The organism is Lacticaseibacillus parakribbianus (assembly GCF_025490915.1).
GTDB lineage: Bacteria > Bacillota > Bacilli > Lactobacillales > Lactobacillaceae > Lacticaseibacillus > Lacticaseibacillus parakribbianus.
This window is the reverse complement of record NZ_JANQBA010000004.1, coordinates 56,000-230,110: the sequence shown is the minus strand read 5'-3', so window position 1 is coordinate 230,110 and position 174,111 is coordinate 56,000. Positions and strand designations below refer to the sequence as shown.

Sequence of the window (174,111 nt, the reverse complement as noted above, 5' to 3'; positions counted from 1 at the left end):
AATTTGATCCGAACAATCTCAGGTTTCTCATCCATAAAATTACCTCACCAATTTAGATTTGATGAGGCAATCATACTGCCCGGCAAGGGGCAATCATATCCGGTCTGTTATTGGGTGCTTACACACAAAAGGCGCCGGCAGCAAGGCCGGCGCCTGGGGTTAACCGTGGAAATGGGTGTACACATTCAACAGCGCCAGCAGCAGGGGCAGCGCGGCGTAGGCCCAGGCCGGCCACTTACGCAGGCGCGGATCTAAGGCGATACCTAGGATCAAGGCGACCGCCGCGGTGGGAAGCGTGAAGACCTGCAGGTAGGCGGTCAAGACGGCCAGCACCGCCTGAAGCAGCACCAGGACCCAGACCGGCCACTCGCGCGACCACAGGGCCAGGCCGGCCGGCAGTGTGACCGCACCGACGGCGGTGACGGCGGCCAGGGTCAGCACGGTGTCGAGCTTGGCGAAAAGCAGCAGCTGCAGGAAGGCGGTGATCACCAGCCAGCCGGTGGTGGTCAGACGCATGCTGAGCTTTTGCGTCACCACCAGCCAGGCCAGGCCGATTTGGGCCAGCGCCAGCGGCAGCAGGGACCAGCTGCCCCAGCAGCCAAGCAGCGCTAGCAGAACGGCCGCCGCCAGCGGCCAGGGGCGCTCGAGCGCCAGGGCCAGGGCGGTGGCCAGGACCAGCGCAAGCAGGGCCCAGGTCGTCAAGGCCGGCCAAGTCAGACCGGTGCGGCCCAAGAGAAGCGGCATCGCCACGGCCTGGCCGGTCAGCAGGCCGCAGCGCAATAGTTGTTTAGGGTTCATGAGGTGTCCTTTCAAGCGAGGCGTCGCGCCTCGGGGTTCCCCCCTATGTTACCCAATGCGGGGGCGGAGGGCAAAAACAAATTTCGTGCGGTCGCCGAAATATGTTATGCTTAATCTCGTTGCAAAGAATTCCCGATGGGATCCGCAGCCGCGGATATGCCTTGTAACCGAACAACTAATTAGGGGGAAGCAAAGATGCAAGAACGTCATTTATTTACCTCGGAGTCCGTTTCCGAGGGGCACCCGGACAAAGTCGCCGATCAGATCTCCGACGCCATCCTCGATGCCATGTTGGCCCAGGACCCGGACGCGCGGGTGGCCGTTGAGACGACGGTCACCACCGGCCTGGTCCTGGTGGTCGGCGAGGTCACCACCACGGCCTACGTCGACATTCAAAAGGTGGTTCGCGACACGATTCGCGGCGCCGGCTACACCAAGGAGTCCGGCTTTGATCCCGACTCGGTCGGGGTGCTGGTTGCCCTTGACGAGCAGTCACCGGACATCGCGCAGGGCGTCGATGCCGCCGTCGAGTCGCACCAGGGCGGCGATCCGCTGGACCAGATCGGCGCCGGCGATCAGGGCATGATGTTCGGCTACGCAATCAACGAGACGCCCGAGTACATGCCACTGCCGATCAGCCTGGCGCATCGGCTGATGCAAAAAACCGCGGCGCTGCGCAAGGCCGGCACCATCTCGTACCTGCGGCCGGACGCTAAGGCCCAGGTCACCGTCGAGTACGACGATGCTAACAGGCCGCAGCGCGTCGACACCGTGGTGCTGTCGACGCAGCACGACCCGGATGTCACGCTGGATCAGATTCGCCAAGACATTGAGACCCAGGTCATCCGCGCGGTGATTCCGGCCGCGCTTTTGGACGCCGACACCAAGATCTACGTGAACCCGACCGGCCGCTTCGTTTTGGGCGGTCCCAAGGCCGACTCCGGGCTGACCGGCCGCAAGATCATCGTCGACACTTACGGTGGGTTCGCGCGGCACGGCGGCGGCGCCTTTTCCGGCAAGGACGCGACCAAGGTGGACCGCTCCGCGTCTTACGCGGCGCGGTACATCGCCAAGAACCTCGTGGCCGCCGGGCTGGCCGATCGCCTCGAGGTGCAGCTGGCCTACGCGATCGGCGTGGCCCAGCCGGTGTCCGTGTCGGTCAACTGCTTTGGCACCAACAAGATTTCGGAACAACGTATCACCCAGGCCATCCGGGAGCAGTTCGATCTGCGGCCGGCCGGCATCATCAAAATGCTTGACCTGCGCCGGCCGATCTACAAGCAAACGGCGGCGTATGGTCACTTCGGACGTACAGATGTTGATCTTCCTTGGGAACACCTCGACCGGGTCGCGGCGCTTGCCAAGTACTTAGATTAAACGAGTTAAGAGGCGGCCTTTACCTTTGGTAGAGGCGCTTTTTTTCGGCCAGAAAGGATCATTATGCAAAAGTCGCAACACACCAACGTCGTGCTGGTCACGATCGCCATCTTCATCGCCACCTTCATGACCGCGGTGGAGGGCACCATCGTCTCCACCGCGATGCCAACCATCGTGGGCAGCCTGCACGGCGTCAAGCTCATGAACTGGATCATTTCCATCTACCTGCTGACCAACGCGATGGCCACGCCGATCTACGGCAAGTTCGCCGATAAAATCGGCCGCAAGCCGGTCTTTTTGATCGGACTGGCGATTTTCATCGTCGGCTCGGCCTTGTCGGGGCTGGCGCAGTCGATGCCGGTTTTGATCTTCTTCCGGGCGATTCAAGGCGTCGGCGCCGGCGCCATCATGCCGGTGACCTTCACCATCATCGCCGACATTTACCCTTACGAGAAACGCGCCAAGGTGCTGGGCTTCAACGGCTCGGCCTGGGGCATCGCCGCGGTGCTGGCACCGCTTCTCGGCGGCTTCATCGTCGATCGGCTCTCCTGGCACTGGATCTTTTTCATCAACGTGCCGATCGGGCTGTTGACCGTGCTGTTGGTCGCGGTGTTCTTCAAGGAGGACTACCAAAAGCAAAACCAGGCGGTGGACTACTGGGGGACGCTGTGGCTGGTGCTGACGCTGTTGCTTTTGATGCTCGGCTTCCAGGGGCTGGCCGGCAGCCACGGCTGGGTGCTGCTGGCGCTGGCGCTGCTCGCTGCGGCCGGGACCTTGAGCCTGTTCGTGCGGCAGGAACGCCGGGCCATCGATCCAATCATCGACCTGGCGCTGTTCACCAACCGCGATTTCGTGATTACCAACGCGGTGGCCGCCTTGATCTCCGGGTTCGTGATCGGCTACGAGGCCTACATGCCTATGTGGGTCCAGGGGATTCTCGGCATGGACGCGTCCTTTGGGGGCTTCGCCATCACGCCGTCCAGCCTGATGTGGATCATCGGCTCGTTCGTGGCCGGGCGGCTGCTCACGCGCTGGTCGGCGCGGCGCATTCTGGCCGTGGCGATGACGCTGCTGCTGGCCGGCAGCCTGATTCTGGCGCTGGTGCCGGAGGCGACGCCGTACTGGTTCTTCCTGGTCGTCGCCGGGGGACTGGGGCTTGGTTTTGGCATGGTGATCACCACCACGACGGTTCGCGCCCAGGCCACGGTGGCCGCAAGCGAGGTCGGCGTCGCCACCAGCTTCAACACGCTGTCGCGAACGCTGGGGCAGACGCTGATGGTCTCGGTTTACGGCGTGGTCTTGAACCTGCGCATGGCTCAGGGCATCGCCGCCCATCCCAAGGCGACCATGGGGATGCTCAACCGGCTGATCAACCCGCAGACGGCCGCCGGGCTGCCGGCGACGCTCCTGCCGACGCTGCGCCAGATTCTCTACGCCGGGCTGCACAACATTTACTTCTTCTCGGTGGTGATCGTCGGGCTGGCGCTTGTGATCAACGCCTTTGACAAGTCCAAGGGCCAGGCTCAGTAGCCACCCGTGGCCGGCGCGGCCCCAACCCTTGGTTGGGGCCTTTTTGGCGCGAACGAGCTTAGAAGTTGACGGCCAAAATGGCGGGGCTTACACTGACGTTAGATGATTATCTTAGGACGGGGAGGCGGCTTTGATCAGAGTCGCAGCAAGTCCACTGTCTATGGGGAACGGTCCGGGACATAAGCATTCCCAGTACCCCACTCATGCCATGCCGAAAGGCAACAACGTCGACGTTTTCGTGCAACGGTCCCCTCCGATTGGGACCGACCACCAGGGTGTGGACCACCACCCACCGGCCGCATTATTGCCCCGCCTACTCGCGATACGAGGTAGCTGCGGTGGGGCCTTGACCGGTGGCTTGCACCAAGCAGCCGCGTGTTGTGTCACCGACCGCGCGGCGACCACGATCAGCGCAACCGACCAGTCAGAAGACCGAGGCCGCCGCGGCGTTTGGCGCTGCGGTGGCTTCGGCGCGTCCGGCGACCGGCCGCAGCCGGGTCGTGGTCAGGCGGCCGCGGTGCGACTCCAGTGGATCGCCAGCCGGCACCACAAAGAACCGCCCGTTGCGCAGCATCAAGGCTGCGAGACGGGCGGTTTGGCGTGCAATCAGTGCGGTTGGCGGCGGGTGACCCACCCGGTCGGCGTGGTCGCCGTCAGCCAGGGCAGCATCAGCCACCAAAGCAGCATCAGGCCGAACAGCGCCAGGCCGTAGCCGGCGAAGACGTCGGTCGGGTAGTGGACCTGCACGTAGATGCGCGAGTAGCCGGTCAGCGCGATCATCGCCACGGAGATGCCGACGAACCAGCGGCGAACCGGTGCGTTGGTGATCAGGGCCAGGCTCAGGAGAATCACGGTGCCCCACAATAGTAGGCTGCCGCTGGCGTGGCCGCTGGGGAAGCTGTAGCCGCCGATGCGCGTCAAGGGCGTGATCGTCGGGTCCTGCACGAACGGCCGCAGCCGGCGGATCAGGTGTTTGACCACGGTGTTGAAGCCGCTCATGCCGACGATGGCTAGGGCCGCAAACACCGCGTAGCGCCGCCTGCGGTAGTAGGCGAGGATGCCGGCCAGCACCACGCCGAGCACGGTGACGGCGACCGGCTCGCCTAGGGTGGTGATCGCCAGCAACACGTCGGTCAGCCAGCTGGGCCGCACCGCAGTGACCGCCGCGATGATTGGCGAATCGATTGCCGCGATGAAGGCGGCGTGGTGGGCCACCCCCCACAAAAGGGGCAAGAAGACGGCCAGGCCGAGGCCGGCCCAAAGCAGGGGCAATGGGGAACGATGGGACATGCTTTCACCTCCGTTAGGCAAATTGTACCAGAAGCCACTGGGGAAGGCTTGTTTTAGTTGACCCGATTTGCTATGATGAAGCCAATATCGAACGAACGAAGGACGAGTAGCTCGGTTGCGGGGCAAGGAAGCGTGCGGGTGCTGCAAGCGCGACGAAGCGACCGGGTGAACTGACCTTTTGAGTGCGGCTAAGCCAATAGTCGCCGGCCCTGGCCGTTATCCAGTCAAGCGCTGTCTTCGGGCAGAACTTAGGTGGTACCGCGGCCAAGCCGTCCTATTTTTCGTAGGGCGGCTTTTTGTTTGGTTCGAGCAGTTTCGCAAAATTCAAGGAGGCACAATCATGTACGATCACAAGGCGGTCGAGAAAAAGTGGCAGAAACGCTGGCACGAGCACAACACGTTCAACACGACAACCGATCCCAACAAGAAGAACTACTACGCGCTGGACATGTTCCCGTACCCGTCAGGCCAGGGCCTGCACGTCGGGCATCCTGAGGGCTACACGGCCACGGACATCATCGCCCGGATGAAACGCGCCCAAGGCTACAACGTACTGCACCCGATGGGCTGGGACGCGTTCGGGCTGCCGGCGGAGCAGTACGCCTTGAACACGGGCCACAACCCGAAGGACTTCACCAAGGCCAACATCGAGAACTTCAAGCGCCAGATCAACTCGCTGGGCTTCTCCTACGACTGGAACCGCGAACTTGCGACCACCGACCCGAGCTACTACAAGTGGACCCAGTGGATTTTTGAGCAGATGTACAAGCGCGGCTTGGCCTACGAGGCCGAAGTCGCGGTCAACTGGAGCCCGGACCTGGGCACCGTGGTCGCCAACGAAGAGGTGATCGACGGCAAAACCGAGCGCGGCGGCTTCCCGGTCATCAGAAAGCCGATGCGCCAGTGGGTGCTCAAAATCACGGCCTACGCCGACCGCCTGCTGGACGGTTTGGACGACCTCGACTGGCCGGAACCGATCAAGCAGATGCAGCGCAACTGGATCGGCCGTTCGGTCGGTGCCCAGGTGACCTTTCAGGTGGCCGACAGCGACAAGGCCTTTGACGTTTTCACCACCCGGCCTGACACCTTGTTCGGTGCGAGCTACTGCGTGATGGCCCCGGAGCACGAATTGGTCGACAGCATCACGACGCCGGCGCAGCAGGCGGCCGTGGCGGCCTACCGCAAGGCCATCGCCTCGAAGTCCGACCTTGAACGCACGGACCTGAACAAGGACAAAACCGGCGTCTGGACCGGCGCTTACGCGATCAACCCGATCAACGGCGAGCGTCTGCCGATTTGGATTTCCGATTACGTGCTCGCCAGCTACGGCACCGGCGCAATCATGGCCGTGCCGGCCCACGACGAGCGCGACTACGCGTTCGCCAAAAAGTTCGGGCTTAAGATTACCCCGGTCATCGCAGGCGGCGACGTCGAAGAGGCGGCCTACACCGGCGACGGCAAGCACATCAACTCCGACTTCCTCGACGGCCTGGACAAGGCCCAGGCCATTGACAAGGCGATCGCCTGGCTGAGCGACAAGGGCGTCGGTGAAAAGCACGTCAACTACAAGCTGCGCGACTGGGTCTTCTCCCGTCAGCGCTACTGGGGCGAGCCGATTCCCGTCATTCACTGGGAAGACGGCGAAACCACGCTGGTGCCGGAGGATCAGCTGCCGCTGGTGCTGCCCGAAGAGGCCGACATCAAGCCGAGCGGCACCGGCGAATCCCCGCTGGCCAACCTGGACGACTGGGTCAACGTGGTCGATGAGAACGGCCGCAAGGGGAAGCGCGAAACTAACACCATGCCGCAGTGGGCCGGCTCGTCTTGGTACTTCCTGCGCTTCGTGGATCCGCACAACAAGGAGGCCTTGGCCGACTTCGAGAAGCTGCGCCAGTGGACCCCGGTCGACCTTTACATCGGTGGGGCGGAACACGCGGTGTTGCACCTGCTTTACGCGCGTTTTTGGAACCTGTTTCTCTACGACATCGGCGTGGCACCTTATAAGGAACCGTTCCAGCGCCTGTTCAACCAGGGGATGATTCTGGGCGACAACCACGAGAAGATGAGCAAGAGCAAGGGCAACGTGGTCAACCCAGACGACGTGGTCGCCGAGTACGGCGCAGACACCCTGCGCCTGTACGAGATGTTCATGGGCCCACTGGACGCCGGCATCGCCTGGAGCACCACCGGCCTGGCCGGGGCCCGGAAGTTCCTGGACCGCGTCTGGTCTACCTTCGTCGATGACGACAACAAGATGCGCGATCACATCACGACGATCAACGACGGGCAGCTGGACAAAATTTACAACGAAACGGTCAAGAAGGTCACCGAGGACTACGAGGCGCTGCACTTCAACACCGCGATTTCGGCGATGATGGTCTTCATCAACGAGGCGCGGAAGGTCGATGCGCTGCCTTACGATTACGTCGAGGGCTTCGTGAAGCTGCTGGCCCCGATTGCGCCGCACATGATGGAAGAAATCTGGCAGATTCTGGGCCACGAACACACGCTGACCTACGCCGCCTGGCCGACCGTCGACGAAAGCAAGCTGGTGTCTGAAACCGTCACGCTGATGGTGCAGGTCAACGGCAAGCTGCGCGGCAACGTCGAAGTCGCCGCCGACGCCGACCAAGACGCGATCAAGGCGGCCGCCAAGGCGCTTGAAAACGTTCAAAAGTTCATCGCGGGCAAGACCATCGTGAAGGAAATCGTGATCCCGGGCAAGATCGTCAACCTGGTGGTGAAGTAACCAGAGCGGAGGCCGGCGGGTTTAGCGGGACGCAAAGCGTGGGGCTGGTGCTTGGGGCTCGACCTTGGCCGCGAGTGCCAGTCCGAGCTATGCGCTCCCGCGTTGCCGGGTGGCGCCACGCCAGCGTGAGCGAAAGTGCCAAAATTCAGCCGGTTCAACACTGCGCCGCCGCATCGTGTGGCGGTTTGCCGGTGCCGAACCGGAATCAGAAAGGTCCTGCCGCGGCAGGGCCTTTTTGCTGGCGCCGGCGCCGGCCGCCGGGGGAGCAGCTCGTTGGCGGTCGCCGCTCAACAACGTAAAGAAATAATAAGGCCAACGAATCGGTTTGAAAGCACGCAGGCGGGTGGTTAGAATGGGTGTATATGTCTTTTGATGGGAGCAGTGTATGGATAAGCAGAAAGTGGCGGCGCGGCCGCAGCGCAGTGCCAAGGAACTGATGCTGCGCGGATCGGCCTGGATGACCGCCGGCAGCATTTTGTCACGGGTGCTGGGCGCCATCTACATCATCCCCTGGCGCATCTGGCTGGGGGCCGCCTACCTGACGGCCAACAGCCTGTTCACCAAGGGCTACCAGATCTACAACATCTTCTTGATCGTGTCGACCGCCGGGGTGCCAGGGGCGATTTCCAAGCAGATTGCCCGCTACAACGCGATGAACGAGTACAAAACGGGGATGCGACTGTTCTATCACGGCGCCGTGGCGATGTCGATCATGGGGGTTGTGGCCTGTGGGCTGCTGTGGGTGCTGGCACCGGTGCTGGCGCTGCGCGACGCGGCCTTGACGCAGGTCTTTCGCACCCTGGCGTGGCCGCTGCTCTTGATTCCGCTTTTGTCGGTGATGCGCGGGTTCTTCCAGGGTTACAACGAAATGGCGCCAAGCGCCTTGAGCCAGTTCATCGAGCAGGTTGCGCGGGTCATCTACATGCTCCTGATGACCTACACCATCATGGTGATCGGCAATCACAATTACGTCGATGCCGTGGCGCAGTCCACCTTCGCCGCGTTCGTCGGGGCGGTGTTCGGGCTGCTGCTGTTGATCGGCTACTTCTTCCACCAGCGGGGGCGCTTCGCCGAGCTCGCTGCCTCGAGCAGCGGCAACGTTCACATCTCGACCAAGCGCATTTTGCTTGAAATCGCCCAGCAGGCCTTCCCGTTCATCGTGATGGGGGCGGCGACCAACCTGTATTACATCATTGATCAGTACACCTTCGACCCGATGATGCTGACGCACTACATTGTCTCCAAACACGCGCTGGGCGAGCTTTACGCGTTGTTTGCCGGCAACGCCAACAAGCTGATTATGATCGTCGTGTCGCTGGCGGTGGCGATGGCCTCGACGGCGCTGCCGCTTCTGGCCGCGGCCAAAACGCGCGGGGTCGGCCGCGAAATCGCCGACAACATCACCAACATCTTGCAGCTATTCTTCATCGTGATGATTCCCAGCGCCTTGGGGATGGCCGCGGTGTCGCAGCCGCTTTACGTCGTGTTCTTCGGCTACGACAAGTTGGGCATTTCCGTGATGGAGCTGTCGTCGTTTCTGGCGGTGTTCTTCGGCCTTTTCACCGTGCTGGCCTCGGTGCTGCAGGGGCTGTTCCACAACCGCCTGGCAATGAAAATCATGGTGGTCGGCGTGGCCGTCAAGTTCATTTTCCAGTGGCCTTTGATCGTGTTGTTCAACGTGTACGGCCCGACCTTGGCGACGATGCTCGGCATGGCGGCCTCCATCGCGCTGATGTTGTGGCAGCTGCGCGACTTGTACCACTTCAAGGCGCGGCAGACCTTGCGGCGGCTGGTCGGCATCACCGCCTTTGCCGTGGTGATGGCCGTGGTTGTACGGGTGTTGGTGTGGTTGATGTCACAGGTGCTGAACCCGGCCAGCGGGATGCAAAGCATGCTGATGCTGGTGGTGGCGCTGCCGATCGGCGTGGCCATCTACGCCTACGCGGTGCTCAAAACGCGCCTGGCTGACCTGATCATCGGCCGGCGCATCGGCAGCATTCGCCAGAAGCTGCACATCGGGTGAGCGCATGCGATTAGACAGATTTCTCAGCAACCTTCAGTACGGCACCCGCAAGGAGGTTCGGCGCATCATCAAGGCGGCGCGGGTGACCGTTGACGACCAGCTGCAGCGCGACCCGGGCTTCGACGTTCCCGAAGGCGCCGTGGTGGCCCTCGACGGGACGGCCCTGACCCAAGACCTCGCCGTGTATTACCTGCTGAACAAGCCGGCCGGGGTGGTGACCGCCAACCGCGACGCCAGGGACCGCACCGTGATGGACCTGATTGCCGACACGGACATGCGGCCCGGGCTCTACCCGGTCGGCCGGCTGGATAAGGACACCACCGGACTGTTGCTTTTGACCAACGACGGCACCTTGGGCCACAACCTGCTGGCCCCGGGCAAGCACGTCCCCAAAACCTACCGGGCGACCCTGGCGCGGCCGCTGACGGCGGCGCAGCGCGGCCCAATCGAAACCGGCATCGCCTTCAAGGACTTCACCAGCCGGCCGGCGACTTTGACCGTGGTGCCAGACACGGCGGACCGGCAGGTTGAGCTCACCATCGGCGAGGGCAAGTACCACCAGGTCAAGCGGATGTTTTTGGCCGTCGGTAACGAGGTCGTGGCGCTGCACCGCATCGCGATGGGACCGCTGACCCTGCCGGGCAATCTTTCGGCGGGGCGGTACCGCTCGCTGACCGCGGCCGAGCTCGCCGGCCTCAAGGCGCTGGTGCCCAAGCGCTGAACCACATCCAAAAAATCGGCCCCCTGCACATTTTTTGCAGGGGGCCGATTTTTGGGGGGCGAAGACGGCTCGCCGTGACTGCGGCGGTGAAGCCGGTCAAAGAAGGCCGCTTGCGGCCTGGGCCATGTAGGCCGGCAGCGCCTCGATTACGCGCGTCGGCAGGGCGACGTACTGGCTGGCCGCCAGCCGCTCCGCCACGGCGCTGTGGGTGAACACCGCCGCGTTAATGGTGGCGGCGGTGAAGCCGAACTGGCCGATGAAGGCGGCTAGGATGCCGGACAAAACATCGCCGGAGCCGCCGGTAGCTTGCGCCGGGGTGCCGATGGTGCTGACGAAGCTCTTGGTCGGCGCGTGAATCTGGGTGCGGTGGCTCTTGACCACCACGATGCCGGGCAGCTTGGCCGCGGCCTGCGCGTTGGCCCCAGGGGTCTGATCCGCAATGGCCAGGCCGGACAGGCGCTGCCACTCCATCTGGTGCGGGGTCCAGACGGTGCGGTCGTGGTCGATGCGCAGGTGGTGCGTGGCGATCAGCGTGAGGGCCGAGCCGTCCAGGATTAGCACCTGCGTCGGCGTCAGGTTGGCCAGGCTGACCTGCAAAATCTGCAGCGCGGATTCGTTGGTGCCAAGCCCCGGGCCAATCACCACGACGTCGGCCTCGGGCACGGTGTGGCGCAACCTGGCGCCGTCGTACGGCAGCACCATCGCCTCGGGCAGCCGGGCGTGAAGCGCCGTATGGTTGCACGGGTTAGTGGCCACGGTGGTCAGGCCGGCCCCGGCGTAGACGGCCGCGCTTGCGGCCATGATGGCGGCGCCGCCGAAGTGTTCGTTGCCGCCGATGATCAGCACCCGGCCGAACTGCCCCTTGTGGCTGTCCGTCAGGCGCGGTTGGATGACCTGCGTCACGCAGGTTGAAGTCAGAGCTTCCATACAATCACCTCGCCAACAGTTTACCCCACCTGGCGCGGTGCGTGTGAAAAAAGTGCGTCCCGCCGCGCAAAAATCGCGCCAGGGGCTTGGCAAACCGCGGGGGATTTGCTATTATAATATCTGTTGTTGCCGCAATGGCGGAATTGGCAGACGCGCAGTGTTCAGGTCGCTGTATGGTTATCCATGTGCAGGTTCGACTCCTGTTTGCGGCATTGGCAATAACGAGTGACACGTCGAGAGATTGACGTGTTTTTTTGTACCCGGCGGATCGCGCGGCGCGGACTTTATTTGCAAACCGGCGCAAAAATGGGTTGGCAAACCCCTGCATTCTTGATATACTAATTTCTGTTGTTGCCGCAATGGCGGAATTGGCAGACGCGCAGTGTTCAGGTCGCTGTATGGTTATCCATGTGCAGGTTCGACTCCTGTTTGCGGCATTGGCAGTAACGAGTGACACGCTGAGGAATCAGCGTGTTTTTTTGTGTCCAAGGTTAAGAATAGACTTTTGTAACGATAAGGCATACAATCTTATCGTATTCTAATAACCGTATTTGCGGTTGCTAGGGACGCAAGGACGCAACGTGTGAATGGGAAGCACGAATTTGGGGAGGATTTTTTATGACAAAGCAACAGGGCGCCAAGAAACTCTACAAGTCGCACAAGGTGTGGCTGGCAGCGGGGATCGCCGCTGCCACGCTATTCGGCGTGCAGGCGCTGGGCAGCCAGGCGGCACCCGGCCGGTTGAACAGTGGCTCGATTGCGGCTCGTGTTGGGGCGCAAAAAACCTCTGCGGCGAACAAGCAGCAAACCGTGACGCTGCACCCGGCGGCCGCCAAAATCGGCCACACCAGTGACACCGGCATCGTCGAACGCGCCGCAGCGCAAACCGTGACCGCTACGAAGGATGTTCGCCTCATGAGCTTCAACGAGCTGAAGGCGGCGGCCGCCACCGGGAATGCGGCGGCGCAAAAGGAGCTGGCGGTGCGGACGGGCCAAAGCACTTCGACACCGGTTGCGGGTGCGACACAGGTTAAGGCGACCACCTACGCCAACGCCAGCTACACCATCGTCGCGGCGGCCGCCGCAAAAGGTGACGCCGCCGCCATCGCCGAAAAGGCGCGGCGCGACGGCAACACCACCAAGCTCACCGACGTGGTGCCGGCTCCGGCCAAGAATTACAGTCTGCTGGGCTACAACGCCTTGGTCGAGGCAGCCAAGCACGACAAAGCGGCCTTGGTCGAGCTGAACAAGCGCAATGCCAACAGTGCGAAGGCGACGGCCTGGGATCAGCCCAAGCAAGTTGAGTATTCGATGCTGGGCTACGCGCAGTTGACCTTTTTGGCCAATGCTAAAGATGCCAGGGCGATTAAAGAACTGGCCAAGCGCGATGCCAACAGTGCCAAGGAAATGGCGCACTACATTGTGACCGTACCGGTGGCCTACAGCACCATGGGTTACACCAAGCTTCAGGCCCTGGCCCAAAGCACGGTCCAGGATGTTGCGGCGCAGGCGACCAAGGAGTTGGCTAAGCGCGACGCCAACAGCGCCAAGGAAATGGCGTATTACATTGCCGACGTGCCAGTGGCTTACAGCACCATGGGCTACAGCAAGCTCTCCCAACTGGCAACGGCTGGTGACGCAGGTGCCAAGGCGGAACTGGCGATTCGCGATGCTAACGCCGTCAAGGCCGAGGCGTACGGCGACAGCGTGACGACCAGCTACCACGACATGAGCAAGGCACGGTTGACCGCTTTGGCTGGCGCCGGCAACGATTACGCCGCCCGTGAGCTGACCCGCCGTGCTAACCAGCCGGCGGCCGTGGCCAAGACTTACAGCAAGGCCGACTACCAGCTTCTGAGCTACAGCAAGCTTCAGGCGTTGGTGGCCGCCAACGGCGATGCGAACGCCGCCAAGGAGCTGGCCAAGCGTGACGCTCAAAGCGCGGCCATCGCCGCCCAGCACCCGACCCCGACCAAGGCCTACAGCATGATGAGCTACAATGAGCTGAAGGCCCTTGGCGATGACGCCGGGGCGAAGGCCGAGATTGCCAAGCGCGATGCGCAGGCGCATGCGTTGGATTACCTGTACGAAACCCCGGCCAAGCCGTACAGCGCAATGAGCTACAACGAGCTCAAGGCCCTTGGCGATGACGCCGGGGCGAAGGCCGAAATCGCCAAGCGCGATGCGCAGGCGCATGCGTTGGACTACCTGTACGAAACCCCAGCCAAGCCGTACAGCGCGATGAGCTACAGCGAGCTGCAGGCCAAGGCGAAGGCCGGCGACACAGGGGCCCAACACGAGCTGGACATCCGCAACGCCCAAACCGCGCAAATTGAGGTCCAGCAGGCGCCCCAGACACCGGCCAAGGACTACAGCCGCATGACGTACAGTCAACTTCAGGCCCTGGCCGCGCAAGGCGACGCCGGTGCCAAGGCCGAGCTCAAGGTGCGTGGTCTGTAGGCACCGCCAGCCGCCGCGGCCTGTCAGCCAGCGGCGGTGCAAAAACTTGCCAGCCGACCACTTGCGCGTTAAACTAATCGGTATCTGATACAGAATAGGCGTCACGGATCCTTAGTCCATACTAGGCCAAGGGAATCGTGACGTTTTTTGATGGCGCAAACAGCGCGGTGATACGAAAGGAGGAATCGCATGTTTCAGATTGTGATGCAACACACGCACGGCCGGGCGCGGGTCAGCTTCTTTTTGGCACCGCTGGTGATGCTGGGGGAGGTGTTTTGCGACCTACAGCAGCCGACTCTGATGGCCACCATCATCGACTCGGGCCTGGCCAAGGGCGACATGGCCTTCGTCGTGCATCAGGCCAGCCTGATGGCGCTGTTTGCGGTGCTGGGGTTGGTGTGCGGCGCCGGGTGCGGATTTCTTGGCAGCTTCGCGTCGCTTGCGATGGGCCAGGCGCTTCGGGCCGACATGCTCGCGGTGGCCCTGAACAGTCGCAAGGCCGGGGGGCTTTCGCCGGCCACCTTGATCACGCGCATCACCAACGATGTGACCCAGATGCAAAACCTGGTGATGATGATCACCCGCGGCATGGTACGGTCACCGATGCTGATGATCGGCGGCATCGTGATGTCGGTGCTGGTCAGCCCGGCCCTGGCGCCGATTCTGTTCGTCGTGTTGCCGGCGCTGGTGATTTTCATGGCGGTGGTGGTGCGGCGCAGCTTGCCCAAGTACCTGGCGATGCAAAAGCAGGTCGACGGGATGAACCGCGTGATGCGCGAGAACCTGCAGGGGGCCAAAACCATCAAGGCCTACGTGCTGGAGCCCCATCAGCTGACGCAGTTCACCGCGGCCAACCGCACCTTGACCAACGCCAGCCAAACCGCCGCGATGGCGACGGTGACGCTGGCGCCGGTGATTCAGCTGGTATTGAACCTCGGGGTGGTGGTGGCGCTGGCGTATGGCGGCAGCCTGGCCATCAGTTCGCGGCTTGCGACCGGCCAGATCATCGCCTTTGTCAATTACATGATTCAGATCACGACGGCCATGATCGGCACGGTCAACATCATCACCGCCTTCTCTCGGGCCATCACCTCCGCCGGCCGCGTCCAGGCGGTGCTGGCCGAGGAAGCGGCGCCGCAACCGGTCGCGGTGCCGGCGCCGGCGCCGGCGACTGCGACCATCGCGTTTGACCACGTCACCTTCGGCTACGCGGCGGCCACCCCGATTCTGCAAGACATCAGCTTCACGGTTCCCGCCGGCCAGTGGCTGGGCATCATCGGCACCACCGGCAGCGGCAAAACCAGCCTGATCAACCTGCTGACCCGGGCCTTCGACGATTACACCGGCACCATCACCATCGGCGGCCGAGACATTCGCCAACTCAGCCTGGCCACGGTGCATCACCAAGTCAGCGTGGCGACGCAGGATTCGCTGCTGTTTTCCGGCACCGTGCGGTCGAACCTGACTTACGGCGCCGCGACGGCCGGCGATGAGCGGCTGAGTCAAAGCGTCGCGGTGGCCAGCGCGACGGACTTTTTGGCGCCGCTGCCGGACGCCTTGGACCGGCCGGTCGCGCAAACCGGCAAGAACTTCTCGGGCGGCCAGCGCCAGCGCCTGAACATCGCCCGGGCGGTGGTGCCGGATGCGCCGATCCTGGTCTTGGACGATGCGACCAGCGCCGTCGATCAGGTGACCAACGCCCGGATCCAAAAGCGCCTGGCTGCGGAACGGGCCAACCGCACGACGGTGATCATCTCGCAGCGCGTCGCCAACATTCAACACGCCGCCCAAATTCTGGTGATGGAAGACGGGCGAATCACCGCCGCCGGCACCCACGCGCAGTTGCTGCACCGCTCGCCGTTTTACGCGCGGCTGGTGGCCACTCAGTTAGGAGGGGATGCTCATGCAGATGATGACTAGGCGAGGGCCGCGCAACCCGCACCGCCAGAAGGTGACGCTGCACAACGTCGGCGCCACCATTCGGCGCATCGGTGGGTACCTCGGCACCTACCGCAAGGCGCTGGCCGTCGTGTTCGTGCTGACGGTGTTCACTACCCTCAGCACGATCGTCGGCAACCGCGTCAACGGCATCGTGGTCGACCGCTACATCGCCCACAACAAGCTGCAGGCGCTTTTGGTGGTCTGTGGCTTGCTGGCGGCGATGTACCTGGTCGCCAGCGTCTGCACTTATTTTCAAAACACGCTGACCATCAAGGCCGCTCAGCAAACCGCCGCTCGCATTCGCCAGGACGTCTTCGCCAACCTGCAGCGGCTGCCGATGCGCTACTTCGACACCCACGACACCGGCGACATCATGAGCCGGCTGACCAACGACGTCGACAACATCAACACGGCCCTGATGCAGACGTTCGTGCAGCTGTTCACCGGGGTGATCGCGGTGGTCGGCATGGGGGCGGCGATGCTGATTCTGTCGCCGCTTTTGACCGCGATTGCGCTTTTGGCCACGCTCGCGACCTACACCTTCTCCCGCGCCGTCGCCAAGGTGACCCAATCCGCCTTCACCACCCAGCAGCAGGCCCTGGGGGCGTTGAACACGCAGATTGAAGAAAGCGTGTCGGGCAAGGCCGTGGTGCAGCTGTTCGACCACACCCAGCAGACGCTGGACCAGTTCGCGCAGACCAACGCGCAATACACCCGTGCGGCCTTCATCGCCCAGGCCTTCTCCAGCGCGATGGGGCCATTCAATAACATGACCAACAACCTGGCCTACCTGCTGATCACGGCGGCCGGGGCGGTGTCGATCCTCAACGGCAGCCACACCGTGACCGTCGGGGTGATTTTCACCTTCCTGATTTACCTGCGCAACTTCACCGGGCCGATCAACAACGTGCTGGATCTGATCAACACGCTGCAGCTGTCGTTGGCCAGCGCCGAGCGGGTCTTTGAGCTGATCGATGAGCCCCCGGAACGGGACCTGCCAGACGCCCCGGCCACGCCAGGGGCGACCGGTTCGGTGCGGTTTGAGCACGTCGATTTTGCCTACGACACGCGCCCGATTCTCAAAGACGTCAACCTAACCGCCCATGCCGGGGATGTGATTGCGCTGGTCGGGCCGACCGGGGCGGGGAAAACCACCATCATGAACCTGCTGACCAACCTGTACCCGCTGCAGCACGGGCGGGTGCTGCTCGACGGGACCGACGTGACGACCATGCGGCGCCGCGACCTGCGCCGCCTGATCACGGTGGTGCAACAGGAGCCCTTCATGTTCCAGCAGACCATTCGCGAGAACATTCGGCTGGGCCGCCCAGGTGCCACGGATGAGGAGGTCAAGCAGGCGGCCATCGCCGCCAACGCGCATGTGTTCATCACCCAGCTACCGCAGGGGTACGACACGGTGCTGGCGGAGAACGCCAGCGGCATTTCGCAGGGGCAGCGCCAGCTTTTGAGCATCGCCCGTGCCTTCATCACCAAGGCCCCGGTGCTGGTGCTCGACGAGGCCACCGCGGCGATCGACTCCAACACCGAGGCCGCGGTGCAACACGCGATGACCGCCCTGATGCGGGGCAAAACCAGCTTCGTCATCGCCCATCGCCTCTCGACGATTCGCCACGCCACCCAGATTCTGGTGATCCAAGACGGCCGCGTGGTGGAGTCGGGCACCCATTCGGCGCTGCTGGCGCGTGGCGGCGCCTACGCCGATTTGTACAACAGCCAGTTCGACCCGGCGTGACAATGTTAAAATAACGCCCCGCAGCCGCCCTCAGTCTGGTACACTTGACCTATCGAAGAGAATCGAGGGCCGAACATGAAAAAACTGGGATTGCTGTTGCTTGCCGTGGCCGGCTTGGGCCTGGCGGGCTGCCAAAAACAAAGTCAGACGCCGACCAGCGCCCCCATCGTGCAGGAAACCGGCACCAAGACGCTGCACAAGTACGTCAAGGTGCCGCTGCAAAAGGCCTGGACCACGTTTCTTGAGGCGCATCCCAAGGCCGTGGTCACCGGCATCGACCTGGAGCAGGCCGAATCCGGCTACCACTACAAGGTCGACGGCGTGGATGACACCCACGATTACGAGCTGACCATCAACGCCAAAACCGGCAAGGTCTCGGGTAAGCATCGGGAGTTGCTGGACGCCAAGGATGCCGACGGGGCCAAGAAGGAATCGGATGGCTTCTCCCGCTCCGGGCTCCAAAGCCTGACCGCCGTGACCGAGCTGGCCGAAAACCAGATCGGCAACGGCGACGCCTTCGAGTGGAAGCTTGAAAAAGACGACGGCAGCACCGTGTGGAACGTCTCCGTCAAGGCCGACAAGAAGGTCACCGTGGTCACCATCGACGCTTACGGCGGCGAGATTCTCAAAACCAAGGTGGCCGACTGAGGCCCCCGGCTGCGCTGCGGCGCGGTTGGACCGGGCTTAGCGCCGCGGTGCTCGCGGCCCGGGTCGCACGGTAGCACCGCACCAGACAAAGAAAGGCGCCATCGGCATTGTAGCCGGTGGCGCCTTTGTTGTGTCTTGGGGACCACGCCGAACCCGCGGGTCAGCGCGTGATGGTGCGGGAGTAGTCCAAGTCGTTGAGGTTGTGGTCTTGAATCACGGATTGAATGTACTGGCGCAGCCGGGGGACCTTCACGGCCACGCGGTACCCGAGGCTTTGATGCAGCTTGGCCAGCTCGCTTGCTGTTGGACTGTCCTCGCCGGCAAAAAAGCGGCGGTTCAGCTCGCCGATAAAGTTCGCGGCGGCCACGAGCTGCTTGTCCGTGATGTCCTTGCGCTGGTAGAGGCTTTCGACCGCCAGCCGCTCGCCGTTGCCGGCGAACAGGTGACGCAAGTAGCGCTGGTAGTGAAGCAGGTCGGGGTTTTGCCGCTCGGTCTTCGTCAAAACCGGCGTCAGGTCGACGGTGCGGCGCTGGTAGCGCAGCTTGGTCGGGCTGAGCGACACCACGCCGTAGCCGCCCGGCGTGACGGAGAAGCTACCGCTGACGATCTCGGTGGTGGTGCAGCGGCCGGCGGGGTCTTGGGCGATGTCTTGGGCGTGGATGTGCCCGGAGAAAAGCACCGGTACTTGGTAGCGCGTCAGCAGTTTTTGCAGCTGGTCGGTGTTGTTCAGCACGTAGCCGTGATGCACCACCTGGTTGTGAACGTACAGGTTGTGGTGCATGAACACCAGCGGGGTCCGGCCGGCCTTTTTGGCGGCGGCGAGCTGGCGGCGCAGCCAGGCCAGCGTCTTGGGGCTCAGCTCGCCGCCGGTGTTGGGGTTGGTCGCCGAGGGCTGAATCGGGTAGATGTTGGAGTCCAACATCAAGAGCTCGTAGTCGTGGTTGAGCAAGACCGTGTAGCTGAGCGAGTCGGGGTCAACGGTTTGGGCGTGGGCGTAGCTGGCCTTGAAAACGTCGCGCCAGTCGTCGGGGCCGATCTGCGCCGTTTTGAGCTGCCGCTTGCCGCGGTACTGCCTGGCCCAACCGTCGTAAATGTCGTGGTTGCCGGGAATCACCAGCAGGGGGATGCCGGCCTGCGTCAGCTTGGCGAAGCGGCGAACCAGCGACTTGGCGGAGATCAGCTCGCCGTTGAAGGTGACGTCGCCGGTGATGATCACCGCGGTGGGCTTGGCCGCCAGCGCCTGGTGAACGAAGGCGCGTAAGGCAACGGGCTGGTAGTCCAGGTCCTTGCCGGCGGCGCTTTGCTTGATGGCCGTGAAGGCCGCCTTGCCGTCGTGAAGGCTCGGGGCGATGAAGTGGGTATCGGACATCACCCACAGCCGCGGCGTGGCGCTTGCCGTCAGGGCCGGCACGGGCCGCGGGGGCCGCGGCGCCAGGGCGACCAGGCCCCAGGCAATGGCGGCCAGGCCGAGCAGGGCCGCCAGGGTGGTCAACAAACGTTTCATAGCAGTTCCTCACTTATCCACAAGATGTTGTGGATACTGGGGATAAAACCACCGTTAGCCACAAAATATTGTAGTGATCCGGCCACAAGGGCCACCTTCATTATACCGCGTTCGCTGCGGCGGCGCCGGGCGTTCTGGGGCCGCCTCGTGCCTGCACCCCCGCTCGGTTCGGTGGCGGCCGCGTCGTGCGAGCGGCCTGGGTTGCCTGGACGGCAGCGACCGCGGCGGGTCAGACGAGCGGTTCGGCGATTGGCCCGGCGGCGGGTGACTCGTTGCGCCGGCCGGACGCTTCGCCACCTGGTGGGGTGGCCGCATCACCGCGCGGCTTCCCGACGGTGATCACGCTGGACATCAGGGCCGCCGTCTGCGGGCTCAGGTGGTGCGTCACCCAAATCTCGGTTCGGTTCGGCAGGGCCAACAGCGCCGCTTCGACCTGCCGGGTGCTTGCGGGATCGAGATTGGCCAGCGCCTCGTCCAACAGCAGGATCGGCCGGTCGGACAAAAGGGCTCGCGTCAGCGCGATTCGCTGCTTTTGGCCGCCGGACAGGTTGGCCCCGGCGAGGTCCAGGCGCGTCTCCAGCCCCTTGGGCAAGGTGGCGACCACCCGGTCCAGGCCGGTGTCTTGCATCGCCTTGGCCAGCGCGGCCGCCGCGACCGGTTGGCCCAGCGTCAGGTTCTCCCTGAGGGTCAGGTTGAACAGCACGGGCTGCTGGGTGACCAGGGCGATTTGCGCCCGCAAGGCGGCCGGGGCGACGGTGGCGACGTCTTGGTCGTCGAAGGTGTAGCGGCCGGCTTGCGGTTCGATCAATCCGGCCAAAACGGCCAGCAGCGTCGACTTGCCGCTGCCGCTTTCGCCGACAATCGCGTAGTGACCACCGGCCGCAAAGCGGTAGCTAACGCCGGCCAGCACCGGCGTGGCGGCGTCGGGGTAGGTGTAGTGGATGTTGGTCAGGCACAAGGCGTGTTGCAGCGGCCCGGCCAGCGGGGCGGTCGGCCGCGGTGGCACCGGCACCGCGGTGAACTTGGCCAGAATCGGCGCGACCGTTTTGATTTCGGCGACGTTAGCGGCCAGGCCGGTCAGGCTGGAAAACAGCGACCCCGAAAGCGTCTCGGCGGTGACGAAGGTCCCGAGCGGAACGCGGTGGCTTAGAAATAGCCAGCCGGTCAGCGCCAGAATCGCCAGCTGACACAGGAAGCTGGCACCGTTAGTGACGGCGAACAGCCGCCCGGTCGCCCGGGCGTAGGCCACTCGCGCCTTTCGCAAATACTGGGACTGCTGGGTGGCGGCGGTGGTCAGCTGTTCGCTGCGGTTGAGCAGCGCGAGCTGGTCGAAGCCGTTCAGGCGGTCGGTCAAGGCGGTGGTCAAGGCCGAATTGGCCTCGGTGGTCGCCAGGTTGGTGCGGTTCATCGCCGGTGTCAGCGGCCGCGGCGCCACCAGCATCAGGCCGGTCAGGACCAGCGCGGCCAGGGCTAGGCTGTAGTGGTAGCGCCAAAGCGTGACCGTGGCCATCACCACCGTCAGCACCTGCCACAGCGCCAGCCAGAAGTTTTCCAGCCCGTATTCCTGAATGGTGGAGACGTCGTTGGTCAGCCAAGACAGGTAGGTCGGCACCCCGTGGCGGTGAAAAACCGCCGGCGTGGTCGCCGCCAGCCGGCCGGCGATGCCCTGCCGCACGTCCGTTGCGACCTGCTCGTTGACCTGAGCCTGGGTGACCGTGGTTGCGTAGCGCTGCCAAGCAAACCCGCCCAGCACCAAAAGCGTCAGCCCGAGGGCTTGCAGGAAGCCGCTCGCGTTGCGGTGCGACAGCTGGGTCAGCGCATTGCCCGAGGTCACCGTGTACAAGACGTTCAAGGCGGCGCTGGCCACGACCCAGGCGGTGGCCCTTAGGCTCAGGCGCCACTCGCGCCGCAAAAACGCACCGAGGCCCGTCATCGGCGGCCGCCCTTGCGGCCGGCGCCGCGGTCCAGGTCCTTACGGTGTTTGACCTGCTTGATCAGCTTGCTTTGCTGCTTGGCCGCGGTGCGTTGGGCCTTGGTCGGCGCCTTTTGCATCGCCGCCTCAAAGGCCCGATACGCCGCAAACTCGGCGGGATCCAGCTCGCCGGCCGCCAGCGCCTGCAAAACGGCGCAGCCCGGCTCGCTTTGGTGGTGGCAGTCGCGGAACTTGCACGAAGCGGCCAGCGTGGTGATCGCCTCGAACTGGGCGGCCAGGCCGCGCCCGGCCTGCTCGACGCCAATCGCCCGCATCCCCGGGGTGTCGATCACCACGGTACCGGCCGGCAGCACGAACGCCTGCCTGGCGGTGGTCGCGTGGCGACCGTGGCTGTCGTCCTCGCGAATGGTCAGGGTTTTGAGCCGAATCGCCAGCAGGTTGGCCAACAGCGTCGACTTGCCGACACCGCTGGAGCCGACGAAGGCCAAAACGGCGGTGGGGGTCAAAAGTGGCGCCAGGGCGACTTGCGGGTCGGCGTCGCGGTTGATGCTCAGCTGCAGGCTGTTGGGGAAGGTGGCGGCCAGCCTGGCCTGAAGCGCCGCCAGCTCGGATTCGGTGACCAGGTCGGTTTTACTGATCAAAAACACCGGTTCGGCGTCGCTGGCCTGGGCGATGCCGTGGAAGCGGCGCAGGCGATTCAAGTTGAAGTCGTGGTTGGCCGACGTGACGATCACGACGTGCGTCAGGTTGGCGGCGATGCCTTGGACCTGGTCGGTGTAGCTGCCGGAATCCCGGGTCAACAACGTGGTGCGAGGCACCAGCGCCGAAATGACGAAGCCGTCTGCGCTAACGTCACCGGTCACCCGGTCGCCCACCATCAAAGCGGTGTGGCGCTGGCTGAGTTCGTAGCGCAGGCGACCGCGCAGCGTGGCCGGCCATTCCCGGCCGTCAAGGCTGACGCGGTAGTGATCTTGAGACTGAAATAAAACGATTGCGGTTGCAGTCAATTGAATAAATTCCTCCATCTGGGGTGACGATCGACGCACCGGCTGCCACCTGGGCAGGCTAGCGGTGTTTGCATGTCGACAGTGGCCAGGGCGGCGAGGCGGCGAGCGCCAGCCGGCAACGCGAACGCGTCCCGCTAAGGACGCACCGCGCCGCTCTGGACGTCGAGCTCCGCAAGGCAACGCGGGAGCGCATAGCTTGGCCCGGCGCTCGGGGCCAGGCCCAGGCCCCAAGTACCAGGCCAGCGCTATGCGTCCCGCTAACTGCGCCTTGCGCCGCTCTGGACGTCGAGCTCCGCGGTGCAGCGCGGGAGCGTCTAGCTACGCGTCAGTGCTTGTGGCCAAGCCCGGGTCACAAGCACCAACGCTAGGCTAGCCGCCCCGCTAAGGACGCACCGCGCCGCTCTGGACACAAAAAAACAAGCGGTTGCCCGCTTGTTGGATGGCGAAATGACGACTCACTGACCCAGGCCGGGCCACGCGTTGGCGTGGCGCCCGGTCAGGGGCGAGACGTGGTGGGCGCCAGGAAGGGACCCAAATTCGCATCCGCCAAGCGGCGAATTTTGACCGATACAACGTTAACTTCTGGCATGCGAAATGGTCCTCCTTCTTGGAGCCGATTGCTTCGGTTCACTGTGGCCTAGAATAACCGGCCCTGCCGCAGAATGCAAGCCTTTTTTGGAAAAGGGTATGGTAAAATAGGCCCAAACATGACGAAAGCAGGGATCTTATGCAAGTGATCATCACCGTGATTGGCACGGATAAGGTGGGCATCGTGGCCGCGGTCACCACCCGCCTGGCCGCGCAACACATCAACCTTTTGGACGTCTCCCAGACCATCATGCAAGGGGCCTTCACCATGATGCTGCTCGCTTCGCTGCCGGATGCGGCCGACTTCATCGCCGTGAAGGCCGATCTGCAGGAACTCGGTGACAGCATCGACGTCGAGATACGCATCGCGCGTCAGGAAATTTTTGACGCGATGCACAAGCTGTAGGAGGGCCCATGGAAACTCAGCAGATTCAAGAGACCATCCAGATGATTCGCGAGGAGAACCTGGACATTCGCACCATCACCATGGGCATCTCGCTGCTCGACTGCGTGACCGGCGACATGGCTACCACCACCGAGAAGGTTTACGCCAAAATCGTTCGCGTGGCCGCCGACCTGGTGCCGGTGGCCAACGCCATCGAAAACGAGTACGGCATTCCGATCGTCAACAAGCGCATCGCCGTCACCCCGGTCGCGATGCTGGCCGGGGCCGACCCCGCTCCCGACTTCGGGCTTTTGGCCAAGGCGCTGGACGACGCGGCCAAGGCGGTCGACGTCGACTTGATCGGCGGCTTCACCGCCACGGTGCAAAATGGCTGCACCAAGGCCGACTGGGCGCTGATGCAGGCGATTCCGGCCGTCCTGGCCGCCACCGACCGCGTTTGCGCCTCGGTCAACGTCGGCTCGACGCGGTCCGGGCTGAACATGGACGCCATCAAGACGATGGGCGAAGTGGTCAAGCAGGTCGCGGCGATTCGCGCGGAAAACGCGATGAAGCTGGTGATTTTTGCCAACGCGGTCGAGGATAACCCGTTCATGGCCGGGGCCTTTTGGGGTGTGTCCGAAGGCGACGTCGCGATCAACACTGGCGTCTCGGGCCCGGGCGTCGTGCAACGCGCGATTGCCGGCAAGCCGGCGGCCAGTTTTGGCGAAATCTGCGAGCTGATCAAGCAAACTGCCTTCAAGGTCTCGCGGATGGGCCAGTTCGTCGGTAAAATCGCCGCCAGCCGCCTGAACGTGCCGTTCAACATCGTCGACTTGTCCCTGGCGCCGACGCCGGCCGCCGGCGATTCCGTGGCCGAGATTCTCGAGACGCTGGGCCTGAGTCACGTCGGCACCCCCGGCACCACCGCGGCCCTGGCGCTGTTGAACGACGCGGTCAAAAAAGGCGGCATCATGGCCGCCGAACGCGTCGGGGGGCTGTCCGGCGCCTTCATTCCGGTGTCCGAGGACGCCAACATGATCAGGCCGGCCCAGGCCGGCCAGATCACGCTGGAGAAGCTCGAGGCGATGACCGCCGTCTGCTCCGTCGGCCTGGACATGGTCGCGGTGCCGGGCGACACGCCGGCGACCACCATCAGCGGCATGATCGCCGACGAGGCCGCCATCGGCATGATCAACAACAAGACGACCGCGGTGCGGGTGATTCCCGTGCCGGGCAAGGGCGTGGGTGACAGCATCGAGTTCGGCGGCCTGTTCGGGGTGGCCCCGATCATGCCGGTCAACACCGGCGACGCTTCGGTGTTCATCAACCGCGGCGGCCGCATTCCGGCGCCGATTCACAGCTTCAAGAACTGACCAGTGGTCAAAATCAAGTAACCGGTTGCCTCGCGGCGGCCGGTTTTTTTGTGTCCAGAGCGCAGAAGCGCGAATTTAGCGGGACGGGTAGCCCAGCCGTGACCCTTGGAACCCGCACTTGGTCTCACGGGTCACGGCGCAGCAGGCCGCTCCCGCGTTGCGCGGCGCAGCTCGACGAGTCCAGAGCGCGGCGCGGTTTTGACCGGCGGCCCGGGTGGGGGCCGAATCCAAGCCAGACCGGTGAGGGAATCAGCGCCGCCACGGCGTAATGTTTGGGTGGAGGTGATGCCATGTTTGTCGCCCTTGATGCGGGCCAGCGCCCGGTGACCCTGCGTGACCACGAGCAGGCCAAGGCGCTGGTTGGTGACTTTGTCTGCCCGGCCTGTCGCCGGCCGGTGGGGATTCGCAACGGCCGGGTGATGCCGGCGCATTTTTACCACCTGGGGCCGCCTTGCGCCGCCAGCGAGCCGGAAAGCGCCGAACACCTGGCCGGCAAGCTCTGGCTGATGGCCTACGGGCAAAGGCGTGGCTTCAAGCCGGTGTTGGAGCAGTACTACCCGCAGGTTCGCCAACGCGCCGATGTGGTGTGGCAGCAGGCGGGGCGGGCGCTGGCGCTGGAGTTTCAGTGCAGCCCCATCAGCCTGGAGCGACTCGCCGAGCGTTCCGAAGGCTACCGCCGGCTGGGCGTCCCGGTGGTGTGGATCATGGGTAAGCGGTACTTCGCGCGGCAGCCCAAGGCGCTTCAGGCCAAGTTTTTGGCCTGGTCCAGGCGCCACGGCTGGCACCTGTGGTTCCTGGACGTTCGCGCCGATCGGCTAGTGCTGTGGCAGCTGGCGCAGGGGCTTTTAGTGACGTGGTACCGCCCCACCGCAAGCCGCCGCTTCCGGCAGGCGACCGGGCCGCTGCCCACCAAGGCGGCGCTTGGGGTGGCCACGGCGCTGCGCCACCGCGAGCCCAAGGCGATGGCGCTTCAGGCGGCCAGTGCAACGCAGCACCGCAACCTGGCCGGGGTCCCGTGGCTGGTTCACGCGGCGCCGACCGGCCTAATCGGACTGCCGCTGCCGGAGTGGCAGCTGCGAGCCTGGTGGCTATTGACCTTCGACGCGGCGCCGGACATCAAAAAAGCCGCAGAGGCGGCCTTTTGGCAGCGCTTTGCGGCTGATCGCACCCCACTGGTGTCTGCAGGGGCGTTGTTGGCGGCGGTGGCGGCGCAGTGGCACCGGGTGCTGACGGCCAGCGGTGCCTGGCAGTCGACCGCCACCGGGTGGCAGTGGCGCCAGCCGCCGGCGTGGTACCCCACGCTTGAGGCGAAGCTCGCGGCGGTCGGCCGAGAGCCGGCGCCGACCGCCCGGCCGCGGAATGGCCGCGCCTAACGCACCCGTTTGCGCCGCGGGTGGCCGTAGGTGGGATCGAGCATCAGCCTGGCGCAGGCCTGGCGCAGCGCCTGGTAGGAGGCGAGCGACTCGAGGCGCAGCCCGGTCGTGCGGGTGGAAGCGACGTTGAACACCACGGCGGTCGGCGCCGCGGTCACGCCCATTTCCTGGGCAATCGCGTGGTCGGAGGCCAGACACTGGCGCATCGCCTCCTGGGCGCGGTCGGCGGCCAGGGCCTCGAGGTTGAGTCCGACCTGCTCGGCCTGGGCCAAGGCGAACGCCGGGTCGTAGTGGTGCGGATCGTGATCCAACATGCCCTGGGCCGCCATCAGGAAGGCCCGGGCCTTTTTGTTGCCCTGGAACTGGGCGGCCTTGTAGTCCAGAGATAGCTGGTAGGCGACGTTGAACAGGTGGTTGCGCAATGCGAGGTTGCGGTGGTTCAGCTGGGTCTCGCGCATGAACTGGTCGATGACCTGAATGGTGACAATCGGAACGAAGTGGACGGTGACCTTACCGGGCAAATCACGTTGAAGCTGGGTGACGGCGGTTTCGGCTTGGCGGCAGCGGCGATTGATCGGATTCACGAACAAGAAGAGTTCGAGCATTGCGTTTCCTCCAAAATTGTAAAGGTATTATTTACATTAACTTTACCAGATTTTTACAAAACAACAAATTTTACGTTCACAACTTTTTGTTGTTTTGCAGAGCGCGGGTGATTTTGTTGGTTAAACCGCGGTCTGATAGGCCAAAACGCTGGCGCAGCATCATAAAAAAATTTTTACCCACAGCGAAATTTTGCACCTCAAGTTCGAGTTCAAAATCCTGTGTTTGATTAGGATAGCATGTTTGGTCGAGCGTGAGCAAACCTGCCGCCTGCCGGCTCAGCCGCCGCGTGGTGGTCGCCGTCGCCACCTCCACCAGCGTCGCCCAGGCGATGCCCTGCGCCGCCAGGGCCGCCTCGACCGCCCCGCCGGCGGTAAGACCGCTGGCTTGGGGGAGCGGGTCGGTGATCTCCGTCAGCCGCCGGTCGGGCCCGGCCGGCACCTTGAGCGTCTGCTCGGCGCGGTCGGCAAAGCGCCGCACCCGCAGGCCGAGGTGGCGAGCGGCCAGTGTCGCGTCTGGCGTGTCGAAATACAGGTTGGTCTGGGTGAAGGGCGCCTCAAAGGCGAAGGCGGCCTGAATCGCCGCGGCCTGGTCCGGGGTCAGTAGCGCCTTGAGCTCCTGTTCGGTTGAATGCATGGTCTCACCTCCGCCTCCAGTATACAGCCTGACCCTAATTGTGGGGGAGATATGGTAGAATAGATGAGAAATCAGGGGAGGCCATCGCATGCAACGAGACTGGGACACTTTTTTAATGCCGTATCAGCAAGCCGTCAAGGAACTGAAGCTCAAGTTCCGCGGAATGCGGATGCAGTTCCTTCAGGCCAGCACCCACTCGCCGATCGAAATCGTGACCGGTCGGGTGAAGCCGGTGGATTCGATTATCGAAAAACAGTCGCGGCGCTACATCACCGATGACCTGCTGGAGTCGGACATGCAAGACATCGCCGGGCTGCGCATTCAGTGCCAGTTCGTCGAGGACATTTACGAAGTGGTCGAGCTGATTCACCAGCGCAAGGACATGGACGTGGTGGAGGAGCGCGATTACGTCACCAACGTCAAGCCCTCAGGCTACCGCAGCTACCACATGGTGATTGAATATCCGGTCCAGCTGGTGCATGGCGAAAAGAAGCTGTTGGCCGAGATTCAGATCCGCACGATGTCGATGAACTTCTGGGCCACCATCGAGCACAGCCTGAACTACAAGTACCAAGGCGAGTTCCCGACGGCGCTCAAGGAGCGGCTCAAACGCGCGGCCGAGGCCTCGTTCATGCTGGACACCGAGATGTCCGAGATTCGCGAGGAAATTCAGGAGGCTCAGCAGTTGTTCTCCTACGGCAAGGGCCAAAGCCTGCCGCCGTACCACGCGTCAGACAAGAAGGATGATTAGATGCGCATTGCGATTGTGGCCAACTCCGGCGCCCAGACGCGCCAGGCCGAAACTAAGCTCAAAACGCTGCTGGCGGCGGCCGGCTTCACCCTGGCCGATGACCATCCCGACGTCGTGATCACCATCGGCGGCGACGGGACGCTTTTGTCTGCCTTTCACCGCTACGCCAACGCGCTGGCCACGGTGCGGTTCATCGGGGTCCACACGGGGCACCTCGGCTTTTACACCGACTGGCGCGATTACGAGCTGGAAGAGCTGGTGGAGGCCTTGAAGAACGACTCGGGCGAAAGCGTGTCCTACCCGTTGCTCGACGTCTTGGCCGACTACGAGGACGGCACCACCTCGCACTACCTGGCGCTCAACGAGGCGACGCTCAAACGCACGGGCGGCACCATGCGAACCGACGTCTACATCAAGGAGAACTTCTTTGAAAGCTTCCGCGGCGACGGCCTGTGCGTCGCCACGCCGACCGGGTCGACCGCCTACTCCAAGAGTAACGGTGGGGCGGTGATCCACCCGCGGCTGGACGCGATGCAGGTGACCGAGATCGCCTCGATCAACAACCGAGTGTTTCGGACGCTAGCGGCGCCGTTGATTTTGGCGCCGGACGAGTGGGTGGTGCTGCGGCCCGAACCCTTTCAAGACTACCTGATGACCATCGACCAGTTCACGATCACGCCGCAGCTGGTGACCGAGATCCGCTTTCGCATCGCCGACGAGCGGATTCACTTCGCCAGGTACCGGCACATGCACTTTTGGGACCGGGTGGAGGACGCCTTCATCGGCGCCAAGAAGCAGCCGTGAGGTTCAAGTGGACCTACACCGGTGCGGCGCGAGTACGCCTTGGCAGCTTCTTGAAGGCGCAGGGGCTGTCCAGCATCCAGCTCAAGCGGATGAAGTACCGCAAGGGCTACGTCTTCGTCAACCACCGGCAACGCACCACCGACTTTCGGCTGCGACCGGGCGATGTCGTGCTGGTGCAGCTGGCGCCGGAAGTGCCGGTCGACACCGTCGTTCCGACGCTTGGACCGCTTGACATCGTCTACGAGGACCCCTACCTGCTGGTGGTGAACAAGCCGGCCGGCGTCGCCTCGATTCCGGACGCGGCCAAGGGCAACGACAGTATGGCCAACTTCGTCAAGGCGTACCTGGCGACCAGCGGGGCGGAAAGCACCGCCATTCACGTCGTCACCCGGTTGGACCGCGACACCAGCGGGTTGATGCTGTTCGCCAAGCACGGCTTCGTTCACAGCCTGCTGGACCGCCAGCTGCACTCAAGGGATTTGGTCAAGCGCTACCTGGCCTTCGTGCAAGGGGCAGCGGCGCTTGCGCCGCACGGCTGGCTGGTGCTGCCGCTCGGCCGCACCCAGGAATTCTACATGAAGCGCGGCGTGGTGCTGGGGGGCAAGCCCTCGGTGACCGAGTACCGCCTGCTTGCGCGAAGCGGCCAGGGCAGCCAGGTGCTGGTGACGCTTCACACCGGCCGGACGCACCAGATTCGGGTCCATTTTGCCGCAATCGGGTATCCGCTGTTCGGCGATGACCTGTACGGCGGCAGCCAAGCGCTGATCGGCCGCCAGGCGCTGCACTGCGCCACCTTGGACCTGTGGCACCCGGTGCTGCACACAAAGTTGCACTTAACTGCCGCACTGCCTTCGGATATGGTATCCTTAGGCGACAAGCTAGGAATGAGGAAGTGGGAAGATGTACCAATTATTGACTGATTCAGCCTGCGACTTGCCGCTGGCCACCCTGAAAGAGAAACAAGTGGGCATTGTATCGTTTCACTTCACCGTGGGCGAGCAAGAGCTGACCGACGACATGGGCGCGACTTACGAGCTCGAGGACTTTTACGCCCAGATCAAAAGCGGCGTGATGCCGACCACGGCGCAGATTAACATCGCCGAGTACGCCGCCTTCTTTCGGCCCTACGTCGCGGCCGGGACGCCGATTGCGTACATCGGCTTTTCAAGCGGGTTGTCCGGCTCGCTGAACAGCGCCCGGCAGGCTCGTGAGCTGTTGCTCGAGGAGTTCCCGGATGCGACCATCGCGATTGTCGATACGCTGGGGGCCAGCGCCGGCGAGGGCCGCATGGTGCTGGAGGCGATTCGGCTGCGCGATAGCGGGGCGACGTTGGCCGAGCTGACCGCTTGGTTCGACGCTAACGCGCTGCGCCTGCAGTCTTGGTTCACCGTGGATTCGCTGGACTACCTGTACCACGGCGGCCGGGTGTCTCGCACCGCCGCGACCCTGGGGACGCTCTTGAACATCAAGCCGCTTTTGGACGTCGACCCGGCCGGTCACCTGCGGATGGTCGGCAAAATCCACTCGCGCAAAAAGTCGCTGCAGGCGCTGGCCGACCACCTGCTGGCCGCCTTGCCGAGCGACCCGACGCAGCCGCTGTTGATCGCCACCAGCGGCGATTGGGACGCGGCCAACTTCGTGAAGGACCGCATTTTGGCCCAGGCCCCGACCGCCAACATTCAGGTCGGCCCGATCGGCTTGACCATCGCCAGCCACACCGGCTTTGGGTGCGTCGCCGCCTTCGTGATGGGGGCCAAAGACCGCCAATAGCCGTGACTCAAGAGACCAGCCCCGCGTTGCGCGAGGCTGGTCTCTTTTGGCCGGGGTGATATTTCCCGGGAAATACCGCCCCGGCCGCGAAAATTTCCCATAAGTTTTTGCAAACCGGTGGCGGCCGGCGGCTGAGCCTGTATACTGGAAGCATTGGAGATTAGAGGAGGAAGCAATGCTAGACATTTTGAAGGCCATCGTCATCGGCATCGTGGAGGGGCTCACCGAGTTCCTGCCGATCAGCTCGACGGGCCACATTGACCTGGTCAGCCAGGTGGTGACGATCAACCAAAGCAAGGACTTCATGGCGATGTTCGAGTACGTCATCCAGTTCGGCGCCATCCTGGCGGTGATTCTGCTGTACTTCAACAAGCTCAACCCGCTGGACTGGCGCAAGCCCAAGCCCGAGCGCAACAGCATCTGGCTTTTGTGGGCCAAGGTGATCGTGGCGGTGCTGCCATCCGTCGTCATCGGCCTGCCGCTCAACGACTGGATGGATGAGCACCTGCACACGCCGGTGGTGGTCGCCACCACCTTGATCGTCTACGGGGTCTTGTTCATCATCATCGAAAACGCCTTCCGCGACCGGGCGCCGCGCATCGCGACCGTGGCCGACATCAGCTTCCAGACGGCCCTGTTCATCGGGCTGTTCCAGGCGCTGTCGATTGTGCCGGGCACTAGCCGCTCCGGTGCCACGATTCTCGGGGCCATCATCTTGGGTACCAGCCGCGTCGCCGCCACGGAGTTCTCGTTTTACCTGGCGATTCCGACCATGGTCGGCGTGTCGATCCTCAAAATCGGTAAGTTCCTGATGAACGGCAACAGCTTCACCGGCGATCAGTGGGCGATTCTTTTGACCGGGATGGTCGTGTCGTTCCTGGTGGCGGTGGTGTCGATCAAGTGGCTGCTGCGCTTCGTCAAGACCCACGACTTCAAGCCGTTCGGGTGGTACCGCATCGCGCTGGGCGTGGTGGTGTTCGCGTTGCTGCTGGTTTAATTGGGAGGTCCAATCATGATCAAAGAAGTCTGTGTTGAAAACTTCACGAATGTCCCCAAGGCCATCGCGGCCGGGGCATTGCGCATCGAGCTCAACGACAACCTGCCGGCCGGCGGCACCACCGTCTCGCGCGGGGTGATGGCGGCGACCACGCAGTACGCCCACGACCACGACGTCTCGGTGGTGGCGATGATTCGCCCCCGCGGCGGCAACTTCGTCTACTCGGACACCGAGCTCAAAATCATGGAGGCCGACCTGTTCGTCGCCCAGGAGCTGGGCGTCGACGCGGTGACCTTCGGCGCGTTGACCGAGGACGGCTGGCTCGATGAAGAGGCGATGACCAACCTGATCGCCGCGGCCGGTGGTGCGACCGTCGTGATGCACATGGCCTTCGACGCGATTCCGACGGCGCAGCAGCCGGCGGCCATCGACTGGCTGGTCGAGCACGGCGTCGAGCGCATTTTGACCCATGGGGGGCCGCTGACGGAGCCGATTTCGGCGACGCTGCTGCACCTGCGCGAGCTGGTGACCCTGGCGGCCGGGCGCATCGCGATTCTGCCGGGCGGCGGCGTCACGGCCGCCAACGTCGCTGAGGTGATGGCGGCGGCCGGGGTTCAAGAGGCCCACGGCACCAAGGTGATCGCCTACTAGCGTCAACCGGCCTGCGCCTGCAGGCCGGTTTTTTTGGCGCCAACGGGAGCTTGAAAGTTGACGCTAGCGGTGGCAGGGCTTACATTATAATCAGATGATTGTCAACGGGCAGGGAAAACGCCGCGGCCGCGGCGCTTGCAACTCTACTGCTTAGGGGGAAGGTCCGGGACATAAGCATTCCCAGTACCCCCACCCATGCCATGCCGAACCAGGCAACAACGTCGACGTTTTCGTGCAACGGTCCCCTCCGATTGGGACCGACCACCAGGGTGTGGACCACCATCCGCCTGCCGCAAAGCCTGACGCCTACTCGCATCGCGAGGTAGCTGCGGCGCCGACTGACAGGCGGCTTGCACCAACCGGCGGCGGGGCCGGGCAATCCCGCCTCGCCGCCACCGAATCGCCGCAATCAGGTCACGCAACGTACGGCCACCGCCCGTTTCGATCGGCGGTGGCTTCGGCGCGGCCGGCACCAAAAAAAGGCTCCCCTGTGACTGCAGGAAGGCCTTTTTGACGTGTGGCTTGGGCCGGGCTTAGGCCCGGGCCCGGCGACTGAGGTCGCGCAGCCCAGGCAGGCTCAGCATCGTGATCAGCGAGATGATGTACAGGGCCGACAGGAAGCCCATCGTGATGGTCAGCGTGTAGTGGTCCATCAACAGGCCGATGACCACGGAGGAAAAGCCGCCGATCGCGCGGCCGACGTTCATGATCACGTTGTTGGCCGTCGAGCGGATGCGAGCCGGGTACAGCTGGCTGATCACGGCCCCGTAGCCGCCGAACATGCCGTTGCTACAAAAGCCGACGATGGCACCGATGATGACCAGCACCGCGCTGGAGTGGGCCAGCGTGATGGCGAACACGATCAAGGCGCTGGCGGTCAAAAACAGGCCGAATGCCCAGCGGGGGCCGAGGTGGTCGAGAATGTTACCGAACACGGCCATGCCGACGCACATGCCGCAGATGGTGGCGACCATCCACAGGGCGGAGCCGGAGACGGACAGGCCCTGCTGCTTTTGGACAATCACCGGCAGCCAGTTCATCAGGCCGAAGTAGCCGGCAATCTGGACGATGGTCATCACCATCAGCCCCAGGGTCTGGGCGGCCAGGTGGCGGGTCTTGAACAGCTCGGAGAAGGCGACGCGCTGGTGCTTTTGGACGGCCGTGGCCCGGGCCTCAAGGAAGGCCGCGGATTCGTGCAGGTGAGCCCGCACGAAGAAGGTCAGGGCCACCGGCAAGACGCCGAGCAAGAACAGCGCATGCCAGCCCCACAGCGGCAAAATGACGGAGGCGGCCAGCGCCGCGATGATGGCGCCGATCTGGCCACCGATGGCGGCGACGGAGGTCATGCGGCCGATGCGGTCGTGCTCGAAGCTCTCGGCGATCAGCGCGATGCCGACGCCGTACTCACCGCCGGCCCCGATGCCGGCCAAAAAGCGCAGGGCGTAAATCAGCCAGATGTTGTTGGCAAAGGCCATCAGCGCCGTGGCGACGGCGAAAATCAGAATCGTGTGGGAGAAGGTCTTGACCCGGCCGATGCGGTCGCCGAGCAGACCAAAAAGCGCCCCACCGACCAACATGCCGACATTGGTGATCGACCCGATCAACCCCGCGGCTCCGCTTGAAATGTGGAGTTCGGTGATGATCGGCGTCAATGCGAACGAGAGGAACATGATGTCCATGTTCTCTAGCGAAAAGCCTGATGCGGTGGATGCCATCACGAGTTTTTGCTCGTGCGACAGATGGTCAGTAGAACGCGCTGCTGAAGTTTGCATATTCAATTTTCCTCCAAAAAGAACGCTCTCTGTCGTTCCTTATTTTGGCGAACGTTGGCGGCCGCGCCGCTAATGTTTGTCTGGAAGTAGCCTACCATGCCGCCTGGGGCATTGCAAGCGGTTTTTGGCCCGGCCCCGGGATTACCCGGGCAATCGCGCGGCCGCGGTGACAAAACCGTTCGGGCGATCGTCATGAAAAGGTGCGATACTGTGTGTGACTTAACGGAGGGAGTGGGATTAATGACGGTGTGGTACAAGAACCGCCCGGCGGTGGTGTGGGTGATTGACCAAGCGGCGCCGCAGCCGCCGTGGGTGCGGCAGGCCTTTGCGGCGCATTACCTGTGCTGGTTGGACGGGCATCTGCGCATTTTGATGGCCGGACTTTCGCCGGATGCGGCGGCGAATCTGAAGGTCGGCGCGGTGGGGTCGCTCGGCGGCGGCTTTGCCGGTTACGGCATGTACGTGCTGGGGTACCCCGGCGATGTGCTGGATGTGACCAATCATCGCGTGGTGTCGGCCAAGCAGTTCGCGCGTCAGTACCGGGCGGTGCCTCCTGACGGTGACCGCGACAAGGACTGATACAGCAAGGCCCCTGCATTGGCTGCGGGGGCCTTGCTGTATCAACTGCGTGGCGTGGCGGTCAGGCCGAACACGGCCATGCAGCCGTAGCCGGTGTGGCAGGCGATGGTCAGGCTGACCGGGCGAATCAGCAGCCGCACCGCCGGCCGGGCGGCGCGAATCGCCGTCGCGACCGCCGCCGTGGCGCTCCAGTCGCCGGCGGTGGCCAGCATCAGCGTCTGCTGGGGGTCGGCGTCGTAGGCAGCGGTGGCCGCGGCGACCAGCTTCCCCAAGGCGGCCTTGCGCGACCGCGCCTTGCCGCTGAGCTTGACGCGCCCGGTGGCGTCGATTTCAAGCAGCGGTTTGATTTTGAGCATGCCGCCGATGACCGCGGCCGCCTTGGGCAGCCGGCCGCCGCGAACCAGGTGGTCCAGGTCGTCGACGGTGACCCAGTGGTGCATGAACTGACGGTGGGTCGTGACCCAGGTGGCCACTTCGTCAAGCGTGGCGCCGGCCGCCTGCAGCGCCGCGGCACGTAGGACCAACAGGCCCTCGCCGCCGCTGGCCCCCAGGGTGTCGACGATGGTGATGACGGCGCCGGGGTGGTCGGCCAAGAGCAGCGCTCGCGCCTGCCTGGCGCTGTCCAGCGAGCCGGACAAGGCGCCGGAGAAGCCGAGGTAAAGCACCGGCACGTTGGCCGCGACGAAGGGCGCGAAGAAGGCGTGGTACTCGCCGACGTTGATCTGCGTGGTCGACACCGCTTCGGCGGCGTGCAGCTTGGCGTAAACCGCGTCGCTTTCGTGCGTCTCGCCCAAGGCGTCGGTCATCAAGGTGCCGTTGACGCTGTAGTGAAAGGGAATCGCCGCGACGTGGTGGTCGTCAAGCAGGGTCTGGGGCAGGTCACATCCGGAGTCTGTGCATAGCTGATACATGAGTCACTTCCGTTCCGCACGCTGGGTGCTGAGTTTGCAGGTCTGTGTTCTAGGATACCAGAAAGTTTTGTTTATGGCATTACTAATTTATACCATGACACATATTGCGGCGTGGCGACCGGCGGTGGCAGCACAAAAAAGCCGCCTCGGCGAGCGAGGCGGCGCAACCGGATTAGTCGGCGTTGAGGAACAACACGTTGACGGCCTCCGGGGTCTTGATGTCTTTTTGAATTTCGGTCAGCAGGCCGGTCGCGGCATCGCGGCGGTACAGGGTGCCGTTGTCGGACTTCTGGTTCACCGCAAGCACGTAGGATTCGGTGCGGTCCAGTGCAAAGTCGCGCGGGAAGTCGCCTTCCGTTGGCAGCTGCTGAATCAGGCTCAGGCTCAGCCCGTCTTCGGCGATCGCGTAGACGTTCAGGCTGTTGTGACCGCGGTTGCTCAGGTACAAGAACTGGTTGTCTGCGCTGATGCGAATCGCGGCGGCGCCGTTGAAGTCGTGCCAGTCGGCTGGAATGGTCGATTGCGTCTGGCCCAGGGTGAAGGCACCGGTGGCCGGGTCGTAAGGCAGGACGCTGACCTGGCTGGACAGCTCGCCCAGCAGGTACGCGATGTTTTTGTCCGAATTGAAGGCCAAGTGGCGCGGTCCGTAGCCTGCCGGCAGCTTCAGGATGGTCGGCTCACCGAGCTTGCCGGCGGCCGAAACCGGGTAGGTGCTGACCTGGTCGATGCCCAGGTCGACCACGGCCAGTCGCTGGTCTTGGGTCAAAGCGGCGAAGTGGACATGGGCGCCGTCTGCCTGCTCGGGCTTGGGGCCGTGCAAGGCGTTGTCGTGCTGCGCCACGGCGGTTTCCACCAGCGTGTGGTCCGGCTGAATCTTGTAGACGTTGACGCGGCCTTCGTGGTAGTTGCTGGCAAAAACCAGCTGGCGGGTTTCGTCAATCGAAATGTGGGCGGGGCTTGAGCCCGGCACCAGTACTTCGGCGATCACCTTGGCCGGGGTTTGGTTCAGGTCGATGGTGGCCACCCCGCCGACGCCTTGGCCGGCATCGACGGCGTAGGCGAAGTTCGCCTTGGACACCGCCAGGTAGGTCGGACTGCCGATGGTTGAGACCAGCGGGGTCGGTTCGGTCAGCTCGCCGGTCGCGCTGTCGAACGCGGCGCGGTAGATGCCGGCGCCGCCGCGCTTGGTGTAGCCGCCGAGAATCACGGTTTGTTTCATAAGTTAAGTGCCTCCTCAGTCAGTTTGAACGCTTTCAGTATACCATGCAAGGCGTGTTACAATTGAGGCAAAAGCAGAAAGCAGGCGATATCATGAGCATCACGGCAACGATTACGGCGGTCGGGCCCAAGGCGCTGAGCGACCGCGACCCGATGGTGATTCTTTTTGACGACAGCGCGACGGCGGCCCTGCGCCAGGTCGCGGTGATCCAGCGCTTCTTGGACCAGGCGGCCCAGCGCAAGCTGAGCCTGGCCGCCGGTGATACGCTAACCATCGACGAGGCGACCTACACGATCACCGCGGTCGGAGCGTTGGCCAACGCCAACCTCCAAAGCATCGGCCACGTCACGCTGATGTTTGCCCCGCAACCCAAGGACGGCGGCCTGGCCAACGCGCTGTACCTGAGCCCGGCGGTTCGCCCCCGCGTGGTGGTCGGCAGCACCCTGGACTACCGGCCGGCGAAGTGACGCCGAACAACAAGCCAGCCCCGCGCAACTGCGCGGGGCTGGCTTTGTGGTCTAGTATTGGTCGCCGTTGAAAATCGAGTTCTTGACGATGACGTAATCGACCTTGGTCAAGGCGGCGAGGTCGCGGCCGCCGGCGTAGGACACGGCGGATTGCAGGTCCTCTTGCATTTCGGTCAGGGTGTCTTGGATGTGGCCCTTGACCGGCAGCAGGATTTTTTTGCCCTCGACGTTGTGGTGCTCGCCCTTTTGGTACTCGGAGGCGGAGCCGAAGTACTCGGCGTAGAGCTTACCGTCCTTTTCGACCTTCTTGCCCGGGGTTTCGATGTGACCGGCGAACATTGAGCCGATCATGCACATCGTGGCGCCGAAGCGCAGGGACTTGGCGATGTCGCCGTTGTTGCGGATGCCGCCGTCGGTGATGATCGGCTTACGCGCCGCCTTGGCACACCACCGCAAGGCCGCTAACTGCCAGCCGCCGGTACCAAAGCCGGTTTTGAGCTTGGTGATGCAGACCTTGCCCGGGCCGATGCCGACCTTGGTGGCATCCGCGCCGGCGTTTTCAAGCTCGCGAACGCCTTCCGGGGTGCCGACGTTGCCGGCGATGACGAAGCTTTCCGGCAGCAGGCGCTTGATGTGCTGAATCATGTCGATCACGATCTGCGCGTGGCCGTGGGCGATGTCGATGGTGATGTACTCGGGCACCAGCTTGGCTTGGGCGAGCGCCTCGATGAAGGCGAACTCGCTGTCCTTGACGCCGACGGAGATCGAAGCGAACAGGTTCTTGTCGTGCATGTCCTGGATGAAGGCCGTGCGGGTTTCCGGGTTGAAGCGGTGCATCACGTAGAAGTAGCCGCTTTGGGCCAGCTGGACGGCCAGTGGCTCGTCGATGATGGTCTGCATGTTGGCCGGCACCACCGGCAGCTTGAACGTGCGGCCGCCGAATTCAACCGTGGTGTCGACCTCGCTGCGGGAGCGAACGACACACTTGTTGGGGATCAGTTGGATGTCTTCGTAATCAAAAATTTCCATGAAAATCGTCCTTTCGCTAAAAACCGAACATTGCGCCGGGTTCGGCGGGTGTTTGACGCACCACCCCGAAATATACGGTTAAATTCGGGAAAAGTCAATTTATTTTTGCCCGACCGCCACTAAAGTTCGGAATTCACTGGTTTTTGGCCGTTTACGGAACGCAAAAACCGCCAGGCCCGAATCGACTTGGCGGCGGTGACGCCGGTGAACCGCACGATGGCGGCTACGAGCGGCTGCACATTCGGCTTAGAAGTACTTGCGGTGCCAGAACTGAAAGCCCAGCAGAATCGCGATCACCAGCGAGATGACGATGGTGATGATCCACGACACGTGCATGTTGGCTAGCGGCAGCTCGACGTTCATGCCGTAAAACGAGAAGACCAAAGTGGGGATGGTCAGGATGATCGAGTAGGCGGTCAGGAACTTCATCACGCCGTTCATGTTGTTGGAGATGATCGACGAGTAGGTGTCGGCGGTTTCGTTGATGATGGAGTTAGAAATCTGCGCCATTTCGGTCCCTTGCTGGTTTTCAATCAGGATGTCGTCCAAGAGGTCTTGGTCCTCCTCGTTGAGCCGCAGGGGGTTGCTGCGCTGCAGCTGCAGCAGCACGTTGCGGTCGGTTTTGAGGCTCATCATGAAGTAGACCAAGCCGCGCTGGATGCCCATCAAGGCGTAGAGTTCCTCGTTTTTGAGGTTGTTTTGCAGCTTGTTTTCAAGCGCCTCTCTGGCCTTGTTGATGTCTCTTAGGTAGGCCAAGTAGGCGACGGTCGCCTTGTACAGCATCAACAGCGCCGCCTTGTTCTTCAGCTTGGGGTTGAAGTTCGGCACTTTGCCCTCGGCAAACAGCGCGAGCAGCGGCTGCGGGTTGGCGTCGATGGTGATCAGGGCGGTGCTGGTGATGATGATGGCCAAGGGCACGGTTTGGTAAGTCGCGCGGCCCTTGGGATCCAGCGCGGCGACCGGCATGTCGTAGATCATCAGGTGGGCGTCTGAGTCCTCGTCGTACTCGTAACGCGCCCCTTCGTCGGGGTCCATGCCGTACAGCAGGAAGTCTTCGGACACACGCGCCTTTTTCTGCAGCTTCATCAGCTCTTCGGGGGTCGGATCGATCACGTTGATCCAGACGTTGGCCTCGATTTTGTCTTGTGCCTTCATCTTCCCCACGGTATCATCGAATTTATAGACCGAAAGCATGTTACCCTCCTTTGGGGGTTTTCCCCTAGTCTACTTTAAATTCGGGGGAAGTGACAGAGAGGAGCACAATCTGTGCGAAAAATCAGTGAAAAGGCGGCGGCGATGGCGGCCCTCGGACCGCTATTCGCCTGCCCGGTGTGTCGACAGCCGCTGGCCGTCGATGGCCTGAGCCTAGTGTGTGAGAACCAGCACCGCTTCGATTTGGCCAAGAAGGGAACCGTCAACTTCCTGAACAAGCCGGTGGCCACGGAGTACCTGGCACCGATGCTGGCGGCCCGGCGGCGCATGCTGGACGCCGGGTTCTTCAAGCCGTTCCTGGACGCGATTGAAGCGCAGCTGACCGCCGCCGACCGCTTCTTGGACATCGGCTGCGGCGAAGGCACCCCGACCGCCTACCTGACGGCGAGCGGGGCGACCGGCGTCGGCTTTGACATCTCCGCGCCAGCGATCCAGCTGGCCGGCGGGTTGACCACGCCAGCCATTTTTTGCGTCGCCGACTTGGCGCGGCTGCCTTTTTTGGCCGGCAGCTTCTCAGTCATCGTCGACCTGTTCTCGCCCGGGGCCTACGCCGAGTTCGACCGGGTGCTGGCACCGGGCGGCCGCCTGTTCAAGGTGATTCCGGCCAGCGACTACCTGCGCGAGCTGCGCGTCGGGCTGTACCGCGACACGGACAAGGCGACCTACTCCAACGCGGAGGTGAAGGAACGGTTTATTGTGCATTATCCGCAAACAACTGTGCAACATATCGCCTACGACTTTCCGCTGACAAAAGCACAGTTTGCCGACCTGATGGCGATGACGCCCCTGACCTGGCAGGCCCCGGCGGAGCGCCGCGCGGCGATGCTTGAGCAGCCGCCGGCCAGCATCCACGTGGGGGTCGAATTGTTACAGGTGAACAATTGTGAAAAATAGGGTTGAATTCTTTGACAGCGGGTGTTAAATTACTCTTAAGCATTTTTATTTCTGGCTTTTATCAGGGCTTGCTTTTGGGAAATTGATAAAAGTTAGCGATGGAAAGCTTCACTAACGCATTGCCTTGCCGTGCTTGACACCGAGGCGATGCGTTTTTTTGTGGCCAGAGCGGCGGCCGGCGGGTTTCGCGGGACGGGTAGCGCCGGGGTGGGGCTTGGGGCGGTCCGCGCCCCGAGCGACGCACCCAGCAGGCGGCTCCCGCGTTGCCGGCATGAAGTGCGGTGCCGTTCACGCCCAGCACCGTCGCGCCGCGCCGCGGCGGCGAACTTGTGCTACACTAGACTTCAGAATGGCGCCGTGTCGCTTGCGGCGCGAGTGGAGGAAATTATGGCGAACCACATTGTATTGTTCGAACCGCTGATCCCGGCCAACACCGGCAACATTGCCCGGACGGCCGCGGCCACCGGCAGTTTTTTGCACCTGATTCGGCCGCTGGGTTTTGAAACGGACGACAAGCACCTGCGCCGCGCCGGGCTGGATTACTGGGACGCGGTCAAGATTCAGTACCACGACTCGCTGGCCGACTTCATGGCGACGGTGCCGGATCTGACACACCTGTACCTGGTCTCCAAGTTTGCGTCGCGAACGTATTCGGATGTCGACCTGGCCGACACCAGCGTCGATCACTACTTCATGTTCGGCAAGGGAACCACCGGCCTGCCCGAGCCCTTCATGCGAGCGCATGAGGAGCTGGCGGTGCGCATTCCGATGACCGAAGACGTCCGGGCCCTGAACCTGTCCAACTGCGCGGCGCTAGTGATTTACGAGGCGCTTCGGCAGCAGGAGTTTGCCGGGCTGCAGCGCGTTCACACCTACCCGCACGACAAGCTCAAGTGAGCAACCGTTTTCTATAGTAGAAGCACAGATTAGGAGGCCGCATGAAACTCGTCTTAGCCGAAAAGCCCAGCGTGGGCAAGGAGCTCGCCCGGGTCCTCGGGGCGACCAAGAAGCAGGAGGGCTACTTCGAAGGCGCCGGGTACCTGGTGACTTGGTCGTTGGGCCACCTGCTGACGCTCAAAATGCCGGAGGACTACCACCCGGAATGGGCGCAGTGGACCTTCGACACGCTGCCGATGATGCCCGAGTCGCTGGGCATCACGCCGCTGCGCGAGACGCGGCGGCAGCTGAACGTAGTGGCCAAGCTGGCCAAGCGAGCGGATGTTGAGGCGGCGATCATCGGCACGGATGCCGGGCGCGAAGGGGAGCTGGTCGCGCGGTACATTTTTGATTACCTGAAGTTCGAAAAGCCCCTGCTGCGGCTGTGGATCTCGTCGCAAACCGACGCGGCGATTCGAGCCGGCTTTGAAGACCTCAAGCCGGCCAGCGCCTACGAGAATCTTTATCAGGCCGCGCTGGCCCGGGCCGAGGCCGACTGGCTGGTGGGGCTGAACGTCTCACGCGCCTTGACGGTCAAGTACCAAGATTCGCTTGCCGCCGGGCGGGTGCAGACGCCGACGCTGGCCTTCGTGGCGCAGCAGGCGCGACAACGCGCCGCCTTCGTGCCGCAGGCGTACCGGCAGCTGAGCGTGACGACGCCGCAGGGAACCGCCAAGCTCGCCCGGCGCCTGAGCCAGGCCGAAGCAGATCAGCTGGCCGAAGCTTTGGCCGATCAGGCGCTTGTGGTGACCGCGGTGGCGCAACAAGACGTCGTCGAAACGCCACCTTTGCCCTACGACCTGAACACGCTGCAGCAGGCGGCCAGCGACCAGTTCGACCTGTCGCCCAAGCAGACGCTCAACGGCCTGCAGCAGCTGTACGAACGCGAGAAGCTGGTGACCTACCCGCGAACCGACTCGCGCTATTTGACGCAAGACCTCGCGGCGACCATGCCGCGGCGGCTCCAGGCCATCGGCGGCTACAGCAAAACGGCGGCGCAGCTTGCCCGCAACGCGGTCGCAACCCCCGGCGTCTACGACGACGCGAAGGTGCGGGACCACTACGGCCTGATTCCCACCGAGGAGCCGGTCAACTTGAGCCACCTGAGTGCCACGGAGCTCAAACTGTACCGACTGATTGCCGACCGCTTCATTGACCTGTTCAAGCCGGACTACCGCGCCACGGTCACGACCTACACGCTGGCCGGCGCCGGTGAAACCTTCACGCTGACAACCACCGCGGTGGTGGCGCCGGGCTTCAAGGACGTGGCGACCAGCCAAGCCGCGCCGCTTGCCGTCGGTGACACGCTGGCCGGCACCGCGGCGGTGGCGGTTCGCACCACCCAGGCCCCACCGTTGCTCAGCGAATCGGCGCTTTTGGGCCGGATGGATCAACACGGGCTGGGGACCCCGGCGACGCGAGCCGACATCATCGAGAAGCTGCAAAAAAGCCAGCTGATGCAAAAGGTCGGCCGCGGCCTGTCCGTGACGGCCAAGGGCAACCAGCTGCTCGAGCTCGTCAACCCCGCCTTGGTCACGCCTGATTTGACCGCCAAATGGGAGGCGGCCTTGGCCGGCATCGAGGCCGGCACGGTAACCCGGGCCACCTTCATCGCCGACATCAAGGCGACCACCACCGACCTGGTGCAGGAGATTCGCCGCAGCGACGTTGCCTACCGCAACCCGAACCTGACGCAAAAGCGGTGTCCGACTTGCGGCTCGCGTCTGGCGGAAAAAGCGACCAAAAACGGGGTGCGGCTGGTCTGCAGCAACCCGACTTGCAGCTACAGCCGCGCCAAAGACGCCCGGCTGTCCAACCACCGCTGCGGCCAGTGCCACAAGAAGATGGTGGTGCTGCAAGGGGCCAAGGGCGAGTACTTCAAGTGCCAAAACTGCGGCAACACCGAGCCCATCAAGAAGGGCGCCAAGCGGTCCAGCAAGCGTGAGGACGCCAAGCTGTTGAAGCAGTACAGCGGCCAGGACCAAGACGCCGGGGAAAGTCCGCTGGCCTTGGCGCTGAAGGCCGCGATGAACAAGCAGTAGCTTTTGTGGAGGAGACCGATGGCAACCAGAAAAACCGCAACCAAGCGCAAGCGCCGCCCGGCGCCGCGCCGCAAAAAAACCGACCACACGCTGAACTGGATCGGCTGTGGCTTCATTCTTGTGGCGCTTCTCGCCGGGTTTCACCTCGGCCTGATCGGCACCGGCCTGGCCAATTGCCTGCGCCTGGCGGTCGGCAACGCCTATCAGGTGCTGGCTGCCGGCTTGTTTGCCTTGGGCGTCTGGCTTTTGGTCGCCGGCCGACTGCCCAAGGTCGCGCCGCGCTACTGGGGTGGCAGCACCCTGGTGGCGCTATCCGGACTGGGGCTTTGGACGGCCAACAGCATGGGCAAGCTGGCCGTGCATGACCACTTCCTGCTGGTAACTTGGCGGTTGCTCAAAAGCGACTTCGCCCGGGCCAGCGCCGCCACCGATGTCGGCGGCGGCTTGCTTGGCGGCGGCCTGTTCAACCTGTTGGCCCCTTTGATCAGCCGCGTCGGGGCGGTGGTGCTGTTCGCCCTGGTGGCCCTGGTCGGCCTGGCGATTCTGCTGGGCATCACACCGGCGCAGTTTTTTGCCGCGTGTTCTTGGACCGGCGGCAAGCTGGCCGGTGCCTGGGGCAGCGTGGCCGAGCGGCTGGGGGGCTGGCACTGGCCGCGCCGCCAGCCCAAGGCGGCCAAGCCGCAGCCGGCCGCGACCACACCGGCGCCCGAGGTGGCCGATCCCCAAGGCGACCCGGCGGCCAAGGTGCTACCCGACCCGCTGCCGCAGGATGATTTTCAGATCAACGTGGCGGAAAAACCAGCGCCGCAACCACAACCGCAGCCGGCTCCGGAGCCGGTGCCGGTGGCACCGGCCGACGACGCCGAGCTGGCCACGGATTCGGCCAGCGACTACCAGCTGCCGGGGCTGGACCTGCTGTCGGCGATTCCGCCGGCCGACCAAAGCGGCGAGCTGGAGAAGATTAAGCAAAATCGCGTCAAGCTCAAGCAGACGCTTGAGAGCTTCGGGGTGCAGGTGACGGTCAAGGCGGCGACGCTTGGCCCGAGCATCACGCAGTACGAGATTCAGCCGGCCGTCGGGGTCAAGGTCTCCAAAATCGTGAACCTGGCCGACGACCTGGCGCTGGCGCTGGCCGCCAAGGACATCCGCATCGAGGCGCCGATTCCCGGCAAGCCTTTGATCGGCCTGGAGGTCCCCAACGCCAGCATCGCCACCGTCGGCTACCGGGAGGTGCTGGAGAAGACCCCGCCGCACCCGGGCAAGCCGCTGGTGATTCCACTGGGCAAGGACGTCGCCGGGCAGGTCGTGACCTTCGATCTGACCAAGATGCCCCACCTGTTGATCGCCGGGGCCACCGGGTCCGGGAAGTCGGTGATGATTAACGTCATCATCACGAGCATTCTGATGACCACCAAGCCCAGCGACGTGCGGCTGATGCTGATCGACCCCAAGCGCGTCGAGCTGTCGGTTTACAACGGGGTGCCGCACCTGTTGACGCCGGTGGTGACCGAGGCCAAAAAGGCCCCGTCGGCGCTGAACAAGGTGCTCGCCGAGATGGACAAGCGCTACCAGCGCTTCTCGGACACCGGCGTTCGCAACATGACCGAGTTCAACCAGAAGGCCCAGGCACAGCCCGAGGCCGGTTTGACAAAAATGCCTTACATCGTGGTGATCGTCGACGAGCTGTCCGACCTGATGATGGTCGCCGGCGCCGAGGTCGAAACCGCCATCGTGCGGCTGGCCCAGATGGCCCGGGCGGCCGGCATTCACATCATCATCGCCACCCAGCGGCCATCCGTCGACGTCATCACCGGCCTGATCAAGGCCAACGTGCCGTCGCGCATTGCCTTTGCCGTGTCCTCCGGGGTCGACTCCCGCACCATTTTGGACACGAACGGCGCCGAGACCCTGCTGGGCCGCGGCGACATGCTGTACGATCCGATCGATGCCGCCAAGCCGGTTCGCATCCAAGGCGCGTTCATTCCGTCCGAGGACGTCGAGGCCGTGGTCGCGGCGATTACGGATCAGGTGGCGCCGGCCTACGAGGCGGACATGCAGCCCAGCGAGGTCAAGGAAGGCGGCTCCGCCGAGTCCGACGACGAGCTGTACCCGGAGGCCAAGGCCTTCGTGATCGCACAGCAGACCGCCTCGACGTCGCTTCTGCAGCGGCGCTTCCGCATCGGCTACAACCGCGCCGCCCGGCTGATCGACGACCTGGCCCAAAACCAGGTGATTGGCCCGGCCGACGGCGCCAAGCCGCGCAAGGTCTTCGCCCAGCCCGACCCGCAAGACGGCCAGCAGTAAGCGGCCTTGGTTCGGCGGCCGCAAGCGCGAGGCTGCGGCCGCCCCGGCCTGAACCTGCGACTGAGCGACGCGCCGTCCATAACAATTGTGCCGGGTCCCCGGCACCAAGGAGTAGAGAGCTTGAGAATCGAACTGACTTCCGGCGTTCACCTGAACGTCATTCCCACGACCAAATTCAAAACCACCCGCATCGCGGTGCATTTTCTGGCGCCGGCCCAAGCCGAGCAGTACGCCGCCCGGACGCTTTTGACCAGCGTGTTGGAGACGGCCTGCGCCGCCTATCCGACCCAGGCCGCCTTGGCCGCGGAGCTGGAGACGCTGTACGGGGCCAATTTTGGCATCGGCGTCGGCAAGGAAGGCGGTCTGCACCGGGTGACGGCGACGTTGGACCTGGTGGCCGACGCCCTGGCTCAGGCGCCGCTGTTGGCGGCGGGCTTCGCCTTTTTGCGCGAGTGCCTGGGCCGGCCGCTGACGCAGGGGGGCCAGTTCGATGCCGCCGTGTTTGAGCGGGAGCAGGCCAACCTGATCGATTACCTCAACAGCCTGGACGAGGACCGCCAGACCCAGGCCAGCCTGGGCTTGCAGGCGCTGTACTTCGAAGACCCCGCCCAGCAGGTGCCAAGCTTTGGCACGGTGGCGGGGCTTGCGGCGCTGACCAACGCCGAGCTGTGGCACACTTACCAGACCATGCTGGCCCAAGACCAGATTGAAATCGTGGTGCTGGGGGATGTCAACCCGGCCGCGGTGACCGAGCTGGCCGGGACGCTGGGCTTTGCCCCGCGCAACCCGGCCCAGGCCCCGGTGCAGATCGATCAGGCCACGGCGGCCGTGCGGCGCCAAACCGTGGCCGTTAGCGTCAATCAGGCTAAGCTCGACCTCGGCTACCACATCGACGTGGACCTTTACGGTGCCGACTACTACGCCGGGCTGGTGGCCATCGAGCTGTTTGGCGGCTCGGCCTTGTCCTTGCTGTTCACCAACGTGCGGGAAAAGGCCAGCAAGGCCTACTACGCCAGCGCAACGTTGGACCCGTTCCGCCACTTCGTCCAGGTTCAAACCGGCATCGACCCGGCCGACGCGGCGGTCGTGACGGGGCTCATCGCCCAGCAGCTTGAGCGGGTGCAGCGCGGCGACTTCACGATCGGCCTGTTGACCACGATCAAGGACGGCCTGCTCAACGGCCGGCTGATTGCCTACGACGCGCCGCGCTTCCTGGCTCGCCAGGCGCTGCTTCACGCCTTGGTGCCGACGCACCAAGACGGCTACGCGGCCTTTGCCGCCGGCGTGGCCGCGGTGTCCAAGCAGGCGGTGCAGCGGGTGGCTTCGACCATGCAGCTGCAGGCGGTGTACCTGCTGTCCAACAAGGAGGAGAACTGATGGCTCAGACTTATCCGGAGGTCGGGGAGACCCTGCACGACGTCACGCTGCCCAACGGCTTGCGCGTCTTGATCGTGCCCAAGCCCGACTACCACGAGACCTACGCGCTGTTTGCCGTCAACTATGGCGGCATCGACGTGCGGTACGTGCCAGCGGGTGAAACCGAGATGGTGGAAGACCCCGCAGGCATCGCGCATTTTTTGGAGCACAAGCTCTTTGAAAAGGCCGACCATGACGCCTTTGACCTGTTCGGCGCCACCGGGGCGTCCAGCAACGCCTTCACCGGCGCCAACACCACGGCCTACCTGTTCTCAACCAGCCGGGCGGTGGCCGAGAACCTGACCACCTTGTTGGATTTTGTCCAAGACCCGTACTTCACGGACAAGACGGTGGCCAAGGAAAAAGGCATCATCGGCCAGGAAATCCAGATGTACCAAGACACCCCGGGCTGGCGCCTGTACTACGGCCTGCTCGGCAACCTGTACCCGACGCACCCCGTGGCCCAAGACGTCACCGGGACGCTAGCGTCCATCGCCGAGATCACCCCGGCGGCGCTGCACCGCGCCTACCGCACCTTCTATCAGCCCAGCAACATGACGCTGACGGTGGTGGGCAACGTCGACCCCCAAAAGACGCTGGACCTGATTGCGGCCAACCAGGCGGCCAAAACCTTCGCGCCGGCGACGCCCATCACCCGCGGCGTCGCCCCCGACTACGACGTGGCGACGATTCTGCCTTACCGCAGCCTGAGCCTGCCGGTCGCGCGGCCCAAGGCGGCCGTGGCGATCAAGGGCCAGCGGCCGGTCAAAGACGACCAGGCCGGCACCCGCTTTCAAGTCGCGGTGCGGCTTTTGCTTGAGATGCTGTTCGGCGACTCCGGCGCCTTGTACCAGGACTGGTACGATCAGGGGCTGATCGACGACTCCTTTGACTGCGACTACCAGGCCGGGGCGACCTACAACTTCCTGACCTTCGCCGGCGACACCGAGGATCCCCAGGCGCTGTCCGACGCCTTGGTCGCGGTGATCGCCAAGGGCGCCGACCAGGTGCTGGACCCCGCGCGGTTCGCCCGGCTGAAGCAGGCGGGACTTGGCAAGTACTACCAGGGGATGAACGCCCTGGACAGCATGGCCAACCAGCTGAGTACCCAAAGCTTCACGGCGGTCAACGCCTTTGAGCTGGCCGGGGTGATGCGCGACGTCACACTGGACGACCTACACCAGGCGGCCGGCCAGCTGTTCGATCTGGACGCTGTGACGGTTTGCCACGTGTTCCCGGAGGTGGGGGCATGAGGCGCTGGGCCCTGGTGATCGGCGCGTCGGGGGACATCGGGGCGGCAGTGGCCGCCCAGCTGGCCGCAGACGGCTGGTCCTTGTACCTGCACTACCACAAAAACGCCCAGCGGGTGGCGACCGCCTGTGCCGAGCTGGCCGCGGCCTATCCCAAGCAGGACTTCTTGAGCCTGCAGTACGACCTGACCGACGGCGGCCACCTGGACGAGCTGGTCGGGCAGCTGTTCGCCGTGGATGCGGTGATTTTTGCCGCCGGGCAGACCTACTACCACCTGTTCAAGGCCACGACGCAAGCGGAGCTGTCGGCGCTTGCGGCGGTACACCTGCTGACGCCGATGGCCCTGGTCGCCAAGCTGCAGGATAAGCTGGCGGTCAGCGGCCACGGCCGGGTGATTTTCATCGGGTCGGTGTACGGCGGCAGCGGTAGCGCGATGGAGGTCGCCTACAGCACGGTCAAGGGCGGCCAATCCGCCTTCGTTCACGCCTACGCCAAGGAGGTCGCAAGCCTGGGCATCACCGCCAACGTGGTGGCGCCCGGGGCGGTGGCGACTAAGATGAATCGCAGTTTCGACGCGGCGACGCTTTCGGCGGTTGAGGCCGACATTCCCGCCGGCCGCTTCGCCAAGCCGGCAGATGTGCGTTATTTTGTCCGGATGCTCCTGGACCCGGCGGCCGATTACCTGACCGGCCAGACCCTGTACGTGACCGGCGGCTGGCTGCAGTAGGCTTCTCAACAATTTCTTAATTCATCAGTGTGGGGATTCATGCTATACTGAAAATAGACATTCTAAGACTAGCGGGTGAAGAAAACACATGGATGAAATTGGGCAAAAACTGCGGACGGCCCGGATTGAAAAGGGGTACACCCTGGATGATCTGCAACAGATCACCAAAATCCAGAAACGTTATCTGATTGCAATCGAGGAGGGACGCTTTGCGGCCCTGCCCGGCGATTTTTACGTCCGCGCCTTCATCAAGCAGTACGCAGAGACGGTGGGGCTGGACGCAGACGCCTTGCTGACGCAATTCCAACAGGACATTCCGGACACGCAGCCGCAGGAATACGCGACCCAGTCGGTTGAAAACACGACGCGCAAGACCCGGGCCGTGGTCAACAGCCCGGCCAAGAAGCTGCGCCGCCACGGCTTTGCCGTCGGCATCGTGGTGCTGGCCGTGATTTTGGTCGGCGTGGTTTACTGGGTGGCTTGGCGTGCCCAGTCCGGCGACCGCCAGACGATTCCGACCGATTCCTCGTCCGTCGCGGTGTCTTCGAACAAGAAGGCCGACACCTCGAGCCAAAAGGCGGCGGCCTCAAGCAAAAAGGCGGCTGCGGCCAGCAAGAAGAAGGCGGCCGCATCCTCAAGCAAGAAGAAGGCGGCGACCAAGCTGGCGATCAACGTCGCGGCCTCGGACACCGCGCAGCAAACCGCGACGATCACCAACCTGCCGGCCAGCGGCAACAAGCTGACCATCGGCGCCGGTGACGCCGCCGCCTGGGTCTCACTGACCGTCAACAACGCGGTCACCTGGCAGGCGACGCTTGCCGCCGGCACCACCCAGGACGTGGCGCTGCCGGACGGCGCGACGACCTTCAGCATTCGCTCCGGCAACATGCCGCAGACCACCATCAAGCTCAACGGCACCGCGGTGGATGCGTCCAACGGCACCCGCATCGTTCGCACGATCACCTTCACCGCCGCCGCTGCCGCAAGCTCCTCGGAATCGGGTGAGTAAGATGAACCTTCCTAACAAGCTGACCGCGATGCGGATGTTTCTGATTCCGGTGTTCACGCTGGTTCTGGTCTTCGACTGGCCGAGCGGTGCGTTGACGTTGGGTGGCACCAAAATCGGCTGGAGCCTGGTGGTCGCGACGGTGATCTTCGTCGGCGCGTCCCTGACCGACTTCGCCGACGGGCAGATTGCCCGGCGCAACCATCTGGTCACCAACTTCGGCAAGTTCGCCGATCCGCTGGCCGACAAGCTGTTGGTGATGACCGCGTTCATTTTCCTCACCGCCAACGGCACGATTCCCGCCTGGGGCACCGCCATCATCCTGTGGCGGGAGCTGGCGGTCACCGGCCTGCGCCTGCTGCTCTCCAAGGAGGGCGAGGTGCTGGCGGCGGCCTGGCCGGGCAAGATCAAGACGGCCACGCAGATGTTTGCCATCATCTTCTTGCTGATGAAGGACTTCGGTGCGGGCTTCCCCATCGGGCTGGTGCTGTTTTACGCCGCCGTGTTCTTCACCCTGTACTCCGGCATCGACTACTTCTACAAGAACCGCGGCGTGTTCGCGGATTCGTTCTAGACAGATACACAAGACGGCCACCGCGCATTGCCCCAGACTTGGGACCTGCGTGGTGGCCGTCTTGTTCGCGTGGGGCTGAGCTCGGGGGTGAGCCGGCCGATTGACTGTGCCGGTGGTCGGCAGGCTTGGGCTCGGCTGGCGCGTGGCCGCCGACAGAACGGCTGGTTGCGAGCGGTCGGCGTTGCGCTAGCCGCTAAAGTGCCTTGGTGAAGCAGATGATGCGGTTAGCCTCCGTGAAGTGCAACGCCTGGTGGAACCGCAGGCTGGTGAGGTGATCAAGTGGGCAATCGCTGGCAAACTCGGCACATCCCTGCGCCTTGGCCCAGGCCTCACAGCTTGCGACCAGCGCCTTGGCGTAGCCGCGGTGGCGGGCGGTCGGCTTGACGAAAATTCCCTCCAGGTAGCCGACCGGGCTAGTGCTGGTGCCTTCCACGTAATCGTGGCGCAGCGAACACTGCGCAAAGCCGACCGGCGACCCCATTGCACCGATCAAGAAGAACTGCGACTGGCCTTGGGCGATGAGCGAGGCAATCTCCGCTCGAAGGGCGCAGACTTCGTGGTGTGGCCACATTAGCGCGGCGAGTTCTGCAAGTTGGTCCAGGTCTTTGGGGCCTGCGAGTTGCAGCATTGTGTGTACCTCCTGGTTTTGGCCGCCAGTATTTTGGCGGGGGGCTGTTATCTTTTGGGATATGCGTTTCGGTCGCGGGAGGCCAGGGTCGGGCGGGGCGGCGCCTACCCAATCTTTTTGCCGGCCGGCGTGGTAAACTGAGGCGGAACGCATAATCTAATAGAGGTGGCAAAATGCAAGCAGAAATCATTGCAGTGGGAACCGAAATCCTGCTGGGGCAGATCGTCAACAGCAACGCGTCGGTGGTGGCGGCAGAGCTCGCGGCGCTGGGCATCGACAGCCTGAACCAGCAGGTGGTCGGCGACAACGGACCGCGGCTGGACGCCGCGATCACGCTGGCCGAAAGCCGCGCGGATCTGATCATCTTGATCGGCGGCCTCGGCCCGACCAAAGACGACCTGTCCAAGCAGACGCTGGCCGCTCACTTGGGGGTTGACCTGGTGGTGGACCAGCCGAGCCTGGCGGTGCTCGACGCCTACGCCCAGCAGTGGCACAAGGTGATGACCCCGAACAACCGGGTGCAGGCGATGCTGCCGGCCGGGGCCACGCCTTTGCCCAACGCGGTCGGCTTGGCGGTCGGCGCCGTCAGCACGGTCGGCAACCGCCGCTACGTGCTGTTGCCCGGGCCGCCCAAGGAGTTTGCGCCGATGGTGTCAGGCCAGCTGGTGCCTTACCTGAGCCGGCTGGTCCACGGGGATGCGGTGCTTGAAAGCCGGGTGCTGCGCTTCTTTGGCATCGGCGAGTCGCTTTTGGCCACCGAGTTGGCCGACCTGATCGACGCGCAGACCAACCCGACTTTGGCCACCTACATCAAAGACACCGAGGTCACGCTGCGCATCACCGCCAAGGCGCAGACGCCGGCGGCCGCGCAAGCGCTGATTGACCCGATGGAACGGACGGTGCTGGGGCGGGTCGGCCAGTACTTTTACGGCTACGGCGACGCCAACAGCCTGGAGGCCGAGCTGGTCAAGGCGCTGGCCGCGTCGCATTGCACCATCACCGCCGCGGAGTCTTTGACCGCCGGCGCCTTTCAGGCCACGCTGGCCGGGGTCGCCGGGGTGTCTGCGTGGTTCAAGGGCGGCTTTGTCACCTACTCGAACCACACCAAGGCGACGCTGCTCGGGCTCGACGAGGCGACGATTGACGCGGATGGCGCGGTCAGTGAGGCGACGGCCAAGGCGATGGCCCAGGCGGCGCGGGAGAAGGCGGCGGCCGACTTGGCCCTGAGCTTCACCGGCGTGGCCGGCCCCGGGCCCAACGAGGGGGTGGCCGCTGGCACCGTGTGGATCGGGCTGGCGACGGCTGACGGCGTGACGGCGACGCTGTACCACTTCCCGGGTAACCGCCAGCTGGTTCGTGCCCGGGCGGTCAAAACCGGCTTGTTCACCGCGCTGCAGGCGCTGCGAGCGGCCGCAAAATAATCAGAACACCCGTTCGATTTTTCCTTGCACTTCCCCGAACGCTCTTGTAGAATAAGGGAAGACAAAACCTGATTGGAGGGTTCTCTTTGGCTAAAGATGAACGACAGGCAGCGCTTGACGCTGCGTTGAAGAAGATCGAAAAGAACTTCGGTAAGGGCTCCATCATGCGGATGGGCGACAAGGTCGACACCCGCATCTCCACGATCTCAAGCGGTTCTTTGGCGCTGGACAACGCGCTGGGCGTCGGCGGCTTCCCGCGGGGCCGCATCGTCGAGATTTACGGTCCCGAAAGCTCAGGGAAGACGACGATTGCGCTGCACGCCGTGGCCGAGGTCCAAAAGGCCGGCGGCACCGCGGCCTACATCGATGCCGAAAACGCGATGGACCCCAAGTACGCCTCGGCCCTTGGCGTCAACATCGACGAGCTGCTGCTGTCGCAGCCGGACACCGGCGAGCAGGGGCTTGAAATCGCCGACGCCCTGGTGACCTCCGGGGCCGTCGACATCGTCGTCGTCGACTCCGTGGCGGCCCTGGTGCCACGCGCCGAAATCGAAGGCGAAATGGGCGATGCTCACGTCGGCCTGCAGGCGCGGCTGATGAGTCAGGCGCTGCGCAAGCTCTCCGGCTCGATCAACAAGACCAAGACCATCGCCTTGTTCATCAACCAGATTCGCGAGAAGGTCGGCATCATGTTCGGTAACCCCGAAACCACCCCGGGCGGTCGCGCCCTGAAGTTCTACGCGACGGTTCGCCTGGAGGTGCGGCGTGCCGAGCAGATCAAGGACGGCACCAACGTCATCGGCAACCGCACTAAGATCAAGGTCGTCAAGAACAAGGTGGCCCCGCCGTTCAAGGTGGCCGAAGTCGACATCATGTACGGTCACGGGATTTCCCAGACCGGTGAGATCATCGACATGGCGGTCGAAAAAGACATCGTCGACAAGTCCGGCTCTTGGTACGGCTACGGCGACGAGCGCATCGGCCAGGGCCGCGAGAACGCCAAAACCTACCTAGACGAGCACCCGGACATGAAGGCGGAGATTCGCCAGAAGGTGCGTCTGGCCTACGACATGGACGAGGCCAACGAAGAGGCCGAAGAGGGCCTCGAGGAGGTCGCCAAGAAGGCCGGCAAGAAGCCCGAGGAGCCCGACATTTTCCAGGCCACGGCCAAGGACGACGCGCCAGCCGACAAGGATTCAAAGACCAACAAGGGCATCAAGTAGCCAGACCAAAGAGACCCACCCGCAAGCCTGCGGGTGGGTCTCCTTGCGTCTGGTGAGTGTGGCCGAGTGGGTTGTGGGTCAATCTGCCACCGGCACCTCCCGGGCGACCGGCTCGCCGATCACCGGCAACGCCTGGCCCAGCGTTAGGTCGCGCAAGGCGGCGATGGTCGCCGGCACCGCGGCCTCTTCCACCACCAGCGTCAGGGTGACCTGCGCCTGGTAGTCGGTGTCCGTGATGGTCACACCGGTGGCTTCGGCCCAGCGTTGCACCGGCCCCAGCAGGTGGTAGGGCAGGGGTAAGGTGAGCTCGCGCATGGCGACGCGTCGCACGATGCCGACGGCGTGGACCGCGTCTTGGACGCTGTTGGCGTAGGCGCGAATCAGGCCGCCGGCACCGAGCTTGATGCCGCCGAAGTAGCGGGTGGTCACCGCCACCACGTCGTGCAGCCCCATCGCCTTGAGCACCTCAAGCCCCGGCACCCCGGCCGTGCCGGCGGGTTCGCCGGCGTCTTGGGCCCGTTGAATCTGGTCTTGGTCGCCCAGCAGGTAGACCGGCACGTTGTGGTTGGCCTTGTACTCGCGCTTTTGCACCGCGGCGATGAAGGCCTGGGCCTGGGCCTCGGTGGTGACGCGGCCCAGGCGGGTGATGAAGCGCGATTTTTTGATAATTAAAGTGTTCTCGCCCGGTCCGGCGATGGTGCGGTAATCGGCTGACATGCGTAATCTCCTTGTGAGGTGATGCAAAATGCTGCAAGTGTTGGAGGCGGAAGTAGGCCGCCTGGCTAGTCTCAGTGTAGCACAGACCACCGTGCTTGCCGCGGTGGAAAACCGGCGCGGCCATCCGGTCTGCGTTCGGTGCGGCCAAAGCGATTTTGCGGCCCTGCCCGGCGGCCAGCGGTACTGCCTGGCCTGCGTCGGCATGGGGCGGGTGACCACCGCGAGCAGGCTGGTGCGAGCACGGCTTGGCCCGGTGCCGGCGGCGGGGCCACTGACCTGGCGCGGCGAGCTGACCGCGGCGCAAAAGACGGCGGCCCAGGCGGTGGTGGCCTCGGTGGCGGCCGGGCGCGACCACTTGCTGTGGGCGGTGACCGGGGCGGGGAAGACCGAGATGCTGTTCCCCGTCATCGCAGCGGCGCTTGCGGCCGGCCAGCGGGTGGCGGTGGTGTCACCACGCGTCGATGTCGTGTTGGAGCTGGCCCCGCGGCTGGCCGCGGCCTTTGCCACGACGCCCATCGCGGTGTGGCACGGCGGCGTGGCTTGGCCGCAGCCGGATGCCGCCTTGGTGGTGGCGACGTCGCACCAGATGCTGCGGTTTTACCACCACTTCGGGCTGATGATCATCGACGAAATCGACGCCTTCCCGTTTGCGCAGACGCCGATGCTGGCCTACGCCTGTGCCCAGGCGGTGGTCGGGCCGACCGTGCTGTTGAGCGCGACACCGCCGGTTGCGACGCGGCGGCTGGCTCGCCGCGGGGTCACGGCCTGAGCTACCTGCCGCGCCGCTTCCACCAGGCGCCTTTGCCCGAGCCTGCGGTGCTGTTGGTGAAGACGGCGGGGCTGCCGGCGGTGATTCCCCAGGCGCTGTGGCGTTGCTTGCACCGGTGCCTTGAGGCCAAGCGCCAGGCGCTGGTGTTCGTGCCCGACACGCGCTGGGTCGCGCCGCTGACCGAGGCACTGGTGGGCCAGGGCATCCAGGCGGCCGGGGTCCACGCCAGCGCTACCGACCGCTTGGCCACCGTGGCGGCCTTTCGCGCCGGACGCGTGGCGGTGCTCGTCACCACCAGCATCCTGGAGCGCGGCGTCACGATACCGCGCTGCGGCGTGATTGTGCTGGCGGCGGAACGCGCCCAGTTTCCCGCCAGCGCCTTGGTGCAGATGGCGGGTCGCGCCGGTCGGGCCAAGGCCAGCCCGGACGACCCGGTGTGGTACCTCGCCGGGCATTTCACCTGGGCAATCGCCAAGGCGCTGCACGAGATTCGGACCATGAACCGGCGGGGCCAGCGATGACCTGCCGGTGGTGCCACCGACCGCTGACCCAAGACTTCCCGCTGGCGGCGCTGGTCAGCCTCAGGCCGCTGCGCCTGGCGCGGCTGTGTCCCCGCTGCCAGGCGCGGTTCACGCGCATCAAGTCGGCGACCGCGTGTCCGGGCTGCGGCCGGGCGAACTCGCCGACGCTGTGTGCGGATTGTCAGCGCTGGGCGGCGGCCGGCTACCCTTCCTTGCACCACCGCGCCTTGTTTACTTACGGTGAGGACATGCGGCTGTTCATTCAGCAGTACAAGGGGCAGGGCCACTACCAGCTGCACGACGCCTTTGAAGACTGCCTTGACCTCGCGCGCCGCGGCGTCGCCTTGGTGCCGTTGGTCAGTGAGCCCAAGCACCTGGCCAAGCGCGGCTTTGATCCGGTCGTCGGGCTGTTCGGCCACCTGCCCCTGAGCGAGTGGCTGACCAAGGCCGACACGGCCCGACCCCAGGCGGAGAAAACGCGCCGAGAACGCCTGGCGACGCCGCAGTCCTTCACGGCGACGCTGCCGGCTCACCCGGCGCCGCGGGTGTTGTTGCTAGACGACTTGTACACCACCGGCCGCACCCTGTACCACGCCCAGCAGGCGCTGCTTGCGGCGGGGTACCGCGGGGAGATTCACAGTTTCTCCCTGATTCGTTAACAGAATATGGTTTGTTTCTGAAGCGCGAGTTCGCTATAATAGAGAAGAAGGGTGAAAGGGCTTTAACGCCCGGCCACCCGCGCCTGATTCTACCTCAGGCGGATGAAAGGGGAGAAGTTTTATGCTAACATACAACGTTCGTGGCGAAAACATCGAGGTCACCGATGCCATTCGGAATTACGTTGAAAAGCGCATCAGCAAGCTGAACAAGTTCTTCGAAAGCTCAGTCGAGGCGATTGCGCACGTTAACTTGAAAGTGTACCCGGACAAGACGGCGAAGGTCGAGGTCACGATCCCTTTGGCCTACCTGACGCTGCGGGCTGAGGAAACCAGCCCGGACCTTTACGCAAGCGTCGACTTGGTGACCGACAAGCTGGAGCGGCAGGTTCGCAAGTACAAGACCAAGATTAACCGCAAGTCCCGCGAAAAGGGCTTCGCCCCGATCCAGGTTGACACCCCAGACGCCGCTCCGACCGACGACGACAGCTTGCAGGTGGTTCGGACCAAGCGCGTGTCCTTGAAGCCGATGGACTCGCAAGAGGCCATTTTGCAGATGGACATGCTCGGGCATAACTTCTTCATCTTCGAGGACGCAGACACCAACGGCACCAGCATCGTGTACAAGCGCCGCGATGGCCGCTACGGTCTGATCGAAACCGACGAATAACAGCACGACGGCAGGCCAACGCGGCCTGCTTTTTTAATTCACCAGTGACTTGGCCTTGACCTGGCGCAGTTTTGGGGTTCGGGCCTTTCATTGAATTATGAACAATGCTAAAATAACTAGGATACTGTCAGGTATTATGCGCATATCAACATGACAGAGAGGATATTTTACATGGCGAACGTACTAAAGACATGGGTAGAAAGCGACAAGCGCGAAGTTAAGCGGCTTGGTAAAATCGCGGATAAGGTTCAAAAATACGAAGACGAGTACGCCGCGCTGAGCGACGAGCAGCTCCAGGCGAAAACGCCTGCCTTCAAGGAACGACTGGCCAACGGGGAGACGCTTGACGATATTTTGCCCGAGGCGTTCGCGGTGGCGCGTGAAGGCGCCAAGCGCGTCTTGGGGCTGTTCCCGTTCCGGGTGCAGATCATCGGCGGCATCACGCTGCACGAAGGCAACATCGCCGAGATGAAGACCGGTGAAGGGAAGACCCTGACCGCCACGATGCCGGTGTACCTCAACGCGCTGGGCGGCCAAGGCGTCCACGTGGTCACGGTCAACGAGTACCTGAGCGGCCGTGACGCGACCGAAATGGGCGAGCTGTACAACTGGCTGGGTCTGTCCGTGGGGCTGAACACCCACGACCTGAGCTCCGACGAGAAGCGGGCGGCCTACGACTCGGACATCACTTACTCGACCAACAGCGAGCTTGGGTTCGATTACCTGCGCGACAACATGGTGGTTTACAAGCAGCAGATGGTTCAGCGGCCGCTGAACTTCGCCATCGTCGACGAAGTGGATTCGATCCTGGTCGATGAGGCCCGGACGCCGTTGATCATCTCCGGCGGTGCCGAGAAGAGCAACGGCCTGTACATCCGCGCCGACCGCTTCGTGAAGACCCTCAAGGAAGAGGACGACTACACGATCGACTGGCCGACCAAGACCATTTCGCTGACCGAAAACGGCATCCGCAAGGCCGAAAAGATTTTCGGCCTGAAAAACCTGTACGACACGGAGAACACGGCCTTGACCCACCACATGGATCAGGCGCTGCGGGCCAATTACATCATGCTCAAGGACATCGATTACATGGTGTCCGACGGCGAGGTGCTGATTGTCGACCAGTTCACCGGCCGCGCGATGGAAGGCCGCCGCTTCTCCGATGGCCTGCACCAGGCGATCGAGGCCAAGGAAGGCGTCGAGATCCAAGACGAGAACGCCACCATGGCGACCATCACCTACCAGAACTTCTTCCGCATGTACAACAAGCTGTCCGGGATGACCGGGACGGCCAAGACGGAGGAAGAGGAGTTCCGCGAAATCTACAACATGAACGTGATTTCGATTCCGACCAACAAGCCGGTGATCCGCGTCGACGCGCCGGACATTTTGTACCCGACCCTTGACGCGAAGTTCCACGCCGTGACCGAAGACATCAAGGAGCGCCACGCCAAGGGCCAGCCGATTCTGGTCGGCACGGTGGCCATCGAGTCCTCCGAGCGGCTGTCGGCGATGCTGGATGAGGCGAACATTCCGCACAGCGTTTTGAACGCGAAGAACCACGCCCGTGAAGCCGAAATCGTCATGAACGCCGGCCAGCGCGGCGCCGTCACCATCGCGACCAACATGGCCGGGCGAGGCACCGACATCAAGCTCGGCCCCGGCGTCACCGCCGTGGGTGGCCTGGCCGTGATCGGCACCGAGCGGCACGAAAGCCGCCGTATCGACAACCAGCTGCGCGGCCGGTCCGGGCGCCAAGGCGATCCGGGCTCGACGCAGTTCTACCTGTCGCTTGAAGACGACCTGATGAAGCGCTTCGGCTCCGACCGCATCAAGGCGATGCTCGATCGCTTCAAGGTCGAAGACGACGAGCAGGTGATCCGCAGCCGCATGATCAGTCGCTCCGTTGAATCCGCCCAAAAGCGCGTCGAAGGGAACAACTACGACACCCGTAAGAACACGCTGCAGTACGACGACGTCATGCGCGAACAGCGCGAGGTCATCTACAAGCAGCGCCAGCAGGTGATCAACGAAACCGAGACCCTGCGCCCGGTTTTGATGGCGATGATCAGCCGCTGCGTGTCGCGCATCGTGCAGGCCCACACCCAAGGCGAGCAGAAGTCTTGGGAGCTTGACGCGATTTACGATTACGTCACGTCCAACATGGTGAGCGAAGAGGACCTTGACCGCAAGGACCTCGACGGCAAGTCCCAGCAGGCCTTGATTGACTTGCTGATGGGGCTGGCCGAAGCCAACTACGACGAGAAGCTCAAGCAGCTGGGCGACAAGGACCAGATGCTTGAATTCGAGAAGGTTGTTATTTTGCGCGTGGTTGACTCCCTGTGGACCGACCACATCGACGTGCTGGATCAGCTGCGTCAAAGCGTCGGCCTGCGTGGCTATGGCCAGATGAACCCACTGGTCGAGTACCAAGAAGAAGCCTACCGCATGTTTGAGGAAATGATCGCCAACATGGACGACGGGGTCACCCGCCTGTTCATGAAGGCCCAAATCCGCCAGAACATTCGGCGTTAAACCAAGCAGCCAGGGTGACCTGGCTGTTCTTGTCTCAGCTAAGAAAGGATGACCACGATGGAAATCGCAGAAATGAGAAACACCCTGGCCCAGTTACGGACCAAAATAAATCAGTTTAGGGGGTCGCTTTGACCTCGATGCGCTGAACGAACGCATCGCCGAAAACGAGGGCCGCATGGCCGAACCCGGCTTTTGGGACAACCGCCAACGCGCCCAAGAAGTGATCGACGCTAACAACGTGCTCAAAACCAAGCACGACAACTTTATCGCGCTGCAAGACCAGCTGGACGAGCTGGACGTCGCCTTCGAGCTGTTGCAAGAGGAGCAAGACGCCGATTTGCAGGCCGAAGTCGAATCCGACCTCACCGCCTTGCAGGAGAAGATGACGCGCTACGAGCTGACGCTGTTGCTCAGCGGCCCGTACGACGCCAACAACGCAATTCTTGAAATTCACCCCGGCGCTGGCGGCACCGAGTCGCAGGACTGGGGCTCGATGCTTCTGCGCATGTACCAGCGCTGGGCCCAGCAAAACGGCTACCAGGTGGAAGTCGCCGACTACCTGGCCGGCGACGAGGCCGGCATCAAGTCGGTGACGCTTCTGATCTCGGGCGACAACGCCTATGGCATGCTGCGCTCCGAAAAAGGCGTTCACCGCCTGGTCCGCATCTCGCCGTTCGACTCGGCCGGGCGGCGTCACACCAGCTTCGCCTCCGTCGACGTGATGCCGGAGCTTGATAACAGCATCGACATCGAGATTCGCCCCGAAGACATCAAAATGGAGGTCTTTCGCTCAAGCGGCGCCGGCGGCCAGCACATCAACAAGACCTCCAGTGCCGTGCGGCTGATCCACATTCCGACCGGCATCGTGGTCTCCAGCCAGGCCCAGCGCAGCCAGTTCCAAAACAAGGACACGGCCATGGGGATGCTCAAGGCCAAGCTGTACCAGCGCGAACAGGAGATCAAGGCCAAGGAGGCCGCGGCCATCAAGGGCACCCAGATGGAGGTCGCCTTTGGCTCGCAGATTCGCTCCTACGTGTTCCATCCCTACACGATGGTCAAGGACCACCGCTCCAACTACGAAACCGGCAACGGGCAGGCCGTGATGGACGGGGATCTCAACCCCTTCATCTACGCCTACCTGCAGTGGGAGCTCGCAGGCGCCAACCCGAAGTGAGCAACTGTAACAAGGCTGTTATCGGTTTGACGTATTCACATGCTATACTTTTGCCATAGTTTTAAAAAGGAGCGAAATCCATGATTCAATTGAAAAATGTGATGAAGCAGTACGACAACGGCGTCATCGCGATCAAGGACCTGAGCCTGACGGTGGACGCCGGCGAGTTCGTGTACCTGATCGGCTCAAGTGGCGCCGGCAAGTCGACGTTCATCAAGATGCTGTACCACGAGCTGACGCCAAGCGAAGGCACCATCACGGTGGGCAAGCATGATTTCGCCAAGATGGGCCCCAAGGACGTGCCGATGTTTCGACGCGAGCTGGGCGTTGTGTTCCAAGACTTCAAGCTGCTGCCGCGGTTGACGGTGTACGAGAACGTCGCTTACGCGATGGAGGTCATCGAGACCCCCGACGACGAGATCAAGCCGCGGGTGCTGCACGTCTTGAAGCTGGTCGGGCTTGAGCAAAAGCTCCGGCGCTTCCCAAGCGAGCTCTCCGGTGGGGAGCAGCAGCGCGTGGCAATCGCCCGGGCGATCGTCAACGACCCGCAGGTGGTGATCGCCGACGAGCCGACCGGGAACCTCGATCCGGAAACCTCCGAGGGCATCATGGAGATTCTCGAGCGGATCAACGGCGACGGCACCACGGTGATTATGGCGACCCACAACCGGGAAATCGTCAACGGTCACCCGCACCGTCTGCTGGAAATCGCCGGCGGCCGGCTGATTCGCGACGAACAGGGAGGGAGCTACGGTAATGAAGCCTAATGTATTGAAGCGTCACGTCAAAGACTCCCTCAAAAGCCTGCGTCGCAACGGCTGGATGTCGGTGGCCGCGGTTTCCGCGGTGACCGTCACGCTGCTTTTGGTCGGGATTTTCCTGGCCCTGATTGCCAACGTCAACCGCGTGTCCAGCCAGGTCGAAAACGACGTGCGGGTGCGGGTTTACATCCAAAAAGGCACCAAAAAGGCCGACCAAGCGGCGCTGAAGAAGCAGCTGAAGGCGATGCCGCAGGTCGAAAAGATCACCTTCCGCTCCTCCAAGCAGGAGCTCAACTCGATCGTCGGCACGTACGGCTCGCAGTGGAAGATGTTCTCCGGCGACCAGAACCCGCTGACCAACATTTTCCTGGTCGACACCAAGAAGCCGACGCAGACCATCACCGTTGCCAAGAAGGCCGAAAAGCTCAAGCACGTTTCCGAGGCGTCATACGGCGGCAACACCGCCAAGAAGCTGTTTTCGACCGTCGACACGATTCAGCGCTGGGGCATCGGCTTCACCATCCTGCTGCTGTTCGTCGCGGTCTTCCTGATCAGTAACACCATTCGCATCACGATTCTCTCGCGTGAAGACGAGATTCGCGTGATGCGCCTGGTCGGGGCGACCAACAGCTACATTCGCTGGCCGTTCCTCTTGGAAGGGGCCTGGACCGGGCTGTTCGGATCGCTTTTGCCGATGCTCGTGGTCGATTTTGGCTACGGGCTGGTGTACAAAAACGCCAACTTCTCGGTAGCCGCCAACGGCTTCTCGCTGTTCCCGACCCTGCCGTTCTTATTCTGGCTGGATCTGGGCATCGCCTTGATCGGCATCGTGATCGGGGCGTTGGGTGCGGTTGTCTCCATGCGCCGCTTCCTGCGCATCTGATTGTTGAGCTCTTTGGACCGCCTGCGTGGCGGTCTTTTTTTGCGGCCAACGGCAGACAAAAAACGTCCGGCACCAGTTCTGACCTGTGCCGGACGCGCCGAAGCCACCGGGAGTCCTAGAACCCCGGCAGCCTCGGTATTTTTTGCTGATTCGTTGCAATCTTGCGGTGTTGACCTCGCAGTGGTACTGCGTTCAAGGCCGCTTGGAGCAAGCCACGTGCCGAGCCCCTCCGCAGCTACCTCGCAAGCGAGTAGGAGAGACAGTGTGACTGCGCGTGGGTGGTGGCGCTCGCCCTGGTATTCGGGCCCATCGAGGGGCGCCGTAACGCGAAAACACGTGTGTTGAAAGCCAGGTTCGGCTTGGTATGGGCGGGGGTACTGGGAATGCTTATCTCCCGGCCTTTCCCCCTGGGGCAGTGGACGCGCAACGACCAAGGCCTTTGGCCGCCTCCCTGTCGTAGAATAATCATCCAAATTCAGTGTAAGCCCTGCCATTTTGGCCGTCAACAATTAAGCTCGCGCGGTGGCGGCCGCGTGAAATTGGCCGCGCGGCTCGGCTCGCCAATCCCGTGGCACTCGGGGCCAAGCCCGGGCCCCAAGCACCAGCCTTACGCTGGCCGGTCGCCTAAACGCCCCGCTTCGCCCTGGATCGTCGGGTTACGCCAGGCAACGCGGGAGCGGCCTGCTAGGACCGGCACTCGGGGCCAAGCCCGGGCCCCAAGCACCAGCCCTACGCTGGCCGTCCCGCTAACCCCGCCTGACTTCGCCCTGGGTCAATGTAAACCCGCCTTTACAAGAAATTTACCAGATTTTTTCAGTAAAGTATTCCATGCTATACTACACTGTGAAGGGAAGGGTACATGCCGATGCAGATTCTGATAACGATGGTGGGGCCGGTCACGCTGGTCGGCCTGGCCGTGGCACTATTTTGGCGGTTGTGGCGGGTGCGTCACGAACGGGCCGTGTTCCTGACGGCCATCGATCGGCACTGGACCAACTGGTGGGCCGGGCTGATCGGCGGCGTGGCGCTGGCCCTGGTGGTCAGCGGCGCCAGCGTCTTGCTGGGGCTCTTGCTGCCGCCGGCGGTGGGACTGGCGCTTTCTGGGCTGTGCGTGGCCGGACTTTTGCTGTCCGGGCTGGGCTTTGGCACCTGGTCGCTGGGGCTGGCCGGCCTGGTGGTGGTCGCCTCGACGCGTTACCTGAACGTGGCGGCCCTCCACGCTGGCGGTACCGGCTGGAGCTGGCGGCTGGCGGCGCTTATCGCACTGCTGTGGCTGGGCAACGGGCTGCTTTTGCGTTTCTTGAACCCGCCAATCGACGTCCCCAGCGTTCGCGGCTCGCGGCGTGGGGTGCAGGTCGCGACTTACGCCAGGCGCCAGTTCTACTGGGTGCCGTTGGTGCTGCCGGTGAGCGGCGACTGGTTCAACCGGCTGCCGTACTGGCCGCAGCTGACCGTTTTGGATCAGCGCTTCGCCTTGATCGGGCTGCCGCTGGTGATTGGGGCGGCCTTGACCACTCGCAAGCAGCTGCCCGGTACCGCGCTTGATTCGATCAGCCGGGTCTACCTGATCGGTGGGGTGGCGGCGGCGCTTGCGGCCGGCATCGGCTGGTGGCACCAGGACCTGGGCCTGGGGGTGCAGATTGCCTTGGCGGTGCTGGCGCTTGGCCTGGCCGTGGCAACGCGCGTGGCGGCACGACGCGGGGCAGCCTACATCTCGGCCACGGCCAGCGGGGTGCGGCTGGTCGCCGTTTTGCCCGACACGCCGGCGGCCAAAATGGGGCTTGAGGCCGGCGACATCGTGCTGCTGGCCAATCAGGTGCCGGTCACCACGGCGGCCGAGCTTTACGCCGCCTTGCAGGCGCATCCGACGTATTGCCGGCTGAAGGTGCAACGGCTGGACGGCCGCATCAAGCTGGCGGAGACCGCGATTTTTGCCGGCGCCCCGCACGAGCTGGGCATGGTCACCTTCGACCCCAACCCCACGCCTGACGCAGACTAGGAGGACGCAATGAAAAAGATCTTAGTGGTCGATGACGAACCCGCCATCGTGACGTTACTGAAGTACAACCTGGAAAAGGAGCACTACGCGGTGACCACCGCCGCAGACGGCGACACGGCGCTGAGCCTGGCGCTGCAAGGGGCCTTTGACTTCATTATTTTGGACCTGATGCTGCCGGGGCTCGACGGCTTCGAGATCACACGCAAGCTGCGCAACGCCAACAATGCCACCCCGATCATGATTCTGACGGCCAAGGATGACGAGACGGACAAAATCGTCGGCCTGGAGCTCGGCGCCGACGATTACGTCACCAAGCCGTTCTCGCCGCGCGAGATCATCGCGCGGCTCAAGGCCATCGACCGGCGCGTCCAGGTCGCCCAAAGCCCAAGCGGCACCCCGAAGATTGTGATCGGCGACCTCGCCATCGACCCGGACAACATGCGGGCGACCAAGCGCAACGTGCCGGTGACCTTGACGCCCAAGGAGTTCGAGCTGCTGGCCTTTTTCGCCACGCGGCTGGGCAACATCTTGTCGCGCGAGGCGATCTTGAACGGCGTGTGGGGCTTCGACTACCCGGCCGAGACCCGCATGGTGGACATTCAAGTCAGCCACCTGAGAGACAAAATCGAAGACGATGCCAAGCACCCGGTGTACATCAAGACGGTGCGGGGCTTCGGTTATCAAATGGAGGTGCCGCATGATTAAGTTCGTTCGGCACTACGCCTGGGCATGCATCGCGGCAGTCTCAGGCTTTTTCTTACTGCTCGTCGGGGTCGATCACCTGCTTTACACCCAGCAAAGCACGCACCTGCAGGCGGTGTATCGCACCTACGCGGATCTCGGCGGCACCTCAAGCGTTGCGGTGCGGCTGGCCAAAGACAACCACGTCACCATCACCCGGCTGACCGGCAAGCCCCAGACGCAGCGCGAGGACCTGCTGCAGGACCTGGTGGATCGCAAACGCACGATCATCGACGAAAGCACGGTGCTTCTGGTGAGCGGCCGACCGGAGCAGATTTACGTCGGGGGGCGCGATAACATTTTCGTCGGCGTCTGGCAGAAAAAGGCCACGCTGTTCGGCGTCGCGCCGCAGCTGGGCCTCGCCTTCGTGGTGCTTTACGCCGCCGGCTGCGCCGCCTTGGCGACCTGGATTCTGCGCCGCAACCGCTACTGGCACGGCCACGTCGCGCAGATGGCCCACAACGTCGCCGCCATCCGCAGGGAACACCCAGTCGAGCCGATCATCGCGTCGCCTGGGTCGCCCTTTGCCGAGCTGACCCGCGAAATCGAGCGGCTGGACCAAACCGCCGCGCATCTGCGCCAGAAGGTCGCGCTGCGCCAGGCCAGCTTCGACCGGCTGATCGACCACCTGCCGCAGGGCGTGATGCTGATCGACACCGACCGCGCCGTTTTGCTCGCCAACCCGGCGATGCAGCAGTTCGTCGGCCACGAGATCTCGCCGCGCCAGCACAACTACCTGGACGACGTGAAGACCTACGCGCTGGCTCGCCTGATCGAACACACCTACCGCAGCCGCAAGTCGCACCACCAGGAGGTCACCCTGATGACCACCCAAAAGGCGGTGGATGCCAACGTGATCGCGCTGACCGGCACCGATCGGCTGCAGGTGCTGGTGATTCTCTACGACGTCTCCTACCTGCGCCAGGTCGAGCAGATGCAGCTGGATTTTGTCGGCAACGTCTCCCACGAGCTCAAGACGCCGGTCACGGCGATCAGCGGGTTCACCGAGACCCTGCTGGACGGCGCCAAGAACGATCCGGCCACCCTCGACCAGTTTCTCACCATTATCCACGACGAAAGCCTGCGCCTGACCCAGCTGATTCAAGACATCCTGACGCTGTCGCGGCCGGAAGCCGCCCAGGCCAACGCGGTGGTCAACGTGCGGGACCTGGTGCAACGGGCCTTGCAGCCGCTGCAGGCGCCGGTAGCGGCCAAGCACCTCCGCATCGACATTGAGGTGCCGACGGACCTGACGGTGACCACCGTCCCGGCCAAGCTGTCGCAGGTGGTGCGTAACCTGCTGAACAACGCGGTGTTTTACAATCGCGAAGGCGGCAGCATCACCATCACCGCCGCCGCCGCCGCGACCGGTTGGCAGCTGGCCGTGGCCGACACCGGCATCGGCATCCGTGAGGAAGACCAAGCCCGGGTGTTCGAGCGGTTCTACCGCGTCGACAAGGCCCGCAGCCGCCACAACGGCGGCACGGGCCTGGGGCTGGCCATTGTGCATGAAATGGTGCAGCAGCTACAAGGCGAGCTGCACCTGAAGAGCCAAGTCGGCGTCGGCTCGCGCTTCACCGTCACGCTGCCCAACGCCGGGGCGTAGGCTAGCACCGCCGACCGCGGCGATCCGCGCCACCGCATCGGGTACAGCCGCGGGTTGGCAATGCGGGCCACGGTTGGTCCTCGCCGGCGCTGCCAGGTGTGGCTCGGTGGTCCTCGGGTGACGGCGGCCGCCGGCGCAACTCGTGGTATCGCCACCGGCACCGGCGGCGTATACTGAAGCCGAATGATTTTACATGATTTTTACAATTGCCGGGTGGGATTTTTACATTGGGTTGCTAAACTGGTTAGAGTTACGAATTCGGAGGGTCCAACGTGAAGAAAATTCTCGCAATTCTGGCAGCCTTTTGCCTCACAATTTTGACCGCGTGCGGCGCCCAAAGCGCCGGGGAATCGATCACCGCGGTGGGGTCAAGCGCCCTGCAGCCGCTGGTCGAGGCCGCGGCCTCGCAGTTCCAAACCGACAACCTCGGCGTGTTCATCAACGTCCAGGGCGGCGGCTCCGGCACTGGTCTGTCGCAGATTCAGCAGGGCGCAGTAGAAATCGGGAACTCCGACCTGTTCGCCCAGGAGAAGGACGGCATCGACGCGGCTAAGCTGGTCGACCACCGCGTGGCGGTCGTCGGTATCGCGCCAATCGTCAACAAGCAGGTGGGGGTGACCAGCCTGAACGTGGTCCAGCTGCGGCGCCTGTTCACCGGCGAGATCACCAACTGGAAGCAGGTCGGCGGTCGCGACCTGCCGGTGGTGGTGGTCAACCGCGCCCAGGGCTCCGGCACCCGGGCGACGTTCGAGAAGTGGGTGTTGCAGGACCGCCAGCCCAAGGCGGCCCAGGAGCAAGACTCCACGGGGATGGTGCGGTCGATTGTCGCCAGCACCCCGGGGGCGGTGTCTTACGTCGCCTTTTCCTACGTCGACAAGACCGTGCAGCCGCTGGCCTTGAGCGGCGTCAAGCCGACCGATGCGAACGTCACCACCAACGCCTGGCCGATCTGGTCTTACGAGCACATGTACACGCGCGGCCAGCCGACGGGGCTGACCAAGCGCTTCTTGGCCTACGTGCAATCGCCTGCGACCCAGGAGCGGCTGGTGGCCAAAATGGGCTACATCCCGATGACGAAGATGCAAGTGGAACGCGACGCCGACGGCAACGTCACCAAGCGTTAGGAGGAAGCCCATGGATCCAATCAAAGAAGCGATGCTTCACCGCTCACGCTCGGCGCGAATCGAGCGGCGCGGCAAGCTGATCAGCCTGTTTTGCATCACCCTGATCGTGGTGGTGGTGGTCGCCATCTTCACCTTCGTCGCCTCGCGCGGCCTGGCGACGTTCTTCACCAACGGGGTCAACCTCTGGGACTTCATCAGCAAAACCACCTGGTCGCCGGCGGTCAAGGACGCGCATGGCGCCGCCCAGGTCGGGGCCCTGCCGATGATCGTCGGGTCGTTCGGGGTGACGCTGCTTTCGGCCGTGGTGGCCACGCCCTTTGCGGTTGGCGCCGCGATTTTCATGACCGAGATCTCGCCGACCCTGGGTAAAAAGGTGCTGCAGCCGGTCATCGAACTGTTGGTCGGCATTCCCAGCGTGGTCTACGGGTTCATCGGCCTGTCCGTGGTCGTGCCGTTCATTCGCCACGTCTTAGGCGGCACGGGCTTTGGCATCCTGGCCGGGACCTTCGTGTTGTTCGTCATGATTCTGCCGACGGTCACCTCGATGACCGTCGACGCCTTGAAGGCCGTGCCGCGCCACTACCGCGAGGCCAGCCTGGCGCTTGGGGGCACCCGCTGGCAGACGATTTCGCGCGTGGTGATCCGCGCCGGGATGCCAGGCATCTTGACCGGCATCGTGTTCGGGATGGCCCGGGCGTTCGGCGAGGCGCTGGCCGTGCAGATGGTGATCGGCAACGCCGCGCTTTTGCCGACCAACCTGATCAGCCCGGCGGCGACGTTGACCTCGGTGTTGACCTCGGGCATCGGCAACACCGTGATGGGCTCGCTTGAGAACAACGCGCTGTGGTCCCTGGCGCTGCTCTTGCTCCTGATGTCCTTGGCGTTCAACCTGCTGATTCGCTGGATCGGCAAGAAGGGGGAGATGAAGTGATGGATCCCAAGAAAGTCGACAAGTTCGCCACCGCCACGCTTTACACCATTGCCGGCGTGATCGTGGTGATTCTGGCCAGCCTGCTGGGGTACATCCTGTGGCAGGGGCTGCCGCACGTCTCCTGGCACTTTTTGACCAGCCCGGCCAAGGCCTTCGAGGCCGGCGGCGGGATTGGCATTCAGCTGTTCAACTCCTTTTACCTGCTGCTTTTGTCGATGGTGATCGCCGTGCCGCTGGCGCTTGGCGCCGGGATTTACCTCGCCGAGTACGCCAAGAAAAGCTGGCTGACCGACGTGATTCGCACCGCCATCGAGATTCTGAGCTCCCTGCCGTCGGTGGTCGTCGGGCTCTTCGGCTTCCTGGTCTTCGTCTTGCAGTTTCACTTCGGCTTCTCGATCATCTCCGGGGCGCTGGCCCTGACCATGTTCAACCTGCCGCTGTTGACCCGCAACGTCGAGGACTCGTTGCGCCAGGTCAGCTTTACGCAGCGCGAGGCCGGGCTGGCCCTGGGCCTGTCGCGCTGGGAAACGGTGATTCACGTGATCATTCCCGAGGCGTTGCCCGGCATTTTGACCGGGATGATCCTCGGGGCCGGGCGCGTATTCGGCGAGGCGGCGGCGTTGATCTACACCGCCGGCCAAAGTGCCCCGGCGCTGGACTTTAGCAACTGGAACCCGCTGAACATCGCCAGCCCCCTGAACCCGTTGCGGCCGGCCGAAACGCTGGCGGTTCACATCTGGAAGATCAACTCGGAGGGCATTCAGCCCGACGCCGCCGCGGTGTCGGCCGGGGCTTCGGCCGTGTTGATCATCGCCGTCTTGTTGTTCAACGTGTTGGCCCGGACCCTGGGCAACCGGCTCTACAAGAAGATGACCGCGGCGTGACGCCGAAGTGAGGAGATAAGATGCAAAATTACGCTTTGGACGACCGCTACATCAAGGACCTACCGCGTGACCAGCACGAAATTGCGATCGAAACCAAGGATCTCAAGGTCTACTACGGCGACCACGAGGCGATTCACGGGGTGTCGTTGCCCTTCGAGCGCTTCAATATCACGGCGCTGATCGGCGCTTCCGGCTCCGGCAAGTCGACGTTCCTGCGCTCCTTGAACCGCATGAACGACACCATCGACGGCACCCGGGTGACCGGTGAAATCATGTACCGCGGCCTCGACGTGAACTCGGCACAAGTCGACGTCTACGAGATGCGCAAGCACATCGGCATGGTGTTTCAGCGGCCTAACCCGTTCGCCAAGTCGATTTACGACAACATCACCTTCGCCCCGCGCCGCTTCGGTGAAAAGCGCAAGGCCGTCTTGGACGAGCTGGTGGAAACCAGCCTCCGCCAGGCGGCGCTGTGGGATCAAGTCAAAGACAACCTGAACCAAAGCGGCCTGGCGCTGTCCGGCGGCCAGCAGCAGCGGTTGTGCATCGCCCGGGCGATTGCGATGAAGCCCGACGTGCTCTTGATGGACGAGCCGGCCTCGGCGCTTGACCCGATTTCCACCTCGACCGTGGAGGACACGCTGATGGCGCTGAAGGATCAGTACACCATCGTGATCGTCACCCACAACATGCAGCAGGCCGCCCGGATCAGCGATTACACCGCGTTTTTCTACGCCGGGCAGGCGATTGAATTCGATGAGACCCGAAAGATCTTCACCCGCCCGAAGATCAAGGCCACGGACGATTACGTGTCCGGGCACTTCGGCTAAGGAGGCCACGATGACGAACCAGGTGATAACCAGCCGCGACGTCCACCTTTTTTACGGCAAGTTCGAGGCGTTGCTCGGCATTGACCTTGACTTCAACGCCAACGAAATCACGGCCCTGATCGGCCCCAGCGGCTGCGGCAAGTCGACGTACCTGCGAACCCTCAACCGCATGAACGACCTGATTCCGGGCGTCACCATCACCGGCGACATCCGCCTGGACGGCCAAGACATCTACGCGCCGACCCAAGACGTGGTGCAGCTGCGCAAGCGGGTGGGGATGGTGTTCCAGCAGCCCAACCCGTTCCCGTTTTCGATCTACGACAACGTCTGCTACGGGCTGCGCCTGGCCGGGGTCAAGGACCGCGCGACGCTGGATTCGGCGGTCGAAACCAGCCTGAAGGCCGCCGCCGTGTGGGACGAGGTCAAAGACAAGCTGCACAAGTCGGCGCTGTCTTTGTCCGGCGGCCAGCAGCAGCGCGTCTGCATCGCGCGGGTGCTGGCGGTGCGGCCGTCCGTGATTCTGATGGACGAGCCGACCAGCGCCTTGGATCCGATCTCAAGCACTCAGATCGAAAACATGCTCTTGGAGCTGCGCCAGCAGTACACGATTATTTTGGTGACGCACAACATGCACCAAGCGTCCCGCATTTCCGACCGCACCGCCTTTTTCCTGCAGGGGCGGCTGGTCGAGGTCAACGCCACTAAGAAGGTCTTCCTCAACCCGACGCAAAAAGAGACGGAAGACTACATTTCAGGCCGCTTCGGGTAGCGGCACAGCCCTAGGAGGACTAGACATGCGACGGCTTTTTGAAGACGAACTCAACGAACTCCACGTGCGCTTCTCAGAGATGGGAATGATGGTCAACGAGGCCATTTTCAAATCCGTCAAGGCGTTCGTGAATCACGACAAGGCGCTGGCCCACACCGTGATCGAAGACGACCAGCACATCAACAAGCGCGAGGTCGACCTTGAAAAGCGCAGCTTCGAGATGATCGCCTTGCAGCAGCCGGTGACCTCGGACCTGCGCATGATCGTGACCATCATGAAGGCCAGCTCCGACCTGGAGCGCATGGGCGACCACGCGGTGTCCATCGCCAAGTCGACGATTCGCGTCAAGGGTGAGGTTCGCACCCCCGAAATCGAGAAGGTGATCGCCGACATGGCCGGCGCCGTCAAGCAGATGGTCGACGAGGTGCTCGATGCCTACGTCAGAGAAGATGCCGATCGCGCCCGGGAAATTGCGGAGGAGGACCACGGCATCAACGGCTACTCCACGCAGGTCTACCACCTGTGCATCGACGAGATGACCAAGGACGCCGACACCATCGTCAGCTCGATGGATTACATGCTGGTGTCCTCGTACCTGGAGCGAATCGGGGATTACGTCACCAACATCTGCGAGTGGATCTTGTACCTCAAAACCGGCAAGCTCCTCGAGCTCAACTCCAACGCCAAAGAAGACGTGCTGTGATGCAAGGCCCCGCCACCGCGGGGCCTTTTTGCGTCCTGCGGTGAGGCTGAGGCAAAAATCAACCTTAGGACCTATGCACCCCGCCGCGCAGGCTGGCATACTATAACTACAGAGGCAGTCAAAACGTGGAGGTAATACCATGAATGAACGTGAACGGATTTTAGATTTAGTGAAGCAGGGTGTGATCACCAGCGAAGAAGCCTTGGTGCTCCTTGAAAACCTTGCGAAGGCGAAGGCCAAGACCCCAACTGCCGCACCCGTAGACCCTGCAACCGACCAGACGAACGCGACCCACCCGACAGAAGACCCCGCAGACACGAACGAGAACGACACCGCAGAAGACACGCACCAGGAAACCCCGGCGGAAGAGGCGCTGGCCCTGCTCAACACGCAGCTGGCCGAGCTGGCCGGCAACCTCGACGCCGCCCAAGCCCAGGTCAAAAGCGTGAACGCCAAGCTCGCGGCCAACGCCGAGCAGATCATCGTGCTGGACACGATGGAGGATCTCGACACCTTGTCTGAGGAGAAGTACAAGGAGCGCGGCCGGCTGAAGCAGGAGAACCTGACCTTGACGACCAAGCAAGGCGAGCTTGCGACCCAGGTGGCCGACCTCAAGGCCCAGATTGCCGAGCTCAACCGCCAAAAGCACCAGCTGACCAAGAAGACCTTCGCCGAAAAGGTGCTGCCGGATGACTGGCAGGACCAGGCCAAGGACGCCTTGACCGACATCGGCAAGACGGTCAACGACGCGACGTCGCAGATCGGCTCGCTGGTCAAAAAGACCATGAACAACGTGCTGGACAACGTGGACTGGAAGGACGTCACGGTGCGGGTGCCAGGCATCGCCACCGAGCGGTTCAGCCACACCTTCGATTTTGCCGACAGCCAGGCCACGATTTTGGACCTCAAGGTGGCCAACGGTGACATCACCATCGACGCCTGGGACCAGGCCGGCATTCAGGTCAACGCCGAGATCAAGCTGTTCGGCAAGATGCAGGCCGACACGCCGCTGCAGGCCTTTCTGGACCGCAGCCACATCGAAGCCAACGACGATCACCTGGTGTTCCAGGTGCCGAACCGCCGCGTTCAGGCCGACCTGACCATTCACCTGCCGAAGCGCGACTACGACCACGTGGCCGTGCGGCTATTGAACGGCGGCCTGATTCTCAACGGGTTGAACGGCAAGGACTTTTACGTCAAAAGCACGAACGGCGAGCTGACGTTCAACCAGCTCACCGCGGTGATGCTCGAGATCGAAGGCGTCAACGGCTCGATCAAGGTTACCGACGGCACCGTGCATGACCTGATGCTCGAAACCGTCAACGGCGATATCAAGGTCTCAAGCGCGGCCAAGACGCTGGCCCTGCAGACGGTCAACGGCACGATTCGCACGACCTTGACCTCCGACTTCACCCAGCTGACCGCAAGCTCCGTCAACGGCAACGTCAAGATTGCGCTACCGGCCAGCGTCGCCGTGGCCGGCGAGGCCCGCACCCGCTTCGGCGGCGTCAAGAGCCGCATGAGCGGCATCAGCGTGTCCGGCAAGGCTAAGTCGGTGTCGCTGGACCGCCCCGGCACCGGGGTCGGGAAGCTGAAGGTCACCACGACCAGCGGCAACGTGCAGCTCAAGGACACGGACAACGATTAGGCATTCGCGGGGTGGCCGCGTCGTGCTGGCGCGGCTATTCTTGTCCGACAAAGTAGCAAAGGAGAGATCGACATGCCTTTTCTGATGATTCCAATCATCCTGTTCATCGCCGGGATGGCGATCATGATGGTGTTCGCCCTGGGCTTCGCCTTGATTCACGTGCTGTTTTGGCCGGTGGTGATCGGCCTGTTCATCTGGTGGCTGGTTCGCAACGCCGGCGGCCCCAAGCAGGCGGGGCACCCGTACCGCAGCAACCACGCCGACTGGCAGGACCACCTGGACCATGCGCGTAAAACCGCCCACAACGTGAAGGAAGAGACGCTGCACCAGTCCCGTCCCACCCAGCCGAGCCACCGCGACCACGAAGATCACGACGACGACTGGAGTGACTTCTAATGCATTTTCTGCGCAAGGTCATTTTGACCACCATCGTGTTTCTGGTTTACGCCCATCTGTTCCCGTCGCAGCTGTTCATCGCCAGCTGGACCGCCGCCTTGACCGGCGCCGTGGTCCTGGGCATTCTCAACGGGCTGGTCAAGCCGGTGTTGAAGGTGCTGTCCTTCCCGTTGACCATCCTGACGCTCGGCCTGTTCCTGCTGATTCTCAACGGCTTCATGCTCAGCTTGATGACCTGGTTCGTCTCCGGCATCACCTTCTCGGGCTTTGGGGCCCAGGTGATTTTGGCCGTGGTGCTGAGCCTGGTCAACGCGACGCTCGGCGACGCCGACCGCAACTGACCATTAACGAAGACGCCCAACCCGCAACCGCGGGGTGGGCGTCTTTGGCGTGGCAGGGGAACGACTGGTCGCCGGGGGAACCAATTTGACTGGTGCCGGCTTATGGCTGGAAACCCGGGCCACCACTGGGTTTGTGCCGGCCAGCGGCGGCGTCACCGGCCGGCCGGATAGCGAAAAATCTTATAATTGCAACAATAATTTGACAACTAACTCCCTAAATTTGACGACTGTGTCACAAATGTGAAGGGCTTACAATGAGTTCATACATTGATAAGGAGGGATGACGATGCAGACTAAGCAGTCAGCCGTCGTCGGGGGTAGCAGTAAAGGTTTCGTCGCTAAGATGAAAAAGAACAGCACGTTTTTCCTGCTGGTCGCACCAGGGACACTCTTCCTGATCATTTTCTTCTACATTCCCGTTTTGGCCAACGTCGTCGCGTTTCAGAATTTCCAGTACTCGGACGGGGGCTTCTTATACAGCTTGTTCCACAGCCCGTGGGTCGGTTTACAGAACTTTATTTTCTTCTTCAAGTCCGCGGACTTCGGGCTTGTCCTGCGCAACACCGTGGGTTACAACTTGACCTTCCTGTTGCTCAACTTCTTCTTTGCCATTTTCTTCGGGATTGTGATGAGTCAGATGCGCAACATGAAGCTGCTGCGGGTCTACCAGACCTCCATGCTGTTCCCGTACTTCCTGTCCTGGGCGATTCTGGCGTACTTCCTTTACGCCTTCCTGAGCGCGGATAAGGGGATTATCAACCACATCATCACAAGCTCCGGTGGCACCGCCATCGACTTTTACAACACGCCGTACGTCTGGCCGTTCATCATCGTCTTCATGGGTGTGTGGAAAGGGATCGGCTACAACAGTATCCTTTACTTCGCCACCGCCAGTGGGATTGATCCTTCCTACTACGATGCGGCCATGATGGATGGGGCCAACAAGTGGCAGCAGATCAAAAACGTCACGCTGCCGCACATTCTGCCGATTGCCACGTTGATGCTGATCATCAACATCGGCGGTATTTTCCGGTCAGACTTCGGGCTGTTCTACCTGCTGCCTCGCGCCTCGGGTACGTTGATCAACGTGACGCAGACGTTCGATACCTACGTCTACCGCGCCTTGACCACGACCAACGACATCGGCATGAGTACCGCGACTGGCTTGATCCAGTCGGTGGTCGGCTCGATCATGATCTTGGGCTCCAACGCGATTGTTCGCAAGGTTCAGCCGGATTCAGCACTGTTTTAGGAGGGATAACTCGTGGCTAAAAAGAAAAAAACGATTAGCGCGGTGGACATCCGCAAGTTCAGTGCCGGCACGAACCTGTTCTTCAACATCTTCTTGGGCATCTTCGCCCTCAGCTGTGTGCTGCCGTTCTTCTTCATCATCATCCTGTCTTTGACCAAGGAATCGGACATCACCCTTTACGGGTACCAGTTCTGGCCAAAGCACTGGACACTGGCGTCTTACCAGTACCTGACCGGCATGGGCGGCCAGGTCGGCAAGTCCTTCATCATCACCGTCATCGTGACGGTGGTCGGGACCATCATGAGCTCGACGTTCACGTCGACATACGCCTACGCGATTTCGCGGCGTGACTTCGACTACAAGAAGTTCTTCACCATCTTCGCCTTGATTTCCATGCTGTTCACACCAGGGATGGTGCCGAACTACTTGGTTGTCACCCAAATGCTGCACTTAAAGGACAGCATCTGGGCCCTGATCCTGCCGGCATCCTTCGGGGTGTTCAACGTGTTGATCATGCGGACCTTCTTCCTGACCAACATTCCGGAATCGATCATCGAATCCGCCCGGATCGACGGGGCGTCCGAGCTGAAGATCTTCCGCAGCATCGTGGTGCCGCTGGCGGTACCCGGGATTGCGACCATCTCCCTGTTCTCCGCCCTGGGCTACTGGAACGACTGGTTCAACGCGATGCTGTACACCGACAGCCCGAACGTGACGCCGCTGCAGTACCTGCTGGTTAAGATTCAAAACAACATTCAGATGCTGACCCAGCAGGCCGCGCAAGGGGGTTCCACCCTGGCCGCCGGCTCGGAAATTCCGTCCGAAGGCATGCGCTTCGCCGTCGTTGTCGTCGCCACCTTGCCAATCGCCTTGACGTACCCATTCTTCCAGAAGTACTTCGTCAAAGGCATGACCGTCGGCGGGGTCAAGGGCTAGGCCCGAAAGACCATGCGCCATGCGGCTTGCTTACCCGCACGGTTGTCGCACAGGCGGCCCTCACCGCCTGACCGGCGCAATCAGTCAATCCGCACGGCTGCCAAGGCTTGGCTCGCCCCCCTCGCGAGCGGCCTGCAGCTTGTGCCAAGACATCAGGACCACCGAGTGATCGGTGGCCTTTTTGTGTGGCGCGGCGCCGGCGCAAGGCCTTGGCGGTGGCCCGGCGTCAACCCCACGGCGGCAAAGCGTCAGCCCTGCGGCGGCAAAGCGGCGGCGTGGCCCAACGGGTGGTCGCGGCGGGGCCGGTTGACCGCGGTCGGTGACCCGTGGCAATTCCGCGGCGAAAGCGGTTTAATTAAGGGGGAGGTGGCGGCATGGAATACTTCTGGTACCGGGCTCAGGCGACTCGCGCCGAGCTCAACTTGACGGAGTGCGGGTATCAGCCCTGCACGGTTCTTGATCACTACCGCTACCAGGCGGGGCAGGCCTACGTGTTTCATCACGTGCTGAGCGGCAGCGGTGCCGTCACCATCGATGGGAAGCGGCGAGCTTACCACGCCGGGGAGTGGTTCTTCTTCAAGCGGGGGCAGCTGGTCGACTACGGACCGGACGCGGCGACGCCTTGGACCTACGCGTGGGTGGCGGCCGCCGGGAGTCTGGTGGATGAGCATTTTGCAACGCTGACGCAGGCGGCGCTTGCCGCCTTGCCCGAGGCAAAGGCCGAGCAGTGCGGCCGGGCCTTGACGGCGGTTGCGGCGGCGTGTCGCCCGGACAACGGCCGGGAGCTGGCGCGGCTGGCGGCGCTGACAACGTTTTTGGACGTGCTGAGTGCGGCGGTGGCGCTACCGCCCCAGCCGCCGGTGCCGGCACTTCAGCAGCAGCGTATCGACGACACCTTGGCCTTTTTGCACACGCACTACCAAGAGCCCCTCACTGTGGCGGGGCTGGCCGAGCGGGTCAACGTCAGCCGCGGCTACTTGACCAAGCAGTTCAAGGCCGCCTTGCACGTATCGCCGCAGCAGTACCTGCAGCGGCTGCGGCTGGCTCGGGCCACCCAGCTGCTGGAGACGACCACGATGCCGGTTCAGGCGGTGGCCGCGGCGTGTGGCTACCCGGATCCGCTGTATTTTTCCACCCAGTTCAAGCGCGTCTACCGGCGGTCGCCGCGAGCTTACCGCCGCGGCCACCGCGAAGGCGGGGGAGTGGGTTAATCGCACATCTAGCCAGGCTGCGGCCTGGTTTTTTGCTGGCTTCTCGACTCCGATCAGCGACCGGTCGCCCGAGGCGACATTTTCCCATGTTTGAGTGTCTGTTTTGCGATATGCAACCGTGCGTAAGCGCTATACAATAGGCGAGAATACGTGAAAGGTGGCACAATCATGACAAAACGCGACTTACTTGAAGATCCCCAGGCGCTGAGCGAAAACACCGAACCGGCCCGGCCGTACGTCATTCCTTACCCGACGGCGGCCGCCGCCCGAGCGGCCAAGCACCGCGAGGACTCCCCTCAGTTCACCAGCCTCGACGGCGACTGGGACTTCGCCTACCTGCCGGACATTTCGGCGCTGAGCGACGATTTTTGGCGCAATGGCCAGCTGTCGACCACGGCGGTGTTGCCGGTGCCTTCGACCTGGCAAAACCACGGCTACGACCACCACCAGTACACCAACGTCTCTTACCCGATTCCCTACCAGCCACCGTTCGTGCCCGACGCCAACCCGGCCGGCTACTACCGGCGCGACTTCACGGTGGCGGCCGGCGATTCCAGCTGGTACCTGAACTTCGAGGGCAAGGACTCGGCCATGTACGTCTGGGTCAATGGCCAGTACGTCGGCTACGACTCCGTGCCTCACGCCAACAGCGAGTTCGATGTGACGGCCTGCGTTCACCCGGGGGCGAACACCCTGGCCGTGCTGGTGGTCAAGTGGTCGGTGGGGACCTACTTCGAGGACCAAGACAAGTTTCGTACCAGCGGCCTGATTCGCAGCGTCTACCTGCTGGCGCGGCCGCAAGACCACGCCACGACGCTGAACTGGCACACCGCAGTCAACGTCGCCCAAGGCACCGGGACCCTGGTGGTCGACGCCTACGCGGGTCCGGCGGCGCAATACGCGCTGTACGATGCGGCCGGCATGCAGGTGGCGGCCGGCAGCTGGGCGGTCGGCACCGCGATTGAGGTGAGCGACTGCGCCTTTTGGAACGCGGAGCGGCCGGCCCTGTACCGGCTGGTGGTGACGGCCGGCGGCGAGGCGCTGCCTTTTGACGTCGGCTTCCGGCAGTGGACGCTTGAGGCCGGGGTGCTGCGGCTCAACGGCCAGGCGGTGAAGCTCTACGGCACCAACTACCACGACTCCGACCCGCGGGTGGGAGCGGCGGTGACGCCAGCGATGCAGCACCGCGACTTGGTGTTGATGAAAAAGCACCACTTCAACGCGATTCGCACGTCGCATTACCCAAAGTCGCCGGAGTTCTACGCGCTGTGCGACCGCATGGGCTTTTACGTCGTCTCCGAGGCCGACGTCGAGTGCCACGGCACCGGCGACCTATATGGTGCGGCGTCCGACATCAACCAGTTGGCGCAAGATCCGACCTACGCTAAGTTGATCTTGGACCGCGAGCAGCGCATGGTGGCGGCCAACCGGCTGTTTGCCTGCATCTTCTGCTGGTCGATGGGTAACGAGTCTGGGTCCGGCGAGAACTTCGCCAAGGCGATGCGCTGGGTTCGCCAGGCCGATGCCACCCGGTTGATTCACTACGAGGGGCTGTCGGCGGCCGAAGCGGCGGCGCCGGAGCAGACGATGGGGCTGGTCGATGTGTACAGCCGCATGTACGAAAGCCCGGCCGGCTGTCAGACCTTTTGCGACCGCTACCAGCAGCTGCCGTTGATGTTGTGCGAGTACGCGCATGCGATGGGTAACGGCCCCGGCGGCGTGGCGGTTTACGACGAGCTGATGCAGCGCTTCGACAACTTCATCGGCGCCTTCGTCTGGGAGTGGTGCGACCACGCGATGCTGATGGCGGACGGCAAGCGGCTGGGCTACGGCGGCGACTTCGGCGAGTTCCCGGACGCCGGCAACTTCTGCATGGACGGGCTGGTTTACCCTGACCGGCGGCCACACACTGGGCTCTTGGAGTACCAGGCGGTTCACCTGCCGATTGGCCTGACCGCGGTGCAAAACGGTGAGCTGGTGTTGCACAACCGGCTGGACTTCACTGACGGCGGGGCCTATGTCGGCTACTGGCGAGCTAGCGTGGCCGGGGTCCCAGGACCGTGGCAGGCGCTTGACCTGACCGGGCTGGCGCCTCACGCCACCAAGGCATTCGCGGTGGCGTTGCCTGCGACCGCCGGGCTTTTGAGCGTGGAATGGACGCTCGGGCTGCCCGGCGCTGCGGCGCCTTTGGCAGACGTCGGCGTTCAGCAGCGGGTGCTGCAGGATCCGCCTTGCGAGTTGCCGGCCTTGATTGACAGCGCCGCCGCACTGACCGTGGCCCAGACGCCTAAAACGGTGACGGTCAAAGGCGTCGGCTTCACCTACGTGCTGGACGCCTTCACCGGGACCTGGACCACGCTTGAGCAAGGCGGCCACCAGTGGCTACAGTCGCCGATGGCCTGGCAGCTGTGGCGAGCTCCGATCGACAACGACCGCGACCTGGCTGACTCGTGGCGAGCGGCCGGTTACGACCGCGTGTTGCCGCGCCGCGACAGTTGCACGGTGGCCCAGCGGGACGGGGTGGTGGTCATCACCACCAAGGTGAGCCTGACCGCCGTCAAGGTGCAGCCCCTTGCCGCTTTGACGGTGACCTGGACGGTGGCGGCCAGCGGTCAGCTGCGCGGTTCGGTTCAGGTGACCCGCGGTCAGGCGCTGCCGGAGTGGCCGCGCTTTGGGCTGCAGCTGGTGCTCGATTCGGCGGTTGCGGCCGAGTACCTGGGCATGGGCCCGATGGAAAGCTACCGCGACAAACACGAGGCGGCGCGGCTCAATTGGTTCACCACGACGGCCGCGGCCAACTTCGAGCCGTACATCAAGCCGCAGGAGAACGGCAGCCACTACGCCACCCGGGAGCTGGCGGTGACCGCCGCCAACCACCGCCTGCACGTCGCGTTTGGGACCCCGGCCAGCTTCTCGCTGCTGCCTTACACGGCCGCCCAGCTGACGGCCGCCCAGCACGATTGGGCGCTGCCGGTTGCAAGCGCCGCCGTGTTGAGCCTGGATTACGCGCAAAACGGCATCGGCTCGGCCAGCTGCGGTCCCCGGCTGCCAGAGGGCGAGCGGTTCACGGCAGAAACGTTCTCTTGGCAGCTGGCGCTTGACCTGACCACGGTGGTGGCGCCATGACGCCGGCGCAGTTGGCCGCCGTTCGGCCGAGTCCTCGCCAGCTGGCCTGGCAGCAGCTTGAGTTTTACGGCTTCGTGCATTTTGGGATGAACACGATGACCGACCGGGAGTGGGGCGACGGGAACGAGGACCCGGCGTGGTTCAACCCGGCGCAGCTGGACTGCGACGCTTGGGCGCAAGCGCTGAAGGCGGCGGGGATGCGCGGCGCGATTCTGACTTGCAAGCACCACGACGGCTTTTGCCTGTGGCCCAGCGCCTTGACGAATCACACGGTGGCCAGCTCGCCTTGGCAAGGCGGCTGCGGCGACGTGGTCAAGGACTTCGCCGCGGCCTGCCAGCGGCACGGTCTGAAGTTCGGCGTCTACCTGTCACCCTGGGACCGCCACGAGCCAAGCTACGGCTCGGGGGCGGCCTACGATGATTTTTACGTCGGTCAGCTCACCGAGCTGTTGACCCACTACGGGCCGGTGTTTGAGGTCTGGTTCGACGGGGCCAACGGTGAGGGGCCCAACGGCCGGCGCCAAAGCTACGACTGGGCGCGGTACTACTCGGTGATCCGGCGCCTGCAACCGGCGGCGACCATCGCGGTTTGTGGTCCCGATGTGCGGTGGATCGGCAACGAGGCCGGCGTCGCGCGGGAGGCGGAGTGGAGCGTGGTGCCGGCGGAACTGCAGGACGCGGAGAAAACGGCCGCGGCCTCGCAGCAGGCGGACACGCCGGGTTTCTCCCGCCGCTTCAACTCCAGCCTGCCGGACCTTGGCAGCCGCGCCGTTTTGGCCGGCTACGACGGCCCCTTGGCCTGGTACCCGGCGGAGGTCGACACCTCCATTCGCCCGGGCTGGTTCCACCACGCGGCCGAAAACGCCCAGGTGCGAACGCCGGGCGAGCTATTTCGCCTCTACGCGGCGTCGGTCGGCGGCAACGCGAGCTTCCTGCTCAACGTGCCACCGCAAGCGGATGGCCAGTTGTGCCCGGTGGATGTGGCCAACCTGGCGGCGCTGGGGCGGCGGCTGACGGCGCTGCGGCGAAGCGACTGCGGCGGTCAGGCCACGGTCACGGCCTCAAGCGCCGTCGGGCCGTGGCGGGTGACCGCGGGGCCGACCACGCCGGCCGCGGCCTGCACCGCGGCCTGGCAGGCGGCGGCCGGGGATGCTCGGCCGGTGCTGACTTTGACCTGGCCGCAGCCGGTGGCCTTTGACACCGTCGCCTTGCAAGAGGACCTGGCGCTGGGCCAGCGCATCGAGGGCTTCACCATTGCGGTGCAGACGCCAGGCGGCTGGCGGCCGTGGGGGGCTGGCCAGACGGTCGGGGCCAAGCGGCTGGTGCTGGGGCAGCCCTGCACCACCCAGGCGGTGCGGGTCACCCTCACTCAGTTCCGCGCGGCACCGACGTTGTCTGACATCGGAATCATGACCAGAGGAGCAGACGAATGAAACCAAACATTGTGTTGATCGAAGTCGACCAGATGCGGGCGGATTGCCTGGGCATCAACGACCCGACCGGCTTTGTCTCGACGCCGGTTTTAGATGATATGGCCCGAGCGGGGTATAACTTCGGCCAGATGTACTCGGTCACGCCCAGCTGCGTTCCGGCCCGGGCGGGGCTGTTGACGGGGCTGAACCCGGCTCACACCGGGCGGGTGGGGTACGAGGACCTGATGCCTTGGCACTTCGCCCAGACGCTGCCGCAAAGTTTCAGGGACCGCGGCTACCAAACCGAGGCAATCGGCAAGATGCACGTCTACCCGCCGCGCAAGCGCCTGGGCTACGACCACGTGGTGCTGCACGACGGCTACCTGCACGTCGAGCGCAAGCACCAGCAGCCTTACGTGGGGAATTTTGAAAACAGCGACGACTACCTGGCCGACCTGCGCCGCCAGGGCGACCGCGACTACACGGACGACGGGCTCAACTGCAACGCCTGGGACGCGCGGCCGTGGCCGTACCCCGAGGACCAGCACCCGACCAACTGGATCGTCAAGCAGGGCATCGACTTTCTCAAGCGGCGTGATCCGACCTGCCCGTTTTTCCTCAAGCTGTCCTTCGACAAGCCCCACGCGCCGCTGGACCCGCCGCCGTACTACTTTGACATGTACATGCAGCGCCTCAAGGACCACCGACTGGACCTGCACATGGGCGACTGGGAGCAGGTGCCGGACCAGCCGCCGGCCCTGGAGGCGATGCAGGGCAAGCTGCGCGACGACGACGAGCGGCGCATGGTGGCCGGCTACCTCGGGCTGATCTCGCAATTGGATCACCAGATCGGGCGCTTTTTGACGGCCTTGGTCGAAACCGGCGAGTTCGATCACACGCTGATCTGGTTCGTCTCCGACCACGGCGACCTGCTGGGCGAGCACGGGTTCTTCCGCAAAATGCTGCCGTACCAAGGCAGCATCCATGTGCCGAGCTTCCTGTACGATCCCGGCCACCTACTTGCGGGAACGCCCCACCAGATTGACGCGCCGGTGGTGTTGCAGGACCTGTTCGCCTCGCTGGTTGACTTGACCGGAGGTGAGCCGGTGGCGACGGACGGTCAAAGTGTGCGGCCGCTGATCGAAGGGAAGGCACCGGACTCGGCCGACTCGCGCCTGGTTTTTGGCGAACACGCCTACTGGGAGTGGTCGGCGCAGTTCGTCCTGCAGGCCGGAATCAAGCTTGTCTGGTTTCCGTGCCAGGACCGCTACCAGCTGTTCGACCTCACCCGCGATCCCAACGAGCGGCACGACGCGATTGGCGATCCGGCCTACGCCGGCGCCGTGGCGGCGCTGAAGGCGGCCTTGACCAAGCACCTGGCCAACCGCGAGGAGGGCTTCGTGCAAAACGGCCAGCTGACCCGCCGCACGGCAGCGCAGTGCCAGCCGACGCTGGCCTTCGTGCGGCGCCAAAAGGAGGCTGAACATGACTAATCGCATTGCCTGTCGCCTGGTCTCTTGCATGACCAAGGTGTTTCCAGACCAGGCGCCGGCGCCGCTGACCACCGGCCTGACGGTGCTGCAAGGTGAGGTCGCGGCGGTGCAGGTGGCGGTGTCGGCCACGGCGCTTGACGGGACCTTCGCGCCGGTTACGCTTGAGGCGACGCCGGCCGCGGCGGTGTTCTCAGTCGGCCTGGTGCCGACCACGCTGGCGCAACGGCCCGACGCGCAAGGCGACCCCGGCTACCTGAGGACTGCCCCGGGGCTGTTCCCCGATCCGCTGGTGCCGGGCGAACTCCGCGCGTATCTCGGCCAGTGGCGAGCCGCCTGGCTGCGGCTGGATACTGGCAATCTGGCACCGGGCCAACACCAGTGGCGCATCGCACTGCGCGTCGGGGATGAGCCGACGCCCCAGCAGGTGCTGAGCGTGAGCCTGACCGTCGCAGCGGCCGCGGCGACCACGCCTGCGCTGTGGCACTCCGAGTGGTTCCACGTCGACGGCCTGGCCAGCTACTACCACCTGACACCTTACGAGCCGGCGCTGTGGGACCGCATTGCCGAGTTCGTCGACTTTGCGGTCGACCGCTGTGGGATTAACACGCTTTTGACCCCGCTGTTTACACCGCCCTTGGACACCGCGGTCAAAACGCGGCGCCTGAACGTGCAGCTGGTCACGGTGAGCGAGCCTGAACCCGGGCGCTTCACCTTCGATTGGGCCAACCTGCGCCGCTGGTGCCAGCTGTGCCGGCGCCTCGGCGTGGTCAACTTGGAGCTGCCGCCGCTGTTCACCCAGTGGGGGGCCGAACACGCCCCGAACATCCAGGTTGACGGGGCCTGGCGGTTCGGCTGGGCCACCGCAGCCACCGATCCGGATTACGTCGCCTTTCTCCACCAGCTGCTGCCGGCGGCAAGAGTGGTGATGGCCGAGTATGGCTACGACAACGACCACTTGTTTTACCACGTGTCCGACGAGCCCGGGCCGGCGCAGATGGCGCAGTTCGCCGCGGCTCGCGCCAGCGTGGCCGACCTGTTTGCAGGCTGCCGGGTGATGGACGCGGTGTCGTCGCTTGCGCTGCACGACAGTGGCCTAGTGCCGCTGCCGGTGGTCGCCGACGACGCGCTTGAGCCGTTCCTGGCCGCCGGGGTCTCGCCGTTGTGGGCCTACTACTGCTGCAGCCAAGGTGACCGGGTGCCCAACCGCTTCTTTGCGCTACCGAGCTTTCGCAACCGGGTGATGGGGACGCTGCTGTTCGTCTTCGACATCCCGGGGTTCCTGCATTGGGGCTACAACTTCTACAGCGCCGCCTTGAGTACCCATCCGGTCGACCCCTACGCCGTCACCGACGCCGCCGGCTTCTTTCCGGGCGGCGATCCGTTCCTGGTTTACCCGGGGCCAAACGGGCCGGAGACCAGCATTCGCAACGAGGTGCAGATGATGGGGCTGGCCGACCTCGCCGCCTTGCAGCAGCTGGCCGGCCGCATCGGTCGCCCGGCGGTGCTTGCAATGGTTGAGCAGGCGGCCGGCCAGCCGCTCAGCTTCACGGCCTACCCGCAAAACGCCGCGTGGCTGGACCAACTCCACGCCGCGGTGGCCAGGCGGCTGGCCCAAGGCTGAGCGACACTGGCACAAGCACGTGAGGGTCGACCAGGGTCGGCCCTTTTTGCGTGGCGGACTTATCCACCTGTGGGTAAGCCTGACCGGCGAGTGGTTTTGCACCGGGAAAACGGGGGATATGTGGCTAACGCTGGGGATAACCCGCGGGTTAGCCACAGTTTATCGGGAATTGGGCGATAAAACGGTGGACAATGGCCGCCAAAGTGGTAGGCTTAACCACAATTCACTGTGCGAAAGGTGGTTATCCACATGCCAATTCCCATCACCGATTACGACGCCGACCCTACGGCGGTGATCGCCCCTAACCGCGGCGAGGGCTTCGCGCTGCCGGCCAAGATGCTGGCGGCCTTCGTCAGCGACGACAACTTCGCGGCCTTCCTGGCCACGCGGCCGCACCGGCAGGTCGGGGAGTACCTGACCATCGCCAAGCACTACCGCGTGTATGCGCTGGCAGTGGGCGACCAGACCATCGGCCTGTGCCAGATGCCGCTGGGGGCCCCGGCCGCCGTACAGCTGCTGGATTTCCTGCTGGGCTATGGGGCCCGGGTGGTGGTGGCCATCGGCTCCTGTGGCGTTTTGGTCGATGCCCCGGAGAACCAGCTGATGGTGGTGACCCAAGCCCTGCGCGACGAGGGGACGTCTTACCACTACCTGCCGCCGGCCGCCAGCATTGCGCTGGATCCGGCGCTGGCCGCTCACCTGCTGCGGGTCTTGGGGCCGCGCGGCAAGGCGGTGGGGACCTGGACCAACGACGCGTATTACCGCGAGACGCCTGGCAAAATCGCCAAGGCCAAGGCGCAGGGCTTTGAGGTGGTCGAAATGGAATGCGCCGCTATGGCCGCCTGTGCGGCCTTTCGTGGGGCCAGGTTCGGCCAGATTCTGTTCACCGCCGACAGCCTGGCCGCCATCGATGCCTACGATAACCGCGGCTTCGGCGTCGCCTCGCAGCTGCCGACGCTTGCGATCGGCGTGGCGGCGCTGCAGCAGTGGCCGGCCGACGCGTAGGCGGCACCGGCGCGGCGTGACTCGGTTCGCTAACTGCGCCTGGCTTTGCCCTGGGGCGTCGGGCTCCAGGCCGCAACGCGTGAGCGGCTAGCTACGCCGCGTCACTCGGGGCCAGGCCCGGGCCCCAAGCGCCACGGCTAGGCTAGCCGTCCCGCTCAACCCGCGGCCCTTCGCCCTGGAACGTCGGGCTCCGCCAGGCAACGCGGGAGCGGCCTGCTAGGGCCGGCACTCGAGGCCAGGCCTATGCTAGCCGTCCTGCTAAATGCGCCTGGCTTTGCCCTGGAGCGTCGGGCTCCGCCAGGCAACGCGAACACGACTAGCTTGCACCGGCACTTGAAGCAAGGATCGCTCCAAGCACCGGCGCAGCGCTACTCGGTTCGCTAAATGCGCCTGGCTTCGCCCTGGGTTGACACTTGCCCCTCTGCCGTTGTACTTTGGACCGTTTTCAAGTAAAATAGAAGGTGAACTGGACAGAATAGAGGTGTTAGGAATGAGCACATTAGATCAAACCGTCCACTTTGATTTTCCGGACAACAACCCGAAAAACGTCCGTGAGACGTTAGAGACCGTCTACCAATCCCTTGAGGAAAAAGGCTATAACCCAATCAACCAAATCGTGGGTTACCTGATTTCAGGCGACCCGGCTTACATCCCGCGGTACAAGGACGCCCGCGCCCAAATCCGCAAGTACGAACGCGATGTCATCATCGAGGAGCTTGTTCGTAACGCGCTGGGCAAGGAGAAAGACTAGATGCGCTTAATGGGCTTAGATGTGGGCTCCCGCACCGTCGGCATCGCGCTGAGCGATCCGTTGGGCTGGACCGCACAGGGGCTTGAGATCATTCGAATCAACGAGGACAAGGAAGACTACGGGCTGGACCGCGTCGCCGCAATCGTGGCGCAGTATGAGGTCACCGAGTTCGTCGTCGGCCTGCCCAAAAACATGAATAACACGCTGGGGCCCCGGGCCGAGAAGTCCCAGGCTTACGGCGAGATGCTCAAGGCTCGCTTTGGGCTGCCCGTTGATTTCACCGACGAGCGGCTGACCACCGTTGAGGCATCGCGGATGCTGATCGAAGAGGCCGACGCGTCGCGCAAACGCCAAAAGCAGGTCATCGACAAGCTCGCGGCGCAGATGATTTTGCAAAATTACCTGGACCGCAGAAGCCGGTCCTGACGGAGGCTATCATGGCAGAAGAGAACAACGAACACTTGCACCCAGGCGAAGACGAGCAGCTGATCACCCTGATCGACGAGAAGGGCAACGAGGATCTGTACCAGGTCCTGTTCACCTTCGACTCCGACGATTACGGCAAGAGCTACGTGCTCTTGTACCCGCAAGGCGCAAGCGAGGACGAGGAGCTTGAGATTCAGGCCTTCTCCTTCACGCCGGACGAGAACGGCGACGCTAGCCAAGGCGACCTGTTCCCCATCGAAGACGACGATGAGTGGGCGATGGTCGAAGAGGTGCTCAACACCTTCTTGGCCGATGAGGACGACGAAGACAACGCGGACTAATCGAGAAGGGCTTGCTCACCGGGCAAGCCTTTTTTGACCGCCAACGCGCCGTTAAGGCAGTGGTCGCCTGTGCCGTCGGGCGGCCGCTTTGGTGCGGTCTGATTAAGGGTGTAATTTTTGCTCAAGTCGGGCATAATAAAGACAGTGGACAAAGAGGTGAGGAGAACAATGACACCGAATAAAGAAGACTATTTGAAAATGATTTTTGAGTTGGGTGGCGACACGGCCTTGATCTCCAACAAGCAGATTGTGGCGGGGTTGACCGTCAGCGCGGCGTCGGTGAGCGAGATGATCACCAAGCTGGTCGAGCAGCACTACGTCACGCACACCCCTTACCAAGGCATTAAGCTCACCGCCAGCGGCCAGCAAAAGGCCGCGATGTTGGTGCGTAACCACCGGCTGTGGGAGGTTTTTCTGGTGTCGTCTCTGGGCTATCCCGTCGACGCGATTCACCAAGAGGCCGAAAAGCTTGAGCACGCGACCACGCCGGACATGGCCGACCGGCTGGCCAAGATGCTGGGCAGGCCCCAGTACTGCCCGCACGGCGGCGTGATCCCCGACGAGGACGGGCATTACCTCGACCAAAGCCGCGTCGCCCTGGCCAGCCTGGCCGTCGGCGACCACGGCCACATCGAGCGGGTGGTCGACGAGGCCGCGGTGATCGATTACATTTTCGGCATGGGGCTGCACATCGAGGACCACTTCCAAGTGGTGGCCAAAGATACGCGAACCATCACGCTGCACCAGCGTGAAACCGGCAAGGACCTGCCCGTTGAACTGGGCCGGGCCTCGCACATTTTCGTTGAAGTTCAGGAGTAGGAGTGAACAATGGCTGAAGAAACCGCTGCTGTCATCATTTTGTTCGGGGGGTCCGGCGACCTCGCGCAACGTAAGCTTTACCCAGCGATGTTCGGGCTGTACAAGCGCGGCATCCTGGCGCAACACTTCGCCGTGATCGGCACGGCCCGGCGGCCTTGGACCGATGCCCATTACCGCGACATCGTCGTTTCGGCCGTGGCCGGCGACAACGACCACGATCAGGCCGTCGCCTTTGCCGCGCATTTTTACTACCAGTCCCACGACGTTACCGACGCGGCGCATTACATCACGCTCAAGGAGCTGGCCGCCAAGCTCGACGCCAAGTACGAGACGGCCGGCAACCGGCTGTACTACATGGCGATGGCGCCGACGTTTTTCGCCACCATCGCCAGTCACCTGAAGTCCGAGGCGCTTTTGACCGATGGCGGCTTCAACCGCCTGGTGATTGAAAAACCGTTCGGCCACGATTACGCCAGTGCCAAGGCGCTGAACGACTCGATCACGGCGACCTTCGCGGAGTCCCAGATTTTCCGCATCGACCACTACCTGGGCAAGGAAATGGCACAGGCCATCATGGGGCTGCGCTTCGGCAACCCGATTATCAAGGCACTGTGGAACAAGGACTTCATCCAAGACATCCAGATCACGCTGGCCGAGGCCGTTGGGGTCGAGGAACGCGCCGGCTACTACGAAACCGCCGGGGCATTGCGCGACATGGTCCAAAACCACGTGATGCAGCTGGTCGCCTACCTGACCATGGCCGAGCCGACGGCGCTTTCCGCCGCCGCGGTTCACGAGGTCAAGGCTGAAGCCTTCGCCAACCTGCACCGCTACACCACGGCGGAGGCCGCGGCCAACTTCGTGCGGGGCCAGTACACCAGCGCTCAGATCGCCGGGGCCACTGTGCCGGGTTACCGCCAAGAGGACGGCGTGGCAGCGGCTTCCATGACCGACACCTTCGTTGCCGGGCGCATCACAACCGATGCCCCGGCCCTCGCCGGTGTGCCGATTTACGTGCGAACCGGCAAGCGCCTGACCCGCAAGTCGACGCAGGTCACCGTGACCTTCAAGCCCGGCACCCCGGGGCTGTTCGGAACCCAACCCGCCGCTCACCTGACCATCTACATCGAGCCGACGCAGGGCATCACCCTGCAGCTCAACGGCAAGAAGCTCGGGCAGACCAACGACCTGACGCCCGAGAACCTGGACTTCCGCCACGACAAAAAGGCGGCCCAGGCGGCGCCTGAGGCCTACGAGCGGCTGATTGAGGACGCCTTGGTTGGCGATCAGACCAACTTCAACCACTGGACGGAGCTGGCCGCGACCTGGCGCTACATCGACGTCATTTTGGCCGCATGGGCCAAAGATGACGCGATGCCGACGTACCCGGCCGGCACGATGGGCCCCAAGCAGGCCTTCGAGCTGCTGCAACAGGACGGCCACGACTGGTTCTGGCAGCCGACCCGAATTCAGATGGCGGACTAGCCGCTTCATTGACGAGGTGCTGCGCATGGCGATGCGCGGGGCCTTGTTTTTATCTTGTCCGGTCGGGCCACCCGCCAAACGGGTTTTGCCGCGCATCACGGATTCGATCGGCTAAGCCGCGTCACTCAGACCAGGCCCGGGTCCCAAGCGCCACGGCTAGGCTATCCGTCCCGCTAACTGCGCCACGTTCCACCCTCTGAAAGGAGTCTCCCATGCTCGAGCTACCGATGAAAAACGATACGTCGCACAAAATCATTCACGTCGACATGGACGCCTTTTACGCGTCCATCGAGGAGCGTGACGATCCGCGGCTGCGCAGCCGGGCGTTGGTGATCGCCCATGACCCGCGAACCACCGGCGGCAAGGGGGTGGTGACCACCGCCAATTACGTGGCCCGGCAGTTCGGGGTGCATTCGGCGATGCCGGCCAACCAGGCGCTGCGGCTGGTGCCGCGGCGACTTTTGACCTTCAAGGCGCCGGACTTCACCAAGTACCGCGCGGTGTCGGCGCAGATTCACGCGCTGTTTCACCAAGTCACCGACCTGATCGAGCCGGTCGCCCTGGATGAGGCGTACCTCGACGTGACCGGCAACACCCAGTTTCGCACGACCATCGCGCTGGGATTGTGGCTACAGGATCAGATTCGCCAGGCGACGGGGCTGACCAGCTCGATTGGCTTGTCGTACAACAAGTTTTTGGCCAAGGAGGCCTCGGAGTACAACAAGCCGCAGGGTCGCACGATCATTTTGCCCGAGCAGGCTCAGGAGTTCCTGGACCGGCTGCCGATTGCGGCCTTCCGCGGGGTGGGGGCGAAAACGGCGCCGCAGCTGGAGGCGATGGGCATCACCGACGGCTACACGCTGCGTCAGTTCAGCCAGGAGGCGCTGATCACCCGCTTTGGCAAAATGGGCCTGGGACTGTACCAGCATGCCCGGGGCGTGGACAACCGCCCGGTGCTGGTGCGAACGGCCAAGTCGATCGGCAAGGAGCGAACGTACCAAAGCGTGCTGGCCGCCGAACCCGCGGTCAAGCGCGAGCTCGAGCGGCTCGCGGAACTGGTGGCCGAGTCGTTGACCAAGAAGCAAAAGCACGGCAAGACGGTGGTGCTGAAGGTCCGTGACGCCGACTTTGTCACGCAAACCAAGCGGTTGACCCAAGACACCTACTTCCAAGGGGCGACCGCGATCGCTGCCGCGGCGTGGCAACTGTGGCAGGGCCTAGACCACCGCCCGGAGCAGGTGCGGCTTTTGGGCATCACCCTGACGGCGCTTGATCCGCAGCAGTATGAGAACATTGACTTACAACTGTAGCAATACAGGCAACGAAATCGCCGCAGTCTGTGGTATACTCAAGAAAAGACTGTATAAATGGAGCAAACATAATGGCGACTAAACATGAACAGATCCTCAACTACATCGCGAGCCTCGGGGTCGGGACCAAGATTTCGGTGCGAACCATCGCCAAGCACCAGAAGGTCAGCGAAGGCACCGCCTACCGCGCGATCAAGGAGGCCGAAAACACCGGCCTGGTGTCCACCATCGAGCGGGTTGGCACGATTCGCATCGAGCAAAAACCGGTGAACAACATCGACTCGCTGACGTTTCGGGCCCTGCTCACGCTGATCGACGCCAAGGTCCTCGGCGGTTCCGCGGGTCTCGACAAGAAGCTGGACAAGTTCGTGATCGGCGCCATGACGCCCAGCGAGATGACCCGCTACATCACCAAGAACTCGCTGGTCATTTTGGGCAACCGCGAAGACGCGCAGCAGGCGGCGCTGCACAACGGCGCCGCGGTGCTGATCACCGGGGGTTTCATGACCTCCGACGCGGTGATCGCCCAAGCCAACGCGGCGTCTTTGCCGGTGATCCAGACCAGCTACGACACCTTCACCGTCGCGACGATGCTGAACCGGGCGCTGTCCGATCAGGCGATCAAGCAAGACATTTTGACCGTCGCCGCAATCTACACCCCGCTTGAGGAGACCTGCACCGCCAACGTCACCGACACCGTCGCCGACTTCACGCGGCTGCGCGAGTCCCGCGCCGACTTCGTCCTGCCGGTGATCACCGGCAACGGGCGGCTGGTGGGGATGGTCACGCCCAAGCTGGTGGCCGGCAAGAAGGCGACCACCCCGCTGGAACGCGTGATGGTCAAAAACCCCCAGACGGTGCGGCCGTACCTGAGCGTCACCACCGTCGGCCACACCATGCAGGGCAACGGCCTGAACGTGCTGCCGGTGGTCGATGACGACTGGCAGCTTTTGGGCATCGTCACCCGGGCCAGCGTCTTCGCCAGCCTGGCGGATCTGGGCTCCGATTCGGTCGGTACCACCATCGCCGACACGGTGGCGGCCCAGCTGGAGGCGGCCAAGGTGCAGCCGGACGTGGGGGCGGGGTTTGAACTTCACACCACGCCGATGATGACCAACAAGCTCGGCACCCTGTCGTTCGGGGTGATGAACGAGGCGATCAACACCGTGGTCACCCACTACCTCAACGAGAACGGGCGGCGCAACGTGCTGATCGAGCAGCTTTCACTGCACACCTTCCGGCCGATCCAGCTGGAGTCGACGGTGCTGATTACGCTGCGGCCGCTGGAGATGACCCAGCACGAAGGCTCATTCGACATCGAGCTGCAGACGGACGGGCTGCCGGTTGCCAAGGCAATCGTCACCTGCCAGCTGTTAGAAAGGAATTCACGATGATTCAAGACCAGATTCTGCAGGCAATTCAAGACTACGACACGATTATCATTCACCGCCACGTCAACCCGGATCCGGACGCCTTGGGCAGCCAAGGCGGCCTGGCCGCCGCCATCGCCGCCGGTTACCCCGACAAAACCGTCCTGCTGGCCGGTGGGGCGGTCGGCAACCTAGATTGGCTGTCTGCGATGGATGAGGTGGCGGATGCGACCTACGAAGGGGCCTTGGTCATCGTGTGTGACACGGCCAACCAGCCGCGGGTGTCCGACCAGCGCTTCTCGACCGGCGCCAAGCTGATCAAAATCGACCACCATCCCAACGACGACGCTTACGGCGACTTGCAGTGGGTGGTGCCGGAGGCCAGCTCGACCTCGGAGCTGATTTTTGACCTGATCCAGCAAAGCGGCAAGCTGACCCTGAACACCGCCGCCGCCCGGCTGCTGTACGCTGGCATCGTCGGCGACACCGGGCGCTTCTTGTTCAACAACACCAGCCCCCACACGCTTGAGGTGGCCGCCGCGCTGATCCAAGCCGATTTTGACCCGACGGCCTTGAACAACCGGATGAACCAAATTACCTTCGCCCAGGCCAAGCTGCAAAGCTACGTGTTCACGCACATGACCGTGACGCCGGCCGGCGCCGCGTGGGTGGTGATTCCCCGGCGCGTGATCGAGGCCCTCGGCCTGACCTCAGATCAGGTTCACGCCGCGGTCGGCACCCCGGGGCGGCTGGGCGAGGTGATCGCCTGGGCGATGTTCGTCGAGCAAGTCGATGCGCCGTACCGCGTCAACCTGCGTTCCAAGGGGCCGGTGATTAACGAGCTGGCCAAGGCCTTCGCCGGCGGGGGCCACCCGCTGGCCGCCGGCGCCAAGGCCCAAGACCTCACCGAGGCGGCGCAGATTCAACGCGCGCTGGACGCCTTGGTTCACGACTATAAGGAGACCATGAATGCCTGATTTTACCCAGTTTCACCTCAAGCCCTTCCTGATGCAGGGGCTTGACGACATGCAGATCAAGACGCCGACGCCGATTCAAGAGCAGGTGATTCCCGCCGTCTTGAAGGGCCAAAGCGTGATCGGCCAAAGCCAAACCGGCAGCGGCAAGACCCACGCGTTCCTGCTGCCGCTGCTCAATGGCATCGACACGACCAAAGACGCCGTGCAGGTCGTGATCACCGCGCCGTCCCGCGAGCTGGCCACCCAGCTTTACACCGTGGCCACGCAGCTGGCCGCGGCCAACCCGGACCTGCGCATCCACAATTACGTCGGCGGCACCGACAAGAGCCGCCAGATCGAAAAGCTCGGCAACCAGCAGCCCCACGTCGCGATCGGTACCCCGGGCCGCCTGCTGGATCTGATCAAGGCCCAGGCGCTCAACGCGCGGACCGCCCACACCTTCGTGGTGGATGAGGCCGACATGACGCTTGACATGGGCTTTTTGGCCAGCGTCGACCAGATTGCCGGGGTGTTTGGTGAAGACCTGCAGATGCTGGTGTTTTCCGCCACCATTCCGGCTAAGCTGCAGCCGTTTTTGAAGAAGTACATGGCCCAGCCGCTCGAAATCGTGATTAAGCCTAAGACCGTGATCGCCGACACCGTCGACAACCAGCTGGTGTCGGTCAAGGGGCAGGATAAAAACGAGCTGATCTACAAGATTTTGACCATGGGCGAGCCATTCCTGGCGCTGGTCTTCGCCAACACCAAGACCACGGCCGACGCGATTCACCGCTACTTGACCAACCAGGGGCTGAAGGTCGCCAAGATTCACGGCGGCATTCCGCCGCGCGAGCGCAAGCGCGTGATGAAGGAAGTCGCCGACCTCAAGTTCCAGTACGTCGTCGCGACCGACCTGGCCGCGCGAGGCATCGACATCGACGGCGTCTCGCTGGTGATCAACGCGGAGATTCCCAACGACTTGGAGTTCTTCATCCACCGCGTCGGCCGCACCGGCCGCAAGGGGCTGCCCGGCACCGCCATCACGCTTTACGCCCCGGGCCAAGAGGCGCAGATTGCAGAGCTCGAACACCTGGGCATTCACTTCACCCCGAAGGCCTTCAAGAACGGCGCCTTGGTCGATTCCTACGACCGCAACCGGCGTCAGGCCCGCAAGCCCAAGACCGAGGAACGCAGCCTCGCGATTCGCGGCCTGGCCAAGAAGGAAGCCAAAAAGAAGATGCCCGGCTACAAGAAGAAGATTCAAAAGGCCGTGGCCGAGGAGCGGCGCCGCAACAATAAGATCAAAAAGCGCGAGGAAATGCGTGCAACCCGCAAGAAGAACAAGCAGAACTAACGCAGGCGGCGCGGTGAGGGGACTCGCCGCGCCGTTTTTGGGTGGGCGACCGGGCGGCGCAGTCTCGGCGTTGCGCAGCGGACGGCGGCATTCGCAACGTACACGGCGCTGGTTGGCGGCCGCACGGCAGAGGAGAGGATTACACAATGGCAGAGTTAACCTTACTGTTCCCCGAGTGGAACGCGCTGGACGACAAGGCGCGGCGCTTCGCCGCCGCACAGCTGGGGCGGTACTTTCTGAGTCCGCTGCTGGCGGTCGACGCAATCGAGCCGGTCACGGTCACCACCTTCGGCCAAACGCTCAACACCTTCGATTACCTGATCGCCGGTGAGTGGCTGCGCTTCGTGCCGGGGATGCCCGACGTGGCGCTGGGCGTCGCCTGGCCGCTGGCGCCGCAGCTGCAGGCCATCGGTGCGGCGCTGGGGTTGAACCAGGCGGCCTGGGAGAACCACCTCAGCCCCGCCGGCCGCTTCGACCTGCCACCGATGCTGGTGGCCCGGACCCCGATTGCCAGTACCCTTGAGGTGATCGGGCAGCTGGATTTCATCACCGGCAAGTTTCGCGGGGACCTTTTTGCCTACGCGAAGCTCAGTAGCGCCGTTCAATCGCTGCTGGTGCCGGGGCCGGACGGCAGCCTGCCGCCGGTGATCGAAACCGAGACGCTGCGGCTGCGCCAGGCCAGTGCCACGGCCTATCAGGTCGCAATCAAGCACGACTGGGACGCGGCGCAGCTGAAGCAGACGCTGGGTGGCCACGGCTTCGCGCTGGCCAACGAGCGGGAATACGAGTACCTGATGGGCGGCGGTCGCCACCAGCTGTTCGCTTGGGGGAACCAGCTGCCGGAGGACTTGAACTTCCTGCCCAACCGCTTCGGCCTGACCGTGCCGCTGCGCCGCCCCGGCAGCGAGCTGATCGATGGCGACTGGGCCAAGAGCCGGGCGATGACTGAGCTGCCAAGCGGCCAGGACCTGCTGGCCCTGTCGCCGTTTTACCGCGCCACCCCGGGGCCGTTCGCCAGCACCCAGTACCGCAAAATCGTGCGGATTGCGCTGTAGGCGAGAGAATGCGCCAGGTGATGGTGCCGCGGGACTCGGTTCGCTTCCCCGCCTTGCTACGCCCTGGGCCGTCGGGCTCCGCAAGGCAACGCTTGGGTCGGCACTTGGGGCAAGGACACCCCAAGCACCAACCCAGCGCTATGCGTCCCGCTAACCCCGCCTTGCTACGCCCTGGGCCGTCGGGCTCCAGGCCGCATCGCGGGAGCGGCTAGCTCAGGCCAGACGCTGGGCCAAGTTCAGGCCCAACGTCCAGCCTTACGCTACCCGTCCCGCTCACCCGCGGCCTTACGCCCTGGATCGTCGGGCTCCGCAAGGCAACGCGGGAGCGCATAGCTTGGGCCGGCACTTGGGGCAAGGACACCCCAAGCACCAACCCAGCGCTATGCGTCCCGCTAACCCCGCCTTGCTACGCCCTGGGCTGGTTGACACGCCGCTTTCAACAACGTACAATTAGCGCGTTAGGATATGCAAGTCGTCCAGCTTCCCATCCAGAAAATGGGGTAGCGCTGGGAGCCCCGTGGTCTGGGCGGCTTGTGCTCCCTGATACGACAATTTCACAACGTAATTAAGTGGTAAACGATGAACATCGTTGCAAACAAGGTGGTACCGCGCGCAAGCGTCCTTGGATTGCAGCGGTGTCTTTTTGTTTGCCGGCCGCCTCGGCGGCTGAAGGAGGACACATGAAACAACTGAGCAGTGCCGAAATCCGGCAGATGTTCCTGGATTTTTTCAAGGAAAAGGGCCACGACGTTGAGCCAAGCGCCAGCCTGATCCCGGTCGACGATCCCACCTTGCTGTGGATCAACTCCGGGGTGGCGACGCTGAAGAAGTACTTCGACGGCAGCGTGGTGCCGAAGAACCCGCGGATCACCAACGCGCAAAAGTCGATTCGCACCAACGACATCGAGAACGTCGGCAAAACGGCCCGGCACCTGACCTTTTTTGAAATGCTCGGGAACTTCTCCGTCGGCGATTACTTCAAGCCCGAGGTCATTCCCTGGGCCTGGGAATTCCTGACGTCCGACAAGTGGCTGGCGCTTGACCCGGCCAAGCTGTACGTCACCGTCTACCCCAAGGACCTCGAGGCCAAGCGCATCTGGCACGAGGTTGTCGGCCTGCCCGACAGCAAGATTTTTGAAGTTGAGGACAACTTCTGGGACATCGGCGAAGGCCCATCCGGCCCGGACTCCGAGATTTTCTACGACCGCGGCCAGGAATTCAACAACGTGGCCGAAGACGACCCCGAGAACTACCCGGGCGGCGAAAACGAGCGCTACCTGGAGATCTGGAACATCGTCTTCTCCGAGTTCAACCACCTGCCGGACGGCCGCTTCGTCGAGCAGCCGCACAAGAACATCGATACCGGCATGGGGCTCGAGCGGCTGGTGTCCGTGATCCAAAACACCAAGACCAACTTCGAGACCGACCTGTTCATGCCGATCATCAAGGCGACCGAGCAAAAGAGTGCCGGCCGCAAGTACGGGGCCAACGCCGCGGATGACGTGGCGTTCAAGATCATCGCCGACCACGCCCGGACGGTCACCTTCGCGATTGGCGACGGCGCCTTGCCGTCCAACGAAGGCCGCGGCTACGTGCTGCGCCGCCTGATTCGCCGCGCGATTGTCAACGGTAAGAAGCTGGGCATCGACCACGCCTTTTTGTACGAGCTGGTGCCGGTGGTCGGTGAGATCATGAACAGCTACTACCCGGAGATCCTGAAGAACCAGGCCTTCATCCAAAAGGTCATCCACTCCGAGGAGGACCGCTTCCGCGAAACGCTGGACGCCGGCATCGCGCTTCTGGACTCGACCATCGCCGAGCTGCGCGACCAGGGCCTCAAGGTGATCCCAGGCGCCACGGCCTTTAAGCTGTTCGACACCTTCGGCTTCCCGGTTGAAATGACCGCGGAAATCGCCACGGATGAGGGCTTCACCGTCGACATGGCTGGCTTCAAGGCCGACATGGAGGCGCAACGCGCCCGGGCCCGGGCGGCGCGGGGCGACGCGCAGTCGATGGGCAGCCAGGACAAGGTCTTGATGGACATCAAGACGCCAAGCAAGTTCACCGGCTGGACCGACCTTGAAGACCAGGCCAAGCTTGAAAACATCATCGTCGACGACGCGCAGGTACAGCGCATCGAGGCCGGCACGGCGCGGCTGTTGTTCGACCAGACGCCGTTTTACGCCGAAATGGGCGGCCAGGTCGCCGATCACGGCGAGATTTTGGACGCAGACGGCGCCGTGGTCGCCAAGGTCACCGACGTGCAACACGCCCCGAACGGCCAGAACCTCCACACCGTTACGGTTGAAAACACGCTGGTAGTCGGCGCCACCTACAAGCTGAAAGTCGATGTGGAACGGCGCAAAAAGGTGTCGATGAACCACACCGCGACCCACCTGCTGGACCAGGCGCTACGCGAGGTATTGGGCGAACACACGCACCAGGCCGGCTCCTTGGTTGAGCCGGAGTACCTGCGTTTTGACTTCACCAACTTCGGCCAGGTGACCCCGGAGCAGCTGCGCCAAGTTGAGCTGCGGGTCAACCAGCAGATTTGGCGTCAGCTCCCGATCACCTGGGAGGAAATGCCGATCGAAGAAGCCAAGAAGCAAGGCGCCATCGCGATGTTCGGCGACAAGTACGGTGACGTCGTGCGGGTCGTCTCCATCGGCGATTACAACCGCGAGTTCGACGGCGGGACCCACCCGACCAACACCGCGGCGCTGGGCCTGTTCAAAATCACCGGCGAAACCGGTATCGGCGCCGGCACTCGCCGCATCGAGGCCGTGACGTCCAAGGAGGCCTACGACTTTTTGACCAAGCAGCAGGACCTGCTGGCGGCGACGGCGGCCGACCTGAAGCTCGACCAAGTGATGGCGGTGCCGCACAAGGTTGAGGCGCTGCAAGCCGACCTCAAGGCCAGCCAAAAGGTGGTGGCCGGACTGCAGGCGAAGCTTGCGGCCCAAGCCTCGGCCAACCTGTTCGATACGGCCGAAACGGTCGGCCAGTTCACGCTGATCGCCAAGGCGGTCAAGGTGGCCGGCATGAACGAGTTGCGTCAGCTCGGCGACACCTGGCGCGACAAGGCGGCCTCGGACGTGCTGGTGCTGGCCACGGCCAACGACGGCAAGGTCAGCCTGCTGGTCGGCGCCAGCCCGGCGGCAATCAAGGCCGGCGTCAAGGCCGGCGACCTGATCAAGGCGATTGCCCCGGCCATCGGTGGCGGCGGCGGCGGCCGGCCGGACATGGCCCAGGCCGGCGGCAAGAAGCCAGAAGGCATTCAGCAGGCGCTGACTTTGGCCAAGGACACCCTGGCGGCCAAGTAACGCGGCAAAAAGGCGCGAGCCACTCGAGTTTTGAGTGACCCGCGCCTTTTGGTTGGCCGACCGTATTCGCTGACTGTTATTTATTTACACAAAATTTACCTAACATTTACACTGGCGTCATGGTATTTCCGACCATCCGGTGTTATTCTATTGGCGTAGAATTCCGCAGCGCCTCTCGGTCGCACGGCCGAAGCGCAGCTCAAGGCAGCTCGCAGTGACTATCATCCTCATCTGATGAACGTCGACCTATGTCGACCACGTCCGCGGCGTGAGTGTCTAGCGACGAAGAAATTCGCGTAAAAGAAAACAGCTTAACTGGTTTGATTCCAGGGAGCTGCGACTGCCGGGTCCACCACAGTGCGTACCACCAACCGAATCGGTTTCACCATCTAGCGGGGGCAGTCTGCTCTGCCGGTGGGGCGGTTCATCAATTCAATCTCAATTGGGGTACTGCGGGGTAACCCGCGGTACCCTTTGCGTGTCGCCAGGCCGCGGCCGGCCGCTGGCCCCACCGCGCAAAAGACGCGCCATTCCGCGATTGGAATGGCGCGTCTTTGGTGGTTAATGCCAGATGAAGCGGTTGACGGTTTTGGCCACGCGGTGATTGAGCCGCAGCAGGCCGTGCCGCGCGTCCCAGCCGAGAAATTCCTTTTCGCGGTAGGACCGTGCCTGCTTGCCCAGCAAGAAGCGCAGCGAGCGGGAGCTGGCGTTGAGAATCTTGCCGTCGGAGTGGCTGCCGTCCTCGAGGTTGCCGTAGAGGTTCAGGATGTCGACCTGATCCTTGGGGAACACGTGGCGCAGGTTGATCGCGTCTTGGTAGGGCGGGGCAATCCAGTGCGGCCGTCCGTCCGGCAGCAGGTGGTTGGGGTGCTGGCCGCGGTGGCGACCCGGGATCCCGTCGAAGTTGCCCGCAATCGCCGCGTATTTTTGCAGCTGCGGCAGGCTGCGGTCCTGGCCGTAGTGCAGCTCGTAGAACAGGACGGCGGCGTTACCCAGCGAGTGGGAGACGATGTTGAATTTCTGCATGCCGTACTTGCGCTGCAGCGCCACCAGCACGTTGTGAAGCCAGTTGACGATGCGGTCGTAGCGCAGGGTGCGGTTGTTTTTGAAAACGATTTTGACCAGCGGCCGCCGCGTGGCCTTGGGCCAGCGACCGCGCAGGGTGACGTGGCCGTGGCGGGAGACGGTGGCGGTGATGACGGTGTGGGCCTGGTCCTCGACTTCGGCCTCGTGCATCAAGTAGTCCATCGAGCGGGGACCGCCGAAGTGACCGTGCAGGTACAGGGTGGCCGGCGCCCGGGTGGCCGGCACGGCCTCGGCGGGTCGGACCCCACCGAACAGCCCGAGGCTGAGCAGGACGCCGATTAAGATGAATTTCCACTTCATTGGTCTACCACCGTCCCTTCACCATTAATCATAGCACCGGCCGGGTGAAAACTCGGTGACAGCGACCTAACAGAGTTGTCACCTGGGGCTTAAAGGAAGTTTAACCCCCGGAAAACAGGGCGGCGGCTATAATGAAGCCAGCACAAAAGACTCGGTCAGGAGGAATTGGTGATGAAGCTTCGCGTATTGGGACTGCGGTTGATGTTGGCGGCGGCGCTGGCGGTGGTGGCACTGTTCGCCTGCGGTCTGTTTCCGCACTATCCGGGGGTGCTTTTGGCCCAGTTTCACAGTCCGGTGGTGGCCTGGGTGTTCACCACCGGGCTGTGGCTGGCGGTCGCGGCCTTTGCGACCGCTGCGGTGGTGGCGTGGCGGCTGCTCGATGTCATCGACCGGGCCCAGGCGTTCAGCGCGGCGGCCGTCGGCGGCCTGCGCCGGCTGAAGTGGGCGGTGATCGGCATCGCCGCCGGGCTGGCGCTGCTGTTGCCGCAGATCTACCAGGTGGCGGATGCGACCGATGCGCCGGGGCTGATGGTGATCGGCCTGGCCATCGTTGCGCTGCCCCTGATGGTGGCCGTGTTCCTGGCGGTTTTGACGCGGCTGTGGCTCATGGCGCTGGGCTACAAGCAGGCGGCCGCCGAGGCAGGAGCGGCCGGCTAAACCCGCCGGCCTTACGCTGGGCGGTCGCCTAAACGCCCCGCTACGCTCTGGTCCAAAACAACGCCCGGTTCATGCAGGAGGCTGCATGGGCCGGGCGTTGTGGTCTGGTTAGTTATAGTGCGACATGGTAAGCCTCGAAGAAGTCGGCGAGCGGCCGCAGGGATTGGCCGTCGTACTCGGCGAAGAAGGCGGCGAGGTCCTTCGGGCGGCTCAGCGCCTGGTTGGCATTGTAGTTGGCGCTGACGGTTTCAATCAGCTTGCCGTCTTCAATCGTGAGCTCGAGCTCCTCCACCGGCAGGCCGCGCTTGTCGGTGATTTTGGCATCGATCAAAAACGGTGAGCCGGCCGCGGTGGCCTCAAGCGCCGCCTGGAACGCGGCTGGCAGCTCGCTGCTCTTGGTGACGGTGACGCTCGGGACGCCCATCGCCTTGGCAATGGCGGCGAAGTCTTGGTCCTCGATGAAAATCCCGGAGTGGGTCCGCATCGCGATGTCGTCTTGCTCGGACTTGATGAAGTTCAGGCTGGCGTTGGAGGTCACGATGTTGATCACCGGCAGGCCGTACTTTTTCTGGGTGATCAGGTCCTGCATCACCATGGAAAAGGCGCCGTCGCCGGAAATGCTGAAGACTTGGCGGTCCGGGAAGCTGAGCTTGCCGGCAATCGCGCCGGGCAGGCCGTAGCCCATGGTGGCGAAAAGCGCGGAGATCGTCCACTTGTTTTGCGGGGTCAGCTCAAGGAAGCGGAAGGCGTTGATGATGTTGTCGCCGACGTCGATGGCGAACACGGCGTCTGGGTCCTTGATCTTGTTGAGCTCGCGGTAGACCGCTTCGAACTCCAGCGGATCGCTCGGCCGCTCGCTGAGCTGGCGCAGGTAGTCGCGCCAGTTGCGGTTGGCCGCCACGGCCGCCTGGAAGTACGGCGACGGCGCAACCGCGGTGCTTTGGGCCAGCGCCGCGTCGACGAACGCCGTCGCATCCGACCACACCCCGTAGTCCAGGAAGTGGTGGCGGCCAAACTGCGCCTCGTCGATGTCGATCTGAACGAACTTGAATTCATGGGTGCGGTACACCAGGTTGGCGAACGGGAAGTCGGCCCCAAGCGCGATAACTAAGTCGGACACGGCGAAAATCTCGTCGGCAGCCTTCATCGCCGCGCGGTTGGCGTAGCCCAGGTTGCCTTCGTAGTCATCCGGCACCAGACCCTTGGCCAGGCCGGTCAGCACCAGCGGAATCTGGAGCTTCTTGGACAACTCGACCAGCTTCTGACCGCCGGCACCGATGCCGCGGCCGACGTGGATCACCGGCCGCTTGGCGGCCTTGATCATGTCCAAGACATGCGCGACCTCTTCTTCGGTGGCCACCGGCAGCGGCCGCGGCTTGCGGTCGGTCGGCGACACGCTGCTGTACGGGGTGTCTGGAATCGGCTTGTAGCCAAAATCGTTGGGAATCACCACCACCGCCACGCCTTGGTGCTTGTAGGCCTCGCGAATCGCCTTGTCGACCACGTACGGCAGGCTCTCCGGCGTCATCACCAGCCGGTTGTAGACGGCGACGTCTTCGAAAATCGGGTTCTCGGCGAACTCCTGGAAGTAGTTGTAGTTCATGTTGGTGCTCGGCACCTGGCCGATCAAGGCGAGCACCGGCGCGTGGTCCTCCCGCGCGTCGTACAGCCCGGTCAGCAGGTTGGTCGCGCCGGGGCCGGCGGAGCCGAAGGCGACGGCGATTTTGCCCGTCAGCTTGGCGTCGGCGCTGGCGGCCAGGGCGCCGACCTGCTCGTGTCGAATCTGGATGTACTTAAGGCGCTCGCGCTCGGCGTCCAAGGCGGCCATGGTCGAGTTGAACGAGCCGCCGGGGTAGCCGTAGACGTGGTCGACGCCCCAGGACTCGATGACGCGAAGCATTGCAACGCTTGCAGGAACTGTAGAGGTGGTGGTGGTCATATGGATTCGCTCCTTTATGTTGTGGTCAATTATCACGCTTAAAATGTATCACACAATGAAATCGATTGCAACACTTTTTGCGCGAAACGGTGGCGACGGCAGGCAGGCGCTGGTACAGTTCAGTAAACGCGGTATGCTATAATCTACTTATAATGTTAAAGAAAAGGAGCCTGCAATGTCAAAATATCTCAACCGGTGGTGGGTCCGTGGCGCGTTGATGATTCTCGCGTTGGAGCTGATTGCCATTGCCATCAACTTGTTTTACGCCCCGCACGGCGTGGCCCCGGGCGGCGCGACCGGGATCGCGATTCTGGTGCAGGAGGGCTTTGGCGTCAGCGTCGGGCTGACCACCTTGGTCGTCAACCTCGCGATGCTGGTGTTGGCCTGGTTCTTCCTGGACCGCGCGACCACGCGGCGCATCCTGTTTGGCAGCCTGGCCTTGCCGGTGCTTTTGGCGTTGACGCCGCAAGCGCTGGTGGTCAAGGACCGGCTGCTGGCCGTGATCGTCGGGTCGGTGATATTTGCCATCGGGGTCGCCGTCAATTACCGGCTCAACGCCTCGAGCGGGGGAACCACGGTGCCGCCGATGATCCTGCAGAAGTACTTCAAGATGAAGCCGGCCGTCGGGCTGTTTTTGGTCGACATGGTGGTCTGCCTGTTCAATATTCCGGTGTCGGGCTTTGAGGCCTTCGTGCTGGCGATGTTTGCCGTCGGCCTGACCTCGCTTGTGATGAATTACGTCGAAACCGGCCTGGACCGCAAAAAGGCGGTGTACGTGATGAGCAACACCGCGCTGCCGCAGCTTGAGGCCGCCTTGGCCGTGAGCGACCACGGCTTGACTATCCACCAGGTGATCGGCGGCCACTCCGGCGAACCGCGCGAGATGCTGATGGTGGTGGTGGAGCAAAGCGATTACCAGCAGCTGCTCGATCGCATCCACCAACTCGACCCCCACGCCTTCGTGCTGGTCACCGAGGCCACGGAGGTTCACGGCGGTAGCCTGACCTGAGGCCCTGGCGGCACTCGGGCTGCTTGGCGCGGCGGCCTCGCGCCTTGGCGGAGTGGCGGCGAACCGCGAGGCTAATACTTGGCTTCACCAACTCAATTTGAATCAGCTCGCGTCACCGTCTCGCACGGTGGCGTTTTTTCGTGGCCGCGGGTCGCCGACGAATTTGTGACAAGTCACGAGCTGATTTCTGGTGTTTTGGCGGTGAGGCTCGCACACTGGAAAAGGTAGCGTGTGTCGGTGCCTAGACAGATGATGACTAGACCGGTGCCACTTTCAGGCGTGGATTCATTAAGTTTTGGTTCGCGCTAGTTTAAAGATTCAATTTTTGCGTAACGGTGTTATAATCCTAATGTAAGCGTTACCATGAATGAGGGGTGAGGACATTGACGGAATCCTTGACGGAGTGGGCGTACCTGTTTGACCGGGGCGAGGATTTTCAAAGCTACCGGCGCTTCGGGGCGCATGAAGAGGGGCCAGGCCGCTGGCGCTTCCTGGTGTGGGCGCCCAACGCGGCCGGGGTGGCGATTGTCGGCGACTTTTCGGCGTGGCAGCCGCAACCGCTGGCACCGCTTGGGGCAACCGGCTGCTGGCAGGGGGTGCTGAACGCGGCGGCCGGTCAGCTGTACAAGGTGCAGGTGACCGCGGCGGATGGCAGCGTCGCGACCAAGATCGACCCGTTCGGCTTCGCGTTTGAGAAGAAACCGGGCACCGCGGCTAAGTTGTCCGGGCCGCCGCAGCACGACTGGCAAGACGCCGCCTGGCAGGCGCAGGCGCGACGGCGCATGGGGCAGCCGCAGCCGCAAAACATCTACGAGCTGCACCTGGGCTCCTTCAAGCGCCACGCGGATGGCGGGTACCTGACCTACCGCGAGGCGATTCGCGCGGTGATTCCCTACGTGCGGAAAATGGGCTACACCCACATCGAGCTGATGCCCTTAATGGAGCACCCGCTGGACGCGTCTTGGGGGTACCAGCTGATGGGTTACTTCGCCCCGACCAGCCGCTTTGGCAGCCCGGCCGATTTTTTGGCCTTCGTCGATGCGGCTCACCAGGCGGGGCTTGGCGTGATCATGGACTGGGTGCCGGGGCACTTCATTCGCAACGCCGATGCCCTGGCGACCTTCGACGGCACGGCGACGTTCGAGTACCAGGATCCGCACCGCGCCGACAACGTGCGGTGGGGAACGTGGAACTTCGATCTGGGCAAAACCCAGGTGCAAAGCTTTCTGATCTCCAGCGCGATTTTTTGGCTGGTGCATTGCCACCTGGACGGGCTGCGGGTCGATGCGGTGTCCAACATGCTGTACATGGATTACGACGCCGGCAAGGAGCAAGACCGCAACCGCGACGGCGGCCGCGAGAACCTGGAGGGCCGCGCCTTTCTCGAGCGGCTCAACGGCGTGGTGCAGGCGACCAAGCCCGAGGCGCAGATGATCGCCGAGGAAAGCTCGGCTTACCCGCAGGTCACCGCGCCGCTGCAAGACGGCGGCCTGGGCTTTTCGGCCAAGTGGAACATGGGGTGGATGAACGACACGCTGCGCTATTTTGCGATGGATCCCTACGCCCGGCGCGACCACATCGACCTGCTGACCTTCTCCTTTGTCTACATGCACGACGAGCGCTTCATCCTGCCGTTCTCCCACGACGAGGTGGTGCATGGCAAGAAGTCCCTGATGCACAAGATGCCGGGCGACCGTTACAACCAGTTCGCCAACCTGCGCGTGATGTTCGTCTGGTTGATGACCCATCCGGGCAAAAAACTCCTGTTCATGGGCGGCGAGTGGGGTCAGTTCCTCGAGTGGCGCGACTGGAGCGCGTTGGAGTGGGTCGATCTCAACGACCCGCTGAACGCGGCGATGCAGGTGTTCACCCGCACCCTGAACAAGCTGTACGTCAAAACCCCGAGCCTGTGGATCGACGACCAGACACCGGCCGGCATCACGGTGACCATCGGCTCCGAAAACGACGTGTTGAGCTTCATCCGCCACGGCCTGAGCCCCGAAGACGACCTGGTGGTGGTGATGAACTTGCTGCCGGAGGAACGGCAGCACTTCGCGGTCCCGGTGCCGCAGGCCGGCACCTACACCGTGCTGCTGAACACCGAAAGCCAGCACTTCGGCGGGACCTGGGTGCGGCTGCAACGCACCCTGCACAGCCGCGACAAGCCGGCGTACGGCCAGCCGGCGACCGTCGACGTCGTGCTGCCGGCGATGGGCGCGTTGCTGATTGCCCCAAAGCCGTGAACGCGCCGGCTGACGCGCCAAACGCGTTCCCCGAGGCAACGCGGGAGCGCCCAGCTCGGCTTGGACACTGGGCCAAGTACGGGCCCAATGCCCGAGCCTACGCTGAGCTTCCCGCTAAGGACGCCTCGGCTCACGCTCTAAACGCGTTCCCAAGCGCAACGCGGAAGCGTCTAGCTAGGGGCGGAACCGGAAGCACAGCCCGCTTCCCGTCCCACCCCTACGCTAGCCGTTCCGCTAAACCCGCGCTTTTCCACGCTCTAAACGCGTTCCCCGAGGCAACGCGGGAGCGGCTAGCGACGCACGGCGGTATGAAGCAAGGACCGCTTCACCCCGCCGCGCTAGGCTACCCGTCCCGCTAAGGACGCCTCGGCTCACGCTCTAGACGCGTTCCCAAGCGCAACGCGGAAGCGTCTAGCTAGGGGCGGAACCGGAAGCACAGCCCGCTTCCCGTCCCACCCCCACGCTAGCCGTTCCGCTAAACCCGCGCTTTTCCACGCTCTAAACGCGTTCCCCGAGGCAACGCGGGAGCGGCTAGCGACGCACGGCGGTATGAAGCAAGGACCGCTTCACCCCGCCGCGCTAGGCTACCCGTCCCGCTAAGGACGCCTCGGCTCACGCTCTTACTCGAAATGGAGGGACCAACATGGTTACAGAGATGTTAGGGATGATCTTGGCCGGGGGGCAAGGAACCCGGCTGGGCAAACTGACGAAGACCACCGCCAAGCCTTCGGTGCCGTTCGGTGGCCGTTACCGCATTATCGATTTCACCTTGAGCAACCTCAGCAATTCCGGCGTCAACACGGTCGGCGTAATCACGCAGTACCAGCCGCTTGAGCTCAACCGCCACGTCCAAAACGGCGCGGCCTGGGGGCTCAACGAGCGCGGCGCCGGCGTCACGATCCTTCAACCCTACGCCTCTAGCGAAGGCGAGAAGTTCTTTGAGGGGACGGCCCACGCGATTTACCAAAACATGGCCTACATCGACTCCTACAACCCGCAGTACGTGCTGGTGCTGTCGGGCGATCACATCTACAAGATGGACTACGAGCGGATGCTTCGCGCCCACAAGGCCAAGAAGGCGACCTTGACCGTGGCGGTGATGCCGGTGGCGATGAAGGAGGCCAGCCGCTTTGGCATCATGAACACCGATGACACCAACCGCATCATCGCCTTTGAGGAGAAGCCTGAAGAACCCAAGTCCAACCTCGCCTCGATGGGGATTTACATTTTCGACTGGGCACCGCTCAAGAAGTACCTGACGGAAAGCTACGCGACCGACGGCAAGATGGAGGACTTCGGCAAGGACGTGATTCCCGCCTACCTGGCCCACAACGAGCCGACCTACGCCTACGCCTTCCACGGCTACTGGAAGGACGTCGGCACCATTCAGTCGTTGTGGGAGGCCAACATGGAATTCCTGGCCCCGAACAACGCGCTGAACATCGCCAATCGCAACTGGCGCATCTACTCGCAGACCGAGGCGCTGCCGCCGATGTTTTTGACCAAAACGGCGAAGGTCACCCGGGCGATGATCACCGACGGCTCCTACGTCGCCGGCACCATCGACCACAGCATTTTGAGCCAAAACGTCAAGGTCGGCGAGGGTTCGGTGGTCAAGGACTCGATGGTGATGCCCAACGTCGTGATCGGCAAGAATGTGGTGATCGACCACGCGATCATCGGTGAGAACGCGCTGGTCGGCGACAACGGTGAGATTATCGGCACCAAGGACGACATCGCCGTGGTAGGGTACGGTGAAGTGGTAGGAAGGAAGGAAAAAGCATGAGACAAGGAGAAATGGCCGCCGTCATCGACCTGAACGAGGACGTCCACAAGCTGCTGCCACTGACGCTGCACCGCCCGATCGGCACGTTGCCGTTCGCCGGGCGCTACCGCTTGATCGATTTTCCCCTGTCGGCGATCACCAACGCCGACATCCACAGCGTCGGGTTGTTCATGCCCGAGTCCGAGCGATCCGTGCAAGACCACATTCGGAGTGGTGCGGCGTGGAACCTGGACCTGATTCAAGGCGGGGTGTTCTTGTTCCCGTACGTCGCCACGCGCGACTACTCGGATCAGACGCTGCGTTCGCGCTACTACGAGAACTACACCCAGTTCCTGCGCCGCAGCGGCTCGCAGTACACGGTGGTGATGGGGGCGGCCAACATCGCCAACATCGACCTCAACGCCATTTTGGCCTACCACAAGGCCGGCGACGCGGAGATTACCGCGGTGTACAAGAACGTCCCCAAGGAGACGATTGCGCCGGAGGACTGGACGCTGACGCTGTCGGAGCAGGGCATCGCGACCTCGGTGATTCAGGCGGCGGAGCGCCACGACGGCGAGGCGACGACCACCGTGCCGAGCTTCATGGACATCTACCTGCTGCCGACTATCGACTTGATCGACCTGCTGGACGCCGCGGCCCAAACCGCGGAGTTCCGCCGGCTGCCGCAGCTCTTGCGCGAGGCGGTGCTGGCCGGCAACGCCAACGCCTTTGAGTACACCGGCTACCTGGCGCGGATCAACTCGCTGCAGCGCTACTTCGCGGCCAACATGGATATGCTGGCCGAAAGCAACTACCAGTCGCTTTTGTTTTCGAACATCCCGATTCTGACCAAGAGCAAAAACGAGGTGCCGAGCTTTTTTGCCAAGGACTCGACGGTGCAAGACGGGGTCTTGGGCACCGGCGCCTACATCGAAGGCGAGGTCGCAGACTCCGTGATCTTCCGCAACGTGGTGGTGCATCAGGGTGCGACCGTGCAAAACAGCATCCTGATGCAGGGCAGCAAGATTTCCACGGGCTCCAAGGTGGCCTACGCCATTTTGGACAAGGGCGTGGTGATCGGCCCCAACCTGACTATCCAGGGCTCACCCGACCACCCGATTGTGATTGAGAAGAATCGGACCGTGTTTCGGCCCAGCGAAGTGGAGGAACTCACCCATGCTTAAAGTGCTGTTCGCGGCGGCGGAAGGGGCGCCGTTTTACAAGACCGGGGGACTGGGCGACGTCGCCTACGCCTTGCCTCAGGCCCTGGCGCAAAAAGGCGTCGACATCCGCGTCGTGCTGCCGTATTACCCCAAGCTGTTTCCGGCCCAGTACCTGAAGGACTTGCGGCCCTTGACCCAGTTTTCGCTGGATTTCGGCGGCCAGGAGAAGTACGTCGGCATCCGCACCCTGAAGCTCAAGGCGGTGACCTACTACCTGATCGACAACGAGGAGTTCTTCGGCCGCGACGGCCTGTACGGCTACTGGGACGACGGCGGCCGCTTCGGGTTCTTCCAGATGGCGATCATCGAGATGCTGCAGGTGATCGACTTCATCCCAGACGTCTTGCACGTCAACGACTGGCACACCGCCTTCATTCCGGTGCTGCTGCGCGACAAGTACGGCTGGATCACGCCGTACCAGCAGATTCGCACCCAGCTGACGATCCACAACCTGCAGTTTCAGGGGTGGTTCCCGGCCAGCGTCTTGGACACGGTGTTTGGCATCGGCCGCCAGTTCTTCAACGACGACGGCTTCGCCCAAGACGGTCAGGTCAACTTCATGAAGGGCGGCCTCAACTTCGCCGACCTGATTTCGACCGTCAGCCCGAGCTACGCGCAAGAAATCCAGACGCCGCAGTTCGGCGAACACCTGGACGGGACGCTGCGCAAGCAGGCTCACAAGCTGGTCGGCATCCTGAACGGCATCGACACGACGCTGTACGACCCGGCTACCGACGCGCATCTGGTCGCGCCCTTCGACGCCCGTGACCTCAGCGGCAAGGCCTTAGACAAGGCCGCGCTGCAAGCGGCGGTTGGGCTGCCCAAGCGAGCGGTGCCCGTCTTTGGCATCGTCTCCCGGCTGACGGAGCAAAAAGGCATGGGGATGCTGGTGGCGGCCTTGGAGCAGATTCTGCCCGGCACCGACATTCAGGTCGTGATGCTCGGCACCGGCGACGCCAACCTGGAGGCAGCCTTCCGTCACCTGCACGAGCGCTTCGCCGGCAAGGTCGCCGCGGTCACGCGCTTTGACGAAGGGTTGGCCCAGCAGATTTACGGCGGGGCGGATTTCTTCGTCATGCCCAGTGCCTTTGAGCCCAGCGGCCTGGCGCAGATGATGGCGATGCGCTACGGCACGTTGCCGATTGTTCACGAAACCGGCGGCCTGCGCGACTCCGTTCAGCCCTACGACGCGACCACCGGCGCCGGCACCGGCTTCTCGTTTTGGGACTTCACGCCGCAGGTTTTGGCCGACACCCTGGTTCGCGCCGCCGCGATTTACCAAAACGAGCCGCCGGTTTACCGGGCCCTGCAGCAACACGCGATGGCCCAAGACTTCGCCTGGACCCACGCCGCACAGCGCTACTTGGACGGCTACTTACACCTGCACCCTTAGCACCACCGAGGCGGGGGACCCCGCCTTTTTTTGAAACACGGCAACTGGCCGCAAAGGAGGACATGGGATGGTCATTACCACAACCCAATTCATTAAGGATTACCGAGACGTGGCGCTGCGCTGGTTCGCAGACGGCCTGGAGAACCTCTCGCCGCTTCAGCAGTACCAGACCCTGGCGTTGGTGGTGAAGGGCTACGCCGCCAGGGACTGGGCCAGGTCTAAGGCCCATGCCGACAAGACCCAGCAAAAGCAGGTCTACTACTTCTCCATCGAGTTCATGCCGGGGCGGCTGTTGGCCTCCAACCTGCTGAACCTGGGCCTCAAGGACGTGGTGGACGCTGGGCTGGCGAAGCTTGGCCTCGACTCGGCGGCGGTGTATGCGGCCGAGCGCGACCCGGGGCTTGGCAACGGCGGGTTGGGCCGGCTGGCCTCGGCCTTTTTGGACGCGATGGCCAGCACCGGCATGGCCGGCAACGGCAACGGCATTCGCTACCGCTACGGGCTGTTCGAGCAGCGCTTCGTCGACGGCTACCAAGTCGAGGTGCCGGACGACTGGCTGCGCGACAGCTACCCCTGGGAAACGCGCAAGGAGAACCGCGCCGTGATCGTGAAGTTCGGCGGTCACGTCGACCTGGTCCCCGGCGCCTCGGGTCACTTGACCGCGGTGTATCAAGGCACCGACGACGTACTGGCGGTGCCTTACGACACGGCGATGATCGGCTATCGCACCGGCACGGTCAACACCATGCGGCTGTGGGCGGCCGAACCCACCGCCGAACGGGCCCACGCCCTAGCCGAAACCGCCCGGGCCGGGGCAATCACCGAGTTCTTGTACCCCGACGACTCGGACACCGCCGGCCGCGAGCTGCGGCTGCGCCAGGAGTACTTCTTCGTCTCGGCCGGGCTGCAAAGCATCCTGACGCATTTCAAACGCACCCACGGCGATGTGCGGCTCCTGCCGAACTTCGTGGCGGTTCACATCAACGACACGCACCCTGCTATGGCGGTGCTGGAGCTGATGCGACTGCTGCTCGATGAGGAGCAGCTGGCGTGGGACCAGGCCTGGCAGCTGACGGTGGCGACCATGAGCTACACCAACCACACGCTGATGGCCGAGGCACTTGAGACCTGGCCGCTGGGGATGTTTCAGGACCTGCTGCCGCGGCTGGCTCAGCTGGCTTTCGAGGTCGATCGCCGCTTCCGGGCCCGGTACCTGTCGCGCTTCGGATCGGTGCTGGTCAACCGCGCCGCGCCGCTTCAAGACGGACAGCTGCACATGGCTAACCTCGCCGTGATCGGCAGCCACGCGGTCAACGGGGTGGCCAAGATCCACTCCGAGCTGCTCAAAACCACCGTGTTGGCCGACCTCTACCAGATTTTCCCGGACCGCTTCAGTAACAAGACCAATGGCATCACGCCACGGCGCTGGGTGCAGCTGGCCGACGTGCCGCTGGCCACGCTTTTGGACGACGTCATCGGCACCAAGTGGCGCCACCAACCCCAAGCGCTGGTCGCGTTGCGGTCCCACGCGAGCGACCCCGCCTTTTTGAGCCGGCTGATGGCCGCCAAGCACGAAAACAAGGTTCGCCTCGCCGCCTTGATTCAGGCCACGCTGGGCCTTGAGGTGCCTGCCGACGCGATGTTTGACGTGCAGATCAAGCGCCTGCACGCCTACAAGCGGCAGCTGTTGCACGTGTTTGGCATTTTGGAGCACTACCTGGCGATCAAAAAAGGCGCGGTGCGGCCACCGCGCGTTCATGTGTTCGGCGCCAAGGCGGCGCCGAGCTACCGCTACGCCAAGGCCGTGATTCGCCTGATCAACGCGGTCGCCGCCTTGGTCAACGCGGATCCGGATTGTGCCGGCAAGCTGGCCGTGGCCTTTTTGCCCAACTACGGCGTCAGCCTGGCCGAGGCCATCATTCCGGCCGCCGATGTGTCCGAACAGATTTCCCTGGCCGGCACCGAGGCCTCGGGCACCAGCAACATGAAGCTGATGGCCACCGGCGCCTTGACCCTGGCGACCCTGGACGGGGCCAACATCGAGATTCGCGACGCCGCCGGCAAGGAATCGATGGCGGTGTTCGGCCTGACCGAGCAGGAGGCCAAGGCGCTGCGGCCCCAGTACAACGCCCGTGAGCGCTACGAGCGCGACCCCGTGCTGCACCGCATCGTCGACATGCTGACGGACGGTAGCATTCCCAATATTGAGTCGGAGGGTCGCGAGATTCGCGCCGAGCTGCTGGATTACAACGACACCTACTTCGTCTTGGCCGACTTTGCCGATTACCTGGCCGCCAACCGCCGCCTGGACGCGCTGTGGGGCGACCCGGTGGCCTGGGCCAAGCTGGCGACGGAAAACATCGCCGCCTCCGGCCGGTTTTCGGCCGACCTGACCGTTCAACGCTACGGCCGCGAAATCTGGCGCGTCCTGCCGGAGCAGCCGGTGTAACGGGGATTCGGGTCTCCGATCGCAAGCGGGTTGACCCTTTGCACTGCGACTCAGCACGGTGATCGGAGTGGCACCGCCGCGCGGTGGTTCACGCCCAGTGTTGCCAATTCCACTTGCGCATTTTGGTGCGTCAGTCGTTGCCGCGCTGGCCGCCGAGTTGCGTGATGTCGCGACCACAGGGTCCCAGGACCCGGAGGCCGCTGCGGCCAGACAACTAACGACGCCCAACCAAAAACGCCGCCCGGCGATTGTCGGGCGGCGCAGTGGTTAGTGGACGGCAACGGCGACGCTGGCCTGCTGGCGGCGCAAGGCGGCGGTCAGCCGCTCGAGGCGGGTGATGGTGTCGTCAAGCGTCAGGAAATAGTAGACGATGTTGCCGACCTGGCGGGAGTCGACCATGCCGATTTCATGCAGCGTCTTCAGGTGGTGCGACGTGGCCGGCTGAGACAGGCCGATGGCATCGGCGAGGTCGTTGACCTTGATGCCGTGCTCCGGCGTCACGGTACTCAAGATCATGATCAGCTTCTGGCGGCTGGCATTGGCCAGGGCATTGAGGTGGTTGACATCCGACTTGAACTCCTTCAAAGCTTCCGTTTGTGCTTGCGTGTAGGTAGTCACAATGGGTCCTCCTTGGCGGCTATATTCTCACCCGCTAGTCTACTCTTTTTCCAAAATAAATGTGACAATTTTGCGAATTAATTTTTCTTTGCGGCCGCGGGTGTGAACGATTACACTGGAGTGGGGCGAAAGCGCCACCAAAATCCGAACACGTCGCCTCACAGACGTGCCGCCAGTTAAAAGGAGCAATCCACATGACAAATTCGATCACCTTCAAGGCACTGGGCGCGACCAACACGCTCACGATTTACGGCGGCGGCCAGCCCGACACGCTGACCAAAAGCACCGCGCTGGTCGACGCCTACGCCAAGCTGCTGTCGTTTTACGACGACCAGTCGCTGGTTTCCGCCATCAACCAGGCGGCCGGCCAAAAGCCGGTTCACATTCCGGTTCGCGCGGTGTTCAACCTGATCGCCCGGGCGGTGGCCTGGAGCAAGCGCCAGCTGGACTACAACGCGCTACTGGGCCCCGAGGTGGCGCTGTGGCGCATCGGCTTTGACGACGCCTCGGTACCGGATGAGGCGGACAAGGCGGCCGCCTTGGCGCTGACCGACCCGGAGCTGGTTTACCTAGATCCCGAGGCCCAGACCGTTTTCCTCCAAAAAGCCGGCATGGCGCTTGACCTCGGCGGCATCGCCAAGGGCTTCATCATCGACGAGCTGGCGCGGCTGTGGGCGCAGGAAGGCGTGACCGGCGGCCGCATCGACCTGGCTGGCAACTGCCGGCTGGTCGGCAATAGCGCGGCCGGGGTGCCGCTGTGGCAGATTCCCATCACCGATCCGCGCGAGCCCAACCGCCCGGCGATTGCGACTTTGACCACCGCGCCCAAGGCCGTGGTCACCACCGGCATCTACTTTCGCCACTTCGACCAAGACGGCCACGTCTACCACCACCTGATCGACCCCAAGACCGGGGCGCCGGTGGAGTCCAGTATGGCCAGCATCACCGTGGTGGCCGACACCGCAGAGCAGGCGGATGTCCTGTCGTCGATCGGCTTTTACGCCGGATTGCCCAAGGGCTACGACGAAATCGAGGACAACGGGGCCGAGGCCTTGTTCATCACCAAGGACACCCAGCTGTACAAAACCGCCGGTCTGCGCGAAACGCTGATGCCGACGATGGGGGCCTGAGCTCTTCAGCCAAAATAAGCGCCGTCGACCTTCCGAACGGGAGGCCGGCGACGCTATTTTTTTGAAAAAATGTCTACATAATCTGACCGATGCCGTAGTGGATGATCATCGTGATGATGCCGATGATCACGTTGCGGATCATCGCGGTCTTGACCAGGCCGTCGCCCAGCTTGGCCGACAGGAACCCGGTCAAGGCGACGCTTGCGATCACCGCCAGAATCGTGCCGGGCCACTGCCAAGCGACCGGCAGGAAGGTCATCGCGACCAGCGGGAAAATGCCACCGGAGGCCGCGGCGACCAGAGACGAGAAGGCCGCGTCCCAGGGGTTCATGTAGTGGCCGCGCTGCAGGCTGTACTTGACGGCGATCACGGTGCCCAGCGCGTCTTCTTGCATCAGCTGCGCGGCGATTTTGGCCGCGGTGGCCGTGGTCACGCCGCGGTCGACGTAGTGGTCGATTACGGCCTGCAGCTCGCTTGAGTAGTCGGTTTCAAGCAGGGCGGCCTCGGCCTTGACGACCGCCTCTTCTGTGTCTTTTTGCGAGCTGACGCTGGCGTATTCGCCCGACGCCATCGAAAAGGCGCAGGCCAACAGATCCGCGAGCCCGGCGATGAAAATGGTGAAGTGGTTGGTGGTGGCGGCGGCGACGGAAAACAGCACCCCGACGACGGTGAGGATGCCGTCGTTGGCCCCCAGTACCCCGGCTCGCAGCGTGTTGGCGCGTTCGGCCATGGTCTGCTTGGATTTGGTTTTGGATTTTGCAGTCAGTGTGGTCATGTCGCGCCTCCTAAGCGAACAGCGAGCCGACGAAGTAGGTGACGGCCATGGTCAAAATGCCGGCGACCACGTTGCGCCAGGAGGCCCGCAGCCGGTTGGCGGAACCAAGCGCCGCGGCGGTGTAGCCGGTGACGGCCAGGGCCGCGATCACCGCGACGACCGTGCCGATGATGCGAGCCGTCACCGGCAGCCAGGAGATCGCGGCCATCGGCAGCAGGGCCCCGGTGGGAAAGGCGATCATCGAGGCCATCGCCGCGGCGACCGCGCTGGTTTTCTCCTTGGGGTCAAAGCCGTACCGCTCGCGGGTGGCGACGTTGATCTTGTCGTGGGCCAGCATCTCGGCGGTCGCCTGGGCGGCCAGGTCGGCGGAGATGCCGGTGGCCTGGTATTTGTCTTGGATAAAGGCGACCTCGCCTTGGTAATCGTTGTCCAGGCGCCGACTCTCCTGAATCAGCGCGTTCTTCTCGGCGTCGCGCTGGGCGTTGACCGACACGTACTCGCCCATCGCCATCGACACGGTGCCGGCCAGCATCCCGGAGAGTCCGGCGAGCAGGATCGCGTGGGTCGAGGTGTTGGCCCCGGCGACGCCGATGACGATGCCGGCGACGGACAAGATGCCGTCGTTGGCGCCCATGACACTGGCACGCATGACATTGATTTTCTCAGCTAAATTCATGATGGCCTCCACAATGGAATCGTTCTAAACACAGAACTATTGTAACCCCGGTGCGGTGGTCGCGCAAGTTAAGGCGTCCCAAACTTACGGTTAGTTGCTGAAAAGGCTTGCACAATCAGGAGGCACCGCCTATACTGTGCATGTCAAACATATACAGTATGAACGGAGGCTCACCATGCTCGCACTCAATCAGGTGACCAAGCGCTTCGGCCAGACCACGGCGGTCGACGCCGAAAGCTTCACCGTCGCGCCAGGGGAGATTCTGGGGCTGATCGGTCAAAACGGCGCCGGCAAAACCACCACCTTTCGCATGATTCTGGATTTTCTCAAGCCGACCACCGGCACGATTCAATGGGCCGGTGAGCCGATCGCACGGCTGCCACGCAGCGCCATCGGCTACCTGCCGGAGGAGCGCGGCCTGTACCCGAAAATGACGGTGCAGGCGCAAGTGTTGTACTTCGCCGAACTGCACGGCATGCGCCGCCCCGCCGCCTTGGCCGAGCTGCGGCGGCTGATGGCCGCGTTCGCCGTCAAGGGTAAGCCCTCAGACAAGCTGCAGACGCTGTCCAAGGGCAACCAGCAGAAAATCCAGCTGATTGCCGCCATCATCCATCGCCCCAAGCTCCTGATTCTCGATGAGCCGTTCTCCGGGCTCGATCCGGTCAACGCGGACCTGCTGATTCAGGGGGTGCGGGCGCTTCAGGCCGGCGGTTGCGCCATCATTTTCTCCAGTCACGACATGCACAATGTGACGGCTTTGTCCGACCGAATCGTGATGCTGCGCAACGGTCAGACGGTGCTGGCCGGCACCCAGGCGGAGATTGCCGCCCAGTTCGGTCGCACCAACCTGACCATCGAGTCGCCGCTGACGCAAGCCGAGCTGGCCGCCTTTCCTGGTGTGGCCGCGGTGGTGCCGCAGGGCAGCGGGTTTGCGGTGACCCTGCGCGACCCGGCGGCCGGCCGGGCGATTTTCGCCGCGGCGACCAAGGACGGCTACATTCCGCGCTTCGTCCAGGCCGCCCCGAGCCTCGAAGCCATCTTCAAACTGAAAGCAGGTGATCACCATGCGTAGCGCATGGGTGGTGTTGAAGCAAACGTACCGCAAGAACGTGACCAGCGCCGGCTGGCTGAGCCTGGTGCTGGCCCCGGTGATCTGCGCGTTAGCCATCGCCGGTTTTGCCTACTACCTGAGCGGTCCCAGTCCCACGGTCCAAGTCGCGGTGGTCGCCCCCAAGGCGGTCGCGGCGACCCTGGTTCAAAGTCAGACCAAGACCCAGCACTACCGGCGGGTGGCCAGCGTGGCCGCGGCCGACAAGGCGACGGCGGCCGGCCGCTACGACGCGGTGCTGGTCCTGCAAAAGGGTCAGGCCCAGCTGACGCAGCGCAAGGGCGGCGAGCAGGTCGCCACAACGCTGCTTGAGACCCAGCTGGCCGCGCTTCAAACCGGGCTGGCCGCGGCCAAGCTGGGGCTTTCGGCCGAGCAGGTGGCGAGCCTGACCGCCAAGCCGGTGCTGCGGGTTCGCACCGCCACGGCCAAGGCGGGGCGGCTGGAGGCAGACGCCGGCGACACCGCCGCCGGCAGCACCGTGGTCGCCGTGGCCGTTGGCTTTTTGCTCTACCTCTTCCTGATGACTTACGGCAGCATCATCGCCCAGGAGATTGCCACGGAGAAGGGCTCGCGCATCGAGGAGTCGATTCTGGCGGCCATCACGGCGACCGCCCAGTTCATGGGCAAAATCCTTGGGGTGGCGGCGCTTTTGCTCACCCAGGTGGCGGTTTACGCCGCGGCGCTTGCGGTGGCCTTTGCCCTGCGGCCCGAATGGTGGCAACTGGTTCGCCCGTACCTGAACGGCGGCCAGTCCGGCGTCACCCTCGGGGTGTTGGCCACCGCGTTCGTGCTCGGTGTGCTGCAGTACAGCCTGCTGGCGGCCGGCACCGGGGCCTTGGTGTCGTCGGTGGAGCAGGCCGGCATGGCGCTGATGCCGGTGTTGATGCTCGCGATGATCGGGTACTTCGCCAGCATCATGGTTCCCCAAGGCGGCGGCACGGTGCTCAACGCCCTGAGCTACATCCCGTTCACCGCCCCGCTGGTGATGCCGGTGCGGGTGGCGGCCGGGCAGGTTGGCCTGGGGGCGGCCGCAGTCAGCGGGGCCATCAACTTGGTGGCACTGATTGGGCTGTTTGGGGCGACGCTTAGGCTGTACCGCGTGTCGGTTCTGGTCTACGACGACCGTGGCCCCGGCGCCGCACTGCGCCAAGCGCTGGGCTTGATGCGCAGCGAGTCAAGGAGGCAGGCATGAACATTACGATTTCCAACCAGGCCGAGGGGCCGATTTACGCGCAAATTGAAACGCAGATCAAGGCCGCCATCGTCAGCGGGACGCTGCCGGCCGCGGCGCAGCTGCCATCGATTCGGGCGCTGGCCCGGGACCTGCAGATCAGCGTGATCACCACAACGCGAGCCTATCGCGACCTGGAAGCCGCGGGGTTCATCGACACGGTGCCGGGCAAGGGCGCGTTCGTGCGAGCCCAGGATCCCGCGCTGTTGCAGGAGCGGGTGCTGACGCGCATCGAGGACCACCTGCAGGCCGCCATTGACGACGCCGCGCTGGGGCAGGTGCCGGCTAGCACCTTGCACGACATGCTCGACGACTTACTGAAAGCGGGGGACGATCATGACTGAGTTGATTCACACACACGGGCTGACGGTGTCGCACCGTGACTTCACGCTGGGGCCGATTGACCTCGCCCTGCCGGCCGGCTACATTATGGGGTTGGTCGGGGCCAATGGGGCAGGCAAAACGACGCTGCTCAAGGCACTGCTGGGCCTGGCGCCACTTGATGGTGGCGGCTTTGACCTGCTGGGCCGCCCAGGCGGCGTGGCGACCACTCGCGCCGCCATCGGCGTGGTGCTGGACCAGCCGCTGTTTGGCGAGACCTGGACGGCCAAAGACATCGCCCGGGCCTACGCCGCCGGCTACCCGGGGTTCGATAAGGCAGGCTACGTGAGCCGGCTGAACCGCCTGGCGGTACCGATGGCCACCCGCTTTCAGCGCATGTCGCGGGGGACCCAGGTGAAGCTGCAGCTGGCCGCGGCCATGAGCCACGGCGCCAAGCTGCTTTTGCTCGACGAGCCGACCGCCGGGCTCGACGCGGCGACGCGAGCCGACCTGATGGGGGAGCTTCAGGCCTTCATCGCGGCAGGCGACGCCAGCGTGCTGATTTCGACGCACATCGTCGAGGACCTCGAAGAAATCGTCGATTACCTGGCCTACCTGGATCACGGGCGGCTACAATTCAGCGGCGAACGCGACGTCTTTCTCGCCGCTTACCGCCAGGTTAAGGGCGGCGCAGCCGCGCTGTCGCCCCTGGTGCGAGAGGCGGCGATTGGACTGCGGGAGACGGCGGTGGGGTGGACCGCCATTCTGCCGGTTGACGCGGCCACAGCGCTTGACGGGGTGGTGTGCGAGCCGGTGGGATTGAACGCGCTGATGGTGGCGCTGGAACGCGGAGGACAAGTGAATGAAAACAGTGTTGAAAATTAGCTGGCAGAGCATGGGCATGGGCTGGAGCGGGTGGCTGCTGTGGTTGGCGATGTTTCTGCTCGCGCTGACCAACCAGCCGACGTTCGCGGCGATGAGCGGCGGTATCTTCGGCGGCACGGCAATCATCGCCTTCATGCCGCTGATTGTGAACGGCCAGCGCGGCGTCAAGGCGCTGCTCGCGCTGTTTCCGCTGACGCGCCGCACCGTGGTGGCCGGGCTATACGCCTTCGGACTGCTGTGCGGCGCGGCCTGTGTCCTGATGCAGGCGGCCTTGCAGGGGCTGGGCCAGCTGTGCTTTGATGACCCGATTGTCGCCGGCAAGGCGGTGGGGGTGGTGATCTGGCTGATGGCGACTTTTTGGCTGCTATTGATCGGGCTGGGGCTGCCGGCGGTGATTCGCCTGGGCAGCCGCTGGCCGGTGGCCGGGCTGTTCGTGCCGATCGGGCTGATCTTCGTGCTGGGGTTTTGCTTGCTGCTGGTGGTGCAGATGGCCGGGACTTGGCTGATGGGGCTGACGACGCTTGGCGCCGCGGTGCTGTGTGGCGCGTCGTTCCCGCTCAGCGTTCGGTGGTATCAGCGCTTGCATTTGTGAGCCGGCGTGTTAGACTGAACCTAATAGCCAAAAGAGTCCAGTAGGGGCCTTGCGCGGTTTCAGAAAGTCGGCGGATGATGCGAGCCGACCCGCACCTGGTCGTGAATTACACCTCTTGCAGTCCTGGCGATTCGGGCGATGCCGTTACCCATTCAAAGTGATGACACAGTCATAATTTGGGTGGTACCGCGGTGATAATCGTCCCTGATCAATTCGTTGATTAGGGGCGATTTTTTTTGCCCCGCTGGCCGCTTTTGGCCCAACAGAGGAGGAACTAAACATGAGCGACAACATTTTAGACGAGCTCGCCTGGCGCGGCGCGTTGAACCAGATGACCGATGAGGCCGGCCTGCGCAAGCTGACCGAAGAGAAGCACGTCGGCATCTACGCCGGCACCGACCCGACCGGCGACTCGCTGCACGTCGGCCACCTGATTCCGTTCATGATCCTGAAGCGCTTCCAGCTGATGGGGCACAAGCCGGTGATCCTGATCGGCGGCGGCACCGGGTCGATCGGCGATCCGTCCGGCCGCAATTCCGAGCGGGTGCTTCAGACCATGGCGACGATCGAGCACAACAAAAAGGCGCTGACCGCCCAGATGGAGCGGATGTTTGGCACCGACAACTTCCGCATCGTCGACAACTACAGCTGGCTGTCCAAGATGTCGATGCTGGACTTCCTGCGCGATTACGGCAAGCTGTTCCCCGTCAACCAGATGCTGGCCAAGGAGGTCGTCGCCTCTCGGCTTGAAAACGGCATCTCCTTCACCGAGTTCACCTACCAGATCCTGCAGGCCGTCGACTTTTTGCACCTGCTGCAGCACGAAGACGTGCAGGTGCAGCTCGGCGGCGCCGACCAGTGGGGCAACATCACCGCCGGCATCGACTTGATCCACAAGGTCGAAGGTTCAGACACCAAGGCGTACGGCCTTACCAACCCGCTGATGCTCAAGGCCGACGGCACCAAGTTCGGCAAGTCGGCCGGCGGCGCCGTTTGGCTGGATCCGGAAAAAACCAGCCCGTACGAGTTCTACCAGTTCTGGTTCAACCAAGACGACGCGGATGTCGACCGCTTCTTGAAGTTCTTCACCTTCCTGAGCCGAGACGAAATCGCGGCGTTGGTTGAGGCGACCAAGACCCACCCCGAACGCCGCGAAGCCCAGCGCCGCCTGGCCCAGGAGGTCACGGCCTTTGTTCACGGCAAGCAGGCGGTCGAAGAGGCCGAGGCGATTTCGGCCGCGCTGTTCTCCGGTGACGTGCAGGACCTGACCGCCGCCGAGATCAAGCAGGGCTTCAAGCAGTTCCCAAGCGCCACGGCACCGAGCACCCCGGAGAACCTGATCACCTGGCTGGTCGACACCACCAAGATCGAGGCCAGCCGCCGCCAGGCCCGAGAGGACGTCCAAAACGGCGCGATTTCGATCAACGGCGACAAGCAGCGCGACGTCGATTTCGTGGTCGACCCAAGCACCCGCTTCGACGGTCAGTACGTGATCGTTCGCCGCGGCAAGAAGAAGTACTTCCTGGTTCACATTCAGTAAACGACGCAGGCGAACCCGGCCGCCGCTGAGCCACAGGACGCCGACTGGGTCGGCGTCTTGTGGTGTGGGCGAATGCGGCCTGCCGGCAACGCTGCGACCGCCGCGGCGCTGCTAGGCGACACCGCCCCTGGTGGGCTGGCCGGCCGCACCCCACGATGCTATACTGAGTGAAACGACTGTGGGGGGTGGCGTGATGCCATACAGTGTCATCGGAGCCAGTTATCAGAACCAATCCCTGGCGGTGTTTTACGCCGGGTTGGACCAGGAGCCGCTTTTGACTTTCGAGGCGGCGACGCAAAAGGCCTTGAGCCTGCTTGCAAGCGAGCTTTCGGCTAGCACGCTGCCGGATCTGCACGACTTGACCGACCGGCTGTTCGCGTTTTTGCAGCAGCGACCGCTGGACCTGGCCGGCCTGACTGCGGCCGTCGGCGAGCGGCTGTCGGTGTCCTGGTTTGCCGACGATCATTTTGTGATTGCGGTGATGGACGAAAGTGAGACCTACCAGCTCCACGTCGAAGTGGTGCCGGTCCAAACCGCGTGAGAAGGCGCCTTGCAAATTGCTTGCAAGGCGTTTTTTGCGCCTCATAAATACAGTCATATTATTCAAAATTAAATCATTTTTCGCGGCGGGAAAGCGTGTTCAGCCGGGCGCAGACCTAGGCCGAGTCGCGGCGAAACCCCGTTCTGTTGCGCATTCGACTCGGTTTGTTAACTCAGTTGTAACAACCCTGTAATGTTGACTTGCTATACTGCATAACAGTGAGTAAGAGGAGTGTGTCAACATATGAAGCTAACCAAGTCCTTAACAATGATCGCCGTCGCGACCCTGATCGCCGCCGGCACCTTCAGCACCGGCGCCACCGTTTCCGCTGATACCGTCAGCGACGCCAAGTCGGCGCTGAGTGCCAAGAAGAGCGAGGGCGACAAGCTTTTGGCCGACCTGCAAACCGCTCAAGAGAACGTCGCCAAGATCGACAACAAGGTCTCCGACAAGACCTTGGCAATCGAGAAGGCCAAGGCGGCCGTTGCCGCGACCACCAAGACGATTGCCGGCTACGACACCCAGATTGCCAAGCAGTCCAAGGAAGTTGCCAGTCGCAAGGCGGTTTTGAAGAAGCAGCTGATTTCCCTGCAAAAGCAGGTCGGCGACTCCGCCACCGGTAACATCTACCTGGACTTCCTGCTGAACGCCAAGGACCTGTCCGACCTGGTGTCCCGCGGGATGACCGTCAACAAGCTCAACCAGGCCAACAAGGACGCGCTGGACGCGGTCAAGGAAGCCAAGGCCAAGGTCACGACCCTCAAGGCCGACCAGGTGGCCAAAAAGACCGAGCTGGTCGCCACCGAGAACCAGCTGGTCGCCGACAAGACCGACCTGACCAAGCTTCAGGCCCAGGCCAAGAAGGAATCCGCCGCGCTTGACAAGAAGCTCGCCGACAACAAGGACGCCGTTGCCAAGCTGCAGGCCAAGTTGACCTCCGCGACGGCTCAGGCCGCCACGCTGGCCGCCGCAGCCGCCAAGGCCAAGACCACGGCCAAGGCTGCCGCCACCACGATTCAAAAGGCGACGACCACCGGCAACACGGCCACCAAGACCACGACGCCAAAGCCGGCCGGCAACGTCTCCGGCTCTTACGGTTCCGGCTCGTACAGCAGCATGGTGAGCGCCGCCGTCTCCATGGTTGGCCGCCCTTACGTCTACGCCGCTGCCAGCCCATCCGTCGGCTTCGACTGCTCCGGCCTTGTGATGTGGGCCGCCTCCCAGGTCGGCATTTCCCTGCCGCACCAGGCGGCACAACAAGGCAACTACGGCTCCGAAGTCTCCCTGAGCAGCCTGCAGCCCGGCGATCTCCTGTTTTGGGGCAGCCGCGGCGCCGCTTACCACGTCGCCATCTACGTCGGCGGGGGCCAGTACGTTCACGCGCCACGCCCGGGCGAATCCGTTCGCGTCGTATCGCTGGCCGGTACCTTCACGCCAAGCTTCGCGCGTCGCCTGTAATCACGATTGACACACTCACCAGTGAATGCCTGCCGCAGTTGGCAGGCGTTTTTATTTGCGCCGCGGCATGCTACAATCGACACAAACCTAAGAATCGAGGACGGCATTGTGCAACAGAAACTGATTGTCATCACCGGCGCCACCGGCACGGGCAAAACCACGGTGAGCCGCTACCTGCAGGCCACCTACAACATTCAGCGGGTGATGACACACACGACGCGTCCCAAGCGCGTTGGCGAGGTCGACGGCGTGGATTACCACTTCGAGACGGCAGACAGCTTCGCCAAGAATCACTACATTGAAGCGGTGACCTACGCAGGTTTTCGGTACGGCAGCTCCTTTGAGTCGCTGGATGCCGCGTGGCGGCGGGCCAACTTCGCCAGCATCGTGCTGGACACCGCCGGGGCAATCACTTACGCCAAGACGCTGGGGCCCAAGATTGCGGTGTTGTATTTGACCATCCAGGACCCGGCGGTGCTCAAGGCGCGGCTGCTGGCCCGAGGCGACGACCCCAAGATGATCGCCGCCCGGCTGGCCAGCCCGGAGTACAGCCGCGATCTGCAGCTGCCGCCGGCGCTTGCCCCTTACGCTCACGTTGTGGTCAACGACGACTGGCAGGCCGCCTGCCGCCAGATCGACAGTTTCATGAAGCATCTGGCGCTGAGCGCCGCCGGGTTGCCCGGTTGAAGCCGGGTGCGGCCTGTGCTACAATACGCATAATCGGAACGTTTACGATTAAGAGAGGCGGAACATGATGGGCGCGAGTCTGATTGCAATCGAGAGAATCAAGGCCAGCGGTATGCGCATGACCAAGCAGCGCCGCGACCTGGTGGATTACCTGGCGGCCCATGCCGACAGCTACGTCACGGTGACCCAGGTGGACAAGCACATGAGAAGCCAGTACCCGGGGCTGTCGCACGACACCATTTACCGCAACGTCAAGGAGTTCGAGCAGCTCGGCATCCTCGAAACCGACGTTCAGGGCGAACAGGCCACCGTCAAGCTGCAGTGCGACTTCCAGCACCCGCACCACCACCACTTCATCTGCCAGCGCTGCCACCGCGTTCAGGAGATTCAGATGTGCCCCCTGGGCTACTTTGAGACGCAGCTGCAAGGGGCCCAGATTCAAAGCCACAACTTCGAGCTGTACGGCCTGTGTGCCGACTGCGCGAAGCTGGTGGCCCAACAGCAGGCCGAGCGACCCGGGGCGTAGCCGTAAGCACGGGCAAGGCTTGGCGTCAGCGCAGCGTGATGATTGAACTTTGGGAAATCGCCGGTTCGGTGGTTTCCTTTTTTACGTGGCACCGCGTGGTATGATAGGGGTACAACTTTGAGGGACGGGTCATCATGTCTAAAACTGCCTTGAACGCGCCGCGCCGGCGCCTATCACTTCGCACCTTGATCATCGCCGCCATCGGGCTCACCGTGGCGGTGTCTTTGCTGATCTCCGGCATCATCGTGGCGCTTCACACCGCGTCGGCCGTGGCGCAACGCACCAACACCACCATCCAAAACATCGGCAACGTCGTGCGGCAAAGCCCGGTGGTTCGCAACAACCTGGTCGCGCATGAGCCGCCCCAAAGCGCCGACAACGCGATTGAGCGCTACACCCACCGGATTCAAAAGGCGATGAAGGTCGACGCGGTGGTCGTGATGAACCAGGACCTGATCCGTTACTCGCACCCGGTCAAGGCGCAGATCGGGCAGTCCTTCTTGCTGCGCCACGACGCGGCCAAGTCGCGGCACGGCAAGGCCCATTTTTCCAAGAAGCTCGGGGTGCTGGGGCCGGAGTACCGCTACTTCGCCCCGATTTACAACGGCCAGCACCGCCAGATCGGCATCGTCTGCATCACGGTGACGGTCAAAACGGTTAAGGCGGAGACCCGCGCGTCGCTCGGCCCGATTCTGCTCGGCGCCGGCATCGGCCTGGCGCTTGGCATCGTCGCCGCGGTGTGGATCTCCTGGTACATTCGCCGGCGGCTTTTGGGCATGGAGCCCGACGCCATCGCCGCGCAGGTCACCGAGCTGACGGCCCTGAAGGAAAGCATGTCCGAGGGGCTGATCGCCATCGATCCGGCCGGGGCCATCATGCAGCTCAACCAGGTCGCCCAGGCACTGTTTCCGGGGCTTGAGGCCGGGGCGACGCTGCCGCCCGACCTGACCGCGGCGCTGTTCGGCCGCAACGCGCGGGTCGCGGCCCAGTCGGTAGCGATTCGCAACCGCGAGCTGATCGTCGCCACGACGCCCCTGATGGCCGGCAAGGTCAACCTCGGGCGGCTGGCGCTGTTTCACGACCAATCCGATTACCAGCGCCTGGTCGCGCAGCTGGCCGGCACCCGTCAGTACATCGACGCCTTGCGGGCTCAGCAGCACGAGTTCATGAACAAGCTGCAGGTGATCTCCGGGCTGGTGGAAATGGCGGAGTACGACAAGCTGCAGGCCTTCATCCAAGACGTTCACCACAACTACCAAAGCGAGTTCGGCGACCTGAACGCGCGGATTCGGCTGCCGGCGATCACGGGCTTTTTGATCGGCAAGCGCAACGAGGCTCACGAGCAGGGCAAAACGCTGACGGTGACCAAGGATTCCGCGCTGCCGGCCGTGGTCGGCGAGGCCGCGATGATTCAGTCCGACCTGATCAAGGTGCTGGGCAACCTGATCGACAACGCCCTGGACGCCGTGGCGACCGACGGCGGCACGGTCGAGCTGGCGCTGAATTACGACGCGGAAAGTGCCACGGTGTTGATCGTCGTCAGTGACAACGGCGCCGGGGTGGCGCCGACCATCAAGGACCAGATCTTCACCCCGCACTTTTCCACCAAGGGGGAGGGCCGCGGCTTTGGGCTCAGCCTGGTGGCCGGCGTGGTTCACGCCCATCACGGAATTTTGGAATGCGACGATAATCAGCCGCACGGCACGGTCATGACGGTGGAGTTGCCGCTTGCACTGCCGGCGGCGGGGGAAAAGGAGTGACGAGATGACGACGCATGTGATGATTGTGGAAGACGACCCGATGGTGCGAGAGCTCAACGCGCAGTACCTGCGGCGCGTGATTGCGCCGAGCGAGCTTGCGGTGTCAAGCTTTGGCAATGCCGCCGCGGCGCTGGCCGCCGCCGCGGCGCAGCCGGTCGATTTGATTTTGCTGGATGTCTACATGCCCGAGCTGACCGGCGACCAGCTGCTGAGCGAGCTGACCGCGGCCGGACTGCACCCGCAGGTGATCATGCTGACGGCGGCCAGCGACATGGCCCACATTCGCCCGGCGCTTGACTACGGCGTCTTGGACTACCTGGTCAAGCCCTTCACCTTCGCCCGCTTCAGCGCGGCGATTCAGCGCTTCTTGACCTTCCAGCAGGTGACCGAAGGCGCCGCGGCGCTGTCGCAAGACGACCTCGATCATCTGTTCACCGCCGGCAGTCAGCCGCCCGTGCAAGAGGCGCTGCCCAAGGGCCTGTCGGCGATGACGCTGGCCAAGATTCGGGCCCTGGTGGCGACGCTGCCGCAGCCGTTCTCCAACCAGGAGCTGGCCAAGGCCGCCAAGCTGTCGCGCATTTCGACCAAGAAGTACCTCGACTACCTGCTGACCCAAGACGCGGTCTCCTCAGACATCAAGTACCTGAAGGTCGGCCGGCCGATCACCGTCTACACCAGCACCGCCAAAAACTAGGTTTTCACCCACACAAAAAGCCCTGACGCGCATCGCAACCGCGATGGTGTCAGGGCTTTGGCGTCGCCGGCTTAATCCGGCAACTTGATGTCGTTCTTGGTGTGGCCGGTGCGTTGCGCTTCGTCGAAGTTGTCGTAGGACACAGTGATCATGTCGTGCAGCGCCGGTTCCGTGTAAGAACCGATGTGCGGCGTGATCAGCACCTTCGGGTACAGCTGGCGCAGGGCTTCAAGCTCGGGATCCGGCAAGGCACCAGCGAATTGGTGACCCATCAGCTTGGCCTCGTGCTTGAACACGTCGGTGGCAAAGCCGCCGAGTTTGCCGGATTTCAACGCCGCGAGGACGGCCGCGTAATCGACCAGCTCGCCGCGAGCCGTGTTGACCAGCATCGCCCCGTCCTTCATCTTGGCGATGAAGGCGGCGTCGACCAGGTTGTCGTTGACGCCAGGGAAGTAAGGCGTGTGAATCGAGACGATGTCGGCCTTGGCCAAAAGCGCGTCTTCTTCGACGAAGGTGACGAACTGACGGGCGTAATCGGACGGGTACGGGTCGTAGGCCAAAACGGTGCTGCCCATGCCGTGGTACAGGCTGGCCTCGGTTGCGCCGATTTTGCCGGCGCCGACGATGCCGACGGTGCTTGAGTGAACCTCACGCGAGAAGGTGGCCGGGTCAACGGCGAAGCTGCCGTTGAAGGTGTTGCTGGTGGCCAAGGCGGTGTGACGGTAGAGCATCATGCCCAGCGTCTGCGCCAGTTCGGCCACGGCGTAAGGAGAGTAGGCAGGAACGCGGGCACACTTCATGCCGTACTGCTTGATTGCGTTCAGGTCGATGTGGTTGAAGCCGACCGTCCGCGTCATCACGTACTTGATGCCCCACGCGTTGAATTTGGCGAGGTTCTCTGCATCCGCGACGCAGTTGGCTCGCAGCATCACCCCGTCGGCACCCTTGGCCGTCTCCACGTTGTCGTGGGTCAAAAACTCGGGCACCAGCTTCAGCTCGTAGTTGTACTTGTTCAGCTGCTTGAAGTAAGGGACCTCGTTCTCCCGTACCCCGTAAGCGACGATCTTAAACATACACATCTATCCTTTCTTGCTTGACGTTTTTTACTTGAACAGCCCGGTCGTGTTCAGAATCTGCAGGATCGCAATCCAAAACGGCATGGCGACGACGGCGACGATGGTCGACAGAAGCGACGCATCGGAGGCCATGACCGCCTCGTGGTCGAAGCTGATCGCGTAGGCCGAGGTGACCGCCGCGGTCGGGGTGGCCATCATGATGCACATCGTGGCCAACGCGACGTAGCTGACCGGCATGATGCCGGTGGCGTTGAGGATCAGCAGCAAAATCAGGTTCAAAAGCGGCACCAAGATGACCTTGTTCAGGCTGTAGTACCAGCTGGTGGAATCGGACGCGGCTTCCTTGAAGGAGATGGAGCCCAGCGTGATCCCGATGGCAAGCCAAGCCAGCGGTGAGGTCAGGTTGGCCAAGTACTGGAGTGGCTTGAACAGCCAAAGGGCGGTTTGGTCGATGCGGTAGAAGGCAACAGAGGCGGTACCGCCGCCGGCAACCACGGCGCCGTTAGCGGCAACCGCTGCGGTGACATGCGGCATCGCGTCTTGAACCAGCCAGAGGATCAGGCCGAGGAACGTCGCGATGACAACCGGGTTCAGGAACATTTTCTTCACGTTGTCGCGGTCCATCTTCAGACCGGACATGCGGATGTAGCCGTAGGAGTAAAGGAAGATGCGGTAGCCGATGTTGAAAATCGAGCTGTACATCACGCCCTTAGGCCCGAGCACGGCGCCGACGATCGGAATGCCGAAGAAGGTGGTGGAGCCGAAAATCGTCAGAACGGAAAGCGTGGTTCGCTTGTCGCCCTTGTACTTCAGGTACGGCAGCGGGGTCACGAAGATCAAGATGATGTAAATCAAGATCCCCCAGACCAGAACGCTCATGCCCTGACGCAGCGTGTCGCCGTTGATCGGGGCCATGAAGGAGTTGAAGGCCAAGGCCGGCAGGGCCACGGCCAAGACAACCTTGGTCAGGACTTTCCCGAAGTCGGCCCCGAGGGTCCCGCGCTTGCGGAGGTAGAATCCCAGGAAAATGATGAAGATGACAGAGGTGATTGAACTAATAATGGCACTGTTCGTGAAGGTTTGCTTAATCGCGTCAACCAATCCCATAATGTGAACTTCCTTTCGGTTATTGTGAATTTGTTTACTAAGTCATCCTAAGGCTAGCTTGTGAAAAAGCGAACTTTTTCGAACTAACGAAACCATATGTAACTAACGTAAGTGGCGTGGACAACACCGGAGAAAACGCTGCATTAGCACAGAAAACGGGAACTCGCCGGATGCTCACTACCGTTATCAAGGCCGCAATTACGGGGATGTTACATAGTATTACTTTCACAAACAATTTCGCGTGGCACAACACTGATACAGTTTGGAACCTATGTTTCGCCTGTTCGTGTCGCGACAAGGGGGCGTGGCGAGCAGCTTTTTTTTGGCGCTTTGCGAGCTTAAAATTTGCCAGGTAACCGCTTACCTGCTAAGCTAAACTCAAGTGATCACTAGGATAGGGGTCGGTGGCCGGCCACCGTGACAAACCCTTCTTCGGCGGCGATCCAGTGGCAAGCGCCACGCTACCTCACGCAGACCAGGCCCCAGCCCGGCCCCGTCCGATGCTATCAGTGGAACCCGTCGTACCTTGGGCGGGAATCATTAATCGTAGTGGATAACCGGTTGCAGCATTATCAAACGTCCAACTCCAAGTACGGAGGTAGCCGCGGGCGGGAGAGGCGGCCGGGACGCGTACCGGCCAGCACAACAAACCGTTCCGGAGGCCCGGAAGGTGTGCTGGCTCAGGCGGCGTAACCCGTTTTAGAGCCAAAGCACGACCGCCTGCTCAGGCGTGTGGATGTCACCGCACGGCGCAGTCCTAAGTTAGGCGGGTACGACCCCAGCCCCGCGGCACCATCTGCAGGAACTGGGACGGCGGCACCGCGCGGTAGTGGCAACAAGCTGCCAGCCGGTGCCGGACAGGTGCGGGACCTGGTTTTGGCCCCAGCGCGGCGCTACAGCGTCGTGGTGGGACAGGAGCCTGGCCACCCAACGCCTTGTAGACCCCCACGTGACCACAATGCCCAGATCCGCCGCCGGGGTACTTCCCGCCGGCGGATTTGGTGCGTCTTTGTTTAACTTTCATAAACTTGACCATTTCGTCCCGTTTTACGCACACATCTACGCTACAATTGAAGCAAGATGTTTGGGCGAGACGCCCGAGTGACCCCGTGGTCGCCGGTGGCTGGTTTTGCCGAAAGGAGTTTCCCATGGCTTATCGCACCCCGCCGCTGCTGTCACCGGCAGCGATTGTTTCTATTATTATCCTGATTAGCGGCTACAGTCTGATCAATAATGCGGTCAATCCGTCCAGCACCCCCAAGTCGCGCGAGGCGCAAAGCTCGCTGGCCTCCAGCCTGAAGGCCAAAAACAGCAGCAAGGGCAGCAGCGAGCCGGCGGCCACCAGCAGCAGTGCCTCAACTGCCAGCAAGGCGCCTGAAAAACCGGCCGCCGGTGCCGACAGCGCGACCTCCAGTGCGACCAGCAGTAGCACTAAAGCCACCACCGGCACCGATCAAACCACGGATGGGAACGACACGACGACCGGGACTGGCACCGGGACCACCGGCGACACCGGTGACGGCACAACCCAGGAGACGACGACCACCGGCAGCGGCGACACCACGACCGGTACCGATGGCGACACCACCGGGGACACCACGGGTAACACCACCGTCGGGACGACCGGCGACACCACCGGTGACGTCGGATCCGGCAGCAGTAGTAAGGCCAGCAGCGGTTCGACGAAGTAGCTGGCCGGTCGGACAACCGCACCGCGCCACCCTCCAAACGGGTTCCCCACGGCAACGCGGGAGCGGCTAGCTACGCCGCGTCACTCGCGGCCAGGCCCGGGCCTCAAGCGCCACGGCTAGGCTACCCGTCCCGTGCATGCGCCGTGGTCCACCCTCTAAACGGGTTCCGCGGCGCATCGCCGACGCGTCCAGCTAGGACCGGCACTCGGGGCAAAGTGCCGCCCCAAGCACCAGTCCTGCGCTGGCCGGTCGGCTAACCGCACCGCGCCACCCTCTGAAAGGAAGTATTCCATGCTCACTGCTCTTGATCTGCTCAACCGCGCGTTGAGTTACTTCAACATTCAGGACAAGGCGAAGGGGAAGGCCTTCACCATCGTGGCCTTCGGCGCCAATTTTTACCTGCTGTACCAGGCGATTCGGCACCTGCGCTACGTCAACTACCGCGTCGGCGGGGTGCTGTTCTTGCTGGCCTTTCTGGTGCTGTTGTACTTCATCGTGCTGAATTTCTTCTATTATTTTACGGACAAGCAGATGAAGTGGGACGTGTCGCCGAAAGTCGAGAAGTTGCTCGGCGGCAACCCGCAGGCGGCCAAGGCGGCCGAGGCCGCGCTGTTGCAGCGGACCAACCTCGGGGCCTCCAATGGCCTGTTCACCGAAGCGCGACTCCTGCCGGCGACGGTGGTGGTCGACCAGGCCAATCTGGATGTGCTGGTCGACCAGCTGCGCCAAAGCGGGGCGTTGACCGAGAACTACCAGGGGCTGGACGAACGCGCGATCGCGCGAGTGGTCTCCCACACCCATCAGCCGGTGGCGGCGATCGGCGGCCCGTTCGAGCTGCCGTACTTCGCCCTGACCCAAAGCGGCAAGCAGCTGGTGATCGAGGGCGGTCTGAACGCGCTGACGCCGACCACCTTGGGGACGATCACGCGGGTGGGGCTGATGCCAACCGCCGCGGCCCTGAAGGATTACCAACTGGCGCTGGCCCATGTGTTCCTGACCGGCGGCGAGGTGATGCAGCCCGGGCGCCACGGGCTTATCCAAAAGGTCACGCCTTATACTATTTCCGCCCAGCTCGCCTATACCGTTCGCCCGGACGTGCAGGCCCCGCGGGACTAACCAAAACTAAATTTGCGACCGTGCGAAAAAACCGGTAAGATTATTTTAATGATTTTATCGGCTGACGCACGGCCTTTTTGTGTCCAAGCGCGAGCCTGATTGCTTGCCACCGCGAATTTGGCTAGGGTATGATGGTAGTGGTCTAGGTAAAATCCCGCCGGCACCCCCACACGGAGGCTTAATCAAAAGCCAAACGTTCGCCGGGCCGGTGCGTCGGTCGTACACAAACGCATGCTTAAAAGGAGGCGATTCGATGTCAATGATCGAGTTTCACGACGTCGAGAAGTATTACGGGAAGTTTCACGCACTCAAGGACATCAACCTGACCATCGACCGCGGCGAAGTGGTCACGATCATCGGGCCGTCCGGATCGGGCAAAAGCACGCTGCTTCGAACCATCAACGGGCTGGAGCGAATCACGGAAGGCAAACTTATCGTGAATGATTTTGACCTCGCCGAGAAAAACACCAACATGGACAAGATTCGCAAGAACGTCGGCATGGTGTTCCAGCACTTCAATCTTTACGCAAACAAAACCGTTATTGATAACATTACGCTCGGCCCTCGACTGGTGCTGCACCGCGACCGCGCCGAGGTCGAGAAGGAGGCGCTTGAGCTGCTCGACATGGTCGGGCTGAAGGATCAGGCCCAAAAGTACCCGGCGGCCCTGTCCGGCGGCCAAAAGCAGCGTGTCGCCATCGCCCGCAGCTTGGCGATGAAGCCCCGCGCGATTCTCTTCGACGAGCCGACCTCGGCGCTGGACCCCGAAATGATCGGCGACGTCTTGGACGTCATGCAGACCATCGCCAAGCAAGGCATGACCATGGTCGTGGTGACCCACGAAATGGGCTTTGCCAAGCGCGTCGGCGACCGCATCATCTTCATGGCGGATGGCCAGATTCTCGAGGACGCCACCGACGTCGCCGGCTTCTTCGATCACCCGAAGGATCCCCGGGCGCAGGAGTTCATCAGCAAGATTTTCAACCACTAGGAGGGCGCCTATGCACAAGCTAAAATTATGGCTCACGGCCGTCGCTCTCATGGTGGTGGCCGGCGTGGCGGCAGGGTGCGGCGCAAGCGTCGCCGACCAAGACGCCTTGGCCCACGCCAAGAAAACCGACACGATCGTCTGGGGCGTCAAGGCCGACACCCGGCTGTTCGGCCTGATGAACACCAAGACCGGCAAGATTCAGGGCTTTGAAATCGACATGGCCAACGCCTTGACCAAGCAGGTGCTGGGCAAGGCGGCCAAGGCCACCTTGGTGCAGGTCACCTCGGACACCCGGGTGCCGATGCTCAAGGGCGGCAACCTGGACGCGGTGATTGCGACCATGACCATCACGCCGGAGCGGCAGAAGGTTTTGGACTTCACGGATTCCTACTTCAAGGCCGGCCAGTCGCTTTTGGTCAAAAAGGGAAGCAAGGTTCACTCGATCAAGGATCTGACCGCCGGCACCAAGGTGATCGGCGTTCAGGGCTCCAACTCGGTCGACAACGTCAAAAAGGCCGCCCCGCAAACCACGGTGCTGCAGCTGGCCGATTACGCCCAGGCGTTCACGGCGCTGAAGTCCGGGCAAGGCGACGCGCTGAGCACCGACAACGGCATTTTGTACGGGATGTCCCAGCAAGACCCCGGCTACGTGGTGGTCGGCGGCACCTTCACCAAGGAGCCGTACGGCATCGCGCTGAACCAGGGCCAGACCAACCTGCGCAAGGCGCTGAACAAGGCGCTGGCGCAGCTTCGCGCCAACGGCACCTACGAGCGGCTGATCAACAAGTGGTTCGCCGACATTCCGGGCTTTGACATCAAGGAGGTGGAGTAATGCTGAACATTTTGACCAATAACTTCGGCACCCTGATGTCCGGGCTCGGCTACACGCTGCTGTCCAGCCTGATCGCCTTGGTGTTCTCCCTGATCGTTGGCACCGTCTTTGCGCTGATGGAGATCTCGCCGGCCAAGTGGGTGCGGGTGATCGGCAAGACCTACGTCGAGGTGATCCGCAACATTCCGCTTCTGGTCATCACCATGGGCTTTTACGTCATCGTGCCTAAATACCTGCTGCCGGTGGATGGCTTCACCGCCGGGACCATCGGCTTGACCATCTACACCAGCGCCTTCATCGCCGAAACGGTGCGAGCCGGCATCGAGTCGGTCGCCGTCGGTCAGATGGAAGGGGCCCGCTCCGTCGGGCTGTCCTACGCCCAGGCGATGCGCCAGATCGTGTTCCCTCAGGCGATCAAGATCGTGATTCCGCCCCTGGGCAACCAGTTCATCAACTTGGTCAAGAACTCATCGATTCTGGCCTTCGTCGCCGGTTTCGACCTGATGTACCAGGGCAAAATCATCGCCAACGCGACCTTCAACACCTTCGACACCTACCTGGTGGTCGGGCTGCTCTACCTGGTGTTGACGATGCCGATGTCTTACCTGATGCGGCACCTCGAAAAGAAATGGGTCACGGCCTAGAAAGGGGGAAGTGCCATGCAAAGCTTCATCGATGCGTATTCGCAAGTTAACCTGCACTACCTCCTGGAGGGCCTGTGGGTCACCGTGGAGGTCTCCGTCACCTCCATCGTGTTCAGCTTCCTGATCGGGACGCTGCTGGGCATCGCCCGGTACGTCAACGTGCGGTTCTTCTCGGCCTTCGTCGGCTTCATCATCGACCTGATCCGGAACCTGCCGCTGCTCTTGATCCTCTTTTTCACCTACTTCGCGCTGCCGCGGATCGGCATTCGCCTGGGCGTGATTCCGGCGTCCATCGTCGCGATGAGCATTTTCGAATCCGCGATGCTGGCCGAAATCGTCCGGTCGGGCATCAATGCGGTGCCGACCGGCCAGATGGAGGCCGCTCGCAGCAACGGGATGTCTTACGTGCAGGCGATGCTTCATATCATCTTGCCGCAGGCGTTCAAGGCGATGATTCCGCCGATTGTCTCCCAGTTCATCTCGCTGGTCAAAGACACCAGCCTGGCGACCATCATCTTGCTGCCGGAGCTGACCTACCACGCCCAGATTATCTACGGGCAAGACGTCAACTACACCATTCCGATGTTCGTCGCGCTGGCCGTCCTGTACTTCGTGGTCAACTACGCGCTGTCGCTCGGGGCTCGGCTGATCAACCGCCGCCTGAACCACGCGTGATGGCATCGCTGCCCCTGGCCGCCTCGGCCGGGGGCATTTTTTTTGCCTAGACAGCAAAAAACCTCGCATGTGAGCTTGCACATGCGAGGCGGTTTGCGTCAGTGGTAGGGGTCCTCGGTAACGGCGGCCCAGCCGGCGCTTGCGTCAAGGGCAAGCGCAGCGGCCGCGTTGGTGATTACTGGGCGTCTTCTTGCAGGTACGGCCGCAACTGACCGGCCTGAATCGGGTTGACCACCGTCTTGATCTGGGTGCCATCTGCGGTGTAGTCGGTTGCAATCACGCCGGTTTCGCGGTTGATGAAGTCGACCAGGTTGCCCTTGGCGAAGGGGATCAGGTAGGTGTTGGTCTCGTTATCGGCGAAGACCTTGCCCTCGATTAGCTCGACCAGCTTGTTGAGCGACTTGGCATCTTTGGCGGAGTAGACGAACTGGTTGCCGTTGACCTCCGGGAACACCGTGTCGTCGCGCAGGTCGGCCTTGTTGAAGGCGTAGATCATCGGGATGTTTTCGATGCCGATGCTCGCAAGCGTTTTTTCGGTGACGGCCATCATGTCCTGGTAGTGCGGGTCGGCGTAATCGACCACCTGGATTAACAGGTCGGCGTTGGCCGCCTCGGCCAAGGTCGCCTTGAAGGAGTCGACCAGCTTGTGCGGGAGCTTCGAGACGAAGCCGACGGTGTCGGACAACAGGAACTTGCGGTGATCCGGCAGCGTGATCTGCCGCACCGAGGTGTCGAGCGTCGCGAACAGCATGTCTTTTTCAAAGACCTGCTTGGTTTCGGGGTGGTCGGCAAAAAGGTCGAGCAGGCCGTTCATCGTGGTGGACTTGCCGGCGTTGGTGTAGCCGACTAAGGCGACCACCGGCAGCTCGTTTTCCAGGCGCTTTTGGCGCCGCACTTCTTCGCCGATGTCGGCGTCCTTGAGCTCTTGGCGCAGCCGGGCGATGCGCTTGTTCAGCACCCGCTTGTCCATCTCGAGCTTACTTTCCCCGGCCCCGCGGTTGGCCAGGCCACCGCCGCCTTGCTGGTCCAGCTTGTTGGCGCTTGGGTGCAGCCGGGGCAGTGCGTATTGCAGCTGGGCGATTTCGACTTGGGTCTTGGCGGTCTTGCTTTGGGCGCGGTTGGCGAAAATCTCGAGGATCAGCTGGGTGCGGTCGATCACGTGCAGCTTGGTGACCTTCTCGATGTTGCGCAGCTGCGACGGGGATAGCTCGTCGTTGACCAGGATGGTGGTCGCGTCGAGGGCCCGGGCGAGCTCGGCGATTTCCTCGACCTTGCCGGTGCCGAAGTAAAAGCCCGCGGTCGAGCGGTCGAGGTTTTGGCGCGATTCGCCGACGACTTCGTAGTTGTTGGCCCGGGCGAGCTCGGCGAGCTCTTGCATCGTGTAGTCGAAGTTCTCCTGACCGCGCGAAATGCCGGTGGTGATTACTTTTTCTTGTGGTTGTTGTGTTTCAGTCATACAGTTCTCCTTTGGTGGTGGCGCCGCCGCGGCTTTTTGGGCACAAAAAAAGGAAGCCCAGTAGCTTCCTCTATTGACCGGACTGGTCCCGTAGATTCGACTCGCTGCAGTGGCGCACTAGGCGCAAGTTATCCAATTGTCTGGGTGGCCACTGTCTTCAAACGCATCGCGGATCGACTCCTTTCAATTTCTAGGATAAGTGTAACACACATCGGGCGCCGCGCCAAACGTTAGTGGCGGCGTTCGGCGGTCGCCCCTGCGCCGAGCTGAGGCGGCGACTGGATCGGGGCGTCGTCTGAGCGGCGTGAGCGAGGGGCGTCTGAACGGCGCAAGCGACACGGGCAGCATCGTGCGAGGCGGTGGCCTGACCGAGGCGTCGTCACGCGGGGCGACGCGTTGCGCAGGCGGTGGCGAGCCGCCGAGGGGTCGCCACCGGCGGGGCAGGGCTGCAGCAGTGGGGCGCGGTGAGCGGCACGGGCGGTGGCGGCAGGCGACACGGTGGCGATTGCCGGGGCGGGGGCTTGTTTTTTTCCCTGCATCGGGTACGATTGACCTAAATCGCAAGGGCTTTCAAATACGGAGGATGTCGTGGGTAAATTCAGGCAGCTGTTGCAGCGGTTTTTTTCGGGGGAGACCTTCGATTACCGCGCGGTGTTCGGGCTACTCGGGCCGGTGGTGGTCGATCAGTTCTTTCTGGTGTCGTTCAATTTTTTGAACACCGCCATGATCGCAAGCTCCGGGGCGGCGGCCATCAGCGCCGTCAACATGGTCGGCTCGGTCAACGTGTTTCTGATTCAGATCTTCGTCGCCGTCGGCCTCGGCGGCACGGTGCTGATCGCCCAGTACTTCGGGGCCGGCGAGCGCGGCCGGCTCGGCCACGTGGTCAACGGCACGATTTACGGCGCGGTGTTGACCGGGTTGGTGCTGGCCGTCGTGTTCGGGCTGCTGCACAACGGCATTCTCAGCGCGTTGTTCGGCGCCGCCAGCCCGGCGGTGATGCGAAACGCCAGGCTGTACATGCTCGGCGTCTTGTTCAGCTACCCCTTTGAGGCGCTGGTCGAAGGCACCAACGGTAGCCTGCGCGGCATCGGCCGCACCAAGAACTCGCTGCAGCTGTCGCTTGCGATGAACGTGATGTACCTGTGCTTCAACCTGATCACCATCACTTGGCTGCACCTGGGCGTGGTCGGCATGATCATCGCGTTGAACCTGTCGCGCTGGCTGGCGGCGGCCCTGGCGGTGTGGATGCTGGCGTCGCATCGCGACTTGTTCGCCTTGACCTGGCGGCTGATGCGGCGCGTCGACTGGCGCATGCTCCAAAAGGTGCTGGTGGTCTGCGTCCCCTTCGCGGCGGAAGGCGTGTTCTTCAACGGCGGCAAGATTCTGATTCAGATGATGATTGTGATGCTTGGCACCCAGGCCATCGTGACCAACGCGATTGTCGGCTCCTGGGCCCAGATGTCTGAGATCATCCCCAGCGCCTTGGGCACGGCCCTGGTGCCGATCGTCGGCCAGTGCGTCGGTCGCCACAACCTGAGGGACGCCCGCAAAATCACCAAGTCCTTCGTCGGCCTGGGCATCGGGGCCTTCGTGCTGGGCGATTCGCTCTTGCTGGCGCTGTTCAAGCCGGGCATTCGGCTGTTCTCGCCGACGCCGGCGATTCTGCCGGTGATCTTCTTATCTTATTGCATCTTTGTCGGGATGCACCTGCTGTTTTGGACCGTCAGCTTCGTGCTGCCCAACGCCTTGCGAGCGGCCGGCGACGGCAAGTTCACCACGATTGTGTCTTTGGCCTCGATGTGGGCCTTTCGCGTGGTCGGCGTCTACGTCTTCGCGGTTCGCATGGGCTACGGGGTCCCCGGGGTCTGCGCCATCATGGGCCTGGAGTGGGGCGTTCGCGGCGGCATCTTCATCCGGCGCTTTGCTGGCGACAAGTGGTACCAAAACAAGCTGATTTGAGTTTGGTATAATGGCGTTAATCTAATTGAAGGAGCTCCTTATGAAAATTTCCCGTTCCCAAGTTCTGCACCTTGCCGTGGGGGCGGCGGTGTTTCTGCTTGTCATCTTGTATCCGGCCCAGCTTTGGGCGGGGCTCAAAACCTTGTTGAGCGTGTTGACGCCGCTGGTGATCGGCGCAGCTTTGGCCTACTGCATGAACCTGATCGTGGTGCGGCTGGAAAAGGTGTTTTGGCCCCACGCTAAGGCCAAGGCCGCCCAGAAACTGCGGCGGCCGGCCGCCATCGTGGCCGCCATTGTGCTGACGGTGGTGATTTTGGCCGGCGTGTTGCGCCTGGTGGTGCCGCAGTTCATCGCGGCGCTTGACGGTTTTTTCACCAGTCTGCCCGAGACCTTGACCAAGCTCAACGACTGGCTGACCAAGTCCGATCAGGCGACGGCCTTGACCAAGAAGCTGGCAAGCGCCGACATCGACTGGACCAGCATTCAGACCAAGGTCACCAAGTACCTGTCAGCCGGCGTGTCCGGGCTGTTCTCCGGCTCGCTGTCTTTGGTCGGCTCCGTCTTCTCCGGGGTGGTCAACTTCATCTTGGCCTTCACCTTCGCCATCTACCTGGTGGCCGGCAAGGAAGGCATCGGCAGCCGACTGAACCGCGTCGGCGCCGCCTTTTTGCCGACCAAGTTCATGGCCAAGCTGCACTACCTGCTGCACGAAGCCGACCTGATGTTCTCGCGCTTCATCGTCGGGCAGGTCACCGAGGCCTTCATCCTCGGGACGCTGTGTACCCTGGGGATGCTGCTGTTTCGCTTCCCCAACGCCGGCTCGATCGGCGCGTTCATCGGCATGACGGCGCTGATTCCGATGCTCGGCGCCTACATCGGTGGGGCGATCGGCTTCGTCTTGATCGTCGTGGTCAGCCCCTTGAAGGCCGTGTTGTTCGTGGTTTACCTGGTGGTGCTGCAGCAGCTTGAGGGCAACCTGATCTACCCGCGGGTGGTCGGCGGCTCCATCGGCCTGCCGGGCATCGTGGTGTTGGCGGCCGTTACCATTGGCTCCGGACTCGGCGGCATCTTGGGGATGCTGCTCGGGGTGCCGCTGGCCGCGACGGCCTACCGCCTGATACGCAACGCAACTTGGCAAAAAGAGGGCCGGCCGCTCAGCGAGTGACCGGAGGAAGGACACCATGGCAACTTTGCAAAATGACCCGCTGACCGTGACCACGCAACACGCTATCATTCGCCTGCAGGCCGGGTCCCAGCCGCCGGTTGCGGGCAGCGTCAGCCTGTATCTGGCAGGTGCCACGCTGTTGGGCATCGACACCGCGGTCGCGGCGGCCACCCGCACGCTGATCATCGAACCGGCGGCGGACCTGCCGGCGCGTTACCTGGCGGCGGCGATTGCCGCTCAGGCCGGCGCGAAGGTGGCCTACGCGGCGCAGCCGGTGCCAGCCAACCTAGAGCGGCCGGCCGCCGCCCTGCTGGCGGCCCTGACGCCGGTGCTGACGCTGCTCGGGGTGGCGCTGACCCCGACGAAGCGGCGGCCGGCCAAGGCCCAGCACCGCTGGCGTAAGGCCGTGGCCACCGTGCCGTTCACCACGACCTTCGCCGGCACCCAGGCGACGGTTTACTGGCAGCGGCGCAACGAGATGCGCCTGCTCGCCGGGGCGCGGCTCAAGCCCGAGGCCGACCTGAACGCCGACGGCAGCCTGGGCTTTTCCGCCCGGTTTGCCGCGCAGCTGCGCGGCGAGCATCAGGCCGCCATCGGCCCGGACTTCGTCACCACCGAAGACGTGGTGCTCAAAAGCACCAACGAGGTCGGCTTGTTCCTGTACTTTGGCACCACCAACAGCTGGCTGCAGTTCGCGGATCCGGCCGGCCGGACGCTGGACGACTGGACCGTGGTGCGGTAGGCGAAAGTCAGGCCTCGCGCTTGCGCCTGACTGATTGCCTTGGCACCGGATCGGCGGCGGGTCAAGGTCGGTGCCAGATCGGGCGCGGGGTGGCATGACGGCCGCTCGTCTACTGAGATCTAAGCGACAGCACACAATACAGACGGTGAGCGTCGGTCGTGCGACGTGTCACCGAAGGAGGAACCCCATGCCTAACAAACCCCTGGCCGCTTACGAGGCCGACATTCCCAAGGTGGCCGCAATGCTTGCGGACCAGCCCGAGGCGCAGGCCTTTTTCAACGCCCTGACGCCGGGCTACCAGCGCGAATGGGCCCGGTACTTGTTCGGCGTGGCCAGCCCGGCCACCGCCTCGGCTCATCAGGCCAAGATGCTTGAGGTCTTCGCCGCCGGTTACAAGTCCAAACGGGCCTACGATTCGCGGCCCAAGTAGCCGCTTGGTCTTGATCACACAAAAACGTCGCAACCGACCGGTTGCGACGTTTTTTGGTGGTGGCGTGGTGGACTACAGGTCCTGGTTGACCACGCCGTTGCGGCCGTCCTTGGTGAAGTGGGCGATCAGCCACAGCAAGGCGCCGTCGACGATCACGATCAGCACCCAGCGCAATGCGCTGGCGAGGTGAACCAGCAGGTTGGTGTACATGCCGTAGCCGACCAGGCCGAGCAGGGCCAAGGCAACCACGATGGTGATGGCCCACCAGGTGCCGGGGCCAAAGGCGTTACCGCGCTGCTGGCGCTTGGCGATCCAAGGCATGGAAAAGCCCAGGGCGACCATGCCGATTGGCACCAGGATGTTCAGCGTCAGCATCAAGGCGAAGGTGTCTTCGTTGGCGTCGGTCGGGAAGAACCCGAGCACCGCCAAAAGGAAGGTGACCACCAGCATCCAGGTGCCGACGGCAAAGCCTAGCTTGTCGTTTTTGATGTAGGTGTAGTCCGGGGTCGGGTAGCGGTCCGAGTGCTTGCGAACCATCATGTAGGCCCAAAACAGGAACATCGTCGACAGCGGCGACACGATGCCGTTGAGGTTCAACAGCCAGTTGAAAATGTCGTTGATCTTCGGCAGCATCCCGCCCAGCGCCATGATCACGGCGCAGAGAATGGTGGTCAGCCAGTAGCCGTTGATCGGCAGGCCGTCGGAGTTCTTCTTGGTCAGCTGCCGCGGCATGAAGCGCTTGGCGACGTCGGACAAGAACACGCGCGTCGACGCGTCGAGGATCACCGCCAGCTGCGCCAGCATGTAGATGCCTTGCACGACGGCGAACAGGTACATCAAGGCGTTGCCCATCCCGAATTGCTGACCGATGGCCTGAAAGGCGTAGTAGGAGCCGTTCATTTTCAGGTCGTTGGGCAGGTGGTGGGCGTTAAAGTAGACCCCCAAAGAGAAGGTGCCGAGCAGCGTCAGGAACATCGTCATGATGGCGATCATCTTCAGGGCCTTGGGGAAGTCCTTGGCCGGGTGCTTCATGTCGGCGGTGTAAGGGGCCGCCAGCTCCGAGCCGTTCATCGCAAAGACGAATAGGCCGAACGTTGACAGGAAGGACAAGGAGAAGAAGTGCTTGGGCATGAACGCGCTGAACTTGAACGGGTGGGTGGCAATCGGGTTGCCATGCGCCAGGCCGGCGAAGGTCATCACGACGAACAGCACGGTCATGATGAACATCGCGCCGCCGCCGATGGTCGACATCCACTCAAGCGACTTGTTCTTGAAGAAGTGCTGAATCCAGATGAACAAGACGAAGACCACGGCGGTGAAAACGCCGAACCACGCGTTGCCCATGTGGCTTTGAATATCGCCGTTGCCGTTGGTGATCCAGCCGAAGCTGATGACCACCGAGTTGGCGACGTCGACGACGTAAGGCAGCCCGGTGATCCAGTAGAACCACGCGGCGTAGTAGCCGACGGTGTCGCCGTTGACCTGGCGCATCCAGCTTGTGATGCCGCCGCCTTGCTCGGAGAAGGTCGACCCCATGTGGGCGACGATTAGGTTGTAGGGAATGACATAGAAAATGGTCATCAAAACCCAGGACGTCACGGCGACGAGCCCTTGGTTCTGGAAGTTGTAAATAATATCGTCGAAACCGATCACGGTGACGAAATCCATCAGGCCGACAACGACCCAGGGAATGTATTGCTTTTGCTTTGTTTCGGGTTCCATGGTTACCTCCAAGTAGCGGCTGTGCAACAGGCAGCGGCCGGCCTGGAAGGTGCCTTGTTTCGCGTCATCGCGTCGTCCTCCTAGCGTCCAAAAAGTCCTTTGCTATTCTACCCGAGTTTGCAGGCCGACGAAAGCAGTTTTTCAGAAAAAATTTCTGACGCAAAAAGACCCGGCATCGGCCGGGTCGGGTTTGAATACGGAATCAGCGGTTCAGGATGGCCTCACCGATGCGGCGGTTACGCGCGTGCTCTGCGGCCGGCACCAGCATCCCGCCGGTGGCCCAGACGATGTGTGTCGCAGCGGCCAGCGGGAACTGGCGGCCCAGTGCCGGCTGCGCCATGCGCAGGGCCGCGAAGCCGGCGGTGGCGGAGGGCTCCAGAAACTGGTTTTCAGTCGCCATCATCTCGGCGGTGTAGGCCATGATGCGGTCGTCTGCGAACGTCGCGATGCCCCACAGCAGGGTCTTGAGCACCCTGCCGGCCAGCCGCGACGGCCGGCCGACCGCCAGCCCGTCGGCCTCGGTCAGCCCGTCCAGGCCGATGTCTTCGACCGCGATGCCGTCGTTCAGCCCGGTCGCCATGCCCAACACGACGGAAGGGACGTGCGTCGGTTCGGCGAAAACCGCGTGGACGTGCGGCCCAAGAATCGTCTTGAGGCCAAAGGTCGTGCCGCCGGGCGAGCCACCGACCCCGGCCGGCAGGTAGACGAACAGCGGGTGGTCCGCGTCGACTGGGATGTGCTGGTCGCGCAGCTGCTTTTGCAGGCGGATGGCCGCGACGCCGTAGCCCAAAAACAGGTCCTTGGAGCCTTCGTCGTCGATGAAAAAGGTGCGGGGGTCGGCCGCCGCCAGCTTGCGGCCGGCGGTGATCGCCTTGGTGAAGCTGCCCGGGTACTCGACCACCGTGACGCCGACTTGGCGCAGCAGCGTCTTTTTCCACTGCTTGGCGTCTTGGGACATGTGGACCGTGGTGCGAAAGCCCAGCTTGGCGGCCACGATGCCGATCGACAGACCGAGGTTGCCGGTCGACCCCACGGCGATGCCGTAGCGGCCGAACAGGGCCGTGAAGGCGGGGTCGGCGAGCTTGGCGTAGTCGTCGCCGTAGACCAAGTCGCCGTGCTGCATCGCCACTTGCTCGGCGATTTTGAGGACCTCGTAGATGCCGCCGCGCGACTTGATGGAGCCGGAAATCGGCAGCTCGTTGTCGGCCTTGAGGTACAAGGCGCCGGGCAGGGCATACCCCTCGCGAGCGGTCACGTGAGCCTGCATCGCGGCGATGCGGCGCAGCGGTGATTCTAGGATGCCCCCAGCCGCCGCGGTTTCCGGGAAGGCCTTGGCCATGTACGGGGCGAAGCGGTGCAGCCGCGCTTCGGCGTCGAACAGGTCGGCCGCCGTCAGCGCAAGCGTCGGATCGGGCTTGCCGTAGTCGGGGTTGACCCATAGGGTTTCGCGCTGCGCGGCCAGGTCGGCCACCACCGGGGCGGTTTGGATCAGTTGCTCGAGATTCATGTCGTCTCCTCCTGCCTCGCGAAAAAAAGTGGTGGTCGCAATTGCTGCGGCCACCACTAGTCTGGCGGGGAACTTTATTTCTGTCTGCAATATCATAAAACTTTTGAAGTCAGCAGGCAAGCCCGAGGGCCTAAGCGTTGGTTACGCCTGAACCCCGAGTCGACCGTGCTTGGTCACGCCGGCGACCAGCGCCAGGCCGGCGGCGATCAGGACAACGGTCAGCCCCCATTGGGCCAAGGCACCGCTGTGCGGCAGCAGGCGAATGAAGACGCCGTAAGCGACGGCGGCCACCACCCCGACGGCCAAGGCGGCGGTGATCACCCACCAGGCGGTCCGGCCGAAGGCGACGCCGTGGTTTTGCTGGCGCTTGGCCAGCCACGGCATCGTGAAGCCCAGGATGATCATCCCCACCGGCACGGCGATGTTCAAGATCAGCATCAGCGTGAAGGTCCGCGCGTTGGCGTCGGTCGGGAAGAACCCGAGCACCGCTAGCGCGAAGGTGACGGTAAACATCCACAGTCCGACGAGAAAGCCGAGCTTATCGGACTTGATGTAGGTGTAATCCGGCGTCGGGAAGCGGTCGGAGTGCCGCCTTGCGCCCATGAATGCCCAAAACAGGAAGCAGGTGGCAAATGGGCTGACGATGCCGTTGAGGTCCAAAAGCCAGTTGAAAATGTCGTTGATGCGCGGCAGCAGGCCACCCAGGGCCATGATGGTGCCGCAGATTGCGGTGGTCAGCCAGTAGCCGTTGATCGGCAGCCCATCGGCGTTCATCTTGGTCAACTGGCGCGGCAGGAACTTCTTGTTGGTATCAGATAGGAAGATGCGCGTCGACGCGTCCAAAAGAATCGCCAGCTGCGCCAAGTCGTACATCAGCTGCGTGGCGGTGAAGATGTACAAGAGCAGGTTACCGACCCCGAACTGGTGGCCGATCAGCTGAAAGGCGTAGTAGTTCCCGTTCATTTTCAGGTCGTGCGGCAGGTCGTTGGCGTTGAAGTAGACCCCCAAGGAGAACGTGCCGAACAGCGTGAGAAACATCGTCATGATCGCGATCATTTTCAGCGCCTTGGGGAAGTCCTTGGCGGGGTTCTTCATGTTCTTGGTGTAAGGCGCCGCAAGCTCCGCGCCGTTCATCGCAAAGACGAACAGGCCGAACGTCGACAAGAAGGACAGGGAGAAGAAGTGCTTGGGCATGAAGGCGTGCCAGTTGAACGGGTGCGTTGCGATTGGCCGGCCCTGGCTCAGGCCGACGAAGGTCATGATGACGAACAGCACCGTCATGCCAAACATCGCGATGCCGCCGATGGTGGACATCACCTCCAGCGACTTGTTCTTGAACAGGTGCTCCAGCCAGATGAAGGCGACGAACACGACGGCCGACAAAATGCCGAACCAGGCGTTGCCGACGTGGCTTTGGATGTGGCCGTTGCCAAACAGCAGCCAGCCGGCACTGATGATCACGGAGTTGGCGACGTCAACGACGTAGGGCAGCTCGGTGATCCAATAGAACCACCCGGCGAAGTAGCCGACGGTGTCGCCGTTGGTCTGGCGCATCCAGCTGGTGATGCCGCCGCCTTCCTCAGAGAAGGTCGACCCCAGATGCGCGACAATCAGGTTGTACGGAATGACGTAGAAAAAGGTCATGAGCACCCAGGTGAACAGGGCGACCAGCCCCTGGTTGCGGAAGTTATAAATAATGTCATCGAAGCCGATCACGGTGACGAAGTCCATCAAGCCGATGATGAACCACGGAATGTAGCGCGGCTGTTCTGAATCTGTTTTCAATTTTATCCCCTTACAAGCGGTGAGCGACAGGCGACGCTCACCGGCCCGGAGCCTTGTTTCGGAACATGGCGACCTCCAAGTGTAACGGTGATTATTCTATAAGAAAATTCGTCGAAGCGAAAGGTATTTGCAGAAAGTTTTGGCCGTCGGATGAAAAAAACATCGGTCCCGGGGCCGATTTGGCGGTGACAAAGGTGTAAGCCACTTGTTCGCGCATGGTGGCGCGAGCTGGGTTAAGATGGACTCACAGACAAATAATGGAGGCACAAAACATGCAGACTCAACCAGTGGTCGCCGTCGACGGCGTGACCAAGACATACGGCAAGGCCAATGAAAAGCAATACCAGGCCCTCAAAGGCGTGACCTTCGACGTGCAACCCGGCGAATTCGTCGGCATCATGGGGGCCAGCGGCTCGGGCAAAACCACGCTGCTCAACATTTTGTCGACGTTGGACCGGCCGACGTCGGGCCACGTCGCGATCAACGGCCAAGACGTCACCAAGCTGCGTGGCAACCGCCTGAGCGACTTTCGCGCCAAGCAGGTCGGCTTCATCTTCCAGGACTTTAACCTGTTGGAGAACCTGACCGCCAGAGAGAACATCGCCCTGCCGATGGCGCTGCAAAACGCCAGCGCCAAGGCGCAGCAGGCCGCCGTCGCCAAAATCGCAACGACCTTGGGCATCGCCGCGGTGCTCGATCACTACCCGACGGAGCTGTCCGGCGGCCAAAAGCAGCGCGTCGCCGCCGCCCGGGCCCTAGTTCAAGAACCCGCCATCCTGTTTGGCGACGAGCCGACCGGGGCCTTGGACTCCCAGTCGGCCCGGGACCTCCTGGACACGATGCAGCAGCTCAACCAAAAGCAGGGCGTGTCGATCCTCTTGGTGACCCACGACCCGTTTTCGGCGAACTACGCCAGCCGCATCCTGTTCATCAAAGACGGGCAGGTCGGCACCGAGCTGCGCCACGCCGGCAAGACTCAGGAGGCCTTTTACCAGGAGATCCTGACGACGCTCGGCACGTTCCAGAAGTAGGAGGGGCCTATGTTACGCAAACTTGCACTGGGCGGCATTCGCGCCCGTTTCCGCGATTACGCGGTCCTGTTCTCCGGGCTGGTGATTGCAAGCGCCGTGTTCTACATGTTCATGACCATGGCGACCAACAAGGCCTTCTTGGCCAGCAACTCCCCAATCAGCGCCACGCCGATCATCTTCGGCTTCGGCACCGTGCTTTTGGTGATCATCACCACGGTGTACATCGTCTACGCCAACACCTTCTTGATGAGCATGCGCCAGCGCGACTACGCGATGTTCATGATGCTCGGCGCCAAGTCGGGCAAAATCGCGCAGCTGATCTTTCTTGAAACCGTCGCGGTCGGCCTGGCCGCCGCCGTGGTCGGCATGGTGGTCGGCATGGGGCTGACCGCCGTGGCCGGTACGGTGTTTTTGGGGATGCTTCACGCCCCGGCGACCCATTTTGCCGTGCTTTGGCTGCCGGCGATTGGCGCCACACTGGTCTTTTTCCTGGGGATGTTCGTGATTGCGGCCTTCGTCAACGCGGCGCGGCTTTTGAAGACGCCGGTGCTGAACCTGCTTCACGCGACGACTTTGCCCAACCGCATCCAGCAAAAGGGCTGGGTGCTGGCGCTTCAGGCCGTCTTGGCCGTGATTTTGCTGGCCATCGGCTACTGGATCATGGGGCAGCTGATGGCCATCGGGGTGCCGGCCATCGGCATCGCCCTGGTCACCATCGTGCTGGGGACCTACTTCCTGTTCAACGCGCTGTTGGTCTGGGCCATCGGGCTGCTGCGGCGCAACCGGCGCTTCGCCGCCCGTGAGCTGCACACCTTCACGCTGGGGCAGCTAACCTTCCGCATTCGCGACTACACCAAGATTTTGGCCGTCGTCGCAATGCTGTTCGCCCTGGCGCTGGGCGCCATCACCGTGGGGTTGGGCTTCAAGGACGCGATCCCCGAAATGGCGAGCCAGCAGGGCAAGTACGACCTGGTGTTGATGGCCCCGAACGCCGAGGCCAAGCGAGCGGCGGCCAAGCTGACCGGCGTGGCCAAGCGGGTCACGTACCAGGAGCGGGTGGTCGGCAAAACCGTCTACCTGAACGCCGCGGAGCTTGACGCCAAGCCGCTTGACCTGGTGTTGTACCGCGGTCCGGGCAAGCTGCGTCAACAAAAGGTGACCGGCCAAAACTTCGCGAAGTACCAAGACGAGGGCTACAGCCAGCTGCAGGCGTTCAAGCTGCCGGGCGAGGAAGTCTTCAAGGTGGTGTCTCAGACCGCCTTTGCCAAGCTCGCCGGTTCGACCCGCACGGTGGTGGCCTACCAGCTGCAAGACATCGGCGCCAACTACGACCGCATCGACGCCTTGCTGACGGCGCAAAACAGGCGCTACAAGATCGAAAGCGCGGATCAGTCCGGGCAGAAGTTCGTCACCTACGCGCTGATCAACAGCATGTTCGGCGGCCTGGCGTTCATGGGCTTCTTCCTCGGCCTGGCGTTTCTGGCGATGCTCGCGTCGACCTTGATGTTCAAGATTTTGAGCGGTGCGAGCTTTGACGCCTCTCGCTACCTGATGCTCCAAAAAATCGGGGTGCGGCAGGGGCTCTTGAAAAAGTCCGTGCGGCAGGAAATCGGCGCGTTGTTCGCCTTTCCGGCGGGACTGGGCATGGTGCATGTGCTGTTTGGCCTTCAGATGTTCAACGGCCTGCTGCAGCACCCGTACCGCGGCCTGTGGCTGCCATTCGGAATTTTCCTGGTGCTTTACGCCATCTACTACGGCCTGACCGTGTGGCTGTACGAAAGCATTGTGATCAAAAAGGACCTGGCCGCCTAGCGGCTCGGCGCTGGCGCGACGTTTGCGCCGGCGCCTTTTTGAGTGCCGCGGTGCGGCCAATCGTCCGGCACCACTTGCCAGCGGCTTGGCCCGGCGGGATAATGTGGGCAACGAGGAGGGATTGATGATGGGGACGCGACAGTTGGGACAGTTCTTCAAGGCGGCGCGGCTCACCCAGGGGCTGACGCTGGAGCAGGCGGCCGGCGACTGGTCGGCCGCGACCCTGTTGCGCTTTGAGCGCGGTGAAACCGACATCGCGTTGGCCTCGGCCTTCACGCTGATGCGGCGGCTGGGCATCGAAACCGCGGATTTGGCCGCCTTGATGGCCCAAGACCCTGGGCAGGTGCCGGCGCTGTTGCCGCTGATTTTCACCAACCAGCGCGAGGCCATTATCCAGGCCAAGGCGCGGTACCTGACCGCCCATGACGGCGAGGCCGATGCGGCCACGGCCCTGATCACGGCATACTGCGACGCGGCGGCCAACTGGATGAGGCCGGACTTTGCGCTGACGGCCCAGCAGGAACAGCAGATTGCCGACCTGATGACGGCGCCGCGAACCTGGCACGATTTCGAGCTGACGCTGTGCAGCGCCTTGATCGGGCCGGCCAGCCCGGAGCTCATCGGCCTGCTGTGGCGGCGGAGCCAGGCGGTGGCGTTCCCCAAGGTCACCAATTTTCACCTGATTGTGGCGGCGCTGTTTTTCGCCGGGCTGGCGACCGGGGACGCCGCGCTAATTGCCGAAATGGTGCCGACGGTTGAGGCCGCCACGCACGACTCGCGTTTTGCTCGCGTGTTGTTCGGGCCGCTGCCGCGGTGGCGCTTCGGGCTGATGCTTGCGGCGTGGCAAAGCGGTACCGCCGAAACCGGCGAGCTCGAGGCGTTTTTGGCCAGCCTGGACGCGATCGACGAGCCGGCGATGGCGAGCTACCTGCGCCGCGTGTGGTGGCGGGTCGCGGCGGCGGTGCCGCACCACAACCACGACTTGGTGGTCGCGCCGCTGCAGGATGTTTGGCCCACCCGGCCCGGCGAGTGGGCGCTGCTGCGGCGCCAGCAGCTGCACCTGACCGCGCAGGCGGTCAGTGTGGGGTGGGCGGCCTCGACCACGCGGCGCTTCGAACGCGGCCAGACGCAGCTGGGGCTGTCGCGGGTGTTTGCGCTGTTGGGTAAGCTGGCGCAGCTGAGTACCAACTTCAGTCGCTGGTACCCGACCCATCAGCCGATGGTCACGGCCAGCGGTGCCATGGTGGCCGCGTGGGAGCAAAACGCGGCGCCGGCCGCCATCCGCCAGATTGTGCAGGATTTTGCGACCACCTACAAGGACGTGCTGCCCTGGCCTTTGTGGCGAGCCCAGCTGTCGGCATTGGTCGGCTCGGCCGACACCGCGATTCCGGCAGGGGACCCGCTGCGGCCGACGCCGGCCGATCAGGCGCAGCTGTTCAGCCGGCTGGTTACGGTCACGCCATACCACGCAAGCGAGCTGTGGCTGGTGGCGCTGACCGGCAGCTGGTTTTCCGCGGCGCAGTGCGTGGCCTTGGCCAAGCACCTAGGGGCGGCGCTGGGGCCGGCCGCCGGCTACATGCCGCGGCTGCTGGGAATCGGCGCGGTGATGAACTTGATGTTTCGCGTGGCCGAGGACGACCGCGGCCAGCTGCCGGCACTGCTGGCGGCCGACCCGCACATCCAGCTGGCCGACCAGCTGGAATACGCCGTCATCGACTACCACTTCAATCGGCGGGTGATCGCCTGGTTGATCGAGCCGACCGCCGCGACCCAGGCGGCGGTTCAGGACTTCGCCGCTCACATGGCGGTCGTCGGGGTCGCGGGGCTGTTGCCCGAGCTCAAGGACACCTGGGCGAGCAACGGCGTCACAATGGATTGGCTGAAGGCCAGGAGGCAGGCATAATGGCAAACAAGGAATCGCGCTTTGTGGTGGTGGCAAAGGCACCCGTTGGCTGGGCTCACGTTGCAGAGGTCTTGGTCGACCGCGAGACGCGGGTGCAGTACGTGGTCATGACCGTCGGCAGCGGCGGCGGCATGACCGTGCTGGTCGGCGCCGATGGCAAGCCGCTGTTGTACGATGGGCCGCTGGATTAACTGAAGGCCGTTGGTTTTTGCGCCGAAGACACCGGGTCGCTTCGCAGTTGGTTGCGAAGCGACGCGGTGTTTTTTGGCGTGGTTAGGCCGCCCGTCCCGCGCGGTCGCCCGGCGCCGCCCTCTCAAACGGACTCTGCCCGGCATCGCCGCCGCGTCCAGCTAAGGTAAGCCGCCGGGCCAAGGTCGGGCCCAACGCCTCGCCTCACGCTGGCCGGTCGGCTAACCGCCCGGCGCCGCCCTCTCACTTTCTTCCCTTCCGCAACCGACTTTAGCCGCATTTTGTTCATAAATTCACCATGTTTGGTCGGTAACTTGAAGCTAGTCATTCGTTGACGAGACTTGAAGGCGGCCCCGGTCGCCTTCGTAATGGAGGCGACACAATGAATTTTGCCAAACGCGCGTGGTTGAACCTGATCGCGAAGAAGGGCCGGACCGCACTACTGATCCTTGTGACAAGTGCCATTATGTTATTCGTGATGGCCGGCCTGCTGATCAAGAGCGCGGCCAACCAGGCCACCGAAAATGCCAAGGACAGCATCGGGGCGACGCTGACGTTGAGCGCCAACCGCGAGGCGGCGTTCAAGAAAATGCGGGAAAGCGCGGCGTCAAGCGACGGTCAGCCGGCCAAGCCAAGCGGCAAGCCCAGCCTGAGCATGTCCCCGGTCAAGCTGAGCACGGCCGAAAAGATTGCGCAGCTGACCGGCGTTGAGAGTTACAGCGTGGCCGTATCGACGTCGGCCAACGCCAAGAGCTTCGACGCCATCACCACAAGCTCCGGCCAGATGACCGGGCCGATGGGTGGCAAGGGTGGTGCAAGCACCGGCGACATCACCGTCAGCGGCGTTTCAAGCACCGCAAGTAACGCCAACTTCAGCGACAAGACCTACGTGATCAAGAAGGGCCGCGGGTTGACCGCCAGCGACAAGAACACCAACAACGTGGTGATCAAAAGCGAGCTGGCAACCGAAAATGACCTCAAAGTCGGCGACACCATCACCATCAAGAACGCCGCCAAGACCAAGACGTACAAGCTCAAGGTGGTCGGCATTTACAAGGCCAAGTCGACCGCCAGCACCACGATGGGCGGTGGGATGATGGGTGGCGGCGACCCGTCCAACACCATTTTCACCAGCTACACCTTCGCCAACACGCTCAAGGGTACCAAGTACAAGGACACCGCCGACTCCGTGGTCTTCACGGTGACGACGCCAAGCAAGGTCGCCAGCGTCAAAAAGGCCGCGACCAAGCTGATCTCCAGCAAGTTCAGCCTGACCGCCGATGACCAGTCCTACCAGATGGTACGGCAATCGATGAGCTCGGTGACCAGCTTCGCAGACAAGATTGTCTGGCTAGTCGCCATCGCCGGCACCATCATCTTGGCCCTGATTGTGGTCTTGATGATTCGCGAGCGCCGCTTTGAAATCGGCATTCTGCTGAGCCTGGGTGAAAAACGTGCCAAGGTGATCGCCCAGTTCTTCGTCGAGCTGTTCGTGATTCTCCTGGTCGGCGTCGGCATCGCCAGCGCCGGTGGGCAATTCGTCGGCGACAAGCTGGCGGCCCAAGTCGTCTCAAGCGCCCAGACCACGACCAGCAGCACCAGCCAGCTCGGTGGCATGCCGGGCGGCCAAGGCGGCCCGGGCGGCACCCAAGGCGGCAGCCGCACCGGGGCGCCGAGCGGGATGCCGGGGCAGGCCAGCCAGCAAAAGGCGCAGGCCAAGCAGGCCAAGCTTGCCACCAAGGTCACCTTCAAGAGCGTGGCCATCCTGTTTGGCCTCGGGCTCGCCATCATTTTGATCGCGATTCTGGCCGGCGCCGGCGGCATCTTGCGCCTGAACCCCAAGCGCATTCTGATCGGATAGGAGGAAGCTATGCTTAAAACCGAAAACCTCACGTACTGGTACAACGATCGCGACCAGTACCTGTTCAAGGACGTCAACCTCGCCTTCGCGGCCGGCCACAGCTACGCCATCGTCGGTCAGTCGGGCTCCGGCAAAACCACGATGGTCTCACTTCTGGCGGGGCTTGACACCCCCAAGGCCGGGCGCATTCTGATCGACGACCAAGATATCAAAAAGCACGGGCTGACCAACTACCGGCAAAGCCAGGTCGCCATTGTTTTTCAGGCCTACAACCTGTTCACCTACATGTCGGCGCTTGAGAACCTGATGACCGCCATGGCGATCACCAAGGCCAAGCACAAGGGTGACAAGGCCTATGCTAAGGGCATGCTGACGAAGCTGGGCCTGACCGACGAGCAGATGACCAAAAACGTTCAGAAGCTCTCCGGCGGCCAGCAGCAGCGCGTCGCCATTGCGCGAACCATGGTCTGCGACGCCCCGCTGGTGGTCGCAGACGAGCCGACCGGCAACCTCGACGAGGACAACACGACGGAGGTGATCGCGTTGTTCAACCAGATCGCCCACGAGGCCGGCAAGTGCGTGATCATCGTCACCCACGAGGCGGCGGTGGCCGCGCAGTGCGACGGCGTGTTGCGCCTGGCGCATCGCACCTTCACCTGGGAGAAGCAGCCGCAGCCGGCCGTGCCGGCGTGATGGAACCCAGCCGAGGGCGCTCACCGGGTCGCGACAACTCATCGCCCGAAAAATGCCGTCGAACCGAAGCGGTGATCGTGGTACACTGAGACTACTAGGCCGCATCGCGGTCGCCTGGAGGGACTCGATATGATCAGTAAACTCATTTTGGTATTGGCCGTGTTGGTGCTGATCGGCGCCAGCTACTGGCTGTTCACACGCCCGAACGCCAGAAAGGAACTCTTCGCCCGAGACGTGTTCGTCCTGTTGGGTCTGCTGGCCATGGACCTCAGCCCCAACCCGCACAACTACAAGTGGTGGCTGGTGCTGATCTTGACCATCGTGGCCATCGGACTTTTGGCCAAGGACCTGGTGCTGCGCAAGCAGGCGCCGCGCTTCGCTCGCTAGACCACTGGTTGCTGCAAAAAGGCTACCGCGTTCCCCAATCGTTGGGGGAGGCGGTAGCCTTTTTAAATTGTGCCGGCGGATTGCGGCGCGGCGCCTGCTAGGCGTTGTGAATCGCGATGTCACCGTCGGCGGTTTGCACCGTCAGCGTCGCGGTCGGCTGCGCCCCGACCTGGCCGTCCTTGTGGTGGTGCTTGTGGCGGGTGTTGGTCGCGCCGCTTGGCTGGTGGATGTGACCATCGCCAGTGGCTAACGCGAAGGTGAAACTGGCGGTTGGCGCGAGCCGCACGGTCACGTCGCCGGCGTTGGTGACGGCGTGAAGGTCCTCGCGCAGGGTTGAGGCGTCGAGGGTCAGATCGCCATCGGCGGTGGTGAAGCTGCCCCCGGTCACCGCGGAGGCGCGGATGTCGCCGGCGTCGGTTTGGACGGTTAGGGCCGGGGCGGTGACGGCGGTCAACGCGACGTCACCATCTGCGGTTTTGGCGGTCAAGGCCGCGGTGGTCAGTGGCCCCAGGTCCAGTTCGCCGGCATTGCTTGCGGCCGTGATGGCGCCGGCCACCCCGGCGTCTTGCAGCGCGACGTCACCGTCACCGCTTTGCAGGTCCAGGCTGCCGGCTCGCAGCGTCTGCAGCGTCAAGTCGCCGGCACTGGTGGTGAGGGCGGCGGCCGTCGCCACGGTGACGGCACTGGCGCTGATGTCGCCGTCGGCCGTGGTGAGGCGCAGGCTTTGCGCCATCACGCTGTGCAAGGCGAGGTCACCGTTGGCCGAACGGGCGGTCAGGCCGCCGGTTTTGACTTGCGTGAAGGCGACGTCGCCGTTTTGAGACGCGATGGCAAGCGTCGGCACGAACAAGTCGGTGGTGGTGACGTCGCCGTTGGCCGTCGTCAGGCGAAGCGGCAGCCCGTGGAGCCCCGCGGCCTCGATGTCGGCGCTGCTGGTCACCTGCAAGGCGCCGGTGAAGCTGGTCGGCACGGCGACGGTGATCTGCGACCAAAAGCCCAGGCGCTGGCCGTTGATCAGCATGCGAAACTCGTGGCGCGGGCGCTTGCCGTGCGTCAGGGTCCAGACGCCGTTTTGCAGATCGTAGTGGCCGTCCAGGGCCGGGTCGTTCTTGCCGAATTCCTCGGTGATGGTCAGCACCGCTTCTTCGGTGGCGCGAATGATAATCGGGTCATCGGCGTAGTTGAGCGCAATGGCGGTCACGTCGGCCAGCGAGACGCGAATCGTGTTGGTTCGGGCCGGTTGGGCCGTCTCGTGACGCGCGGCGAGCGTCGCCTCATGCTTGGCGTCGTGAGCCGCGGCCTTGGCCTGGTTCCTAGCATGCGCCGCGCTGGCGCGGCCGGCCGCTGCGGCCGCCTTAGCCTGGTTCTTGGCCGCCTGGCGAATCGCGTCCAGCTCCGGGGCCTGGGCGAGCTTGGCGGCTTGAACCGCCTTGGCCGCGGCGACGTGGGCCGCCTGGCGAATCGCCGCGATGTCGACGTCCGGGGCCTGCGGGGCGGCCGGAATGTCTGGGCTGCCTGAAAGATCGGGGAGATCAGGAACGTCGGGAATGCCTGGCGTTTGGGTCGCATCCGGGCTGCCCGGCATCGCTGCGGTCTCGGGAGCCGCCGGGGTCGGGGGAGCCACCGGGGTCGCGGGACCGGCCGCCGCCGGGGCGGCCGGTGGCACGGTTGGCGCCAGGTTGCCGCGCGGCGCGGCAGCAAGCCGCTGAACCCCGAGCTCGGCCAGCAGGTCCTCAATCGACCCGAAGTCTGCGAAGGCCTGCGTCACCGCGGTCGCCGGTTCGGAACCGGCGGCGATCAGGTCGTCGGCCGCGTCGCTCAGGTTGCTGGCGATTTCCTCTCGCAGTTCGCGGCTTTCGGCCGTGGCCTCGTATTGTCCAAAGACCCGCTCGAGCAGGTCGTCAATTTGTGTATGCTTCGTGGTCATCGATGAGTCCTCCATTAATCAGGGCGTCCAGCGTGGCTCGCGCCAGCTGCCAGTTCGCCCGTTCTCGTGCCAGCTGCTCAAGCCCATCCGCCGTGATGGCGTAGTACTTGCGCCGGCCACCTTGGCTCTCGTCGCCCCAGTGGCTGCTGATTGCGCCGGCCTTTTCCAGCCGCTTAAAAACGGTGTATAGCGTCGCTTCGTTAATCGTGTAGGCGCCGCCGCTCAAGGCCTTCACGTCCTTGGTGACCTGGTAGCCGTAGCTTTCACCCTGCACCAGGACGTTCAAGACAATTGCGCTGAGGTAGCCTCGCACCATGTCCTTGGATAATTCCACACTGCACCTCCCACCGGTTGTGCCGGTTCGTCGCAGGTCTTTCGACCCGCTGGCCTGACTATAGCACAACTACTTTGTAGAGAGTAGTACTTAACGCAAAAAATAACTAAAAAACGCCGCCGACGCAGAATCTGCGAGGGCGGCGCGAATCAGGTGTAATCAGTTGATTTGCCAGTCATCCGGCACGGTGAAGGTCACGGTGCGGTGCAGGCGGTAGCCGTTTTGGCCGCTCCAGGCGAAGAGGAAGGCGGCCCAGCCGTTGCGGTAGCGCAGCTGGCGATCGGTAGTGGTCACCGTCGCCTTGGTGCCAGTCTTGATGGCGACCGTGGTGGTCGTGCCGCTGGCGGCGGTCAGGACCTTGTGCTGCAGCGGGTTGGTGCGGTACAGCACGACCGGCGCCTTGGCCCGGTTCTTGGTCACCAGAACCTTGGCCGTTTTGGTGCCGACCAGCGGTTCGCGCTTGGTGACGGTGACGGTGGTCAGGCCGAAGCGAACGCTGTCGTTGGCGGCGATGCCGGCCGCAGAGAGAATCAGCAAGGCGGCCAGGCTCCACATGCCGATGCGGCGGCCGCGGCCGGCCGGGGCCAGGACCGCGACGAAGAAGTAGGCGATGGCAGACAGGGCCATAATGACGAGAATCATGCGCGGTCACCTCCATCCAGCGCGTCGTTTTTGAGGCGGAAGCTCAGGGCGAACCCAAGCGCCGCGAAAATCAGCGAGACCACGAAGGCCGCGCGGTAGCCGGCCACCGTCGCGTCGGCGGTTTGGGTCAGGTAGCGCAGCGGTGCGGTCAGGCGCAGGGCCGCGGCCGGGGCGTTGCTGCTGGTGACGGTCGACAGCACCGACACCAAGATTGCGGTCCCAATCGACGCGGCGACCTGGCGAATCGTGTTGTTGACCGCGGTGCCGTGGTTGATCAGGTTGGCCGGCAAGGCGTTCATCCCGGCCGTGGTGACCGGCATGGTGACCATGGTGATGCCGAACATCCGCACCGTGTAGATGACGGTGACGAACAGGATCGGCGTCTCGGCGGTCAGCGTGATCAGCGGGAACGTGCCGACCAACAGCAGGAACAGCCCGGTTTGGGCCAGGCGCTTGGCGCCGATGCGGTCGAAAATGTTCCCGGTGATCGGGCTCATGATCCCCATCATGATGGCGCCGGGCAGGAGAATTAGGCCGGAGTGGAAGGCGGATTCGCCGCGGATGGTCTGGATGTACATCGGCAGCACCATCTCGACGCCGACCATCGACATGAAGGCCACGGCGGTGAGAATCACGCTCAGCGTGAACTCGGAGCTGGTGAACACGCGCAGCTCAAGCAATGGCTTGTCGAGGTGCAGCTGACGGTGGACGAACAAGGCGACGAAGATGATCCCAAGGGCCAGGGTGGCCAGCACGATGGGGTCGAACCAGCCGCGGTCGCCGACGGTGGAGAAGCCATACAGCAGCGACCCGAAGCCGAGCGTCGACTCGACGACGCTGAGCAGGTCGATTTTGGGGTTGGTGGTGGGCAACACCTTGCGCATCGAGTAGCAGGCCAAAAGCCAAACCAGCCCGGCGATCGGCAGGATGACGGAGAACAAGGCTCGCCAGGAGTGGTTCAGCAGGACCCAACCGGACAGGGTCGGGCCGACCGCCGGGGCCAGCCCGATGACGATGCCGGCCAGGCCCATCGCGCTGCCGCGCTTTTCAGGCGGGAAAATCGAGTACATGACGGTCTGGAAGGTCGGTGCGGACATGCCGACGCCGACCGCCTGGGTCAGCCGCCCGGTTAACAGCACCGGAAAACTCGGGGCGAAGCGCGAAATCAGCGTCCCCAAAAAGAAAATGCCGATGGCGGTGAGGTACAGGTGCTTGACGTTGAACTTGCTGAGCAGCCAGGCGGAGACGGGAATCATGATGCCCATCACCAGCATGAAGCCGGTGGTCAGCCACTGCACGGCACTGGCGTTGATGTGAAAATCATGCATCAGGGTCGGAAACGCGGTGGTCAGAATCGTCTGGGTCAAAAACGTGGTGAACGTCCCGATCAGGAGCGTTGCCACCATCAGGCCACGGTTGTACGGCTTGCCGTTGACGTCGGTGGGTTGAGATTGTGACATATTGAGGTAATCAGTCCTTTCATGCGGTTATCGGTGAAAAGTGCGGCGCAAGTGAGCATAAAAATTGGCCGCCAGAAGCGACCGGAGTTGAGGCATTGCGCCGATGAATTGGTCTACAAATAACTATTGTAGTCTTTGCTTACAAATAATGCACGTGTAAAATGACGGGATGTCACATGCTTTTACGGCTGGGGCTTTCATTCACGCGGCTTGCGGCCGTGAAAATTCCATCGGTGAAATATGCCCGGCACGTTTTCTGAAAGTCCTGGTGGCCGTCCCACCACCCATATTTCCCGGGAAATAGCCGCGGCGTCACCGAGCGAGCGGCAGCGTGGCGAAGACATCGGAGTCGCCGTTGGGCAAGATGCGCTCGCAGGCGATGGCCGTCACCCAAGAGGTGCTGGCCAGGTCGGCGACGTGCAGGCCGGCCGCAATACCGGCAGCCGCGGCCGGGGCGACCTTGCCGAGGGTGATGTGCGGCCGGTAGGGGAGGTCCGACCGCAGGAAGTCGCGAAACAGCGGGGTTCGGTACAGCCGGTCGTGCAGCGTGGTCAGGGTCGCGGCCCCGGCGCCAGCCGCCAACCAGAAGTAGCCGTTGACCCAGTCGCCGCCGAGCCGATCGAAGGCGACCGTGAAGGCCGGCGTGGTGGCCGCGGCCGCCGCCACTGCCGCTACGATGCTCGAATCCGGTGCTGGCGAGTCAAAGGGAAATACCAGCGAGACATGCGGCCGAATGTTTTCGACCAGCGGGTCGTAGCGGCGCCGCACCGCGGTGACGGCGTCAAGGCTGGTGAGTGCGGGAAAAATCAAAACGGAACGTTGCATGGGTACCTCCGGCGCAATGTCGCCCATCCGAAATTACGCCTATTATACGCCATTGGCCGCACAAGTTGGGATTGCAATTGGGTCACCCGGGTGTTATGCCATGCGTATAACAGTAGGCGGAGGCAACGATGGAACTGACCGTGGATTTTGACAGCAACATTCCCATTTATACCCAGATTCGCAACGCGGTGATTGGGGGCATCGCCGCAGGGCAACTGGCACCGGGCGATCCGCTGCCATCGATTCGCGCCTTGAGCGCGGCGTTGGGCATCAATTTGCACACCGTCAACAAGGCTTACCGCCAGCTCGAAGACGAAGGGTTCGTGGCGATGCGCCGCGGTTTGGGGGCGGTGGTGGCCGACACGCTGCCGGCGGCCGATGACCAATTTCGCCGGGCAGCCCTTCCACAGCTGACCGCGTTGATTCAAGAGGCCCGGGTACGACGGGTCACCCGCGGTCAGCTGGCGGCGCTGATCGATGACCTGTACGGCAAGGAGGCGCAGTGATGCAAGCGGCAGGATGGGTCTTTGGTGCGGTGGCGGTGATTCTGTGGGGGAGCGTGGTGTCGGCGCCTTGGCTGTCGCGGCCCAACACCTTGTTCGGCGTTGCGTTTGGGACCCGTGACCTGAGGCAAGACGCAGGGGCGCGGGCCATTCGCACCCAGTTCGCAATCGCGGTGACCGTTGTGTCGGCGGTGGTCTGGGGCGCAGCCGCGGCCGTCAATTGGCGGGTGGGGACGCCGCTGGGGCTGACCTGGTCGCTACTCGGCGGCTGTGTGGCCGACCTGGCCGCGGCCTTTGCCCTTTTGGTTCGCGGTTTCCGCCAGGCCCAGGCCTTGCGCGTGGCCGCCGGGTTACCAGACACGCAGCGGCTGACCGTCGACCTGACGACGCTGGCTCACGCGCGGCCGCTTCCTTGGTGGGGCGCCTTGGCGTTGGTGCCACTGATCGTCGCCCCGTGGCTTTTCAGTCAGTCGGCGGTGGCCGCGGCAGCCAACCTCGCCGTTGGCGTGGTCAGCGGCGCAAGCTACCTTGGCGCCCGGTTCGCCGGCGCCAGCGTTCGCCAGGGGCCGCGGGGCACGGCGCTGGCGGTGCAGTCGCGCAACGCGCTTTTGGGGTTTGCGCTGAGCATGGGCCTTTTGACCCAGGGTTACGGTTGGGCCAGCGTGGCGTGGCCACGGCAGGCGACCGCGCTTTTGATCGCCTACACCGTGGCGGCCGCACTGCTGCTCGGCGGGTTGATTGGGGCCTGGTTGCGCCACACGCAGGGGCCAGTGCAAGGTCCAGTGCGAGACGACAATGCGCATTGGGTGCTGGGCCTTTTCTACTACGCCCCACAGGATTCGGCGGTGTTCGTGGAAAAACGGCTGGGCGTCGGCCTGACGCTGAACATGGCCCGGCCGGCGGCGTGGGTGTTTCTGATTGGTACCTTGGTACTCGCCGGGGTGATTGTGGTCGTGGCGATTCAGGCGGAGGGGTAAATATGCGACAATTGCGGATGTGGCTGTGGGGGCTTGCGGTGGCGTCGCTTGCGGCAACCGCGCTGTTGATGGCAGTGGCACCGGCCACGATTGTGATGCACTTCGGCGCCCATGGGCCGGACAGCTTTGGGCCGCGCTGGGGGCTGTTACTGGAACCGGCGGTGGTGGCGGTACTGGCCCTGGCCTGTGACTGGGTGGCCGCCACCCGGCGCCGCCGCGCCGGTCTCGGCTCGGACTTCGGGCCGTTGGTCGGTGAGTGGCGGCTCATCGCGCTGGTCGGCGCGGCAACCGTCGCACTGGCCTTGCAGCAGCTGAGCCAATGCGGCTGGCTGTGACCACCGTGATACCGGCGACGCGGATCTAGAACAGCCCCTCATCAGCCCCCAGTCGACCTTCTCGTGACGGCCGATCGCGCGGTTCCGCAACAAGACCAAACAAAAGCCGCCTGTCATGCCCCAGAAGTGGGGTGACAGGCGGCTTTGGCGTCGGGTTACTTTGGTTCTTCTTCCTCGTCCGGGTCGCTTGCGACGATGGCCGGGCCGACGGTGACCTCAAACCAGTTGGCAAAGCCCCGGGCGAACTCGGTGACCGTGAAGGTGTAGCGGTCGATTTGAACCGAGTCGTGGAGCTTGAGGTCCGGGTAGTCCTCCATCAAAAACCCGGCGATGGTGACGATGTCCGATTCCTGGAAGGCCTTGAGGTTGGTGCGGAAGTAGCGCTCGAAGTCGTACAGGGTGGTTTTGCCCGACACGCGGAAGACGTCCGGCTGGTCCGTCTTGATGATGTACTCGTCTGAGACGTCGTCGATTTCGTCCTTGACGGTGCCGAACAGCTCCTCGTAGATGTCCTTGTCGGTGACGATGCCGGAGGTGCCGCCGTACTCGTCGACGACCACCACGATTGGGGTCTGCTTTTGGATCATCTGCTGCAAAATGTTGTGGATCGGTGTGACTTCAGGCACGGTGACAATCGCGCGAAGCAGCTTGGAGACGCGGATGCTTGAGTCGACTTGCGCCTGCTTGACTAGGTCGTAGATGTAGACGTAGCCCAGCACCTTGTCCTTGTCGCCGTCTGCGACCACCGGGAAGCGCGAGTAGCCCTCGGTCAGGTAGTCGCGCAGCACCTCCTTGACCGTCGCGGTGATGTCCACGACCTCGAGGCTGGTGCGGTCGACCATGATGTCATGCGCCGTCTTATCGTTCAGGTCAAAGGCGCGTTGCATGTAGGTGACGTCGTTTTGGTCCATCTCGCCGGTGGTGACGGCGGCCTTGCTCAGGTTCAAAATCTCGGCCTGGGTGAAGGCCTCGTTGCCTTCATCGGCCGGCTTCATGCCCATCAGCCGCACTAGGCCGGTGGCGCTGTGGTTCAGCAGCCAGACGAAGGGGAAGAAGGCGATGTGAAAATAGTGCAGCGGGGTGACCACGAACATCAAGGCTTTGATTGGAAAATCAATCGCGATGTTCTTCGGCACGATTTCGGTCAGCACGACCTCCAGGTAGGTCAGAATCAAGACCCCGGCCACGGCGCCGAAGACGTGCAGGCCACCACCCGGCAGCTGGACGTGCGTGATCTTGAGCAGGTCGACCAGCAGAAACTCCACCGTGGCCTCCCCAATCCAGCCCAAGATGATGCCGGCGACCGACACCCCGACTTGGGTGGTCGACAGGTACTCATTCAGATTGTGGACCATGCGCAAGGCGCGTTTGATTTTGGCGCGGTTGCCCATGCCTTTTTCGAGCATTTCCTCCAAGGCACTCGGGCGACTTTGCACCAGGGCGAATTCGCTTGCCACAAAAAACGCGGCGAACAGGAAGGTGATCACCATCACCAGTAGATTAGAGGCGACTTGGCCACTAGCCATAACAGCAATTCCTCATTTCAAAAGTGTATTTGCACTAAGTATAGCACTCAGCGCCGCCCAGCGGTACGGCGGCGTATAATGAAGGCAGGAGGTGAGCGAATGGACCAGATTGCAATGCTTGAGGCGACGCTTGCGAGGTACCGCACGGATTCACAGCGGCCGCGCAGCTGGCTGATCGAGGCGGCGCTGCCCGAGACGCCGGCCAGGGGGAAACAGCCGCCGGCGTGGTGCGTCACCGGTCAAGACGTGGTGGCGGCGATGGCGGCCGCCTCGGGGCACATCGGCGTGATGAACTTCGCCAGCCCAACGCGCCCGGGCGGCGGTGTCGAGCTGGGGGCCCGGGCCCAGGAGGAAAGCATCGCCAAGGCCACCTACCTGCTGCCGGCCCTGCGCGAGTTTGACCAGACGTACTACGCGGCCAACCGCGCCGCTCCCAACGGCGGCCTGTTCAGTGCGACCTTGATCTACACCGCCCGCTGCCGGCAGTGCTTTGACGCGGCGGGGCGGCCGCTGTCGGCGCATTTTGTCGACGTGGTGACCGTCGCCGCCCCCAACCGCGCCGCGTATCCCGGATTATCCGAGCGCGACACCGAGCCGGACCTGGCCTTCAAAATCCTGCAGACGCTTCGCGCCTTCAAGCAGCAAGGCGCCACTTACCTGATTCTCGGGGCATTCGGCACCGGGGTCTTCGCCAATCCCATCGCACAGGTCGGGCGGCTGTTTGGGACGGCGCTGCGGCGGCCGGAGTTTCACGGCGCCTTTGACGCGGTCGAGTTTGCGGTGTTCGACCGGGCCGGGGACCGCCGGCAGGCCTTCGCCGCGGCGCTTGGGACCAGTATCGACTGAACGTTATTTATTTACACAAAATTTACCTAACCTTTACACTGGCGTAATGGTATTTTTGGCCAAGCGGTGTTATTCTATCTGCGTAGAATTCCACAGCGCCTGGCGGCTGGCACGGCCGGCGGCGCAGCTGATGGCAGTTTGCGATGAACATCATCCTCATCTGATGAACGTCGACCTATGTCGACCACGTCCGCGGCGTGAGTGTCTAGCGACGAAGAAATTCGCGTAAAAGAAAACAGCTTAACTGGTTTGATTCCAGGGAGTCGCAGCTGCCAGTTCCACCCCCGTGCGTTCAACCAACTGAATCGGCTTTGTTCGCCTGGCGGGGCAGTCTGCCCGCCGGGTGGGTTGGTTCCTCAATTCAATCTCGACCGGGGTACTGCGAGGTGACTCGCGGTACCCCTTAGTGTGCCTTGAGACCGCACAACGGCGCCTGCTACTCCCGGTGTGGAGTGGCAGGCGCCGTTGCGGTGGCCGCCATCAGCCGCGAACGCGGCTGCACAAAATCAGGTGAACGCCGGCGCTTGGCACCAGCTTGGCGGCGCTGACCTGAAAGAGCTGCTCGATGGTCAGCCGGGCGCTGAAGAGGTCCTTGATCTCGATGGTCGTGGCGCTTTCGGGCTGCGTCGCCACGGCGGCAATCAGGTGGCCACCCGGGCGCAGCAGGTCGGCCAGCTGCTGGGTCATGGCGTGGAGGTCATCGCGCTGCAGATCAAAGGTGCCGACAATCACGTCGTAGGGCCCGGTCAGCATGCCCAGCCGCTCGTCTGGCATGATGCGGTAGCGCAGCCGATCGGAGCTGGCCACCGCCCGGGCGGCGCTGATGGCACCGGCGTTTGAGTCGACGCCCAGCACCGCGATGGCGCCGTGGTTCACGGCGTAGCGGCAAAACCAGCCGTCGCCGGCGTGGATGGCCAGCACCCGCTGGCCGGCCAGCTTCGGCACCTTTTTGGCCAGCGCCTGCCAGCTCGGCTGAAGCGAGCCGGTGCTGGTTGGCAGCGGCCCCTTGGGTTCGCGCATTTTCGGGTAATTCGTATCCAATCCGTCACGACCTTTCAGGTTCATTATAGCGAAGCCGCGGGAAGTAGTCGATAAGTGTGATAGAATGAGCGAAAACCTGGGAGGCGGATATGATGTTTACAATCACGCAAGCGGCGGTACTGACGCCGAGCCAGCGTCAGGCGGCTGCGGCGCTGACCGCGCAGGTGCAGGAACACGACCAGCTGAAGCGGGCCCCGTACCTGGACAACCAGTTCAATTACGACCGCACGATGCCGGCCTTCTTCATGGCCTGGGATCGGGCGGCTTTGATCGGCTACGCGACGCTTTACGCCGATGAGGCGCCGGGCGGCAGCGTCGATGTCGCCTTGTACGTGGCGCCGGGCTGGCGCCGGCGCGGGGTCGCCACGGCGCTGTGGCAGGCCGCGGCGGCGGTGCTTCGGGCCTTCGGCTACACCGAATACGAGTTCTTGTGCGAGGCAAGTTGGCTGCAGGCGGCGCCGGGCTTTCTCACCCAGGCCCAGCTGGCCTTGAACGGCGACCCCGCCGAGTACCAGCTGGTGGCACCGCGAGGCAGCGGCCACGCGCTGGCCGGCGGCCTGAGCGTCCGCGCGATGACCGCAGCCGACATTGACGCGGTGTTGCCGCTTTACGAAGCCGCCTTTCCCGAAGATGGTGACTCGGCCACCTTGTATCTGACCCAGACGCTGCGGGGGAAGACCAGTGCGGCCTACCTGCTGATTGAGGCCGGGCGACCGATCGGTTACGCCGCGGTCGATGATGGGCTGGGCTACGCCTACCTGTTCGGGGTGTTCATCGCCGCCGCTCGCCGCAACCAGGGGCTGGGGACCCGCTTCGTCGCGGCCCTGTTGCACCGGCTCAGCGCGACCGGGCCGGTGCGGTTGGGGGTCGAAGCCGACAACCCGGCGGCGTGTCGGGCCTACGCCAAGGCCGGTTTTGTCACCGAGGCCACGGTGTGGTACCTGGTGCCGACCGGCAAGCGGTGGCGACTCCCTGCCGGCGCGAACTAGCGGAACGGGGGATGAAAGCGGTTCTGTCTATACCGTTGCGGCGGCGCTTCGGGTCGCCGGCACGGCGAACGCCCCAAGCGCATCAGACCAATCACTGTTTTGACACCTGTTTGTCAAATGTAAACGGCCGATTGTGACTTTTCTGTGAAGGCTGGATAACAAACTTAATAAAAACAGATTATTTGATTGCATTTTCACTACGATACCGCTAAATTAGTAGATGAACCGAATTTCGGTTTGTGATTGACTATAATGGAATCGTGGTGAAAAGAATGACAGAAACCGTTGGTAGCTCCCTCCGCCAGATCCGCAAGGGCCGTGGCGAGTCGATCGTTGAAGTCGCAAAGGCAACCCACACTTCCCCGGCAAGCTTCACAAAGTGGGAAAATGATCAAACTGTTCCAAGTGAGCGTAGTATCCGCAAGCTTGCGGAGTACTACAACACTGATCCTGTCAACATTCTCGCCTTGGCTTACCCGGATAAGTACGCAGAACAGCAAGCCAAGACCGTTGACCTGTCCGATCGTGAAGTGATTCGCGTCGAGGACCTGCTGAGCGAAAAGACCGTCCTGACGTACAACAACGAAGTCCTGGCGTCCAGCAAAAAGGACCTTGTGGCCTCGTTCACAGCAGGCCTGATCATCGGCGGAACCACGTCTGAAGACTAGTTGTCCGCCACAGCGCCGCGTTGTCGGCGCTTTTTTGATAGATTGATTCGATAGGAGCAGTTATGCAAGCAACGGCACTCCCGCTCCAGCAGGCCGCCAATTGCCGCGACCGCGGCGGCTGCCGCACCAAGACGGGCGAACCCTGCGCCACCACAGGCTTGCGCCACGGTCGCCCAAGACTTTGGCGGCCTCGCGCGATACCTGCTTGAGCGGCTTGGCCTCACCGTGGCCAAGCGACGAACCCGACAGGCGTTGTACCTGGAAAAGGCGATGGCGCCGGTTCGAACCGTCTGGCCACGGGCGTCAGCGACGGCGGCCAGACGGTTCGGTCGCGGCCTTACTGAACCCAGGCATTTTTCCCCGGTCGGTCGCGCGTTGCGTTGGGCAAGCCCGTTTTTGGGGCGTATAATAAAGGCGTAAGGCGGCCTAGCCGCCATCACGACGAAGGAAGTGACTAGAATGAAACTCTACCAAGGATTGACCCAGGTCCAGGTGAACGAAACGCTGGCCGACGATGCGCCGGGGTTTGCAATCACAACCGAGCTGGACAAGCCGCTGAACTTCCCCCCGACGCTGCTTTACCACTACATCGACGCCGTGCTGCGTCCGGGCAGCCGCCACGATGAGAACAACCTGCTGTACGTCACGGATCCCGCCTTCATCGGCGAGAACTTCGATTTTGCCAGCCTGAGCGAGACGGCGGTGCTCACGGATTTTGAATCCAAGATGAACTTCGCCCGCAAGCTGGTCGCCGACTTGAACCGCCACGTTGCCGTGAACATCGACGTCACCAAGCACGAATTCCAGCTCTTGTTCACTGATTAAAAAGGTTATCGTGCCTATTGGTATAACTTGTTTTTCGCCCGGCGCGGTTGTACGCTTGAGATAAGCCCGCGCGTCGTGCGTGTGCATTGGCAACCTAAGGAGTGATCGCATGGATCAAGAATATAACAACTTACTGGTACCCATCGATGGGTCCGACGAGTCCGACCTCGCCTTCAAAAAGGCGGTGAAGGTCGCCGTCGCCAACCACGCCCACCTCGACATCCTGAACGTGTTGGACACCAAGCAGTTCATCGGCGGCTACGGTGGCATGATTTCCGGCGACGCGATTTACCAGCTGACCCAAGACGCCGAGAAGTTCCTCGAGGAGCTTGCGGACCGCGCCAAGAAGGCGGGGCTTGAAGACGTCGCCATCCACGTGCGGTTCGGCAACCCCAAGTCGGTCATCGCCACCGACTTCCCGCACGATCACCACACCGATTTGATTATCATCGGCGCCACCGGCCTGAACGCGGTTGAGCGCGTCTTGGTCGGCTCGGTCACCGAGTATGTCAACCGCACGGCGCCTTGCGACGTGCTGATCGTCAAGACGGAGGCCTGATTGCTTGCAATCGGCCGCGACCGCTTCGAGGCGTCTGGCCCCGAGGCGGTTTTTGCGTCACCTGGCGTAATCTATTGGGTGGAGGTGATCGAATGACGGATGCAACAACTTGGTGGGGCGATCGCAACCCGCTGCTCAAGGCTTACCACGACCACGAATGGGGTGTGCCCAAGCACGACGACCGCGCCTTGTTCGAGCTGCTGTCCTTAGAGGGGCTGCAAATCGGGTTGAGCTGGGCGCTGGTGCTCAAGAAGCGCCCGGCGTTCAACGCGGCCTTTCACCACTTTGAACTGGCACCGGTGGCGGCGATGACCGACTTGGATCTCGACGTCTTGATGCAAGACGCCGGGCTGATTCGCAACCGCCGCAAGCTTGAGGCCATCGTCCACAACGCCGGCGCGGTGCAGGAGCTGCAGCGCGAATACGGCAGCTTCGACCGCTACGTGTGGGGGTTCACCGACGGCCAGCAGCTGGTGCGGCGGCCCCAGACCGCGGCCGACATTCCGACGCAAGACCCGCTGTCGCAGCTGGTCGCAACCGACATGAAGAAGCACGGCATCAAGATGATCGGTCCCACCAGCGCTTACAGCTTCCTGCAAGGCGCCGGGGTGATCGACGACCACCTGGCCGGGTGGCACCGCCGTAAGTAAGGGGAAAAGCATGAAGTCTAAGCACCTGACCGGCATTTTGCTGGCCATCCTGGGGTCGTCTCTGTGGGGCGTGTCCGGCCCCGCCAGCACCGTTTTGTTCAACCAAGGCGTGGCTGTCGCCTGGCTGATCAGCTCCAAAATGCTGATCGCCGGGATCGTCACGCTGGGTTACGCCGCGGTCAAAACACCGCGCCTGTTGACCACGCCTTGGCGAACCCGCAAGGACGCCCTGCAGATGGTGGTGTTCGTGCTGTTTGGCATGATTGCCATGCAGTTCGTCTACTTCAAGGCCGTGGCGGTGGCCAACGCGCCGACCGCCACCATCCTCCAGTACCTGTCGCCGATCGTGGTGCTGGTGGTCTTGGCCGTCAAAACGCTGACGCTACCGCGGCGCAGCGACGTGGTGATTATCGCCTTTGCGATGCTCGGGACGCTTTTGATCGTGACCAAGGGCCGGCTGACGACGCTGGCCATCACGCCGCAGGCCCTGTTTTGGGGGCTGTTGGCGGCCGTTGCCGCGGCGACCTACACGCTGTTGCCCGGCGAGCTGCTCCAGCGTCACTCGCCCCTGGTAGTGACCGGCTGGGCCCAGCTGTTGGGCGGACTTTTGATGACCGTTTGGGCCCCGTTTTGGCGGCAGGTGCCGCACCTCACCGCCTTTGGCTGGGGTTGCTACGCGTTCGTCGTGATCGGTGGCACCATCGTCGCCTACCTGGTCTATTTGGCCAGCCTGCAGTACATCACGCCGACGGCCGCCAGCCTCCTGGACGCCTTTGAGCCGCTGGCCGCGACGGTGATCGCCGTCTTGTTTCTCGGGACGCGGCTGAGCGGCTGGGAGCTGGTCGGCGGCCTGGTGATCATCGGCATAGTGGTGGCGATGGCGCTTTTGGCCCCCAAGGCCCCGGGCGAGTCGACCGCCCCTTAAAGACACCAATAGGCCCGAACCGCGCAATCGCGTGGCTCGGGCCTATTGCGGTCACCTCACCGGGATGTTGGCGGTGAGCTAACGGTGGTGCGACTTGCTGGGATCGGTGTTGGGGAAGTCCCGGAGCAGGTTCGGCAGGCGAACCTGGCGCTGGTCTTGGCGCAAGCCGAGGATGTAGCCGTTTTTGACCCGCAGCGTGTAGGTGACCTTGGGTTGAAGCTTGAGGGGCCGCCCCTGGGCATCGACCAGTGGGTAGCCGGTTGGCAAATCAGACATGACGACGCCTCCTTCGGGTGAGTCGGGCAGCTCAAGATGCTCACCCACGCTCAGTATACACCCGCCTGCGACCGGTAGCGGGGCTTGGCGGCACCTTAACCAAAACATCGGCGGCGCGGCGCCTTCACGCTGGCCCGCAAAAATGCTACAATAGACGCAATTACGATAATGGAGGGCCACACACATGGATCAATTTGGGGTCAGTGAACTGGCGGATTGGCTGGAAAGCAACACCGAGGCGCTGCTGGCAAAGAAGGTCAAGCTGCCGCTGGACCGCGTGTTTGCCGCGGTGGATTACCTGGCGGTGCTGTCGCACCCGGCCGCGACCTACCTCGACATGCCGCAGGGGACTTACTACCGAGAGGAATCCGATCACAAGCTGAACCTGCTCGCGGATGATCAGCCGCTGGCGGCACTGCAAGATCGCATCATGGTCAACCACGTCGACGGCTCGATCGTGGGTGACGTGCTGAACTTCACCTACAACCACGAACCGGTCTTCGAACCGGATTATTCGGCCAAAAAGGACCTGAACCTGGTCAAGTACGGCTTCGAGGTCATCGGGGCGGTTGCGACCTCGGGCCATCGCGCCACCGTGACGGCGGCTTTGGCCAAGGACGCGGTGGTCACCCTGGTGGTGGCCGCGGCCCGGTTCGCCGAGTGGCAGAAGTAGGCTGGCGTTAACGCGCGGCTGCGACTGGATCGTGTGGTTGGCGGCGCTGACGTCAGCGCCGCCGAAGCCCAGGAACGGTTAGTCTGCGGCCGGCACCAGCCAGTCGGTGTCCAGTAGCTGGTGCAGCCGCGTGGAGACCGGCACCCACAATTTAGCTTTGACAATGGCGCTGATGACCGCCCAAAACTGGGGGTCGTCGCGCTGTTTTTGATTGGTTTCGATCACCAGCGGGGCGCCGTTCTCCAGGTGAGCGGTGATGGTGGGGTAGGTGATCTGGTCGAGCTGGGCGGTGTAGACGTTATTTTGAAGTTTCATATGTAAGATCCTTTCACGAGAGGCGGGGGCGTTGCGTTATCAACAAAACCATCATAACCAACGCCTGTGAGCGTTCGGCGCAGGATTCAAGACGATAATGTGAAGGCTTTCTAAAGCTAAGGTAAAGATGCAAGCGACGTCGAGCTACGCTATACTGAAGACAGTGTGTTTGATGATTCACAAAAAGGCGTCATTGATGCGCCTAGCTAGGACCGGGCCAACGTCCGTCCCTGCGCTAGTCGCGCCGCTAAACCCGCCTCGTTCCACCCTCTAAACGGGCGCCGCCGAGCATCGCCGACGCGGCCAGCTAGGTCCGGCACTCGAAGCAAGGACCGCTTCAAGCGCCAGCCCTACGCTGGCCGGTCGGCTAAACGCTCGGCTATGCCCTCTAAACGGGTTCCACGAGGCAACGCGGATGCGCCTAGCTAGGACCGGCCGCCGGCCCAAGGACCGGGCCAACGTCCGTCCCTGCGCTAGTCGCGCCGCTAAACCCGCCTCGTTCCACCCTCTAAACGGGCGCCGCCGGGCATCGCCGACGCGTCCAGCTAGGTCCGGCACTCGAAGCAAGGACCGCTTCAAGCGCCAGCCCTACGCTGGCCGGTCGGCTAAACGCTCGGCTATGCCCTCTAATCGAAAGGATTGTGATACTTGTGACCGATGTTCGGCGCTTGACTGCAGAAGATGAGGCGAGCTTTTACGCGCTTGCCCGTTACGCGTTCCACAAGCCGCAAAGCCCGACGCGCGACCGCGCCTTTGCCAGCTTATACGACCACAGCGCGGCCTGGGGGACCGGCAGCCCGTTGACCTCTGGGCTGCTCGGGACCCACTTCACCGTGGATCTGGCCGGCGTCGCCTACAAAATGAGCGGCGTGGGGTACGTCGCCAGCTACCCCGAGGCGAGCGGCAAGGGGGGCATCCACACCATCATGGAACAGGCCTTCGCCGACATGCGGGCCAACGGGGAGACGCTGTCTTACCTGGCGCCGTTTTCCGCCCCGTTTTACCGCCGCTTCGGCTACGAAGGGGCGTTCGACCAGGTGACCCACGAAATCGATGCGGCGGCCCTGCCAAAGGTGCCGCGCCATTCCGGCGCGGTGGCCGTGGATCGGGTACCGTTTCGCGCGGCCATTGAGGCGATGACCACGGTGTACGGTCGCAGCAAGGAAACCACCCGGGGCGGGTTGCGCCGCGCCGACTGGTGGTGGCTGAACATGGCCGATCACTACCCGAGCCGCGAGGTGGCCGTGGCGAGCCTCGGCGATCACCCGACCGGCTACGTGATTTACGAACGCACTGGCGACCTGTTTTGGGTGCATGAGCTGTTTTACGACGACCTGGACAGCCTGCTGGCCCTAGTTCAGTTCTGCGCCGCTCACCGCACGGCCTTCGCGCGTTTTCGCTACACCACCGGCGACCCCGAGTCGCTGCACGACCTGCTGCCGGATCCCAGCGCCTTGCGGTCGTCGGTTCGCGCGTTCATGATGGCGCGAATCGTCGACGTCAAGGACTTCATGACCCGCTACCCGTACCAGGTCTCGGACCTGGCCCCGGTGGTGTTCGGCATTCAGGATGCCAACATCCCGGACAACGACGGGCGGTGGCGCCTGGCCATCAACGACGGCCAGGCGAGCTTCGAGCGCGACACCAGCGGGGTGCCAGCCATCACCTTGAGCATTCAGCAGCTGGTGAAGGTGACCTTCGGGGTGCGGTCCCTGCGCGATGCCTACAACCTCGGCCTGATCGATGGCGACCCGTTCACGGTGGCTAGCCTCGACGATGCCTTTTTGCAGCGGCAGACGCAGCTGTTCGATTACTTCTAAGCCGCTTCCTTGAAAAAGCGTTGACTCGCGGGTCAACGCTTTTTTCGTTCCTACGGCCGCACGGGATTGCGGCGACGGGTGGTTGACTCGATAAGCGTTGACTCACGAGTCAACGACCGCCTATACTCACCTCGATAGCAATCCAAAAGAGGCAAGACCTCACGGGAGGAAGAAATCATGACCGAAGTAGTGGCAATCAATCACTTGCAGAAGCGATTCGGGAAGTTCGAGGCGCTCAAGGACATCACGCTGACCGTCAACTCGGGCGAGGTGTTCGGCTTCATCGGCCCCAACGGCGCGGGGAAGTCGACCACCATCCGGACGCTGTTGGGCATCCTGAAGGCCAGCGGCGGCTCCGCGACCATTTTTGGCCAGGACGTCTGGACGGACGCCGTGGCGATTCACAAGCGCCTCGCGTATGTGCCCGGCGACGTGTACCTGTGGCCGAACCTGACCGGCGGCGAGGTGATCGACCTGTTCCTGAAGATGAACGGGGAGCGGCACA

General features: G+C 63.2%; 155 protein-coding genes, 2 tRNA genes, 1 pseudogene and 1 riboswitch (1 of these 159 running past the window's edge). Of the genes and pseudogenes, 123 read left to right on the top strand and 35 right to left on the bottom strand.

The annotated features are described in order from the left end of the window. Positions 1-159 precede the first annotated feature (159 nt). Complete coding sequence (locus tag NUH19_RS05605; RefSeq protein ID WP_262315568.1) at positions 160-798, bottom strand: hypothetical protein; 639 nt, start codon at positions 796-798, stop codon at positions 160-162. A 114-nt stretch (positions 799-912) separates the two neighbouring features. Continuing rightward, positions 913-996, top strand: a riboswitch (SMK box riboswitch). Here NUH19_RS05605 and metK point away from each other — a divergent pair. Together metK and NUH19_RS05595 are read left to right on the top strand one after the other, a co-directional pair. After that, positions 994-2,175: a methionine adenosyltransferase gene (gene metK / locus NUH19_RS05600; protein WP_262315567.1), complete on the top strand. Its 1,182-nt coding sequence runs from the start codon at positions 994-996 to the stop codon at positions 2,173-2,175. Its footprint overlaps the riboswitch before it by 3 nt. A gap of 63 nt (positions 2,176-2,238) precedes the next feature. Beyond that, positions 2,239-3,705, top strand: coding sequence for an MDR family MFS transporter (locus NUH19_RS05595; RefSeq protein ID WP_262315566.1), 1,467 nt, complete (start codon positions 2,239-2,241; stop codon positions 3,703-3,705). Between the two features lie 606 nt (positions 3,706-4,311). Here NUH19_RS05595 and NUH19_RS05590 read toward each other — a convergent pair. Further along, the gene (locus tag NUH19_RS05590; protein WP_262315565.1) at positions 4,312-4,995 is read right to left on the bottom strand and encodes a phosphatase PAP2 family protein; all 684 of its coding nucleotides are present in this window, start codon (positions 4,993-4,995) and stop codon (positions 4,312-4,314) included. Between the two features lie 337 nt (positions 4,996-5,332). On the opposite strand from NUH19_RS05590, the gene leuS reads away from it, so the two are divergent. The 3 genes from leuS to NUH19_RS05575 all read left to right on the top strand — a co-directional run bounded on the left by leuS (position 5,333) and on the right by NUH19_RS05575 (position 10,488). Continuing rightward, complete coding sequence (gene leuS, locus NUH19_RS05585; RefSeq protein ID WP_262315576.1) at positions 5,333-7,744, top strand: leucine--tRNA ligase; 2,412 nt, start codon at positions 5,333-5,335, stop codon at positions 7,742-7,744. 385 nt (positions 7,745-8,129) lie between these two features. After that, positions 8,130-9,767, top strand: coding sequence for a putative polysaccharide biosynthesis protein (locus tag NUH19_RS05580; RefSeq protein ID WP_262315564.1), 1,638 nt, complete (start codon positions 8,130-8,132; stop codon positions 9,765-9,767). Between the two features lie 4 nt (positions 9,768-9,771). Next, positions 9,772-10,488 (top strand): pseudouridine synthase, encoded by a 717-nt coding sequence (locus NUH19_RS05575; protein WP_262315563.1) that lies wholly within the window; start codon positions 9,772-9,774, stop codon positions 10,486-10,488. A gap of 96 nt (positions 10,489-10,584) precedes the next feature. On the opposite strand, the gene NUH19_RS05570 is transcribed toward NUH19_RS05575, so the two are convergent. After that, on the bottom strand, positions 10,585-11,415 hold the full coding sequence (locus tag NUH19_RS05570; protein WP_262315562.1) for an NAD(P)H-hydrate dehydratase: 831 nt from the start codon (positions 11,413-11,415) through the stop codon (positions 10,585-10,587). Between the two features lie 128 nt (positions 11,416-11,543). On the opposite strand from NUH19_RS05570, the gene NUH19_RS05565 reads away from it, so the two are divergent. The 6 genes from NUH19_RS05565 to NUH19_RS05540 all read left to right on the top strand — a co-directional run bounded on the left by NUH19_RS05565 (position 11,544) and on the right by NUH19_RS05540 (position 18,217). Then, positions 11,544-11,627 (top strand) — tRNA-Leu (locus tag NUH19_RS05565). 141 nt (positions 11,628-11,768) lie between these two features. Then, a tRNA-Leu gene (locus tag NUH19_RS05560) sits at positions 11,769-11,852 on the top strand. A 181-nt stretch (positions 11,853-12,033) separates the two neighbouring features. Further along, entirely contained in the window at positions 12,034-13,875 is a 1,842-nt protein-coding gene (locus tag NUH19_RS05555) for a KxYKxGKxW signal peptide domain-containing protein (protein WP_262315561.1), read from the top strand. Between the two features lie 189 nt (positions 13,876-14,064). After that, complete coding sequence (locus tag NUH19_RS05550) at positions 14,065-15,795, top strand: ABC transporter ATP-binding protein (RefSeq protein WP_262315560.1); 1,731 nt, start codon at positions 14,065-14,067, stop codon at positions 15,793-15,795. Beyond that, on the top strand, positions 15,773-17,569 hold the full coding sequence (locus tag NUH19_RS05545) for an ABC transporter ATP-binding protein (protein ID WP_262315559.1): 1,797 nt from the start codon (positions 15,773-15,775) through the stop codon (positions 17,567-17,569). The genes NUH19_RS05550 and NUH19_RS05545 overlap by 23 nt, the downstream gene beginning before the upstream one ends. A gap of 75 nt (positions 17,570-17,644) precedes the next feature. Then, a complete protein-coding gene (locus NUH19_RS05540) occupies positions 17,645-18,217 on the top strand; it encodes a PepSY domain-containing protein (RefSeq protein ID WP_262315558.1) in 573 nt (190 codons plus the stop codon). 160 nt (positions 18,218-18,377) lie between these two features. Here the strand turns inward: NUH19_RS05540 and NUH19_RS05535 are convergent, their stop codons facing one another. The 3 genes from NUH19_RS05535 to rsgA all read right to left on the bottom strand — a co-directional run bounded on the left by NUH19_RS05535 (position 18,378) and on the right by rsgA (position 22,661). Then, positions 18,378-19,721 carry a metallophosphoesterase gene (locus NUH19_RS05535; protein WP_262315557.1) on the bottom strand — a complete coding sequence of 448 codons (1,344 nt, stop codon included), beginning with the start codon at positions 19,719-19,721 and terminating at the stop codon, positions 18,378-18,380. Between the two features lie 229 nt (positions 19,722-19,950). Next, positions 19,951-21,654 carry an ABC transporter ATP-binding protein gene (locus NUH19_RS05530; protein ID WP_262315556.1) on the bottom strand — a complete coding sequence of 568 codons (1,704 nt, stop codon included), beginning with the start codon at positions 21,652-21,654 and terminating at the stop codon, positions 19,951-19,953. Then, complete coding sequence (gene rsgA / locus NUH19_RS05525; RefSeq protein ID WP_262315555.1) at positions 21,651-22,661, bottom strand: ribosome small subunit-dependent GTPase A; 1,011 nt, start codon at positions 22,659-22,661, stop codon at positions 21,651-21,653. The genes NUH19_RS05530 and rsgA overlap by 4 nt, the downstream gene beginning before the upstream one ends. Before the next feature lie 727 nt (positions 22,662-23,388). Between rsgA and NUH19_RS05520 the strand changes: the two genes are divergently transcribed. From NUH19_RS05520 to NUH19_RS05510, 3 genes are all read left to right on the top strand, one after another. Further along, positions 23,389-23,655: an ACT domain-containing protein gene (locus NUH19_RS05520; protein ID WP_262315554.1), complete on the top strand. Its 267-nt coding sequence runs from the start codon at positions 23,389-23,391 to the stop codon at positions 23,653-23,655. A gap of 8 nt (positions 23,656-23,663) precedes the next feature. Next, positions 23,664-25,007 (top strand): PFL family protein, encoded by a 1,344-nt coding sequence (locus NUH19_RS05515; protein WP_262315553.1) that lies wholly within the window; start codon positions 23,664-23,666, stop codon positions 25,005-25,007. A gap of 290 nt (positions 25,008-25,297) precedes the next feature. Continuing rightward, on the top strand, positions 25,298-26,380 hold the full coding sequence (locus NUH19_RS05510) for a competence protein CoiA (protein ID WP_262315552.1): 1,083 nt from the start codon (positions 25,298-25,300) through the stop codon (positions 26,378-26,380). Here NUH19_RS05510 and NUH19_RS05505 read toward each other — a convergent pair. Together NUH19_RS05505 and NUH19_RS05500 are read right to left on the bottom strand one after the other, a co-directional pair. After that, positions 26,377-26,985: a DsbA family protein gene (locus tag NUH19_RS05505; RefSeq protein ID WP_262315551.1), complete on the bottom strand. Its 609-nt coding sequence runs from the start codon at positions 26,983-26,985 to the stop codon at positions 26,377-26,379. The genes NUH19_RS05510 and NUH19_RS05505 overlap by 4 nt on opposite strands. Positions 26,986-27,061: 76 nt before the next feature. Next, positions 27,062-27,619: a CYTH domain-containing protein gene (locus NUH19_RS05500; protein WP_262315550.1), complete on the bottom strand. Its 558-nt coding sequence runs from the start codon at positions 27,617-27,619 to the stop codon at positions 27,062-27,064. Between the two features lie 88 nt (positions 27,620-27,707). Here NUH19_RS05500 and yjbM point away from each other — a divergent pair, with 88 nt between their 5' ends. The 6 genes from yjbM (at position 27,708) to NUH19_RS05470 (ending at position 32,592) form a co-directional block, all read left to right on the top strand. Next, complete coding sequence (gene yjbM / locus NUH19_RS05495; protein WP_262315549.1) at positions 27,708-28,370, top strand: GTP diphosphokinase; 663 nt, start codon at positions 27,708-27,710, stop codon at positions 28,368-28,370. Continuing rightward, positions 28,371-29,174 (top strand): NAD kinase, encoded by an 804-nt coding sequence (locus tag NUH19_RS05490; protein ID WP_262315548.1) that lies wholly within the window; start codon positions 28,371-28,373, stop codon positions 29,172-29,174. It begins immediately after the preceding gene. Further along, the gene (locus NUH19_RS05485) at positions 29,171-30,094 is read left to right on the top strand and encodes an RluA family pseudouridine synthase (RefSeq protein WP_262315547.1); all 924 of its coding nucleotides are present in this window, start codon (positions 29,171-29,173) and stop codon (positions 30,092-30,094) included. The genes NUH19_RS05490 and NUH19_RS05485 overlap by 4 nt, the downstream gene beginning before the upstream one ends. Continuing rightward, positions 30,075-30,944, top strand: coding sequence for a DegV family protein (locus tag NUH19_RS05480; RefSeq protein WP_262315546.1), 870 nt, complete (start codon positions 30,075-30,077; stop codon positions 30,942-30,944). The genes NUH19_RS05485 and NUH19_RS05480 overlap by 20 nt, the downstream gene beginning before the upstream one ends. Before the next feature lie 175 nt (positions 30,945-31,119). Then, positions 31,120-31,941 carry an undecaprenyl-diphosphate phosphatase gene (locus NUH19_RS05475; RefSeq protein WP_262315545.1) on the top strand — a complete coding sequence of 274 codons (822 nt, stop codon included), beginning with the start codon at positions 31,120-31,122 and terminating at the stop codon, positions 31,939-31,941. A gap of 15 nt (positions 31,942-31,956) precedes the next feature. Continuing rightward, complete coding sequence (locus NUH19_RS05470) at positions 31,957-32,592, top strand: copper homeostasis protein CutC (protein ID WP_262315544.1); 636 nt, start codon at positions 31,957-31,959, stop codon at positions 32,590-32,592. 533 nt (positions 32,593-33,125) lie between these two features. Here NUH19_RS05470 and NUH19_RS05465 read toward each other — a convergent pair. Then, the gene (locus NUH19_RS05465; RefSeq protein ID WP_262315543.1) at positions 33,126-34,364 is read right to left on the bottom strand and encodes an MFS transporter; all 1,239 of its coding nucleotides are present in this window, start codon (positions 34,362-34,364) and stop codon (positions 33,126-33,128) included. 240 nt (positions 34,365-34,604) lie between these two features. Between NUH19_RS05465 and NUH19_RS05460 the strand changes: the two genes are divergently transcribed. Continuing rightward, positions 34,605-34,943, top strand: a complete 339-nt coding sequence (locus NUH19_RS05460; protein WP_262315542.1) for a role in replication — start codon at positions 34,605-34,607, stop codon at positions 34,941-34,943. Positions 34,944-34,984: 41 nt separating this feature from the next. Here NUH19_RS05460 and NUH19_RS05455 read toward each other — a convergent pair whose 3' ends face one another. Continuing rightward, positions 34,985-35,854: a DegV family protein gene (locus NUH19_RS05455; protein ID WP_262315541.1), complete on the bottom strand. Its 870-nt coding sequence runs from the start codon at positions 35,852-35,854 to the stop codon at positions 34,985-34,987. A 172-nt stretch (positions 35,855-36,026) separates the two neighbouring features. Next, positions 36,027-37,073, bottom strand: coding sequence for a lactonase family protein (locus NUH19_RS05450; protein ID WP_262315540.1), 1,047 nt, complete (start codon positions 37,071-37,073; stop codon positions 36,027-36,029). A gap of 92 nt (positions 37,074-37,165) precedes the next feature. On the opposite strand from NUH19_RS05450, the gene NUH19_RS05445 reads away from it, so the two are divergent. After that, positions 37,166-37,540, top strand: a complete 375-nt coding sequence (locus NUH19_RS05445; protein WP_262315539.1) for a PTS glucitol/sorbitol transporter subunit IIA — start codon at positions 37,166-37,168, stop codon at positions 37,538-37,540. A 51-nt stretch (positions 37,541-37,591) separates the two neighbouring features. On the opposite strand, the gene NUH19_RS05440 is transcribed toward NUH19_RS05445, so the two are convergent. Together NUH19_RS05440 and NUH19_RS05435 are read right to left on the bottom strand one after the other, a co-directional pair. Next, on the bottom strand, positions 37,592-38,569 hold the full coding sequence (locus NUH19_RS05440) for a GMP reductase (protein WP_262315538.1): 978 nt from the start codon (positions 38,567-38,569) through the stop codon (positions 37,592-37,594). Positions 38,570-38,815: 246 nt separating this feature from the next. Further along, on the bottom strand, positions 38,816-39,763 hold the full coding sequence (locus NUH19_RS05435) for a magnesium transporter CorA family protein (protein ID WP_262315537.1): 948 nt from the start codon (positions 39,761-39,763) through the stop codon (positions 38,816-38,818). A 72-nt stretch (positions 39,764-39,835) separates the two neighbouring features. Here NUH19_RS05435 and NUH19_RS05430 point away from each other — a divergent pair, with 72 nt between their 5' ends. The 10 genes and pseudogenes from NUH19_RS05430 to pgsA all read left to right on the top strand — a co-directional run bounded on the left by NUH19_RS05430 (position 39,836) and on the right by pgsA (position 50,931). Beyond that, a complete protein-coding gene (locus NUH19_RS05430) occupies positions 39,836-40,675 on the top strand; it encodes a putative RNA methyltransferase (RefSeq protein ID WP_262315536.1) in 840 nt (279 codons plus the stop codon). 387 nt (positions 40,676-41,062) lie between these two features. Further along, positions 41,063-41,572, top strand: a complete 510-nt coding sequence (locus tag NUH19_RS05425; RefSeq protein ID WP_262315535.1) for a tRNA (cytidine(34)-2'-O)-methyltransferase — start codon at positions 41,063-41,065, stop codon at positions 41,570-41,572. Positions 41,573-41,613: 41 nt separating this feature from the next. Then, a complete protein-coding gene (locus tag NUH19_RS05420; RefSeq protein ID WP_262315534.1) occupies positions 41,614-43,653 on the top strand; it encodes a DNA topoisomerase 3 in 2,040 nt (679 codons plus the stop codon). Between the two features lie 18 nt (positions 43,654-43,671). Continuing rightward, the gene (locus NUH19_RS05415; RefSeq protein ID WP_262315533.1) at positions 43,672-45,957 is read left to right on the top strand and encodes a DNA translocase FtsK; all 2,286 of its coding nucleotides are present in this window, start codon (positions 43,672-43,674) and stop codon (positions 45,955-45,957) included. 120 nt (positions 45,958-46,077) lie between these two features. Beyond that, entirely contained in the window at positions 46,078-47,334 is a 1,257-nt protein-coding gene (gene yfmF, locus NUH19_RS05410) for an EF-P 5-aminopentanol modification-associated protein YfmF (protein ID WP_262315532.1), read from the top strand. Further along, positions 47,331-48,626: an EF-P 5-aminopentanol modification-associated protein YfmH gene (gene yfmH, locus NUH19_RS05405; protein ID WP_338085538.1), complete on the top strand. Its 1,296-nt coding sequence runs from the start codon at positions 47,331-47,333 to the stop codon at positions 48,624-48,626. The genes yfmF and yfmH overlap by 4 nt, the downstream gene beginning before the upstream one ends. Further along, positions 48,623-49,351, top strand: coding sequence for an elongation factor P 5-aminopentanone reductase (gene ymfI, locus NUH19_RS05400; protein ID WP_262315530.1), 729 nt, complete (start codon positions 48,623-48,625; stop codon positions 49,349-49,351). Before yfmH ends, ymfI begins: the two co-directional genes overlap by 4 nt. Positions 49,352-49,439: 88 nt before the next feature. Next, positions 49,440-49,640, top strand: a pseudogene (locus tag NUH19_RS13180) (helix-turn-helix domain-containing protein); the annotation flags it as partial. A gap of 159 nt (positions 49,641-49,799) precedes the next feature. Next, the gene (locus NUH19_RS13175; protein WP_420844671.1) at positions 49,800-50,360 is read left to right on the top strand and encodes a RodZ domain-containing protein; all 561 of its coding nucleotides are present in this window, start codon (positions 49,800-49,802) and stop codon (positions 50,358-50,360) included. A gap of 1 nt (position 50,361) precedes the next feature. Further along, a complete protein-coding gene (gene pgsA, locus NUH19_RS05390) occupies positions 50,362-50,931 on the top strand; it encodes a CDP-diacylglycerol--glycerol-3-phosphate 3-phosphatidyltransferase (protein ID WP_262315528.1) in 570 nt (189 codons plus the stop codon). Positions 50,932-51,124: 193 nt separating this feature from the next. On the opposite strand, the gene aac(6') is transcribed toward pgsA, so the two are convergent. Continuing rightward, positions 51,125-51,559, bottom strand: coding sequence for an aminoglycoside 6'-N-acetyltransferase (gene aac(6') / locus NUH19_RS05385; protein ID WP_262315527.1), 435 nt, complete (start codon positions 51,557-51,559; stop codon positions 51,125-51,127). 173 nt (positions 51,560-51,732) lie between these two features. On the opposite strand from aac(6'), the gene NUH19_RS05380 reads away from it, so the two are divergent. Then, positions 51,733-52,980 carry a competence/damage-inducible protein A gene (locus NUH19_RS05380; protein WP_262315526.1) on the top strand — a complete coding sequence of 416 codons (1,248 nt, stop codon included), beginning with the start codon at positions 51,733-51,735 and terminating at the stop codon, positions 52,978-52,980. A gap of 86 nt (positions 52,981-53,066) precedes the next feature. Further along, complete coding sequence (recA, locus tag NUH19_RS05375) at positions 53,067-54,203, top strand: recombinase RecA (RefSeq protein WP_262315525.1); 1,137 nt, start codon at positions 53,067-53,069, stop codon at positions 54,201-54,203. A 78-nt stretch (positions 54,204-54,281) separates the two neighbouring features. Here the strand turns inward: recA and NUH19_RS05370 are convergent, their stop codons facing one another. Next, positions 54,282-54,920 carry a YigZ family protein gene (locus NUH19_RS05370; protein WP_262315524.1) on the bottom strand — a complete coding sequence of 213 codons (639 nt, stop codon included), beginning with the start codon at positions 54,918-54,920 and terminating at the stop codon, positions 54,282-54,284. Between the two features lie 28 nt (positions 54,921-54,948). Between NUH19_RS05370 and NUH19_RS05365 the strand changes: the two genes are divergently transcribed. From NUH19_RS05365 to alaS, 39 genes are all read left to right on the top strand, one after another. Further along, positions 54,949-55,689 (top strand): DEAD/DEAH box helicase, encoded by a 741-nt coding sequence (locus tag NUH19_RS05365; RefSeq protein ID WP_262315523.1) that lies wholly within the window; start codon positions 54,949-54,951, stop codon positions 55,687-55,689. 32 nt (positions 55,690-55,721) lie between these two features. Beyond that, entirely contained in the window at positions 55,722-56,210 is a 489-nt protein-coding gene (locus NUH19_RS05360; protein ID WP_262315522.1) for a helicase-related protein, read from the top strand. After that, complete coding sequence (locus tag NUH19_RS05355) at positions 56,207-56,869, top strand: ComF family protein (RefSeq protein WP_262315521.1); 663 nt, start codon at positions 56,207-56,209, stop codon at positions 56,867-56,869. The genes NUH19_RS05360 and NUH19_RS05355 overlap by 4 nt, the downstream gene beginning before the upstream one ends. A gap of 121 nt (positions 56,870-56,990) precedes the next feature. After that, positions 56,991-57,536, top strand: coding sequence for a ribosome hibernation-promoting factor, HPF/YfiA family (gene hpf, locus NUH19_RS05350; protein WP_262315520.1), 546 nt, complete (start codon positions 56,991-56,993; stop codon positions 57,534-57,536). Between the two features lie 171 nt (positions 57,537-57,707). Further along, positions 57,708-60,071 carry a preprotein translocase subunit SecA gene (secA, locus tag NUH19_RS05345; RefSeq protein WP_262315519.1) on the top strand — a complete coding sequence of 788 codons (2,364 nt, stop codon included), beginning with the start codon at positions 57,708-57,710 and terminating at the stop codon, positions 60,069-60,071. 57 nt (positions 60,072-60,128) lie between these two features. Next, positions 60,129-61,245 (top strand): peptide chain release factor 2 gene (prfB, locus tag NUH19_RS05340; RefSeq protein ID WP_262315518.1). Its coding sequence is split into 2 segments (ribosomal slippage): positions 60,129-60,200 and positions 60,202-61,245, totalling 1,116 coding nucleotides; the frame shifts between segments, so codons are not numbered across the junction. An 80-nt stretch (positions 61,246-61,325) separates the two neighbouring features. Further along, positions 61,326-62,012, top strand: a complete 687-nt coding sequence (ftsE, locus tag NUH19_RS05335) for a cell division ATP-binding protein FtsE (RefSeq protein WP_262315517.1) — start codon at positions 61,326-61,328, stop codon at positions 62,010-62,012. Further along, a complete protein-coding gene (gene ftsX, locus NUH19_RS05330) occupies positions 62,002-62,889 on the top strand; it encodes a permease-like cell division protein FtsX (RefSeq protein ID WP_262315516.1) in 888 nt (295 codons plus the stop codon). The genes ftsE and ftsX overlap by 11 nt, the downstream gene beginning before the upstream one ends. An 865-nt stretch (positions 62,890-63,754) precedes the next feature. After that, on the top strand, positions 63,755-64,888 hold the full coding sequence (locus NUH19_RS05325) for a PDZ domain-containing protein (RefSeq protein WP_262315515.1): 1,134 nt from the start codon (positions 63,755-63,757) through the stop codon (positions 64,886-64,888). Positions 64,889-64,897: 9 nt separating this feature from the next. Beyond that, on the top strand, positions 64,898-65,593 hold the full coding sequence (locus NUH19_RS05320) for a response regulator transcription factor (RefSeq protein WP_262315514.1): 696 nt from the start codon (positions 64,898-64,900) through the stop codon (positions 65,591-65,593). After that, on the top strand, positions 65,586-67,235 hold the full coding sequence (gene pnpS / locus NUH19_RS05315) for a two-component system histidine kinase PnpS (RefSeq protein ID WP_262315513.1): 1,650 nt from the start codon (positions 65,586-65,588) through the stop codon (positions 67,233-67,235). Before NUH19_RS05320 ends, pnpS begins: the two co-directional genes overlap by 8 nt. A gap of 272 nt (positions 67,236-67,507) precedes the next feature. Further along, positions 67,508-68,359, top strand: a complete 852-nt coding sequence (locus NUH19_RS05310) for a phosphate ABC transporter substrate-binding protein PstS family protein (RefSeq protein ID WP_262315512.1) — start codon at positions 67,508-67,510, stop codon at positions 68,357-68,359. 10 nt (positions 68,360-68,369) lie between these two features. After that, positions 68,370-69,290 (top strand): phosphate ABC transporter permease subunit PstC, encoded by a 921-nt coding sequence (gene pstC / locus NUH19_RS05305; protein WP_262315511.1) that lies wholly within the window; start codon positions 68,370-68,372, stop codon positions 69,288-69,290. Next, a complete protein-coding gene (gene pstA / locus NUH19_RS05300) occupies positions 69,290-70,174 on the top strand; it encodes a phosphate ABC transporter permease PstA (RefSeq protein WP_262315510.1) in 885 nt (294 codons plus the stop codon). Before pstC ends, pstA begins: the two co-directional genes overlap by 1 nt. 20 nt (positions 70,175-70,194) lie before the next feature. Then, on the top strand, positions 70,195-71,004 hold the full coding sequence (gene pstB / locus NUH19_RS05295; protein ID WP_262315509.1) for a phosphate ABC transporter ATP-binding protein PstB: 810 nt from the start codon (positions 70,195-70,197) through the stop codon (positions 71,002-71,004). Between the two features lie 10 nt (positions 71,005-71,014). Further along, positions 71,015-71,773 carry a phosphate ABC transporter ATP-binding protein PstB gene (gene pstB, locus NUH19_RS05290; RefSeq protein WP_262315508.1) on the top strand — a complete coding sequence of 253 codons (759 nt, stop codon included), beginning with the start codon at positions 71,015-71,017 and terminating at the stop codon, positions 71,771-71,773. Positions 71,774-71,798: 25 nt separating this feature from the next. Beyond that, on the top strand, positions 71,799-72,476 hold the full coding sequence (gene phoU / locus NUH19_RS05285; RefSeq protein WP_262315507.1) for a phosphate signaling complex protein PhoU: 678 nt from the start codon (positions 71,799-71,801) through the stop codon (positions 72,474-72,476). A 139-nt stretch (positions 72,477-72,615) separates the two neighbouring features. Continuing rightward, entirely contained in the window at positions 72,616-74,124 is a 1,509-nt protein-coding gene (liaX, locus tag NUH19_RS05280; protein ID WP_262315506.1) for a daptomycin-sensing surface protein LiaX, read from the top strand. Positions 74,125-74,196: 72 nt separating this feature from the next. Beyond that, complete coding sequence (locus tag NUH19_RS05275) at positions 74,197-74,520, top strand: hypothetical protein (protein ID WP_262315505.1); 324 nt, start codon at positions 74,197-74,199, stop codon at positions 74,518-74,520. After that, on the top strand, positions 74,520-74,861 hold the full coding sequence (locus NUH19_RS05270) for a phage holin family protein (protein ID WP_262315504.1): 342 nt from the start codon (positions 74,520-74,522) through the stop codon (positions 74,859-74,861). Before NUH19_RS05275 ends, NUH19_RS05270 begins: the two co-directional genes overlap by 1 nt. A gap of 280 nt (positions 74,862-75,141) precedes the next feature. Next, positions 75,142-76,113: an ABC transporter permease gene (locus NUH19_RS05265; RefSeq protein ID WP_420844668.1), complete on the top strand. Its 972-nt coding sequence runs from the start codon at positions 75,142-75,144 to the stop codon at positions 76,111-76,113. A gap of 12 nt (positions 76,114-76,125) precedes the next feature. After that, positions 76,126-77,049: a carbohydrate ABC transporter permease gene (locus NUH19_RS05260; RefSeq protein ID WP_262315503.1), complete on the top strand. Its 924-nt coding sequence runs from the start codon at positions 76,126-76,128 to the stop codon at positions 77,047-77,049. 374 nt (positions 77,050-77,423) lie between these two features. Beyond that, positions 77,424-78,260, top strand: a complete 837-nt coding sequence (locus NUH19_RS05255; protein ID WP_262315502.1) for an AraC family transcriptional regulator — start codon at positions 77,424-77,426, stop codon at positions 78,258-78,260. A 168-nt stretch (positions 78,261-78,428) separates the two neighbouring features. Further along, positions 78,429-81,386, top strand: a complete 2,958-nt coding sequence (locus NUH19_RS05250) for a glycoside hydrolase family 2 TIM barrel-domain containing protein (RefSeq protein ID WP_262315501.1) — start codon at positions 78,429-78,431, stop codon at positions 81,384-81,386. Beyond that, positions 81,383-82,819, top strand: coding sequence for an alpha-L-fucosidase (locus NUH19_RS05245; RefSeq protein ID WP_262315500.1), 1,437 nt, complete (start codon positions 81,383-81,385; stop codon positions 82,817-82,819). Before NUH19_RS05250 ends, NUH19_RS05245 begins: the two co-directional genes overlap by 4 nt. Beyond that, positions 82,816-84,291, top strand: a complete 1,476-nt coding sequence (locus NUH19_RS05240; RefSeq protein ID WP_262315499.1) for an arylsulfatase — start codon at positions 82,816-82,818, stop codon at positions 84,289-84,291. Before NUH19_RS05245 ends, NUH19_RS05240 begins: the two co-directional genes overlap by 4 nt. Further along, positions 84,284-85,912 carry a DUF4091 domain-containing protein gene (locus NUH19_RS05235; protein ID WP_262315498.1) on the top strand — a complete coding sequence of 543 codons (1,629 nt, stop codon included), beginning with the start codon at positions 84,284-84,286 and terminating at the stop codon, positions 85,910-85,912. The genes NUH19_RS05240 and NUH19_RS05235 overlap by 8 nt, the downstream gene beginning before the upstream one ends. 249 nt (positions 85,913-86,161) lie before the next feature. Beyond that, positions 86,162-86,917, top strand: coding sequence for a nucleoside phosphorylase (locus NUH19_RS05230; protein WP_262315497.1), 756 nt, complete (start codon positions 86,162-86,164; stop codon positions 86,915-86,917). 490 nt (positions 86,918-87,407) lie between these two features. Beyond that, positions 87,408-87,668: an IreB family regulatory phosphoprotein gene (locus tag NUH19_RS05225; RefSeq protein ID WP_225048878.1), complete on the top strand. Its 261-nt coding sequence runs from the start codon at positions 87,408-87,410 to the stop codon at positions 87,666-87,668. After that, complete coding sequence (gene ruvX, locus NUH19_RS05220; RefSeq protein WP_262315496.1) at positions 87,669-88,094, top strand: Holliday junction resolvase RuvX; 426 nt, start codon at positions 87,669-87,671, stop codon at positions 88,092-88,094. A gap of 11 nt (positions 88,095-88,105) precedes the next feature. Beyond that, entirely contained in the window at positions 88,106-88,435 is a 330-nt protein-coding gene (locus NUH19_RS05215) for a DUF1292 domain-containing protein (protein WP_262315495.1), read from the top strand. Positions 88,436-88,603: 168 nt separating this feature from the next. Further along, entirely contained in the window at positions 88,604-89,254 is a 651-nt protein-coding gene (locus NUH19_RS05210; RefSeq protein WP_262315494.1) for a metal-dependent transcriptional regulator, read from the top strand. A gap of 9 nt (positions 89,255-89,263) precedes the next feature. Next, positions 89,264-90,739: a glucose-6-phosphate dehydrogenase gene (zwf, locus tag NUH19_RS05205; RefSeq protein ID WP_262315493.1), complete on the top strand. Its 1,476-nt coding sequence runs from the start codon at positions 89,264-89,266 to the stop codon at positions 90,737-90,739. Between the two features lie 212 nt (positions 90,740-90,951). Next, entirely contained in the window at positions 90,952-92,049 is a 1,098-nt protein-coding gene (gene dinB / locus NUH19_RS05200) for a DNA polymerase IV (protein ID WP_262315492.1), read from the top strand. A gap of 71 nt (positions 92,050-92,120) precedes the next feature. Continuing rightward, positions 92,121-93,443, top strand: a complete 1,323-nt coding sequence (locus NUH19_RS05195) for a DRTGG domain-containing protein (RefSeq protein WP_262315491.1) — start codon at positions 92,121-92,123, stop codon at positions 93,441-93,443. Beyond that, complete coding sequence (locus tag NUH19_RS05190; RefSeq protein WP_262315490.1) at positions 93,440-94,396, top strand: DHH family phosphoesterase; 957 nt, start codon at positions 93,440-93,442, stop codon at positions 94,394-94,396. The genes NUH19_RS05195 and NUH19_RS05190 overlap by 4 nt, the downstream gene beginning before the upstream one ends. Then, on the top strand, positions 94,389-95,729 hold the full coding sequence (locus NUH19_RS05185) for a DEAD/DEAH box helicase (protein WP_262315489.1): 1,341 nt from the start codon (positions 94,389-94,391) through the stop codon (positions 95,727-95,729). The genes NUH19_RS05190 and NUH19_RS05185 overlap by 8 nt, the downstream gene beginning before the upstream one ends. A gap of 146 nt (positions 95,730-95,875) precedes the next feature. Then, a complete protein-coding gene (locus tag NUH19_RS05180) occupies positions 95,876-96,784 on the top strand; it encodes a hypothetical protein (RefSeq protein ID WP_262315488.1) in 909 nt (302 codons plus the stop codon). 680 nt (positions 96,785-97,464) lie between these two features. Beyond that, positions 97,465-100,107, top strand: coding sequence for an alanine--tRNA ligase (gene alaS / locus NUH19_RS05175; RefSeq protein WP_262315487.1), 2,643 nt, complete (start codon positions 97,465-97,467; stop codon positions 100,105-100,107). Positions 100,108-100,668: 561 nt separating this feature from the next. On the opposite strand, the gene NUH19_RS05170 is transcribed toward alaS, so the two are convergent. Continuing rightward, positions 100,669-101,493 (bottom strand): alpha/beta hydrolase, encoded by an 825-nt coding sequence (locus NUH19_RS05170; RefSeq protein WP_262315486.1) that lies wholly within the window; start codon positions 101,491-101,493, stop codon positions 100,669-100,671. A 171-nt stretch (positions 101,494-101,664) separates the two neighbouring features. On the opposite strand from NUH19_RS05170, the gene NUH19_RS05165 reads away from it, so the two are divergent. Further along, a complete protein-coding gene (locus NUH19_RS05165; protein WP_262315485.1) occupies positions 101,665-102,150 on the top strand; it encodes a DUF2975 domain-containing protein in 486 nt (161 codons plus the stop codon). A gap of 112 nt (positions 102,151-102,262) precedes the next feature. On the opposite strand, the gene spxB is transcribed toward NUH19_RS05165, so the two are convergent. Next, a complete protein-coding gene (spxB, locus tag NUH19_RS05160; protein ID WP_262315484.1) occupies positions 102,263-104,089 on the bottom strand; it encodes a pyruvate oxidase in 1,827 nt (608 codons plus the stop codon). Positions 104,090-104,264: 175 nt separating this feature from the next. Between spxB and NUH19_RS05155 the strand changes: the two genes are divergently transcribed. The 6 genes from NUH19_RS05155 to NUH19_RS05130 all read left to right on the top strand — a co-directional run bounded on the left by NUH19_RS05155 (position 104,265) and on the right by NUH19_RS05130 (position 114,174). Beyond that, positions 104,265-105,098, top strand: coding sequence for a YitT family protein (locus NUH19_RS05155; protein WP_262315483.1), 834 nt, complete (start codon positions 104,265-104,267; stop codon positions 105,096-105,098). 383 nt (positions 105,099-105,481) lie between these two features. Beyond that, positions 105,482-107,341, top strand: coding sequence for a 1,4-alpha-glucan branching protein GlgB (glgB, locus tag NUH19_RS05150; RefSeq protein WP_262315482.1), 1,860 nt, complete (start codon positions 105,482-105,484; stop codon positions 107,339-107,341). Between the two features lie 643 nt (positions 107,342-107,984). Continuing rightward, positions 107,985-109,127, top strand: coding sequence for a glucose-1-phosphate adenylyltransferase (locus NUH19_RS05145; protein ID WP_225048906.1), 1,143 nt, complete (start codon positions 107,985-107,987; stop codon positions 109,125-109,127). Beyond that, complete coding sequence (glgD, locus tag NUH19_RS05140) at positions 109,124-110,293, top strand: glucose-1-phosphate adenylyltransferase subunit GlgD (RefSeq protein ID WP_262315481.1); 1,170 nt, start codon at positions 109,124-109,126, stop codon at positions 110,291-110,293. Before NUH19_RS05145 ends, glgD begins: the two co-directional genes overlap by 4 nt. Next, the gene (gene glgA / locus NUH19_RS05135) at positions 110,286-111,725 is read left to right on the top strand and encodes a glycogen synthase GlgA (protein ID WP_262315480.1); all 1,440 of its coding nucleotides are present in this window, start codon (positions 110,286-110,288) and stop codon (positions 111,723-111,725) included. Before glgD ends, glgA begins: the two co-directional genes overlap by 8 nt. Positions 111,726-111,792: 67 nt before the next feature. After that, positions 111,793-114,174 carry a glycogen/starch/alpha-glucan phosphorylase gene (locus NUH19_RS05130; protein ID WP_262315479.1) on the top strand — a complete coding sequence of 794 codons (2,382 nt, stop codon included), beginning with the start codon at positions 111,793-111,795 and terminating at the stop codon, positions 114,172-114,174. Positions 114,175-114,441: 267 nt separating this feature from the next. Here NUH19_RS05130 and NUH19_RS05125 read toward each other — a convergent pair whose 3' ends face one another. Then, entirely contained in the window at positions 114,442-114,792 is a 351-nt protein-coding gene (locus tag NUH19_RS05125; protein ID WP_262315478.1) for an ArsR/SmtB family transcription factor, read from the bottom strand. Between the two features lie 194 nt (positions 114,793-114,986). Here NUH19_RS05125 and NUH19_RS05120 point away from each other — a divergent pair, with 194 nt between their 5' ends. Further along, positions 114,987-115,922 (top strand): FAD:protein FMN transferase, encoded by a 936-nt coding sequence (locus NUH19_RS05120; RefSeq protein ID WP_262315477.1) that lies wholly within the window; start codon positions 114,987-114,989, stop codon positions 115,920-115,922. Positions 115,923-115,995: 73 nt separating this feature from the next. On the opposite strand, the gene NUH19_RS05115 is transcribed toward NUH19_RS05120, so the two are convergent. Together NUH19_RS05115 and NUH19_RS05110 are read right to left on the bottom strand one after the other, a co-directional pair. Continuing rightward, complete coding sequence (locus NUH19_RS05115; protein ID WP_262315476.1) at positions 115,996-116,697, bottom strand: VIT1/CCC1 transporter family protein; 702 nt, start codon at positions 116,695-116,697, stop codon at positions 115,996-115,998. A 10-nt stretch (positions 116,698-116,707) separates the two neighbouring features. Then, on the bottom strand, positions 116,708-117,373 hold the full coding sequence (locus tag NUH19_RS05110) for a VIT1/CCC1 transporter family protein (RefSeq protein ID WP_262315475.1): 666 nt from the start codon (positions 117,371-117,373) through the stop codon (positions 116,708-116,710). 175 nt (positions 117,374-117,548) lie between these two features. Between NUH19_RS05110 and NUH19_RS05105 the strand changes: the two genes are divergently transcribed. The 12 genes from NUH19_RS05105 to NUH19_RS05050 all read left to right on the top strand — a co-directional run bounded on the left by NUH19_RS05105 (position 117,549) and on the right by NUH19_RS05050 (position 128,716). Next, entirely contained in the window at positions 117,549-118,445 is an 897-nt protein-coding gene (locus NUH19_RS05105) for an ABC transporter ATP-binding protein (protein WP_262315474.1), read from the top strand. Then, on the top strand, positions 118,438-119,673 hold the full coding sequence (locus NUH19_RS05100; RefSeq protein ID WP_262315473.1) for an ABC transporter permease: 1,236 nt from the start codon (positions 118,438-118,440) through the stop codon (positions 119,671-119,673). The genes NUH19_RS05105 and NUH19_RS05100 overlap by 8 nt, the downstream gene beginning before the upstream one ends. After that, complete coding sequence (locus NUH19_RS05095; RefSeq protein ID WP_262315472.1) at positions 119,670-120,056, top strand: GntR family transcriptional regulator; 387 nt, start codon at positions 119,670-119,672, stop codon at positions 120,054-120,056. The genes NUH19_RS05100 and NUH19_RS05095 overlap by 4 nt, the downstream gene beginning before the upstream one ends. Then, positions 120,049-120,918 carry an ATP-binding cassette domain-containing protein gene (locus tag NUH19_RS05090; protein WP_262315471.1) on the top strand — a complete coding sequence of 290 codons (870 nt, stop codon included), beginning with the start codon at positions 120,049-120,051 and terminating at the stop codon, positions 120,916-120,918. Before NUH19_RS05095 ends, NUH19_RS05090 begins: the two co-directional genes overlap by 8 nt. Next, the gene (locus NUH19_RS05085; protein ID WP_262315470.1) at positions 120,896-121,510 is read left to right on the top strand and encodes an ABC-2 transporter permease; all 615 of its coding nucleotides are present in this window, start codon (positions 120,896-120,898) and stop codon (positions 121,508-121,510) included. The genes NUH19_RS05090 and NUH19_RS05085 overlap by 23 nt, the downstream gene beginning before the upstream one ends. 280 nt (positions 121,511-121,790) lie before the next feature. Further along, positions 121,791-123,050, top strand: coding sequence for a tyrosine--tRNA ligase (gene tyrS / locus NUH19_RS05080; protein WP_262315469.1), 1,260 nt, complete (start codon positions 121,791-121,793; stop codon positions 123,048-123,050). Between the two features lie 193 nt (positions 123,051-123,243). After that, complete coding sequence (locus tag NUH19_RS05075) at positions 123,244-123,591, top strand: hypothetical protein (RefSeq protein WP_262315468.1); 348 nt, start codon at positions 123,244-123,246, stop codon at positions 123,589-123,591. A gap of 243 nt (positions 123,592-123,834) precedes the next feature. Further along, positions 123,835-125,049, top strand: a complete 1,215-nt coding sequence (locus tag NUH19_RS05070; protein ID WP_262315467.1) for a C40 family peptidase — start codon at positions 123,835-123,837, stop codon at positions 125,047-125,049. 108 nt (positions 125,050-125,157) lie between these two features. Continuing rightward, a complete protein-coding gene (locus NUH19_RS05065; protein WP_262315466.1) occupies positions 125,158-125,736 on the top strand; it encodes a guanylate kinase in 579 nt (192 codons plus the stop codon). Between the two features lie 67 nt (positions 125,737-125,803). Beyond that, positions 125,804-126,262, top strand: coding sequence for a Fur family transcriptional regulator (locus tag NUH19_RS05060; protein ID WP_262315574.1), 459 nt, complete (start codon positions 125,804-125,806; stop codon positions 126,260-126,262). A gap of 134 nt (positions 126,263-126,396) precedes the next feature. Beyond that, positions 126,397-128,022 carry an ATP-binding protein gene (locus NUH19_RS05055; RefSeq protein WP_262315465.1) on the top strand — a complete coding sequence of 542 codons (1,626 nt, stop codon included), beginning with the start codon at positions 126,397-126,399 and terminating at the stop codon, positions 128,020-128,022. A gap of 4 nt (positions 128,023-128,026) precedes the next feature. Continuing rightward, positions 128,027-128,716: a response regulator gene (locus NUH19_RS05050; protein WP_262315464.1), complete on the top strand. Its 690-nt coding sequence runs from the start codon at positions 128,027-128,029 to the stop codon at positions 128,714-128,716. A gap of 71 nt (positions 128,717-128,787) precedes the next feature. Here NUH19_RS05050 and NUH19_RS05045 read toward each other — a convergent pair whose 3' ends face one another. Together NUH19_RS05045 and NUH19_RS05040 are read right to left on the bottom strand one after the other, a co-directional pair. After that, positions 128,788-129,789, bottom strand: a complete 1,002-nt coding sequence (locus tag NUH19_RS05045; RefSeq protein WP_262315463.1) for an NAD(P)-dependent oxidoreductase — start codon at positions 129,787-129,789, stop codon at positions 128,788-128,790. A gap of 30 nt (positions 129,790-129,819) precedes the next feature. Further along, on the bottom strand, positions 129,820-130,899 hold the full coding sequence (locus tag NUH19_RS05040; protein ID WP_262315462.1) for an AEC family transporter: 1,080 nt from the start codon (positions 130,897-130,899) through the stop codon (positions 129,820-129,822). A gap of 1,148 nt (positions 130,900-132,047) precedes the next feature. On the opposite strand from NUH19_RS05040, the gene NUH19_RS05035 reads away from it, so the two are divergent. The 6 genes from NUH19_RS05035 (at position 132,048) to NUH19_RS05010 (ending at position 136,848) form a co-directional block, all read left to right on the top strand. Then, positions 132,048-132,590 (top strand): hypothetical protein, encoded by a 543-nt coding sequence (locus tag NUH19_RS05035; protein ID WP_262315461.1) that lies wholly within the window; start codon positions 132,048-132,050, stop codon positions 132,588-132,590. Positions 132,591-132,881: 291 nt separating this feature from the next. Continuing rightward, a complete protein-coding gene (locus tag NUH19_RS05030) occupies positions 132,882-133,706 on the top strand; it encodes a DUF6681 family protein (RefSeq protein WP_262315460.1) in 825 nt (274 codons plus the stop codon). Between the two features lie 253 nt (positions 133,707-133,959). Further along, a complete protein-coding gene (locus NUH19_RS05025; protein WP_276580154.1) occupies positions 133,960-134,697 on the top strand; it encodes an amino acid ABC transporter ATP-binding protein in 738 nt (245 codons plus the stop codon). Between the two features lie 49 nt (positions 134,698-134,746). Then, entirely contained in the window at positions 134,747-135,529 is a 783-nt protein-coding gene (locus tag NUH19_RS05020; RefSeq protein ID WP_420844670.1) for a glutamate ABC transporter substrate-binding protein, read from the top strand. Further along, a complete protein-coding gene (locus tag NUH19_RS05015) occupies positions 135,529-136,173 on the top strand; it encodes an amino acid ABC transporter permease (protein WP_262315458.1) in 645 nt (214 codons plus the stop codon). The genes NUH19_RS05020 and NUH19_RS05015 overlap by 1 nt, the downstream gene beginning before the upstream one ends. A gap of 15 nt (positions 136,174-136,188) precedes the next feature. Next, on the top strand, positions 136,189-136,848 hold the full coding sequence (locus NUH19_RS05010; RefSeq protein ID WP_262315457.1) for an amino acid ABC transporter permease: 660 nt from the start codon (positions 136,189-136,191) through the stop codon (positions 136,846-136,848). Between the two features lie 175 nt (positions 136,849-137,023). Here NUH19_RS05010 and hflX read toward each other — a convergent pair whose 3' ends face one another. Beyond that, complete coding sequence (gene hflX, locus NUH19_RS05005; protein ID WP_262315456.1) at positions 137,024-138,304, bottom strand: GTPase HflX; 1,281 nt, start codon at positions 138,302-138,304, stop codon at positions 137,024-137,026. A 588-nt stretch (positions 138,305-138,892) separates the two neighbouring features. On the opposite strand from hflX, the gene NUH19_RS05000 reads away from it, so the two are divergent. The 4 genes from NUH19_RS05000 to NUH19_RS04985 all read left to right on the top strand — a co-directional run bounded on the left by NUH19_RS05000 (position 138,893) and on the right by NUH19_RS04985 (position 142,600). Further along, positions 138,893-140,263 carry an MATE family efflux transporter gene (locus NUH19_RS05000; protein ID WP_262315455.1) on the top strand — a complete coding sequence of 457 codons (1,371 nt, stop codon included), beginning with the start codon at positions 138,893-138,895 and terminating at the stop codon, positions 140,261-140,263. Positions 140,264-140,303: 40 nt separating this feature from the next. Further along, entirely contained in the window at positions 140,304-141,428 is a 1,125-nt protein-coding gene (locus NUH19_RS04995) for an AI-2E family transporter (protein WP_262315454.1), read from the top strand. Between the two features lie 16 nt (positions 141,429-141,444). Further along, a complete protein-coding gene (locus NUH19_RS04990; protein ID WP_262315453.1) occupies positions 141,445-142,170 on the top strand; it encodes a hypothetical protein in 726 nt (241 codons plus the stop codon). Positions 142,171-142,357: 187 nt separating this feature from the next. Next, positions 142,358-142,600, top strand: a complete 243-nt coding sequence (locus tag NUH19_RS04985) for a YdeI/OmpD-associated family protein (protein ID WP_262315452.1) — start codon at positions 142,358-142,360, stop codon at positions 142,598-142,600. Between the two features lie 72 nt (positions 142,601-142,672). Here NUH19_RS04985 and NUH19_RS04980 read toward each other — a convergent pair whose 3' ends face one another. The 3 genes from NUH19_RS04980 to NUH19_RS04970 form a co-directional block, all read right to left on the bottom strand. Then, on the bottom strand, positions 142,673-144,322 hold the full coding sequence (locus tag NUH19_RS04980) for an APC family permease (RefSeq protein ID WP_262315451.1): 1,650 nt from the start codon (positions 144,320-144,322) through the stop codon (positions 142,673-142,675). Positions 144,323-144,524: 202 nt separating this feature from the next. Beyond that, entirely contained in the window at positions 144,525-145,829 is a 1,305-nt protein-coding gene (locus tag NUH19_RS04975; protein ID WP_262315450.1) for a D-serine ammonia-lyase, read from the bottom strand. Between the two features lie 141 nt (positions 145,830-145,970). Continuing rightward, positions 145,971-147,560, bottom strand: coding sequence for an APC family permease (locus tag NUH19_RS04970; RefSeq protein WP_420844669.1), 1,590 nt, complete (start codon positions 147,558-147,560; stop codon positions 145,971-145,973). A 326-nt stretch (positions 147,561-147,886) separates the two neighbouring features. Here NUH19_RS04970 and NUH19_RS04965 point away from each other — a divergent pair, with 326 nt between their 5' ends. From NUH19_RS04965 to NUH19_RS04935, 7 genes are all read left to right on the top strand, one after another. Beyond that, a complete protein-coding gene (locus tag NUH19_RS04965; protein WP_262315448.1) occupies positions 147,887-148,645 on the top strand; it encodes an ABC transporter ATP-binding protein in 759 nt (252 codons plus the stop codon). A gap of 9 nt (positions 148,646-148,654) precedes the next feature. Beyond that, on the top strand, positions 148,655-150,457 hold the full coding sequence (locus tag NUH19_RS04960; protein ID WP_262315447.1) for an FtsX-like permease family protein: 1,803 nt from the start codon (positions 148,655-148,657) through the stop codon (positions 150,455-150,457). Positions 150,458-150,581: 124 nt separating this feature from the next. Beyond that, entirely contained in the window at positions 150,582-152,360 is a 1,779-nt protein-coding gene (locus NUH19_RS04955) for a helix-turn-helix domain-containing protein (protein ID WP_262315446.1), read from the top strand. After that, complete coding sequence (locus NUH19_RS04950) at positions 152,360-152,551, top strand: DUF6440 family protein (protein ID WP_262315445.1); 192 nt, start codon at positions 152,360-152,362, stop codon at positions 152,549-152,551. Before NUH19_RS04955 ends, NUH19_RS04950 begins: the two co-directional genes overlap by 1 nt. Positions 152,552-152,931: 380 nt before the next feature. Further along, positions 152,932-154,410, top strand: coding sequence for an ABC transporter permease (locus NUH19_RS04945; protein ID WP_262315444.1), 1,479 nt, complete (start codon positions 152,932-152,934; stop codon positions 154,408-154,410). A 9-nt stretch (positions 154,411-154,419) separates the two neighbouring features. Next, positions 154,420-155,103 carry an ABC transporter ATP-binding protein gene (locus NUH19_RS04940; protein WP_262315443.1) on the top strand — a complete coding sequence of 228 codons (684 nt, stop codon included), beginning with the start codon at positions 154,420-154,422 and terminating at the stop codon, positions 155,101-155,103. Positions 155,104-155,232: 129 nt separating this feature from the next. Further along, positions 155,233-155,490, top strand: a complete 258-nt coding sequence (locus NUH19_RS04935; protein WP_262315442.1) for a hypothetical protein — start codon at positions 155,233-155,235, stop codon at positions 155,488-155,490. A 97-nt stretch (positions 155,491-155,587) separates the two neighbouring features. On the opposite strand, the gene NUH19_RS04930 is transcribed toward NUH19_RS04935, so the two are convergent. The 5 genes from NUH19_RS04930 to NUH19_RS04910 all read right to left on the bottom strand — a co-directional run bounded on the left by NUH19_RS04930 (position 155,588) and on the right by NUH19_RS04910 (position 160,678). Then, positions 155,588-157,417 carry a DUF4097 domain-containing protein gene (locus NUH19_RS04930; RefSeq protein WP_262315441.1) on the bottom strand — a complete coding sequence of 610 codons (1,830 nt, stop codon included), beginning with the start codon at positions 157,415-157,417 and terminating at the stop codon, positions 155,588-155,590. Beyond that, positions 157,392-157,751, bottom strand: coding sequence for a PadR family transcriptional regulator (locus tag NUH19_RS04925; protein ID WP_262315440.1), 360 nt, complete (start codon positions 157,749-157,751; stop codon positions 157,392-157,394). The genes NUH19_RS04930 and NUH19_RS04925 overlap by 26 nt, the downstream gene beginning before the upstream one ends. A 159-nt stretch (positions 157,752-157,910) precedes the next feature. After that, positions 157,911-158,393 carry a DUF4811 domain-containing protein gene (locus tag NUH19_RS04920; RefSeq protein ID WP_262315439.1) on the bottom strand — a complete coding sequence of 161 codons (483 nt, stop codon included), beginning with the start codon at positions 158,391-158,393 and terminating at the stop codon, positions 157,911-157,913. Continuing rightward, positions 158,390-159,853, bottom strand: a complete 1,464-nt coding sequence (locus tag NUH19_RS04915; RefSeq protein WP_262315438.1) for an MDR family MFS transporter — start codon at positions 159,851-159,853, stop codon at positions 158,390-158,392. Before NUH19_RS04915 ends, NUH19_RS04920 begins: the two co-directional genes overlap by 4 nt. Positions 159,854-160,165: 312 nt before the next feature. Beyond that, a complete protein-coding gene (locus NUH19_RS04910) occupies positions 160,166-160,678 on the bottom strand; it encodes a 2'-5' RNA ligase family protein (RefSeq protein ID WP_262315437.1) in 513 nt (170 codons plus the stop codon). A 128-nt stretch (positions 160,679-160,806) separates the two neighbouring features. On the opposite strand from NUH19_RS04910, the gene NUH19_RS04905 reads away from it, so the two are divergent. Genes NUH19_RS04905 through NUH19_RS04895 form a run of 3 tightly spaced genes read left to right on the top strand, consistent with a single transcriptional unit; the run spans position 160,807 to position 162,493 of the window. Continuing rightward, complete coding sequence (locus NUH19_RS04905) at positions 160,807-161,184, top strand: GntR family transcriptional regulator (protein WP_262315436.1); 378 nt, start codon at positions 160,807-160,809, stop codon at positions 161,182-161,184. Beyond that, positions 161,184-162,158: a DUF5808 domain-containing protein gene (locus NUH19_RS04900; protein WP_262315435.1), complete on the top strand. Its 975-nt coding sequence runs from the start codon at positions 161,184-161,186 to the stop codon at positions 162,156-162,158. Before NUH19_RS04905 ends, NUH19_RS04900 begins: the two co-directional genes overlap by 1 nt. A gap of 2 nt (positions 162,159-162,160) precedes the next feature. Further along, complete coding sequence (locus tag NUH19_RS04895) at positions 162,161-162,493, top strand: DUF1648 domain-containing protein (protein WP_262315434.1); 333 nt, start codon at positions 162,161-162,163, stop codon at positions 162,491-162,493. Positions 162,494-162,648: 155 nt separating this feature from the next. Here NUH19_RS04895 and NUH19_RS04890 read toward each other — a convergent pair whose 3' ends face one another. Further along, a complete protein-coding gene (locus tag NUH19_RS04890; protein WP_338085534.1) occupies positions 162,649-164,019 on the bottom strand; it encodes a hemolysin family protein in 1,371 nt (456 codons plus the stop codon). A 99-nt stretch (positions 164,020-164,118) separates the two neighbouring features. Here NUH19_RS04890 and NUH19_RS04885 point away from each other — a divergent pair, with 99 nt between their 5' ends. Continuing rightward, the gene (locus NUH19_RS04885) at positions 164,119-164,865 is read left to right on the top strand and encodes a TIGR02452 family protein (protein ID WP_262315433.1); all 747 of its coding nucleotides are present in this window, start codon (positions 164,119-164,121) and stop codon (positions 164,863-164,865) included. A gap of 480 nt (positions 164,866-165,345) precedes the next feature. Here the strand turns inward: NUH19_RS04885 and NUH19_RS04880 are convergent, their stop codons facing one another. After that, positions 165,346-165,906, bottom strand: a complete 561-nt coding sequence (locus NUH19_RS04880; RefSeq protein WP_262315432.1) for a class I SAM-dependent methyltransferase — start codon at positions 165,904-165,906, stop codon at positions 165,346-165,348. Positions 165,907-165,995: 89 nt separating this feature from the next. Here NUH19_RS04880 and NUH19_RS04875 point away from each other — a divergent pair, with 89 nt between their 5' ends. The 6 genes from NUH19_RS04875 to NUH19_RS04850 all read left to right on the top strand — a co-directional run bounded on the left by NUH19_RS04875 (position 165,996) and on the right by NUH19_RS04850 (position 170,522). Next, positions 165,996-166,895, top strand: a complete 900-nt coding sequence (locus NUH19_RS04875; protein WP_262315431.1) for a GNAT family N-acetyltransferase — start codon at positions 165,996-165,998, stop codon at positions 166,893-166,895. Between the two features lie 272 nt (positions 166,896-167,167). Beyond that, entirely contained in the window at positions 167,168-167,563 is a 396-nt protein-coding gene (locus NUH19_RS04870; protein ID WP_262315430.1) for a helix-turn-helix domain-containing protein, read from the top strand. 459 nt (positions 167,564-168,022) lie between these two features. Beyond that, positions 168,023-168,388: a hypothetical protein gene (locus tag NUH19_RS04865; RefSeq protein WP_262315429.1), complete on the top strand. Its 366-nt coding sequence runs from the start codon at positions 168,023-168,025 to the stop codon at positions 168,386-168,388. Positions 168,389-168,497: 109 nt separating this feature from the next. After that, entirely contained in the window at positions 168,498-168,947 is a 450-nt protein-coding gene (locus NUH19_RS04860; RefSeq protein WP_262315428.1) for a universal stress protein, read from the top strand. A gap of 92 nt (positions 168,948-169,039) precedes the next feature. Continuing rightward, positions 169,040-169,597, top strand: a complete 558-nt coding sequence (locus NUH19_RS04855) for a DNA-3-methyladenine glycosylase I (protein ID WP_262315427.1) — start codon at positions 169,040-169,042, stop codon at positions 169,595-169,597. Between the two features lie 10 nt (positions 169,598-169,607). Beyond that, positions 169,608-170,522, top strand: a complete 915-nt coding sequence (locus NUH19_RS04850) for a DMT family transporter (protein WP_262315426.1) — start codon at positions 169,608-169,610, stop codon at positions 170,520-170,522. Between the two features lie 78 nt (positions 170,523-170,600). Here NUH19_RS04850 and NUH19_RS04845 read toward each other — a convergent pair whose 3' ends face one another. Continuing rightward, entirely contained in the window at positions 170,601-170,798 is a 198-nt protein-coding gene (locus tag NUH19_RS04845) for a hypothetical protein (protein WP_262315425.1), read from the bottom strand. A gap of 184 nt (positions 170,799-170,982) precedes the next feature. Between NUH19_RS04845 and NUH19_RS04840 the strand changes: the two genes are divergently transcribed. After that, positions 170,983-171,471 carry a hypothetical protein gene (locus NUH19_RS04840; RefSeq protein WP_262315424.1) on the top strand — a complete coding sequence of 163 codons (489 nt, stop codon included), beginning with the start codon at positions 170,983-170,985 and terminating at the stop codon, positions 171,469-171,471. Between the two features lie 78 nt (positions 171,472-171,549). Here the strand turns inward: NUH19_RS04840 and NUH19_RS04835 are convergent, their stop codons facing one another. Beyond that, a complete protein-coding gene (locus NUH19_RS04835; RefSeq protein ID WP_262315423.1) occupies positions 171,550-171,786 on the bottom strand; it encodes a hypothetical protein in 237 nt (78 codons plus the stop codon). A gap of 668 nt (positions 171,787-172,454) precedes the next feature. On the opposite strand from NUH19_RS04835, the gene NUH19_RS04830 reads away from it, so the two are divergent. Both NUH19_RS04830 and NUH19_RS04825 read left to right on the top strand, forming a co-directional pair. Next, positions 172,455-173,606 carry a GNAT family N-acetyltransferase gene (locus NUH19_RS04830; RefSeq protein WP_262315422.1) on the top strand — a complete coding sequence of 384 codons (1,152 nt, stop codon included), beginning with the start codon at positions 172,455-172,457 and terminating at the stop codon, positions 173,604-173,606. A 174-nt stretch (positions 173,607-173,780) separates the two neighbouring features. Continuing rightward, positions 173,781-174,111: the beginning of an ABC transporter ATP-binding protein gene (locus NUH19_RS04825; protein ID WP_262315572.1), read on the top strand. The gene runs 578 nt beyond the window's last position; 331 of the gene's 909 nt are visible here — the first part of the coding sequence; its start codon is at positions 173,781-173,783; the stop codon falls past the right edge of the window.

What these genes read in the sequence shown, in the direction of transcription:
- NUH19_RS04920 (WP_262315439.1), bottom strand. Translation starts at nt 158,393, where the DNA reads ATGATTCTCGTCATTATGGCCCTGTCTGCCATCGCCTACTTCTTCGTC.
- NUH19_RS05030 (WP_262315460.1), top strand. Translation starts at nt 132,882, where the DNA reads ATGCTCACTGCTCTTGATCTGCTCAACCGCGCGTTGAGTTACTTCAAC.
- liaX (WP_262315506.1), top strand. Translation starts at nt 72,616, where the DNA reads ATGAATGAACGTGAACGGATTTTAGATTTAGTGAAGCAGGGTGTGATC.
- ftsE (WP_262315517.1), top strand. Translation starts at nt 61,326, where the DNA reads ATGATTCAATTGAAAAATGTGATGAAGCAGTACGACAACGGCGTCATC.
- NUH19_RS05105 (WP_262315474.1), top strand. Translation starts at nt 117,549, where the DNA reads ATGCTCGCACTCAATCAGGTGACCAAGCGCTTCGGCCAGACCACGGCG.
- NUH19_RS05555 (WP_262315561.1), top strand. Translation starts at nt 12,034, where the DNA reads ATGACAAAGCAACAGGGCGCCAAGAAACTCTACAAGTCGCACAAGGTG.
- NUH19_RS04870 (WP_262315430.1), top strand. Translation starts at nt 167,168, where the DNA reads ATGACAGAAACCGTTGGTAGCTCCCTCCGCCAGATCCGCAAGGGCCGT.
- NUH19_RS05190 (WP_262315490.1), top strand. Translation starts at nt 93,440, where the DNA reads ATGATTCAAGACCAGATTCTGCAGGCAATTCAAGACTACGACACGATT.
- NUH19_RS05465 (WP_262315543.1), bottom strand. Translation starts at nt 34,364, where the DNA reads ATGCAAACTTCAGCAGCGCGTTCTACTGACCATCTGTCGCACGAGCAA.
- NUH19_RS04950 (WP_262315445.1), top strand. Translation starts at nt 152,360, where the DNA reads ATGGCAAACAAGGAATCGCGCTTTGTGGTGGTGGCAAAGGCACCCGTT.
- pstA (WP_262315510.1), top strand. Translation starts at nt 69,290, where the DNA reads ATGGATCCCAAGAAAGTCGACAAGTTCGCCACCGCCACGCTTTACACC.
- pstC (WP_262315511.1), top strand. Translation starts at nt 68,370, where the DNA reads ATGGATCCAATCAAAGAAGCGATGCTTCACCGCTCACGCTCGGCGCGA.
- NUH19_RS05325 (WP_262315515.1), top strand. Translation starts at nt 63,755, where the DNA reads ATGCAGATTCTGATAACGATGGTGGGGCCGGTCACGCTGGTCGGCCTG.
- NUH19_RS05535 (WP_262315557.1), bottom strand. Translation starts at nt 19,721, where the DNA reads ATGAAACGTTTGTTGACCACCCTGGCGGCCCTGCTCGGCCTGGCCGCC.
- ymfI (WP_262315530.1), top strand. Translation starts at nt 48,623, where the DNA reads ATGAGGCGCTGGGCCCTGGTGATCGGCGCGTCGGGGGACATCGGGGCG.
- phoU (WP_262315507.1), top strand. Translation starts at nt 71,799, where the DNA reads ATGCGACGGCTTTTTGAAGACGAACTCAACGAACTCCACGTGCGCTTC.
- NUH19_RS05545 (WP_262315559.1), top strand. Translation starts at nt 15,773, where the DNA reads ATGCTCATGCAGATGATGACTAGGCGAGGGCCGCGCAACCCGCACCGC.
- NUH19_RS04965 (WP_262315448.1), top strand. Translation starts at nt 147,887, where the DNA reads ATGCAGACTCAACCAGTGGTCGCCGTCGACGGCGTGACCAAGACATAC.
- NUH19_RS05170 (WP_262315486.1), bottom strand. Translation starts at nt 101,493, where the DNA reads ATGAAGTGGAAATTCATCTTAATCGGCGTCCTGCTCAGCCTCGGGCTG.
- NUH19_RS05145 (WP_225048906.1), top strand. Translation starts at nt 107,985, where the DNA reads ATGGTTACAGAGATGTTAGGGATGATCTTGGCCGGGGGGCAAGGAACC.
- NUH19_RS04890 (WP_338085534.1), bottom strand. Translation starts at nt 164,019, where the DNA reads ATGGCTAGTGGCCAAGTCGCCTCTAATCTACTGGTGATGGTGATCACC.
- NUH19_RS05050 (WP_262315464.1), top strand. Translation starts at nt 128,027, where the DNA reads ATGACGACGCATGTGATGATTGTGGAAGACGACCCGATGGTGCGAGAG.
- NUH19_RS05015 (WP_262315458.1), top strand. Translation starts at nt 135,529, where the DNA reads ATGCTGAACATTTTGACCAATAACTTCGGCACCCTGATGTCCGGGCTC.
- NUH19_RS04900 (WP_262315435.1), top strand. Translation starts at nt 161,184, where the DNA reads ATGCAAGCGGCAGGATGGGTCTTTGGTGCGGTGGCGGTGATTCTGTGG.
- NUH19_RS05165 (WP_262315485.1), top strand. Translation starts at nt 101,665, where the DNA reads ATGAAGCTTCGCGTATTGGGACTGCGGTTGATGTTGGCGGCGGCGCTG.
- NUH19_RS05475 (WP_262315545.1), top strand. Translation starts at nt 31,120, where the DNA reads ATGCTAGACATTTTGAAGGCCATCGTCATCGGCATCGTGGAGGGGCTC.
- NUH19_RS04995 (WP_262315454.1), top strand. Translation starts at nt 140,304, where the DNA reads ATGAAAATTTCCCGTTCCCAAGTTCTGCACCTTGCCGTGGGGGCGGCG.
- NUH19_RS05265 (WP_420844668.1), top strand. Translation starts at nt 75,142, where the DNA reads ATGACGATGCAGACTAAGCAGTCAGCCGTCGTCGGGGGTAGCAGTAAA.
- NUH19_RS04990 (WP_262315453.1), top strand. Translation starts at nt 141,445, where the DNA reads ATGGCAACTTTGCAAAATGACCCGCTGACCGTGACCACGCAACACGCT.
- NUH19_RS05470 (WP_262315544.1), top strand. Translation starts at nt 31,957, where the DNA reads ATGATCAAAGAAGTCTGTGTTGAAAACTTCACGAATGTCCCCAAGGCC.
- ftsX (WP_262315516.1), top strand. Translation starts at nt 62,002, where the DNA reads ATGAAGCCTAATGTATTGAAGCGTCACGTCAAAGACTCCCTCAAAAGC.
- NUH19_RS04845 (WP_262315425.1), bottom strand. Translation starts at nt 170,798, where the DNA reads ATGTCTGATTTGCCAACCGGCTACCCACTGGTCGATGCCCAGGGGCGG.
- NUH19_RS05580 (WP_262315564.1), top strand. Translation starts at nt 8,130, where the DNA reads ATGGATAAGCAGAAAGTGGCGGCGCGGCCGCAGCGCAGTGCCAAGGAA.
- NUH19_RS05480 (WP_262315546.1), top strand. Translation starts at nt 30,075, where the DNA reads ATGTACCAATTATTGACTGATTCAGCCTGCGACTTGCCGCTGGCCACC.
- NUH19_RS04980 (WP_262315451.1), bottom strand. Translation starts at nt 144,322, where the DNA reads ATGGAACCCGAAACAAAGCAAAAGCAATACATTCCCTGGGTCGTTGTC.
- NUH19_RS04850 (WP_262315426.1), top strand. Translation starts at nt 169,608, where the DNA reads ATGAAGTCTAAGCACCTGACCGGCATTTTGCTGGCCATCCTGGGGTCG.
- NUH19_RS05010 (WP_262315457.1), top strand. Translation starts at nt 136,189, where the DNA reads ATGCAAAGCTTCATCGATGCGTATTCGCAAGTTAACCTGCACTACCTC.
- pstB (WP_262315508.1), top strand. Translation starts at nt 71,015, where the DNA reads ATGACGAACCAGGTGATAACCAGCCGCGACGTCCACCTTTTTTACGGC.
- NUH19_RS05605 (WP_262315568.1), bottom strand. Translation starts at nt 798, where the DNA reads ATGAACCCTAAACAACTATTGCGCTGCGGCCTGCTGACCGGCCAGGCC.
- NUH19_RS05505 (WP_262315551.1), bottom strand. Translation starts at nt 26,985, where the DNA reads ATGCTCGAACTCTTCTTGTTCGTGAATCCGATCAATCGCCGCTGCCGC.
- NUH19_RS05185 (WP_262315489.1), top strand. Translation starts at nt 94,389, where the DNA reads ATGCCTGATTTTACCCAGTTTCACCTCAAGCCCTTCCTGATGCAGGGG.
- pnpS (WP_262315513.1), top strand. Translation starts at nt 65,586, where the DNA reads ATGATTAAGTTCGTTCGGCACTACGCCTGGGCATGCATCGCGGCAGTC.
- NUH19_RS05435 (WP_262315537.1), bottom strand. Translation starts at nt 39,763, where the DNA reads ATGCTTTCGGTCTATAAATTCGATGATACCGTGGGGAAGATGAAGGCA.
- NUH19_RS05120 (WP_262315477.1), top strand. Translation starts at nt 114,987, where the DNA reads ATGACAAATTCGATCACCTTCAAGGCACTGGGCGCGACCAACACGCTC.
- NUH19_RS04875 (WP_262315431.1), top strand. Translation starts at nt 165,996, where the DNA reads ATGATGTTTACAATCACGCAAGCGGCGGTACTGACGCCGAGCCAGCGT.
- NUH19_RS05440 (WP_262315538.1), bottom strand. Translation starts at nt 38,569, where the DNA reads ATGGAAATTTTTGATTACGAAGACATCCAACTGATCCCCAACAAGTGT.
- NUH19_RS05255 (WP_262315502.1), top strand. Translation starts at nt 77,424, where the DNA reads ATGGAATACTTCTGGTACCGGGCTCAGGCGACTCGCGCCGAGCTCAAC.
- NUH19_RS05520 (WP_262315554.1), top strand. Translation starts at nt 23,389, where the DNA reads ATGCAAGTGATCATCACCGTGATTGGCACGGATAAGGTGGGCATCGTG.
- NUH19_RS05275 (WP_262315505.1), top strand. Translation starts at nt 74,197, where the DNA reads ATGCCTTTTCTGATGATTCCAATCATCCTGTTCATCGCCGGGATGGCG.
- NUH19_RS04860 (WP_262315428.1), top strand. Translation starts at nt 168,498, where the DNA reads ATGGATCAAGAATATAACAACTTACTGGTACCCATCGATGGGTCCGAC.
- NUH19_RS05540 (WP_262315558.1), top strand. Translation starts at nt 17,645, where the DNA reads ATGAAAAAACTGGGATTGCTGTTGCTTGCCGTGGCCGGCTTGGGCCTG.
- NUH19_RS04910 (WP_262315437.1), bottom strand. Translation starts at nt 160,678, where the DNA reads ATGCAACGTTCCGTTTTGATTTTTCCCGCACTCACCAGCCTTGACGCC.
- NUH19_RS05595 (WP_262315566.1), top strand. Translation starts at nt 2,239, where the DNA reads ATGCAAAAGTCGCAACACACCAACGTCGTGCTGGTCACGATCGCCATC.
- spxB (WP_262315484.1), bottom strand. Translation starts at nt 104,089, where the DNA reads ATGACCACCACCACCTCTACAGTTCCTGCAAGCGTTGCAATGCTTCGC.
- NUH19_RS05100 (WP_262315473.1), top strand. Translation starts at nt 118,438, where the DNA reads ATGCGTAGCGCATGGGTGGTGTTGAAGCAAACGTACCGCAAGAACGTG.
- hflX (WP_262315456.1), bottom strand. Translation starts at nt 138,304, where the DNA reads ATGACTGAAACACAACAACCACAAGAAAAAGTAATCACCACCGGCATT.
- NUH19_RS04835 (WP_262315423.1), bottom strand. Translation starts at nt 171,786, where the DNA reads ATGAAACTTCAAAATAACGTCTACACCGCCCAGCTCGACCAGATCACC.
- NUH19_RS04935 (WP_262315442.1), top strand. Translation starts at nt 155,233, where the DNA reads ATGATCAGTAAACTCATTTTGGTATTGGCCGTGTTGGTGCTGATCGGC.
- NUH19_RS04840 (WP_262315424.1), top strand. Translation starts at nt 170,983, where the DNA reads ATGGATCAATTTGGGGTCAGTGAACTGGCGGATTGGCTGGAAAGCAAC.
- NUH19_RS04895 (WP_262315434.1), top strand. Translation starts at nt 162,161, where the DNA reads ATGCGACAATTGCGGATGTGGCTGTGGGGGCTTGCGGTGGCGTCGCTT.
- pgsA (WP_262315528.1), top strand. Translation starts at nt 50,362, where the DNA reads ATGAACCTTCCTAACAAGCTGACCGCGATGCGGATGTTTCTGATTCCG.
- NUH19_RS05235 (WP_262315498.1), top strand. Translation starts at nt 84,284, where the DNA reads ATGACTAATCGCATTGCCTGTCGCCTGGTCTCTTGCATGACCAAGGTG.
- NUH19_RS04930 (WP_262315441.1), bottom strand. Translation starts at nt 157,417, where the DNA reads ATGACCACGAAGCATACACAAATTGACGACCTGCTCGAGCGGGTCTTT.
- NUH19_RS05590 (WP_262315565.1), bottom strand. Translation starts at nt 4,995, where the DNA reads ATGTCCCATCGTTCCCCATTGCCCCTGCTTTGGGCCGGCCTCGGCCTG.
- dinB (WP_262315492.1), top strand. Translation starts at nt 90,952, where the DNA reads ATGCTCGAGCTACCGATGAAAAACGATACGTCGCACAAAATCATTCAC.
- NUH19_RS05320 (WP_262315514.1), top strand. Translation starts at nt 64,898, where the DNA reads ATGAAAAAGATCTTAGTGGTCGATGACGAACCCGCCATCGTGACGTTA.
- NUH19_RS05445 (WP_262315539.1), top strand. Translation starts at nt 37,166, where the DNA reads ATGAGCATCACGGCAACGATTACGGCGGTCGGGCCCAAGGCGCTGAGC.
- NUH19_RS05455 (WP_262315541.1), bottom strand. Translation starts at nt 35,854, where the DNA reads ATGTATCAGCTATGCACAGACTCCGGATGTGACCTGCCCCAGACCCTG.
- NUH19_RS04915 (WP_262315438.1), bottom strand. Translation starts at nt 159,853, where the DNA reads ATGTCACAATCTCAACCCACCGACGTCAACGGCAAGCCGTACAACCGT.
- NUH19_RS05225 (WP_225048878.1), top strand. Translation starts at nt 87,408, where the DNA reads ATGAGCACATTAGATCAAACCGTCCACTTTGATTTTCCGGACAACAAC.
- NUH19_RS04940 (WP_262315443.1), top strand. Translation starts at nt 154,420, where the DNA reads ATGCTTAAAACCGAAAACCTCACGTACTGGTACAACGATCGCGACCAG.
- NUH19_RS05130 (WP_262315479.1), top strand. Translation starts at nt 111,793, where the DNA reads ATGGTCATTACCACAACCCAATTCATTAAGGATTACCGAGACGTGGCG.
- NUH19_RS05510 (WP_262315552.1), top strand. Translation starts at nt 25,298, where the DNA reads ATGTTTGTCGCCCTTGATGCGGGCCAGCGCCCGGTGACCCTGCGTGAC.
- NUH19_RS05035 (WP_262315461.1), top strand. Translation starts at nt 132,048, where the DNA reads ATGGCTTATCGCACCCCGCCGCTGCTGTCACCGGCAGCGATTGTTTCT.
- metK (WP_262315567.1), top strand. Translation starts at nt 994, where the DNA reads ATGCAAGAACGTCATTTATTTACCTCGGAGTCCGTTTCCGAGGGGCAC.
- NUH19_RS05075 (WP_262315468.1), top strand. Translation starts at nt 123,244, where the DNA reads ATGCCATACAGTGTCATCGGAGCCAGTTATCAGAACCAATCCCTGGCG.
- NUH19_RS04865 (WP_262315429.1), top strand. Translation starts at nt 168,023, where the DNA reads ATGAAACTCTACCAAGGATTGACCCAGGTCCAGGTGAACGAAACGCTG.
- NUH19_RS04885 (WP_262315433.1), top strand. Translation starts at nt 164,119, where the DNA reads ATGGACCAGATTGCAATGCTTGAGGCGACGCTTGCGAGGTACCGCACG.
- NUH19_RS04975 (WP_262315450.1), bottom strand. Translation starts at nt 145,829, where the DNA reads ATGAATCTCGAGCAACTGATCCAAACCGCCCCGGTGGTGGCCGACCTG.
- NUH19_RS05575 (WP_262315563.1), top strand. Translation starts at nt 9,772, where the DNA reads ATGCGATTAGACAGATTTCTCAGCAACCTTCAGTACGGCACCCGCAAG.
- NUH19_RS04855 (WP_262315427.1), top strand. Translation starts at nt 169,040, where the DNA reads ATGACGGATGCAACAACTTGGTGGGGCGATCGCAACCCGCTGCTCAAG.
- NUH19_RS04955 (WP_262315446.1), top strand. Translation starts at nt 150,582, where the DNA reads ATGATGGGGACGCGACAGTTGGGACAGTTCTTCAAGGCGGCGCGGCTC.
- secA (WP_262315519.1), top strand. Translation starts at nt 57,708, where the DNA reads ATGGCGAACGTACTAAAGACATGGGTAGAAAGCGACAAGCGCGAAGTT.
- NUH19_RS05515 (WP_262315553.1), top strand. Translation starts at nt 23,664, where the DNA reads ATGGAAACTCAGCAGATTCAAGAGACCATCCAGATGATTCGCGAGGAG.
- ruvX (WP_262315496.1), top strand. Translation starts at nt 87,669, where the DNA reads ATGCGCTTAATGGGCTTAGATGTGGGCTCCCGCACCGTCGGCATCGCG.
- hpf (WP_262315520.1), top strand. Translation starts at nt 56,991, where the DNA reads ATGCTAACATACAACGTTCGTGGCGAAAACATCGAGGTCACCGATGCC.
- zwf (WP_262315493.1), top strand. Translation starts at nt 89,264, where the DNA reads ATGGCTGAAGAAACCGCTGCTGTCATCATTTTGTTCGGGGGGTCCGGC.
- NUH19_RS05025 (WP_276580154.1), top strand. Translation starts at nt 133,960, where the DNA reads ATGTCAATGATCGAGTTTCACGACGTCGAGAAGTATTACGGGAAGTTT.
- NUH19_RS05110 (WP_262315475.1), bottom strand. Translation starts at nt 117,373, where the DNA reads ATGAATTTAGCTGAGAAAATCAATGTCATGCGTGCCAGTGTCATGGGC.
- NUH19_RS04970 (WP_420844669.1), bottom strand. Translation starts at nt 147,560, where the DNA reads ATGGACTTCGTCACCGTGATCGGCTTCGATGACATTATTTATAACTTC.
- NUH19_RS05045 (WP_262315463.1), bottom strand. Translation starts at nt 129,789, where the DNA reads ATGTTTAAGATCGTCGCTTACGGGGTACGGGAGAACGAGGTCCCTTAC.
- NUH19_RS05355 (WP_262315521.1), top strand. Translation starts at nt 56,207, where the DNA reads ATGACCTGCCGGTGGTGCCACCGACCGCTGACCCAAGACTTCCCGCTG.
- NUH19_RS05210 (WP_262315494.1), top strand. Translation starts at nt 88,604, where the DNA reads ATGACACCGAATAAAGAAGACTATTTGAAAATGATTTTTGAGTTGGGT.
- NUH19_RS05245 (WP_262315500.1), top strand. Translation starts at nt 81,383, where the DNA reads ATGACGCCGGCGCAGTTGGCCGCCGTTCGGCCGAGTCCTCGCCAGCTG.
- NUH19_RS04945 (WP_262315444.1), top strand. Translation starts at nt 152,932, where the DNA reads ATGAATTTTGCCAAACGCGCGTGGTTGAACCTGATCGCGAAGAAGGGC.
- NUH19_RS04985 (WP_262315452.1), top strand. Translation starts at nt 142,358, where the DNA reads ATGCCTAACAAACCCCTGGCCGCTTACGAGGCCGACATTCCCAAGGTG.
- NUH19_RS05070 (WP_262315467.1), top strand. Translation starts at nt 123,835, where the DNA reads ATGAAGCTAACCAAGTCCTTAACAATGATCGCCGTCGCGACCCTGATC.
- NUH19_RS05180 (WP_262315488.1), top strand. Translation starts at nt 95,876, where the DNA reads ATGGCAGAGTTAACCTTACTGTTCCCCGAGTGGAACGCGCTGGACGAC.
- NUH19_RS05415 (WP_262315533.1), top strand. Translation starts at nt 43,672, where the DNA reads ATGGCAACCAGAAAAACCGCAACCAAGCGCAAGCGCCGCCCGGCGCCG.
- NUH19_RS05115 (WP_262315476.1), bottom strand. Translation starts at nt 116,697, where the DNA reads ATGACCACACTGACTGCAAAATCCAAAACCAAATCCAAGCAGACCATG.
- NUH19_RS04905 (WP_262315436.1), top strand. Translation starts at nt 160,807, where the DNA reads ATGGAACTGACCGTGGATTTTGACAGCAACATTCCCATTTATACCCAG.
- NUH19_RS05060 (WP_262315574.1), top strand. Translation starts at nt 125,804, where the DNA reads ATGGGCGCGAGTCTGATTGCAATCGAGAGAATCAAGGCCAGCGGTATG.
- NUH19_RS05570 (WP_262315562.1), bottom strand. Translation starts at nt 11,415, where the DNA reads ATGGAAGCTCTGACTTCAACCTGCGTGACGCAGGTCATCCAACCGCGC.
- alaS (WP_262315487.1), top strand. Translation starts at nt 97,465, where the DNA reads ATGAAACAACTGAGCAGTGCCGAAATCCGGCAGATGTTCCTGGATTTT.
- NUH19_RS05250 (WP_262315501.1), top strand. Translation starts at nt 78,429, where the DNA reads ATGACAAAACGCGACTTACTTGAAGATCCCCAGGCGCTGAGCGAAAAC.
- NUH19_RS05215 (WP_262315495.1), top strand. Translation starts at nt 88,106, where the DNA reads ATGGCAGAAGAGAACAACGAACACTTGCACCCAGGCGAAGACGAGCAG.
- NUH19_RS05195 (WP_262315491.1), top strand. Translation starts at nt 92,121, where the DNA reads ATGGCGACTAAACATGAACAGATCCTCAACTACATCGCGAGCCTCGGG.
- NUH19_RS04960 (WP_262315447.1), top strand. Translation starts at nt 148,655, where the DNA reads ATGTTACGCAAACTTGCACTGGGCGGCATTCGCGCCCGTTTCCGCGAT.
- yjbM (WP_262315549.1), top strand. Translation starts at nt 27,708, where the DNA reads ATGCAACGAGACTGGGACACTTTTTTAATGCCGTATCAGCAAGCCGTC.
- tyrS (WP_262315469.1), top strand. Translation starts at nt 121,791, where the DNA reads ATGAGCGACAACATTTTAGACGAGCTCGCCTGGCGCGGCGCGTTGAAC.
- NUH19_RS05085 (WP_262315470.1), top strand. Translation starts at nt 120,896, where the DNA reads ATGAAAACAGTGTTGAAAATTAGCTGGCAGAGCATGGGCATGGGCTGG.
- NUH19_RS05055 (WP_262315465.1), top strand. Translation starts at nt 126,397, where the DNA reads ATGTCTAAAACTGCCTTGAACGCGCCGCGCCGGCGCCTATCACTTCGC.
- NUH19_RS05420 (WP_262315534.1), top strand. Translation starts at nt 41,614, where the DNA reads ATGAAACTCGTCTTAGCCGAAAAGCCCAGCGTGGGCAAGGAGCTCGCC.
- NUH19_RS05230 (WP_262315497.1), top strand. Translation starts at nt 86,162, where the DNA reads ATGCCAATTCCCATCACCGATTACGACGCCGACCCTACGGCGGTGATC.
- NUH19_RS05155 (WP_262315483.1), top strand. Translation starts at nt 104,265, where the DNA reads ATGTCAAAATATCTCAACCGGTGGTGGGTCCGTGGCGCGTTGATGATT.
- NUH19_RS05450 (WP_262315540.1), bottom strand. Translation starts at nt 37,073, where the DNA reads ATGAAACAAACCGTGATTCTCGGCGGCTACACCAAGCGCGGCGGCGCC.
- NUH19_RS05040 (WP_262315462.1), bottom strand. Translation starts at nt 130,899, where the DNA reads ATGGGATTGGTTGACGCGATTAAGCAAACCTTCACGAACAGTGCCATT.
- NUH19_RS05550 (WP_262315560.1), top strand. Translation starts at nt 14,065, where the DNA reads ATGTTTCAGATTGTGATGCAACACACGCACGGCCGGGCGCGGGTCAGC.
- NUH19_RS05425 (WP_262315535.1), top strand. Translation starts at nt 41,063, where the DNA reads ATGGCGAACCACATTGTATTGTTCGAACCGCTGATCCCGGCCAACACC.
- NUH19_RS05500 (WP_262315550.1), bottom strand. Translation starts at nt 27,619, where the DNA reads ATGCATTCAACCGAACAGGAGCTCAAGGCGCTACTGACCCCGGACCAG.
- NUH19_RS05240 (WP_262315499.1), top strand. Translation starts at nt 82,816, where the DNA reads ATGAAACCAAACATTGTGTTGATCGAAGTCGACCAGATGCGGGCGGAT.
- NUH19_RS05490 (WP_262315548.1), top strand. Translation starts at nt 28,371, where the DNA reads ATGCGCATTGCGATTGTGGCCAACTCCGGCGCCCAGACGCGCCAGGCC.
- NUH19_RS05380 (WP_262315526.1), top strand. Translation starts at nt 51,733, where the DNA reads ATGCAAGCAGAAATCATTGCAGTGGGAACCGAAATCCTGCTGGGGCAG.
- NUH19_RS05020 (WP_420844670.1), top strand. Translation starts at nt 134,747, where the DNA reads ATGGTGGTGGCCGGCGTGGCGGCAGGGTGCGGCGCAAGCGTCGCCGAC.
- glgD (WP_262315481.1), top strand. Translation starts at nt 109,124, where the DNA reads ATGAGACAAGGAGAAATGGCCGCCGTCATCGACCTGAACGAGGACGTC.
- NUH19_RS05460 (WP_262315542.1), top strand. Translation starts at nt 34,605, where the DNA reads ATGACGGTGTGGTACAAGAACCGCCCGGCGGTGGTGTGGGTGATTGAC.
- NUH19_RS05530 (WP_262315556.1), bottom strand. Translation starts at nt 21,654, where the DNA reads ATGACGGGCCTCGGTGCGTTTTTGCGGCGCGAGTGGCGCCTGAGCCTA.
- NUH19_RS05270 (WP_262315504.1), top strand. Translation starts at nt 74,520, where the DNA reads ATGCATTTTCTGCGCAAGGTCATTTTGACCACCATCGTGTTTCTGGTT.
- pstB (WP_262315509.1), top strand. Translation starts at nt 70,195, where the DNA reads ATGCAAAATTACGCTTTGGACGACCGCTACATCAAGGACCTACCGCGT.
- NUH19_RS05095 (WP_262315472.1), top strand. Translation starts at nt 119,670, where the DNA reads ATGAACATTACGATTTCCAACCAGGCCGAGGGGCCGATTTACGCGCAA.
- NUH19_RS05365 (WP_262315523.1), top strand. Translation starts at nt 54,949, where the DNA reads ATGCTGCAAGTGTTGGAGGCGGAAGTAGGCCGCCTGGCTAGTCTCAGT.
- NUH19_RS05370 (WP_262315524.1), bottom strand. Translation starts at nt 54,920, where the DNA reads ATGTCAGCCGATTACCGCACCATCGCCGGACCGGGCGAGAACACTTTA.
- glgA (WP_262315480.1), top strand. Translation starts at nt 110,286, where the DNA reads ATGCTTAAAGTGCTGTTCGCGGCGGCGGAAGGGGCGCCGTTTTACAAG.
- NUH19_RS05090 (WP_262315471.1), top strand. Translation starts at nt 120,049, where the DNA reads ATGACTGAGTTGATTCACACACACGGGCTGACGGTGTCGCACCGTGAC.